Origin of the sequence: Duganella margarita (genome assembly GCF_009857535.1) — a bacterium.
Lineage (GTDB): Bacteria > Pseudomonadota > Gammaproteobacteria > Burkholderiales > Burkholderiaceae_D > Rugamonas > Rugamonas margarita.
Window position 1 is genome coordinate 1 of the sequence record NZ_WWCS01000011.1, and the last position, 219,195, is coordinate 219,195.

Consider the following 219,195-nt stretch of genomic DNA (forward strand, 5'->3'; position numbering starts at 1 on the left):
TGGCGGCCACGCGACCCGGCCGGCCGGACCGCTGCCGGCGAGGACACCTTGTGGGTGCCGGCGCCGGACATGCCGGCGCTGTGCCGCGCGCTCCTGAAGGACCTGCCGGTGCATACCCAGGTGCAGATCGACGCGCTGCACCGCGACGCCGCCGGCTGGCGCCTGGAAAGCGGCGGCGCCACCGTGGCGCGCGAGTTCGGCGCGGTGGTGCTGGCCATTCCGCCGGCCCAGGCCGCCGCGCTGCTGCAAGCGCGGCGGCCATCGTGGGCGCGGCAGGCGCTGACGCTGCCGATGCTGCCGGACTGGACCTTGATGGGACTGGCCAGCGCCGCCGGCGACCGCAGCGACTGGCAACTGGCTTGCCCATCGGACGGCGTGCTGGCCAGCATCATCCGCAATCACAGCAAGCCGGGCCGCGTGCCGGTCGCCGGCATGGCGCACTGGGTGGCGCACGCCACCGCCGACTGGAGCGCGCGCCATCTGGAGACCCCGGCCGCCGTGGTGCAGGACGCGCTGCAACAGGCGCTGGCCCGCTGGTTCGGCCAGACGCCGGACTGGCGCTACGTCACCGTGCACCGCTGGCGTTACGCGGTCGCGCCGGCCGGCGCCCGGTCCGGCGCGGGCGATTGCTGGTGGGATGCCCAGGCTGGTCTGGGGATCTGCGGCGACGCCTGGGGCGGCGGAGGGGTCGAAGGCGCGTGGGGTTCGGCACGCGCGCTGGCTGCCGCCATCAGCGGCGTCGATCCCGCATGAACCGCCGCGCCGCCGCCGGCTTCAAGGGCAACAAGCAAGCGCTGCCGAGCAAGCTGTGCCGCAGCTGCGGCCGGCCGATGACGTGGCGCAAGCGCTGGGCCAAAAACTGGGACCAGGTTTTATATTGTTCGACCGCTTGCCGCCAGGCGGCGCACCCGAGGAGTCCGGCATGAACCACTTTCCCGCCACCCGTGACGCCGCGCTGGCGCGCGTCGCCGCGCTCGACCCGGAGGCTTACGCCCGCAGCCGCAACGCGCTGGACGGCGCAGTCAGCGGCCTGTCGCCGTATCTGACGCACGGCATCGTCAGCGCAGCCGAAGTGCTGGCTGCGCTGGCCGCGCGCCACCCGCTGACTCACCAGCACCAGTTCGTCTACGAACTGGCCTGGCGCGCCTACTTCCGGCACGTATGGGGCGCGCGCGGCGACGCCATCCTGCAGTCGCTGCACGCCGGCCCGATGCCCGAAACGGCCTATCAGCGCGTGCTGCCGGAGGATATCGGCCAGGGCCGCAGCGGCGTGCCGGTGATCGACCAGGCGGTGCGCGCATTGTACGCGACCGGCCATCTGCACAACCATGCACGCATGTGGCTGGCCAGCTATCTCGTGCACGTGCGCCACGTGCACTGGCGCACCGGCGCCGACTGGATGATCGCGCACCTGCTCGATGGCGACCTCGGCAGCAATCACCTGAGCTGGCAATGGGTGGCCGGCACCGGCAGCAGCAAGCCCTATCTGTTCAACGCCGACAACGTCGCGCGCTATGCGCCGGCGCCGTGGCACAGCTTCGGCAGCGTGATCGACACCTCCTACGTGGCGCTGATGCGGCTGGCGCAAGGCGAGCGCCCGCCGGCGCCGGCACCCTCCCACGACGGCGTCGACCCACCGTCGCTGCTGTCGGCGCCGCCCGCCGGACTGGCAACCGCGCCATCGGCGCAGGCCTTGCCCGGCCTGGCGGTGCCGCCATGAGCACGCGCGTGCAACCGGCCAAACTGCTGCACAGCAAATGGACCGCCGTCACGCCGTTGAACCGGGAGAAGCACTTCATCGTCACGGCGCTGATCGAACCGGAGCCGCCGGGCGCCGGACTGGAGCGCATCACCCTGGAAGCGGTGCTGACCCGGCGCAGCTTCGACTTGCCATGGCGCGAGCTCCAGGACAGTAGCCGGTGGCGACAGGGCTGGCGCTGAGCGGCGCCGGCGCCGCCGGCGCGGATACGGATTGGTCCCGATTTGCGAGACCGGCGGCGGTGACGTGACAGGCCTACTGTAATTCATCGATCGATTAATAGCAACGCATGCCCATGCATCTTGTCCATGCCTGAAAGCTGCTGTCAAACCAGCGTCAGTGTGCGCAATTTCCCTTATTCCGTTTGGCGGTATACATCGCCTCATCCGCTACTTTGAGAAATGCACCGGCATCCGAGAAATTCTCGCTCGCCAACGCGATGCCGATGCTGACGTCAAGCGTCACGTCGGCATCGCCGATATCGACGGGACGCTGTATTTCCTTGCGCATTCGTTGAGCAATAAGGTCGGCATCCGTTGCGTCGGCACCGGGGGCCAACAGGGCGAATTCATCCCCTCCCAACCGGCACAAGACATCCGTTTCCCTTTTGGTCGCGTTCAGGCGTTGGCTGATCGCTTTCAAGACCAGATCGCCCGCTTGATGCCCATAGTGATCATTTACCGGTTTGAACTTATCCAGGTCCAACAATAGCAGCGCGAACGTTTTGTCCGTGTGCCGTTTTAACCTGGCGAAGCTGGCCTCCAGCTCTTCGTTGAACCGCCAGCGGTTCGCCAGTCCGGTTAACGCGTCGTGTGAGGCTAAAAAGAGCGTGTGCGCATCGCGCTGACGCTGTAGCGTGATGTCGCGCGCAACGGCGTAGAGAAAGCTTGATCCAGGGATCGGCGCCGGTGTGGTCCAGTTTAACCAGCGATACTCGCCATTTTTGTGCTGGTAGCGGTTATCGAAGCTGACGGTGTCAATCCCCTCAGACAGCTTGTTTACCTCTTGCTGAGTTCTCTCAAGATCGTCAGGATGCACCAGGTCGAAAAATTTGTACGTCAATAATTCTCCTGGCGCATACCCCAGGGCTTGCTCAAAGGCGTGGTTAACTTTATGAAACTGGCCGGAGGTTGTCGCAATACACAGCATATCCAGCGAGAGATTGAAGAAGGCTTCGCGCTCCTCCACTATTTGTTGGACCAGTTGCAAACCGTGTTTTAAAGAGTCCGCCACTTGATGATGATGCTCGACTTCCTGCTTGAAGGAGCTCACCAGGCGATCCAGTAACTCGAGATTTTCGGCACGACAGCGCAAATGCTCTACCAATTCACGCAGAGAAAGTGCTTCTGATTGAGAAGGCTCAAGTTTTCCCATGGGATTGTCTCTTTAGAAAATTCTGGTATCGGGACACATTCAACTGGCGACCAAATAATCCTTGGCGTCAGATTGATACGCTGAGTGCGGCGCTCGCTGACTCCTTCTGGGTAACTACGAAGACGGTATCCAATTATGACATTCATTGGCATGTGATCGATCTGATTTGCCACCGCCTTCCCCATACTTTCGCTTAGTGTTGGGCTGCCCGTGGTATTTTTGTGGAACTTGGGCCGGCCGGCTGACAATCCATTAACCTGTCTTTCATCTTAGCTAACTTTGTCAGTGCTGCCCGGGCAGTGATGATCGACTAGATTCCGTGTATGCGCCCGAGATGCTGTATTGTCGTGCTCTTTCCCTGCCGAGGCATTCACATGAAACGTTTGATCGCACTGGTTTGCTCCTCACTTTCCCTGCATGCGGCGGCGGCCAACGTCTCCGACGAGGTCACGGCGTTTTTGAAGCAGACCATGCAGGAGCAGCGCATTCCCGCCTTGCAGGTGGCGGTCATCCGGCACAACCAGATTGTAAAGCTCGATGCATTTGGCACGGCGAATGTGGAAAACGCCGTGCCGGCAACGCGCGACAGCATTTTCTCGATCAATTCCTGCACCAAGGCGTTCACCGGCGTGGCCATCATGCAACTGGTGGAAGCCGGCAAGCTCGGCATCGATGATCCGATTTCCAGGTATCTGGACGACCTGCCAGCGGCATGGCGCGCGATCACGGTCAAACAAGTGCTGACTCACGTCTCCGGCCTGCCGAATATAATCGACAGCAAGGAAAATCCAATCGGCGACGGCAGCGATGCGTCGGCATGGGCGACCGTGAAAACACTGCCGCTGGAGTTTCCTGCGGGCGAACGCTTTAAATACAATCAAACCGGCTACGTCATCATTGGCAAGATCATCGACAAGCTGAGCGGCCAACCGTTCGCCCGCTTCATCGAACAGCGCCAGTTCAACGTGGTGGGCATGCCGCATACCCGCTTCGGCGATTCGTCCGACGTCATCCCGCATTCGGCCGGCGGCTATTCCTATCTGCGCAACGAGAACGGTGAGTGGAAACCAGGTGACCGGCTGTCGGCGATTTACGTCACGTTCCCCGGCTATTTCAGGACCGCCGCCGGCATCCTGTCCAACGCCGACGATATCGCGCACTGGCTGATCGCGCTGCAGAGCGGCAAACTGTTGAAGAACAAGTCCAGCCTGGACGTCCTGTGGGCGACTGTGGTGCTCAACGACGGCAAGACCGGCGGCATGAACGCCCTGCTGAACGGCTCGGCGCTGGGCTGGCCGGTGACCACCCGGGCCGAGCATCCCGCCGCCGGCCCCATCGGCGGCATGCGCTCGACCTTCTTCGTCTATCCCAAGGACGATCTGTCGGTGATCCTGCTGACCAATCTGCAAGGCGCGAACCCGGAAAATTTCGCCGATGAAGTCGCCGCTTACTACATTCCGGAAATGCACGCATCGAACGGCTTCGGCCTGCCGCCGCATATCAAGACGCTGCGCGCGGCCTTGCTGCGCCAAGGCTTCGAGCACGCCGCCGCCGTGTACGCCGACCTGAAGACCGCCAATGCCGCCTTCCATCCAAGCGAAGAGGAAATCAATGACTGGGCCTACCTGCTGTTTGCCCAGAAGCAGTCGAAGCAGTCCATTGCCGTCCTGACGCTAAACACGGAGCTGTATCCCAACAGCTGGAACGCCTTCGACAGCCTCGGCGAAATCCTCCAGAAGGCGGGTGACAAGACGAAGGCGATCGAGAACTACCGCCGCTCGCTGAAGCTCAATCCCGACAACACCAACGCTACGGCGCATCTCAAGGAAATGGGCGCGGCTTAGCGCAACGACAGTTATGGACGCAACTACCCAGTTCTGGCGCGACGCCGCCCTGCCCTATGCGGAGAGCCGCCGCGCCTGTATCAGCCGCGCTTGCTCCAAGCCGCATAGCCATCCCACGTTAATTCTGATTGCGATGAGCATCCTGTTCGCTTTATGGATAGGCCCAAGCCAGGTCTAGCACTCGGGTTAGGCTACAATCCCGGTTTCCCCCTGGAGCCGCAGAAATGATTTTCAAGCTGCGATGGATGTGTTTTGCCGCTTACACCCTGTTTATATCGGCCTCATCTATATCAGCGCCCGTGCCGGCATCCACCGTTGCGCCGCTGGAGCTACGGGTCGCCGTGGTGTCGGACGGACGCGCCGACTACTTCGTTCGCCTGCTGGAAGAGTCGTTGAAGCTGATTCAGCAGCCCTATCATATCCAGTATGTGAAGGATATTCCCGCCCGCCGCATGTGGTGGATGCTGGGCCAAGGCGAGATCAATCTATTCTACGGCATGCAGTCGAAGGAAAAGGATAGCGACAAACAGCTGGTGCCGGTGCGGAACGCCTTGACCAATGGCTTGATCGGCCAACGCGTGCTGCTGATACGACGCTCCGACACGGAGGCCTTCCTGCCGGTGCGCTCCGTGGCCGATTTGAAGCGCACCGGGTTGATCGCCGGGTTCGGCGCAGGCTGGGGCGACGCCAGGGTGTGGAAGAGCGCCGGCTTGCCTCTGTACGAGCATGCCGCGCCCTGGAATACGATTTACGCAATGGTGGCGGCGAGAAACCGCCATGTCGACTACCTGCCGCGCGGTGTGATCGAAGTGCTGGCGGAGGCGCGCGCGCATCCCGAACTGGCGGTGGAACAGCGCCTGCTATTCGAATACCCGGCCGACTTTGGCTTCTATCTGAGTCCATCGGTCGCCCACTATCGCCCTATCATCGAGCGTGCCTTGCAAGCAGCCGAAGCCAGCGGACTCAAAGCGCGCCTGATCGACGAAGCATACGGCGCCGACATCAAGGCGCTGAACCTGAACCGCCGTTTGCGCCTGCGCCTCTCGGCTGCGCCAGACTGAACTCACGGCGCAGCGTCAGCCTGAACATGCGAACATATTTGCGACTGAACTGAGACGCGCGTTCATAGCCGACATGCAACGCCGCGCGCGTCACGTTGGCGATCTCGGCCACCATCAGCCGCTTGACCTCCAGCAGCCGCAGCTGCTTCTGGTATTGCACCGGCATCATCGATGTCAACTGCTTGAAATGATGGTGGAACGACGACACGCTCATGCCGTCAAGCGCCGCGCTGCCTGTGCTAAGCCAACAAGCGCTGCGCCGTGCCGACAATGGCAGTGCGCAAAGCACGTGTGACCTGTGTCTGAATATTCCACTGGTGCCAGTACAGGGGCACACTGAGCGCCGCAGCCGGCGTCAACGCCACCAGCGTGCCCTGCTCCAGCTCCTGGCGGACTTGGATAGCAGGCACCATGCCATAACCATAGCCAGCCTTAATGAACGACACAAAGCCTTCGGCGCTCGGAAAGAAATGTTGCGGCACGTCTGGCGGCAGTCCGGCTTGTTCCAGATAGCGCTCGTGCAAGCGATCGCTGCGGTTGTACACCAACGCCGGTGCTGCCTTGATCGCAGCCCTGGTGACGCCGGCCGGAAACCAGCGGCGCACGAACCCCGGCGCGGCGACGCACAGATAAGACATCGTCCCTAGCGCTTCTACCGTGGTGCCGGCGACGGTATCGCCCGAACTCGTGATGCAGCCCACCACCCTTCCTTCCCGCAGATGGCGCAGTGTCTCATCCTGATCATCGATCCGCACATCGATCAGGCAAGCAGGCGCGTCCAGCAGTAGCGACAGCGCATCCAGCAACCAGGTCGCAGCGCTGTCCGCATTGACGGCAATTGCCAGTTGCGGCAGCGATGTATGCACCTGCGATTCCTCCTCGATACCGGATTCCAGCAGCTGCACCTGGCGAAAATGCGCGATCAGCCGCTGGCCGCGCGGTGTCGCTTGCGGCGGCTGGCTGCGGATCACCAGCAGTTCGCCGGCCCACTCCTCCAGCGCGCGTAACCGGTGTGACACCGCCGGCTGACTGATGGCCAGGGCCGCAGCAGCGCGGTCAAAGCTGCCTTCCTCAACAATAGCCGCCAGGGCCGCCAAGCCACGATAATCCCACATGATTAGTTTTATGAATGAAATATGAACACTATTCATTATACTAATGTGCTTGAGTTCGTTACGCTTTCGCTTTTCTATATCGGGGCGCAATGATGATCAGTGCGGTTTTCTTCAAAGGCATGGCCATGGGCGGCGGTTTGATCGTCGCCATCGGCGCCCAGAATGCCTTCCTGTTACGGCAAGCGCTACAGCGCCAATACGTTGTGATGTGCGTTCTGACGTGTATCGTCTGCGACATTCTGCTGATCGCGCTGGGCGCCGGCAGCGTCGGCCGCCTCATCGCCGCCACGCCGGTCCTGCTGGAAGGGGTACGGGTTGGCGGCGCCTTGTTCCTTATCGAATACGGCCGCCGCGCAGCGTTGTCTGCATGGCGCGGTCAAGCGCAACTGGCAGACAGCGCCGAACGCGTCCTGCCGCGGCGCGGGCCGGTGTTACGCGCCGCTATCGCCCTTAGTTTGCTGAATCCGCACGCCTGGCTGGACACGGTGGTGTTGCTGGGCGCGATAGGGGCGCAACAGCCGGATCACGGACAGATGCATTTTTCCTTCGGCGCGATGGCGGCTTCCACCTTGTGGTTCAGTAGCCTGGGGCTGGGCGCGCGCTGGCTGGCGCCGCTGTTCGCCCAGCCCCGCGCATGGCGTATGCTGGATGCGCTGATCGCCCTGGTGATGTGGGCCATCGCCGCCTCGCTTTTCATTTAACAACTCACTTCAGAGGACGTATGCACACAGAAATTCATCAGATCACACTGGAGCAGGCGCCAGGCGAGTACGCGGTCTGTCGGCTGGCGCCGCATGCCGCCATTCCCAGCTGGGCCGATGGCGCAGGCTTCGTGACCATCAGCCGCTCGGCGCACGAACTGTCGATTGTCTGCCTGGCGGACCGGGTCCCGGCCGACACGCACCGCGAAGACGGCTGGTGTTGCCTGCGCTTCGTCGGCCCTTTCGCCTTTGGCGCTACCGGCATTGTGCTGTCAGTGGTGCGGCCGCTGTCGGAAGGCGGACTAGGCGTATTCGTCGTGTCCACTTTCGACGGCGATCACTTGCTAATCAAGAGCAACGACATGTCCACAGCAGCGACATTGTTGGAGCGTGCCGGCCATGTGCTGACGGGGACTGGCGGTGCTGATCCGGCGTTATGCTGATCGCGGCCATACCCAGATAAATACCGTACCCCATGCTAACAGGGGCTGTTGATAATCCGACCCAGATCATTAACAGCCCCCCATTTCTCTTTTAAAATCAGCTAGTTATAGCAGACTCATCATTCCCACTCGATAGTCGCAGGTGGCTTACCAGAAATGTCATAAACGACGCGGTTGATACCGCGCACTTCGTTAATGATGCGGTTGCTTACCTTGCCCAGCAGCGCATGCGGCAGGTGTGCCCAGTGCGCGGTCATGAAGTCCTGCGTCTGCACGGCGCGCAGCGCCACCACGTATTCGTAGGTGCGGCCGTCGCCCATCACGCCCACTGATTTGACCGGCAGGAACACGGCGAACGCTTGCGAGGTGGCGTCGTACCAGTTCTTCGGCACAGCGTCCTGATCGAAGCCCGGCACGATGGTCGCTTCGTATGGCGTGTTGCGCAGTTCCTCGATGAAGATGGCGTCCGCCTGGCGCAGCAGGTCGGCGTATTCTTTCTTCACTTCACCCAGGATGCGCACGCCCAGGCCCGGGCCCGGGAATGGATGACGGTAGACCATGTCATGCGGCAGGCCCAGCGCCACGCCCAGCTTGCGCACTTCGTCCTTGAACAGTTCGCGCAGCGGTTCTAGCAGCGACAGTTTCATGTGCTCCGGCAGCCCACCGACGTTATGGTGCGACTTGATGGTCTGCCCCTTCTTGCCCTTGCCGGCCGACTCGATCACGTCCGGATAGATGGTGCCCTGCGCCAGCCATTTGGCGTTGACCAGCTTGCCCGATTCCTTGTCGAACACTTCGACGAATTCGCGGCCGATGATCTTGCGCTTCTGCTCCGGATCGCTGACGCCGGCCAGGTGGCCCATGAACTGGTCTTCGGCATCGACGCGGATGACTTTGACGCCCAGGTTGTTGGCGAACATGTCCATGACCATCTTGCCTTCGTTCAGGCGCAGCAGGCCGTGGTCGACGAACACGCAGGTCAGCTGGTCGCCGATGGCGCGGTGGATCAGCGCCGCCGCCACCGACGAATCGACGCCGCCCGACAGGCCGAGGATCACTTCGTCAGTACCGACCTGGGCGCGGATTTTCTCGACCGCTTCCGAGATGTAGTCCGGCATGTTCCAGTCCGACTTGCAGCCGCAGATTTCGTGCACGAAGCGGCTCAGCATGACCTTGCCCTGCTCGGTGTGCGTCACTTCCGGGTGCCACTGCACGCCGTAAAAGCTTTTCTCTTCGTTGGCCATGGCGGCGATCGGGCACGACGGCGTATCGCCCATCAGCACGAAACCTGGCGGCATGTCCAGCACCTTGTCGCCGTGGCTCATCCAGACCTTCTGCATGCCGTGGCCTTCGTCGGTGACGAAGTCGACGATGCCGTCCAGCAGGCGGGTGTGGTTGCGCGCGCGCACTTCGGCGTAACCGAATTCGCGCACTTTGCCGTTCTCTACCTTGCCGCCCAGCTGGGCCGCCATGGTTTGCATGCCGTAGCAGATGCCCAGTACCGGCACGCCCAGGTCGAACACGGCGTCCGGCGCGCGTGGCGCGTCGCCTTCCAGCGTCGAGCTGTGGCTGCCCGACAGGATCACGCCGGCGGCGCCGTAGTTGCGCACGAATTCGTCGCTGACGTCATACGGATACACTTCCGAGAACACGCCGGCGTCGCGCACGCGGCGGGCGATCAGCTGGGTCACTTGGGAACCGAAATCGAGAATGAGGATTTTAGAGTGCATGGAGTTTGAACCAGGTTGAATATAGAAAAACGCCGGCGTCGGCCGGCGTTTGCAAGGTGTTAGTCGCCCGAACGGTAGTTCGGCGCTTCCTTGGTGATCTGCACATCGTGCACATGCGACTCGCGCATGCCGGCCGACGTGATTTCGACGAACTCGGCTTTGTTGCGCAGTTCATCGATGGTGGCGCAGCCGCAGTAACCCATCGACTGACGCACGCCGCCCACCAGCTGGAAGATGATCGCCAGCACCGAGCCTTTGTAGGCGACGCGGCCTTCGATACCTTCCGGCACGAACTTGTCGGCCTTCATGGTGGCGTCCTGGAAGTAGCGGTCGGCCGAACCATCCGACATCGCGCCCAGCGAACCCATGCCGCGGTACGATTTGTACGAACGGCCTTGATACAGGATCACTTCGCCTGGCGCCTCTTCGGTACCGGCAAACATCGAGCCCATCATCACGGTCGAGGCGCCGGCTGCCAGCGCTTTCGAGATATCGCCCGAGAAGCGGATGCCGCCGTCGGCGATGCATGGCACGCCGGTGCCTTCCAGCGCTTCAGCAACGTTGGAGATGGCGGTGATTTGCGGCACGCCCACGCCGGCGACGATACGGGTGGTGCAGATCGAGCCAGGGCCAATGCCGACCTTGACTGCATCGGCGCCGTACTCCACCAGTGCTTTGGCAGCGGCGGCGGTGGCGATGTTGCCGCCGATGACGTCCACGTGCGGGTACTTGGTCTTGATCCACTTCACGCGGTCGAGGATGCCTTGCGAGTGGCCGTGGGCGGTATCGACCACCAGCACATCGACGCCGGCGGCGACCAGCAGGTCGATGCGCTCTTCATCCTTGGCGCCCACGCCGACTGCGGCGCCGACCAGCAGCTTGCCCTGCGAGTCTTTCGACGCCAGCGGGTGCTCGTGCGATTTCTGGATATCCTTGACGGTGATCAGGCCGCGCAGCTCGAACGCGTCATTGACCACCAGCACGCGCTCCAGGCGGTGCTTGTTCATCAGGCGCTTGGCTTCGGTGGTGTCGGCGTCTTCCTTGACGTACACCAGCTTGTCGCGCGGCGTCATCTTCGAGCGCGCTTCGGCGTCCAGTTCCTGCTCAAAACGCAGGTCGCGGTTGGTGATGATGCCGACCACTTCCTTGCCTTCGACGACAGGGAAGCCGGAAATGCCATATTGCTCGGTCAGCTTGATGACGTCGCGGATCTTCATGGTCGGCGGGATGGTGATCGGATCACGCAGCACGCCGGCCTCGAAGCGCTTGACGCGCGCCACTTCACGGGCCTGGTCTTTTGGATTCAGGTTCTTGTGAATGATACCGATACCGCCCTCTTGCGCCATGGCGATCGCCAGACGCGCTTCGGTGACCGTGTCCATCGCTGCCGACAGCAGTGGGATGTTCAGGCTGATGTTGCGGGTCAGACGGGTTTTGAGGGACGTATCCGCAGGCAGAACGTTGGAGTACGCTGGGACGAGCAGCACGTCATCGAATGTGAGTGCTTTTTGAAGTAGACGCATAGCATTTCCTATAGGCGCAAAGCGGCATTATACAGGAACCGAGATTAATTGTCTGCAACTTACACCGACAACGCCGGACATAGGAGGAATCGCTTGATTACATCTAGTAAGATGTCTGAAAAAGCCAGTGGCGGTCTGCATTTTCGTCCTGATTTCGGCAACGTTTTCGGCCTCGGGCAAGCTCTCGCGCTGTCGATCCCTTACGATTATGCCATGAGCCCTATACACCGGCCGCAGCACCCGCCCCGATAGGGACTCTTGGAGAGCGAGGACGTCAAGTTTACCAGCATCGTGCGCGTGCCGGACGAGAACGGCAGGCGCCGGCGGTTCGCACTCCAGATCCAGAGATGTTGGGTGCCGTGATGGCGTGATCATCAATCTCAGCGACACCGGCTTCTGGAAAACAGAGACGTGTAAGGACTACGGAGCACCGATCGTTCGCCGCAGCGTCGACGGCCGTCGCGAGGGCCTGCTAGCCAGCTACGGAATGGTGCCGCGCAAACGCATACCACCAGGCGTACGGCCGTTCGACACGATGAATGCCCTTGCCGAGACTGTAGGCCAACTGCGCTCGTGCTGTGGCGAGGCCGGGCCGGAGCACTCGTTTACGCAACTGACGATCAACGCAGACGAGCACCCGCTGATTAAGCGTTTTCACAAACCGGACGAGGAGAAGCGCGCGCTGGTAATACTGCCACAGGCAGAGTGGGACGACTGGCTAGACTGCACCGATCCAGAATACGCGCGCAGCTTTTTGCGCCCCCTACCCTGCCGAGCAGATGCGTGGCTGGGAATTTCCGGTACCGCCGCGCGCCAAAAAACACGAGCCAGTCACGCCGGCGCCCAGATGTGCAGATGAGCTTGCTATGAACGAGGAACTTAACAGATCGCCCGCGCGAGGGCGATCTGGTGTGCATGGTCAGCCAGCGCTATATGCATCACGACGATGTGGAGAAGACGCGCGTCGCGTGGGCTGCGCGGAGCGAGCGGTTGGCGCGCTCGCTAGGATGAAGGCCGTGTGTTGAGCGCCTTGGCTGGGGGCGTGTTAAAAATTTATGCACCAAAAACCGCCCATGGGCGGCTTTGGCAGTGCCGCGCCTTATGCGTTCGACTTGCGTCGCGCCACGAAGCCCATCAGACCCAAGCCAGCCAGCAGCATGGCGTAGGTTTCTGGTTCGGGGACGGCTGTCACCGCCGCAGACAGGTGCAGGTTGTTTACGGTGGCCCAAACACCCGGCTGGTTGCCGGCGCTAACGCTGAACGACACAAGGTTACCCGTCGAGACGAAGCCGACGAATGAGTCGAAGTTGGGAGTGTTCAGCCTGTAGGTGATCGTCGCACCCGTGCTGTCGGTTGCAGACAGCGTCAGGTAGCTCGCCGGGGTGGAGAATCCAAAGAGGTCGGAGCCGAAAAAGAATCCGCCAACGCCCGCCAGCGCCGCACTCGGAGCGAAGGTGACGACATCGAGGCGATTACCCCCGGTGAGCCAGATGTCGGAGCCGTCGTCTGAGGCGCCCCAGATTTGCGGCGAATTGGGTGCCGCGCTGACCGTGTATCCATAATCACCGGCGTTGCGCTTCAGCGGCCCGTTGTACCCGTCGATATCAAGGTCATCGAAGCTATCGACGCCAGTATTGCCCACGGCAGCCAAATACGACGATTGGCTAGTGTAGGTGGTGATATTGGCGCGGGCGCCGGTGGCGACCAACAGCAGAACGGCGGATGCGAGAATGGATTTGGCGGAGAAAGAGGTACCCAAGATAATGCTCCTAATCAAATGTTTAGTTGCGCGGATTTTTAGTAACTTTGTGACAATGCAGCATAAGCTTGTAATTTTAATATTGCAACTGATAAATCGAATTTAATCCCAATTTTTCCGCCAGCCCCCCCCCTGGGTATCTACCCGCGGGCTGAACGTTCCTACACGCACCCCGCAACCACCGCCTCCAGTTCGCCGTTATACTTCCGGCCGCGCCGCCAGCCAAACGCCAGCGCCATGAGCTTATCGCCTTCGCAGATAGGAGCCCAATGAAGCCGCCGTTGAGGTGTATTTTCGTTACCGGCAAGTTTTTACTATGCCAATATTATTGTCCTTTTTGAAACTTTAAAGGTGAAATGTTGAATCGATTCACGGGTTATTCCTGATCGCCTCCTTGTTCAGCTTTGACGATAGATGGACATCGCTATGAATTAAATGAGATGCACATCGGTCATTATTTTGGCGCCACTTTCATCAGTGCAAAAATTTCCAATCCGGCGGGCGTTCAAGCAGGCGCCGATTATTTTGGTTAGTGGCGAACGAAGGCGAGTTTCCTCTTAGATATGTAACTAGCTCGACTGAAACCATTGGGGCAATGAAAAAAATGGAAATGTCTATTGGAAAAGTAATCGCTGCCTCCCAGCCTGAAACGTATGCAATGCTGCCCGCAGGCCTTCGTATGCTGGCATTCGAGTTCTCCGACGAAAGGTATAGACATGCGCGCGCCTTAAGCCTCATTAGTTAAGCGAGGCCCGCCCCCGCAAGGTCTCGGACATTTTCGTCTCGGTGCCACTTCGCGAGCCATCCACGATCAATACGATGCGCCCGACGAAAAACCATAGGCAGCCGCCGCAGGCTGGACGCCGGGACTTACGGTGGCTTGGCACTTGATGGCGCGGCGGTTAGCCAGCTTATCCGATTTTTTCAACGCGCCGAAGCCCGCCGCCGTCAACACCGTGCCACGCCGGCATAACAGACCGCTTCAAATCTGCGACCACCATTGCGGGAATGATTGCTGGCTGGCCGACGCGCAAAGTACCGTGCGGCCGCCGTCAATGACCGGGCGCGGTTTGCCTCATGGCGGCCTCGCGCTGCGCGCCGAATTGAAAATGTCAGCGCGTAGTTTCCACTCACCTTGTCCGTCAAATTCTGAATCAAAAGAAGAGCCACGACATGGGTGGCTTCGCCGTGCTTCAGGGCCAACTGCCCGACGTCCTCTCGCGATCTCACAGCACCGTGCTAACGTCAGCCGATGGTGAACGGCTCGCTCTCGTCTTCGGTATAACGCACGGGGCCAAGGTTGTTTTTCGAAATCAGCTCACTCAACGTCGACGAGGCGTCGTGCGCGATATTTTCTTGCTCGAAGATGCGCTCCACGATTTGCTCTTCGCGCACGCGGGAGGCGCTGGAAAATTCGAGGGGTTCCGTCTTGTTCTGATACCAAACGTTGTAAATGGGCATGCCAATCTCCTGCGGTAGGTTGTCGGGTGATTCTATTCAGATGATGCATCGCCAGTCTACTGCCCAAAAGTAAAGGCCGTGCCCGCGCGCACATTGGCGCAAAAAAAAGCCGCCCTACGGCGGCTCCTGCGACGCAATCTTAGTTAGGAACGGCGCTGGCGGCGACGTGCCACATAGCCCATCATGCCGATGCCCATCAGCATCATCACGTAGGTCTGCTCTTCCGGCACGGACGACACCAGAGCCAGCGCATACGAACCTTTAGTGTTGGTCCCCACTACCGAGCCCTTAACTTCGATATGATAAGGGCCCGCTGCGGTCAAAGGCAGATCGTAGGACGTGCCGTCACCCGCGTAAGAAACGATAGCCGCGCCGGACGATCCTGATGCGCCACCATACACCGTATAGACCAGGCTGGAAATATTGGTCACCAGCGTGCCATGCAGGGTCAGGTACAACGGATTGGCCGACGAGCCCAGGTACGGGTAAGGTACGGTGAAATCGATGGTGTCAGTGAACGCGCCCGAGGTGTGAGTGAAAATATCGGACCAAGGATTCAGTGGATCAGTCGGTAATACCCCCGCACTCACCTGAATGTCGTTGGCCGAGGCAACGCCTGCGGACAGCGCAAACAGAATGGATGCGAATATCATTTTTGCTTTCATGAATGCTTCCCCTTTAGATTAAGGACCAGCACTTCCGCTGGCAGGACCATCCCTTTGCAGAGATGGTTCATATTAGCCATCCTCTTCAATAAGGTGTTGCTCACATTATTGAATTTATAATTTATTTGAAAATAAACAACAGAATTTAACAATTTCTTTGGCGCGCAACAATCTTGCTTTTAGTTGACAGTTGCTGGGCATCATGGCGAAATTAGATATCTACGGGGAACACTTGAAATGAAACATCGTGACTTTTTTTTAGCAAGCCTATTGAGCCTATTGTCGGCCGTCGCGCCGTCCGCTTGGGCCCAATATCTGTGGGTGGACGACAAGGGCGTCAAGCAACTTTCGGACCGCCCGCCACCGCCCAACATCCCCGAAAAACGCATCCTGAAGGCGCCGGGCAAGCCGCTGTTCAATCCCTATGCGCCAGCCGAACCTGAGCCCGCCGCCAAGCCGCCGGCCGCGTCCGCGCCCACTCTGGCCGAGCGCAATGACGACTTCAACAAACGCAAGCTGGAAAATGCCGAAGCCGCGCAGCGCGCCGCCGCCGAGGCCCGCAACAAGGCCCAGCAGGCCACCAATTGCGACGCCGCCCGCAAGAACCAGCAGGCGATCGACCAGGGCGTGCGCCTCAGCACGTTCGATCAAAATGGCGAACGCAGCTACATGGACGACGCCCAGCGCGAGGATTTGCGTAAAAACACGCAAAAGGTGTTGGCCGAATGCAAATAAAACCGCTTGCTTTCGTCTCGGCTGCCGTATGATATCGCTATCAACATTCCTCAAGTTTCATCAATGACGAAGACTCAAGCGGGCAAGAGCCGCGCCAGTGGCCGCATCACGCTGGCGATGGTGGCCAACAAGGCCGGGGTGGCGACCATGACCGCCTCGCGCGCCATTACCCAGCCGGAGATGGTGTCGCAGGCGCTGCGCGACCGCGTGGAGCGGGCCGTCGCCGAACTCGGCTACGTGCCCAACCGCGCCGCCCGCGCGCTGGCGTCGTCGCAATCGAAGGTGATCGCGGTGCTGGTGCCGTCGCTGTCCAACGCCGTGTTCACCGAAGTGCTGGCCGGCATCCAGGACGCGCTGGACGCCGACGATTACCAGATCCTGATCGGCAACACCCGCTATTCCGACAAGGAAGAAGAAAAGCTGATCAACACCTACCTGCAATCGAACCCCGACGGCATGCTGCTGTCCGGCCTGAGCCACAGTCCGCGCGTGCAGCAGATGCTGTCCACGCTGCGCATGCCGGTGGTGTCGATGATGGACATGTCCAGCGATCCCGAGCAGCTGACGGTGGGCTTCTCGCAATTCCAGGCCGGCCACGCGATGACGCGCTATCTGTTAGACAAAGGCCACAAGCGGATCGGCTTCATCGGCGCCCAGCTGGACGAACGCACGCTGCGCCGCGCCGAAGGCTACCGCAAGGCGATGCAGGAAGCTGGTCTGGCCGACGTCAAGCTGGAGGTAATGGTCGCCGAACCGTCCACCATCGCTCTCGGCGCCGAACTGCTGGGCCGCATGCTGGCGCAAGCGCCGGATTGCGACGCCATCTTCTGCTGCAACGACGACCTGGCGCACGGCGCTATTTACCAGTGCCAGCGGCGCGGCATCGCGGTGCCGTCGCAACTGGCGATCTGCGGCTTCAACGACCTGCCCGCCTCGGCGTGGATGAATCCGTCGCTGACCACGATCGGCACGCCGCGCTACCGCATCGGCTTCGAGGCCGCCACCCTGCTGCGCTCGGTCATCAAGGGCGACAATCCGGTCAACAAGCAGGTTGACCTCGGCTTTACGCTGATGGCGCGCGAGAGCGCATAACTTCTTCAGCACCGCTGCTGCGGCGCAGCATCGATATTGCTTTACAATTTTTTCAATTTGTCTAAACTCGCTGGAAACTGTTAGCGCTATCATGCATTTGCAAATCAATGACTAATCAAACACAAACTCGCTGGGTGGTAATGGGCGTCAGCGGCTGCGGCAAGAGCTCGGTCGGGCTGCAGCTGGCCGGCGCGCTGGATGTGCCCTTCCTGGAAGGCGACACCTACCATTCGTATGCCAACGTCGCCAAGATGACGGCCGGCGTGCCGCTCACCGACAGCGACCGCGCCGACTGGTTGCAAGCGCTGCACCAGCAGATCCGCGACGCGCGCCTGAAAAACAGCGGCCTGGTACTGTCCTGCTCATCCCTGAAGCGCCGCTACCGCGACCTGCTGCGCAGCGCCGATCCCGAATTGCGCTTCGCCCATCTGGCCGGACCGCGCGAGCTGATCGCCAGCCGCATGGCCGCGCGCAAGGATCACTACATGCCGGCCACCCTGCTGGACAGCCAGTTGGCGGCGCTGGAACCGCTGCAGGACGACGAAGCCGGCCTCGTGCTCGACATCGGCAAGGCGCCGGCCGAGCTGGTTCAACAGATTTTGCAGACATGATAGTTACCGCTATCAAAAACAGGCTCTCTCCGGAACGGCAACCCGTTCCGTTCAGGCAGTGATACCCTTGCTGCCTGCTTTTACACGCGCTTGAAGATGACAGTGACCAAACAACTGACCTGGCGGGAAAAAATCAGCTACGGCGTGGCCGACATGGGGTTCAATTTCTATTGGACCAATATCGCCACCTTCCTGCTGATTTACTACACCGACGTCTTCGGCATTTCTGCCGCCGCCGCCGCGTCGATGATGTTCACCATCAAAATCATCAACGCCTTCACCGATCCGATGATCGGTGCCGCCGCCGACCGCACCCGCACACGCTGGGGCAAGTTCCGCCCCTACCTGATCTGGGTGCCGCTGCCGCTGGCCTGCGCCGCCGTGCTCACCTACAGCACGCCCGATCTGTCGGCCGACGGCAAGATCATCTGGGCCTACGGCAGCTACCTGGCCATGATGGTCTGCTACACCTGCATCAACATTCCATACAACGCGCTGTCCGGCGTGCTGTCGGCCGATCCGCAGGAGCGCTCCACCGTCAACGGTTTGCGCTTCATCTTCGCCTTCGCCGGCGGCACGGTGGTGACGGCGGCCACGCCGGCGCTGGTGCATTGGCTGGGCGGCGGCAACGACAAGTTGGGCTGGCAGCTCACCATGCTGACGTGGAGCGTGTTCGCCTCGCTGCTGTTCGTGCTGACTTTCCTCAACACGCGCGAGCGCATCGTGCCCGTCGCCGCGCAACAAAGCAACGTCTGGCAGGACATCCGCGACCTGTCGCAGAACCGTCCCTGGATGGCGCTGTTTTTCCTGGCGCTGATTATCATGATCACCATCACGCTGCGCACCAGCAGCGCGGCCTATTACTTCAAGTACGTGGTGCAGCGGCCGGAGTTGATGGCGACCTTTGTGCCGGCCTATATGCTGTCGGCCGCCGCCGGCGCCTCGCTCACGCCGCTGATGACGCGCTTCGTCGACAAGAAGAAGCTGATGATGATACTGATGACGATTACCGCCGTGCTGTCGTCGGCCTTCTTCTTTGTGCCGAAGGACCAGGTGTGGCTGATGTTCGCGCTGCAGATCGGCATGGGCCTGGCGCTCGGCCCCAAGTCGCCGCTGGCCTTCTCCATGTACGCCGACACCGCCGACTACAACGAATGGCGCACCGGCCGCCGCGCCACCGCCATGACCTTCGCCGCCGCCACCTTCTCGCAGAAGCTGGGCACCGCGATTGCAGTGGCAGTGATCGGCTCGATCTTCACCCAGCTGGGCTACGTCGCCAATGCCGTGCAAAGCGCCGGCTCGCAGGCGGGCATTGTCTGGCTGATGTCCTTTATTCCGGCCGCCTTCGCGCTGCTTGCAGTGGCCGTGATGTTCTTCTATAACCTCGATAACAACAAGCTGCTGCAGATCCAGGCGGATCTGGAAGCGCGCAAGATCTGACGGAGAGTGATGATGCTACGCCCAACCCACAACGGCGACCGCTACGAATTGAGCAGTCCTACCGCGATGCCGCAGGCGGCCGGCTTCCTGTGGAATCAGAAGATGATGATACAGGTCACCTGCCGCGGCTACGCCACCGCGCAGTTCATGCAGCCGGAACCGGCCAAGTACGCGCACGCCCCTAACCTGGAGGCCAAGACCTTCATGCAGCCGGAGCAGAATTACTACGCCCATCATCCGGGCCGCTTCTTCTACATCAAGGATGAGGAAACCGGTGCGCTGTTCTCGGCGCCATATGAGCCGGTGCGCGCGCCGGTGGACAGCTACGCCTTCTCGGTCGGCAAGGCCAACCTGGCCTGGACCGTCGAGCACCTGGGCATACGGCTGGAACTGACTCTTGGTTTGCCGGTGGCGGATGTGGTGGAACTGTGGTCGCTGCGCGTGACCAATCTGTCGGGCCGCGCGCGCAAGCTGAGTGTTTACCCTTACTTCCCTGTCGGGTATATGTCGTGGATGAACCAGTCGGGCGAATACCGCGCGGACCTGGGCGGCGTGGTGGCCAACAGCGTCACGCCGTATCAAAAGGTGGCGGACTACTTCAAGCAAAAAGACTTCAAGGACAAGACCTACTTCCTGTGCGAGCAGCCGCCGGACGCCTGGGAAGTGCGGCAGTCGGCGTTTGAAGGCGAAGGCGGTTTGCATGCGCCGTCCGCCATCACCGCAGAACAGATGGGTAACAGCGACGCGCGCTACGAGACGCCCACCGCCGCCGTGCAGTACCGCGTCACGCTGGCCGATGGCGAGGCGCGCGACTACCGCTTCCTGTTCGGCCCCGCGTTTGACGACGCCGAAATCCAGGCGGTGCGCGCCAAATACCTGAGCGCCGACGCCTTCCAGGCCACCGCCGCCGACTACGCCGCCTATGTCGCCAGCGGTCACGGATGCCTGCGCATCGAAACGCCGGACGCGGACCTCGACAACTTCGTCAACCACTGGCTGCCGCGCCAGGTGTTCTACCACGGCGACGTCAATCGTCTCAGCACCGATCCGCAAACCCGCAACTACCTGCAGGACAATATGGGCATGAGCTTCATCAAGCCCAGTGTGATGCGCAAGGCCTTCCTGCACGCGCTGTCGCAGCAGGAAGCCACCGGCGCCATGCCGGACGGGATCCTGCTGACCGAGGGGGCGGAACTCAAATACATCAACCAGGTGCCGCACACCGACCATTGCGTGTGGCTGCCGGTGGCACTCAAGGTCTACCTCGACGAAACCGCCGACTACGATATTCTTAACGAAGACGTGGTGGGCAAGGAGACCGGCGTCGCCCTCACCGTGTCCGAACGCGTAAGCAGCGCCATGGACTGGCTGCTGCAGGCGCGCGACAAGCGTGGCCTGAGCTACATCGCGCAGGGCGACTGGTGCGATCCGATGAACATGGTCGGCTACAAGGGCCGCGGTGTGTCCGGGTGGCTGACCGTGGCCACCGCCTACGCGCTCAATCTGTGGGCCGAGATTTGCGAGACCAGCGGCGCCAGTTCCTCGCTGGCGGAAAGCGCCAAGCATTTCCGCGCCGGCGCCCGCAGCGTCAACCGCGCCGCCAACGAACATCTGTGGGACGGCGACTGGTTCGCGCGCGGCATCACCGACGATAACGTCACCTTCGGCATCCGCAAGGACCAGCAAGGCCGCATCTGGCTCAACCCGCAGGCCTGGGCCATCCTTGGCGGCGCCGCCAATGCCGGACAGCGCGCCTCGATGGTGGCGCAGGTGGAGCAGCAGCTGGTCACGCCGTACGGCGTGCAGATGTTCGCGCCGCCGTTCAGCGCCATGCGCGACGACGTCGGCCGCGTGACGCAAAAGCATCCGGGATCGGCGGAGAACGGCGCGGTGTACAACCACGCGGCGATCTTCTACATCTACAGCCTGTACACGATCAACGAGAGCGACCGCGCCTACGAACTGCTGCGCCGCATGCTGCCCGGCCCGAGCGAAGCCGATTACCGGCAACGGGGCCAGCTGCCGGTGTTTATCCCGAATTATTATCGCGGCGCGTACCACGAGTATCCGCGCACCGCGGGCCGTTCCAGCCAGTTGTTTAATACCGGCACGGTGTCGTGGGTCTACCTGTGCTTCGTCGAAGGCCTGTGCGGCTTGAAGGGCTGCAGCGATGGGCTGAGCATCAAGCCGCAGTTGCCGTCGCATTGGGACGGCATCAAGGTGGTGCGCCAGTTCCGTCACGCCACTTTCAACGTGTCTATACAACGCGCGGACGTCGCCGAAATACAGGTGTGGCAGGACGGGAAGCGTTTGACTGAAAACGTTATCAAAGGTATCGTTGCGGGCGGAGCATACGCGTTGGAGGTTCTGATCCCACGCTAAATTAACTTAAAATTATAAGGACACTGTATCGTATGAAGAAGCGTCTCTGGCTGTCTCTGGCACTGGCTTATCCACTTATGTTGACCGGCGCCCACGCCGCAGACGCACCGCAACCCTGGCTCGACGCCAAGCAGTCGCCCGACGCGCGGGCCGACCAGCTGGTCAAGGCGATGACGCTGGATGAAAAAATCCAGACCGTGTTCGCCTACTTCTCGACCGAATTCTCGCCGAAAAAATACGAGCAGCCGAAAGAAGGCCGTCCCGATTCGGCCGGCTATGTGCCGGGCATCGCGCGCCTTGGCCTGCCGCCGCAATGGCAATCGGATGCCGGCGTTGGCGTCGCCACGCAGGCCGTGTCCAAAAAACCGTATGAACGCACTTCCCTGCCCTCCGGCCTAGCCACCACCGCCACCTGGAATCCGCAGCTGGCCTTCGCCGGCGGCGCGATGATCGGCAGCGAGGCGCGCAGCACCGGCTTTAACGTGCTGTTGGCCGGCGGCGTCAATCTGATGCGCGAACCGCGCAATGGCCGCAACTTCGAATACGGCGGCGAAGATCCGCTGCTGGCCGGCGTGATGGTCGGCGAACAGATTCGCGGCATCCAGTCGAACCACATCATTTCGACCGTCAAGCACTACGCTTTCAACGATCAGGAAACCAACCGCAATCACATCAACGTCAAGATCGCCGACAAGGCCGGCCGCATGTCGGACCTGCTGGCGCTGCAATTTGCCATCGAGCGCGGCGATCCGGGTTCGGTGATGTGCGCATACAACCGCGTCAACGGCGACTACGCCTGCGAGAACGACTACCTGCTCAACGAAGTGCTGAAGAAGGACTGGAAGTACACCGGGTACGTGATGTCCGACTGGGGCGCGACCCACTCCACCATCCCGGCCGCCAACCGTGGCCTGGACCAGCAGTCCGGCTTCCCGTTCGATAAATCGGGCTACTTCAATGAAGCGTTGAAGGAAGCGGTGGTCAATCGTCACGTGCAGGAAGCACGCCTGAACGACATGGTCAAGCGCATCACCCGCACCATGTTCGCGCACGGCGTGGTCGAGCATCCGGTGTCGACGCCAACGTCGGCCGATGCCGGCATCGACTTCGCCGCACACGGCAAGGTCACCCAGGCCGATGCCGAAGAAGCCATCGTGCTGCTGAAAAACCAGAACGACCTGCTGCCGCTGGCGGCCAGCGCGCGCAACATCGTCATCATTGGCGGTCACGCGGACGTGGGCGTGCTGTCGGGCGGCGGTTCGGCGCAGGTCTATCCAAAAGGCGGTTCGGCGGTGCCGAATGAAGGCCCGGCCTACTTCCCAGGCCCGATCGTCTATCACCGCTCGTCGCCGATGGGCGAACTGGCGGCGCTGACCAAGGCCAAGCTGACCTACAGCGACGGCAAGGACGTCGCCGCCGCCGCCAAGCTGGCCGCCGGCGCCGATGTGGTCATCGTATTTGGCAACCAGTGGATGGCGGAGAGCTTCGACAGCGACGATCTGAATCTGCCGAACAAGCAGGATGACCTGATTGCCGCCGTGGCCAAGGCCAATCCGAAAACCGTGGTGGTGCTGCAAACCGGCGGCCCGGTGGTGATGCCATGGCTGAACGACGTCGGCGCGGTGCTGGAAGCCTGGTATCCGGGCAGCAACGGCGGCGCCGCGATTGCGCGCGTGCTGAGCGGCGAAGTCAATCCATCCGGCCGTCTGCCTGCCACCTTCCCTGCTTCGCTGGCGCAGCTGCCGCGTCCTAAACTCGATGGCGACGCCAAGACCAAGGATGAGAACATCATCGAGAAGGTCACCACCGACTACAACATCGAAGGCGCGGCAGTCGGCTACAAGTGGTTTGACCTGAAGGGCCACAAGCCGCTGTTCCCGTTCGGTTACGGCCTGTCGTACAGCAGCTTTGCGCTGGAGGGTTTGAGCGCCAAGCCAGCCGGTAACGGTATCGAGGTCAGCTTCAGCATCAAGAACACCGGCAAGCGCGATGGCAAGTCGGTGGGCCAGGTGTACGTGTCGCCGGTCAGCGGCGGCTGGGAAGCGCCTAAACGCCTCGGCGGCTGGGACAAGCTGGCTCTGAAGGCGGGCGCCAGCGGCAAGGTCACGGTAAAGATCGATCCACGCCTACTGGGCGTGTACGACAGCGCCAGCAAGACCTGGAAGATCGCGGCCGGCGAATACCTGGTAACCCTGGCCGAATCGGCCGGCGCCAAGCCGGCGGCCAGCGTCAAGGTCAAGCTGGCTGCGAAGACGGTGGACGTCAACGGCCGCTAAGCGCGGCGTACGCTGCACGGCTTGCGGGCCGTGCAGCGTCTATCACCGTGCGGCGACTCTTCTTTGCAACAGTACAAGCTGCTGGTCAAGGACGGCGTTAAACTGGGCGCATGCCACTCACTCCCAACAAGCAAGCCGAATTGCAGCGCGCTTTACAGGACGCGATGGCCGATCACGCCCTGCTGGCGGCCATGCCCGACTTGCAGCCGATGGCCGGCACGCCGCCACTGCCGGCTGGCCTGATCGCGGATGGCGAACTGCACATCGTGCGCCACAAGGTCAGCGGCTGCGTGCAATTCGTGTTTCCGGGTGACGCCGGCCCGGCGACGGGACAGACGCTGGCGCGGCAATCGGGCTGGGACTGGATCGTGCAAGCCACCATCAACACTGCGGCGCAGATGACACAGGCGATGATCGACAAGATCGAAGCGCACCATCAGCCGGAACGTCTGCTGGCGCTGCGCCACGGCTACGACCAGACGGCGACGACGGCCGAACTCGGCGCTGCACGCGGACACAAGGTATTGCTGCTGGTACACGGCGTGTTCAGCTCGACCCGAGGCGCGTTTGGCGACCTAGATCTACAACCGCTGCTGGAGCGCTACGAAGGCCGCGTGTTCGGCTACGACCATTGGACCATCGGCCGCACGCCGCAGCAGAACGCCATGAACCTGCTGCACCGGCTGCCGGCAAATGCCAACTGGGAGGTGGATATTCTGTGCCACAGCCGTGGCGGACTGGTGGTGCGCTCGTTACTGACCGAGGGCATGGCCGACATCGCGCGGGCACGCGCCGGACGCATCGCCAAGGTTGGCAAGGTGATGTTTGTGGCGGCGGCCAACCGGGGTTCGCCGCTGGCTGATCCGGACGAAATCAAACACTTTCTCAACGTCGCGGCGTTGCTGGCGTCGTTCAGCGGCGGCATGGGGCTGGATCTGGTGATCGGACTGGCGCGGATGGTGGTGTCGTTGGGCTTTGGCCAGCCGAGTGTGCAGGCCCTGGCCAGCGGCTCGGCGCTGATCGAGCTACTCAACCGCAGCGGCACACTGCTGACCAGCGCCAGCAACTACTACGCCCGCGCCAACTTCGACTATGGCGACTCGGTGCTGGAACGCGCTGGCTCCCTGATCAGCAACGCCCTGATCGACAGCGCCAACGACATGGTCGTGCCGTACGACAGCGTGCTGCTGCCAGAAGCCGCACCCGACGCCGACCACATGCTCAGCTTCGGCAGCGCCGAACAAAAACAAGCCACCGTCTGGCACACCGATTTCTTCCGCCAACCCGCGACCCGCGATTTTGTGCTGCGCAACCTGGCTTAGCGGCGCTGCTTACTCGGCGACTGGCGCCGGGGTTTTGCGGCGGCGGCGGGCGTGTTTGGGGTCGGCGATCAGGGGGCGGTAGAGTTCGACGCGGTCGTGGGCGCGCAGAATGGTGTCCAGCGGCTTCTTCTTGGCGTAGATGCCGGTTTGTAGCTGGCCCAGGTCCAGGCCCGGCACTTCCTGCAACACGCCGCTCAGGGCGACCGCCTGTTCCAGCGTGGTGCCGGCCGGAACCTGCAGGTCGCGCAGGAATTGCGCGCCGTCGCTGGCATAGCACACCTGGATCGCGAAAGTCTCAGCCGCCATACACCGTTTCCGCCCGTTTGCAGAAGGAATCCACCATGCTGTTGGCAATCATGCCAAACACCGGCCCCACCAGCTTGTCCAGCAGCCCGCTGGAGAACTCATAGCGCAAATCCAGCTCGATCTTGCAGGCGTCCTCGCGCAGCGCCTTAAACGTCCACACGCCGTCCAGGCACTTGAAAGGACCGTCCACCAGCTTCATCTTGATCTGATCCGGCGGCGTGTTTTCGTTGGACGTGGTAAAACTCTGTTTGACGCCGTGATAGTTGATGCCAACGCTGGCCACCACTGTGTTGCCATTGCGTTCACGGATCTCGACACCACCGCACCAGGGCAGGAATTTGGGATAGTCCTCGATCCTGGCCACCAGATCAAACATTTGCTGAGCGCTATAACCGAGGAAAACTGATTTGTGTACTACTGCCATTGTCTAACCATTTGCTATGATGTTGAATTATTCGCGTCTCACGGCGCGCAGCAGTAGTTTAACCGATACCCACTCATGACCATAGCCGACAACAAAAAAGCCTTTTTTGACTACTTCATCGAAGACCGCTTCGAAGCCGGGATCGTGCTCGAAGGCTGGGAAGTCAAGGCCATCCGCGACGCCCGCGTCCAGATCAAGGAAGCCTACGTCACCATCAAGGGCGACGAGTTGTACCTGTTCGGCGCCCACATCAGCGCCCTGCCGACCGCCTCCACCCACATCAGCCCGGAAGCCGTGCGGACCCGCAAGCTGCTGTTGCACCGCCAGGAGATCGACAAGCTGATCAGCCGCGTGACGCGCTCCGGCTACACCCTGGTGCCGCTCAACCTGCACTACAAGGGCGGCCGCGTCAAATGTGAAATCGGCCTGGCCAAGGGCAAGAAAATGCACGATAAACGTGCTACAGAGAAAGATCGCGACGGCAAGCGCGAGGTCGAATCGGCGATGAAGACCAATCGCCGCTAAAACTGTTGCGTGCCCCGTACACAACCCGGTCCCGTACCGGGTTTTTTATCGTCCGGAGAATTTCTAATCAGAAACATCCATGCTAAACTGGGCGCTGGATGATTTTACATTCGCGGCTGCCGGCTGGCCGCGAGCAGACTGGACTTTTGAGGACGAGGCTATCATGGCGCTGAAAACTGCAATGGCTCTGGCAGCCGGGCTAACGCTGCTGGCGGGATGCGCGTCGCGCTACACGCCCACGCCGCTGGCCGCCAACTTCCCCACCACCAAGCAAGCCAAGCTGCAAGCCGCCTACCACTGGGGCGTGGTGACCGACAGCATCGAGAAGCGCGTGGTGATGGAGCTTCGCAAAAGTCCGCCACGCCCGGTCTTCATCAATGAACCGAAAGACCCGTCAGCGTTCCAGCGCGCGCTGGCGACCCAGCTGACCACTTCGCTGGTGAATGACGGCTACGTGGTGTCGCGCACGCCGGCCGGCTCGCTGAAGATCGATCTGGACGTGCAGGCGGTCACCTTCAGCGCCAACCGTCCGCAATACCGCTATCACGGCGAACGCGCCGTCCTCGGCAGCGGCGTCTGGCTGCTGAGCGAGATCGAAGCGCCGGTCGTGGCCAATGTCGCGGTGGCGGTCGGCGCGCTGGATGCGCACGACTGGTTCAACGCCCAGTTTGCGCCGGGCGACACGCCCAAGACCGAGATCATCGTCACCGTCTCCGTGTCCGACCAATACCGCTACCTCGCGCGCAACACCTCCGCCTATTACGTGGCCGACAGCGACCGTATCCTGTACGGCATCGTCGATCCCAAGCCCGAAGAACCTAAACTGACCCGTACCTTCCAGGTGCGTGGAGATATTTGATGCTGACGAAATCCTTGGCGCGCGCGGGCGTGCTGGCCCTGCCGCTGCTCCTGGCGGCCTGTTCCTCGACGCCGAAAAGCGAAGAAGGCAACTACTCCACCATTTCGTCCAACCAGTTCATCAACGCCAACTACAAGGCGGCCGACGCGCTGTTGCAGCAACTGAGCGGCAAGCTGGTGGCCGACAAGCCGCTGATCGTCGCCACCATGGTCAACATCGATGCGCTGGACCAGACCACCACGCTGGGCCGGCTGGTGTCGGAACAGGTGTCGACCCGCATGGCGCAAGGCGGCCTGAGCATGCTGGAGATGAAGCTGCGCAACAGCGTCTACCTGAAGCGCAACCAGGGCGAATTGATGCTGACGCGCGAAATCGGCGAAGTGGCCACCAGCCACAACGCTCAGGCCATCGTGGTCGGCTCGTATGCGGAAACCAGCGACATGGTGTTCATTAACATCAAAGTGATCCAGCCGAACACCAACTTCGTGCTGGCCGGGACCGATTACGTGCTGGCCAAGGAAGCCATCGTCCGCTCGATGCTGCAGCGGAACTAAACGAAGGTTAAAGCAACCTCGGCAGGATCTCCACTGCCGACGCCTCCACTTTCAAGCCGATCAGGTCATCCGCCCGGGTTTTGCCCAGGTTGATGGCCGCGATCGGCTTGTTGCTTTGCGCCGCCAGCTTGGCGAAGCGGTAGCCGGAAAACACCATCAGCGACGAACCGACCACCAGCACGGCATCGGCCTCGTCGGCCCATTGCAGGGCGTCGGCGGTGCGCTGTGGCGGAATGTTATCGCCGAAGAAGATCACATCCGGCTGCAAGACTCCGCCGCAGGCCGCGCAGGTCGGCAGCCGGAAATCCTGGAATTCGTCCAGTTCGACTTCCGCATCGCCATCCGGACGGGCTTCCGGCACCACCTCGCCGGCCGGCCCGGTCGGCACCAGCGACGGGTTGGCCTGCGCCAGCCAATCCTGGATCTCGGCGCGCGGATGGACCGCGCGGCAATCCAGGCACAGCACGCCATGGATGTTGCCATGCAGCTCGATCAGCTTGCGGCTGCCGGCAGCCGTGTGCAGCCCGTCGACGTTTTGCGTGATGATGCCATGGATGCGGCCCGCCCGCTCCAGCGCCGCCAGCGCATGGTGGCCGGCATTCGGCGCGGCGCCGGCCAGGGTCGGGTAGCCGGCCATGCTGCGGGCCCAGTAACGGCGCCGCACGGCCTCGGATTTGCGGAAATCCGGCCCCTGGATCGGACTGCGGCCGCGCCGCACGCCGTCCTTGTCGCGGTAGTCGGGAATGCCGGACGCCGTGCTCAGGCCGGCGCCGGTCAGCACCAGCACGCGCTCGTGGCGCTGCAGGAAAGTGCTCAAATGGTCGATTTGCTGGTTCAGGTTCATATGCGCATGGTAGCCTAAAAATTATTTCCCGATTTGTAGAACCATTTGCGTCCGGCAAGGTATTAACCGTGCAAATGGAGAAAGTGGATGGCCTTGGATTCAGATGACGCACTACTGCTGGGCAGGATCGCCGCTGGGGACAGGCACGCCTTCGAGACGCTGTATCGTGCGTATTTTCCGCGCCTGTCGCGTTTTGCCGGCCGCATGGCGCGCAATCCGGCGCTGATCGAGGAAGTGGTCAATGACACCATGTTGGTCGTTTGGCAAAAAGCCGCCAGCTTTGACGGCAGCTGCAAGCCCTCCACCTGGATTTTCGCGATTGCCTACCGCAAGACGCTGAAGGGTTTGAAGCTGACCGATGACCCGGTCGAGTCGGACGCCTCCTTGTACGAAGATGAGGGCGATCACCAGCCGGAACAAGTGCTGAGCCGTCAGCAATTGCAGCAGAGCGTGGCCGACGCGCTCGACGCGCTGCCAGCGGCGCAACGGGCGGTGATGGTGCTGACTTATTATCACGATATGGCGTATGCCGACATCGCCGAGATTGTCGAATGCCCGTTGAACACGGTCAAGACCCGCATGTTTCATGCGCGGCACCGATTGAAGGATTTGTTGTGGAACGAAAGAGAGAACAGCCAATGAGCGGGCGCGTGTTCAGACTGGATATCCCGGTGCACCAGGCGGTGCAGGAGCTGCTGCCGTGGTATGCGTCGGCGCAGCTGTCGCCGGACGAAACGCGGCGCGTGCACGAGCACCTTCAAGGCTGCGCGCAGTGCCGCCATGAGCTGGAATGGGAACACGGCATGCGTGCAGAGGCCGCCGCCGAGGCAGGCAGTCTGCCGGCCGGCGTCGACATCGAGCGCGCGTTCGCCGCGTTGATGCCGGCGCTGGGTCCGCAAGAGCGCCCCGCCACGCCGACCTCCGCCCACGATGCAACTGACGCCGATGCCGCGCCGGCTAATCCGCGCCGCGCGGCAGCTAAACCAGCAGATTGGGATGCCGCTGCTGCTGGCAGCGCGGTGGAAACACACGTCACCGCGCCGCGCCGTATCTCATGGTGGGGCGTCAAGGCCGCCAACCAGTCTTCCTGGCTGCGCTGGGCGGTGGCAGCGCAGTGGCTGGTGATCGTCGCCCTGGGCGCCCTGCTGCTGCGCCCCGACGAAACACCCGCCTACCGCGTGCTGGGCGCCGGTGCCGCCGCCGGCGGCAACATGGTGGTCGTGTTCCAGCCTGCCACCAGCGAACGCGAACTGCGCCACATTCTGCAAGCGCAAAACGCCCGCATCGTCGACGGCCCGACCGTCACCGACGCCTGGCTGCTGAACGTGCCCACCGACCGTCACGCGCAAATTTTGCAGGCGCTGCGCGCCAACGCCGCCGTCAAGCTGGCCGAGCCGCTGGATGGAGACACCGCACCGTGAAGCTGCTGCGCATCCTGACCGTCTGCGCCGCGCTCACTTTCAGCGCCATGCCGGCCATCGCGCGGCCGGACAGCGACCTGCCCACCACCGAAGCGGTCGTCAGCACCGGCGCAGACGACTACGGCGACGACCATCAACTGCTGGTGATGCTGCGCCTGCCCGCCACGCACTACCGGCCCGACGCCACCTACGGCGGCCGCTACATCGACGACAACAGCCGCAGCGCCCGCCAGCGCCGCGCCGAAGCCCTGGCCCGCCAGCACGGCCTGACGCTGGTGGAAGGCTGGCCGATGGCGATCCTGGGCATCGACTGCTATGTCATGCGCTACCCGGACAGCACCGACGCCGACCACCTGATCGCCCAACTGTCCCGCGATCCCCAAGTGGAATGGGCGCAACCGGTGGCCCGCTTTGATGGGATGGCGCAATCGTCCGGCGCCGGCCGCACCACCGACGCCAAGAACGGTGACGCCATGACCGCCAGGGCCGGCGTCACCGCTACGGCCAAGCCCGGCGGAGCTGCCGAAGCCGACGCCAGCGGCGACCCGCTCTACAGCGTCCAGCCGGCCGCGCGCTACTGGCACCTGGCCGAACTGCACCGCTACACGCGCGGACGCGGGATTACCGTCGCCGTGGTCGACAGCGGCATCGACGCCAGTCATCCGGACCTGCATGGCCAGTTGGACGTGAACAACAACTTCGTCGACGCCGGCCCCACGCCGGCCGAAAACCACGGCACGGCGGTGGCTGGCATCATCGCCGCGCGCGTCGGCGGCGGCGGCATCATCGGCGTCGCGCCGCAGGCCAGGCTGATGGGGTTGCGTGCCTGCTGGCAGCAGCGCGACCTGGCCACCCGATGTAATAGCTTCACGCTCAGCAAGGCCATCAACTTTGCGATCCTGAACGGCGCGCAAGTCATCAACCTCAGCCTGTCCGGCCCGCCCGACAGGCTGTTGGACCGTCTGCTGGACGTGGCGCTGGAGCGCGGCATCAGCGTGGTCGGCGCCATTGACCCGCACGCCACCAGCCCCACCTTCCCGGCCAGCCACCACGGCGTACTGGCGGTAGCGTCACAAGCGCGCAGCCCGTTGGGGGCGGCATCGGTGACGCCGGAGGCACAGGCCACCAGCGCCGCGTCTTCCGGCACGGCCGGCCTGCGCAGCCTGGCCGCCACGATCGCCCTGGCGCAGCCTGGCAGCGCCACGCGTGCCGGCAGCGACGCCAGTCCCGCCCTGAGCGCCGAGCCCCACCTGCTCGCCCCCGGCAATGATATTCCCACCAGCGCACCGGGCGCGCGCTGGGCCTTCGTTAGCGGCAGTTCTTATGCCGCCGCCCATGTCAGCGGCATGCTGGCGCTACTGGACGAATTGCGCCCTGACAGCTCGCCTGCGCAAATGCGCACCCTACTGCAATCGGGCGCGGCCCTGCACGCTGCTACCATAGACGCATGCACCACCATCGCCCGCCTGGTGCGCGACCTCCGTTGCGCCCGCCAAATCAGCCAACACGGCGCCGCCCCGTGACGCAACGCGCCACCGTTCTGCTGCTGTCCGCGCTGACCGCCGCGCCGGCCATCGCCCAGATCGACGTCAGCGGCAGCGTCGGGCTGCAATCCGGCTACACCTTCCGCGGCCAGACGCCGGGCGACAGCAGCCCTTCGCCGCAACTGACGCTGAATCTGGACAGCGCCAGTGGCTGGTACGCGGGGGGCTTTGCCGCCGGCATGCACATAGGCGACAACTACGGCTACAAGCTGCAAGGCTACGCGGGTTATGCGCTCCGGCTCACCAGCGCACTAAGCGGGGATGCGGGCTGCAGCCAGATTGCCTACACGCAGTCGCACGCCAACGATTTCCACGAATGTTATGCCGGCCTCAGCGGCGAACGCACCAGCGCCAGGCTGTCCTACGCGCCGCGCTACTTTGGTTTCCGGGCCAAGGTGTTGTACGCCGAAATCAGCACGTTCTACCCGGTCCATCCGCGCTTCAACCTGATCGCCCACGCCGGCCTGCTGTACAACCTGAGCGACGGCGTCTGGCCCGGCGTGCCAGCCCGCTCGCGCTACGACCTCAAGCTGGGCGTGGCCGTTCCGTTCGGCAACTGGACAGTGCAACTGGCGCGCGAACACAGTCCGGACGACGGCCTGCGCTACTATGGCTATCCGATCCATCCAGCCAAGGCCTGGAGCATGGGCGCCAGTTATGCGTTTTAAGTGCGGGTTCTAGAGGCGCGCGCGCAGGTCTGCGACCGAGGCGAGCCACTCGGCGTAATGCTCGCTTTCTTTCCACAGCGCGCGCAGTTCGGACTCGTCCGACAGGATGCGGTCGAGCGCGCGCACCGCTTTCTCGGCCAGGTCGGCGCGCGGCTTGGCTTTGGGCTTGCGAGCCTCGACCCACTCGTCTACCGAGGCGCTGTCGTCGCTGCGTGGTCCGCCCTTGCCTTGCAGTCGTGCCAGCACTTCGATCGCCACCAGCGCTTCGGCGGCGAACGGCGCATCCAGTTCCCCCTGCGTGTCCAGCGCCGTGTCGAGGGTGTCCGCCACCGCATCCAGATTGCTCGTTTCGTGCAAGTCCTGCGCCCAGTCCTGCGCGTAATCATTGCCGAATGCGTCTACCGCCCATGTACCCATACCTGCTCCTTATGCTTTGGCGGGCTTGACGAGCGGCGCGTCTTTTTGCGTCTTCACCACCTGCATGGCAGTGGCGATCAGGCCGCTCATATCGCCCAGATTGGCCGGTATGATAATCGAATTATTGGTCTTGGCAAGCTGGCCGAAGGCGCCGACGTATTGTTCCGCCACCTTGAGGTTGACCGCATCCTCGCCGCCCGGCTCGCGGATCGCGGCGCCGACCTGGCGCAGCGCGTTGGCATTGGCTTCCGCCAGCGCGATGATCGCCGCCGCCTGACCTTGCGCGCGGTTGATGGCGGCCTGCTTGTCGCCTTCCGAACGGGCGATCTGCGCTTCGCGCTCACCGCTGGCGATGTTGATCTGCTCCTGCTTGCGGCCTTCCGACGCCGCGATCAGTGCGCGCTTCTCGCGCTCGGCGGTAATCTGCGCCTGCATCGCATGCAGGATTTCCTTCGGCGGCGTCAGGTCCTTGATCTCGTAGCGCAGCACTTTCACGCCCCAGTTGGCGGCCGATTCATCAATCGCATTCACAATCGCGGTGTTGATGTGGTCACGCTCTTCAAACGTCTTGTCCAGCTCCATGCGGCCGATGACGGAGCGCAGCGTGGTTTGCGCCAGCTGGGTAATCGCGGCGATGTAGTTGGACGAGCCGTACGAGGCGCGCATCGCATCAGTAATCTGGAAATACAGGATGCCGTCCACCTGCAACTGCGTGTTGTCCCTGGTGATGCAGACCTGCGGCGGCACGTCGAGCGGGATCTCCTTCAGCACATGCTTGTAGGCGATGCGGTCGACAAACGGAATCACGATGTTGAGGCCTGGCCCCAGCGTGGCGTGGTATTTGCCGAGACGCTCCACCACCCACGCGTGCTGCTGCGGCACCACGTTGATGGTTTTAAAAACAAACACCAAAGCCAGAATAAACAGAATGAAGGTGACATTGCCAATACTGATGTCCATGAATTTCTCCGTGAGTTAATCTTAAGCCGCCACTATCAGGCGGCTGCCGCGTACTTCGCGTATCGTGTACTGCCCAGGTGCGGCAGTGCTGCCGGGCGCTACGCTGGTATCCAGCTCGACATCCCACAAGGCGCCGCGGTACATGACGCGCGCTGCGCCATCCTGCCACGCTGGCACATTGACGGTTTGACCGATGTCGAGATTGACGTTGGGGTCGCGCTCGGCCTGCACGCGTTGCTGCTGCTTGCCGTAGCGGCTGCGGCGCAGCACGAAGGTGGCCGCCACGCCAACCACCGCCGCAATCAGCAGCGACAGCGCCTCGCCCAGGCCGAGGAACGCAGCGACGGCGCCGGCCATCAGGCCGATGGCAATCATCAATAAATAAAAGGTGCCGCTGAAAAGTTCCAGTATCACCGTCACGCCGGCAGCCGCCAGCCAGTAGCTCCAGTCAGTCATCATGATCTCCTTTCAAAATGCAAAAACCCCCGCTTCCCGAGAGGGGCCGCGAGGGTTTTTGCTGCTGGACAGATGGTATTGATAGAGTTTTTTGCTACTTAATTCGATAACTCCAGTCTATACCATTTTCCGTTAACGTCAACTACTTCTGCAGCGACGCCAGTTTCTGCCAGGTGTCGATCACAGAGTCCGGATTCAGCGACATCGATTCGATGCCCTGCTCCATCAGCCAGGCGGCAAAGTCCGGATGATCCGATGGCCCCTGGCCGCAGATGCCAATGTACTTGCCCTGCTTGCGGCAAGCCTGGATCGCCTGCGACAGCAGCGCCTTGACGGCGTCGTCGCGCTCGTCGAAGTCGGCCGCCAGCAGCGCCATGCCGGAATCGCGGTCCAGGCCCAGCGTCAGCTGGGTCAGGTCGTTGGACCCGATCGAGAAGCCGTCGAAGTGCTCCAGGAAGCGCTCCGCCAGGATCGCGTTGGATGGCACTTCGCACATCATGATCAGGCGCAGGCCGTTCTCGCCGCGTACCAGGCCGTTCTTGCCCAGCAGGTCTACAACTTTTTCAGCCTGGCCCAGCGTACGCACGAACGGCACCATGATCTCGACATTGGTCAGGCCCATGTCGTTACGCACGCGCTTCATCGCCGCGCATTCCATTTCGAAGGCGCCGGCGAAATCGGCCGCCAGGTAGCGCGCCGCGCCGCGGAAGCCCAGCATCGGATTTTCTTCATCCGGCTCGTAGCGCGAACCGCCGATCAGTTTCTTGTACTCGTTGGACTTGAAGTCCGACAGGCGCACGATGACTGGTTTCGGCCAGAACGCGGCGGCGATGGTGGCGATGCCTTCGGCCAGCTTGTCGACGTAGAAGGCTTTCGGCGAAGCGTGGCCGCGCGCGACCGACTCCACGGCCTTCTTCAGGTCCGCATCGATGTTCGGATATTCCAGGATCGCTTTAGGGTGGACACCAATATTGTTATTGATGATGAACTCCAGGCGCGCCAGGCCGACACCGGCATTCGGCACCGACTGGAAGTCGAAGGCCAGCTGCGGGTTGCCGACGTTGAGCATGATCTTGGTCGGCAGCTTGGGCAGTTCGCCGCGCGCCACTTCCGAGATTTCGGTTTCCAGCAGGCCGTCGTAGATCTTGCCTTCGTCGCCTTCAGCGCAGGACACGGTGACGAAAGTGCCGTCCTTCAGCACTTCGGTCGCGTCGCCGCAGCCTACCACCGCAGGCACGCCCAGCTCACGCGCGATGATCGCCGCGTGGCAGGTACGGCCGCCACGGTTGGTGACGATGGCGGAAGCGCGTTTCATCACCGGTTCCCAGTTAGGGTCGGTCATGTCGGCTACCAGCACGTCGCCTGGCTGCACGCGTTCCATGTCGGCCGGGTCGTGAATCACGCGCACCGGACCGGCGCCGATCTTCTGGCCAATCGCGCGGCCGGAGGCCAGCACCGTGCCGCTCGATTTCAGTTTGAAGCGCTGCTGCACGTCGGTCGCCTTCTGCTGCGACTTCACGGTTTCAGGTCGCGCCTGCAGGATGTACAGCTTACCGTCGCGGCCATCCTTGCCCCACTCGATGTCCATCGGACGGCCGTAGTGGTTCTCGATGATGACGGCGTACTTGGCCAGCTCCACCACTTCTTCGTCGTTCAGCGAATAGCGGTTGCGCAGTTCCACCGGCACGTCAACGGTCTTCACCGAGCGGCCAGCCTTGGCTTCCGCAGTGAATTCCATCTTCAGCAGCTTGGAGCCGATGTTGCGGCGGATGACCGGCGATTTGCCTTTTTCCAGCATCGGTTTGTGGACGTAGAATTCGTCCGGGTTGACCGCGCCCTGCACCACCGTCTCGCCCAGGCCATAGCTGGAGGTGACGAACACCACGTCCTTGAAGCCGGACTCGGTGTCGATGGTGAACATGACGCCAGCGGCGCCCAGGTCCGAGCGCACCATGCGCTGCACGCCGGCCGACAGCGCCACTTCGGCGTGGGTGAAGCCTTTGTGCACGCGGTACGAGATCGCGCGGTCGTTATACAGCGACGCGAAGACGTGTTTCATCGCGTCCAGCACATTTTCAATGCCGACCACGTTGAGGAAGGTCTCCTGCTGACCGGCGAACGAAGCGTCCGGCAAGTCTTCGGCAGTCGCCGACGAGCGCACCGCGAACGACATTTCGGTCGACGAATCGGCCACCAGTTGTGCGTAGTAGGCATGAATTTCTTGTTCCAGGCGCGGCTGGAACGGCGTCTCGATGATCCACTGACGGATCTCGGCGCCGGCCTGCGCGAGCGAACGGACGTCGTCGATGTTCAGATCGGCCAGGCGATCGGCGATGCGGTCGGCCAGCGATTTGCCGCCATCCACGCTGTGCGACAGAAAGTCGCGGAAGGCTTGCGCGGTGGTCGCAAAGCCGCCTGGCACGCGCACGCCGGCGCCTGCCAATTGGCTGATCATCTCGCCGAGCGAGGCGTTTTTGCCGCCGACGGATTCCACATCCGTCATGCGCAAATGTTCAAACGAGGCAACGTATACCGCTTCGTTGTTTTGCTCCTTCAATGCTACGTTGGACATAATTACACCTTTTTGAGATAGAAATCTTTCCGGCGGGCGACAGACCCATGTTCTTGTTATTCTGGTGGCCGTGTCGCACAATGCATCCTGTTGGCGCTCATTCTACAGCCTGCGAAGCGAATTGACGATTCACAATACCGATAGCCTCCTCTACATGACACAAGAACAACGACAACCCCTGCCGTCCGCCGCCCGCACCGTCTTTTTTGTTTCCGACGGGACCGGAATTACCGCAGAAACCTTCGGTCACTCGGTGCTGACCCAGTTCGAATTGCGGTTCCGCCAGGTGCGGCTGCCGTTCATCGATACGCTGGACAAGGCCTACGATGCGCTGCGCAAGATTAACGAAGCGTTTGAAAACGATGGTCATCGGCCCATCGTGTTCTCGACACTGGTGCACACGGAACTATCGGATGTGATCCGCAAGTGCAAGGGCATGTATATGGACATGTTCCAGACATTTGTCGCCCCGCTAGAACAAGAGTTAGGCGTCAAGTCCACGCACACGATTGGCCGCTCGCACAATATCGTGGACAGTGAGGAGTACAAAAACCGCATCGAAGCGATTAACTTCTCGCTGGCGCACGATGACGGGCAGTCGCACAAGAATCTGGCCGAAGCGGACGTGATCCTGGTCGGCGTGTCGCGCTCGGGCAAGACGCCAACCAGCTTGTATCTGGCGATGCAGTACGGGATCAAGGCGGCCAATTATCCGCTGATTCCGGATGATTTCGAGCGCGGCCGGCTGCCGTCGTCGCTGTATGAGTTCAAGACCAAGATTTTTGGGCTGACGATTACGCCGGAGCGGTTGTCCGAGATTCGCAATGAGCGGCGCGCGGGCAGCAAATACGCGTCGCTGGAGAACTGCCGCTATGAGGTCAACGAGGCGGAGGCGATGATGAAGCGCGAAGGGATACGCTGGCTGTCGTCCACCACCAAGTCGATTGAAGAGATCTCGACGACGATCCTGCAAGAGATCAAGCCGGATCGCCGCGAGTATTAAACTAGACGCGCGCGGGATCGGTTTCGCGCGCGTAGATGCGCTGCTGCGCCAGCACTGACACAAAGCTGTTCAGCCCTTCCGCTGCCTCGCTGGACTCCACCAAGATCACGCCGGGGTCCGGCACCCCATGCGGCAGCTTGCGCGGAATCCTGGCCGCCTTCAGCAGCTCGGCGCCGCTGCCCAACGCCAGTAGCGGCTTGCCGTGCCGGTACTGCAGCTTCACAAACTCCAGCACATTGGCGTCGCGGCTCAAGGCGTCGCGCGCATCGGCGCAGTCCGGAATGATCACGCCATCCCACAGCACCGACGGCCCGGTCTCGACACTGATTTCCACGTCCAGCGGCGCATCGGTGTACGACGCCAGCGCGCCAATCTTCTGGCCCACCAGACGCGGCACAGCGCCCTGGTCCAGCAGCGCCGCATACAGCTTGCGTGTCTGCGCCCCATCCACGCCAGGCCCCACCAGCAGCGCCACACGCCGCGTGCGGATACCGGTATTGCCCGGCCGCGCAAACAGCGACAGCGATGGCGACGCCGGATAATCATACTGCGGCCGGTCGGTGGCCAGCGGCAGCGGCGGCGGCACCTCCATGCCCAAGCCGTCCGCCACGCCCGCCACCAGCGCCGCGTCGATATTGGCCAGCAGTGCCAGCACGCGCCTGCGCACGGCCGGCGTATGCACCCGCGTCAACTCGAAGCGGAACGCGTTGATGATGTGCCGCTGCTCGGTCACGCTCTGGCTGATCCAGAACAGACGCGCCTGCGAATAGTGATCGGCAAACAGCTCCGGCTTGCCGCGTACTTCCCTGCCCTGCGATACTTCAGGCACGCTGACAAAGCCGCGCGCGCCGGCCTGGAACGGACAGCCGCCGGCCAGCGAATTCGGCTCGTAACTGACCCGCCCACGGTTGATCTGCTGGCGGTGGATGCCATCGCGCTGGTTGTTATGAATCTGCGCCACCGGCGTGTTGATCGGGATCTCGTGGAAGTTGGCGCCGCCCAGACGGCTGATCTGGGTATCGATGTAGGAATGAATCCGCCCTTGCAGCAGCGGATCGTTGGTGAAGTCGATGCCGGGCACCACATGCGCCGCGCAGAACGCCACCTGTTCGGTCTCGGCGAAGAAGTTGTCCGGATTGCGGTCCAGTACCAGCTTGCCGACCGGGCGCACCGCCACCATCTCCTCCGGCACGATCTTGGTCGGGTCAAGAATATCGAAGGGGAACTGCGCCGCCTGTTCTTCGGTGAAGATCTGTAGTCCCAACTCATACTCCGGGAACTGGCCGCTGTCGATCGCCTCCCACAGATCGCGGCGATGGTAGTCCGGGTCGGCGCCCGCCAGCCGCGCCGCCTCGTCCCACACCAGCGAATGCGTGCCAGCCAGCGGCGTCCAGTGGAATTTGCAGAACACCGACTCCCCCTTGTCGTTCACCAGCCGGAAGGTGTGTACGCCGAAGCCCTGCATCATGCGGTAACTGCGCGGGATGGCGCGATCCGACGTATGCCACAGCAGCATGTGCGCGATCTCGGGGCTGAGCGAGGCGAAGTCCCAGAACGTGTCGTGCGCGCTGGCCGCCTGCGGCATGCCGTTGTGCGGCTCCGGCTTGACGGAATGGATCAGGTCCGGGAACTTCATCGCATCCTGGATGAAGAACACCGGGATATTGTTCCCCACCAGATCCCAGTTGCCGTCGTCGGTATAGAACTTGACGGCGAAACCGCGCACATCGCGCACCGTATCGGCGGAACCGCGTTCGCCGGCGACGGTGGAAAACCGCACAAACACCGGCGTGCGCTTGCCGGCGGCGGCAAACGGCGCGGCGCGCGTGAGGCCGCGCAGATCCTCGTAGCTTTCAAAATAGCCGTGCGCCGCCGAACCGCGCGCATGCACCACCCGCTCGGGAATGCGCTCATGGTCGAAGTGGGTGATCTTCTCGCGCAGGATGAAGTCCTCCATCAGCGTCGGCCCGCGCAGGCCGGCCTTCAGCGAGTTCTGGTTGTCGGCCACGGGCACGCCCTGGTTGGTGGTCAACTCGCGGCCGGTGTCATCGACCCGCACCCGGTCCAGCGGGCGGTTGATGGCGTTGTCGCCGATGTCCGGCTGGCCGTCGCCGACCTTCTCCGAGCCGACGATTTCGGTACTGGTGCTGGCGGTGGCGATGGGCGTCGGCGGCGCGTGGGTGGCGCCGGCGTGCGGCGTGTAGGCCGCGTCGCCATACTCCAGCGGCTTGGTGGGATTGAAAGGCATCTCGGCGGCCAGCTTCTCGTCGCCGGTGACCTTTTCCAGCAGCTGGTCGGCGATCGGATTGGGTGGTCCCAGGCGCGATGGATGGGGCGGCGCGGCCGGTCCGGCGACTGTGCTCAGGATGGAACCGGCGCCGTCCAGCGCGCCGCCGTTGGATTTACGTTTAGCCATGTCGACCTCCATTGGTGGGCAGAGGTCGAGTGTGCGCGGATGCCGCTAGCTGTATTTGATGGCGGTCAGAAGAAATGCTGCCAGTCGGCCAGCCAGGCCGGGAAGTCTTCCACCGGCATCGGCTTGGCGATGTAGTAGCCCTGAGCGTAGGTGCAGCCCAGACCTTGCAGGAAGTCCCAATCCTGCTTGGTCTCCACGCCTACCGCCACCGAGCGGCGATCCAGGCTGCGCGCCAGGTTCAGGCAGGAGCGCAGCACGGTGCCGATGGCGGCGCGCTTGGATGCGCCGTCAACGAAGCTGCGATCGATCTTCAGTTCCGAGAACGGGATGCGCGCCAGCAGTTGCAGGTTGCTGCGGCCAGTCCCGTAGTCGTCGATCGCCAGTCCGAAGCCTTTCATGCGCAGGCGCAGCAGGCGTTCGAGGAAGTGGGCGTCGGTGCTCAGCACCGCCGACTCGGTCATCTCGAAGGTGATGTAGTCGGACATGATCTGGTGGCGCTCAAGGCAGGACGTGATCTGGTCCATGAACTGCGGGTGCGCCAGCGTGCTGTGGTCCACATTGATGGACACCGAAATCGGTATGCCCAGGTCGTGCAGCTTGCGGCATGCAAGCACTGACTTCTCGATCATGGTCCAGTCGAGGAAATCGACGCGCCGCGCTTCTTCCAGCGCCGGCATGAAGGACGCCGGTCCCAGCACGCCGTACAGCGGATGACGCCAGCGCGCGAACATCTCCAGGCCTTTCACCTGCCCGGTTTCCAGCTCGATCTTGGGTTGAAAGTAGGGATCGAATTCGCGGTTCTGCAAGCCCTGACCCACTTGCGCGAACGACAGCGTCGGCGGCGCCTCGTGCAAGGCATGCGCTTCGGACGGTTGCAGATAGTTCTGGATCAGCGCCGTCAGCTGGCTGCCGATCACCGGCTTGCAGATCGCGCCCAGCACGTAGACGCCATACGCGTCGGCCATGGTCTCCACCGAGAACAGCACCGCGTTGGTCTGCGCGCCGACCACGATCACGCCGGCCTTGCAGTGCGCTTCGCCGAGGCGGCGTATCAATTCCAGCGCGTCCATGCCCGGCAAGGCCAGGTCGATGATGGCGATGTCCACCGGCGGCGTGATGCCGGCGCTGAAGTGGCGCAGCGCCGTGTGGCCGTCCGGTGCCTGCGTGATGCGGCCGACACCGAGGTGCACCAGGATATCAGCCAGCGCATGGCGTTGAACCTGATCCCCTTCGGCTACCAGAAAGTGCAGCTGCGCGATATCCATGACGGCTCCAGAATGTGCTTACGTCAGATTCTGCCTGACTTGCTCGAAAAAGCATACTGCCGCGCAGGCGGCCACGTTGAGCGATTCCACCTGTCCAAGATGCGGGATCACTACCTGGTGGGTGGCCATCGACAGCAAATCGTCCGCCACGCCCTGGCCTTCGTGGCCGAACAGCCAGGCGGTCGGCGTGCGCAGGTCGACGTCGTACAGGCGCTGGGTCGCATAGCCGCTGGTGGCCAGCGTCTGCACCTTGGCGTTGCGGACCAGGTCCGCCAGGTCGACGTTTTCAAAAATATCCAGCACGAAGTGCGCACCCATTGCGGCGCGCAGCACTTTCGGCGACCAGCAGAATGCGGTACCGGCGCTGCAATACACTTGCGTCACGCCCGCCGCCGCCGCGCTGCGCAGGATGGAGCCGACGTTGCCGGGGTCCTGCACGCCGTCCAGCAGCACCGCCGATACGCTCACCGGCGCCGTCACCTCGCGTTCCGGCGTGGCGATCGAGAACATCACGCCGACGCCATGCTCGACCTGGCTGATGCCGTTGTACAGCGCATCCGGCAGCGCCAGCACGTGCGCGCGTTGCGCTTCCAGCTGACCGACGATGTCCATCACTTCCGGATTGTGCAGCGCGCTTTCGCTGACCACGCACTGCTCCGGCATGCCGCGCAGTTGCAGGAACGATTGGCACAGGTGCACGCCGTCCAGCAGCGTGCGGCCGGCCTTGCGGCGCGCCGACTGGCTGCCGGCCAGCTTGACCAGTTCCTTGTATTGGACGTTGTCGCGCGAGGTAATCGTCTTCACAGGCTTACCTCCAGCAGCGCGCGCACCGGCGCAAACGAGCGGCGATGCACTGGCGACGGGCCGTGCGCGCGCAGGCGCTCCAGGTGCAGCGCGGTGCCGTAGCCCTTGTGCTGGTCGAAGCAGTATTCCGGATAGCGCTGATGCAGCAGCACCAGCGCGGCGTCGCGCGCGGTCTTGGCCAGGATCGAGGCGGCCGAGATGGCGTCTACCTTGTCGTCGCCGCCGATGATGGCGATGCTCTGGATTTTCATGACCGGGCAGCGGTTGCCGTCGATCAGGGCCAGGGTCGGCACGGTGCTCAGCGCTTCCACTGCGCGGCGCATGGCCAGCATCGACGCCTGCAGGATATTCAGTTTGTCGATTTCTTCTTCCGACGCTTCGGCAATCGCCCACGCCAGCGCGTGCTGCTTGATCAGCGGCGCCAGCATGTCGCGTTTGGCTTCAGTCAGCTTTTTCGAATCGCGCAGGCCTTCGATGGGACGCGACACGTCGAGGATGACGGCGGCCGCAAACACCGGGCCGGCCAGCGGCCCGCGGCCCGCTTCGTCCACGCCGCAGATGATTTCATCGGCCGATGCCGGCAGGTCGTCAAACAGGCCGAGGTTTTGATTTATCACGTTAGTTGCTCTTCATTCCGTCATTCCCGCGCAGGCGGGAATCCATACTACGATGACCGGGGACGCTAGGCATGGGCTCCCGCATACGCGGGAGCGACACTCAAGCGCCGATTACTTTCAATACCGCCGCCGCGCTCTCCTCCGCGCTGTTGCGCAACAGGCTGTGATGCATGTCGGTGAAGCGCTGCGCCAGCCGCAGGCGGTGCGGGGCATCGCTCAACTGCTTCCACATCGCTTCCGCCAGCGCTTCCGGGCTGGCGGCGTGTTGCAGCAGTTCGGGCACCAGGAATTCGCGCGCCAGGATGTTCGGCATGCCGATCCACGGCTGGTAGCCGAAGTGGCGCAGGATCTGCCACTCCAGTTCCGCCATCTTGTAGGCGATCACCATCGGCTTCTTGAACAGCGCCACTTCCAGCGACGCCGTGCCGGAGGCCACCATCACCGCATCGGCCGCCGCAATCGCGGTGTGCGACTGGCCGTCCAGCAGTTGCAGCGCGACGTCCTGCAAGCCCGCCTGCGCGATCAGCTCCAGGAAGTACGCGCGCTGGCGTTCGCCGGCCATCGGCACGACAAACTTCAACGAGCGTTCGCGGATTTTCAGCAGCCGCGCCGCCTGCACGAAGGCCACCGTGTTGTACTTGATCTCCGACATGCGGCTGCCCGGCATGATGGCGACCACATTGGCGTCTTCCGGCAAACCGAGCGCGCGCCGCGCCGCGCCTTCGTCCGGCGCCAGCGGAATCAGTTCGGCCAGCGGATGGCCGACATAGCTGACTGGTACGCCGGCCTTTTTATAAATCTCTTCCTCGAACGGGAACACCACCAGCATATGTGATACCGCCTTAATGATCTTCTTGATGCGGCCACCGCGCCAGGCCCAGATCTGCGGCCCGATGTAATGCACGGTCGGAATGCCGGCGTCCTTCAGCTGCATCTCCAGCCCGAGGTTAAAGCCAGGATAGTCGGCGCCGATGAAGGCGGCCGGGCGGTCGGCCAGCAGCTGGTCGCGCAGTGCACTCTGGATGCCTTTCAGTTCGCGGTAGCGCAGCAGCACCGGCAGCAGGCCGCGCACGGTCAGCTGGTCCATCGGCCAGTGCGATTCGAAGCCCTGCGCCATCATCTGCGGTCCGCCGATGCCGTGGAAGCGCGCGTCCGGCAGGTGCGGACGCAGGCCCGAAAGCAAACGAGCCGCCAGCATGTCGCCGGACGGCTCGCCGGCCACCAGGGCCAGGGACAGCGGGGTGTCAGCGGACGATGCCACGGCTCGCGGTATCCAGGAACTCGCGCATGGCGCGCATGTGCAGCGCCACGTCGGCCGGCACGGTGGCTTCCTCGGCAATCAGCGCCGCCTTGGCTTCTTCCAGCGTATGGCCGGAGCGGTAGATAATCTTGTAGGCTGCGCGGATGCCGTTGATCTGCTCGCGCGTAAAGCCGCGCCGTTTCAGGCCTTCGATATTGACGCCGTGCGCCGATGCCGGATTACCGTTCAACAGCACGAACGGCGGCACGTCCTGCGTCAGCGAGGTGCTCATGCCGACAAACGCGTGCGCGCCGATCTTGCAGAACTGGTGCACGTTGGCGAAGCCGCTCATGATCACCCAGTCGCCGATTTCCACGTGGCCGGCGATCTGCGCGTTGTTCGAGAAGATCGTGTTGCTGCCCACCACGCAGTCATGCGCGAGGTGGACGTAGGCCGAAATCCAGTTGTCGTTGCCGAGCGAGGTTACGCCCTTGTCCTGCACCGTGCCGGTGTTGAAGGTGCAGAATTCGCGGATGGTGTTGCGGTCGCCGATGGTCAGGCGGGTCGGCTCGCCGCTCCACTTCTTGTCCTGCGGCGCGGCGCCGATCGACGAGAACTGGAAGAACTTGTTGTCGCTGCCGATGGTCGTATGACCTTCGATCACCACGTGCGGGCCGACCACCGTACCGGAACCGATGACGACGTGCGGGCCGACCACGGAGTACGGGCCGATCTCCACGCTGTCGTGCAGTTCGGCCTTGCTGTCGACGACAGCGGTGGCGTGTATCTTGGCCATGATTACTGTCCTGCGGCTGGCTGCGAGGCGTCGGTGCTGCTGCGGATGGTGCACATCAGTTCCGCCTCCACCGCCACCTGGCCGTCGACCGAGCCGACCGCCTTGTATTTCCAGATGCCGCGCGCGACGCGCAGGATCTCGATGTCCATTTTCAGCTGGTCGCCAGGACCGACCGGACGCTTGAAGCGCGCGCCGTCGATGCCGACGAAATACACCACCGAGTTCTCATCCGGCTTGATGCCCATGGTCTTGAACGACAGCAGCGCCGCGGTCTGCGCCATCGCTTCGATCATCAGCACGCCCGGCATGACCGGCTTGTGCGGGAAGTGGCCGTTGAAAAATTCTTCGTTGACGGTCACGTTCTTGATGGCGGTGATGGACTTGTTCTCTTCATAGGCGAGCACGCGGTCGACCAGCAGCATCGGATAGCGGTGCGGCAGATAGGCCTTGATCTCGCAGATGTCCATGGTCTTGGCGGCGGCGGTGTCGGGAGTAGTGGTCATGATTCGTTTTCAGTTCGTGTTTTAATAGTTTTTTCCAGCGCGCGGATTTTATCGCGCATGGCGGACAAATTGCGGACAATCGCCGCCGATTTTTCCCAGTCGGCGTTTTTCGCCAGCGGGTAGAAGCCGGTGTACTGGCCAGGTTCCAGGATCGAGCGCGACACCATCGAGCCCGAGCCCACGTGCACCTTGTCGACGATGGTCAGGTGCCCGAGCACCATGGCGGCGCCGCCGAAGGTGCAGTACTTGCCGATCTTGGCGCTGCCGGCCACGCCGACGCAGCCGGCCATCGCCGTGTGCGCGCCGATATGGCAGTTGTGGCCGATCTGGATCTGGTTATCCAGCTTGACGCCATCTTCGATAATCGTATCGGCCAGCGCGCCGCGGTCGATGGTGGTGTTGGCGCCGATGTCGACATCGTCGCCGATCATCACGCGGCCGGTCTGCGGAATCTTGATGTAGACGCCGCCCTCGTTGGCAAAGCCAAAGCCGTCGGTGCCGATCACCGCGCCCGAGTGAATGATGCCGCGCTTGCCGATCTGGCAGCGCGCGTGGAAGGTGACGTTGGCGAAGAACTGCGTGCCCTCGCCCACCACCGCCTCGCGGCCCACATAGCAGCCGGCGCCGATCACCGCGTGCTCGCCGATCACGGCGCCGTCTTCGATCACCGCGCGCGCGCCGATGTGGGCGGAAGCCGCCACCTGCGCGCTATCGGCCACCACCGCCGACGCATGCACGCCGGCCGGCGGCACGATCGCTGTCAGGGATTCGAAATACTGGGCCGCGCGGGCGAAGTACACATACGGATTCGGGACGACGATGCGCGCACCGTGGTAGCCGGCGGCGATAAAAGCGTCATCGGCGGCCGACACGATGAGCGCCGCCGCCTTGCTCTGCAACGCCTCGGCGCGCAGTTTGCTATTACTGAGAAAGCTGATGTGCGAAACGCCTGCATCGGCCAGTGGCGCGATCCCGGACACTTCCAGGTTCGCATCGCCTACCAGCTGTCCGCCCAAGCGTTCGACCAATGCTCCTAGTCGAGTGCCCATCGGGTGATCCAATCTTGAGTTTTACTTGTCTTTATCCAGCGCAGCGAGCACCTTCTCGGTGATGTCGATGCGGCTGCTGGCCCAGACGGCATCCTGCAGCACAATGTCAAAGCCTTCGACATTGGCCAGCTGCTTGATGATCTTGGTGGCCTTTTCCGAAATCGCCTGGCGCTCCTCGTTGGTGCGCTGGCTGACGTCTTCGCGGAATTCGCGCTGGCGGCGCTGGTATTCCTTGTCCAGCTCAAACACGTCGCGCTGGCGCTTGATGCGGTCGGCCTCGGTCAGGGTCGGCGCATCCGCCTCCAGCTTGTCCGACGCCGTCTTCAGCCGCGCCGCCATCTCGCTCATGGCCTTCTCGCGGCCCTTGAACTCTTCCTTGAGCTTTTCTTCGGCCAGCTTTGCCAGCTTGGATTCGTTGTAGATGCGCTCCGGGCTAATCCAGGCAATGCGCGAGGCCGAGGTCTGGGCCTGCACCGGCGCCAATGCACACCAGCCCAGTGCCAGCATGGCGAAATATTTGGTCATGGTTGCGGATGCGGTCTTCAACTTATTTCTCCGAAATAAAAAATATTACTTTTATGCATTGGCGGCCGTGTTAGAAGCCGTATTAGAACCCAGTCCCCATCTGGAACTGGAAGCGCTCCAGGCGGTCGCCGGTCTTGGCGTTCAACGGCTTAGCATAACTCAGTTTCAGCGGACCCACGGGCGAAATCCAGCTGATGCCCAGACCGGTCGAGTAGCGCAGCTCGGAAGCGCGCATCTTCTGACCTTCCTGGTAGACCTGGCCGGTATCGAGGAAGCCGAACCAGCGCAGGCTGCGGTCCTGGCCGGAGCCTGGGAACGGCAGCTGCAGCTCGGCATTGCCGATGATACGCGACGCGCCGCCCAGCGCATCGCCATAGGTGTAGTCGACCGCGCCCAGCGACGAGCTCAGGTAGCCGCGCACCGAACCGATACCGCCGGCGTAGAAGTTCTTGAACACCGGGTAGCTGCTGTTGCCGATGCCATGGCCGTAGTCGAACTCGCCCTTCAACGCCAGCGTCACTTTCGAGAACAGCGGCTTGTACCACTGCTGCTCGTAGACGGCGCGGTAGTATTTCTGCTGGCCGACCAGATCCAGCTCCAGGTTGGCGCGCTGGTAGCGGCCGATGGTTGGCGTCACCGCCGAATCGCGGCTGTCGCGCGCCCACGCCATGGTCAGCGGCACGGCGTTGGTGGCGGCGGTGCCGATACCGTTGGCGATGCCGGTAATGGTGGTCACGTATTCGCGGAAGCGGGTCGGCGAAGTGGCGTCGGTGGTGATCTTCGAGCGTTCCAGGCCGATGCCGAAGAACACGGTGTCGACTTCCGAGAACGGCACGCCGTAGCTGATGCGGCCACCCTGCTGTTTAATCGTGTAGGAACCGATGTTCAGCGCCGGCGGCTGTTGCGTGCGCAGATACAGCTCGTAGCCGCGCGAGACGCCGTCATCGGTGTAGTACGGGTCGGTCTGCGAGAACGAAATCGTGCGGCTGTATTTCGAGGTATTCAGCTCCAGGCCCACGGTGGTGCCGGAACCGGCGAAGTTGGCCTGCTGGACCGCCGCCTGGAACGAGAACTTCTCCGACTGCGAGAACGCGCCGCCGATCTGGAAGTTACCGGTCGGACGTTCGGTCACGGTCAGGTTGACGTCCACCTGGTCCGAAGTGCCTTGCGCTTCCGGCGTATCGACTGTCACGTCCTTGAAATAGCCCAGGCGGTCGACGCGGTCGCGCGACAGCTTGATCTTGTTGGCGTCGTACCAGCTCGATTCGAACTGGCGGAACTCGCGGCGGATCACTTCGTCGCGGGTCGAGGTGTTGCCGGCGATGTTCATGTGGCGCACGTAGGCGCGCTTGCCCGGATCGATGAAGAAGGTGAACGACACTTCGCGCTTCTCGACATCGATGTCGGGCGACGCATTAACGTTGGCAAACGCGTAGCCGAAGGTGCCCAGGCGGTCCGAAATCAGTTTGTTGGTGGCGGTCAGCAGCTCGCCCGAATAGGTCTGGCCGCTGCGCAGCAGCACCAGCGACCGCAGTTCTTCTTCGCGGCCGAAGGTCTCGCCTTCGAACTTGATGTTCTTGACCTTGTACTGCTCACCCTCGGTGATGTTGATGGTGATGTAGATGTCCTTCTTGTCGGGCGTGATCGAGACCTGGGTGGAATCGATGTTCATGCTGATGTAGCCGCGGTTCAGATAGAAGGACTTGAGCGACTCGATGTCGCCGGTCAGCTTGGTCTTGGAGTACTGGTTGGCCTTGGTGTACCAGCTGAACCAGCCGCCGGTATTGAGCGCCAGGTTTTCCTTCAGCTCCTTGTCGGAGAACACCTTGTTGCCGACGATGTTGATCTCTTTGATCTTGGCGATCTCGCCCTCGTCGACCACGAAGTTGATGTTGACGCGGTTGCGTTCCAGCGGCGTGACGGTGGTTTCCACCTTGACGCCATACAGGCCGTGCGACAGATACTGGCGCTTCAATTCCTGCTCGGCGCGATCGACCGAGGCTTTTTCGAAGGTCTTGGCTTCGCCGACGCCGATGTCCTTCAGCGCCTTGATCAGCACATCTTTTTCAAATTCCTTGGTGCCGGTGAAGTCCACCTTGGCGATGGCCGGGCGTTCCTCGACCAGCACCACCAGCACCTGGCCGTCCTGTTCCAGCTTGACGTCCTTGAAGAAACCGGTGGCATACAGCGCCTTGATGGCAGTGATCGATTTGTCGTCGTTGAAGGTTTCGCCGACACGCACCGGCAGATAGCTGAAGACCGTACCGGCTTCCGTACGCTGAATGCCTTCGATTCGGATATCTTTGATGACGAAGGGCTCGACAGCGAGCGCGCTGCCGCTGCACAGTGCCAGGACAGCGGCGCCGATCAGGCTGCGGCGCAAGGAAGTAGAGGTAATACGATCAGAATATCTTTTCATCGGTTTCAATGGCTAATCAACGAGAACTACACAGTACAGCTACAGCAGCCGGGCAACGTCGTTAAACACCGCCAGCAGCATCAGGCTCAATAACAAGCCCATGCCGAGACGCTGCGCGATGTCACCAACGCGCTCCGGCACAGAACGCCCAGTTAAAACTTCCAGCGAATAATACAGCAAATGCCCCCCGTCTAGAACGGGAATCGGCAGCAAATTCATCACACCCAGACTGATGCTGATGAAGGCGACAAAGCTCAGGTAATACTCCAGGCCCATCTGCGCGGTCTGGCCGGCATAATCGGCGATGGTGATCGGCCCCGTCACATTCTTCAGCGAGACCTCGCCGGTGACCATTTTGCCGATCATTTTCAGCGTCATCGTACAAGTCTCCCAGACCCGCGCGACCGCCTTGGCGACTGCAGCGGGAGGGGATGATGGCACCTTGATCATATCCGGGCGGTTTGCAATCTCGGCGTTGATCTTACCGACTGTTACAGTTCCTTGAGCGGTTTTTGCTTCCACCGCCGCCGGCACCACGCTGACCGTCAGCGGCTGGCCGTGACGCTGCATCGCCAGCAGCACCGGCTTGCCGGGCGCCGCGCTGATTTTTTCAATGAAGGCCGGGCTGTTATCGACCGCCACGCCGTCGACGGCGGTCAGCAGATCGCCAGCCTGCAGGCCGGCGCGTTCGGCCGGACCGCCCGGCAGCACGCGCAGCACCACCGGCAACGGCCGCGCCACGTCCAGGCCCAATTGGCCCGGCACATCGCCTTCCAGGTTCAGGCCTTGCAGCGCGCTGGCGGCCAGCGTCAGGTTGACGTGGCCCTGCCCTGCGCGTTCCAGCGCCACCCGCACCGACTGTTTGTCGATGGCGGCCTGCACCAGTTGCCAGCGCAGCTCGGACCACACGTGCACCGGTTGTTCGTTGATCGACACCACGTTGTCGCCGCTGCGCAGGCCGGCCTGCCAGGCCTGGCTCTCGGCCTTGACGCTGATCTTGCTGGTGGGTTCTTCCACGCCGTGCATGAACAGGCCGGCGTACAGCGCGATGGCGACCAGGAAGTTGGCGATCGGGCCGGCGGCCACGATGGCGATGCGCTTCCACACGTTCTGGCGCGTGAATTCGCGGCGCAGGTCCGACTCCGGCAAGCCGGCCAGTTCGCCTTCTCGGGCGTCCAGCATCTTGACGTAGCCGCCCAGCGGCAGCGCGGAAATCGCCCATTCGGTCTGGTCCTTGCCGAAGCGGCGCGACCACACCACCGGTCCCATGCCGACCGAAAAGCGCAGCACCTTGACGCCGCACCAGCGCGCCACCAGGTAATGTCCCAGCTCGTGCAGCACCACCAGGGACCCCAGGCAGAAGACAAACGCCAGCACTTTTTGCAGGAAGATCATGCGGCCAGTCCGGCGATGCAGGCTTCGGCGGCGGCGCGCGCGGCGGCGTCCTGCGCCAGCACGGCGTCGATGCTGTGGGCATCGCCGTGCGGCAGCGTGTCCACCACTTGCGCAATCACGCGGTCGATCTGGCGGAAGCCGATCTTGCGGTCGAGGAAGGCTTGTACCGCCACTTCGTTGGCCGCGTTCAGCAGCGCCGGGGCGGTGCCGCCGGCGCGCAGGGCGTCGAACGCCAGCGCCAGGCACGGGAAGCGGGTGAAGTCCGGCTGTTCAAATTGCAGCGTGGCGATCTGGGTCAGGTCCAGCTGGGCCACGCCGGAAGCGATGCGCTCCGGGTAGGCCAGCGCGTGGGCGATCGGCGTGCGCATGTCCGGGTTGCCCAGCTGCGCCAGCACCGAGCCGTCGACGTAGGACACCATCGAGTGGATCACCGACTGCGGATGGATCACCACTTCGATCTGGTCGGCCGGCGCGCCGAACAGCCAGTGCGCCTCGATCACTTCCAGGCCCTTGTTCATCATGGTCGCCGAATCGACCGAAATCTTGCGGCCCATCGACCAGTTGGGGTGCTTGCAGGCCTGCTCCGGCGTCACCGCGTCCAGCGTGGCGACGTCGCGCGTCAGGAACGGCCCGCCGGACGCGGTCAGCAAAATCTTGGCGACGCCGGCCGCCTGCTCGCGCACCGCCGGCACGCGGCCGCCGAATTGCGGCATCGACTGGAAGATGGCGTTATGTTCGCTGTCGATCGGCAGCAGCACCGCGCCCGATTCGCGCACGGCGTCCATGAACAGCTGGCCGGACATGACCAGCGCTTCCTTGTTGGCCAGCAGGATCTTCTTGCCGGCGCGCGCTGCGGCCAAGGTCGGCGCCAGGCCGGCCGCGCCAACGATGGCGGCCATCACGCTGTCGACTTCCGGCGCGCTGGCGATACTGCACAGGGCTTGCTCGCCCCACTCCACTTCGGTCTTGACGCCGGCGGCGCGCAGCAGCGCCGCCAGGCGGTCGGCGGCGGCGGCGGTGCCGACCACCGCGCGCGCTGGACGGAACTGCACGCACTGCGCGGCCAGTTCTTCGACCCGGCTGTGGGCCGACAGCGCGTAGACGGCATAGCGGCCGGGATGGCGCGCCACCACGTCCAGCGTGGATACGCCGATCGAACCGGTGGCGCCTAAAACGGTAATACGTTGCATGGGAATTCTTTCAGAGCCAGGACGTGACCAGCGCGGCCATCGGCAGCACCGGGATCAGCGCGTCTACGCGATCCAGCACGCCGCCGTGGCCAGGCAGCAGGTTGCTGCTGTCCTTGATGCCGGCGCGACGCTTGAGTTGGGATTCGAACAGGTCGCCGATGACGGAGAAGATCACGATCACCAGCAGCACCAGCAGCGCCGGCGCCCAGCCGAAGCGGGCCTGCAGCTTCCAGGCGAAGGTGTCCTGCAGCCACGGCGCGGCGCCGTTGGCCAGCATGATCGACAGCGAAGCCAGCACCAGCACCGCAATCGCGCCGCCGATCGCCCCTTCCCACGACTTGCCCGGGGAAATGCTCGGCGCCAGCTTGCGCTTGCCGAAGGCCTTGCCGGAGAAGTAGGCGCCGATGTCGGCGATCCACACCAGCACCATCACCGACAGCAAATACAGCGGCGACTTCAGGTACAGGCCGACCAGCGCGAAGAAGGCGGCAAACACGGCAAAGGTAAAGGTGATCGCCAGCGACCAGTTGGCGGCGCCGGCCAGCGGCGGCAGGCCGAGGCCCAGCGTCGGCGCGTAGCGGATCAGCCACAGCAAGGCGGCCACGCCATACAGCGCGTTGACCGCACCCGGCTTGGCCGAGTACATCAGCGCCACGAACAGCGCGCCGCCGATAAAGCCGGCCACGCGCGCGCGGCTTTCGCCCAAGCCGAACAAACGGGCGCCTTCCCACACGGCGGCGCCGACAAACAGCGTCACCACCAGGGCAAACGCGGGGAAATAGTTGAAGAACAGGACCGGCAGCAGCACCGCCAGTAACACCACAGCGGTAATAATCCTCGTTTTCAGCATCAGTTTGTCTTTTCAGCCAGTTGCGCGCCGGTGCGGCCGAATCGCCGCTCGCGGTGCTGGTAGGAGGCGATCGCCTCGTCGAGACACGCGGCGGAGAAATCCGGCCAGTACGTGTCGGTGAAGAACAGCTCGGTATACGCCAGCTGCCACAGCAGGAAATTGGAAATGCGCTGTTCGCCGCCGGTGCGGATGAACAGGTCGGGCTCGGGCGCGTAGGCCATGACCAGGTGCGGCGCCAGTTGTTCTTCGGTGAAGTCGCTCGCGCCGGGATGGGCTTTGACCATCTGCGCGACGGCTTGCATGATGTCCCAGCGGCCGCCGTAGTTGAAGCAGACGGTCAAGGTCATGCCGGTGTTGGCGGCGGTCTTGCGCTCGGCGGCGGCGATCATGCCTTGCAGCTTCTGGTCGGCGCGGCTGAGGTCGCCCACGACGCGCAGGCGGATATTATTGGTGTGCAGTTTGGAGACTTCGCGTTCCAGCGCCGTCACGAACAGGCGCATCAGCAGGGACACTTCTTCTTCCGGGCGACGCCAGTTTTCGGAGCTGAAGGCGAACAAGGTCAGATAGTCGACGCCGCGGCGGGCGCAGGACTCGACTGCGGTGCGCACGGCGTCCACGCCCTTGGCGTGTCCGGCCACCCGCGGCAGGAAGCGCTTGGTGGCCCAGCGTCCGTTGCCGTCCATGATGATGGCCACATGGCGCGGTACGGCAGGTGCGTCTGGAACCTCGGTAGTCGAACTCGTATATTTCATGAAAACGTCGATGCCAAAGTATAAAGTATTGCAGGTGTGAGGCAAAAAGACAAGTTGCGCCCACAGAAACGTCATTCCCGCGAAGGCGGGAATCCATGCTGAGCGTGTCGCCACGCGGCCCATGGATTCCCGCGTACGCGGGAATGACGTGGCGCAGCCAGTGGCTTACACCGTCAGGATTTCTTTTTCTTTTTCGCTGACCATCTTGTCGATGTCGGCAATGAACTTGTCGGTAAGTTTCTGGATTTCGTCGGTGCCACGACGCTCGTCGTCTTCCGAAATCGCCTTGTCCTTGACCAGCTTTTTCAAGCCTTCGTTGGCGTCGCGGCGGATGTTGCGCACGGCGACTTTGGCGTCTTCCGCTTCGCCCTTGGCCAGCTTGACCATTTCCTTGCGGCGTTCTTCGGTCAGCGGCGGGGTCGGCACGCGGATCATGTCGCCCTGCGCGGCCGGGTTCAGGCCCAGGTCGGCGTCGCGGATGGCTTTTTCAATTGCGCCGGCCATTTTCTTTTCAAACGGCTGCACGCCGATGGTGCGGGCGTCGACCAAGGTCAGGTTGGCCACCTGGCTGATGGCGGTCGGGCTACCGTAGTAGTCCACCGTCACGTGGTCGAGGATGCCGGTGTGGGCACGGCCGGTACGGACTTTGGCCAGGTCACCGCGCAGGGTTTCCAGCGATTTGGTCATGCGGTCTTGGGCGTTCTTTTTAACGTCAGCTGCGGACATTGCTGCTCTCCTGTATATCTGAAATATCTAAATTTAAACGTGAACCAGTGTACCTTCATCCTCGCCCATGATGACGCGCATCAGCGCGCCCGGCTTGGTGATGGAGAACACCTTGATCGGCAGTTTCTGGTCGCGGCACAGCGCGAAGGCGGTCGCGTCCATGACCTGCAAGTGCTTGGAAATCGCTTCATCGAAGCTGATCGAGTGGTACAGCGTGGCGTTCGGGTCTTTCTTTGGATCGGCAGTGTACACGCCATCCACCTTGGTGGCTTTCAGCACGATCTCCGCGCTCACTTCCGAACCGCGCAGCGCCGCGGCGGTGTCGGTGGTGAAGAACGGGTTGCCGGTGCCGGCCGCGAACACCACGACCTTGCCTTCTTCCAGGTACTGCAGCGCTTTCGGGCGCACATACGGCTCGACCACCTGTTCGATGCCGATCGCCGACATCACGCGCGCGGTGACGCCGACATGGCGCATGGCGTCGGCTAGGGCCAGCGCGTTCATCACCGTGGCCAGCATGCCCATGTAGTCGGCGGTGGCGCGGTCCATGCCTTGGGCGCCGGGCGCCACACCACGGAAGATGTTGCCGCCGCCAATGACGATCGCCAGTTCCACGCCCAGTTTCGCGACCTCGGCCACATCGGCCACCGTCCGTTCGATCGTGGCGCGATTGATGCCGTAAGGATCATCGCCCATCAGGGCTTCGCCGGACAATTTGAGGAGGACGCGCTTGTAGGCTGGTTTGGACATGAGACGGGGCTCCTTTAAGGGGTTATTCGGGGGTTAAGTCTGCGGCGCTATGATACCTTGCCCGGCGCCGCGTTCTACTGCGGGCTTAAAAAAACGGGCCTCTCGGCCCGTTTTCTGTATTACGCTCCTTTGGAAGCGGCTACTTGCGCAGCCACTTCAGCGGCGAAGTCGTCCACCTTCTTCTCGATGCCCTCGCCCACCACGTACATCACGAACGCTTTCACGGTGGTCGATTTTTCTTTCAGCATCTGCTCGATCGATTGCTTGTCGTTTTTCACGAAAGCCTGGTTCAGCAGCGAGACTTCTTTCAGGTACTTCTGGACCGAGCCTTCCAGACGCTTGGCGACGATGTCGGCAGGCTGAACTGGTTTGCCAGCGGCAACAGCGGCAGCGGCGTCTTCGTCAGCCTTCAGCTTGGCCACCGAACGCTCTTTTTCGATCAGTTCGGCAGGAACCTGGTCCGCCGACAGCGACACTGGCTTCATGGCCGCGATGTGCATGGCCACGTCTTTACCGACTTGTTCGTCGGCGCCGTCGAATTCCACCATCACGCCGATGCGGGTGCCGTGCAGGTACGACGCCAGTTTGGCGGTGGTTTCGAAACGCTGGAAGCGGCGGATCGACATGTTTTCGCCGATTTTACCGATCAGGGCAGCGCGCACTTCGTCCAGCGTTTTGCCGTCGTCGCCAGCTGGCAGGGCCAGCAGGGCAGCCACGTCGGCCGGGTTCTTTTCAGCCACCAGACGGGCGGCGGTGTTGGCCAGGTTCAGGAAGTCGTCGTTTTTCGCAACGAAGTCGGTCTCCGAGTTCACTTCCACCAGGGCGCCGACGCCGTTGGCGATGTAGGTCGCGACCACGCCTTCGGCGGTGATGCGGCTGGCGGCTTTACCAGCCTTGCCACCCAGCTTGACGCGCAGGATCTCTTCCGCACGACCCATGTCGCCTTCGGCTTCGGTCAGTGCTTTTTTGCATTCCATCATTGGCGCGTCGGTTTTCGCGCGCAGTTCGCCTACCATTGCTGCGGTAATAGCTGCCATGTGTTTCTCCTGTATTTCGATCTGATAATCGGTATTCGGGGTGGTGAGCAAGATGCTCTAACCATTTACGTTAAAAAAAAGGGGGAGCTGTTGGCCACCCCTTTTTCCTTACAGCCAATCAGGAACGATTAAGCTTGTTCGCTGACTTCGACGAATTCGTCGCCGGCTGCGGCTTTCACCATTTCAACGACTTCGTTACCGGCAGCGGCACGGCCTTCCAGGATCGCATCTGCAACGCCGCGGGCGTACAGCGTGATGGCTTTCGACGAGTCATCATTGCCTGGAATTACGTACTGCACGCCTTCTGGCGAGTGGTTGGTATCGACCACGCCGATCACTGGGATGCCCAGTTTTGCGGCTTCGGTGATGGCGCCTTTATGGTAGCCAACGTCAACGACGAAGATTGCGTCAGGAACGCCGCCCATGTCTTTGATGCCGCCGATCGATTTTTGCAGCTTGACGATTTCGCGTTGGAACATCAGCGCTTCTTTTTTCGACAGCTTTTCAACCGAACCATCGGCAACCGTAGCTTCCATGTCTTTCAGGCGCTTGATCGAGGTCTTGATGGTTTTGAAGTTGGTCAGCATGCCGCCCAGCCAGCGCTGGTCAACGAAAGGAACGCCTGCGCGTGCCGCTTCGGCAGCGATGATATCGCGTGCTTGACGCTTGGTGCCGACCATCAGGATGGTGCCACGGTTGGCAGCAACCTGTTTCACGTGTTTCATCGCATCTTGATACATAGCCATCGTCTTTTCCAAGTTGATGATATGGATCTTGTTACGGTGACCGAAGATGAACGGTGCCATCTTTGGGTTCCAGAAACGGGTTTGGTGACCGAAGTGGACACCGGCTTCCAGCATTTCGCGCATAGTTACGGACATAATTTACTCCAGGGTTAGTTCCGGAATCCGATCTGTGACCTGGCTATGCCTGGCACCCTTGTTGACCGGATTCGAGTTTATAAATGAAATTAACAACATTGCTTAGACCAAATTCAAGCAACCCGATATTCTACCCTAAAAACAGCCACTTGCGCAAGATTTCTCACTCTGACAGCCCGCGCCCCATATGTGTGCGACCGCACCAAGATGTTGCGGAACATCAAAAAATCTCACCTTTCTTACTCAAAAGATGCAGAAACTGTAATATTATCGCACTTAATTAATTCCGATGATTTAATATTCGTTGCGCCCAGCCCATGCGATAGCGTCGTTTCCGAAAGATCGCCATCATGTCGTTACTATTAGCCACCGCGCTCGCGGCTGCCATACAGCCTAGTTGCTCCTGGGATCATCCTGGCCGCAATCCGTACACCGGCAGCATGTCTGCCGCCATCGACCGCTACACCGACATTCCGGAAAGCGTGCGCAGCACGCTCAAGCGCCGCCTGGCAGACCACCAGCCGGACGACACCGTCAGCATCACCCGCGACCATATCGCCGGCAAGAGCCAGTACGACACCACCATCCGCGACATGCATTTCGGCGCCGCGTCGGTCTGCGGCACCGTGACCCGCACCAAGTGGTCCGAACAGCGCGTCGAGCCGGCCGCCGTGTATTGCCAAGGTGAACACTGCATCCTGGTGCCCAAAATCTGCGGCAACGTCAGCCGCATCACGCGCCTGGCGCCGGCCGTGGCGCAAGCCAAGCCACCCAAAAAGCCGCAGGAGTTTTCCGACATCAGTCTAGTCGACGCCGACGCGCCAGAGCTCGGTGACGTGACGAGCCGCCTGGCCCGCACCATGTCCGACCTGGGCCTGGACGATTTCGTGCCCGACGGCGCCACTCTGGCTGACGCCGAGCAGCGAGCCCGCGACATGGCGCACCGCTTCGGCCCCGGAGGCGCGGGCGCGGATGGCGTCGACGGCGTAGCCGCACCAGTGCCGGAAGCCGACACCTGGGCCATGCTGGTCAGCGGCCTCGGCCTGGTGGGCTGGCTGGCGCGCCGCCGCGCCAGGGCGGCCGCCCAAGCCGCCGCCAACCCGGCCGCCTGACGCCCGGCTCGGCCGGGGCCACACCGCCAGCCCCGGCGTCGTTTATAATTTCCATATATTGCACGCCACGCGCCCCGCTTCTGTCTGCGGCCGGCGCGGTTGGCGCGTTCACCGTTTACCTAGCTGATTGCGATCCACTATGTCTATTACCATCAAAACCGCCGAAGATATCGAAGGCATGCGCATTGCCGGCCGCCTCGGCTCCGAAGTGCTGGACTACATCACGCCGTTCGTCAAGCCGGGCGTCACCACCGGCGAACTGGACCGCCTGTGCCATGAATACATGGTCAACGTCCAGGGCACCATTCCGGCGCCGCTGAACTACAGCCCGCCGGGCTACACGCCCTATCCGAAAGCCATCTGCACCTCGGTCAACGACGTCATCTGCCACGGCATTCCGGGCGATAAAGTTTTAAAGAATGGCGACGTGGTCAACCTCGACATCACCGTCATCAAGGACGGCTACCATGGCGACAACAGCCGCATGTTCTTCATTGGCGAACCGTCGATCCTGGCCAAGCGCCTGTCCGACATCACCTATGAATGCATGTGGCTGGGCATCGAGCAGGTCAAGCCGGGCGCCACGCTGGGCGACATCGGCCACGCCATCCAGCAGCACGCCGAAAAAGCCGGCTACAGCGTGGTGCGCGAGTTCTGCGGCCACGGCATCGGCAAGGTGTTTCACGAAGAGCCGCAGGTGCTGCACTACGGCAAGCCAGGCACCGGCGTCAAGCTGGAAGCCGGCATGGTCTTTACCATCGAGCCGATGATCAACGCCGGCCGCCGCGAAATCCGCGAAATGGGCGACGGCTGGACCATCAAAACCAAGGACCGCAGCCTGTCGGCGCAGTGGGAACACATGCTGCTGGTGACCGACACCGGCTACGAGGTGCTGACGCTGTCGGCCGGCAGCCCGCCGCCGCCGGCGTTCGTCACCGGCATGGCCGCCAAGGCAGCGTAATCCCGTGAACGCGGCCGTGATGAGGAACCAATTGCGCGAGCAGCTCAAGCGCCAGCTGAAGGCCGACCGCCAGGTCGTCATTGCCGCCTTCAAGGAAGACGGCAAGCCGGAAAAGCTGCTGCGCAGCCTGCGCCAGAGCGTCGATGCGGTGTTGACCACCGCCTGGCATGCGGCCGGCCTGCCGGCGCAGACCGCGCTGGTCGGCGTCGGCGGCTACGGCCGCGGCGAGCTGTTCCCGTATTCCGACGTCGACCTGCTGATCCTGCTGCAGCAGGCGCCGGACGCGGCCACCACGGCCAGGCTGGAAGAGCTGGTGCAGCTGCTGTGGGACCTGGGCCTGGAAATAGGCCATAGCATCCGCACGGTGGACGAGTGCCTGACCGAATCGGCGGCCGACATCACGGTGCAGACCAGCCTGCTGGAGGCGCGCATCATCTGCGGCGACGAGCAGCTGTTCGCCGAGCTGCAGCAGCGCTACGACGCCGCGATGGACCCGCGCGCCTTCTACCACGCCAAGGTGCTGGAGATGAAGCAGCGCCACGCCAAGTATGAGGACACCGCCTTCAGCCTGGAGCCGAACTGCAAGGAAAGCCCGGGCGGCCTGCGCGACCTGCAGGTGATCCTGTGGCTCGTAAAGGCGGCCGGCCTGGCCAGTTCGTGGCGCACGCTCGCCACCAGCGGCCTGATCACGCAGACCGAGGCGCGCCAGCTGATGGAAAAGGAACGCGCCTTCAAGGACATCCGCGTGCGCCTGCACCTGCACGCCGGCCGCCGCGAAGACCGGCTGGTGTTCGACGTCCAGACCGCGATCGCCGAATCGCTCGGCCTGACCGCCACCGGCAGCGGCGTCAACATGCGCCGCGCCAGCGAATACCTGATGCAGCGCTACTACTGGGCCGCCAAGACCGTCACCCAGCTCAACACCATCCTGCTGCAGAACATCGAGGAGCGGCTGTTCCCGCAGGACGGCGTGGCGGCGCCGATCAACGCCCGCTTCAACGACGTCAACGGCCTGATCGACATCGCCGAAGACGACACCTTCGAGAAAACGCCGTCGGCCATGCTGGAAATTTTCCTGCTGATGACCGAGCGGCCGGCCATCAAGGGCATGACGGCGCGCACCACCCGCGCGCTGTGGCACGAGCGCTTCCAGATCGACGCCGCCTTCCGCGCCGATCCGCTCAACCGCTCGCTGTTCCTGCAGATCATGCAGGCGCCGCGCGGCATCATCCACGCGCTGCGCCGCATGAACGACCTGTCGATCCTGGGCCGCTACCTGCCCAATTTCCGCAAGATCGTCGGCCAGATGCAGCACGACCTGTTCCACGTCTACACGGTGGACCAGCACATCCTGATGGTGGTGCGCAATATGCGCCGCTTCACGATGGCCGAGCATGCGCACGAATACCCGTTCTGCAGCCAGCTGATGGCCAACTTCCCCAAGCCGTGGGTGCTGTTCCTGGCGGCGCTGTTCCATGATATCGCCAAGGGCCGCGGCGGCGACCACTCCAAGCTGGGCATGGCCGACGCCGAACAGTTCTGCCTGGAGCACGGCATGAGCGCCGAGGACACCGAACTGGTGGTGTTCCTGGTCGAGAACCACCTGACCATGTCGCAAGTGGCGCAGAAGCAGGACCTGTCCGATCCGGACGTGATCCAGGCGTTTGCCAAGGTGGTCGGCGACGAGCGCCACCTGACCGGCCTGTACCTGCTGACGGTGGCCGACATCCGCGGCACCAGCCCGAAAGTGTGGAACGCCTGGAAGGCCAAGCTGCTGGAAGACCTGTACAAGATCACGCTGCGGGTGCTGGGCGGCGAACCACACAGCGCCGCCAACGAACTGCGCAACCGCCAGGACGAGGCGCTGGCCACCTTGCGCCTGTACGGCCTGGATGCCCACGCGCACGAGCCGTTCTGGAAGCAGCTCGACGTCGCCTATTTCCTGCGCCACGACGCGTCCGACATCGCCTGGCAGACGCGCGCGCTGTACGAGCGCTTCAACAGCGAGTCGCCGGTGGTCAAGTGCCGCCTGGCGCCGATCGGCGAAGGCTTGCAGATCGCGGTCTACATCAAGGATCAGCCGGACCTGTTCGCGCGCATCTGCAGCTATTTCGACCGCAAGAATTTCTCCATCCTCGACGCCAAGATCCACACCACGCGCCACGGCTATGCGCTGGACACTTTCCTGGTCACCGAGCAGAATTTCGCCAAGAACTACCGCGACATCATCAGCCTGATCGAGCACGAGCTGTGCGGCCTGCTGACCCATCCCGAGCCGCTGCCGGCGCCGGGCAAGGGCCGGCTGTCGCGCCTGTCGCGCACCTTCCCGATCCAGCCGACGGTCGACCTGCGTCCCGACGAGCGGGGCCAGTACTACCTGCTGTCGGTGGCGGCCAACGACCGCACCGGCCTGCTGTATGCGATCGCCAATGTGCTGACCAGATACAAGATCAACCTGCACACGGCCAAGGTCATGACGCTGGGCGAGCGGGTGGAAGACGTGTTCCTGATCGACGGCCCGGCGCTGAATAACGCCCGCAACCAGATCCAGCTGGAAACCGACCTGCTGGACGCCATCAAAGTTTAACCCCTGTTTTCAAAGAGTCTCCCCATGTCTGAAGAATTACTCCGCCTGTCCAAACGCATGTCCGAACTGGGCCTGTGCTCGCGCCGCGAGGCCGACGAATGGATCGCGCGCGGCTGGGTCCGGGTTGACGGCAAAGTCATCTCGGAGCTGGGCACCAAGATTTACCCGAGCCAGCACGTCACGGTCGAACGGCAGGCGGCCGCCGAGCAGTCCAAGCGCGTGACGGTGCTGATCAACAAGCCGATGGGCTATGTCAGCGGCCAGGCCGAGGACGGCTACCAGCCGGCGGTGGTGCTGATCAAGCCGGAAAACCGCTGGGCGGACGATCCGTCGCCGGAGCTGTTCCACCCGACGCAGTTGCGCTCGCTGGTGCCGGCCGGCCGCCTGGACATCGACTCGGTCGGCCTGCTGGTGCTGACCCAGGACGGCCGCGTGGCCAAGGAACTGATCGGCGAACATACCGACGTCGACAAGGAATACCTGGTGCGGGTCGAGTACACCAAGCCGGGCAAGCTGCCGGACAGCGACCTGAAGAAACTCAACCACGGCCTGTGGATGGACGGCAAGCCGCTGCTGCCGGCCAAGGTGCGCTGGCAGAATGACGACCAGCTCAGCTTCACGCTGCGCGAAGGCAAGAAGCGCCAGATCCGCCGCATGTGCGACATGGTCGGCTTGAAAGTTGTCGGTTTGAAACGGGTGCGGATTGGCAAGGTGAAACTGGGTGATCTGCCGGTCGGCCAATGGCGGTATTTGCGCCCGGATGAACGCTTCTGACCACAGGCAGACAAAATTTCTTGCTATTTTGCAAGCCAAAAACCGCAATCCGCTGTAAACTGCGCAGATCGACCTCGCATTATAGAAGTCATTGCCAAAGAGATATGCCGTCGTGAACGATCCTATACCCAATGAATTCCGTCGCGGGCCCCCCACCCTAAAAGATGCTGTGGAGCCAATCGCAACGGGTTCGAAGCCGCATGACATGACCGATGAACATGACATCGGCGATGCCCTCACTTTGCTGGCCGAAAGCGGCGAGCCGGTGTCGATCTATCCGCAAAGCGCCACCAACGTGGTGATGGCGCGCATCAAATGGGTCGATCCGGAGCATCCGCAGTTCGTGGTGGAGCTCAATGAAGGCGAATTCCTGCCGCCGGGCGACGCCGTCTTTGTCGCCTGGATGCGTTCAGCCAAGCTGCAGTTCACGCTCAGTTCGACCGACTGGGCCGCCAAGCCCAACGAACCGACCCTGATTCCGCTGGAATTCCCGCTCAAGTGCCTGGTGCTGAACCGGCGCGCCTCGGCGCGGCTGGAAACGCCGCTGGGCGTCTACTACATGGCCTCGTTCGTGCTGAACGGCAAGCCGTATGAATTGCAGCTGTACGATTTTTCCGCCGGCGGCGTCGGCATGCGCGCCTCGCCGCGCGACGCGGTTGGCCTGCACGTCGGCCGCAAACTGCAACGCGTGCGGCTGGAACTGGGTCCGGACTCGGTGATGATCGCCGACCTGGAGATCCGCCTGGCGCGCACCTTCCGCTCCTTCCTGCTGGGCGAACAGGTGCAGATCGGCTGCCGGTTCGCCAACCTGTCGCCCACCATGGAAGAAGAACTGAAGCGCCTGCTCGACAAACTGAACAGCAAGCACCATCGTTGAGCATTATCGACGGCACGTTTCTTGCTTAAAAAGCAGCTAGTCCACTAGCTGCTTTTTTTATGACCACCACCCAGCGCATCGTCAAAATCCGCCGCGATTACAACACCTGGGTGGCCAACGAGACCATCGAGGATTACGCGCTGCGCTTCACGCCGCGCGCCTTCCGCAAGTGGTCGGTGTTCCGCGTCTCGAATACCGCCTTCGGCGCCATCTCCTTCCTGGTATTGGAAGCGATCGGCGGCACCATCAGCGTCAACTACGGCTTCATCAACGCGCTGTGGGCCATCATGGCGGTCGGCCTGATCATCTTCCTGACCGGCCTGCCGATCAGCTACTACGCCGCCCGCTACGGCGTCGACATGGACCTGCTGACGCGCGGCGCCGGCTTCGGCTACATCGGCTCGACCATTTCGTCGTTCGTCTACGCTTCGTTCACCTTCATCCTGTTTGCGCTGGAAGCGGCCATCATGGCCTATGCGCTGGAGCTGTATTTCCACCTGCCGCTGTGGCTCGGCTACCTGGTCAGCGCGCTGGCGGTGATCCCGCTGGTGACGCACGGTGTGACGCTGATCAGCCGCATCCAGATGCTGACGCAGCCGGTGTGGCTGGTGCTGATGGCCCTGCCCTTCATCGCCATCTGGCTCAAGCGCCCGGAGCTGCCGGCCGAACTGCTGCACTACGCCGGCCGCGACGGCGCCAACGGCCAGTTCAATGTGCTGATGTTCGGCGCGGCGACGGCAGTCGGCGTGGCGCTGATCACGCAGATCGGCGAGCAGGTCGACTTCCTGCGCTTTATGCCGCAGCAGACGCGTGAGAACCGGCTGCGCTGGCATCTCGGTGTGCTGGTGGCCGGTCCCGGCTGGATCGTGCTGGGCATCGCCAAGATGCTGGGCGGCGCGCTGCTGGCGTATCTGGCCATCAGCCTGGCGGTGCCGCTGGAGCAGGCGGTCAATCCGACCCATATGTACCTGGCCGGCTTCGGCCTGGTGTTCTCGCAGCCGCAGGCGGCGCTGGCGGCCACCGCGCTGCTGGTGGTGGTCTCGCAGGTGAAGATCAACATGACCAACGCCTATGCCGGTTCGCTGGCGTGGTCCAACTTCTTCGCGCGGCTGACGCACAGCCATCCGGGCCGCGTGGTGTGGGCCGTGTTCAACGCGCTGATCGCGGTGCTGCTGATGGAGCTGGACGTGTTCCAGGCGCTGGACCAGGTGCTGGGACTGTACTCCAACATCGCCATCTCGTGGATAACGGCGGTGGTGGCGGACCTGGTGATCAACAAGCCGCTGGGCCTGAGCCCGAAAGGCATCGAGTTCCGCCGCGCCTACCTGTACGACATCAACCCGGTCGGCGTCGGCGCCATGCTGCTGGCATCGGCCCTGTCGATCGCTGCCTTCATGGGATTGTTCGGCCAGCAGGCGCACGCCTTCTCCGCCTTCATCGCGCTGCTGACGGCGTTCGTGGCCTCGCCGCTGATCGCGCTCGCCACCCGCGGCAAATACTACATGGCGCGCCAGCCGGAGCACATCCACAGCAAGACCTGCGTGATCTGCGAGAAGGAGTACGAGGCCGAGGACATGGCGCACTGCCCGGCCTACCAGGGTTCGATCTGCTCGCTGTGCTGCTGCCTGGACGCGCGCTGCAACGACACCTGCAAGCCGCACGCGCGCGTCGCCGTGCAGTGGCAGGAAGCGATGCGCGCACTGCTGCCGCAATCGCTGTGGCGCTACCTGAGCAGCGGGCTGGGACACTACCTGCTGCTGATGATCGTCACCGTGCTGTCGCTCGGCGCGCTGCTTGGGCTGATCTACTACCACGAGCAGTCGGTGCTGCCGCCCGGCTCCGAGGCGCTGCTGCCGCAACTGCGGCTGGTGTTCTTCAAGATTTTTGCGGCGCTGCTGCTGGTCAGCGGCATCGTCGCCTGGTGGCTGGTGCTGACCAGCGAAAGCCGCCGCGTGGCGCAGGAAGAATCCAACCGCCAGACCGGTTTGCTGACGCGCGAGATCGAGCTGCACCAGCAGACCGACGCCCAGCTGCAACAGGCCAAACAGGCCGCCGACCTGGCCAACCAGGCCAAGAGCCGCTACATCGCCGGCATCAGCCACGAGATCCGCACGCCGCTCAATTCCATCCTCGGCTACGCCCAACTGCTGGACAACGATCCCGCCATTCCAGCGCACCGGCAGCAGGCGGTGCGCGTGATCCGCAACAGCGGCGAGCACCTGCTGTCGCTGATCGAAGGCACGCTGGATATCGCCCGCATCGAGGGCGGCAAATTCAACTTCGACATGAAGGAGCTGGACTTCCCCGATTTCATCGGCCAGGTGGTGCGCATGTTTGAACTGCAGGCGGCCAACAAGGGCCTGAGCTTCCGCTACGAGCTGACCGGCGTGCTGCCGGCCTGCGTGCGCGCCGACCGCAAGCGGCTGGGCCAGATCCTGATCAACATCCTCGGCAACGCGGTCAAGTTCACCAGCCACGGAGGCATCGTCATGCGCCTGCAATATGCGCGCGAAATGGCGTCGGTGGAAATCGAGGACAGCGGTCCGGGCATCCTGCAGGAAGAGATAGACCATATCTTCGAGCCGTTCTCGCGCGGCAGCGCCAGCGCGCAGGCCAACGCCAGCGGCACCGGCCTTGGCCTGCCGATCGCGCGCATGCTGACGCAGTTGATGGGCGGCGAACTGAAAGTGCGCACCACGCCACAAGGCAGCACCTTCCAGGTGCGGCTATTCCTGCCTAGCGTGCACGTGCCGTCCGGCCGCGCCACGCGCGACGCGTTGCTGGCTGGCGAGGCGCGGCAACGCAGCGGCTATCGCGGCCCGCGCCGCCGCATCCTGGTGGTCGATAACGAAAACGTCGACCGCGAACTGCTGCACAATATCCTGCAACCGCTGGGCTTTGACGTGGCGCAGGCGGCGTCGGGACTGGAGTGCCTGGACCTGTACGCCAGCTTCCAGCCGGACCTGATCCTGATGGACCTCGCCATGCCGGGCATGGATGGCTGGGAAGCCAGCTACATCCTGCGCCGCAAGCAGATGTCGGGGGTGCCGATCGCCATCGTCTCGGCCAACGCCTTCGACAAGGGCATGGACAATCCGGCCGGCATCCGCGCCGAAGACTTCTTCATCAAGCCGGTCAACGTGGGCGAGCTGCTGGACTGGATCGGCGCGCGGCTGTCGCTGGAGTGGATCACGCAGGCGCAGGCGGCACCCATTGCCCCGGCTGCGCCGCCGCTGCTGGTGTTCCCGCCGGCCGCCGTCATGACCTCGCTGCGCGAGCTGATACGCATCGGCTACGTGCGCGGCATCCAGAACAAGCTGGACGAAATCGGCGCGCTCGATCCGCGCTACCAGCACTTCACGCAAACCATGCGCAACTTTGCCGCCCGCTTCCAGCTGGACGCAATGGCGGATTTTGTCAGAGAGAACAACAACGATGAACTTCAACACTGACGCCGGCCTTGTGCTGGTGGTGGACGACGTCCCGGAGAATCTGGCGGTGCTGCACGACGCGCTGGACGAATCGGGCTTCACGGTGCTGGTGGCGAACAACGGCGAAGCGGCGCTGCTGCGTGCCGCCGAGGCGCAGCCGCACATCATCCTGCTAGACGCCATTATGCCCGGCATGGACGGCTTTGAAACCTGCCGCCAGCTGAAAGCCAATCTGGCCACGCGCCACATCCCGGTGATTTTCATGACCGGACTGACCGAGGCAGAACACGTGGTCACCGCGTTTGCCGCCGGCGGCAACGACTACGTCACCAAGCCGCTGCGCACCAGCGAGGTGCTGGCCCGCATCGCCGCCCACCTGCAGACGGCGAAACTGGTCGATCAGGCCCGCAGCGCGCTGGACGCCTTCGGCAACGCCGTCATCGCCATGACGCCGCGCGACGGCAAGGTGGTGTGGCAAACGCCATTGGCGCGCACGCTGATGCAGGGCTATCAGGTCGACGCCGAACTGCCGGCGTGGCTGCAGGCGACGCAGCTGGCGCACAGCCAGGGTTTGTCGCATCCGCCGCTGATGCTGGCGCGCGGCGCGCGCCGCCTGATCTTTTCGGCGGAGGAGTTCAGCGAAAACGAACAGTGGATGATCGTGCTGCGCGAAGAATCCGACACCACGCAAATCGAAAAACTGATGGCCTCCTTCAAGCTGACGCAGCGCGAATCGGAAGTGCTCAACTGGGTCATCAAGGGCAAGACCAACCGCGACATCGGCGACATCCTCGGCACCAGCCCGCGCACCATCAACAAACACCTGGAACACGTCTTCGTCAAACTCGGCGTAGAAACCCGCACCTCCGCCGCCTCCGTGGCCCTCGCGAGAATAGAACGCTCCTGAAGAAGACGAGACGCCGGTACGCCAGCCGGTTGGCTCGCTGCACGCTGGGGGACCTGCGAAGGAGGTGTCATTTTTGGTCGCTTTACTAAAATTGCCTAAACCGTACTAGCTGATAGTAGCCACTACTATTTCGTGCTAACGGACCGTTTGGCGAACTAAAAGCCGTGCTGCCACTCTAACTTTAGTAAGCGTTAGAGCGCTCTCGCACCGCATAGCAGGAGCTAGCAGCTTTTAGTAAAACCCATTTTTAGGAGACGCCCATGTCTACCCTTCAATTCCCCACGCGCCTGCCCGCTGACCTGCTGGTGGAACTGAGCGAACTCACCGGCATTCGCTGGAACAGCTGGGAACTGGAACCCATCATCTGCGACGCCATCCGCCGCTACATGCATCCTCCGGCCGCCCCCGCGCAGGAGCAGACCAGTACCACCAGCGGCGCCGGCTATCAATGGAAACAGGTTTATCTACCGGAGGGCACCCGGCTACGTGCCAGCTTTGGCGGCCAACCCTACTTCGCCACCGTCACCGGCACCGAGATCAAATCCGGCGATCTGACACTCACGCCCTCGGGCTTTGCCAACCTGCACGGCAGCGGCAACCGCAATGCATGGAAAGCCGTCTGGCTACGCTTCCCCGGTAATGAGCGGTGGGTGCTGGCCGACGTCTGCCGGGCGAAGCAAAAAGCCGCTATCGCGCGCGTGTTCGCCGGCACCGATTATGTCGCCGCAGAGCCGCCGGCCGCCGCCAGCCGGTCCGCCCGGCCGAGCGCGCAGCGCGTCGCCGTCGCCGTCGCGGCCACAAAAGGCCGCAAACACGGCCGCAAACACGGCAAAGCAAAAAAACATGGCAGGCGTGGCGCCCGCCCGGCCGGGTCAACCGCGTAAAACATCCACGCTAGCGCCGCTACGGGGCATCTTTGGCATACACTGCCCTGATGATCGACTCGGGGGGTGGCGGGACATGACCAAGGAAGAAGAACTGAAACGCTCCAAGCGGCTGGCGCTGTCGCTGCTGGCCGCGGCAGCCGCGGTGTTTGTCGTCACTTCGCTAATGCCGCGCGGCGTGTGGACCGACGGCCTGCGCGCCGTCTCCGAGGCCGCCATGGTCGGCGCGCTGGCCGACTGGTTCGCCGTGGTGGCGCTGTTTCGCAAAGTGCCTATCCCCTTCATTTCACGCCACACCGCCATCATCCCGAATAACAAGGAGCGCATCGCCGACAACCTGGCCGGCTTCGTCGAGGACAAATTCCTCAAGCCGGAATCGCTGGCGGCGGTGATCCTCCGCACTGATCCCGCCACCAGCGTGGCCGAATGGCTGAAGGAGCCGGCCAACCGCAACTACCTCGCCAGCCACCTGCTGCAACTGCTGCCAGAAATCCTGGCCACCGTGGACGACGCCCGCATCCAGCAGCTGCTGCGCGACGCGCTCAATTCCGCCATCGGCAAGCTGGATATGTCGCGCTCATTAGGCTCGCTGCTGGCAACGCTGACCAGGGACGGCCGCCACCAGGAACTGCTGGACGACGGCATGGTGGCGCTGATGGGCGTGATCAACCGCCCTGCCACGCGCGACGTTATCGCCGGCCAGATCGTCGCCTGGCTGAAGCGCGAGCACGCCGCCATGGAGCTGGTGCTGCCGACAGAATGGATCAGCGAAAACGGCGCGGCGATGATCGCCAAGGCGCTCAACAACCTGATGCTCGATGTCGCCGCCGACCGCGATCACAAGCTGCGCATCAAGTTCGACGACATGGTGCAGCGCTTCCTGGTGCGGCTGGAATCCGACCCCGCCTTCATCGCCCGCGGCGAGGAATTCAAGCGCTACCTGCGGGACGGCGACACCTTCAACAACTACGTCGCGGACCTGTGGGGCAGCGTGCGTGACTGGATCAAGGCCGATATCGCCAGCGGCCAGTCGAAGCTGAACGACGGCGTGATCCAGGCCAGCCAGTGGCTCAGCGAAGAACTGCTGCGCCATCCCGGCATGCGCGCCTCGCTCAACCAGCACATGGCCGGCATGGCCCGCACGCTGGCGCCGGCCCTTTCCGGCTTCCTCACGCGCCACATCAGCGACACCGTCAAAGCCTGGGACAACCAGGACCTGTCGCGCCAGATCGAACTCAATATCGGCAAGGACTTGCAATTCATCCGCGTCAACGGCACGCTGGTGGGCGGCATGATCGGCCTGTTGTTATACACCAGTGCCCAGATCATGGAATGGGCGGGAAGTTATCTCCATTCCTGACGATCATGTTAGCATCGCTGGCATGAACTTCTGGCTGACTTCATTGATTTCTGTGCTATGCGCAAGCGCGCAGGCGGCCGACATTCCGGTCACGATTTACGCCGACGCCGGCTATCCGCCCTACGCCTACGAAAAAGACGGCAAGCCCGCCGGCCTGTATTACGACATCGTGCGCGCCGCCGTCGGCCACATGCAGGGTTACAAAGTCGAGATCCAGCCCGTGCCCTGGAAGCGCGGCATGGCGCTGCTGCGCACCGGCACCGGCTTCGCCCTCTACCCGCCCTATATGAACACCAAGGACGAGCCGTGGACCTGGCCGTATTCGCTGCCGCTTTATGAGGAACACGTGGTGGCGGTCTGCCGCAAGGACGTGCTGGCCGCCAAGCCGCGCACGCGCTGGCCGCAGGATTTCTATGGCCTCACCATCGGCAACAACGCCGGCTTCATCGTCGGCGGCGAAGCGTTCGACCAGGCCGTCCGCGCCCGCCAGCTGCGTGTGGAGGAAGCCAAGGACAGCGAAACCAATATCGTCAAGCTGGGACTGCGGCGCATCGACTGCTACATCAACGACCGCCTGTCGATCCAATGGACGCTCAACCAGCTCAAGGTCCAGGGCAAATACGATGAAGGCGGTATGCACGCCGGCGTCGCCGAAGCGGCAGTGATCGCGGTGAAGCAAGGCTTCCTCGGCTTCACCGACCGTGATAACGGCAAGTACGCCTACAAGCAAGACTTCGTCAAGCAGTTCAACAACGCCATCTCGCAGATGAAGCACACCGGCGAAATGGACGCCATCACCCGCAACTTCTTCAAGACGCATTAGACGGCGAGATGGCGCTTGACTTCCGGGTCATTCATCACCGCCTGCGCGCCAGACGCCACCACCTCGCCGCGCGACAGCACCATGAACTGGTCCGCCAGCTCGTGCGCGAAGTCGAAGTACTGCTCGCACAACAGGATCGCCATGTCGCCACGCTGGCGCAGCAGGCGGATCACGTTGCCGATGTCCTTGATGATCGACGGCTGGATACCCTCGGTCGGCTCGTCGAGGATGATCAGCTTCGGCTCCGCCAGCAGCGCGCGGGCGATCGCCAGTTGCTGCTGCTGGCCGCCGGACAGGTCGCCGCCACGCCGGTGCAGCATCTCCTTCAGCACCGGAAACAGTTCGTAAACCTCTCCCTTGATGGTGTGCGCCTTCTTGCCGCTATGTGTTGCGAGGCCCATCAGCAGGTTTTCCTCCACCGTCAGCCGGGCGAAGATCTCGCGGCCCTGCGGCACGTAGGCGATACCGGCCCGCGCGCGCTGGTGCGGCGCCAGCTTGGTGATATCGCGCCCCTCCAGTTTCACACTGCCGCCCGATACCGGCAGCACGCCCATTAAACACTTGAGCAGCGTGGTCTTGCCAACGCCATTGCGACCCAGCAGCGCCATGCACTTGCCCTTTTCCAGCTCCAGCGACACGCCGCGCAAGGTATGCGAGGAACCGTAGTACTGGTTGATTTTTTCCACTTGCAGCATAGCGTCAGCGTCCCAGATAGACTTCAATCACACGTTCATCGGCCTGCACTTCTTCCATGCGGCCCTGCGCCAGCACCGCGCCTTCATGCAGCACCGTCACCACGCCCTGTTGCGCGATCTCGGTGACGAAGGCCATGTCATGTTCGACCACCACGATCGAATGCTTGCCGCGCAATTCGTTCAGCAGCTCCGCCGTGCGCGCCGTTTCAGCGTCGGACATGCCGGCCACCGGTTCGTCCAGCAAAATCAGCTGCGGTTCCTGCATCAGCAGCATGCCGATCTCCAGCCACTGCTTCTGGCCGTGCGACAGCAGCCCGGCCAGCCGCCGCTCGCTGCCGTTCAGGCGTATCAGCTTGAGGATCTCGTCGATCTTGCCGCGCTGTTCGGACGACAGCCGCGCGAACAGCGTCGGCCGCACGCGCTTGTCCAGCTTCATGGCCAGCTCCAGGTTCTCGAACACCGTGTGCTGCTCGAACACCGTCGGCCGCTGGAACTTGCGGCCGATGCCGGCGTGCGCGATCTGGTGCTCGCTCATGCGGCTCAGGTCCATGGTCTGGCCGAAGTACGCGGTGCCGGACGTCGGCCGCGTCTTGCCGGTGATGACGTCCATCATGGTGGTCTTGCCGGCGCCGTTCGGGCCGATAATGCAGCGCAGCTCACCAACCGAAATATCCAGGCTCAGTTTATTCAGTGCGCGGAAGCCGTCGAACACCACGCTGATCTCTTCCAGGTACAGGATCGCGCCGTGCGTCGTATCCAGCCCTTCTTGCGCAATGCGCGCATCGTTCAAAGTCATGCCTGCTCCTTGCGTACCAGCCCGGCCAGCCCGCGCGGCAGATAGCGCGTTACCAGGATAAAGATCAAGCCCAATGCAAACAGCCACAGGTCCGGGAAGGCGCCGGTGAACCAGCTTTTCAGGCCATTCACCGAGAAGGCGCCGATGATGGGACCGAGCACCGTGCCACGCCCGCCGACCGCTGCCCAGATCACCATCTCGATCGAATTCGCCGGCGACATTTCGGACGGGTTGATGATGCCCACCTGCGGCACATACAGCGCGCCGGCGATCCCGCACAGCACCGCAGACAGCGTCCACACAAAGAGCTTGAACCACAGCGGGTTATAGCCGATGAACATCAGCCGCGACTCCGAATCGCGCACCGCCTGCAGCACGCGTCCCAGCTTGGAGGTGACGATCCAGCGGCACAGCAGCAGCGCGCCAAGCAGCACCGCCAGCGTCACCAGGTACAGCGTGGCCTTGGTGCCGGGCGCGCTGATCGAATGGCCGAGAATGCGCTTGAAGTCGGTGAAGCCGTTGTTGCCGCCAAACCCGGTGTTATTACGGAAGAACAGCAGCATGAAGGCATACGTCATGGCCTGCGTGATGATCGAGAAGTACACGCCCTTGATGCGCGAACGGAAGGCGAAGAACCCGAACACGAAGGCCAGCACGCCCGGCACCAGCACCACCAGCGCCAGCGACACCCAGAAGCTGTCGGTGCCGCTCCAGAACCACGGGTAGGTTTTCCAGTCCAAAAACACCATGAAGTCCGGCAGGTCGCTCTGATACACGCCTTCGCGGCCAATGGCGCGCATCAGGTACATGCCGTGCGCATAGGCGCCCAGCGCGAAGAACACGCCATGGCCCAGCGACAGGATGCCGGCATAGCCCCACACCATGTCCAGCGCCAGCGCCGCCAGCGCGTAGCACATGAATTTGCCGATCAGGCTAACCAGGTAGCTCGGCACATGCAGCGCATGGCCGTCGGCGAAGAAGAGATTCAGCAGCGGCAGCGCCGCCAGCACCACGGTGCAGGCGACGATACCCGTCCACGCCCGGCGCGAAAATAACGAGGGATGATTCATTCAGCGCTCCTGCCTTTCATGGCGAACAGCCCTTGCGGGCGCTTCTGGATAAAGATGATGATGAACACCAGAATGGCGATCTTGGCCAGCACCGCGCCAGCCACCGGCTCCAGGAATTTGTTCGCTTCGCCCAGCCCCAGCGCGGCGATCACCGTGCCGGCCAGCTGGCCGACGCCGCCCAGCACCACCACCATGAAGGAGTCGACGATGTAGCCCTGGCCCAGGTCCGGCCCCACATTCCCCAGCTGCGACAGCGCCACGCCACCCAGGCCGGCAATGCCGGAACCGAGGCCGAAAGTCATCATGTCGATTTTGGCGGTGGAGACGCCGACGCAGCCAGCCATGCGGCGGTTCTGCATCACGGCGCGCACAAACAGACCGAGGCGCGTCTTGTTCAGGATCAGCCACACGCCCGCCACCACCAGCGCGGCAAATACGATGATGGCGATGCGGTTGTAGGCCAGCACCAGCGATCCGAGCACCGTCACGCCGCCGGACATCCACGCCGGATTGGCCACTTCCACGTTCTGCGCGCCGAAGATGGTGCGCACCGCCTGCATCAGTATCAGACTGATGCCCCAGGTGGCCAGCAGCGTTTCCAGCGGACGGCCGTACAGCCAGCGGATCACGGTGCGCTCCAGCGCAATGCCGACCAGCGCGGTGACGATGAAGGCAGCCGGCAGCGCGGCGGCCAGGTACCAGTCCAGCGCATCCGGCGCCCAGCGGCGGAAGCCCATCTGACACAGGTAGGTGGTGTAGGCGCCGATCATCAGCAGCTCGCCGTGCGCCATGTTGATGATGCCCATCAGGCCGAAGGTAATGGCCAGGCCCAGCGCCGCCAGCAGCAGCACGCTGCCCAGCGAAACGCCGTAAAACAGGTTGCCGACAAATTCGGTGCGCGCCAGGCGGCTATCCAGCGCCTGCAGCGTATGGGCGGCGGCGATGCGCACGCCTTGGTCCGGGTCGCTGGCCAGCATGGTTTGCAGCGCAGGACGCAGGTTGGCGTTGCTGCTGTCGGCCAGCGCTTCGACGGCGGCCTTGCGCTTGGCGGCTTGCGGCGATTGCAGGTTGGCGGTGGCGGCGACCAGGCGCAGGAGTCCGCGGATCTCGGCGTCCTGCTCTTTCGCCAGCGCTTTCTCGATCAACGGCGCTTGCGCCAGCGTGGTGCTCTTTTGCAGTCCGGTGACGGCGGCCAGGCGCTGTGCGCGGTCGGGCGAGAACATCTTCAGCGCCGACAGCGCCTCTTCGACGGCGCCGCGCAAACGGTTGTTGATCATGATGCCGTCCAGGCCTTCGGGCAGCGCAGTCGTGGCGCCGGTGGCCGGGTTGTAGGCCTTGTCGTCGGCGACGATATACAGCTTGCCGTCCGGCGTGGTGTAGACGTCGCCGCTTTGCAGCGCCGTCAGCAGACACGTGGCGTCGTCGGTGGCGAGCGCGCCGATGCTGGCGATGGCGGCGACGCGCGCGTCGGCATCGTCGCCAGCCAGCGGCGCCAGCACGGCGGGATCGATCGCCGCGCGCGCAAGGCCCGTGCACAGCAGACAGGCAAGGAGCAGAATTTTTTTCAAGATGCGTATTCCTCAGTTGATACAGGGTCCGGCAGCGTCCATGGATCCCCGCCTGCGCGGGGACGACAAGGCCCCGCCGTCATCAGCGCGGGGACGACAAGGCGCCACCGTCATTCCCGCGCAGGCGGGAATCCATGCTGACGCAGTTCCGGTTACAGCTTCTGCTTGCCCTCGTTGCCCGGGATGTAAGGGCTCCACGGATTGGCGCGCACCGGACCTGGCGTTTTCCACACCACGTTGAACTGCCCATCCGGACGAATCTCGCCAATGAACACTGGCTTGTGCAGGTGGTGGTTGGTCGCATCCATGGTCAGCGTAAAGCCGTCAGGCGCCTTGTAGGTCTGGCCGGCCATCGCCGCGATCACTTTGTCCGTATCGGTCGACTTGGCCTTCTCCACCGCCTGCGCCCACATATGAATGCCGACATAAGTCGCTTCCATCGGATCGTTGGTCACCACCGTGGCGGCATTCGGCAGCTTCTTGGCGACGGCATACGCCTTCCATTTCTTGATGAAGTCCGCATTCACCGGATTCTTGATCGACTCGAAGTAATTCCACGCCGCCAGGTGGCCCACCAGCGGTTTGGTGTCGACGCCGCGCAGCTCTTCCTCGCCAACCGAGAACGCCACCACCGGCACGTCGGTCGCCTTCAGGCCGGCGTTGCCCAGCTCTTTGTAGAACGGCACGTTGGAGTCGCCATTGATGGTCGAAATCACCGCCGTCTTGCCGCCCGCCGAAAACTTCTTGATGTTGGCGACGATGGTCTGGTAATCCGAATGCCCGAACGGCGTGTACACCTCGTCGATATCGCTATCCTTCACGCCTTTGCTCTTCAGGAAAGCGCGCAGGATCTTGTTGGTGGTGCGTGGATACACGTAGTCGGTCCCCAGCAGCACGAAGCGCTTGGCGCCGCCGCCGTCCTTGCTCATCAGGTACTCGACCGCAGGAATCGCCTGCTGGTTCGGCGCCGCGCCGGTGTAAAACACATTCTTCTCCAGCTCTTCGCCCTCGTACTGCACCGGGTAGAACAGCAGGCTATTGAGCTCCTTGAACACCGGCAGCACCGACTTGCGCGACACCGAGGTCCAGCAGCCGAAGACCACCGACACCTTGTCCTGCGCGATCAGGCCGCGCGCCTTTTCCGCAAACAGCGGCCAGTTGGAGGCCGGATCGACCACCACCGCCTCCAGCTTCTTGCCCATCACGCCGCCCTTGGCGTTGATTTCATCGATGGTCATCAGCGCCACGTCCTTCAGCGACGTCTCCGAAATGGCCATGGTGCCGGACAGCGAATGCAGGATGCCGACCTTGATGGTGTCCGCGGCGTAGGCCTGCGTGCCGGCCGCCAGCAAGGCGGTGGCGGCGGCGATACGGCTCAAGGTGCCGATAAAATGACGACGATTTTGCATAGCTAAACTCCGTGGTGGTTAATCAGTATTGAAGTTGCAGCGTGATCTGGAACTTGTCCTGGTCGGCCACGCTGCTGATCTTGGTCTTCGAGTACACCGCGCTGACCTGCGCGTTGTAGCCGTCGATGATGTAGTTGACGCCGGCGTCATACTGCCTGGTGTCGATGTTGGTGTCGGCGGCGAACTTCTGCCAGCGTACGAAGGGCTGGAACTTGCCCCAGCCGACCTTCTGCTCGAAGATGTAGGACGCGCCGGCGGAATATGCCTTGCCCTGTTCGGCCTTGATGATGTCGTCGGTGTCGTAGTTGTACCAGGCCGCCTCGATGGCGAAAGCGCCGGCGCCCTTGATGCGCTTCTCCAGCAGGAAGTCGACGTTGTAGGAGCTGTACTTGCCAACCGCGCCGGCAGTCAGGATGCCGTCCTTCTGATAGCGGCCGGCCACGCCGATGGCGAGGATGTCGGCGCCGCCGAGGTAATTGCCGGTGCCGTAATAGCCCGGCTCCGCGTCCCAGAAGTCGTACTGCATGCGGCCCGCGTACATCAGCGCGTCGTCGGCTTTGATGCCGGCCGCCTTGGCCTGCGACTGCGTCAGCGAGCCGATGCCGAAGGTGTGGCCCTCGAAGGCGCCGAACGAGTAGCCCAGGCGGCCGCCGTCGCCGGCATTGCCCCACACGACCACGCCGTCGTCGCGGCCCCGGAAGATGCCGCCGTTGTAGCCGTAGCGCGACGCCACGCCGGCCCAGTAGCCGCCGCCCAGCGAGTAGTACGGACCGGCCATGTTGGCGCGGTCGGACGGCGACAGCAGGCGGCCGGCCCAGATATTGAGTTCCGGCGAAATGGCGAACTGCCCGGCCGCATCCAGCACACGGATCTTGTCGCCGTCCCACTCGGTGTTGAACATGCCCTTGATGTTTTTGTTCAGCGACGCGCCGAAGAACAGGCGGCCGCTGTCCAGGTTGAAGTCGCTGGAACGGCCGCCATCCGGCGCGCCGTTGTCCGCGCTGGTGTAGCTCTCGCGCAGGCCGAAACCGACCGTGACCGACTTGTCGTCGCCCATATTGATCGTCGCCCCGGCCCAGGCATTGCCCACCGCCGCCGCAGCCAGCGCCGCCAGCAGCCTCTTGTTCACCCCCATCTTGCTCTCCCCGTTCGGTTTTGGATGAGACAAGATTAACTAGCCGACAATCTTCAAGGAATACGTTGAATGACGTAGTGGCGCGGCCGCGACGCGGCCCAGGCCTGTCACAGTCGTGGCACAATAGCGGCTTGATTTTTTGGGAAGACCATCATGACCATTTTCGCCGCCTCCGTATTCGACGCTACCGTAATCTACGAAGGCAATGAGCTGTTCAAGGGCCAGGGCGCCGCCAAGGGCTGGGCCGAAAAGTTGGCCAGGGAGCTGGAATGCGATATCGGCGTCGAGAAGCTTGGCACCGGCTGGGTATTGACCGGCACCGTCGACGGCGTGGCCTGCAAGTGGAGCATCGTCGGCCAGCGCCTCAAGCGGATGGATTAATCGTGCGCCAGCGCACATCGTAGCGCCGGACAGCCGGGTACGATGCATCGTATTCAGCCCACCAAGGATAGCGATGAAGCGCGATGACATTCCAGCCGCCGACCTGGCGCCAGCGGACGCCGCCCGCGCCGCCGGCCTGCGCTACGTGCATGACGGCCAGCCCGGCATTTTGCGCAAGGCGCGCGGCAAGCAGTTCCGCTATCTCGACAAGGATGGCAACGCCGTCACCGACGAGGATACGCTGGCCCGCATCAAATCGCTGGTGATTCCGCCGGCGTGGACCGACGTCTGGATCTGCAAGCAGCCGCTCGGCCACCTGCAGGCCACCGGCCGCGATGCGCGCGGCCGCAAGCAGTACCGCTACCACCCGCGCTGGCGCAGCCACCGCGACGACGCCAAATATGAACGCATGCTCAGCTTCGGCAAGGCCCTGCCGGCGGTGCGCAAGGCGGTCGACGAAGCGCTGCGCAAACCGGGCCTGCCGCGCGAGAAGGTGCTGGCCACCATCGTCTACCTGCTGGAAGCGACGCTGATGCGGATCGGGAACGAGGAATACGCGCGCGAGAACAAATCCTTTGGCCTGACCACGCTGCGCGACCGCCATGTGCGGCTGGACGGCAGCAAGGTGCAGTTCCGCTTCCGCGGCAAGAGCGGCGTGCATCACGCGCTCGAGGTACAGGACCGGCGCCTGGCCAACATCATCCGCAAGATCCGCGACCTGCCGGGCCAGGAACTGTTCCAGTACGAGGATGACGACGGCAATCCGCACGCCATCGGTTCGGCCGACGTCAACGACTACCTGCACGCCATCACCGGCGCCGACTACACCGCCAAGGACTTCCGCACCTGGGCCGGCACCGTGCTGGCGGCGGTGGCGTTGAAGGAGTATGAAAAATACGACTCCGAAGCGCAGGCCAAGAAAAACGTGGTGCAGGCGATTGAATCCGTGTCCAAAAAGCTCGGCAATACGCCGACCATCTGCCGCAAGTGCTACGTTCACCCGGCGGTAATCGAGTCCTACCTCGACGGCAGCATGCTGGACGCGCTGCGCCGCCGCGCGCAGCAGGAACTCAAGGAAGATTTGCACGCGCTGCGGCCGGAAGAAGCGGCCGTCCTCGCGCTGCTGCAACAGCGCCTGAAAGCGGGCTGACAAGGCCGGGCGGGCGGAGTAGAATCAGGCTCCCCCTGTTCGCGAGCCGCGCCATGCCCCGTGCCCTGCCCTTCCTCATCCGCAAAGAGTGCCCGCCCGGCGCCTGCGTGTGCGGGCGCGATGCATTGCTCGACGCCTGGGAGCGGGAATCGGACGACGCCGATATCCGCATACTTCAGCTCACGCGTGAGGAAGAAAAGAAGCTGATCGCCGCCATCGAAAACCTCGCCACCTACGAAGATCTGGGCCGCATCAAGCGCCGCCTGGAAGAACTGCTGGGCATCATGCTGACCATCACGCCATCGGCGCGCGGCGTCAGCACGGTGATGGGCCTGTCGATCAAACTGGCGGAGAAGCCCGGCCTGTGCCGCAAAACGCACGAGGCCTTGCCGGCCGCGCTACGCCGCTGCTTCCGCAGCAAGCCGGACATCGTCTACGCGTTACTGAATGCCGGCGACCTGCTGGCCGCCGACGACTAGTCGGTATGGAATTCGCTGGCGTTGACAAATAAATCCCACGCCGCGATAAACAGCGCCGCCACCACCGGACCGATGACAAAGCCGTTCAGGCCAAACAGCGCCATGCCGCCGACGGTGGACAGCAGCACCACATAATCCGGCATCTTGGTGTCCTGTCCCACCAGTACCGGCCGCAGGAAATTGTCCACCAGACCGATCACGAACACGCCGAACACGGCCAGCGTGACGCCCTGCCACACGGAACCCGTGGCCAGGAAGTAGATCGCCACCGGCGCCCAGACGATGGCCGCACCCACCGCCGGCAACAGCGACAGGAACGCCATCAATACACCCCACAGCACCGGCGCGCTCACGTCCAGGAACCAGAAAATCAGGCCACCCAAGGCGCCTTGCGCGATGGCGACCAGGATATTGCCCTTGACCGTGGCGCGGATCACCGTGGTGAAGTTCTGGAACAGCCGCTGCTTGTACTTGCGGCCCAGCGGCACCGCCTCGCGGATGCGCTTGGCCAGCTTGTCGCCGTCGCGCAGCAGGAAGAACAACAGGTACAGCATGATGCACAGGCCGGTCAGGAAATCGAAGGTGTACAGGCCAGCATTGATGGCGCGCGTGGCCACTTCCTTGCTCACTTGCGACGCCGCTTCGGTGAGCTTGGCCTGCAAATATTCGAGGCTGGTCAGATGGAAGCGGTCCAGCAGCGACACCAGCCAGTTCGGCAGCGCCGCCATCAGCTTATTGAAGAACATGGCGACGGTGATTTCACCCGACTGCACCATCTGCACCACGGCAGCAGCCTGATTCACGATCGAGATCGACACCAGTGTCAGCGGCAGGATGACGATCACCACAATCAGCAGCAGCGTCAGTATGGCGGCCAGGCCGGCGCGGTTGCGGGTGCGCTGCAACAGCCAGCGGTAAATCGGCGCGAACAGGATGGCCAATACCACACCCCAGAAAATGGCGCCGCCATACGGCGCGAGTATCCAGATGAAGCCGATGGTGACTAACGCCAGCAGGGCAAGGAATACTTTTTGTTGGAATGAGAACTGGGGCATCGGCGGCGCGCTCAATCGTCGTCGTTAGGATCGAGGTCGGGGAACATCACCTCGGTGAAGCCGAACTTGGAGAAGTCCTTGATGCGCATCGGGTACAGCTTGCCCAGCAGGTGATCCACTTCGTGCTGCACCACGCGTGCGTGGAAGCCGTCGACGTCACGCTTGATCGGCTGCTGGTGTTCATCCACGCCTTCATAACGCAGCTTGACGTAGCGCGGCACGCTGCCGCGCAGGCCAGGCACCGACAGACAGCCTTCAAAGCCCTCTTCCATCTCGTCCGACAGCGGCGTGAGGATCGGATTGATTAATACCGTTTCCGGCACCTGCGGCGCATCCGGATAGCGCGCGTTCTGCTTGAAGCCGAAAATCACCAGTTGCAGGTTGACGCCGATCTGCGGCGCCGCCAGCCCGGCGCCATTGGCCGCGTGCATGGTGTCGAACATATCGGCGATCAGCTCTTTCATCGCCGGCGTATCGAACTCGGCCACCGGTTCGGCCACGCGCAGCAGGCGCGGATCGCCCATCTTCAGGATTTCTCTTACGGTCATCGCGTTTCTCCCTTGATATCGCACTGTATCTGGCGCAGGAACTCGCAGTATTCGTCGCCCGTTTCCAAATGCTTGAGGCCCATCGCGGTGGTGGCCTTCAGGTAGCCCAGCTTGGAGCCGCAATCGTAGCGCGTGCCGTCGTAGCGGTAGGCTAGCACACGCTCGTCCTTCATCAGCGCGGCGATGCCGTCGGTCAGCTGGATCTCGCCGCCGGCGCCCTTGCCGATATTTTCCAGGTAGCTGAAGATGCGGCCCGTGAGCACATAGCGTCCCACCACCGCCAGCGTGGACGGCGCCACTTCCGGCATCGGTTTCTCGACGATGCCATGCACCTGTTCCAGCTTCGGCTGGTAAGCGCTGGCGCTGACGATGCCGTATTGGCGCGTCGCCGCGCGCGGCACGTCCTGCACCGCCAGGATGCTGGACTGCTCGCGTTCATACACATCGGCCATCTGCGCCAGCACCGGCTTGACGCCGTCGACGGTGTCCATGAAGTCATCGGCCAGCAGCACCGCAAACGGTTCGTCGCCCACCACCGGCCGCGCGCACAGCACCGCGTGGCCGAGGCCCAGCGGCGCCGACTGACGGATGTAGATGCAGTTGATATGTTTGGGAATGACGTTCTGCACCAGGTCCAGCAGCACGCGCTTGTTGGCCGCCTCCAGTTCCGCTTCGAGTTCATAGGCGGTGTCGAAATGGTCCTCGATGGCGCGCTTGTTACGGCCGGTGATGAACACCATCTCGGTGATGCCGGCCGCCACCGCCTCTTCCACCGCGTACTGAATCAGCGGCTTATCGACGATGGGCAGCATCTCTTTAGGCTGCGCCTTGGTGGCAGGGAGAAAACGGCTGCCGAGACCAGCAACCGGGAAAACTGCTTTTCTTATTTTGGTCATGTTATTTTTGTGCGAGGAGTTCGAGCAGGCCGGCTTCGTCGAGAATGGTGACTTCCAGCTCTTGCGCTTTGGCCAGCTTGCTGCCGGCGTCTGCGCCGGCAACCAAATAGTGTGTTTTTTTCGAGACCGAACCGGAGATCTTGCCGCCTTCCGCTTCAATCAGCGCGGCGGCCTGGTCGCGGCCCATATTCGGCAGGGTGCCGGTCAATACAAAGGTTTTGCCGGTCAGGTGGCCTTCCGCCGCCACGGTTTCCGGCAGTTGCGCCAGCAGGTCGTTGCGCAGCAGGTGCAGCGCCTTGACTTGCGCGCGGTTGGCCGGTTCCGACATCCACGCCTGCAGCGCATCAGACACCGCAGCCGGCAGGCCGAAGACGTTGAACACCTGCAGGTAGGCCAGCGCTTCCAGCGTCACGCCTTCCTCCACCAGCTGCTTGCTGCGTGGTTCCGTCAATTTGGGAATCGCCAGCGCCGCCATCAGCTTGACCGGGTCCAGCTTCTCGCGCAGCTTGGCGCTTGGCGGATGCTCGTCTTTCGGCGCCACGCCGGCGGCCAGCAAAGCGTCGATAGCCTCCTGGTTTTTCTCTTCGGCAAAGAAGTCGGCGATCGACTCGGCCACGGTGCCGCCGATATCCGGCAGCACGCGCAGCAGCGCGGCCGGCACGCGGCGGATCAGGTCAAAGCGGCCCAGCCACTCGGCCAGCGTCTTGGCGGTGGACTCGCCGACATGGCGGATGCCCAGTGCGAACAGCAGGCGCTCCAGTGGCGGGTTCTTGCTGGCAGCGATGGCTTCTAGCAGATTGTCGGCCCACTTGGTGGCGATCTTGCCCTTGGCGACCGTCTCCGGCGTCGTGCCATCGCGTTCGTCGGCAAGGCGCTTCATTTCCAGCAGGTCTTCCAGCTTCAGCGAATACAGGTCGGCCACGCGCTGCACCTTGCCCCATTCAACCAGGCTGTCGATGTAGCGATCGCCCAGGCCTTCGATGTCCATCATGCGGCGGCCGGCGAAGTGGCGAATGGCTTCCTTGCGCTGCGCGGAGCAGAACAGGCCACCGGAGCAGCGCGCAATCGCCTCGCCCTCTTCGCGCACCACGTGCGAGCCGCACACCGGGCAGGTTTTCGGCAGCACGTACTGTGCCGGCTCCGGCGTTGGACGACGCTCCAGCACCACCGCCAGCACTTCCGGAATCACGTCGCCGGCGCGCCGCACAATGACGGTGTCGCCAACGCGCACGTCCTTGCGGCGCACTTCGTCTTCATTGTGCAGCGTGGCGTTGGTGACATTGACGCCACCGACGAACACGGATGCCAGCCGCGCCACCGGCGTAATCGCGCCGGTGCGGCCGACCTGCACTTCGATCGCCTGCACGATGGTCAGCGCTTCTTCTGCCGGGAATTTATGCGCCAGTGCGAAACGCGGCGCGCGCGAGACGAAGCCCAGCGTGCGCTGGTCGGCCAGCAGATTGGCCTTGTAGACCACGCCATCAATCTCGTACGGCATGGTCGGGCGGGCGTCGCCGATCTGTTTGTAGTACGCCATCAGGCCATCGTAGCCGCGCACCAGCGAGGCTTCCTTTGCCACCGGCAGGCCAAGCTGGCGATACCAGTCCAGCAGCGCGGAGTGCGACAGCGGCATCTCGGCGCCTTCCAGCGCGCCGACGCCATAGGCGAAGAAACTCAGCTTGCGCGAGGCGGTGATACGCGAATCCAGTTGGCGCAAGCTGCCCGCCGCCGCGTTACGCGGATTGGCGAATTCCTTCTGGCCCGCTTCGCGCTGGCGCGCATTCAACGCTTCAAAGTCGCGCTTGAACATCAGCACCTCGCCGCGCACATCGAGGATAGCGGGCGGGTTGGCGGTCTTCAGGCGCAAGGGGATGCTGCGAATGGTGCGGATATTGGCGGTAACGTCCTCGCCGGTGTAGCCGTCGCCGCGCGTGGCCGCCTGCACCAGCAGGCCGTCGATGTAGCGCAGGTTGATGGCCAGGCCGTCATACTTTACTTCGGCCGCATATTCGACCAGTGCCGCCGTGTCGAGACCTTCGCGCACGCGACGGTCGAAATTCTCGATATCCTCGTCGCTGAAGCCGTTGTTCAGCGACAGCATCGGAACCGTGTGTGTGACCTGCTCAAACTGCGGCAGCGGCGCCGCGCCTACCCGCTTGGTCGGCGAGTCGGGCAGCGCCAGCTCCGGGTGTTCTTCTTCCAGCTTTTGCAGCGCGATAAACAGCTTGTCGTACTCCGCGTCCGGGATGGTGGGCGCGTCTTCCACATGATAAGCGTGCAAATGCCGGTTCAGCTCCGCGCTGAGTTGCTCGATGCGCGTTTTAAAATCTACTTCCGTCATTACCTGACCTTCTTAGCTGAACAAACGCATCGCGCGGGTGGAACCGGCGGGAATATCCGCATCGTTCATCTCGGCGTAGAAATCCTGCACCTGGCCGGCGATCTCGGTCAGAGCCGCATCCGACAGCGGCTGGTTGTAATCGTCGACGATGGTGCCGTCCAGACGTGCCATCAGACCCTTGGCGCAAGCGACCATGGCGCCGAAGCCGTCGCGCGCCGGCGCCACGCATGGCACGTCGAGCAGCAGCGTCAGACGCGCGGTGGTTTCCTCGGCCGGCGTCACATTGGTCGACAGCGAGAACAGGAAGCCGCCCTCACCGTCCGGCATCACGAAGCGGCCATCCGGACGCAGGTCGAAGCCTTGCTTCTCCAGCGCGCCGATCAGCGTGTTGATGGCCCACGGCGCGCCGTTCGATTGCAGGTTGACGCCCAGCTGCGCATCGTGACCGGCGACAAAGCGGTGCAGGTTGCGGGCCTCGGCCATCACTTCGATCATGTCGGGAATTTGCGGCTCGGCGCCGATTTCGTCGGCCATGGCGCGCAGGCGCGTTACCAGTTCCGAGTATTCCAGTTCGTTCAGCGCGGTGCTGCGGCTGGCCAGCTGCACGCCGCCCTGCAGTTCGGTATAGACGCCGCCGTGGGCAACCGGCTCCCAGTCGCCGCTGACTGCCTTGCCAATGTAGTGCACCGGCTTGCTGCCGACCATGCGCAGCGTCTGCAGCACCGGCAGCAGCTTGTCGCCGCGCGCCGGGGCTTCCAGCGCCAGCGGCAGCAGGCAGTCGATCAGCGGATCGACCAAGGCCGTGGCCTGTTCCGCCGCCGCAGCCGATGCCGCATTGGCGCGCGCCGCCAGTTCCTCTTCGCTCACGCTCAGCAGTGCGCCATCGTCACTGGTGAAGTCCGCCGCCAGCGCGCCGAGCGCCGCAGCGGCAGCCGATGCTTCGCCGCCGGCGACGCCGGGGACGGCGCTGTCCAGCGAGAAGCTTGGCTCCTGGCGCGCATGCGGTGCGGCAGGGTTGGTTGCTGTCGGCGCCAGCTGCGGTTCTTCGCCGCCGGTGCGCATCAGTACATCATCATGGTCGGTCGAGAAAGCGCGTTCCACGCTTTTCTTGGCCTTGTATTCCTGGATTTTGTTGTATGTGAAGACGCCGGCGATAAACACGCCGGCGGCTGCGAGTAAGCTGATTTGAAGGTCTGTCATGCTGCTTGTGCCTCGGAAGCGAAGTTTGCGGCGGATTCCATATCCACCGCCACGATGCGCGATACACCCTGCTCTTGCATCGTCACACCGATCAGTTGATTGGCCATCTCCATCGCAATCTTGTTGTGCGAGATGAAGAGGAATTGAGTATGTTCGGACATGCGCTTGACCATGCGGCAGAATCGCTCGGTATTGGCGTCGTCCAGCGGCGCGTCCACCTCGTCGAGCAGGCAGAATGGCGCGGGATTCAGGCGGAACATGGAGAACACCAGCGCGGTGGCGGTCAGCGCTTTCTCGCCACCGGACAGCAGGTGGATGGTGGCGTTCTTCTTGCCCGGCGGCTGGGCCATGACCTGCACGCCGGAGTCCAGGATTTCGTCGCCCGTCATAATCAGCTTGGCCTGGCCGCCGCCGAACAGGATCGGGAACAGTTCGGAGAAATGGCCGTTGACGCGGTCGAAGGTGTCCTGCAGCAGGTCGCGGGTTTCCTTGTCGATCCGCGCAATCGCGTCTTCCAGCGTGTTGATCGCCTCCGTCAGATCCGCGTTCTGCGAATCGAGGAAGTTCTTGCGCTCGGACGCCGTCGCCAGCTCGTCCAGCGCCGCCAGGTTGACGGCGCCCAGCAGCGAAATGGCGTTGGTCAGGCGCGTCACCTCGCCTTGCAGGTAGGACGCCTTCATCTCTGGATGCAGCTTCTCCGACAGCGCCGCCTCGTCGGCCTGCACCTCGGCCAGCTGCGCGGCAAACTGCTCCTGGTTCAGGCGCGCGGCCTGCTCCTTGAGCTGCATTTCCATGATCTTGTCGCGCTGCGGTTGCAACGCGCGCTCGGTCGACATGCGGCCTTCCTCGAACAGGCGCAGTTGCTGCGCGATCTGATCGAGTTCGTGGCGCGCGTCGGACAGCGCCTTCTCTTGCGCCGTGCGGCGGTCCAGCAGCTCCTGCAGACCATCGCTGGTTTCGCCGGACTCCAGTTCTTCCAGCTCCATGCGGCCCGATTCCAGGCTCTCCGTCACCTGCGCCACCTGCGCGTTGGCGGTGGCGATATTGCGGCGGAATTCCTCGATCTTGCTGCGCTGGGTCTTCTCGGCGAACTGCACTTCCTGCGCGGCGCGTTCCAGATCGCGCAAGGCCTGGCGGGCATCGGCCAGGCGCTGCTCCTTCTGCATAAAGTCGGTCTGGCCGTCTTCGTGCGTGCCTTGCAGGTTGCCGAGCTCCATATCCAGCTGCTCGAACTTTTCTTCCGACTCCAGCTTGACCTGGGTTTGCTCTTCTTCCTGCGCGGTGATCTCGGCCAGATCGGCTTCGATCTGCGTGCTGCGCTGGTTGAAGCGCGCTTCCACCTCGGACAGTTTCATCACCTCCAGCTGCATCGTGTGTACCGACTGCTGCAGGCTTTGCAGCTTGGCGCGGTACTCGGTCAGGCGGCGCGTCAGGTCCGATAAGGCGGCGTCCGCGCGCACCGAGCGCGAACGCGCCTCGTCAGCCAGCATCTGCTGCGCGCGCAGCTGTTTGGTGATGTTGTCGATTTCCTGCTGGCGTCCCAGCATGCCATCCTGCTCGGAGTCAGCGGCGTAGAAACGCACGCTGCCCTGGGTGATGACGTGGCCTTGCCGCGTGATGATGCTGCCGCCGGCCGGCAGCTTGCCGCGATCGGCAAACGCTTCGGCCGCGTCTTCGGCGAAATAGACGTTGTGCAGCCAGTCCTGCAGCAAACCGCGCAGCCCTGGGTCGTTCAGCTTCAGCAGATTCAGGAAAGGCTTGAGGCCCGGCGCTTCCACCGGCGCCGGGGGCACGGCGGTGGACGGCGCAAACAGCGCCAGCTTGGCCGGCGGCGCATCGCTGAAGAAGGCCTTGGCCCAGTCGATATTCGACATCTGCAGCGCGGAGGTGCGCTCGCGCAGCACCGATTCCAGCGCCTGCTCCCAGCCTGCTTCGATGTTCAGTTTTTGCCATAAGCGCGGCAGCGATTCCAGCTCGTGCTTTTGCAGCCACGGCGTGACCTTGCCCTGGGTTTGCACGCGTTCCTGCAACTGGCGCAGCGCATTCAGACGCGCTTCCAGCTGCGCGTTGGCGGCGGTTTCGGCGTTGACCTGCTGCTGCGCGTCCTGGCGTTCCTGTTCCAGCCTGGGCTGCTGCTCCAGCGCTTCTTCCAGCACGAAGTTCTGCTCTTCCAGCGCCTGCTGCTTCTCTTCCAGCTGCATGCGCAGGTTGGACAGGTGCGAGCTGTCCGGCAGACTCAAACCGTTTTTCTCCTGCTGCAAACGCTCGCGCCGCACGGCCAGGCCGTTGAGGATGTTGTTGGCGTTGCGCTGGTGCGCGGACTCCAGCTCCAGCTGTTGCTGCGCTTGCATAATGCGGGCGCGCGACTCGGTGCTCAGCGTCTGCGCTTCCTTCCACGCCTGCTCCAGCATCGGCAGCGACTCGGCCTTTTGCTCGGCCATCATCTGCGCCTCTTCCACCTTGGCGCCCAGTTCTTCCAGCGAGAATTCGGCTTCCGCAATCTGCTCGCCGTATTCGCTGGACTGGCGCTGCCACTGGTCGCGCTGCGCGGTCAGCGCCGCCAGTTGCGATTGCAGGCGCGTGCGCGATTCGAGCGCGAACTTGATCTTGGCTTCCAGGCTGCCGATTTCGGCGTTGGTCTGATACAGCGCGCCTTGTGCGGTGTGCAGACGGTCGCCGGCGGCAAAGTGCGACTGGCGCATCTGCTCCAGCGACAGTTCGACGTTGCGCAACTTGGCGGTCTGCTCTTCCAGATCGTTCTGTGCCTGCTCGACTTCGCGGAAGTATTTTTTCTGCTCGTTCTCGGCTTCCACCTTGCGCAGCAGCCAAAGCAGCTTTTGCTTCTCTTCCTGGTCGGCTTGCAGCTGGTGGAACTTGGTCGCCACGGCGGCCTGGCCTTCCAGCTTCTCCAGATTGGAATTCAGTTCGCGCAGAATGTCTTCGACGCGCAGCAGGTTCTCGCGCGTGTCGTGCAGGCGGTTTTCGGTTTCCCTGCGACGTTCCTTGTACTTCGAGACGCCGGCGGCTTCCTCCAGAAACACGCGCAGCTCTTCCGGACGCGATTCGATAATCCGCGAGATCATGCCCTGGCCGATAATCGCATAGGCGCGCGGACCGAGTCCGGTGCCGAGGAAGATATCCTGGATGTCGCGCCGGCGCACCGGCTGGCCGTTGATGTAGTAAGTGGAGGTGCCGTCGCGCGTCAGCGTGCGCTTGACGGCGATTTCGGCATACTGGCCCCACTGGCCGGCGGCCTTGCCGGCGTTATTGTCAAACACCAGCTCCACCGACGAGCGGCCGGCCGGCTTGCGGTGGGTCGAGCCGTTGAAGATCACATCCTGCATCGACTCGCCGCGCAATTCCGACGCCTTCGACTCGCCCAGCACCCAGCGCACGGCATCGATGATGTTCGACTTGCCGCAACCGTTGGGACCAACCACGCCAACCAACTGACCCGGCACCTGGAAATTGGTGGGATCAACGAAAGACTTAAATCCCGACAATTTGATGGAAGATAGACGCACGTTGTTATCTGGTGTGTGGGCTGTAAAATTTCACAATAATACCATTTTGCGTATCATATCAGGCCGGAAACGCATAGGGCTACACCGTTGTCCAGGCCTAGCGCAGCTGCGGCCGTGGCGCGTGCCAGCTGGCCCGGGTAAAGGGCTGGTCGCGGCCGGACAGGTAGAGCGCGGCCTTGGTAATCCACAGTTCGGCCGGAATCGGCTCCGCGTGCGGCGCCAGCAGCAGGATGGGCAGGCACAGCACGACCAGCACGCGGCTCATAGCCAGATGCCCTTCGCCGCTGGCGTACCAGATAAACGCAGCCGCCACTACCAGCCCCAACAGGCAGCCGGTGATCGCTTCCGAACGGGAATGCGCCAACACGTAGACGCGCGAAATCGAAATGAGCACGGCCAGCACCACCCCAGCCAGGGTGCCAAGCCGGCGTGCCCACAATGGGGACGAGCGCGTGATCAGGAAGCCGGCCACCGGATAGACGGCGGCGGCGCGCATCGCGTGGCCACTGAAGCCGGCAAAATCGACCGACTGCACGCCAATGCCCCAGCCGACGAACGCCATCTTGGTGATGACCACCAGCGCCATGCCGACGCCGAACAGGGCCAGCCAGATGGCCGTTAGTCGCCAGGACTTCCCGGCCAGCAACCACAAGACTATCGCCACCCCAATCGGCCCGGTCACCGCCAGGCTGCCAATCACACTTAACCAATGCCACCAAATCATCGTGCTTTTCCCATTTCATCGTATGACAACATTCTAGCCTTCATTGCAGCGCAACAAAAGTGAAGTTCAGGTTAAAGTAAAAGACGGACAAACAGAATATTTTAAATAATCAAGGCAGGCCGAAATGCGCGACCACGAAATCGACAAAACTGTTTAGCTTGGGAGTGGCTTGCCGACCGCGCGGATAGATCAGGTGCAAGGGCCGCATCGGCGGCATAAAGTCGCGCAAGACCGGCACCAGGCGTCCCGCTGCAATCTCTTCGGCAACGACGATTTCCGCCAGCATCGCCAGCCCGAAGCCGTTGAGCGCCATTTGCTTGAGTGCCTGACCATTATTGGAACGAAACCGGCTAGGCTTGGGCGCTGCGCTCGTATTGAGCCGCCAGCGCACCACGCGCCGCCAATGCAGGAAATCCAGGCACTGGTGATGGGCCAGATCGGCCGGCGTGCGCGGCGTGCCGTGTTGCGACAGGTAAGCTGGCGACGCACAGATCACCATGCCGTAAGGCTGGAGCGGCCGCGCAATCATGGTTGAATCCTCCAGGCGGCCAATCCGGATGGCCGCGTCCAAGCCCTCTTCCACCACGTCGGAGATGCGTTCGCTCAGCTCCAGGTCGACGCTGACTTCGGGATGGGCCGCCATGTAGTCCGGCAGGCTGGGCGCCAGCAACGCGCTGCCGAACGCGACAGGGGCACTGATCCGCAACGTGCCGCGCGCGCTACTGCGCATGGCCAGCGCGCCCGAATCCGCACTTTGGACGTGAGCGAGGATCTGCCGGCACTGCTCGCAGTACTGCTCACCGATTTCGGTCAGGCTTTGGCGGCGCGTGGTGCGGTTCAATAGCCGCGTGCCGAGCCGCTGCTCCAGTTCGGCGATGTGTTTGCCGACCATGACCACCGACATCTCGAACACCTTGGCAGCCGCCGTAAAACTGCCGGCATCCACCACGCCGACGAACACCTCCATGCTACGTAGTCTGTCCATGATTGCGAATCACCAGTTAAAGATATTGTAAATATTAGAGCATTTATATTTTCTCGGTTTAAAACGATACTAAGTTTTTTCTTTCCGGAGTGAATGAAATGGATTTTTCGACCTGGTTGCTATTCCTGTCGGTATCGCTGGCTGCGGCGTTCAGCCCTGGGCCTGGCGTGTTGATGGCGATTTCCACCGCGTCCAGCCAGGGCGCCCATCGCGCGCTTTACAGTTCCGCAGGCAACGCGCTGGGCGTGTTTATCGTCGCAGCGACAGCGGCAACCGGATTAGGCCTGGTGTTGCAAGCGTCGGCGCTGGCGTTCGGACTGCTGAAAGTAGCGGGTGCGGCCTATCTTGTGTATCTCGGCATCAAAGCCTGGCGCAACGCCGGCGCGCCGGCTGCCACACAGGCGACACAGCCAATGGAGCAAAGCCGATTCAAAACGTTTCGTTCAGGATTGCTGATCGCGGTCAGCAATCCGAAGGCGATCCTGTTCTTCACTGCCGTGTTCCCGCAGTTTATGCCGCATGACCATATCGACCTGCATCGCTTCCTGTTGCTGACGTCGACGTTCACGATCTGCACGCTGGTATCGCATTTCTTTTACGTCAGCTGCGCGGCATGGCTGACGCGAAATGTCGCAGCCAGCGCAAGCCGCCGCCGTCTGGCCGGCCGCAGCACGGCGGTGGTGTTCATCGGAATGGGCGGCGCGCTGCTGGCCGTACGTTAGCCAGCCGCCGCCGGGGTGGCGATGGCGGCGTCGTTGTCGGCGCTGCGGGACAGTGCCTGCGAGAGCGCCACGGCGACCACGCCTTCGGCATGGGCCACCTGGGCGCTGCCGTCGCGGAAGCGGCGGGTCAGCTCGTCGCCGGACATCGAGAAGGCTTCCTGCCGCGCGGCGGTGGAGAAGATATACAACGTGCGGCGCGGGCTGATCCACGCCAGTTTGACTTTGCGGCTGCTGCCGTCTTCCTGCTCAAACGCCAGCCACATGCCGCGCGCGAGGCTGTCCACTTCGATCAGGGCGTCGTCCTGTTCGGCTGGTGGCGCAGTTTGCGGCTCGGCCGCGGCTTCCGCTTCGGCCTTGGCCTGCAGCGCCAGACGGCGTTCGGCGGCCTGCTGGGCGACCTGCATGGCGATTTCCACTTGCCGTTCGGGCGACATTTCCAGCGGCGCGCGGACGATCGAGGCGTGGCATTCCGCCAGCTCGGCAAAGAATTGCAGGCGGTCGGCATCCTGCCATTTGATGACGTCCAGCCATTTATTCAGCGCGGACAGCAGCCCCGGCAGCTTGGCGATCAGTTGCTTACGGTCGTCGGGCGTCAGTTTGGGACGTACGCTCCAGATCAGGTCGTCCATGGTTTTGGTGGCGTTGTTGACCGCGCCGGGCTTGTCGTCTTCGATGCTGTAGGCGATGGTCAGCACCGAGGTCCAGCGCTGTTCGAGGAAGGCTTCCACCACGGCGATGACTTCGCCGGTGCCGATCCGCAAGGCGACGGCATTCTTGGCCAGCTTGTTCGACTCGGCCATCTTTTCCTGCTTGAGCGCGGCAGCGATGGGCGCGGCGATGGCGGCGGCGGCAGCCTTCTCTTCCGCTTGGATCGATGCTTCCAGCTCGTTGACGGCTTCGGTGAAGACCGACAGTTCCTGCTCGTAGTCGCGGCCCACGCGGTCGACGCTGCGCTGCATGGCCTGGAATAGCGGGTCGTCCGGGCCTTTGCGCTGCTCCCAGCCCATGCGCGACAGCAGTTCCAGCAGGCGCCGCGCCGGGTGGGCCTCCTGGAAGAAGAAGTTTTTGTCGACCAGGGCGGCCTTCAGCACCGGGATTTGCAGGAAGCGGATCAGTTCGCGGATTTCCGGCGAGATGCTTTGGTCGCGGAAGACGGTGTCAAAGACGGCGGACAGCAGGTCGATGGTGGATTCGTCGGCACGCGTCAGGCTGCCTTGCGGCATGGTTTGCTTGAGGGTCGGCAGGTAGAAGATGTTGTCGGCCGGCGTGCCCTGTGCAGATGCCAGCGCTGGCGCCATGCCGCCCGTGACGGCCGCCAGGTTGCCGATGGATTCGTAAGGCACGGCCTTTTGCAACTCGGCGAGATAGGCCAGCAGCGGTTGCTTGGCGTCGACTTGCGCCAGCCGCTGGGCAGCTTCGTTCGGCAAAGCGCCGGCATGGAAGCCCTGCGCCGGACCTTGCGCCCAGCCACCAACCTGCCCGCCTAAGGCGCCGCCCAGCTGACCAGCAGCAGTGCCGTGCGCCGCAGAACCGGCGATGTGAGCAGGCAAGCCGCGCTCTCCACCACCGGTCTGCACGATGCCTAAGCTGCCGAAGTCACCGATGGTATGCGCGCCGGGCGGGATGCCTGTGCCGAATTCCTGCGAGTCGGGCTGGGCGGCGCCCATGCCGTTCAGGCCGGCGATCGCGGCCGTGCCGACCACGTGGCCGCGCGTGCCTTGTGGCGCGGCGTTGGGCGCCCATGTGCTGCCGGCCGCCAGTGCGGCTGCGGGCAGATCCGGTATCGTGAGGTCGACGCCGCCGGCATGCAGCATGCCGCTGGCGATGCCGTCCACAATCTGCCCTGCGGCCGATCCCGCCACCTCGCTGGACGCAAAAAACTGCCTTAACTGCTGCGCCAGCGCCGCCTGATTTGTTTTCGCCTTAGCCGCAGCCCCACCATCCAGCTTGCGACGCTTGTAGCCATCCGTTCCGCCTGGCAGCACGCCACTGCTCTGCAAAGCCAGACTCAACGCCGCCAGCATCGGCCCCAGTTCTATGAACATCTCCGGCTTGATCCACGGCTGCAACAGCCCTGCCGAAGCCTCCTCGGGATCGAATTCCGTCCACGCCTGCTGCAAGGCCTCCAGCAACACCGCCGGCCTGAACGGATTCTGGCTCAGCCGCAAAATATCGCGATCCAGCAAAAACGCCAGCCGCACATTCAGCGTCTGCAAGGCATCCGCGTGCAACACCTCAAACGGCTTGCTGACACCGCCCAGCGCCACCTGATTGTCCATTTCCTCAAACGGCACCAGCGACAGCGGCTGGTCCGCGCTGCGCACTGCCGGCTTTACGGCCGGCGCCAGTTGCGCGATCTCGCGCCGCAATGCCTTCTCGAGCGAACTGGTCGCCAGATGCAGAAACGCGAAATTCCGGTTACGCAGCTGGTTGCCGGCGCGAATGCGCTGCTGGATCAGCCGCGTGTCGCCATCCGTGGCATCGATCAGCGCCCCGGCCAGCTTGTTGGCCAGCTCCAGATACTGATCCCCGGCGTGCTTGACCGCAATACCGATCAACTCCTCCAGCAAGGCGTGACGCGGCGATACCGTCTTTTTCGGCGCTGCGGACGTTGTCGGAGATGAAACCATGGCGTGCCTGATAAATGAAGTCAACCTGCCACTACATTGTCACACGATATTTCTATCAAGCAATACCAAGAAACCAAGAATTGGCAATTTTTTGCGTATTTTGAGACGGCTCAACAGGCAAGCTTGCAGTTTCCCTAAGATAAAAAACTCCCTCCACCGCCCACCAAGGATGCCCATGAAATTCCTGCACAACCTGGAAACGTCCCGCAAGCTGCTGGCTGCCTTTGCTGTCGTGCTCAGCCTGACTGCACTGCTGGGACTGAGCGCGCTGTCGCGCATCAGCGCGATCAACCACGCGTCGGCGGACCTGGCCGGCAAATGGCTGCCGCAAACCATGGCGGCGCTGTCCAAGCGCAACGAAGCGCTGCTGAGCGAAGGCGCGACACCATCGCCGGAAGCCCAATTGCAGCAAGCCCGCGCGCTGAATACCCAGCTCAGCCAACTGCTGGTCGCGGCCATTCAATCCAGCCAGGAAGCCACGCGGCAGACCGATGAATTGTACGCCAGCGCTCGCGTCACGACCTACAGCCTGCTGTTCCTCGCGGTAGCCGGCGGCGCCCTGCTGGCGCTTTGGACGGCGCGCTCGATTTCCGCGCCGCTGCAGCAGGCGATGCTGGTGGCGCAACGCATCGCCACTGGCGACCTCGGCACGCAAATCGCGCCGCAGCCGGACAACCAGACCGGCAAGCTGCTGCGCGCCATGCAGCATATGAACGACAGCTTGCAGGCCATCGTCCGCCAGGTGCAGCACGGTGCGCGAGCGATCGGCGACGCGGCAACGGACATTGCGGATGGCAACCAGGATTTGTCGGCGCGCACCGAGCAGCAGGCGTCGGCGCTCGAGGAGACGGCTTCTTCGATGGAACAGTTGACCGCCACCGTGCGCCAGAATGCCGGCCATGCGGTGGAGGCCAACAAGCTGGCGCTGTCGGCGTCAGCGGTGGCGGTGCGTGGCGGCAATGATGTGGCGCAGGTGGTGGGCACCATGGCGTCGATCAACGATAGCTCGCGCAAGATTGCGGAAATTATCGGCGTGATTGACGGCATTGCTTTCCAGACCAATATACTGGCCTTGAATGCGGCCGTGGAAGCGGCCCGCGCGGGCGAACAGGGGCGTGGTTTTGCGGTGGTGGCGTCTGAGGTACGCAATCTGGCGCAGCGGTCAGCCGCGGCAGCCAAGGAAATCAAGGAACTGATCGACGATTCGGTCGACAAAGTCGCTCGCGGCACGCAATTGGCCGATCAGGCGCGCAAGACCATGGACGAGGTGGTTGGCAGCGTCAAGCAGGTCACCGGGCTGATAGGCGAGATCGCCGCCGCCAGCGCCGAGCAGACCGCCGGACTGGAACAGGTCAACCAGGCGATTCTGGCGATGGACCAGGCCACGCAGCAAAATGCCGCGCTGGTCGGCCAGGCCGCCGTGGCAGCCGCGTCGATGCGCACCGAAACCGGCAAGCTGGGCGATGCGATCAGCCTGTTTGCCGCGCCCGACGCGCCAGCTGCGGCACCGGCACCTGCACTGGCGCAGCCTGCTGCGACCTTGCCATCCGTGCAGCCATCGCCGCGAGCGGCGCTACCAAAACGCCCCTCGCCGGACGCCATCTCCCGCACCGCTCGCTCGGCGCAACAGCGTCAACGTCCGGAACAACCAGTCGAGTGGGAAGAGTTTTGATAGGCCAGCAAGGCATGCTCCTACAACCCACCAAGGAGTATTCCGATACCGACCCAACCTTGCTCGCCGCATCATGACGTCACCGGAAACGCCTCGGCCTCCGCGCCGCGGCGATTTCGGCGAGTACGTTCTTTTCACTTTATCAAAGGAATCAAAATGAACTCGAACCAAAAAGGCAGCACCAGTAGTAACCAGAGCTCGAAACAAGGCTCGGACCAGAGCAACAAGCAATCGGGCGGCGCAGGTTCGTCCAGCGGTGCGCGCAGCGGTACCCAAGGCGGCACCCAGGGTGGCACGCATGAGCAGCACGTTGAAGCAGGCCGTCAAAGCCACAAAAATGACGGCAACAAGCAATCCGGCAACCGCTAAGTAGACAATCAGCGGTACATGCGGCGCCGCGCGCGCCGCATCGCCGGCCACCTTTAAATGTTGGCCACCCGTTGCCCGGCAGGCGGCACAAAATCGGCCACCCCGTTCACCAATCCCACTTTCAATGCTTCGGCCGCCGTCAGATGCAGGTCGGAATACTCGTGCGTGCGCCAGTTGTCGTCGGTCAACTGCACGTGGTTGCGCAGGATTTGCTCAGTGCGTGCGTCGTCCGCCTGCAACCCCTCGACGATGATGCGCAGCGCATCGGGCCGGGCGCCGTGCGGCGCGCTGGCATGCGATTTGTGCACCATGAAGCGCGCGGTATCGCTGGCATAGCGCTCGGCGCCGGCCAGGTACAGGATCACCGCGATCGACGCCACCGCGCCGGCGTTGTAGGTGATGATCTTGATCGGCAGCTTGCTCAAGTAGTTATACAGGCAAATACCGTCGCTGACGTAGCCGCCGTTGGACTGGATCAGGATGTGGGCCGTGGTAATACGGTCCTCGGTCATATCGGCAACGGCGTCAAACACGCGGCGGACCATGTCGCTATTAACGTCGCCGGACAGCGTGAACCACGCGTGCCCTTCATAACTGGTGTGATCTTGGCTCATGGTTGGGCTCTCGAAATAATGTGATTAATTCTAGCAAATTGTTTCTTTTCCAGCTTTTCTGTTGCGCATTCGTGCGCACAGGGGCCAAGATTGACATTCCAGCCTGTCTGACATATATTCCCGAGTCTTGATCGGGAGAGGGCAAACCAGCTTTGCCGCCGAAGGGGCACTACCCACAAACTCTCAGGCAAAAGGACCGGTCAAGGGGCCAGAAAACGGCTCAAACTCTGGAGAGAGATTGCATGGGCAATCCACCGAAGGGGCGTGCGGAAGCAGCTTTCCGCTATCTCTCAGGTACCAAGGACAGAGGGGTTTGGAATATGCGTATTCCCTGTTAACCTCTTTTCGTTTGGACCGGACATGACGCTCAAAGCCACCCCCCTCAATAACGCACACCGCGCAGCCGGCGCCCGCATGGTCGATTTCGGCGGCTGGGACATGCCGGTCAACTACGGTTCCCAAATCGAAGAACACAACGCCGTGCGCACCGACGTCGGCATGTTCGACGTCGCCCACATGTGCGTGGTCGACATCAAGGGCGACAATGCGCGCGCCTTCCTGCGCGGCCTGCTGGCCAACAACGTCGATAAGCTGCAGGTATCGGGCAAGGCGCTCTACTCCTGCATGCTGAATCCGGAAGGCACCGTGATCGACGACTTGATCGTCTACTTCATCAACGAGAGCTGGTTCCGCCTGGTGGTCAACGCCGGCACCGCCGAGAAGGACGTGGCGTGGATGCAGGCGCAAAATGACGCCACCAGCAGCGGCCTGACCATCACCCAGCGCCGCGACGGCGGCAGCGACGCCATGGCGCTGATCGCCGTGCAAGGCCCGAACGCCCGCGCCAAGGTGTGGGAAGTAATCCCGGAATCGAAGCAAGCCACCGCCGAAATGAAGCCGTTCAACGTCGCCTTCGCCCAAAGCGCCGCCTTTGGCGAGGCGATGATCGCCCGCACCGGCTACACCGGCGAAGATGGTTTTGAAATCGGCGTCGCCGCCGACAAGGCCGAGCAGCTGTGGAACGCGCTGGCCGCCGCTGGCGTCAAACCGGCCGGCCTGGGTGCGCGCGACACGCTGCGCCTGGAAGCCGGCATGAACCTGTACGGCCAGGACATGGACGACACCGTGAACCCGCTGGACGCCGGCCTGGCATGGACCATCGATCTGGTCTCCGAGCGTGACTTCATCGGTAAGGCCGCGCTGCAAGCCAAGGGCCAGAACAGCCAGTTCGTCGGCCTGATCCTGCGCGAAAAAGGCGGCGTGCTGCGCGCGCACCAGAAAGTCATCGTGGCCGACAGCGAGGCCACCGGCGAAATCACCAGCGGCACCTTCAGCCCGTCGATGCAGCAGGCGATCGCCTTGGCGCGCGTGCCGATGGGCGTAAACGTCGGCGACACCGTCCACGTAGAAATTCGCGACAAAAAACTGGCTGCTTCCGTGGTGAAGCTGCCGTTCGTCCGTAACGGTAAAATCCTGGCAGTCTAATTTATCTCACCACCTCTGGAGCCCACAAATGAACATTCCTGCAGACCTGAAGTACACCGAATCCCACGAGTGGGTACGCGCTGAAGAAGACGGCACCGTCACCGTTGGCATTACCGAGTACGCGCAGGACGCCCTGGGCGACATCGTCTTCGTCGAACTGCCGAAAGTCGGCGACAGCTACGAAGCCGGCAACGACGCCGCCGTGGTGGAATCGGTGAAAGCCGCCAGCGACATCTACGCCCCAGTGGCCGGCGAAGTCGTGGCCGTGAACGAAGACGTGGTCAACGCGCCGGAATCGATCAACGCCGACGCCTACGCCAACTGGCTGTTCAAGATCAAGCCGAGCGACGCCAACGCGATCAATGGCCTGCTGGACGCCGCAGCCTACGGCAAAAACACCGGCGCCTGATTGCCGTCGCCCTCGCGCAGGCGGGGGCCCATAGAACGCCAGCTCCGCATGGGTCCCCGCTTTCGCGGGGACGACAGCCCTTTTTCCTCTCTGCCCTCGCCCATATCATGACCCGCACCAGCCTCTCCCAACTCGAAGCACGCGACGCCTTCATCGCCCGCCACATCGGCCCAGACGCCGCAGAACAGCAGGACATGCTGTCGGTCCTCGGCTACGCCACGCGCGCCGCCCTGATCGACGCCATCGTGCCCGCCAACATCCGCAACAAGGCCGCGCTGCCGCTGGGCGCCTACACCCAGCCGATGCCTGAGCAGGAAGCGCTGAACCAGCTGAAAAAGATCGCCTCGAAAAACAAGGTGCTCAAGTCGCTGATCGGCCAGGGCTACTACAACACGCTGACGCCAAACGTCGTCCTGCGTAACATCTTTGAAAACCCGGCCTGGTACACCGCCTACACGCCATATCAGCCGGAGATTTCGCAAGGCCGCCTGGAAGCCATCCTGAACTTCCAGCAGACCATCACCGACCTGACCGGCATGGGCATCGCCAATGCGTCGATGCTGGACGAAGGCACCGCCGCCGCCGAAGCCATGACGCTGATCCAGCGCGTGAGCAAATCGAAATCGAACGTGTTCTACGTCGCCGACGACGTGCTGCCGCAAACGCTGGAAGTGATCCAGACCCGCGCCAAGCCGCTCGACATCGACATCAAGACCTTCCACCCGGCCGAACTGGCCGCCATCGGCGACTGCTTCGGCGTGCTGCTGCAATACCCGGGCGTAAACGGCAACGTGCGCGATTACAAAGCCGACGTCGCAGCCATCAAGGCCAAAGGCGCGATGGTGGTTGCCGCCGCCGACCTGCTGGCGCTGACCATGCTGACGCCGCCGGGCGAATGGGGCGCCGACGTCGTCGTCGGTAACTCGCAGCGCTTCGGCGTACCGCTCGGCTTCGGCGGCCCGCACGCCGGCTATATGGCCACCCGCGACGAATTCAAACGCTCGATGCCGGGCCGCCTGGTGGGCGTCACCATCGACGCGCAGGGCAACAAGGCGTACCGCCTAGCGCTGCAAACCCGCGAGCAGCACATCCGCCGCGAAAAAGCCACCTCCAACATCTGCACCGCGCAAGTGCTGCTGGCGGTGATGGCGTCGATGTACGCCGTCTACCACGGCCCGCAAGGCCTGCAGCAGATCGCCAAGCGCGTGCACCGCCTGACCGGCGTGCTGGCCTCGAACCTGAAAACGCTGGGCTACACCATCACCAACGACAGCTGGTTCGACACCCTGACCATCAACGTCAAGAACGCCGAGCAGCTGCATGCATCGGCCCATTCGCACGGCGTCAACCTGCGCGTGATCGACGCTTCGCACGTCGGCATCTCGCTGGACGAAACCACCACCCGCGAAGACATCGCGCTGCTGTGGACCGTGTTCTCGCATCCTGTCGGCGGCCCGGCCCACGGCCCGGACTTCGATACCGTGGAAGCCGCCGTCGAGCGTTCGTTCCCTGAAACGCTGGCACGCGAAAGCGCCTACCTGACGCACCCGGTCTTCAACCGCTATCACTCGGAAACCGAGATGCTGCGCTACCTGCGTTCGCTGGCCGACAAGGACCTCGCGCTGGACCGCACCATGATCCCGCTGGGTTCCTGCACCATGAAGCTGAACGCCACCAGCGAAATGATCCCGGTGACCTGGCCCGAGTTCTCGACCATCCACCCGTTCGCGCCGGAAGCGCAAACCATCGGCTACCGCGAGATGATCGCTTCGCTGGAAGAGATGCTGTGCGCGGTGACCGGCTACGCCGCCATCTCGCTGCAACCTAACGCCGGCTCGCAAGGCGAATACGCCGGCCTGCTGGTGATCCAGGCTTACCACCAGTCGCGTGGCGAAGGCCATCGCAACATCTGCCTGATTCCATCGTCGGCGCACGGCACCAACCCGGCATCGGCCTCGATGGTCGGCATGCAGGTGGTGGTCACCGCCTGCGACGAAAACGGCAACGTCGACCTGGCCGACCTGAAAGCCAAGGCCGAGCTGCACTCGAAAAACCTGGCGGCCGTCATGGTCACCTACCCTTCGACCCACGGCGTGTTTGAAGAAGGCATCCGCGAGCTGTGCGACATCGTCCACAGCCACGGCGGCCAGGTGTACGTCGACGGCGCCAACATGAATGCACTGGTCGGCGTGGCCGCACCGGGCGCGTTCGGCGGCGACGTCTCGCACCTGAACCTGCACAAAACCTTCTGCATTCCACACGGCGGTGGCGGCCCGGGCGTCGGCCCGATCGGCGTTGGCGCGCACCTGGCCAAGTTCCTGCCGAACCAGCGCTCGAACGGCTACATCCGCGACAACGCCGGCATCGGCTCCGTCTCGGCTGCGCCATACGGCTCGGCATCGATCCTGCCGATTTCGTGGATGTACATCGCCATGATGGGCGCAGAAGGGCTGACCGCCGCGACCGAAACCGCGATCCTCAACGCCAACTACATCGCCCGCCGCCTGTCGCCGCACTTCCCGGTACTGTACGCAGGCCACGACGGCCTGGTGGCGCACGAGTGCATCATCGACCTGCGTCCGCTGCAGGATGCCACCGGCATCTCGAATGAAGACGTGGCCAAGCGCCTGATGGACTTCGGCTTCCACGCACCGACCATGTCGTTCCCGGTGCCGGGCACGCTGATGATCGAGCCGACCGAGTCGGAATCGAAAATGGAGATGGACCGCTTCATTGACGCCATGATCGCCATCCGCGGCGAAATCGCCAAAGTGGAAAGCGGCGAATTCGACAAGCTGGACAACCCGCTGAAATTCGCGCCGCACACCGCCCAGGTGCTGACGGCCGACGTCTGGGACCGCAAGTACTCGCGTGAAGTGGCGGCCTACCCGCTGCCATCGCTGCGCAAGCAGAAGTACTGGCCACCAGTCGGCCGCGCCGACAACGTCTACGGCGACCGCAACCTGTTCTGCGGCTGCGCCCCGATCAGCGACTACGAGTAATCCTCGTGCGCTCCAAAAAGCCCGGCTGCGCGCCGGGCTTTTTTTTTCGCTTGCATTTCTTTCACCTGTCAGATATTCTTGACACATGAAATCCAAATCTCTCACAGGCGATCAGTTGTTGGCCACTCTGGCGGCACTGTCCAACCCGCACCGTTTGCGGGTGGTGGCGGCGCTGGCGGCTGGTGGACGGAACTACGTCAGCCAGCTGGCGCGTGAGTTGAATATCAGCCGCCCGCTGCTGCACCTGCATCTGCAAAAGCTGGAGGAAGCCGGCCTGGTGACGAGTCAGATGGAGCTGTCGAACGACGGCAAGGCGCTCAATTATTTCGACGCCGCGCCGTTCGCCATCGACCTGACCCCGGCCGCGATCGCCGAAGCAGTACGTACCCTGACGACCAATCCTGAAAAGTAGAGGCTTACCATGTCCGAAAATATTTACCTGCTTACCCTGCTGATGCCGCTGGGGACCATCTTCCTGATCTTCCTGCTGCGCTCCCGCACCGCTGTCAAGAAGGCCGAGCTGGAAGCACAGGGTAACGAGGCCTATCGCCAACTGGCGGAACGCGCCGTCGCCGCGCAGGAGCAGACGGCAGCCGCGCTGGCCGACCTGAAGATCCGCATCATCGCGATTGAAAACGTCCTGAAACAAGTCGAGTAATCCCATCCACATCGAGGAGCCGCACCATGCCGCAAGTATCGCTGTTTCGCCTGTATTCGCTGAGAGCTGTATATTTGATCATTGCGCTGGGACTGGCGCTGGTGGTGTGGCCGAGCGTGATCCATCATGCCGAACCCTGGGGCCTGTCGCAGGGCGTGGTCAAGTGCATGCTGGTCGCTTTCAGCCTGCTGTGCGTGATCGGCATCCGCTATCCGCTGCAAATGCTGCCGGTGCTGTTCTGGGAGCTGGCGTGGAAGGCGATCTGGCTGTTGATCGTCGCCCTGCCCGCGTGGCAAAGCGGCGCCATGGACGAGAACATCATGGGCACCGCGATCGAATGCCTGGTCGCCATCATCATCCCGCTGGCCATGCCGTGGAAATACGTGATCGCCCGCTACATCCAGCAGCCGGGCGACCGCTGGCGCGCAGCTTAATCCACCGCTAACTCCGGACAGACGCCAGCCGCAGACGCACCACGCGCGGGCTGCCGGCCGGACGCGTAGCGTCGGGCGGCTCGATGCCCTCATCCAGCTTGAAGATGGCCACCGCTTCCGACAGATACCGGGCTTGCCGCTGCAGGCTGCTGGCGGCGGCCGCAGCTTGCTGCACCAGCGCCAGGTTTTGCTGCGTCACCTGATCCATGCTGACGATGGCCTGCTGCACGCCCTGTACGCCGTGCGCCTGCTGCGCGCTGGTGTCGCCGATCTGGCCGATGATGTCGCCCACCTGCCGCACCGAGGCCACAATCTCCGCCACGCTATCGCCGGCTTCCACCACCGAGCGCGCGCCGCTGTCGATATCCCCCACCGATTCGGCCACCAGCAGCTTGATTTCCTGCGCCGCCGATGTCGAACGCTGCGCCAGGATGCGCACTTCGCCGGCCACTGCGGCAAAGCCCTGGCCATGCTCGCCGGCGCGTGCCGCTTCCACCGCCGCACTCAGCGCCAGCATATGGGTCTGCACCGCCAGGCCATCGATCACGCCGACGATTTCCACCACCCGCCGCGTGCTGCCGCGAATCGACGCCATGGTCACCACCAGTCGCTGCACCACCGAGCCGCCGCGCGCGGCGAAGCTGTTGGCGCAGTGCGCCAGTTGGCCGGCCAGTTCGGCATGGGTGGCGGTGTCGGATACCTGCCCACCCAGCTGCTGCATGGCGTCGCCGGCCTCCTCCAGCGTGCCGGCTTGCGCGCGCGTGCGACGCGTCAGCACCGCGTTACCCTGGGCGATTTCACGCGAGGCGCTGTCGATCGACTGCGCGGTCGACAGGATGGTCTTGAGCGTAGTATTCAGGTTGCGGATGCTGGTGTCGAGCGCGCGCGAGGTTTCGGCGATTTCATCGCGGCCGTAGACGCGCTGGCGCACCGTCAGGTTGCCTTCGGCCAGATCGACCGCCGCGGCGCCGATCTCGCGCACCTCCTTCAGCATGGCGTTGCGCACCGCCATGGTCACCAACAGCGACAGGGCGATCGACAAGGCCACCACGATCGGCATCCAGGTCGACAGCACGCGGAAATCCGTTTCGGCGTCGGCGTAGGCGCGTTCGCTCAGGCTTTGTTCTAGCCGCGACAGCTCTTCCAGCCGCTGCGCCACCACGTCGAAGGCCCGCTCGGCCTTGGACATGGCGTTGGCCGCCATCGACTGGTCGGCCATCGCCAGCTCGATCACGTCCTGCATGGCCTTGACGTACACCGTATGCGCGGCCTGCGACTGCACCACGAAACGGCGCTCGGCCGGATCGGATTGCGTGGCCATTTCCAGCTGCGCGAACTGGCGGTCCAGCGCCGCGTGGCGCAGGTGGATGTCGCGTACCAGCGCGTCCACACGCGGCGCCGAGAAGCTGGCGTTGATCCAGGTGAGCAGCTGGTAGATTTCGGTATGCGCCTTGTGCGCGCCGGCCACCAGGTCGGCCGCCGCCTTCAGGCGCACGGCGCGCTGCTGCACCATGTTGTCGAGCGACTGGTTCTGCCGCAGCAGTCCGAGATACGCGCCGGCCGACAGCACGATCAGCAGGATCAGCACCACCCCGGGGGCCAGCAGCAGTTTGGGCCCGATCTTCAGTTGGCTGAGCATGGTCCGCACGCTCAGTGTTTGTAGATGCCGGCTTCGAGCGCGACGTCGCCCACCCGCAGCACATAGGTACGCTTGGCCTCGACCTTGCCGGTTTCCGGATTGCGGAACTTGTAGTCGACCCAGCCGTGTCCAACGCCCTTGGCCAGCGCCACCATCTCCTGGCGGAACAGCTTGCCGTCGGCGTCCGGTACGTCCAGCAGGTTCTTGCCGATCAGCGCGGTGGTCGGATGGGCCACGGTGATGCCTTGCAGGTCGCGCATCGCCAGGTACAGCGCACCCTGGTTAAACTCCGCATCCTTGCTGTTGATGCGCGCGATCATCTCGGCCTTGCCGTGTGCGCGCACGAACTGCGCGCCCTTCTCGGCCAACGCCACCGCGTCCTTTTCGCCGGGCGCAGCGTGCGCCGCACAACTCGTCAACAAAGCGATAATGATCCAAGCACGCATGATTCCCCCTGGCAGCCAAGATGTTGTAATCTACGCTGGCTGCCGCGCTGCAATCTTGCGTTCGGTCAATCGGCACAAAGTAACAACAGGAGCATCATGAAAGCATCATCCAGGGCGGTACTCATCTCCGCTTTGCTGTTTCCCGGACTGGGTCACCTGGCATTGCGGCCGCGCCGCACACTGCGCGGCATGCTGTTCATGCTGCCGACCGCCGCCGCCGTGCTGTATCTACTGAGCACCATGCTGCACTTGCTGTCGCAATTACAAGATGAACTGGACGCCGGCAAGCTGGCGCTCGATCCCTTTGCCATCCTGGATCGCGTGCATGCGTCCGGCATCGACAATCCGGCCACCAACCTGGCCTCGGCCGTGCTGCTGGCGGGCTGGGTCGGCGCCGTGATCGACGTGATCTGGCTGGGCAAGCGCACGCCGGCTTAGACCGCCAACCTTCCGGCCGGCAGCACCGGCGGCAGCGCCCTCAGCGCGCGCAGGCGCAGGCTCATATAGATGACTGCGCCGATGCCGGCAACGCTGCCCACTGCGTACCACGGGAAGTTGGGCGCCGCCTGTAGCAGCCCGACTGCGCCCAGGCACACCAGCACCACAAACACAATGACTACCGTCCACGTCACACCCAGACGCCGGGCCGGCGCTACAGCGTAATTGCGCAGCAGCGGTGTCACCGTCCAAAGTACAACCATGGACATGGCAAAGCTCACGCCGTGCAGGCTGGGGTGACCGGCCAGCGCCGAGTCCAGGCAGAGCACGCAAGCCAGCGATACCAGCCACACCGCCAGCGCGCGGCGCAGCACCGTCGTTACCAGCAGACGATTGATGCGGTCGGCGGCCGGTCCGGCCGGTGTCAGGAAGTACAGTTGCTGCTCGGCGCCGTGCAGCACCACATCGTCGGCCACGCTGATGGCGTACATCAGCACCGCGCCCAGCTGCATCAGTCCGGTGGCGATCGTCATGCCGGCGCGGGTGTCGTCGCTGAGAAAGCGGCCGATTACCAGCGCCAGCAACGTGGAGACCAGCGAAAAAGCAATCATGCGGGCCGGATGGGCGCCAGGGCCGATCGCATGCATCAAGGCGCGGTCCGGCGCCACCCCGCGCTGGCTGTCGCGGCGCAGTGCAGCGAGGTAGAAACTTTGCATCACTTGCTTGAGGCGCGACGGCGCTTGCCTGGCCGACGTGTTGGCCGGCGCGCACGTCAGCGCGGCATAACGCTGGCTGAACCGGGCCTGCCAGTTCCAGTGGCCATCGCCGCCGCGCGGCAACAGCAGATGCAGCCCCCAGCCGCCCAGCAACATGATCGGCACTAGGGCAGTGGCGGTCACAACTGCTTCGTTGGCGCCAGCCAGCAAGCGTGGCAAATCGTTGATCACATATGACGTACCGAATGGAATGGCCAAAGCCATGATCCACGCCAGCGCCATGTAACGGTTCATGAAAATGCTGAACACGGCGAACGCGCCGCCAAACACCAGGCCGTAGCCGGGGTGACCGAACACCAAGCCGCACATCACCGCCAGCAGCGCGATCTCGACGGCATACATTGCGGCTGTCAACCGTATCAGCCGGCTACGCAAATGCGGCACCAGACCGGCGTATTCCGGCCGATTCTGCCGGATCGCGTTTTTCAAGAAGGCGCCGCACCACAGCTGCAACGCCACCCACGGCATACAGACCAGCACCAGATTACCGGACGGGCCGTGGCGGTCGCCGTGTAGCGCCAGCAGTACGATTTCGGCGGCGGCCAGCAACAGGCTGGCGCGTATCATTTGACGACGGCTGGCGCTATCCTGGATCATTTGCGCCAGCATGGGCCCGTAGGCCTGGCGGATTGTCATTTGGTTACCTCGACAAACAGGTCTTCCAGGCTCAAGTTTTTGCCCTCGAGCAGTTCGTCCAGCGCGCCTTGCAGCACGATCTTGCCGCCTTGCAAGAAGGCGACGTCCAGCGCGACCCGCTCGAGGTCGGACAGGATGTGGGTGGAAAAGATCACCGTGGTGTCGCGTTCGATGACGCCGCTGATAAGCTCCTGCAAGAAATCACGGCGGCCGACCGGGTCGAGGCTGGCGACCGGCTCGTCCAGCACCAGCAGTTGCGGGTCATGCGCCAGCGCGCGGATGATCGACAGGCGCTGACGTTGTCCGCCCGACAACTGGCCGATTTGCTTGTCGCGGGCCTCGCCGTGGAAGCCCCAGCGCTCCATCAGGTTATCGACCTTGCCTTGATTCCAGCGCGGATACAGCGCCTTGAAATAGTTTAAAAGTTGCACAGGCGTCAACCACTCGAACAGGTCGGATTTCTGTGGAACGTAGCCGATGTTGGCGCGGGTTTGCTCATCCAGCGCCGTGACCGGGTGACCGAACAGACGGCTGCTGCCGGCATCAGATTCGCGCAGGCCGAGCAGACATTCCAGCAACGTCGACTTACCGGCGCCATTGCGGCCCAATAAACCAATCACTTTGCCGGGAGCGATATTCCAATTCACTCCCTGCAATACCTGTTGGCTGCCGAAGGCTTTATGCAGGTTTTCCACCACGACTGGATTCATTTAGTTTCTCCAAGAATTTTCGCAAACAATTGCAGCACTGTGTCCGGATCGAGTTCCAATTGCCGGGCTTCGGCAGCGGCGCGTTCCAATGCCGGTCTTAAAAGATTTTCGCGTCCCTGCGGCTTACTTCCTTCCGCTACCAGCATGCCGACACCCCGCGCGCGGCTTAATAAGCCTTCGGTTTCCAGCATGTTATAAGCCTTGGACACCGTCATGGGATTGACCGCCAAGGCCAGGGCCACGTCGCGTACCGACGGTAAAACATCGCCCTGTTTTAAAACGCCCGCCGCAATTAATCGCCGGACCTGTTCGATTAATTGCCGGTAGATAGGATCGGACGAACCGGTCGCTATCGAAAACAAGGCAGCTGTGTGCATGGCCATAGGGGTTGTATTTGTGTATTAGTTGAGTAATACAGTAATCTCAATCGGGCAAGCTGTCAACAACAAAAATCCGGAGGTACCAGAAGCTGGCTGGATCGCGCCAATAGCTGGCACGGATAGATGAATGTTTCGTACGTTGACGCACGTCGGCAGGGGCAAATGAAGGTTAAACTTGCTCCATGCGTATAGCCACCTTCAACGTCAACGGTATCGGCAGCCGGCTGCCCGCCCTCCTGCAATGGCTCGATGAGACCAAGCCGGATGTCGTCTGCCTGCAGGAATTAAAAGCGCCGCAGGAGAAATTTCCCGAGCAAGCCATTAATGACGCCGGTTATGGCGCTATCTGGCACGGGCAGAAAAGCTGGAATGGCGTGGCCATACTGGCGCGTGGAACTACGCCACTGGAAACTGGCCGAGGCTTGCCCGGCGATCCGGAAGATGTGCAAAGCCGTTATATTGAAGCGGTGGTCAATGGCGTGATTATCGGCGGCTTATACCTGCCGAATGGGAATCCGGCGCCGGGACCGAAATTCGACTATAAGCTGAAGTGGTTTGAACGATTAATCACGCATGCCGCCCAGTTAGTCGACAGCGGCGCGCCGGCCATATTGGCGGGCGATTTCAATGTTATGCCAACCGAACTGGATGTCTATAAACCCGAGCGCTGGGTGGACGATGCCCTCTTCCGGCCAGAGACCCGCGAGGCATTTCACCGGCTAATAAAACAAGGCTGGTGCGATGCGTTGCGCACCAAACATCCGGACGAGGTGATTTATACCTTCTGGGATTATTTCCGCAACGCTTATGGCCGCGACGCCGGCCTGCGCATCGACCATTTGCTGCTCAGCCCATCGCTGACGCCGGCGCTGAAAGCCGCAGAAGTCGACCGCGACGTACGCGGCCGCGAGAAGCCCAGCGACCATACGCCGGTGTGGGTCGAGCTAGATCTGAAAAGGATAGGCTGATGGAACAAAAGTGGCCTCAGCAACTCTGGCTGGTACGGCACGGGCAAAGCGCGGGCAACGTCGCCCGCGATGCGGCCGAGGCCGAAAAACAGTTCCATATTGATATCGCCGACCGCGACGTCGATGTACCGCTCTCCGCACTGGGAGAACGCCAGGCACAGGCCATGAGCGACTGGTTCCAGGCGCTGGGACCGGAGGGCCGCCCTACCGTGGTGCTGTATTCGCCCTATGTCCGCGCCCGCGCCACTGCCACGGCCGTGCTGGACCGGCTGGACCGCGACCAGCTGACCGCCGTGGCCGCCGATGAGCGCCTGCGCGAAAAGGAATTTGGCATTCTCGACCGGCTGACGCCGCTGGGCATCCACGACAAATACCCGGAACTGGCCGAGCAGCGTGCCCATGTGGGCAAATTCTACTTCCGGCCGCCGGGCGGCGAAAGCTGGTGCGACGTCATCCTGCGGCTGCGCAGCGTGATCGACACCATTACCCGCGAATACCGCGGCGAACGGGTGCTGATCGTCGGCCACCAGGTCATCGTCAACTGCTTCCGCTACCTGCTGGAGCGGCTGGATGAAGACGGCATCCTGGCAATCGACCGCGCCGGCGACGTGCCCAACTGCGGCATCACCGAATACCGCTTCGACCCGCATGCGGGCAAAAACGGCAAGCTGAAGCTGGTGCAAGCCAACTTCGTCGCCCCGCTGGAACAGGCCGGCACGCCGGTGACGCACGAGGCCGACCAGCCGGCCGCGCCGAAATCATGAATCTCGACATCACGCCGCAACTGCTGCGTGACTGGCCGCTGCCGATGCCAGGCGCGGATGCCGACAAGGAAGTGCGCGGCCATGTACTGATCGTCGCTGGTTCGCGGGAAATGCCGGGGGCGGTGCTGCTGGCCGCCAGCGCCGCCTTGCGCGCCGGCGCCGGCAAGCTGACCATCGCCACTGCGGCCAGCGTGGCCGCCCACATCGGCACTGCCGTACCGGAAGCGCGGGTGATCAGCCTGCAGGAAACCCAGGACGGCGGGCTGCTGGCCGATCAGGCGTCCAGCCTGCACCAGGCCTGCCAGCAAGCCAGCGCGGTCTTGATCGGCCCCGGCATGCAGGACGAGGCCGCCTGCTGCCAACTGGTGCGCAGCCTGCTGCCGCACTGTAGCGACAGCCACCTGATCCTCGATGCGGCCGGCATGAGCGTGGTGGGCCGCGATGCCGAGTGCGACACGGAGACCGCGCCGTACGGCTTCCGCTTCGACCGCCCCGTCCTGCTGACCCCGCATGCCGGCGAACTGGCGCGCCTGACCGGTGCCGACAAGCAGGACATCCAGGCCCAGCCCGAAGCCGCCGCCCGGCTGGCGGCGCAACGCTGGCAGGCCACCGTCGCGCTGAAGGGAGCGATCACGATCCTGGCGGCGGCCGACGGCCAGCAATGGCGTCATGAAGGCGGCAATGCCGGCCTGGCGATATCGGGATCGGGAGACGTATTGGCCGGCATCATCACCGGCCTGGCGGCGCGCGGCGCGACGCTGGAACAGGCGGCAGCCTGGGGCATCGCGCTACACGCGCTGGCGGGCGAACAACTCGCCTTGAAACACGGCCCGCTGGGCTACCTGGCCCGCGAGCTCAGCAGCGAAGTCCCCGCCCTCCTCCGCGCATTTTAATTCGGGTTTTTTTAATTCGGGTTTTTTTAGAGCTTGGCGGAGTGTTCGCGGGTGGCGTGGAACTGCAGTTTCGGCCAGCGCTCCTGCGTCAGGCGCAGATTGACGCCCGAGGTCGCCAAGTAGGCCAGGTTGCCGGCAGCGTCGTAGGCGACGTTGTGGCCGAGCTGGTCCTCGAAGTCGGACAGGGCTTTCTTGTCGTCGCTCGATACCCAGCGCGCGCTGCTGATGCTGGTGCTTTCAAACACGGCGTCGACGCCGTATTCGTTCAGCAAGCGGCTGGCGACCACTTCAAACTGCAGCACGCCGACCGCGCCCAGCACCAGCTCGCCACCTTGCACCGGCTTGAAGACCTGCACCGCGCCCTCTTCGCCCAGCTGCTGCAAGCCCTTGTGCAACTGCTTGATTTTCAGCGGGTTGCGGATGCGGACCTGGCGGAAGAAGTCCGGCGCAAAGAACGGGATGCCGGTGAAGGTCAGCATTTCGCCTTCGGAGAACGAGTCGCCGATCTGCATGTTGCCATGGTTAGGCAGGCCGATGATGTCGCCGGCGTACGCTTCTTCCACCTGCTCGCGGGTCGATGCCATGAAGGTCACCACCGACGATACCTTGACTTCACGCCCCAGGCGCAGGTGCTTGACCTTCATGCCGCGCTCGAAGCGGCCCGAGCAGACGCGCAGGAAGGCGATGCGGTCGCGGTGCGCCGGGTCCATATTGGCCTGGATCTTGAACACGAAGCCGGTGAACGGTTCTTCTTTCGGATCGACCGCGCGCACGGTGGCGTCACGCTCGCGCGGCGCCGGCGCCCAGTCGACCAGTGCCGACAGAATCTCGCGCACGCCGAAGTTGTTGATCGCCGAACCGAAGAAGACCGGCGTCTGCACGCCCGCCAGGAATTGCTCCAGGTCGAATGGATGCGAAGCGCCGTTGACCAGCTCCACTTCCATGCGCAACTGGTCCATCTCCAGCGGGAACATTTCCTGCAGGCGTGGATTGTCGATGCCTTCGATCAGCTCGAACGCGCCGTCGGCCTTCTCTTCACCCGCCTTGAACAGCATGATGGTGTCGTTCAGCAGGTGGTACACGCCGCGGAAGTTCTTGCCCATGCCGATCGGCCAGGTCACCGGCGCGCACTGGATCTTCAGCACCGATTCCAGCTCGTCCAGCAGTTCCAGCGGATCGCGGGTTTCGCGGTCCATTTTGTTCATGAACGTCACAATTGGCGTATTGCGCATGCGGCACACGTCCAGCAGCTTGATGGTCTGCGCTTCCACACCCTTGGCGGCGTCGATCACCATCAGCGCCGAGTCGACCGCTGTCAGCACGCGGTAGGTATCTTCCGAGAAGTCCTGGTGACCCGGCGTGTCCAGCAGGTTGACCACGTGGTCGCGGAATTCAAACTGCATCACCGACGAGGCCACCGAAATGCCGCGCTGCTTCTCGATTTCCATCCAGTCCGAGGTGGCGTGACGGCCCGATTTGCGGGCCTTGACGGTACCGGCCATCTGGATCGCGCCCGAGAACAGCAGCAGCTTTTCGGTCAGCGTGGTTTTACCCGCATCCGGGTGGGAGATGATGCCGAACGTGCGGCGGCGCTGTACTTCGCGCGCGATCAGCGCCGGCGTCTTGGCGCTGGCGGACAAGGCGCTGTCGTCGTGGCTGTCGGGAGTTACGTTTTCGTTATCGTTGGACATGTGTGAGCGATCTGAGGCGGTTCTGCAAACCCTCGATTATACCGGCTCTTAGCCCCGGCGACAGCAACTTATTCCCCCTGCACCCGGCGCCAGCCAACCCGGTGCGCCTCGGCCGATTTGCCTTCCTGTAGCTGGCCGGTCTTGGTGATGCCGGTCGCCAGCGTGCTAGTCATCTTCAGCTGGCCGTTTTGCAGGCGGTAGATGATGAAGCCGACCGCCGCCGAGTCCGATGACAGGATGGTGCCGGCCGGCGTATTGGGCAGCGCGGTGCCGGTGCAGACGTCGACCTGGTAGGCATTGCTGGTGCCGCCCACCGAGCAGGCCGACGACGACGACGGCAGGTTGGTCACCACGTTGGCGACGCCGCTGACGATCTGCGGGTCCAGGTTCATACGCTCGCCGGCGGTCACACTCCAGTCGAAGAACCAGCCGTCTTTCTGGCTCAGGTCGACCGGGTTGCTGGTCAGCGCGAAGCTGATATTGCTGCTGGTGCCGACCTGGCTCAGGGTCTGCTGCACCATGGTGCTGCCGCGCACGTTGTTGATGGGGGCGCCGCTGTCCTTGAGCAGGAACAGGCTTTGGACGTCGGTGTTGGTGGTGTCCGGCACGTCCAGCAGCCGGCCGGTGCCGAACAGCACTACGCGCTGTGCGGTGGTGGCGCTGCTGGTGACGCCGTTGTCGGTGCTGCTGGTGGTCATCGCGCACAGCGTCACGTCCGGCCGGGTGGTGATCGGCCTGGTGGCGCCGGCGTCGCCCATCTTGATCACCGGCACGGTGGCGCCGGTGGCGTCGGTCAGGTCGAAGCGCCACATGCGGCCGTTGTTGTCGCCGCCGTAGATGTAGGTGGTAGCCGGGTCCAGGTTGGGGTCGCTGCTGATCGAGGTGATCTTGGCCAGGCCGGACGGCGTGGTGGTGTCGCCGGTCTGGGTCGAGACTTTCTTCAGCACCGCGCCGGTGGCGACATCGACGATGTACAGGATACCCTGGCCGCTGCCGGTGTTGACGCCGTCGGTGCCCGGCACGTTGTTGTAGCCGGAGGTCAGGAACACCACCCACTGGTTGTTCCACAGGCCGAATTGCGGATTGCCGAAGGTCAGCCCGAGGTCGGGGTCATTGCGGCTGCACACGGTGGAATCGGCGCAGAATTCCCACAGCGCCACCGGATTGATGGGATCGGTCACGTCCAGCGCGTAGTAGCCGCGGCCGCCGCCATTCAGGCCGGCCACCATCACGGTCTTCCACACGCCGCCGATCTGCACGTCGGCCAGCTCGGGCGAGCCGTCAGTAGAAAACTGGTGGTTGGTACCGTAGGTGGTGCTGGCCTGCAGATACAGCTTTTTCATGGTGATGCGCGGCATATACGCCCAGCGCTCGTTGCCGTTGGTGGCGTCGAAGGCGTGCAGCATGCCGTCGTTGGCGGCGGTCAGCACCGTCGCCGGACGGGTTTGCGTGCCGGCCTTGAAGGCGGCGTAGCCGGCCCGCGTGTAATTCTTGCGCGAGTCGCGCAGATAAGCCGGCTTGGACGAGGCGATGTCGCCCAGCAGGATCGGGATCGGGCCGTTCAGGCCGGCCGGCGTGTGATCCGTCAGCGTGTAGGCGCGGAACAGGTGGTCGTCGGCGTAGGTCTGGGCGCCGCGCAGCCAGTTGACCAGGTTGGCGCCGTCGTTGACGGTGGCGCGCTCGGCCGTGGTGAGCAGGGTGCACTGCGCCAGCGCCGTGCACTTGTTGCTGAACCAGCCTTTTTCCAGCGTGCTCATGTTGTCGTAGGTGACGTCCTTCAGCGTGCCGTTGGTGGTGTCCAGCATCTTGATGATGCGTCCCGTCGGGCCGGTGGGGCCGGGGTTGCGGCCGACTGTGTCCGAGCTGGTCCAGGTGACGGCGCTGCCGACTTCACCGGTCGAGGTGTTAATTTTCTTGGCCGCCAGTTCGCCGTACCACTTCACGGTGGTGAAGGTGTCGGAGAAGATGTCATTGTCCTGCAGCGAGATATTCGGCGTCGAGGTAGCCGCCGCCGCTGCCGCACCGAGGCGGATCTGCATATTCGACAGCGCTTCGCTGAGGCCGGCCACCACCTCTTTCGGCTGCGAGGCGCTGAAATACTTGCCATGGCCGTTGACGGCCGCGTGCCACAGGTCGTCGACCCGCTCCTGCACCGTGTTGCCGCCGTTGGTCACGTCCGGATTCGGCCAGACATACGGCCCGTTATTGTTCCATGGGCAGCCGGTGGCCACGCGGGTGATCAGGTTGTAGAAGTCGCCGCCGACCTTGCGCGCGGTGGTGTCGTAGTTGGGGTCGTAATTCATCACGCCGTCCACGCCCAGGCCCAGCGTGTAGGTGTTCATGTGCAGGTGAGTGTTTTCGCCGGAACGCGCCGGCACAGAGCCGGCCTTGGCCATATTCGGTTCCAGCGTCGGCCGCAGCGAGATGGTGCCGTCGCTGGAGCCGCCGTTGTACCAGTGCAGCGCCACGTCGGCCAGCGACGGCACGCTCTGGGCCCGCGTATCGACGCAGCCGGAGGCGTAGCTGCAGAAGCGCGCGGTGCTCTCGGCATTGTCGTTGTTGACCACCGGCGAATAATCGTCGTTGTAGTTCTTGGTCGAACCGCCGTTCCAGTAGCCGTCGGTGGTCAGGATCACGAAGTTCTGCTGGCAGGGAAACTGCACCACTTCCTGGCCGGCCGCGTACTGGTACGGCGTCTGGTTGGCAAACATGCGGCCGATATTGTCGAGCGCCGGACGGGTCGGCGTCGAGCCGGACGTGGTGGTGGCGTAAAGCTTGCTATACCAGCTGCTGCGCGAGGCGCCAGTGAAATCGGCCGGGATGATGTCCATCGCGCCGCCGGTGGCCACCACCGACAGCTTGGCGAAGCCGACCTTGTAGTTGGCATTGAGCGCGGCAAATGCCAATCCCACCGAGGTTTTCATCATTTGCAGCCGGGTCTTGTAATAGACGTACCAGTTGGCGAAGTTGGTCATTTCTTCCTGGTAGGTGCAGACGCCGGCCTGGGCCACGCAATCGGTGCGGTCGCTGCCCTTCGGGTAGGTGCTGCCGCTGACGATGTTGACGCGGACGAAGCTGCTCGGCCCGGTCGAGCCGCCCGACATCGGCGCCGTCGTGATCGGGATGGTATCGGCAAAGCCGGCGCTCTTGGTGGCAGTAAACTTCAGACCGGAGACTGCAGTGGCGGATGGCGCCTGGCCATTGCCAGTGGCCGCAACATTCACCAGACAGACGGTGCTGGTGCTGGCGGCGCCGCAGATGTCGGTTATGCCATTGCCGCCGACGTAACCGCGGACGTTGCCATTGACGCCGATGGCCCTGGCTATCGCGCTGGCGGCAGTGGTGGCACTGGCATTGGCCGGGATCGCGATATTGCTGGCCAGCGTGGTGCTGTCCAGCTTGATGGTCGTCGATAAAAACAGCGTATTGGTGGCCGGACCGGCGATAGTCAGCAGCGCGGTAGACGGCACCACCGCCGGCGGCGACGTGATCACCGTCAGCGCATAGCCCGAGCGCGAGGCGTCGAAGATGCGCGGGCAGCTCACGGCGGTTTTGGTCGTGCTGCTGCAATCGACCGCCACCACGCCGACAATGTTGTCGGCGCTCAGTGTGATGCCAAGCCCGGCGCAGGTCGGCACGTTGCTGCCGGACGGCGGCGTGCGCACGCAGGCCAGGTAGCGCAGCGTCGCGGGAATTTTGGTGTCACCATAGCTGTTGATGTTGGACGCCAGCGCATTGGCCATCGTCTGGCGGGTGATGGCGGTGGTGGTGCCGCCGGCAGCCGTGACCGGTCCCGACGTCAGCGTGGTGCTAGTGCCGCCCTCATTGATGCTCACGCTGCTGATGTCCAGCGCGCCGGTAGCGAGCGAGGTGCCGATGGCGATGGTGGCGTAGGCTGCGACCGAACCAGCCGAGGTCGAATAACGCGGATACTTGAACGCGCCCACTTGCTTGGCCTGGCAAACGGTCAGCGCCTTGTCGCTGCACCAGCGCACCTTGACCGCCACCGGATAATTGGTGGGGGCGCCCGCCCCCGCCGAGGTGGTGCGGCACACCGTCATGGTGTCGTCGGTGCAGTATTCGGTGACGCCGATGTTGTAGTAGTACGGCCCGCCGGAAATCTGCGTGGCCGAGGTATGGGTGGCGTCCGGATAGGTGTAGGTGGTGGTATTGGTGCCGCAGTCGTTGCTGTTATTGGGATTGCACCAGCGCAGGTCGGGGAACTCGGTCAGCAGGTTGACCGTCGAGGCGTTGCTGCTGGGGGTGCCGCCCAGCACGCTGTAGCGCACGCTGAAGCCGTCGTTGCTGACCTTGGTGAAGGTGGTCTGCGACGGATAGAAGGTGCCGTCGGCCTTGACCGGCACCGCATACAGAATCGCCGGGTTGTAGTACTGCTTGTTGAAGTCGGCCGTCATGTACGGCGGATGGCCCGGCGCGCAACTGACTGCGCTGGCGGCCAGGGTGGCGGCGCCACGGCAGATGGCGTCGTCCACGTAGTCCGGCGTATAGGCCTGGTCCATCGAGCCGGAGTTGTCGAACAACAGCATCAGATTCGGCTTGACGGTGCCGGTGCCGGTGATGTTCAGCAGCGGCACCTGGGCGATCTGGGTCTGGGCCGCAAACGCGGCGGCGGCCGAGGCCAGCAGCATCAGGCTCAGCAAAACGCGGCGGGCCGGAGAAGGCAGCGAGAATCTCATGATCGTTCCATTCCAAAAACCGGCCTCATGGCCCCATCATCACGACCGACTGCACCACCACGTTGCCGCCGCGCGGGCCGAAGATGCGCGCGGTGATCACGTAATGCAGCTGCGGCTGGTTGTCATATATAACCGAGCTCTGCGACAGGCTGGAACCCAGCGCCACCGGCGCGGCCACGCCCTGCTTGGCTGCGCTCAGCATGCAGCTGTTGGCGGCCGGCGAGGTGGCGTTGTAGGTGCCGGCGAAGGTGCACATGCGGTGGATCACATATTCGACGCGGCTGCCGCCGCCGACCGGGTCCTTGGTCACCGAACCGGTCCAGAACGCCGGCGTGCTGACAGTCCACATCGGATTCATGGTGGCCACATAGCCGTTGGCGGCGCTGTCAGCCACCAGCAAGGCTTTGGTGGACGGCTGCGACAGCCACTCGAAGGCGGCGTGCACGCCGAGGTCGGCCTCTTTGCTGAGCGCAGCGTCATAGGCCAGGTTGTTCACCGTCAGCGTGGTGGAGGTACTGGCCCGCAGCAGGTAGATGCTGCTGACCAGCATCACTGTCAGCATGATCAGTATCACCGGCAAGGCAATGCCGCGCTGGCTGCAGCGGGACCGCCGCGTCATCACGGCCTCCATTGCGCGTTGCGCACCGGGACCACGGCTTCAAACACCCGGTAGCGGTAGCACTGCCAGGCGATCGGATCGCCGGTGACGGCGACGTTGACGGTGACCGGCACCGCCGCCGCGCTGCCCACGGCGGTACTGAACAGGGTCGGCTTGGTCTCGGTGGCATGGCACTGGCCGTCGCTGCCCGGCCGTTGCGCCGTTTTGCTGCGCGCCACCACCGCCAGCCGCAGCGCCACCACACGCTGGAAGTCGCCCGGCCCGGCCACCACCAGGTCGCTGTCGGCGTCGATCATGGCGTTGCTCCATTGCGTCAGCTGCACGCCGCTGCCGTCCGGCGCCGGCAGCGGGTTGTAGACCGTCATGACGCGCGTGTCCAGCCCGTACTGGGCCTTGATCGCGACGATGTTGTCGGTCACCGACACGCCCTTCTCGCTGGCGCCGGCCTGGTCGGTGGCGCGCAACAGCAGCGTGCCGCCGGCCACCGACCAGGTGTGGAAAGCCAGCCGCCCCGGCGCGCCGAGATTGAAGATGCGGCCGCCGCCCTTGGCGTAGGCGTTTTGAATGCCGGCAGTCGGGCCGAATCGGAAATTACTGCCGCTGCCGAGGGCGATCTTGTCGTTGTCGGGCGCCGCCTGCATGCCGCTCATCTGCACAATCGAGCAGGCCGGGTTGGCGGCGGTGGCCGGTTCCGGCACCACCAGCAGCACGTCACCGGCGGCGAAGCCAAACGGCGCCTGGGTGGTGGTCGGCAGCACGCTGGCGCCGACGGCAATCTCGCCATTGATGCGCAGCGACGCCACGGCGGCGGCCGACTTGCCGGCGTACAGCGAGATCACGTCCGACCCGGCGCCGCCGGGCTGGATCACGGCCGCCGCCAGCGGCGTGCGCGTGATGCCGTTGACGCTGATCTGCGCCAGCGCATATTTGCCGCTGTCGCTGAAGCTGGTTTCGCAGCCGGCCGCCAGCGTATCGTTGAGGCCCCAGCCCGATTGCGCCGCGTCGTTGCTGATCGAATACAACGCCAGCATGCCGTTCTGCATCGAGTCGGAACCGCCGACCGCGCTGTCCTTGGTCTGCTCGCCGCTGATGACCAGCCGGGTGGCGAACAAAATCGCCAGCATGCCGATCACCACACTGACCATCAGCTCGATCAGCGAAAAGCCGGCGCGGCGGCGGGGAGCAGGCACGCGGCGCATGTCAGGAACCTATGTAGGCGGTGAGTTGCTGGCGCAGCTGCGCCGCACCCGCCTTGCGGGTCCAGCGGATGCTGATGTCGACCTGGCTGCGGCGCGTCTGCGGCGTCACCACCACCGAGATCACCGCGCCGGGAATCGCGGCGCCGGTCTCGCGCGCCCACGGGCCGATGGTGCTGTTGGGCGTGGCGCCCTCGGCCAGCGCGTAATTGGCCACATTGGCGGCGTCGGTGCTGATGGTGCCAACCAGTTTTTCGCACGCCAGCGTGGCCTCGGCGCGCAAGCCGGCGTCCGACAGCACCGAATAGGCGCGCGCCTGCATGCCGATCGCGCCCAGCAGGCCGATGCCAAGGATGACCAGTGCGATCATCACCTCCAGCAGCGCAATGCCGCGCTGCGCGCGATGGTGCCGGCACCGCATCATGGCGGGCACGCGCGCGAATCGCCGGCCGCCTTGGTCGGGTCGCATTTGGTGGGCATGCCGGCCAGCGAGACTGCCACCGCGCTGACCGGCACATCGCGCTGGTAAGCTGCGGCCGGGTCCAGCCGCAGCTGGGTCAGACGGTTGACGACCGCCGGATCGACCCAGCCGAGCGGCGTGTAATAAATGGCGGTCGCGCCGTCCGGCAGGATGCTCGGGGTCAGCACGTCGGTGCCGGGCAAGGCGCTGGCGGCACGGAACACCGAGCGGTAGCCGGCGGTGCCTTGCGGGTCGTTGCCGGCGGCGGCATCGGCGGTGGACCAGGAACCGCTGTCGTCGTCGCACGGCGTGCCGGGACGCGGGAAGCAGATGTCGACCTGCCAGTCCATCTGGCCGGTGCCGGGATTGACCGTCAGCGTGATGCGGCTCTCGCTGTTGTGGCTGACGGCCTGGCGGCGCGCCAGCGCAAACCCTTCCATGTAGAACTCGCTGGCCGAGCGGGCCCGCGTGGCCAGCAGCCAGGCGCTCATATTGGGGATGGCGATCGCCAGCAAGACGCCCATGATGACGATGGCGATCATCATCTCGATCAGCGTAAAGCCCCCGGCGCGGCGATTTAGTTGGACGAACATTTCCCGCCCTTGCGGTCGACCCAGCAATCGGTGCTGGTGCCCCAGCCGCTCGGGCTGCCAGTGGTGGCGCGCTTGCCGTTCTGGTCGAGGGTATAGACGAAGCCGTTCATCTTGCCGATGCCGGTTGCGGTCAGGGTATAGCTGGAGGCGCCGGCATTGCTCAGCGCATAAGTGAAGTTGGCGCTGGCCGCCGGGAAACCGGTTGCGCCGTCGAAGCCGGCATAGGTGCGGCTATTCGGCCAGAACTGTTCGGCGGCTGGCTGCGCTGCGCCGAGCGCGGTGAAGGCTTCGGTCAGGCGGCTGCGGGTGACGTAGTCGCCATACATCGGGATCGCTACCGCTGACAGAATACCGATGATGACCACGGTCACCAGCAGTTCGATCAGGGTAAAGCCTGCATGCACGCGTTTCATGATGTCCCCACAGACGAAAATTGTTCTATGGAGAAAGTATAACGTGGCCAGCTTGCATTTCCCTGAGGAAATCCTGACAAACCGCTGACAAGCGCACAAAGTCAGGCAAATTTGACCGTAAATAGCGCGCCACGGCCCTCGGGCGGGTCGGAAATGGTCAGCCGGGCGCCATGCACGACGGTGATATCGCGCACGATTGCCAGGCCCAGGCCGCTGCCATGAGTCTTGTCGTCCAGCCGCACGTAGCGATTAAAAACCTGCTCGCGCCGCGCTGGCGGAATGCCGGGGCCGTTGTCTTCCACCGTCAGCAGCTTGGGCCGCACACTGACCGTCACCGCGCCGTTGGGCGGCGTGTAGCGGATCGCGTTGTCGATCAGGTTGTCGATCAGGTCGCGCAGCAGGAAGCGGTCGCCGATCACGGTGGCTGGAGTTAGGTCGAAGCCGATGTCGATGTTTTTCAGCCGGGCCTGGTCGACGAAGGATTGCACCGCATCGGCCACCAGCGCGTCCAGCGCCAGCGGCTCCAGCCGGGTTTTCTCGAAGTGGTGCGGCTCGGCGCGCGCCAAGGCCAGCAGTTGGTTGGTCTGCCGTATCATGCGCTCGGTGGCCGACAGCATCAGGCCAACCGACTTGGCGGTATCCGGCTCCGCGTGGCGCGCGCCCAGCCATTCCAGCTGGGTCTTGAGGCCGGCCAGCGGCGTGCGCAGCTGATGCGCGACGTTGGCCAGGAAGTCCTGCCTCGCCTGCGCGCCCTCGCCCACCTTGGCCAGCAGGCCGTTGAAAGCCGACACCACCGGCTCCAGTTCGTAGGGCACCTGGGCCGCCGCGATCGGCGCCAGATCGTCGCCTTCGCGCGCGTTGAGCTCGGTGCGCAGGCGGCTCAGCGGCCGCAACCCGTTGCTGACCGAGAACCACACCAGCCCGACGCATCCGAGCGCAAACACGATTTCCAGCAGCACCAGCGTGCGCAGCACCACGTCGCGCAGCGGCGGCGGCGCCAGCAGGTAGGCCAGCGCGCCGGCCAGCAGGTTCATCAGCAGCACCGGCGGGATCACCCAGCGCAGCAGGCGCAGGCGAATGCTGCCGCTGCCGTTCATGCGGCCAGCTCCAGCACGTAGCCGAAGCCGCGGATGGTGCGGATCGCCACGCCGGCGTCGGCCAGCTTCAGCCGCAGGCGCGAGATATACACTTCCACCGCGTTCAGCGTCAGGTCGTCGCCCCACGGCAGGATGGCGTCGATGATCTGCTGCTTGGAGACCACGCGCGCCGCATGTTGCAGCAGGTATTCCAGCACCGCCCATTCGCGCACCGACAGTTCGATGACCTTGTCGCCGACGCGCGCGCGCCTGGCTGCCAGGTCCAGCGACAGGTCGCCCAACGCCAGTCCGGCCGGCCTGGGCGTATTGCGGCGCGCCAGCGCCTTTATGCGCGCCACCAGTTCGGCGGTGGCGAACGGCTTGACCAGATAATCATCGGCGCCCTGCTCCAGCCCGCGCACGCGGTCCTCGATGGCGTCGCGCGCCGTCAGCAGCAGCACCGGCACCGCGCTGCCGCGCGCACGCAGTCGCCGCACCACCTCAAAGCCGTCCATACCGGGCAAGCCGATGTCCAGCACCACCACCTCGGCGCTGACGGCGCGTTGTAGGAGCAGATCCGCCTGGGCGCCGTTGCCGACCACTTCCACGGCCATGCCATGGCCGCCCAGCACGCGGCTGAGGCCATCGGCCAGCACGGCATCGTCTTCCACCACCAGTACATGCATATTCGTGCGCCGCCTATTTGGGATGTGTGACATTATGCCCCTGCCTCCCTGATAAAGACAGGTCCTCCCGGTCCATGTAGGATCAGGACTACAACTGTGCATGGCACATGCCTACATTTGTGCGTCCCCTGCTCTTATGTTCGATAATTAACATTCCCCATAAAGTTACACCAACACGTAACTAGCTTTGTGAGGATTCCATGAACACCACCCAAGTCAACGCAACCACCAAGACCGCCCGCGCTTTACCGGCCGGCGCCAAAGCAATCAAGGTTGCGTCACGGCCTGCGGTCACTTACGCCGGCGCGCAGCAGAACGAGCTGCTGGCCGCCCTGCCGCGCGAGGTGCTGGAATCCTTGTTTGAACACCTGGAAATGGTGCAACTGCCGTTTGGCAAAGAACTGTTCGAGTTCGGCAATGCTATGGAATATGTGCACTTCCCGACCTCGGCGATCGTCTCGCTGCTGTACGTGATGGAAGATGGCGCCACCACCGAGATCGCCGTGATCGGTCACGAAGGGGTGGTTGGCGTGTCGCTGTTTGAAGGTGAGCGCGCCATGTGCAGCGCCGTGGTGCAGGCCGCCGGTTATGGCTACCGCATGAAAGCCGAACACCTGCGTGCCGCCTTCGCCCGTGGCGGTGCACTGCCGGCGCTGCTGATGCGCTACAACACCGCGCTGTTCGCGCAGATGGCGCAAAACGCCGTCGGCGGCCGCCACAGCTCGATCGAGCAGAAGCTGTGCCGCTGGCTGCTGGATCGCCTGGACCGCTCGCCATCGAACTCGCTGAAAGTCACGCAGGAAATGATCTCGATCATGCTGGGCGTGCGCCGCGAAAGCATCACCGCCGCCGCCGGCAAGCTGCAGGACGAAGGCCTGATCACCTACCGCCGCGGCAACATCACTGTGCTTGATCGCTCAGGCTTGGAGGCGTATGCGGGTGAGTGCTATAAGGTGGCGAAGACGGAGTTTGACCGTCTGCGCCTGGATGTAGCGCGCTGCTGATCACATCGCTGATTGCCGGCGGCAGGATGGTCGGCGTCATGTTGGCGCGGCGCTCCTGCGCGGTCGGCTCAGGCGGCTGCGCCATGCCATCGCGCTGACGCAGCGGAATCGCCACTTCAATACAGGTCCCGGTATCGTTGCGGCCACGGCGGATATTCATCACGCCGCCCAGTTGCAAGGCGCGTTCGCGCATCCCCAGCAAACCATGCGACATCGGCTTGATGATGGTATCCGGCGCGATGCCGACGCCATCGTCGATAATCCGCAGCATCAAGCCTTCCGTCGTCCGATTCAGGGTGACCGTCACGCGGGTGGCCTTGGCATACTTGCGGATGTTCGTCAGCGATTCCTGCACGATGCGGAACAAGGCGATCGACAGGTCGCCGGAATGGCGGCTCAATCCCTCGATCTCAGCCGCCACGCTGCAGTCGCAACGCACTTGCGACGCCCGCGTGAATTCCTGACAATAGCTTTCGATGGCCGCGCACAGGCCCAGGTTATCCAGCAGGCTAGGCCGCAGATTTTCGACAATACGGCGCTTCATCTCCACCGTCTCCACCAGCGTGCCGCGAGCGCGCTTGAGCTGTTCGGCCAGTTCCGGATGGCTATGGCGCAGCTGCTGCGTGACCGAGGCGATATCCATGCTGATCGACGTCAGGTTGGCGCCCAATTCGTCGTGCAGTTCGCGCGACAGGTGCATCTTCTCTTCTTCGCTGATGCTGATCAGGCGGCGTGACAGCACCGACAATTGCTCGGTACGCTGCTGTACCGTCGACTCCAGGTTTTCGTTGGCGCTTTGCAGTGCGTGCTCGACCGCCGCGCGGTGTGCAAAGCTGCGCCGCACCAGCTGGTAGAACATCACCAGCACCAGGATCGCCAGCGCATTGATGCTGACGCCGAGCCACACCGCCTTCTGGTATTCCTTGTAGAACACGGCACTGCGGGCGTTCAGCGTCTCGTTCTGTTCCTGCTCCATGATCACCACCAGCAGGCGGATCTCGTCCATGCTGGAGCGGTCGTCGCTGAGCTTGGCGATATTGACGATCTCCTGCAAGCCGCCGTCGCGGTACACGTCGATGGCCTGGCTCATGATGCTCAGGCGGCGGCGCACCAGCGTGTGCAGCTGGGTCAGGTTCTTCAATTGCGAGGGATTGTCGGACAGCAGCTTTTCCAGTTCCTTGAACTCGGCTTCGCTGTCGGTCAGCGCGGTGCGCGTCGGCCCGAGATAGGCGTCACGATCGGACAGGAAATAGCTGCGCATGCTGCTTTCGGCATCGAGTACCAGCACGTTCAGGTATTGCAGACGGTCGGCGACGCGCGCAGTCTGGCTCAGCAGGACTTGCGCGCCGCGCAGTGCTTGCAAATTGTGAAACAGGCTGAAACCGTTGACGATGAGCAGCAATGCGCAAGTCACGCACAAGAGAGTCTTGTACAGCGGCAGGCGGTGATGCGGCGCTGTTTCGACGGTGAAATACATCCGTTTCCTTCACAATTGGGGCCAGGCGTAACTACGCCAAGCATACCAATTATAGACTGGAAGAAAAATTGATGCGTCTGTGCGCACCCCAACAGTGCGCAGATGTTGCTAATCGAGAAGATTATTCTTCATCGCGTAGTAGGTCAGGTCAGAATTCGACTGCATCCCCATCTTTTCCATGATGCGGGTGCGGTAGGTGCTGACGGTTTTAATGCTCAGCGACAGCGCCACGCCGATGTCCGACACGGTCGAGCCGCGCGCCAGGCGCAGGAACACCTGGAACTCGCGGTCCGACAATTCGGTATGCGGCGCCTTGTTCGGGTCGCGGTCAAAACTTTGCGCCAGCAACTCGCCCACTTGCGAGCTGACATAGCGGCGGCCCTGGAATACCGTGCGCACCGCCGTGATCAGTTCGTCCGCTTCGCATTCCTTGTTCAGGTAACCGTTGGCGCCCATCTTGAACAGGTTCAGTGCGTACTGCTGTGCCGGGTACCCGGACAGGATCAGCACCGGCAGATCGGGCTGCCCCTGACGGATGGTGCGCAAGGTGTCGATACCGCTCTGGTCCGGCATGGCGATATCGAGCAACAGCACATCGCAAATTTCGCGACGGGCGATATCCAGCGCTTCACGCCCGGTACCGGCTTCCGCCACCACCTCGAAATCGTCCGAGGATGAAAAAATCTGTTTAAAGCCTGCTCTTACAATTTGATGGTCGTCACAAATGGCAACGCGTATCATTGTTTCCTCTCGTCGTACCCGCTCGAAGTCGGGCTATCCGCCACCGTGCATCTGCGTCGCTGATAATAAAATAATATTGAAAGAAGTATAGCAGCAATCACTGTTCGCCCGCCGCGCTGTGCGCCAGCGGTGCGCGGGCTTCTTAGTCCTGCTTGAGCAGGTCCAGGATCGCCAGCAATTCGCCGCGTATCAAGTCGCGGTCCAGCGGCGGTACAACGGCCGACGGATGCACGCCGTTGACCGTTCCCGCATCATACTCCGCGCTGGCGCCATCGTAAGCACGGCTGTCGAGTTTATTGCGCGCGCCGCTGATGGTGAAGCCTTGCTCGTACAACAGCTCCCGGATGCGACGGATCAGCAGCACTTCGTGGTGCTGATAATAACGGCGGTTGCCGCGCCGCTTGACCGGCTTGAGCTGGGTAAATTCCTGCTCCCAGTAACGCAGCACATGCGGCTTTACGCCGCACAGCTCGCTGACTTCGCCGATGGTGAAGTAGCGCTTGGCCGGGATCGGCGGCAGCACGACCAGGTCGGACTTGGCGAGACGATCGTTCATGACGACTCAGCTCCCGTTCAGGCGGCGCGCGCCATCGGATTGCTCTCTTCGACCATGCCCTTGAGCTTCTGGCTGGCGTGAAAGGTCACGACGCGGCGCGCCGTGATCGGGATTTCTTCGCCGGTCTTCGGATTGCGGCCCGGACGCTGCGGCTTGTCGCGCAGCTGGAAATTGCCGAAACCGGACAATTTGACGGCTTCGCCGCGCTCCAGCGCATTGCGGATCTCGTCGAAGAAGGTCTCTACCATGTCCTTGGCCTCACGCTTGTTCAGGCCGACCTGCTCGAACAACAGTTCGGCCAGTTCCGCCTTGGTCAGCGTGGGCAAATCTTTTTCCGCATCCTGGCGCACTTTGGCAACCTGCATGGCCCGGTGCAGATCGGCAGCCAATGCGGATTGGAGTACGGCGGAATCAACGTCGTTGTTATTAATTTTCCAGCCCTGCCTTATAGTAAAAATGAACAAGTCCGGCGCAGGCCGGACTCCCTATTAGTCAAAAATGCAATACTTGCTAGCGCAGGCGCGCAGCGTGTTTCTGCTTGGCGGCATCGCTGGCGGCCGCCATGACGGCTTCCACCACATCGTCTTGCAGCGTGTTTTGAGTATCTTGCAAGCTAAAGCGGAAAGCAAGCGATTTCTCGTCCGCCTCCAAACCTTTACCACGATATTCATCAAACAAAACAATGGCTTGCACAATTTTACCCTGAGGAATTGTTTGCAAAGCATCATTGAATGCGTCCAGCAAATCTTGTGCCGGAACTGCTTGTTTGACCACTAACGCCAAGTCGCGGGTGGCGCCCGGGAACTTGGAGATCTCATCATACTTTGGCACTGGTCGTTGCTGCAAGGCAAGCGCATCAAGTTCGAACACGATCGGCGCGTTCGGCAGCTCGTATTTCTGCAACCAGCGTGGATGCAGTTCGCCGATGAAACCAATAAAGTTACCATCCAGCAACACATGAGCCGAGCGGCCTGGGTGCAGCGCCGGGTGTTCCGCCTTGACGAAACGCAGTGCCAGCGGCGCGAACAGGTGCTCCAGATCGGCCTTGACGTCGAAGAAGTCGATGGCGCGGGTGTCCTGCCCCCACTGCTCGTCCGAAGCTGGACCGTAGGCGATACCGGCCACGCGTTTTGGCTGGTGATAGCCGGCCACGGTCAGCGGGCCATCCGGCACGTTGTCGTCACGTTGGTAGACGGCGCCGATTTCAAATGCGCGCACGCGGCTGGCCTTGCGGTTCAAGTTGTAGCGCACATTGGCCACCAGGCTGCCGACCAGCGTCGAACGCATCACGCTCAGCTGGCTGGCGATCGGGTTCTGCAGCTTGATCGGATTGCTGTTGCCGCCAAAGTCCTGCTCCCACTGGGCTTCCACGAAGCTCATATTGACCACTTCCTGGTAACCCAGGTCGGCCAGCTGGTGACGCACCGCGAACAGCGAACGGGTGTTTTCCGGCGCAATGATCATGGTGTTGGCCGCCACTGGGGCCACGGTCGGGATATTCTCGAAGCCGTAGACACGCGCCACTTCCTCGATCAGGTCTTCTTCGATTTCGATGTCGAAGCGGTACGACGGCGACGTCACGCTGAATACGCCATCGGCCAGCGTGAACGGCAGCGCCAGGCGGGTGAAAATATCGGCGATGACCTTGTCGTCCAACGCCACGCCGATGACCTTCTGCGCGCGCGCGGTGCGCAGCTGCACCGGTTCGCGTTTCGGCAGGTTGACGATCTGGTCGTCCACCGGACCCACTTGCGTGTGGCTGGTGCCGCAGATTTCAACCAGCAGCGCGGTGATGCGCTCGATGTGCTCGACGGTGGTCGCATAGTCGACCCCGCGCTCGAAGCGGTGCGCCGCATCGGTCGAGAAGTTGTACTTGCGGGCGCGGCCCTGGATGGCGTTCGGCCACCAGAATGCCGCTTCCAGGTAGATGTTTTCGGTCTCCAGCGAGACGGCGGTGGCGTCGCCGCCCATGATGCCGGCCAGCGATTCGAGTTCCTGGTCGTCGGCGATCACGCCGACCCATTCGTCGACCGCGATGGTGTTACCGTTCAGCAGCTTGAGCGATTCGCCCTTGCGGCCCCAGCGCACGTCCAGGCCGCCGTGGATCTTGTCGAGGTCGAACACATGGCTCGGACGGCCCAGTTCCAGCATCACGTAGTTGGAGATGTCCACCAGCGCCGACACCGGACGCTGGCCGCTGCGCTCCAGGCGCTGTTTCATCCAGTCCGGCGTCACTGCCTTGGCGTTCAGGCCGCGGATCACGCGGCCCGAGAAACGGCCGCACAGGTCCGGCGCCGAAATTTTCACCGGCAGTTTTTCGTCGAGGTTGACGGCGGCCGCACGGAAGGTCGGCACCATCAGTTCCACACCGGTCAGCGCCGACACTTCACGCGCCACGCCCAGCACCGACAGGCAGTCCGCCTTGTTCGGGGTCAGCTTGATGGTGAACTTGAGGTCGTTGAGCGCGTAGTAGTCGCGGAAATTCTGGCCGACTGGTGCGTCGTCCGGCAGTTCCAGCAGGCCGCTGCCCTCTTCCGACAGTTTCAGCTCCTTGGCCGAGCACAGCATGCCTTGCGATTCCACACCGCGCAGCTGGCCGACCTTGATTTCAAACGGCTTGCCGTCGGCGCCTGGCGGCAGCACGGCGCCAGCCATCGCGCACACCACTTTCAGGCCCGGACGCACGTTCGGCGCGCCGCAGACGATGGTCAGCAAGGTGCCGGTGCCGACGTCCACTTCGCAGACGTTGAGGCGGTCGGCGTTCGGGTGCTTGGCCATTTCCCGCACGTGGCCCACGACCACATTCGAGAACGGTGGCGCCACCGGTTCGACTTCTTCCACTTCCAGGCCGGACATCGTCAGCAGATGGGCCAGTTCGTCCGAAGTCATCTTCGGATCGACCATGGTACGCAGCCAATTTTCAGAGAATTGCATATTCGTTCTTTCTAGTTATCGCGTCGCTCCTGCGAAAGCAGGAGCCCATAGAACGCGAGCTCAGTATGGCTTCCCGCGTGCGCGGGAAAGACGGTATTCTTTAGTTGAACTGCTTCAGGAAACGCAGGTCGCCTTCGTAGAACAGGCGCAGGTCGTTGATCCCGTAGCGCAGCATGGTCAGGCGCTCCAGGCCGGAGCCGAACGCAAAACCAATGTACTTCTCAGGGTCCAGGCCGAAATTGCGCACCACGGTCGGGTGCACTTGGCCCGAGCCGGACACTTCCAGCCAGCGGCCCTTGAGCGGACCGCTGCCAAACGCAATGTCGATCTCGGCCGACGGTTCGGTGAACGGGAAGTACGACGGACGGAAACGCACCTGCAAATCGTCGGTCTCGAAGAAGGCCTTGACGAAGTTCAGGTACACGCCCTTGAGGTCGGCAAAGCTGATGTTCTCGGCGATCCACAGGCCTTCCACCTGGTGGAACATCGGCGAGTGGGTGGCGTCGCTGTCGACGCGGTAGGTACGGCCGGGCGCGATCACCTTGATCGGCGGCGTGTGGCTACGGGCGTAGCGCACCTGCATCGGCGAGGTGTGGGTGCGCAGCAGCAGCGGCTTGCCTTCGCTGTCGTTGCCTTCGATGTAGAAGGTGTCTTGCATGGAACGCGCAGGATGGTTTTCCGGGCTGTTGAGCGCCGTGAAGTTGGTCCAGTCGTTCTCGATTTCCGGGCCGTCGGCCACGTCGAAACCGATCGAGCGGAAGATCTCTTCCACCCGTTCCCAGGTACGCATCACCGGGTGGATGCCGCCGCCGGCGCGGCCGCGGCCTGGCAGCGAGACGTCGATCGCTTCGGCGTTCAGGCGGGCCTGCAATTGGGCTTCGGCCAGCGCATCACGGCGCGCATTGAGCGCGGCTTCGATCTGCTGCTTGGCGGCGTTGATCAGCGCGCCCTGCGCCTTTTTGGCGTCCGGGTCGAGCTTGCCCAGGCCCTTCATCAATTCGGTAATCTGGCCGGTCTTGCCCAGGTATTTGGCTTTGGCGTTTTCCAGTGCGGCGGCGTCATCTTTGGCGACGTCGAAATCCTGCACTGCTGAGGCGACGAGTTGTTCCAGGGAGTCCATGCGTTTTTCTTATCCTTGAATCAAAAAACGGGGCACAGGTATGACCCTTGCCCCGTTCTCTTGCGTAAATCCGCGCTTAAAAATTAAGCAGCGATTTTAGCTTTAACGACGTTGACAATCGCAGCGAACGCTGGCTTGTCCATCACTGCCATATCGGCCAGGACTTTACGGTCCAGTTCGATTGCAGCTTTCTTCAGACCGTTCATGAATACGCTGTAGGTAACGCCATGCTCACGGGAAGCGGCGTTGATACGAGCGATCCACAGGCGGCGGAAGACGCGCTTCTTGTTACGACGGTCACGGTATGCGTACTGACCAGCGCGCATCACTGCTTGCTTGGCAATACGGTATACCTTGCTACGACGACCGCGGTAGCCTTTGGCAAGATTCAGTACTTTTTTATGACGGGCACGCGCAGTAACCCCACGTTTTACTCGAGGCATATTAGCTCCTTAAATGAGTGGTGAGATTAAGCGGATGGCATCATCGCGTAGACGCGCTGGACGTCGGACGCATTGATGTTACGGGTGCCGCGCAGTTGACGCTTGTTCTTCGTCGTCTTCTTGGTCAGGATGTGGCGTTTGAAAGCCATACCCGATTTAACGGTACCACCTGGACGCACGCGAAAACGTTTTTTCGCCGAGCTCTTGGTTTTCATTTTTGGCATAGATACTCTGCCCTCTCGGACAGCTCCTATTAACAGGATTACAGGTGGCAACACTACGTCGCTCTTAGATGCCTGCTCTCACTTGTTTGTGCAGCGGATGCGAGTCCACTACATTTACTACAGCCGAGCATTATAGACCACTTGGCGCAGTTGTGCAGCAAATTTCGCCGAAGCCCAAAACGTCATTCCCGCGCAGGCGGGAATCCATGCCGGGCGCGCAATGACGCACTCTATGGATTCCCGCCTGCGCGGGAATGACGGGGTCGGGCAACGAACGATTACTTCTTTTTCTTTGGCGACAGGATCATGATCATCTGACGGCCTTCCATTTTCGGGAACTGCTCCACCTGGCCATACGGCTCCAGGTCGGCTTTCAGGCGTTCCAGCATACGGAAACCAATATCCTGGTGCGCCATCTCGCGGCCACGGAAGCGCAGGGTGATTTTGGTCTTGTCACCCTCTTCCAGGAACTTGGTCAGGTTACGCAGCTTGATATTGTAGTCGCCATCATCGGTACCCGGACGGAATTTGACTTCCTTCACGGCGATGATTTTCTGCTTCAATTTCGCTTCGTGAGCCTTCTTCTGCTCCGAATACTTGAATTTGCCGTAGTCCATCAAACGGCATACCGGCGGGACCGCGGTAGGAGCGATCTCGACCAGGTCGACATTTGCCTCTTCCGCCAGGCGGAAGGCTTCGGCCAAACTCACGATACCGAGCGGCTCGTTATCGACCCCGGATAAACGCATTTCAGGGGCAGTGATTTCGCCATTGATGCGATGCGACTTGTCAGTAGCTATGGTGATTCCTTTTAAAATCTAATGAATTGCCAGTGCGATCAGGCCTTGGTGGCGACGTCTTGTTGCAGTCGCTCTATCAGGGCATCGACGGACATGACGCCCAGATCGACATTGCCCCGTGCCCGCACGGCGACGGTGTTGGCATCCCGCTCTTTGTCGCCCACCACAAGGATGTACGGCAGTTTTTGGACGGAATGTTCACGTATTTTATAGTTTATTTTCTCATTGCGCAAATCCGTCTGCACGCGGAACCCGCTGCGGCGCAGCTTTTCAGCCACTTGCTGCACATATTCCGCCTGCGCGTCCGAGATATTCAGCACCGAAACCTGCACCGGCGCCAGCCATGCCGGCAGTGCGCCCGCATAGTTTTCGATCAGGATGCCGATGAAACGCTCCATCGAACCGACGATCGCGCGGTGCAGCATGACCGGCACTTGGCGGGTGTTGTCAGCCGCCACATATTCGGCGCCCAGACGCTCCGGCATGAAGAAGTCGACCTGCATGGTGCCAACCTGCCATGGGCGGCCCAGCGAATCCTTCAGGTGGTACTCGATCTTGGGACCGTAGAACGCGCCCTCGCCCGGCAGCTCGGTCCAGGTCACGCCACAGGCGCGCAGACCCGAACGCAGCGCTTCTTCGGCCTCATCCCAGACTTCGTCGGTACCGATGCGGTTGTCCGGACGCAGCGCCAGCTTGACGTCGATATTGTGGAAGTGGAAATCCGAATACACTTCCATCGCTTGCGTATGGAAAGCCACCACTTCCGGCTCGATCTGCTCGTTGGTGCAGAAAATGTGGCCGTCATCCTGGGTAAAGCCGCGCACGCGCATGATGCCGTGCAGCGCGCCGGACGGCTCGTTGCGGTGGCACTGGCCGAACTCGCCGTAACGCAGCGGCAGGTCGCGGTACGAACGCATATTGCTGTTGAAGATCTGCACGTGGCCCGGGCAGTTCATCGGCTTCAGCGCGTACGAGCGGTTTTCCGACTCGGTGACGAACATGTTTTCGCGGTAGTTATCCCAGTGACCGGTCTTGGCCCACAGGCTGGCGTCCAGAATCTGCGGCGCCTTCACTTCCTGATAGCCATTCACTTGGTACTTGTTGCGCATGTACTGCTCCACCTGCTGCCAGATGGTCCAGCCCTTCGGATGCCAGAACACCAGGCCCGGCGCCTCATCCTGGAAGTGGAAGAAGTCCAGCTGCTTGCCCAGCTTGCGGTGATCGCGCTTCTCCGCCTCTTCCAGCTGGAACAGGTACTGCTCCTGATCTTCTTTTTTCGCCCAGGCGGTGCCGTAGACACGCTGCAGCATCTCGTTCTTGCTGTCGCCGCGCCAGTAGGCGCCGGCCAGCTTCATCAGCTTGAAGACTTTCAGCTTGCCGGTCGACGGCACGTGCGGGCCGCGGCACAGGTCGGTGAAGTTGCCTTCGCTATACAGCGAGACGTCCTGGTCGGCAGGAATCGACTCGATGATCTCGGCCTTGTAGGCTTCGCCGATCGACTTGAAGTACGCCACGGCTTCATCGCGCGGCAGCACTTTGCGGGTGACCGGCTCGTCTTTTTTGGCCAGCTCGGCCATTTTCTTTTCGATGGCGATCAGATCGTCCGGGGTGAACGGGCGCTTGTACGAGAAGTCGTAGTAGAAGCCGTTGTCGATCACCGGGCCGATGGTGACTTGCGCGTCCGGGAACAGCTCTTTGACGGCATACGCCAGCAAGTGCGCGGTCGAGTGACGGATCACATCCAGACCTTCAGGGTCTTTATCGGTCACGATGGCCAGATCGACGTTTTTCTCGATCAGGTACGAGGTGTCGACCACTTTGCCGTCGACCTTGCCGGCCAGCGCGGCTTTGCCGAGGCTGGTGGCGATGCTGGATGCCACTTGTGCAACGGTGACCGGGCCATCGAATTCGCGGGCGGAACCATCAGGAAGGCGGACTGAAATCATTGTGATCTCCGGTAATTTAAAAGGTATTAAAAGATGCAGACGAAAAAAAACGCGGGCTAGCCGCGTTTTCTCTTTTTTTCAAGCAAAAGAATCCCGTTGACTAGCGTCACTCCCAAAGCTTGGTAGTAGTTCGCGGTGTCATAACCGTGATGCCTTTCTCGCTCTTACATATGTTCTGGTGGGCGGTGAGGAATTCGAATCCCCGACCCCTTGGATGTCGACCAAGTATTCTAACCAGCTGAACTAACCGCCCGTTTTTACTGCTTTAAATTGTACCGCTTTACTGCGAATTCTGGTGGGCGGTGAGGAATTCGAATCCCCGACCCCTTGGATGTCGACCAAGTATTCTAACCAGCTGAACTAACCGCCCGAAGACCAGCATTATAGAGAGCGATCGGAAGAAAAACAAGGGTAATGATATGAAACATTTCTAATTCTCCTATGACAGCAAAAAAAGCACGCGCTGCCGTCATACATTAAACTGTGTCCATTAATATCTAACAACACCCCCATGCAAGCAGACACCGCCACGCCCTCGCCCTCCGCCCACCTGCACGAACACCGCGATGGCGACGCCCACTATCAACACTACACCGTGCAACGCAGCCAGTCGGTGCTGGCGTGGTCGCTGGTATTGACGCTCGGCTTTGCCGTGGTGGAAGTGGTGACCGGCTTCATGTCCAACTCGCTGGCGCTGATCTCCGACGCCGGCCACATGGTGACCGACGCCGCCGCGCTCGGCCTGGCGCTGCTGGCGCAGATCATCGCCAAGCGGCCGCCGTCGGCGCGCCACTCGTTCGGCTTCGGCCGCGCCGAGGCGCTGGCGGCGTTTGTGAACAGCCTGGTGCTGCTGATCCTGGTGGGCTGGATTGGCTACGAAGCCATCAGCCGCTTTGCGCATCCTGAGGAAGTGCACGGCGCCACGGTGTTTGTCGTGGCGGGCATTGGCCTGGTGATCAACCTGATCCTGGCGTGGATGCTGTCGCGCGGCGACAGTAATATGAATACGCGGGCCGCGCTGGTGAATGTGCTGGGCGACTTGCTGGGCTCGGTAGCTGCGCTGGTATCCGGCGCCGTCATCTATTACTTCGGCTGGATGCAGATCGACCCATTGCTGTCGCTGTTCGTGGCGCTGCTGATCCTGCGCTCCACCGTCGGCGTGCTGCGCGAGTCGTACCACTTCCTGATGGGCGGCGTGCCGGAGCAAATCGACTACCTCAAAGTCGGCGCCGACCTGGAGCAGGTGGACGGCGTGTGCTCGGTGCACGACCTGCACGTGTGGGATATGTCGCCGGGTGAACCGGCGCTGATCGGCCATGTCGAAATCACCGACCTGGAACGCTGGCCCGACATCCTGCACGCCATCAAGGCCATGCTGCTGGAGAAGCACAGCATCGACCACATCACGTTGCAAGCAGAAGTGGCCCCGCAGGCAAAACCATGACACGCCTGCTTGCCGCAGTGGCCGCCCTGCTGCTGTTCAATTCAGCATGGGCGTGCTCCTGCATGGCACGCAAAGACGCTGGATTCATCCATGCCAATCTCAAGCACTTGCCAGCCAACGCGCGCGGCGCGCTGTTCCTGACGCTGGACACGCAGCTGAAGGCGTCTGCCTTCGTGATTGCCTCCGACGCTGGCGCGCTGCCGGCCAGCCTGTCCTGGCCCGAACTGGACGGGAAGGAACAGCACTACCTCGCACGAGTAGCGCCGGCCGAAGGCTTCAAACCGGGCAAGCACTACAAGATTACCTACCGTGGCGACAGCGTCGGCTGGGGCTATCCGGCGCAGACAGATTTTGCGATCGACATCGCGCCGCTCAAGCTGACCGATGCCCCACCTCAGCTGATTCTCGATGGCGCGCCTGGCCGCCAACTGCTGCAACTTGAAACTAGCGCCGGCAGTTGCTCCAGCCAGCAACCGGCCACCGTGCAGAGTTTCCACTACGACCTGCCCGCCGCCTACCTGCCTTACCGCTCGGCGCTGTATTACGCCACCAGTTCGGAAGGCGACCACCCTGAAACCTACTTCGCATCGCTATGCGGAGAACCGTTATTTGGCGCCACCGCGTTCGGCGAACAGCATGATATGGTGCACAGCAGCTGCGACAAACCGAAGGGCCGCTTCGCGCTCCGGGGCTGGGTCGGACTGCTGGAAGTGGAAGACCGCCCACGCCCGACCAATATCGTGCAAGTCGATCTGACCGCGCCGCGCGGCCTATCGTGCACGCCATTCGGCATTCTCAAGGAAGTGCTGTCATCACGCGACAGCCGCCGTATCAGCAACGCCACCTGCAACATCAGCCGCGCGGAGTGGTGGAGCAACACGTCCGGCATTCCGCAGGATTTGCCATCCGAATCCGACATCCTGACGCTCGTGCATGCCAACAACGGCGCGCCACGGCAATGCGTGCTGCAGGCGTTGACGACCGTACTGACGCACACGCCAGCACCAGCCCGCACGCTCGGCAACGCTCTCGGCAGCATGTTCGTGGACGACTTAATGTCTGCGAATAAGGCAACCGTCGATACAGCAATCACGCAGCTTGACGAAGCTACCCGTCATATAGTCCTCAATGGTTTTCAGCGGCAGGAATATGTCCAGCCGCATCTGGACGCGGTGCTGACGCCGCTGCGTCCGGTGCTACGCAAGTTACAAGCCGGCGGCAAGCAGCTGCCACCCGATCTCCTCAACTATCTTAAGGAGTAAGCATCATGCCGATCATCAGATATATAGCGTGCACACTCTTGATGGCGGCTGGTAGCGCGCTGGCCCAGCCACTGGATGAAGTGCTGGCCCGCTGGGACCGCGACGAACACCCCGACCTGCGCAGCGTGCTGGTAATGCGCGACGGCGCCATCGTGGCCGAGCGCTACTACAACGGCGAAACCGCCGACACGCTGCACGACATCCGCTCCGCCGGCAAAAGCATCACCGCCCTGCTGGCCGGCGCAGCAGTCGATCGCGGCAAGCTGAGTGCCGACGGCCGCATCGACCATTACTGGCCGGCCGCCAAAGGCACGGCGCTGGAAGGCGTCACGCTGGACCAGGTCCTGACCATGCGCTCCGGCCTGGCGGCTTTCGACGAAGACCCCGCCTCGCCCGGCAACGAAGACAAGATGGACGATGCCGCCGATCCGGTCGCTTTCACGCTGGCCACGCCGGCGGAAACCACGCCCGGCGCACGCTACCGCTACAACTCCATGACCGCCTACATCGCCGGCATCACGGTCGAACAAGCCACCGGCGCCGATCTGGAAACCTTCGCGCGCAGCACGCTGTTCGAGCCGCTCGGTATCCAGCACTGGCAATGGCTGCGCGATACGGCCAATCATCCCAAGGGCCAGGGGAACCTGCTCCTGCGCACGCGCGATCTGGCGAAGATCGGCCAGATGGTGCTGGATAACGGCATGTATCAAGGGCACCGCGTCCTCAGCGCCGAGTGGATACAGGCCGCACTGGCGCCTCGTGTCACCATCGGCGATCACGATCGCTATGCCGACCACTACGGCTATTTCTGGTATCGTAAAACCGAACGCATTGGCAGCCGCGAGATCGTCGTCCATTTCGCCTCCGGCAACGGCGGCAACAAGATCTACGTCATCCCCGCGCTAAAATCGGTGGTGGTCGTCACTTCCAGCGCCTATGGAAAAGGCTACGGACAACGACGTTCTGCAAGCATATTGCAGGCCATTCTGGAAAATCAGCCATGACATACTGGACTCGACGCAACTTCCTCGGCGGCAGTGCCGCCGCGCTCCTCGGCGCCAGCGCCTTCGCGAACAATCCAGTGGCGGAAGCCTTCGCCGCCAAGCAACCTTTTTACGGCCTCGTCATGCTGGCCAAGCGCGGCGTGCCGGTCTATGTGCAAACTTTCGGCCAGGCCAATATCGAAGAGGCCAGGCCGGTGCGCAATGACACAGCATTTGCGGTCGGCTCAATCTCCAAATGGCTGACCTCCACTACCGTGCTGAAACTGGTGGAAAGCGGCAAACTGAGTCTGGACGCCACCATCGGCAAGCTGCTGCCGTGGTATCGCGCAGAAGGCGCCGACAAAGTCACGTTGCGCCATCTGCTGTCCAACAGCAGCGGCATCCCGAACCAATTCAGCACCGCGCTCAAGGCCGATCCAACGCTACGCAATCTGCCGCTGAGCACGCGGCAGGCCGTCGAGCGCTTCTGCTCGGGCGACTTGATCTTCACGCCCGGCAGCCGCTTCGATTACGTCTCCACCAACTGGTACATCGTCATCGGCATCATCGAAGAAGCAACCGGCTTGCCCTACCAACAAACCATGCGCAACCTCACGCTCGATCCGCTGAAACTGTCGGCCACCGGCACCGACCGCACCGGCGCTGCCGAAGCCTACGCCAGCATCACTCCGCCGGCGCGCAAGGTCGATCTCCACCAACCGTATATGATCGCCTCAGGCGGCTACTACAGCACCGCCAACGATCTACTGCGCGCTGCCCGAGCCATTTTTAATGAAGGTTTCCTCAGCCCGCAATCCGTGCAAGCGCTGACACACATCGAAGTCCCGAGCGAAAACTACACGCTAGGCGGACGCGTTAAAACGCTGAACATCGACGGCCAGCGACACCGCTTCGCCTGGGAGACCGGCCGCACCGGCGGCTACCGCTCCGTCCTCGGCCACCGCCTGGACGGCGAAGACACCGTCATCATCCTCAACAACACCGATCTGCCTCAAAAAGCGCTGGACGAATTTGCTTACGACTTGATGCACGCGACGGTGGTCACCTGAGCCGGCGGACTATAATGCTGTCGCCTCTCAAGTGAATTAAAAGATCTTATGCAGAATTTTGAAAAACGCCGCGACCGATACAATGCTTTCGCGTCGTTCGAAAACCCATTGGTCAACCTGAGCTTTGAGCTGGAAGTGCCGGATTTCCGGCCTTACTGCAAACAGCACGGGCTGCCGAGCTTCCACTTCTTCCTGTACCACGTGCTGCATGCGGTGAAAGGAATCGATAATTATTTGTACCGCATCTACAAAGGCGAAGTGATCAAGATCGAGGATTTCTGGGCCTCGTACACCGTGCTGAATCAGGATGAAAACCTGAATTTTGCGCGCTTCGTCATGACGGACGATCTGAACGAATTCATCGCCCGCAGCGTCGCGTCAGCCAAGGAAGCGGAAGCCAGCACCAAGCTGATCAACACCGCCGAAGGCCTCAGCGAATACGAACAGCGCCGCAACATTTACATCACCTGCATGCCGTGGCTGAAGCTGTCCGCAATCGAGCATCCTATCTACGAGCACAAAAGCTACGATATTCCGTCACTGGCCTGGGGGCGTTACAGCGCACCGCGCGCCGACGGCAGGCTGAGCATGACCATGGCGGTGCAGGCGCACCATGGCTTTATCGACGGCTACCACGTGCACCTGCTGGCCGAAGCCATCAGCGAGCGCATCGCGCAGACGCTGGCGTCATAACTCGCGCAGGAATGCTTGCACCGCCGCCGAATCGCGTCCCGCCTTCGAGCACACAAGGCCGAATTCACGATAGGTGGTCGGCTGCAATTGCATCACGCGCAGGCCGCGCTGGTCGGACGGCAACGCCGATTCCGGGATCACCGACACACCCAGTCCTTCACGCACGAGCACTGCCGCGCTGGCCAGGTCCCGCACGGTGACGCGGATGTCGTTCAACGTCACGCCGGTCTGCGTCGCCAGGCTGTGGGCGTGGACATTGCAGCCGCCGGTGGCCAGCACGAATGGCTGATCGGCCAGATCGCTCCAACTTACGCCCTGCTCGCTGGAGCGCCGGCCCAGCGGATGCTGCGCCGGCAACAGCGCTATCCAGGCATCGCGGCCGATGATCACCGCCTGCCGCTGCGGCGCCGGATTCAGCACCACGCCGAGTTCGATCGTATCTTCAGCCAGCCAGGCTTCTACTTCCTCATCCGATCCCTCCAGCGCCACCACATCAATGCCGGGATGACGGCGCCGGAACGCCGATACCAATCCCGGCAACACCGTAGCGAGCACCGACGGAAACGTCGCCAGCCGGATGCGGCCGGCATGCAAGCCCAGCGCCGCATCGCCCAGCGCGCGGATCGCGTCCAGCTCCGCCAGCATGCCGCGCGCGTGCTGCAACACCTGCTCGCCAAGCGCGGTGAGCAGCACCTCGCGCCGCTCGCGAACGAATAGCGGCGCCCCAAGCGACGCTTCAATCTGCGCAATCGCCTGGCTGGCGCCGGACTGCGACAGCCCGACCTGCTGCGCCGCCCGCGAAATATTACGCAAGTCGGCGACGGCAGCCAGCAATCGCCAGTGGGACAAATTCATCATTAGAAAAACTGATAATGCGTTTCTGAAGCATTCATTTTACAGCGTCCAGACATGACGCATACAGTGACGTCTCACCGTTTAAAGGAGTTTGCAATGAAGCTGTCAATGAAGCTGTATTACGCACCGCATACCTGCTCGCTGTCGCCGCTGATCGTTTTGAACGAATTGGGCCTCCCGCATGAACTGATCAAGGTCGACAACCAGAGCAAGCGCACCGCCGACGGTCGCGACTTCCGCACCATCAACCCGAAGGGCTACGTGGCGGCACTGGAGTTAGAGAATGGGGAAGTCCTGACCGAGGGACCGGCCATTATTCAATATCTGGCCGACCTCAAGCCGGAGGCAGCACTGGCGCCGCCAGCCGGAAGCTGGGAACGCGTGCGGTTACAGGAAATGCTGAATTTCATCACCAGCGAAATCCACGCCGGCGTTGCGCCGCTGTTCAACAGCGAGCTGCCGGAAGCTGCGAGAACCATCTTCCGCGACCGCCTGTCTCGCCGCATGAGCGTGCTGGAAACCACGCTCCAGCAACGCGCGTATCTGATGGGAGCAATCTTCAGCGTTGCCGACGCCTATCTGTACACCGTGCTCGGCTGGTTCCAGTTTTTCGCCATCGACCTTAACGAATGGCCGGCGGTAGCAAGCTACCATGCCGGCCTCGCCAGTCGTCCATCCATTCAAGCAGCCCAGCAGGCCCACAATTAAACGCCCGTAGTTTAGGCGCGGCGGGCTTCCTGGACGCCGGTGACTTCGGCGATGGAGTTCAAGGCTTTGTGCAGCTGCGCGGTGGCGCCGATTTCGGCCGTGAAGGTCATGCGCGCAAAGCCTTTGGCGCTTTGCGTGTTGACGCCGATGACGTTGATCTTCTCGCGCGAGAAGACCTCGGAAATGTCGCGCAGCAGCCCCTGGCGGTCATTCGCCAGGATGAAGATGTCGACCGGGTAGACCGTGTCCGACACCGCACGTCCCCATTCGGTGACAATGACCCGCTCCGGCGCCTTGGCGCGCATTTCGGCGAAGTTCTTGCACGTTGCGCGGTGGATCGACACCCCCTTGCCGCGCGTGACGAAACCGACGATGCCGTCCGGCGGCGCCGGCTTGCAGCATTTGGCCAGCTGCGTCATCAGGCCATCCGTCCCCACCACCAGCACGCCTGACTTGGCGCCCTGCTCCACACTGGACGCCTTGCTCTTGCCGAGGAAGACTTCGTCCACCGGCTCCGCCGGCTCGCCGCTGTCGTGCAAGGCTTGCTCGATGTGGCGCAAGCTGAATTCATCCTTGCCGACCGACAGGAACAGGTCGTCCACCTTGGCGAAGCCCAGCTTGTTGGCCAGCGCTTCCAGGTTGACCGCCGTCTTGCCCTCGCGCTGCAAGGTTTTTTCCACCATGGCGCGGCCGTGCGACAGCGTTTCCTGCATGTCGATGGCGTGGAACCAGGCGCGGATCTTGGAGCGGGTGCGGGTCGCCACCGTGTATTCGTCGCTGAGCCAGTCGCGCGACGGGCCGGCGGTGCCGGGTGCGCCTTTGGCGGTGATGATTTCGCAGGTCTGGCCGTTTTTCAGCGGCGTGTTGAGCGGCACCATGATGCCATCCACCCGCGCGCCACGGCAGCGGTGGCCGACGTCGCTGTGCAGGTGGTAGGCAAAGTCGACCGGCGTGGCGCCGACCGGCAGTTCGATCACGCGCGCTTGCGGCGTCAGCACGAAGATGCGGTCGTCCAGCGCAGCGGCCTTGAGCTTCTCGACCCACTCGCGCTGCTGCTCTTCCTGCCCAACCACGGCATCGGCGACGTCGGTTTTCCACGCCAGCAGCTGGCGCAGCCAGGCGATTTTTTCGTCGTACTTCTGGCCCTGGAAGTTGGAGCCGCCCTCTTCCTTGTAGCGCCAGTGCGCGGCCACGCCGTATTCGGCGAAGCTGTGCATTTCCTGGGTGCGGATCTGCACTTCCAGCGGCCGGCCGTCTTCCGCCATCACCACCGTGTGCAGCGACTGGTAGCCGTTCGGCTTCGGCCGCGAGATGTAGTCGTCGAATTCTTTCGGAATCGGCGTCCAGATGTTGTGTACCACACCCAGCACGGTGTAGCAGGTCTTGACGTCGGCCACGATCACGCGGAAGGCGCGCACATCGTACAGGTCGGTAAAGTCCAGCTCCTTGCCCTTCATCTTGCTCCAGATGGAGTAGATGTGCTTGGGCCGCCCGAACACCTCGGCCTGGATGCCGGCCGACGCCATTTCCGACTGCAGGCGCGCAATCGCGTTGGTGACGAAGCCTTCGCGCATCATGCGCTTTTCTTCCAGCATCTTGGCGATGCGCTTGTAGGTTTCCGGCTCGATGAAGCGGAACGACAGGTCTTCCAGCTCCCACTTCAATTGCCAGATCCCCAGGCGGTTGGCCAGCGGCGCATACAGGTCCAGCGTTTCGCGGCCGTAGGCGGCGGTGATGTCGTTGAACAGCTTGATGTCGGCAAAGTAGCGCAGCGTGGTCACGCACGACGCCAGCCGCACCAGCACCACCCGCATGTCGGAGGCCATGGCCAGCAGCATCTTGCGCAGCGTTTCGACTTGCGCCACCGCCATCTGCGCGGCGTTGCGACCGCGGCCCAAGGCGGCGCCGGGATTTTGATTCTGGGTCAGCTCGCGCAGCCGGATCAGCTGGCGCACGCCGGACACCAGTTCATTGACTTCCGGCCCGAAGCGCGGCTCGATCACGGCCGCCTGCTCGGTGTCGAGCAGGGTCAGCTCGAACATCAGGCCGGCGAGCCGGGTTTCGAGGTCGGTGCTCAGGGACGACAGCGTGCAGGCGACGCCGACCGCGAAGTCGAGCGCGGCCTGGCCGCTGCTGCATTGTTTGTCGGCATACGCGGTGCTGGCGAAGTCCAGCGCCGCCAGCATGCGGGCGCTTTCGTCGGGCGTCAGGCCCTGGACCAGTTGCTCCGACGTGACGCTGCTGACCGCAGTGGTGGAAACCATGAGACTCCTAGCGCTGCGCAGCGACGACGACGATTTCGACCAGCCAGTTAGGATCGGCCAGCTTGGCTTCGACCGTGGCGCGCGGCGGCGTGTGGCCTTGCGGCACCCAGGCGTCCCACTCCTCGTTCATGCCGGCAAAGTCAGCCAGGTCTTTGATGTAGATCTGGCAGCTCAGGATGCAGGTCTTGTCGCTGCCGGCCTCGGCCAGCAGGCGGTCGATATGGGCCAGCACTTCGCGCGTCTGGCCGTGGATGTCGGCCGTGGTGTCTTCGGCGATCTGGCCAGCCAGATAGACGGTGCTGTTGTGTATTGCTACTTCCGACAGGCGTTTGCCTGGGTACAGTCGTTTGATTTCCATAATACTTTTAACCTAACAGGAATTGCTTTGCTATATGAATCTGATCGTCGTGGATAAAGGTCGGCGCGTGGCCGACGTGCGGAATTTCCACCAGTTGCGCCTTCGGTCCGCGTTCCGTCATCAACTTGGCCGTCTCCGGCGACAGCAGGTCGGAGTCGGCGCCGCGCACCAGCAGCGTCGGGCAGGTGATGGCGTCGTACGCCGCCCACAGCATGGCCTGGTCGGCTTCGGCCGATTCCGGCGTGGCCGAGCGGAACGGCAAGGCCAGCCCCATATCGTAATGGCGCACCCACTTGCCGTCCTTGTCTTGGCGCAAAACATCGGTCGCCAGTTTGTGCCACTCGGCGTCGGTATGCTCGCCGAACGAGACCGAGACGTCGCGCACGAACTTGGCGCCGGCCTCAAAGCTGTCGAAGCGCAGGTCCTGGCCGATGTAGTCGCCGATGCGCTGCATGGCCTGCGGCGCCAGCACCGGGCCGATGTCGTTGAGTACCAGCTTGCGGATCGGGTTGCCCGGCAGCGAGGCCAGGCCCATGCCGATCAGGCCGCCCATCGAGGTGCCGAACCAGTCGACCTGCTGATGTTCATCAGGCAGCACGCGCGCCAGCAAGGTCACGATATCGCTGACATATTGGGGCAGCACGTACAACTGCGGGTTGCGCAGCCAGTCCGAGCGGCCGCGACCGACGATGTCGGGACAAATCACGCGGTAATCGCCGGCCAGCGCCCGGGCCATATTATCAAAGTCGTCGCCAACGCGGGTCACGCCATGCACGCACAGCAGCACGTTGGGATTGCTCTCGTCGCCCCATTCCTTGTAGGACATGCGATGCAGGCCGGCCAGCGACAGGCATTGAACAGACTTTATTTTTGGTTCGAGCATGCGGCTTCCCTTAATGGTTCTTTGATCTTATGTGTAAAAATACCATTTTACCGTGTTGCGGTTAATCCCCTAGCGAAGTGTAGCGCAGGGCAGCGTCATTCACCTAGCGTAGGCGGGTGGTGGCTACGTAGAAACCCGTATTCCGGAGAGATATCACCAGCGCGAATTTGCGGCTTTCCACAATAGTGATATCTCTCGCGCTGAGAGATGATGCACTCCTCACAGAAACACACGAGGAGACCCCGTGAAAAAACCATTCTATAAAGTCTTATACGTCCAGGTGCTGTTCGCCATCGCCTGCGGCATCCTGCTGGGCTTGTTCTACCCGGACAGCGGCGTTGCCATGAAACCCCTGGGCGACGGCTTCATCAAGCTGATCAAAATGATCATCGCCCCGGTGATCTTCTGTACCGTGGTCTCCGGCATCGCCGGTATGCAGGACGTGAAGAAAATCGGCCGCGTGGGCGGTAAGGCCCTGCTGTACTTCGAGGTGATCTCCACCTTCGCACTGGTGATCGGCCTGTTCGTCGCCAACCTGGTCAAGCCAGGCGCCGGCTTCAACGCCACCGCCGCCACGCTGGACACCAAGGCCATCGAGCAATACACCACCAAGGCGCACCCGCTGACCACCACAGAGTTCCTGATGAATATCATCCCGAACACGGTTGTGGACGCCTTCGCCAAGGGCGACATCCTGCAAGTGCTGCTGATCGCCATCCTGTTCGGTTTCGCCATCTCCCTGCTGGGTGAGCGCGGCAAGCCGCTGGTCAAGCTGATCGATGACGCGGCGCACGCCGTGTTCGGCGTGGTCAACATCGTCATGAAAGTTGCACCGATCGGCGCGTTTGGCGCCATGGCCTTCACCATCGGCAAATACGGCATCAAATCGCTGCTGCCGCTGGCCACGCTGATGGGCTGCTTCTACGCCACCTGCGCCATCTTCGTGATCGTGGTACTGGGCACCGTGGCACGCCTGACCGGCTTCTCGATCGGCCGCTTCATCCTGTACATCAAGGAAGAACTGCTGATCGTGCTGGGCACCAGCTCGTCGGAATCGGCACTGCCATCGCTGATGCGCAAACTGGAACGCCTGGGCTGCTCCAAATCGGTGGTCGGCCTGGTGGTCCCGACCGGCTACTCGTTCAACCTGGACGGCACCAACATCTACATGACCATGGCCGCCCTGTTCGTTGCGCAAGCCACCAACACCGAGCTGACCCTGCTGCAAGAACTGACCATCCTCGGCGTCGCGATGCTGACCTCGAAAGGCGCATCGGGCATTACCGGCGCCGGCTTCATCACGCTGGCCGCCACCCTGCACGTGGTACCGGACATTCCGGTGGCCGGCATGGCGCTGATCCTGGGCATCGACCGCTTCATGTCGGAATGCCGCGCGCTGACCAACTTCATCGGTAACGGCGTTGCCGCCGTGGTGGTCTCGCACTGGGAAAAAGAGCTGAACCACGACACCATGAAAGCCGAACTGGCCAATCCAGGCTCGACCGTACCGGTGTCCGACCTGGAACCGCTGGAGCCGGTACGCGCCTAAGCGTTCCCGTTCCCGCCTGACGCCCCGCCCGGCCCACGCCGCGCGGGGCGTTTTTCTTTGGCGCGTGTTTTCAATTGAATCACACTTGCCCGCCCCGGCCGAATCAGGTGTAATGCGCGACGAAAAGGAACCAGTCATGAAACAGTCGTCGATATTGGTGTTGTGCGGGGTGGCGTTGGCCACCAGCCTGCCCGCTTTCGCAGCACAACCATGCACGCCGCCCGATCCGGCCATTCTGCAAGCTACCTGGCAAGAGTTCCGTACCGCCATGCTGCAAGGCCAGCCCGAGCAGGTGGCGCGCTACTACAAATTTCCCGTCACACTGCTGCCGCCGATGGATGGCACCGCGCCGCTGAAAATCAGTAGAGCGGCCTTCCTCAAGAATTACGGTGAACTGTTCCAGCAAAATCCGGCCGGTGAAGAAGTCAGCGTGCTGACCGATATGAAAAAAAGCACCGGCAAAGAATACATTCGGCAAATGCGGTTCGACGACAGCAAATGCGCCTACGTTTCCTCGACGCGGATCGAAGACTACAACTTCGTCTACGATAAAAAGATTGGCTGGAAAATCGAATCGCTGTTCTACGGCAGCAATGACCTCGAACTCGCCAAGTCGTCCGGACTGGATCGCTGATGAAGGCCGCGATCCTCTGCCTGGTGACGCTGACCGCCGCACAGCCAAGCTGCGCCGCGCAGGACGTGGCCAACTACCTTGCCATGCGCGGCTGGACTGCCTACGACAGCAAAGCCAAACTCACCATGCCGGCGCAGGACATCGCCCCGGTCATGTACTACAGCAAAGGCAGCAAGGTCCCCAGCTGCGGTCTGCTGAGCGGCCCAGCCAGCGCACCGAAATTCATCGACATCCTGGCGTCAGAGCCGGGCGAACAATATCCGCACTGCCCAAGCATTAACGACGCCGCCGCCTTCAAACTCGCCGGCAAGGACTATCTGGTGTTTGAATATACCGACCAGGACAGCCGCAACGAAACATACGAGCAATTCTTCTACGTCTATAAAAACAGCGCCGGCGACTACGTGGCGGACGAACGGCTCAATGAACAAGTAGGCGCGGCGGCCAGTCCCGGCAAAACCCGCAAAGCGTCCGAAGGGATCGGCTTGGCGCGCAAGCATGCCTTGGAACGCTAACCAAGATTTATTGGGGCTGCTCAGTAAGTTTAATCGGATGTGCGGGGTTGTAGGGAACGACTGAGGTGACGACTACGCGTACTTCGTCGTTTGGAAAAAAATGGATGTAAATGCTACCCGTCGTGTCATACCTTTCAACGTCCACGACTTTTTCTTTGACAACATGCGTGTGTCCCTCTGGCATGTCCCAGCGGACTCTGACTTTCATCCCGGCGTACCAAATACGAGGAATCTTTGCGCAGCAAATGTTGGCCACGCCTGCGCCCCACCGATCCATTCCCCCTCCCCCGGCTCCGTCGACTGAAGCAGAGTAAATAAAATTTCCTGTGTGATTGACAATACCAATTTGCGCCGGCGCGCTATCTGTCGCTTGTGTCTGTGTGCTAGTTGACGTGCATCCAACGATAACTACGGTTAAAATTGTGGGGATTAGAAGCGAAAATGGTTTGTAAAACATTGCACTCATGGCGTATTTTCCTGCATCAAGCGTATCCGTTTTTTTGTGTCCTCGATTGCCTTTTTCAGCTCCTCCACTTCCTCGGGGTCCGCTTTAGCGGCTTCATTTTTAAGTGCTTTTTCCATGGCTGCCAGCATACCCATTTGGGTATTCAATCGATCAGCGCGGACCTTCGCGATGTAACTTCCAGATGGCACTGGAGAACCTTTAACTCGCCCAGGCCATTCTGGGCGGCTCGGACCGAAGTTGGATACGACAGCTTCTGCGCGGCCGTCTTCATGCATCGTTAGCCAGATGTCACCTGCAATACCCTCCGGATATGGGGGAACATCAACTAATTGCTTATGCCACGTCTGATCGGGATAAAAGTTGTATTCCACAATCACTTGGTAACCGGGATGCCATTCTGGGGGAATGCCAAAGCAACAAATGGTGCCGCCCATGCTGTAGGGATTGAGCGAATCGCCACCGCCGTGATTGGACCGGTTCAGCGGATCGACCACACTCAGCGCCACTTCCTTCCCAGAATAATTGATCGACCTCACTGACGCCCCCAAGGACTTCGGCTTGGCCGTCTGAACTGATGCGCAGGACGCGAGCAGAATCGTTATACACACTGCCAGCAAATTGTAGCGAAAAATGGCAGCAATTACACGGGAAGCCATGCCGATATTCGATTGCCTGTTGGAGGACGGTTTGAGAAAAATATCTACAAGATGTGGTGCGTCTGTTTGGGTGGCTGCAATCATGATGAACTCCGTTTGCCGCCCCTAGTTTCCTGGCTTTTCAGGAAAGGGCATCGCCTCTTCCATTTGACGAATTTGCTCTTTTGTATGTTCAATAGATGATTTCAGTCTGGCGACTTGCTCCGGGGAGCGCTCAGTCCCATCTAACAAACCGTCTTCCATCTTCTTTAGAATGCCTTTTTGGTTAGCCAACCATTTATTTTTTATTATTTCTGTGTATTCAGCTGACTGCACTGGTAGGGCCTTTACACGCCCTGGCCATTCTGGGCGGGTGGGACCGAAGTTGGATACAACAGCTTCTGCCCGGCCGTCTTCATGCATAGTTAGCCAGATATCACCCGCAATACCTTCCGGATATGGAGGAACATCAAGTAATTGCTTATGCCACGTCTGATCTGGATAAAAGTTGTATTCCACAATCACTTGGTAACCAGGATGCCATTCTGGAGGAATGCCAAAGCAACAAATGGTGCCGCCCATGCTGTAGGGATTGAGCGAATCACCACCTCCATGATTGGACCGGTTCAGCGGATCCACTACACTCAGCGCCACTTCCTTCCCAGAATAATTGATCGACCTCACTGACGCCCCCAAGGACTTCGGCTTGGCCATCTGAACTGATGCGCAGGACGCGAGCAGAGCCACCATACTCACTGCCAGAAAAATGGCAGCACTTGCGCAGGGAGTCCTGACGATATTCGATTGTTTGCTGGGTGAAGGCTTGAGAAAAACACCTACAGGATATGGTGGGTCTGTTGGGATGGCTGCAGTCATGAATTCGATTCGGCCTTAATTATCTGGATGCTCAGAATAAGAAATTGGATGTGCGGAATTTCCCGGGCCGACCCGACTAACGACTACCCGTACCTCATCATTAGGGAAGAAATGCATACATATGCTTCCTGGCTCGCTATATTTTTCGACTTCCACTAGCTTATCTTTTACGATGTGCTGGTGCCCTTGTGGCATATCCCACCTCACCAGTACCTTCATCCCGGGATGCCAAACATAAGGTATAGAAGTGCAACAAATGTTTGCCATACCCGCTCCCCAGCGCGACATCGAACCACCGCTAGCGCCATCAAATCATAATTTTTTATTTCGAAGAAATGCTGTCCTTAGGCTTACCAGCGTGGCGAATCGGAAAGTCTGGGTTACGGGGACCATTTACACTAACTACCACTCTAACCTCATCATTAGGGAAAAAGTTTAAATAGACATCACCGGGGCGATCATATTCTTCAATTTCAACAACTTTTTCTTTGACAATATGCTCAATTTCTACCGGCATATCCCATCGCACCAGCACCTTAATTCCCGGATGCCAAGCACGCGGAATGTAGGCGCAACAAACATCGGGACCGCCCGCTCCCCACCGAGCCATGCCCGCCCCCCCAGCACCGTCTATCGAAGCAGAATATATATAATTTCCGGTATGGTTCAAAATTCCTATTCGTGCCATGGCCTGATCGTCAGTCTGGGCCTGAATGTTAGGTGATTGGCAGCCAACCATCAACGAGAGAAATATGGTAAAAAAGGGGTGAAAATTGGGTTTCATTTTTATGATCCTATATCGAAGACGAGTTTATCGCTCAGCCTCCTGCCAAAATTCATCCGGCAAAGCAGAAATTTCACTACCGTAATCAGTCCCTTGCTGAATTCGTCTCAACAAACCCGACATCGTTGGTAGCTCAGTGAAATCATCCGCTAACGTCAATGCCAACACACTGAAATGCTCCCGGTCTGGAGCTGCGTGTATGTTATTAACGTTGGCTATGCGAAGATGTCGCGCTACACGTGCATGACTCGTAGGCTTGATGCCGACATGCCCGCAGCTTCTGCGGCGCTGATAGAGCCGCACTGGACCTCATCTCCACCTAAGTAACAAAAGACGCCGTATCCATCCTCGTATTTACGGATCTTCATGACGTCGACTTCGGCACCAGTCTCTGGGTTCACCACCGAATAAATGCCGGAAAACACATCTGTGTCGTCAGCAAAGCCGGGGGCAGCCACAATCAGTAGGGCCGCTAGGCTACTGAGCAAGTATATTTTTTTCATTATGTTCACCTAAGCGTTTGGCATCAAACTACGTTGGTCGTCCATCTGCGCGACAGTGTAGGAGGAATCGGCTGGCTTAACTTGTACGTACACCTCGCCCTCGGGCTTAAAGCCATCATCCCCATGTATATTTTTCGGTAACGCAAAAGCCCAGCATGCAGAAAACCGCCTTCGCGGCCTTCTGACACAAAGCCAGCAGCATAACAAGCGTCAGCGGTATTACGACAGGCACGGTAGCGGGTGTCAAACGCCCCTAACTTCAAATCTGCTCAGGTTCCTCGCCGTTGGCCACATCAGGAAACACCTGAGCCGCCTCAGGGCTGAAATCAAAATGCTTGCAGAACTCCTCTTCGCTCTTCCAGAGCTCTTTGCCAGAAGGTGTGCCATAAACCACGTCTGCTGAAAGTGCGCTCGTCTTCTTTAGCGGATTGCGGGTCGCACGGTCCCAGCTCACCGCAACCAGCCTCGGCTTACCTTGCGAATCGAAGTCATATACTCGATGGTAAATCTGATGGGTCTTGATGCTCAGACCATCATCGGTAAGCAACTTATCGTTGATATCAGGTTTCGGTCCAGGGCGCGGCTGCCGCCAATCGTCGAGGGTTACCACGCGTGTGACGCGCCCGTTTGAGTCGAATTGCTCATGGCGCATGACATAGGTACCCACCAGGTAATAGCGATGACGCGAACGATGTTCATTGGGCTTGAACAGCTCCAGCAGCCTCACGCGCGGCCCGTCGATATACGTTTGGCGTCGTCGCTCGTATTGATATAGCAGGTCCGGTTTATCCAGTACGTCGAGCGGTATTGGCGGTTTGATGAACCAATACGCCGCTGCGCCCACCTTGCCAAAGGAATCAAGAACTGTGTTTGCTGCGTTGTTATCAAGCTTGCCGGCATTGGTGCCATAAATTACCGTTACACCCTTGCCTATTCGGGCCTTGGCGGCACCGAAAACCGCATCTGGCCCAGTGCCAGTTCGGAACAGTTCAAAATCCTTACCCCATTTACCGGACGCGCTGCCACGATTCCATTCTTCAAGCAGTTGCACCAGTTTGCCGTCATGCTTCCCGTAGCGGTAACGAATCCACTCGTCGCGGACATCCGGAGGATTAGCTTGGCAGCGCTGCGAATTTTTCGGATTCAGAAGCAGCGTCAGATTGTCCTCTTTGTCGTATTCACGGCAAATTTTGATGGAGGCTTTCTCCTTGTTTTTTTGGAATTCGCCTTGTTCCAAGCGAATGATTCGTCCTTTGCTGTCATAGAAATACAGCGTCGCAAATAAGGCGACACTTTCTGGTCCAAGTTTTTTCAATACGGGATTGCTTGCGACATAACGCGCAGTGACTGGCTTAAGCTCGTCACGCAAGGACTTTTGCCCAACGCCCGCAGACCACCACTGCTCTACCCGACATACACGCCAGTTTCCTTTGCCATCTGGTTCGTAATAAGACACATCTGAAGTCTCGTCCTTCGACAGCTTGCCGGCTCCTTCTGTGTCGAGCATTTCTCTAGGTAAGGGGTCAGGATAAGGATAGTCAACAGGTGACGTTCCCACATTCAATGCACCGAACCCCGGCTTTTGCTCCTGCTTATAACCAATAAACACTTTAGTGTCAGTCCCTGGCGTCTCTAACCAATTTTTAGGACTATTGCAAGCGGCTTGTCCAAAAGCCGATGTACCAGCCAAGGCACCAGTAACAATCGCGAGTTTCCAATACTTGCGTACAAGATAATTCATTAAACTTGATCCCTTTGTTTGTTACTAGACGGGTCATAATTGCTAGCAATGTCGACGGTAGTGTGCTTTGTTGGATCGCCATCGATCACTGTTTCCATACCCCAGTCCATGGGCATCGCGACGAAAAACCCGACAACGTTATCCCTTAGATAACTGATTGCCTTGGTCACATCATGTACTTTTCCTCCTGCATATAACTGTTGAAGTCGACCGTAAGTTTTTTCACTTAGAGCTTCTTTTTGATGAGGCAAGAGCTGCGTCGTCATGAATTGCGCTTGCAACGCCGGCGGAACAACCCCGTGAAATTTCACGTTTTTCCCGGCATCGTCTTCCCGTTCTTGATAATAGGCATCTCGCCGTTTTATAAAGTCGGCTTTTTCTTGCGCCGTCATTTTCTGCATAGCAGGCGGGTGAGCGGCGATCACGTTGTCAGGCATGTCGGGAGACTTCTCGTACATCGGGGCATACGGTAAAGTATAAAACCGGGTAGAGGCGTCGAAAGTTTTCAGGCTATTGCGAGGAGTGTGCTGGAAGACTTGCTCATAAATCTTAGCATTGTGTGCGGCGATCGTCTGTATGGCCAAGACAACCTCAGGGGAACACGGCTTATCTAAGACGTCCTTCCACGACATTTTACCGACACTGAGCATACGCTGGTCAGTTGTTCTCAGCCGCGGCGGATATTCAAGACTCGCCGGAACTTTTGCGCCTGCCCTAGTAGCACGGCGGGTAGAACGGAAGTATGCACTCTTATCTTCGCCGGTACTTTCGATCATAAAGCCGAAGTGCTTTTGCCACAGCTGGCGCCGCAACTCCCGGGCGAACTTGCGCGTTTGGACCATCATAGTCGGCGATCCCAGGTCGCGCAATTCCACGTCCTCGGTGTCCACCACAACAGCTGCGATTTCTGTATCGCCATTCCCCGTCAGACTACGGTCGTTAATGTTAGCGCTGCCTACGATGGCAACCGCATCGTCGACAATTAACAATTTAGAGTGGATATAAATCTGTTCGGTGACCACGAAGCGTCCAATTTCATGCGAAAAATCCTCGTCCAAACTCTGAGGGTCACGGGCGTACTGTACCGTTGCGCCATGGCTTCGCATGTTCATCACTGTCAGATATTGCACCCACTCGTCAGGATTACGTTTCTTTTCCTCCAGTGCACGTCTGATGCGGTTAATCAAGCTGTTCTTGCCATGTTTGATGGTAACCAACGCCAGCCAGTGCTGCTTCCATGTGGCTCCCATATTAAGGTCACCTTCAGGATGGACAGGTACAACCAGGTACACATGAAACGGAGTCTTGGCGTTAATGTGTTCGATGATGCGTTCAGACAGCGCGTCGACAATCGTATTCTTGATACCGTTATTTTCATTGCCGACCTGCGCCGAGTCCACCCGCGCCCCGATTCTAGTCCCTGCCTTGGAAGCCATGACTTTGGAGCCCCAAGTACCGAAAGATGAAATAAAGAACTGCGTCTCAATATAGACGTAATTATCGGCCCCCCGGATACAGTTGACCATGGCGTTCAGAATATTGTCTTGATGATGTTCACGCCAGGCGGGCAGACATTGCTCCCATGTCTCGCGCAGTCGAGCATCGGAGTACAACAACAGATCATCGGGCTTGACGCCTTCCCAAAACAAATGGCCCTTCGACACTGATCGAACGATTTGCACCTGTGCTGCGCCGCCCGTTTTTACCTGCTGTGCCTTCAGAACACTCCACGCACGGACCTTATCCAGCCACTGCTTGTCAAGAAGCTCGAGGGCCGGGTCGGCTAACGACATGCCGAATTTTAAACCCCTGGTTTTCATTGCGTTCCAGCGCCGCACAAAGTTGCGGTGGATATCGAGAACGGACGGTCCTTCGATCTTGATGTGGACATCTTGCCAAGGCATGCGCGGCTGGCATCCTTCCTCGATCAGAGCATCACCATACGGCTGCGCGCAATCGTGCTCTAGGATGACTTTCTTGTCGCTTTCGGACTTCGGACGCAAACGCGTCATACACGGGTTGTACATGTCGTTGATCAAGAATCGTGCCGGATCGGTAACGACATCGAATTCCGGCGTCTCCCATCTACCGTAACTCAAGTCAATACCACCAATAAAGCCGGTGCTCCCGTCCACCACGACAAATTTCTGGTGATGTGAGTAGTCGATGGAGTCGATTTGCGACGTTGTCGGGCTTTCTAATTCCACTCGCACCGAGCCCGGGTAGCCCTTCTTATTCAAACTATTCAGCTTTCTCGCCACTAAGCCGTCATATGTTCCAGGAATGGTGTCGTGAACTGAGCCGAACAGCAATATGCGCACTTGAACCGGTTTAGACTTGATAATGTGTTCAATTACCTTGTGAAGTTGCTTCTTACTGCCGGGTCCGTCGCGATCCTTTAATTCGACGTCAAAGGCCATCTGCCAGTCGGCAATCCAGATAAAATGGTTAGCCCCCATTAGCGCATCATGAATATTTTCCAAAACCACTTTTCCGCACGACAACAACGACACTTTGTTACCGGTATGCGGCATGGAAAACGGTCGAATATTGCAAAAATACTGGCCAGTGTCTCGCGACACTGTCTCATTGTATATTGATAATTTTTGCTCTAAAGGCAATGGGCTATTCATATCTTCAGGCCTTGGTTTCGTTCTTCGCTTTTGCGTTCAATCTGTCCAAATAGTCATGCTCTACCCAATTGCGCAGGAAATTCTTGTGTTCATCGTCTACATGCTCTTGCGAAACGCCATAGTTGTGGGAATCAAGGGTCTTGCGCTCGATCTTGTTAACGTCGCTTGCTGCAAGCTTGTTGAACGACAGCGGTGTCGCGTTTGGCCCGCTGACCAACCAGACTGCTCCCGGCCGCTGCATGACCTCGTGCCAAAGCATGTTTTTTTGATCTTCGGTCAACACGCATTCGCCTTGGGAGTCACTGGTGCCGCTGAGCAGCACTTTCTGCCAATTGGCGTCGTCGGTGGCAGCGGCCTTTTCACCATTGAAACGAACGATATTCCACGGACGATTCGGAAATGGACGGCCATTCGCACCTGGTATGTCTGCTAGTAGCAGACGGAAGTTCACTGGCGTCTCTGGAAGAGCGCTACTAGGCATTACCGGTAACGGATAAGCGGTTTGCGCAGGACCCGTAAAAGCCTTCTTACCAGCATGGATCGTCAGCTTGCCCGGACATTGCACCGTAATATTACCGCCCTCAATCGTGATGTTCGCGCCGCCCGCCGTGGACAGGCTGATGCGCTTGGCGGCAGCCCAGTCCACCTCGGCATTGGCGCTGGCGATGTTGATGTCGTCGCGCGCCTGCACCCTCAATTCGTCGGCCTGCGCCTGGATGTCGATGGCGCCTTTGGCGGCGATCAGCTGCATGCCCAGGCCGTCCTCGCCGGGCTTGACCGCGCCGCCCAGCACGCCGATGGCCTGGCCGCTATGCGCGCGCAGTTGGCCGCCGGTGATGAACTGGCTGTCCTGCCCGCTCATCAGCGAGACGGTCTCGCCGTTGGCCAGCTGCATCGCTGCGCCGGCGGTGACGCCAATGCCGCTCTTACCGCTGATGGCGATGATCGGCGAGCTGACATGCGGCACTTGTTTGTCGCCAGGTTCGGTTTTCTTTTCGCCCGCATCGGCGCGCGCGGCGTCCAGGCTGCCGTTGCCGACCATGCCGGAGACCGCCGTCAGCATGGCCTGCAACGGCGCTGCTTTGTCGTCCAGCACGCTGGCGTTGGCTTTGGCCGCGCCGAGGTGGCCAGCCAGCGTCACGGTCTCATGCGTTTTGGCCGCGTCGTTAAACGTTTCGCCCAGTTTGACGGCCTGCTTGAGCAGGGCGATACCGGCCGCGTTGTCGCCGACCGGGTCGCGCGCCATCGCGCTGTGATTCAGTTTGTAGCTGGTGATCAGCAAACCCGCGCCGCCGCGCACGGCGCCGTAAGCGTCGGTGCGCAGTTCGGCGCCGTGACCGCGCAGGCTGCCGCGATAGTTGTCGGCGCTGTGGATCAGGTGGCCCAGGCTCAGTTCGCTGGCGGCGTGGGTGGAACGCAGCTGCACGCGGCCTTGGGCATCGGTGTCGTCGAACAGCAGCTGATTGTAGCCGCTGCCGCCAAATTCTTTGCTGCGTACGCCCCACTGCGCTGCGGCGTTGCGGTGGCCGACGCTGTCGCTGGAGGCGCCATGCCACACCGGGCTGTTGCCGCCGGCGACGTTGCCTTGGGCCGAGACCGCGTGGTCGGCGGCCGGCTGGAAACGCGAGGCTGTGTCGTCGGCGCTGCCGCCACCACCCGGCGTCGGCGTCACGCCGCCCTCCCCCTGGCCGTTGTACAGCGCGCCGATGATGATCGGCCGGTCGATGTCGTTCTCGATGAACTGCACCAGCACTTCCTGGCCGATGCGCGGCAGGAACTGGCTGCCCATGCCGCCGCCGGCCGAACGCTGAGCGACACGCACCCAGCAGGTGGCGTCGCCGTTGTCCTGCCAGTGGTAGCGGATGCGCACGCGGCCCAGCTTGTCGCAATACAGTTCGTCCGCGCCGGATGCTTGCGCCAGGCCATCGGCGCCAATGACGATGGCGCTCTGGGCGCCGCGTGCGGTGGGTTTCGGATGGCTGCGGCCATCGCTGCCTGGCAGTTGCGGACGCCAGATGACATCGGCCGCCACTGCTTCAAAGCTGTTAGCGTAGCCGCTATTGTTCACAAAACTATTCACGCCGAATTATGATATTTCTCAGTTTGAAGGAGCAGCATCCCGAGGTGACCAAATGTCGAATTGGATAAGTTGAGGCTGCAATTACTAAAGTAGCTAGATGTCCAGTCCCGTCTGTTCATAAACACGTTTTACAAATAGGTCGGGTTTCTTTGCTTGCCATTCCTTTAGGGCTTGAATCGGCGTTATGGAGCCGATAGCGCGTTGCGGTATATGGTGGTTGTATAGCTTGAGATAGTTGAGCAGCGTTGTCTCCAGCTCGAACTGGCTGTCGAAGCAAGTTTGTTGTAAAAGTTCGTTGATGTGGCCATTGAAGCGCTCGACCATGCCGTTCGTTTGCGGGTGACGCGGCGGCGCCAAGCGGTGCTCGATACCCATCCCCGCGCAGACCTTGTCAAACACATGTCGACCTGTGGGCTTCTTGTCCTTCGCTGTAAAACGATCCGTGAACTGGGAGCCGTTGTCAGTCAAGACTTTGCTGATTTTAATTGGCGACGCGTCCTTCAGTCGGCGCAGGAAATCGATGCTGCTAGTGTCGCTCATGTCGTGATAAATGTGCAAGAAGACCCAGCGTGTGGCGCGGTCGATGGCTACGAAAAGATAGCGCCGTGAGGTTTCATCGGGCATTTGCGGAAAGCCCGGCTCGTAGTCGTTAAAGGTCTTCTTGGCCTGGATCGTTTCTCCGTCCGCCTTTGGAATGACGTCTTCCAAACGAGACATGCCTTCGCGTTTTAACAGGCGTGCCAGGCCGGAACGGGAGACCTCGGCGTTGATGTACTGTTTGGTGATGTAGAGCAGATCGTCGAGCGGCAAATACAGCGATTGGCGCAACGCCAGCACGATTGCTTCCTGGCCGGTGCTCAACGTCGTATGCAGTGTATAGGCACGATGAGAGCGGTCTTGTACATCGTCGCGCTTGAGCTACTTGGCGGCTGTAGAGCGCGTGATGTTAAAGACCTTGGCGGCTTGACGGTCCGACAGGCCGGAGTCCTTGATTTCCTGCCGAATCTTTGGTGTCGTGCGGGCCTGCGGGTGGATGGTTGTGCTCATGACGATGATCGCTCTGGTTGCCGGTTGACGGGGCTGGCTGACCGCGATAAATCAGCGATCAACTCGTCCAGCATAGCCTTCGCCCGAAATAAAGGCCAGCTACGACGAGGAATATGATCGCACGGAACTAAACAGCTAGTTAGGATTACCTAGATGTTGGATTGGATATTCGGCACTACCGGGGTAAAACCTGCTAACTACGACCCGCACTTCGTCATTGGGGAAAAAGTGCATGTAAATGCTACCGGAAACATCATATTTTTCCACCAGCACGACTTTTTCTTTGACCATGTCTTTAGTGCCAATTGGCATATTCCATCGAACTAAAACCTTCATGCCGGGGTGCCAGGCGCGCGGGATAGATGTACAGCAAATATTGGCGAACCCAATACCCCAGCGGGCCATGTTTCCACCGCCAGCGCCATTCACTGACGCGGAATATATGTAACTGCCGGTGTGATTGACAATCCCAATTTGAGCAGTTGCCTTTTCGCTTAGCCCCGCCTGCGTTCTATGGACTGCGCAGCCAACAATCACTATTACTAAAGCGAAAGAAATTAGAATTAATGGCGACGCCCGTTTCATTTCGGAACCGATGTTCATCTTTTTACGACTGGAGACCGGGGAAGCGGCCTGTCTTGATCAGAACGGCCAAACAACACTTCTGCACGGCCGTCGGGATTAACTGCCACTTCGAAATTCTCTGGCGTATCGTATTTAGGTAGCGCGACCGGCACAGTTCTTAGCTTGCCGTCAGACGACCAAATCTCGACGTTCAGCCTCAAGGAGGCATTCCAAGTTTCCGGTAAATAGAAACAGCAATTGAAGGCGCTTGCCATGTAACCGTGTATTGGATCGGTATCGGCCGCGTTCTGGCCATTGGTCGCGGAACTGACACCAAGTTGAATTGGTTTGCCTCCATGATTCAAGGCGCGTATCGATACCGGTCTCTCATCTTTCGGTGGCACGTAGGCATGAATACCGTTGATACCGCGCTCGCGTTTGGCCGCCAGCGGCCTGCGCTTCAGCGGAAAATTAGCCAGCCCCATAATGTCAGAGATATAGCCAGTATCGGAGCGCCCTGCTGGCGACTCCGCGCCTTTCGGAACGTAGTACAGCTTGCCCTGGCCGTTCAAAGCCAGCACTCGTAGGCTTGATGCCGACGTGCCTTCAGCTTCCGCCGCGCTAATGGAGCCGCGCTGGACCTCATCTCCACCTAAGTAAGAAAAAACGCCGTATCCATCCTCATATTTACGGATCTTCATGACGTCGACTTCGGCACCGGTCTCTGGGTTCACCACCGAATAGATGCCGGAAAACACATCCGTGTCGGCAGCAAAGCCGGGGGCAGCCACAATCAGAAGGGCCGCTAAGCTACTTTGCAAGTATATTTTTTTAACCATGTTCATTTAGGCATTTTGCATCAAACTAATGCGATGACCAATTATCATCGTCTGCAAAAGCAGCTAAGCCGCTTGCTTTGCAACTTCACCTTGTTTGTGATTGCTAGAAATGAGGATATTATCAGCGCCACCATACACTTTTCTAAAGCGAAGATAACCACCACGAAGCGTGAAAGTCAAAAATGTTTCCGCCTCCCGGCCAGTGGTCATCATTCTAGGGATCTCTCCCGTAGCTGCGTATTCCTCAGCCGCCTTTCGTTGCTCTGGTGATAACTTATCTAGCTGTTCAGGTGTATCTTGCGATTGGTTTCCATGACCACCACCTGAGCGTATTCTTGTACTTCGTATTATCGCACTCGTACGCCGCGCTTCCCACTCGATGAGTTTTTTCCTGAAATCGCTCTCGTTATCGGGAAATTCGTCCTTCAATTTAAACCAGGCATGGGAGTCATGAACATAGTTATCGAAAAAATCGAGTACGGCAGGCGGTAATGGTTCACTCGTATCCCACCAAGTAGCAATTTCCTCCCATTCATTTTCATAGCGATTTCCGAAACCAGGTTTCTGCGAATGTGGCACGAAACCTTTAGGCTTTTTACCTAACCACTCTTCAAAATCACCGATTTCTTTTTCGAATTCGATATTTGCGCTGGCTAGATCATTTTTATCGAAATTTGTAGCGCGCAGAAAACTAGCAGTTTTCTCTAGCGGCGTTGGCCCTGTGCTGCGTCTCGCCTTATGCCATAAGATTTGCTTCTTCCCCTGTTCACGCATAATAGCCGTCAACTGGCCTTCTTTGAATTCACAGGTCTCCAAATACGCATTAAGAGAGTTAATGGTAGCTGAGGTAACCTTAAATTTCTTCTTAACCCGATCACTAGCTAGGTCCAATTTGAATGGTACTCCAGCAAGACGAGCCTCACGATACATGTATAAGAGAGGAATACGCGCAAGCATATCGGAACCCAATTCATCTTCACCACGTCCCTGTTCTCGCGGACAATAGCCAGAACCCAAGTCCGAATGCACCCCAGGAAAAACAACTTCTTGTGAATTCGCTGGTGTTACGTGAGCTACAGAAATCGAATCAAGAGGAAAACTTCGGCGCACCTCATGAGCTGACACCAAGTGCAAGCATCGAATTCCATAATGTACTCGCAGGCTATCCTCAGCATCTGCCCACGCACCGTGACCATCAAAATTTCTTAGTAGGGCACTGTCCCCTAAGGTATTTGCAATGCCCACGGAGGCAACGGTATCGAACAATCCTAGAAAATCAAACTCGACTGGGAAACCACCTAAGCTATAAGGAGAACCACACTTGGAAAGAGATGAATCTAAAGAGCAGAGTGACATAAACCAATTTACGAAGGCACGTGCCTGCGCCGCACCCCGCGAAAAACCAAAAGCCGATACATATATCTTCTGCACTTGGCCGGGATTAGTCTTTACTGGTTTAGTCGCGCCAGGAACTGGCCAGTGAATTTTCACGTTTTGATGCAATTTCAGCAAGAGATCCTCAAATACTTTTCTCGTATTTTTATTTCTGTCGTCATTTTCCGGATCCGAGACAATACGGCGTTCATCCATTTTCCATCGCTGCCAACTCGATAACTCTATGCTGTCCATAGTTGACTTAATTTTCGACGTTTCAATTAAAAAAGTATCACCATAAAAAAAGCGCTGAACATTGTTTAATGCTTGAATTAAAGCCCATTTGATACGATCTTCACCTAGCGCGCCAAATGCAGCGCCTCTATCTTTATCTTTTCCTTCCCCACTATCTCCAATCTGTGTAAAAGGAGACGCTACACCCGGAACATAGACTCGGAAGAAATTTTTATAATTCTGCTTGTTCACTTCCCAATCCATCGCAGGCGGCAACACTCCTGGGACACTTTGCCCTGGATAACAATCATAAAGCCGTGCCACGTTGGATTGATTTTTAGCAGCCAAACCTTGCATATAGTTATTCTTGGTTCCATCAAAGAAAAACCCAAAGAAAAGATTAGTAGCACAGTCTTTCAACTTCTCACGTCGCTCATACTGATCAATTGCATCCATCTCACCAGGTGAGAAGAAAACAGTACCTTTTTCAGCATCAACGAAGTTTTCAGGTATTGCGGGGCAAAGAGTGGCACTCACGGTTTTTGCTCCTGGAGTTTCGCGATATCTTCTTCATTTCTACGTTTCATTGCTCGAAATTTTTGCTTTACTCGTTCTATAAAATTGTTATCCGCAGGGCTAGAATATAACTTTAAATCGTCTGGATGATATTTTGAATCTAAGTTCCATGATTCTTGAGCCAATGCTGCGGGGGAAGTTTCAAGTTGGTCTAAAGCATTTTGAGCCATATGTATTCTGGCTTGAGCCTCCTTAATGTATAGCGACCAGCGATATCGTCGATATTCTATCGATGCAACCGGCCAACCTTTCACTTGCCCTGGCCATTTTGGATGATTCGGTTGATAGTCACTCGATATAATATCTATGGAGCCATCAGCTGCACGCACTACCCATAACTCGCCAGGTTTGCCATCGATATATGGAGGGACTTCAATGACTCTAGTGGACGAGCCTGCAGACTTCTTATCCATGCGAGATTCAAATTCCTGATTTACTTTGATCCTGATGCCACTTCGCCACACGACAGGTAGTTCATAACAGCACATGATCCCGCCTGCCTCAAATGGACCAACCGTTTCTCCCCCTCCGGTGTTTTTACTATTTTCAGGGTCTTCTACTATGTATGTAAAATCTTCGGCGCTGTAATTTACTCCGTGGATGCTTACCGCTACTGTATCCTTGGCGCAGAATCCAGCAACCGGTAAAAAACCTAGGCTGAGAATTATTCCGAGCCTAACAACAATATAAATGCCTTTAGGAATAGACATACTTTCCTTTCAAATCAGTGCTTTATTTTCTTGCCAAGATAAGAACTCTTGGGCAAGAGCTTCGTCAGACAATGAGGACAGATTGTCGATACATGATACGCACCAGCGCAACAATGGACCTGATTCCAAGCCTTTGTTGGTCGAAATTCGCAGTGCTTGCGAAATTGCGTCATACAACCGAGATGGCAGTTCGTTCGGCAAATGTTGGCGACGTGATATGCGTTCAAGCATTTCATCAGTTTCACTCGCGCCAACAAGCATCGCAAACTGCGAATCACTCAACTCAGGCCACGTCGATATGGCTGCGTTATCCGAAGCTTCAATCGGCAAATTGAGCCATTGCCCCTGTCGATCTATGTAGCTCCACTTTAACGCCGGACCAGTAATCTGGCTCTTTTGATCGCCATTAAGCGCAGAAAATATATCAGGTAGGCGCCGCGTGTCGGCAAATCGAAAGTTAAAGCGCTGTTGGTCTGAGTAGACAATACACCAAGGCGCCATACGACTAGTCAACTCGTCTAGTGTTTCCGTCGTCTCTATAACGCTGACCATTGGATGGCCACTACACTGCTGCAATATTTCGAAAGATGAATGTTGGGTGGCGTCATATTGAAGCAGAAATGGAGATACATCCTTCACTGCTTCGGAGCATGAAGGCAAGGTCTCGAAAAGCAGAGCGTAATTTTCTACTTTGGTTTCCTTAATCACTTGCCTATAGAAACCTGGCTTAAATGCACCATCAATTAGAAAATAAAGCTTGGCATCGCCAGTTCCCGCACTTGCCAGCTGACGCAGCTCATCCAGCCACTCACTATCGTATGGATCATTTAACATTTTATTCAACTGCAGTAAAAGAGGAACCAGAAGCGAGCGCCTTCTTAAGGCATTCGACACAGATAGTATGCGGTAACGCAGGAATTGGATACGGCACTTTTTCGGGACCAGAAAATACCTTTTTACCCGCATGGACAGTCAGTTTGCCCGGACATTGCACCGTAATATTACCGCCCTCAATCGTGATGTTCGCGCCGCCCGCAGTGGACAGGCTGATGCGCTTGGCGGCGGCCCAGTCCACCTCGGCATTCGCGCTGACGATGTTGATGTCGTCGCGCGCCTGCACCTTCAATTCGTCGGCCTGCGCCTGAATGTCGATGGCGTCTTTGGCGGTGATCAACTGCATGCCCAAGCCGCCCTCGCCGGGCTTGACCGCGCCGCCCAGCACGCCAATGGCCTGGCCGCTATGCGCGCGCAGTTGGCCGCCGGTGATGAACTGGCTGTCCTGGCCGCTCATCAGCGAGATGGTCTCGCCGTTGGCCAGCTGCATCGCTGCGCCGGCGGTGACGCCAATCCCGCTCTTGCCGCTGACGGCGATGATCGGCGAGCTGACATGCGGTATTTGCTTGTCGCCCGGTTCGGTTTTCTTCTCGCCGGCGTCGGCGCGCGCGGCGTCGAGGCTGCCATTGCCGACCATGCCGGAGACCGCCGTCAGCATCGCCTGCAACGGCGCGACCTTGTCGTCCAGCACGCTGGCGTTGGCTTTGGCCGCGCCGAGATGGCCGGCCAGCGTCACGGTCTCATGCGTTTTGGCCGCGTCGTTAAACGTTTCGCCCAGCTTGACGGCCTGTTTGAGCAGTGCGATGCCGGACGCGTTGTCGCCGACCGGGTCGCGCGCCATGGCGCTGTGATTCAGTTTGTAGCTGGTGATCAGCAGACCCGCGGCGCCGCGCACTGCGCCGTAAGCGTCGGTACGCAGTTCGACGCCCTGCCCGCGCAGGCTGCCGCGATAGTTGTCGGCGCTGTGGATCAGGTGGCCCAGGCTCAGTTCGCTGGCGGCGTGGGTGGAACGCAACTGCACGCGGCCTTGCGCGTCGGTGTCGTCGAACAGCAACTGGTTGTAGCCGCTGCCGCCAAATTCCTTGCTGCGCACGCCCCACTGCGCGGCGGCGTTGCGGTGGCCGGCGCTGTCGCTGGACGCGCCGTGCCACAGCGGGCTGTTGCCGCCGGCGACGTTGCCCTGTGCCGAGACCGCGTGGTCTGCGGCCGGCTGGAAGCGCGAGGCCATGTCGTCGGCGCTGCCGCCACCGCCCGGCGTCGGCGTTACGCCGCCCTCGCCCTGGCCGTTGTACAGCGCGCCGATGATGATCGGCCGGTCGATGTCGTTCTCGATGAACTGCACCAGCACTTCCTGGCCGATGCGCGGCAGGAACTGGCTGCCCATGCCGCCGCCGGCCGAACGCTGCGCGACACGCATCCAGCAGGTGGCGTCGCCGTTGTCCTGCCAGTGGTAGCGGATGCGCACGCGGCCCAGCTTGTCGCAATACAGTTCGTCCGCGCCGGATGCTTGCGCCAGGCCATCGGCGCCGATGACGATAGCGCTCTGGGCGCCGCGCGCGGTGGGTTTAGGATGGCTGCGGCCATCGCTGCCTGGCAGTTGCGGACGCCAGATGACGTCCGCTGCCACCGCCTCAAAGCTGTTGGCGTAGCCGCTCTGGCGCGCTTGCGCAATGGTCAGGGCGAAGTCGTCCGAGGCATCAGCGGCCACTTCTTGCAGCAACTCGGGAATCGGACCAAACAGCTCGGCCAGCGCCTGCTGGGCTGGCGACGGGAGGTTGTTGACGCCGACGCTGCGCACGCGCAGCAGCACGTAGGTCGGCGCGCTGTCCGCGCTCAGCGGGCCTTGCGTCAGCGTGAAACGGGTGCCGGCCGCCATAGTGCGTACGGTCGAGCGGCCACGCCATTGCTGAGCGATAGCTTCCCGCCCCTGCATCTGGATATCAGCATAGCGCTGCGCCTGCGCGGCGTTGGCATAGGCGTACTGTCCCGGTACATCGTAACTTTCCAGTGGCGGCAGCTTGCCGACCGACAGCCGCGATGGCGTGCTGGCGTTGACGGCCTGCTTGGCCTTGTAGTCATAGCTGAGCAAGGTGGTCAGCGACGCCGTCACGCTGCGGCGCGCCTGCATTGCCTGAATGGTGTCGGACGCCTCGCCGACGCGCACGCCGTGGAAGCGGATGCCGCCGCCAGCTTTGCTGCTAGCGTCTTCCGGCGTGGCGCTGAGCTGGCTGCTGTCGGCAAACAGCACCACGCCGAGGCCGTCTTCCAGTTGTTCGTAGCGCCAGGCCAGGCCCTCTTCGGTCAGCAGGCGCTGCACGAAATCCAGGTCCGATTCGCGGTATTGGCAGCAGTAGCTGCGCGCGACGGCATCGGCCATGAACGGTTCGGTCTCTTCGCTCCAGCGCCATTGCGACAGCGGCGCATATGCCTCGAACACCTCGTCGATGATCTCGATGACGGTGCGGTCCTGCCATACACGGCTGTTGCGCACCTGACTCAGGCGCCACAGCCACGGCGTGAGGCGCAGACGATAGCGCGCCAGGCCACCTTCGCTGCCCAGCATCGCCGCTTGGGTAATCTCGCCGCGGAACTCGGTACGGCTGCCATCGGCCAGGCTAACGGCCAGGGCCGCCTTCTTGCCCAGCAACGGCGCCAGCTGAACCGACGCGCTGGTGGACAGCACGACGACGTCACGTGGTCCGACGCCCTGCACGCTGTCGTCCGAAGCAAACGCTTCAACCAGCAGCCCGCTGGCGCCCATGTCGGCGCCGTCGTCCTCATTCAGCGTGAGTTCATACAGCCGGGTCGCGCTTGAAAACTGGGCCAGGGCGGCAACCACCGTTTCGATCAGAGCGATACTCATGATTCAGCGGCAGTTTTCACTGCAACCGGCTGCTTGCACTCTGGCTCCTTGCTGGCGGTGGTCGCGCACAGGTGCGCGCGGCATTGGCTGGCGCCGGCTTCGTTCAGGCGGCCGCATTGCTTGAGCTGATAGGCCGGCGTCGACGGTTCCTTGGACGGCCCTTTGGCGGTCTGAACATGCGTCATCAGCGCCGCCAACAGTGTGACGTCGCTATCCTGCGGCTTGGCCTTGGGCTTGGGAGGCTCGGCTTTCCTGGCCACCTGCACTTGCTTGCCGGCCGGTTTCTCGGCCTTTTTATGCTCGGGTTTGGCCGCGTTGGCGTGTGGTTTTTCAAGCGCGGCGGTCAGTTCCGCACGCGGCGCTTTCGGCGGAATATCGTTCAGCACCTCTTTCAGCGACCGGCTATCAGCCGGCGGGCTGACGGCTGCCGTCTCTTCGACGATGGTGGCAGCCGGAACCTCCGGTGCCGGTGCCGCAGCGGCGGCCGTAGGAGCAACAGGCGCAGGCGACGGCTTGACGGCCGGCGCGGCGGCCAGCATCAATTGCGGTTCCGGCTCGGCAGCCATCCAAACGGCCACGCCGGCGGCCAGCACCAGCACGCCCGCCCCTATGCCCGCCAGCAGCAAAGGCTTGCGCGCACGCCGCGCAGCCGGCGCAGCGGTAGCCGGCCGGCGATCCAACCCGTCGAAAACACTGGCGCGACCCGGTTCTGCCTGGGGCGCCTGGGACAATAGGCTGGGACGGCCACTCGACGGAGGGCGGTCATCTTCACGTTGCAAAATCTGCTCCCTTGTTAATTTCGCACGACTTTACGACATTCAAGAAAAATGTGCCGCACGAATCGACAATTCAATCGTGCGCGTGCTTGTCAGATGCCTAATATATACTCAGAGCAATGCTTTTTAGACATTGGTAACGAGCTTCGAGGGCAACGTGTTTCTACTGGCGGTAACTCTTTATTTCTTATTGGCGTGCTTCATCAGCTGGATGGTGCTGTTCCCGTCCGGGCGCGAATTCGTCGTGTCGGCGCTGGCCGGGGCCAACGCGCGCCTGCAGCAAAAGCTGGGCCGCGCAGCCGACCGCCGCCGCGCAGAGCTCGGTGCGCTCGGCCGTTCGGGCCGCCAGTCGATGGGCGGCGTGCGCGATTTTCTGGCCGAGCATTACGTGCTGTGCCTGGGCGGCCTGGCGCTGCTGACCATTCCACCGATGCTGGCGCTGCTGCTGGCGCGGCCGACGCTGAACGGTTTCGACAGCTCAACCCGCGAGGTCAACACCCAAGTGGCCGGCCTGCTGGAAGGCGAACAGCTGGTGCCGCCGCCGGCCTTGCCGCCGCTGGTGTTCACCACCGCCGAAGTGCAGCTGGAGCGGCCGATGCTGGTCTCGGCCAGCCGCGACTGGGCACAGCTGGACGCCGTCTACGCGCAGCGGCTGCTGATGGTGTTCCGCACCATGAAGGAGAAGTACGGCTATGACATGGCGCTGCTGGAAGGTTACCGCAGTCCCGAGCGCCAGAACAAACTGGCCGCGCTGGGTTCCGGCGTGACCAACGCCGCCGCGTTCCAGAGCTGGCACCAATACGGTCTGGCTGCCGATTGCGCCTTCCTGCGCGACGGCAAGCTGGTGATTTCCGAGCGCGATCCGTGGGCCATGCGCGGCTACCAGTTATACGGCGAAGTGGCCGAGTCCATGGGCCTGACCTGGGGCGGGCGCTGGAAGATGATGGATTTCGGGCACACAGAACTGCGCCGGCCCGGCGTGATGAAACGATAGGAGAACACGATCAATGGTCTGGTTACGTAACGTTGCCCTGGCCGCCGCCACATTCGGCGCCAGCTGGGGTGGCGCCATCTGGTTCTGGCGCGAGACCAATCGCATGCCGGCCAGCGGTGAGCTGGTGCTGTACCTGCTGGTGCTGCCGGTAGCCCTGCTGTCCGCATTGTGGCTGGGCCGCAAAGTGTGGACGCGCGCTACCCTGCCCGCCGCACCAGCCGCCGCTGGCGCCGCGAATGCCGCAACAGAGATTCCAGCCGCGCCGCCGCTGCCGGCCGCCTTGACGATCGCCGCCACCGCCGTGCGCGCACCGCATGGCGAATCGGTGGCGGAGTTGCGCGCCGCGTTGTCCGAACATCGCGCCCGCCCGCAGCTCGACAGCGAACTGTATGACGACGACGGCTACCCGATTCTGTCCGCCCGCCTGACCGAAGCCGGCGACGCCGCGCTGCGCGAAGAGCTGGAACAGTGGCGCCACCGCCAGCAGTTGGACGATCCCCGCTTTGACCAGGCCCAGTGGCGCGCGCTGGCCGCCGCCAGCGCGGTGGTGGCCGACCTGGCAGCAGAAGCCACGCTGCATGAAGACCTGGAGCCATGGCTGGAGCAACAGCAAGCGCGCCAGCAAAACCGCCTGCCGCCCGACGCGCCGGCCGCGCGCACGCCGCCAACGCTGCAACTGCTGGCCCTCTGGCCGCAAGCATGGCAGCCGGCCCAGCGCGACCTGGCCTGGCAATGGCTGCGCCATCTCGCCACGCAAACCGGCTGGCCGCAAACCCTGATCGCACCGGCCGCGCCGCTGCAACAGCAGCAGGAGCGACAGGACGACGACGCCGGCGCGCTGCTGGCGCAACTGCTGCAACGCGCCGGCAATCCGCAGCAGCCTTCCCTGGCGCTGGTGATCGCCGCCGACTCGCACCTGAGCGACGCCGCCGTCAACCGCCTGCTGAATCAACAAACGCTGTACACCGCAGCGCATCCGCAAGGCCACATTCCCGGCGAAGGCGCGGCCGGCCTGCTGCTGGCCGACGCCAACGTGGCGCAGCAGATCGGCGCCACCGGCAGCGTGCTGCAAGCGGTGCACATCGGCCGCCGCAGCGCCTCCGCCGACACCGTCAAGCGCGACACCGACACCTGCCTGTCCAGCGCCATCGCCGATGTATTGAAAGCGGCCCAGCTGGACGGCGCCGCGATCGAACTGGTGACCGCCGACACCGGCCACCGCACCAGCCGCGTGACGGAGCTGATGCACGTGGTCACCGCCGCCGCGCCGCAGCTCGATCCCGGCGCCGACGTGATCAGCGTCGGCGCCAGCAGCGGCAGTTGCGGCGCGGTCAGCTGGCTGACCGCGCTGGCAATAGCCGACGCCGAAGCGCAGCAGCGCGGCGGTCCGGCACTCAGTATCAGCAACGAAGATCCTTACCGCCGCTGCGCCGCGCTGATTCGCCCGGCACAAGCGGCACCAACAGCATGACATTCCCAAGTAACCGAGCCCTATTATGATGCAAAAATTCTGGCTGTTCCTGACCCAACGCCGTACGCTGATCGTTATCGGCTGGTTGGCCTTTGCGGCGCTGCTGTTCCTTGCTGGCGCGCTACTGCAATGGCCGTCGTCGGTGCCGTGGATCGTGCTGGCGATCGCGCTGGCCTTCGGCGCCATCGTCTGGTACTGGCGCTATCGAAAGACGCAGCGCGCCGCCGGCAAGTTGGGCGACATGCTGGAACAGCAGGCGTCCAAGCCGGTCAAGGTCGATCCGGCCCAGCGCCAGGAAACCGAAGCGCTGCGCACCCGCATGCTTGACGCCATCGGCACCATCAAGAACTCCAAGCTGGGCCAGACCTCCGGCAACGCCGCGCTGTACGAACTGCCGTGGTATATGATCATCGGTAATCCGGCCGCCGGCAAAAGCACGGCGGTCGCCAGCTCCGGCCTGCAGTTCCCGTTCGCCGACAGCAAAATCGTGCAAGGCGTGGGCGGCACCCGTAACTGCGACTGGTTCTTCACCACCGACGGCATCCTGCTCGATACGGCCGGCCGCTATTCGGTCGTGGACGAAGACCGTGGCGAGTGGTTCGGCTTCCTCGACCTGCTGAAAAAATACCGCAAGAAGGCGCCGATCAACGGCATCATCATCGCCGTCAGTGTCGCCGAGTTGACCCGCAACCGTCCGGAATTCGCCATCAACCTGGCCAAGAACCTGCGCCAGCGCGTGCAGGAACTGACCGAGCGGCTGGAAGTGCACGCGCCGGTCTACGTGCTGTTCACCAAGGCTGACCTGATCACCGGCTTCAACGAATTCTTCCAGGACGCCGAACGCGGTGAGCGCGACAAGGTGTGGGGCGCGACCCTGCCCTACAGCCGCAGCACCGGCAGCGAGGAAGTACTGAACCAGTTCGACGCCCGCTTCGACGAATTGTACGAAGGCTTGAAAGACCAGAGCGCAGCCAACATGGCGCTGCAATGGCGCGAACGCATGCCGCCGGGCGTGTTCACCTTCCCGCTGGAATTCAGCTCGATCAAGCCGGCGCTGCGCACGTTTATCGCCACGCTGTTTGAGGAAAATCCGTTCCAGTTCAAACCTGTATTCCGTGGTTTCTACTTCACCAGCGCGCTGCAGGAAGGCGAAACCGTCTCCGCTTCTTCGCAACGCGTGGCGCAGCGCTTCGACCTGCAACTGAAGCCCGCCGAACATGAAGCAGCCCACCAGCAGCAGGGCTACTTCCTGCTTAATCTGTTCCGCAAGGTGATCTTCGCCGACAAGGATCTGGTATCGCAATACGCCAGCCCCGCCAAGACCCGCATGCGCTACGTCGCCTTCTTCGCCGCCACCGCGCTGGCTGGCCTGGCGCTGGCCGGCTGGAGCTGGTCCTACATGAACAACCGCCAGCTGGTGGCCAATGTGCAGGCGGACCTGGACCAGGCCATCAAGGTGCAGGAAAAATCGATGGACCTGCAATCGCGCTTTGCCGCGCTGGAGATCCTGCAAGACCGCATCGAACAGCTGGACAAGTATGAAGAGAGCCGTCCAATGTCGCTCAGCTTCGGCCTTTACCAGGGCACGCTGCTGGACCGCAAGCTGCGCGAAGAATACTTCAACGGCGTGCGCGAAGTGATGCTCAAACCAGTCGGCCAGACCCTGGAAGCCTTCCTCGCCGAAGTCAATAGCGGCGCGGCGAATTTGCAGCCGATGGCGCGTCCACTGACCGCCAGCGGCTCCGGCGGCAACACGGCGCCGGCGAACGCCACGCAGGCAGAAGCCGCAGCCGCCATCAACAACAGCGCGCAGCAGTTCAAGGATGCCTCGCCAACCGACGCCGAAGACGCGTACAACGCGCTCAAGACCTACCTGATGCTGGGCGATAAATCGCGCGCCGAAGCCGGCCATCTGAACGACCAGCTGACCCGCTTCTGGCGCGTGTGGCTGGACACCAACCGCGGCACCATGTCGCGCGAGCAGATGATCCGCAGCGCAGAGCGCATGATCTCCTTCTACCTGGCGCAGATCAACGACACCTCGTGGCCGCAGATCGATACCCGCCTGGCGCTGGTCGACCAGACCCGCGACAACCTGCGCCGCGTGGTGCGCGGCATGCCGGCGCGTGAACGGGTGTACGCCGACGTCAAAGCCCGCGCCGCCACGCGCTTCCCTGCGGTGACGGTGGCCGCCATCGTCGGCGATCAGGACAAGGAACTGGTACTGGGCAGCTACGCCGTGCCGGGCAGCTTTACCCGCGCCGCATGGCAAGGCTTCGTGCAGGACGCCTTCCGCGAAGCCGCCAACCGCGAACTGCAAAGCGCCGACTGGGTGCTGAAAACCTCGTCCAAGGATGACCTGACGCTGGAAGGCAGCCCGGAACAAATCCAGAAATCGCTGGTGGACCTGTACAAGAACGACTATGCGCGCGAGTGGCAGAAGTTTGTGCAAGGCGTGACAGTGCGTGACCTGGCCAACTTCGACCAGGCCGCCAGTGCGATGAACCGGCTGGGCGACCCGCAAAATTCGCCGCTGAATAAGCTGATGAACAGCGTCTACGAACAAACGTCGTGGGACAATCCGTCGCTGATCGACGCCGGCCTGCAACGCGCGCAGCGTGGCGTCAGCGGCTGGTTCAAGGAAACCATCCTGCGCCAGAAACCGTCGCAGCTCAACATCAACGTCGGTAGCGGCGGCGTGCAAAATGCCGCCCTGCCGCTCGGCCCTGTGGGCCGCGAGTTCTCCGGCGTGGCGCGCCTGGTGGTCGCCAAGGACCAGGGCGCGTCGCTGATGCGCGGCTACATGGAGCAGTTGTCCAAGCTGCGCGGCCGCTTTAACCAGATCAAGAATCAAGGCGATCCTGGTCCTGGCGCCAAGCAGCTGATGCAGCAAACGCTGGACGGCAATGGCTCGGAACTGGCGGAAGCGCTGAAGTACGTGGACGAGCAAATGCTGACCGGGATGACCGATGCGCAGAAGACCGCCATCCGTCCGTTGCTGGTACGCCCGCTGATCCAGACCTTTGCGGTAATCGTGCAGCCGACCGAAACGGAAATTAACAAGGTATGGGCGGCGCAGGTGCTGCAGCCGTTCCGCCAGTCGCTGGCCACCAAGTACCCGTTCGCCACCGAATCGAAGGCGGAAGCCAGCAATGCCGAAATCGGCGCGGTGTTTGGTCCGGAAGGCGCGATCGCCAAGTTCTTCGACTCCACGCTTGGTCCGCTGGTGGTGCGCCGTGGCGATACGGTCAGCGCCCGCACCTGGGCCAATATGGGCATCAATCTGGCGCCGCCAGTGGTGGCCAGCTTCCCTGGGTGGGTAGCGCCGCTGGCCGCCAACGGCGTAGCCAACGCGGCCGCATCCAGCGGTGGCGAAGGCCAGACCAACTTCGACCTGCAGGCGCTGGGCGCCGTCAGCGCCACCGAGTTCACCATCGAGATCGATGGCCAGGCCTTGCGCTGGCGCGGCCAGCCGCAGCCCTGGGTGCACATGACGTGGCCGAATCCGGCCGGTGTGCCCGGTGCGAAGATTACCGCCATCACACCGGAGGGTCGCAGCATTGTGGTGTTCAACGAGCCGGGTCACTTCGGCCTGAAGAAAATGATCGATGCAGCCAAGCGCAAACGCAAGGACAACGGCGCGTTTGAACTGACCTGGGATAATTCCGGCGTGTCGGTAACCGCCAACCTGAAGATCGGCGCAAGCACGCCGGCACCAGTGCAGGCGCAAGCTGCCGCGCCTTCCACGGCGGGCTTCAAGCGCCTGCGCCTGCCGGATACCGTGACCGCGCCAGCGCCGGCGCCAACGTCGGCCACCGCTGATGCACCCGCCGCAGCTGCCGCCAAGCCAGGCGCTCCAGCCGGTGCCGTGACGCCAGCGGCGCCGGGCGCGCCTGTCACGCCAGGCGCCCCTGGTACGCCGGCTGCGCCAGCACCGGGCCGCGCACCTGCACCGGTGCCAGCCACCATGCCGGCGCCGCAGCCCGGCACCGTCATCCGCACTGCAGGAGCCCAGCCATGAGTCGCGGCGCCACCATTGCCCACATCGGCTACTTCGGCAAGGTGCCGGGACGCGGCGACTTCGTCAAAGGCGGCGACAGCCCGGCCCTGATCAAGGTGCTCGACGACTGGCTCGCCCAGGCCATGGATTTGATGAGCACCGACGCGCGGTGGAAGCTGAACTACGACGCCGTCGCGCCGCTGCACTTCGCCTTCGTCGGCCCGCGCCGCCGTCACGCGATTGCCGGCCATATCGTCGCCAGCAGCGACCAGTCGTCGCGCCGTTTCCCGTTCCTGATGACCAGCAGCGTGGAAGTCGCCGACCCGGCCACCTTTGTGCAAACCGCGCCGCTGGTGTTCAACCGCCTGTGGACCCGGCTGGCGACGCTGAGCAGCGGCGTGGTCGCCGCCAGCGATCCCACCACGCCACTGCAGATGGCGGCCGCCGAAGCGATCGAACTCGATCTGCGCAGTGCCGCCTACCAGGCCACGTTCGAGGACTTTCTGGAACTGCAAACCATCGGCGGCCTCGATACGCTGCTATCGCAGGCCGGCTTCCGTGGCTCATCGCGCCAGGTGCTGCTGGCGCTCGGCATGCTGCTGCAACCGGTGATGGCCAGCAGTTCCAGCCGGCTGGATAAAACCCTGCTGCTGCCGCTGCCGCAAGATCCGATGTACCGCAACCTCGTCGCCGCCTTCTGGCTGCACCTGATTACGCCGTTCCTGGCGCGCGCGGACTTTGAACTGGCGCTGTTCCTCACGCGCCAGCGCGAACAGCCGGTGCTGCTGGTCGGCTTTAGCGGCGCCTCGCCGGCTACACTGCACGGCATCATGGACCCGCAGGCCGCGCAGGAACAGCAGATCGCGTTTGAACAACTGGACTGGGTGGAAGAACAGGCTGACAGCGACTACGCCGTCAAGAAACTGTCCACCTATCTGTCGCAGCCCTCCCTGTCACTCAAGTCCGCGCTGGAGTCGGTCAGCACGGCGTTTATCGGAACCTAGAATCATGCGTACTCTTTTATTTACAAGCCTGATGCTGGCCGCCGGCGCCACTTTCGCGCAGGCCAACGTGGTGCAACCGGGCCAGGTGCTGGCCGCCGGCACCCTGCCAGATGAAGCCAGCAAGGCCGCCGTGCTGGCCAAGCTGCGCGAAGTCTATGGCGCCGACAAGGTGGTCGACCAGATCTCGATCGACAAGGTGGCCACGCCGGCGAACTGGAACCAGTATGTGCAAAAGTTGCTGACGCCGGACCTGAAGCAGATCAGCCGCGGCCAGTTGAAGATCGACGGCAGCACCGTCAGCCTGCGCGGGGAAGTCGGCAACGAGGCGGTGCGCCAGCGCATCGCCAGCAATATCGCCACCAACCTGAATCCGACCTACACCGTCAATAACGGCTTGCGCGTATCGGCCGCCGACCAGGGCGTGCTGGATAGCGCGCTGGCCAACCGTATCATCGAATTCGAAAGCGGCAAGGCCGAGCTGACGCCGGCCGGCAAGGCGATTCTGGACGAGATGGTAGTAGCCCTGCGCAAGCTCGATAAGCGCAAGGTCGATATCATCGGCCACACCGACAGCGCCGGGCTGCGCGCTACCAACCAGGGACTGAGCCAGGCGCGCGCAGAGGCGGTCAAGGCCTACCTGGCCAGCCATGGCATCAATGGCGAACTGCTGACGGCCAGCGGCCAGGGGCCGGACCGTCCGATCGCCAGCAACGACACGGCCGAAGGCCGCCAGCGCAACCGCCGTATCGAATTCCGTATGGCGCAGTAAAGAGGACACCATGTATTCCGCACAAGAGCTTTTAGAACCAATCTCCGATAGCCAGCCTGCCGGCGGCGATCTGTCGTTTTCACCTGAACTGGACGCGATTGCGCAGGCGCGCAAGTTTGACGACCCATCGCTCGATCAGGGCGAATGGGTGACTGAATTGAAGGAGGCCGACTGGCCTTTCGTGGTGGAGCGCTGCGCGCATCTGCTAAAGACCGCCAGCAAGGATCTGCGACTGGCCGTATGGCTGACCGAAGCCGGCGCGCGCGTGCACCATCTGCGCGGTTTGGGCGAAGGCTATCTGCTGCTGGCCGGCTTGTGCGACCAGTATTGGGACAAGGGTCTGTATCCGTCGGCGGAAGACGGCGATAACGATCAGCGTACTGGCAATTTGAGCTGGATTTTGTCCCGCACTCCGGCACTGGTGCGCGAGATCGGCTTGACCGAGAACGGCGATTATTCGACCGTTGATTTTGAATCGGCACGCAAGCGTGCGGGCAGTGGCAATGAGGAACAGCAGAACCGCGCGCCAAAGCTGGCGGACATGGAAACGGCCAAGCGCAATAATTCGGCACGATTTGCCACGGCGTTCCGCGCGGATGCACAGTTTTGCATCGAGGCGCTGGAGCAGCTGGAACGCGTTGCCGATGCGCGTCTTGGCAACGACAGCCCCGGATTCTCGTCAGCGCGCGATGCAGTGAAAGCGATGCTGCATGCGATGCCGGCACCGGCCGGCGCCTCGGAAGAAGCGCCGGAGCTGGCGTCGCCGGCGCAAGAGGAGGAAGTGATGGAAGAAGCCACTGGGGCGGTGGCAGCGGACGTGGCGCCTACCCGGCCGGGCGTGATCGGCAACCGCGCGCAGGCCGTGGCGCAACTGCGCGCTGTGGCGGAATTCTTCCGCCGCACCGAACCCCACAGCCCGGCCTCCTACTTTGCCGAAAAAGCTGCACAAGCGGCCCTGCAAGACCTGCACACCTGGCTGCGCACCGTCGTCAAAGACGAAGCCTCGCTGGCCCATATCGAAGAACTGCTCGGCGTGCCGCGCGCAGAATAACGTCGTTCCCGCGCACGCGGGAACCCAAGCTGAGTATGGATTCCCGCTTTCGCGGGAATGACGCGCTTACTTCACCGTATATTTAAACTGCCCCTGCTTGTTGGCGCTGACCTTGATCTTGGCGATCGCCGCGCCTTCCGCCATGCGGGCCAGTACCGATTCCGCAATCTCCGGCAGCAGCGTGCCATTCAGGATATTGTCCACGTTACGCGCGCCGGAATCGACTTCCGTGCAACGCGCCAGCACTGCTTCCACCAGCGCCTCATCGTAGCTGAACTCCGCCTTGTGATTGGCGGCGATGCGGCGTTCGATCTTGCCCAGTTTGAGCTTGATGATATCGACCAGCACGTCGTCCGGAATCGGATAGAACGGAATCACCTTCAAACGGCCCAGGAACGCAGGCTTGAACTGCTTCATCAGCGCAGGGCGAATCAGCTGTTCCAATTCCTCTACCGACGGCAGCTCTTCCGGCGACTTGTTCAGGCAAGCCTGCATCATCGCGCCCGACGCCACGTTGGAAGTCAGGATGATGATGGTGTTGCGGAAGTCGATCTCGCGGCCTTCCGCGTCGTCCATCACACCCTTGTCGAACACCTGGAAGAACAGCTCCATCACGTCCGGATGCGCCTTCTCCACTTCATCCAGCAGCACCACGCTGTAGGGATTGCGGCGCACGGCTTCGGTCAGCACGCCGCCTTCTCCATAGCCGACATAGCCCGGCGGCGAACCTTTCAGCCCGGAGACGCTATGCGCTTCCTGGTACTCGCTCATGTTGATGGTGATGAGTTTGCGCTCGCCGCCATACAGCGCATCGGCCAGCGCCAGCGCGGTCTCGGTCTTGCCGATGCCCGATGGGCCGACGAACAGGAACACGCCTTTCGGTTTGTTCGGGTCATCCAGATTAGCGCGCGAAGTGCGCACGCGCTGCGCCACCGCTTCGATGGCATGCGGCTGGCCCAGCACGCGCTGCTCCAGATTTTCCTTCAGGCGCAGCACGGTCTTGATCTCGTCCTTGACCATTTTGCCAAGCGGGATGCCAGTCCAGCCGGCGACGATTTCCGCCACCACGTGGCCGTCCACCTGCACCGGCACCATTGGCGTTTCGCCTTGCAGCGCGCGCAGCTCGGCCACCATGGCCTGGATGTCGCGCGCCTGGCCGCCCTCGCCCGTCGCAGCCTGATCGCCGGTCGCCGCAGGCGCCGCAGATGCGGCGCGCGCCTCGATGATCTTGGCCGTCAGCGCCTTTTCTTTTTCCCAGCGCTCGGACAAGGACTTGTGCTGCTCGTCCGCCGCCGCGCGCGATTCGCGCAATTCCTTCAGGCGCGCAGCCGCATCGGCGCCGCCTTCACCCTGCTCGCGTTCCAGCGCGGTCGCCTCGGCATCGATACGCTCAATCTTGCGCGCCAGGTTTTCAATCAGCGCCGGCGTGGCATTCTGTCCCAGTGCCACCTTGGCGCAGGCGGTATCCAGCACACTGATTGCCTTGTCCGGCAGCTGGCGGCCCATGATATAGCGATGCGACAAGCGTACCGCCTCGGTGATCGCCTCGTCGTACACGCGCACGCCGAAGTGCTTCTCCATCAACGGCGCCATCCCGCGCAACATGGCGCAAGCCAGTTCCTCGCTCGGTTCTTCCACCTTGACCACCTGGAAGCGCCGCGCCAGTGCCGCATCCTTTTCAAAATACTTCTTGTACTCGCCCCAGGTGGTGGCGGCGATGGTGCGCAACTCGCCGCGTGCCAGGGCTGGCTTCAGCAGGTTGGCGGCATCGTTCTGGCCGGCCGTGCCGCCGGCGCCGATCATGGTGTGCGCCTCGTCGATAAACAGGATGATGGCGTGCGGGCTTTTCTTCACCTCGTCGATGACATTCTTCAGGCGATTTTCAAACTCGCCCTTGACGCTGGCGCCAGCTTGCAGCAGGCCCATATCCAGCGTGTGAATCTCCACGCCTTTCAGCACATCTGGCACGTCGTTCTGCGCGATGCGCAGCGCCAGCCCTTCCACCACGGCGGTCTTGCCGACGCCGGCCTCGCCGGTCAGGATAGGATTATTCTGGCGGCGGCGCATCAGGATATCGATGGCCTGGCGGATTTCCAGATCGCGGCCGATCACCGGATCGACCTTGCCATCGCGCGCGCGCTGCGTAAGGTTGGTGGTGAACTGGTCCAGCGCCGGCGTCTTGCTGGCCGCGCGGGCTTGCAGGTCGCCGACCGGGTCGCCCCCTTCATCCGTTGCGGCAGCCGGACGCGCCACCGGCGTCTCTTCCGAGCCGGCAGTGATCTTGTCCAGATTGTGCTTGATCTGTTCCAGGTCGAAGCGGGCGAACAGCTTCGAGCTGCGCGCCGCCAGTTGCGACAGTTCGGTGTCGGTCAACAGCGCCTGCAGCAGATGACCGCTGCGGATCTGCGCGTGCGCATCGTCCTGCAAATCCAGCGACGCGATCAGCCACGCGTTCTCAAACAGTTTAGGCAGGCGCGCGGAAAACACCGGCGTGCGCGTATTGCCGTTCTTGAAGCGGCCCACTTCCGCGCGCAGGTCCGCCTCCAGCTGGGTGATGCTGATGTCGCTCTGGCGCGCAATCAGCGCCAGGTCGCTCTTGGGCTGCTCCAGCAAGGCCAGGAACAGGTGTTCGACGTCCACTTCATACTGGCCGAGCGACACGCACAGGCTGGCCGCGCGCGTGGCGGCGGCGCGGCTGGTGTCATTCAATTTGCTGATCAGCGTTTTCAGGTTGATGCTCATTTTGTTGTCCTTTTTATGATGTGTGTATCTCGTAGCGGACATCGCTGCGGTCGTGCTGCTGCGCCTCTGTGACCAGGAAACTGTCCCAGCCCAGGCGCCCGCCGCTGCGTTCATCGTCCAGTCGCGCGCCTTGAACATCTTCGGCGCGCAGCACCAGCTGCACTTCATATTCCAGCGCCAGGCCGGTGAACATGGTGACCATGCTCTCCAGCGCGCGCGCCGCTTTACCGCCGGGCAGAAAGGATTCGTAGCCTTCCAGGTCCAGCGGCCCCACCACCAGCCGCATGCGCAGGTCGCGCTGCCACACGCGCGCCCCCGCCATCGCGCCGCCCCCCAGAACGGCGTTGGTCATGCCCAGCATGGTCTGCTGGCCGGCCGGCACGTCGTACCATGCGCCGATAAACTGCTCGATGCGTATCGACTGGCAAAAATACTCCGACAGCACACGTGCGATCTGCACCGCAGATGCAGGACGCTGGCGGATGGCGGTGGAAAAATACGCCATCGATTCATCCAGCACGCCATCGCCGCCATCCGACAGGCGACGCCGCAATGACGGACTATGCATGCCGGCCAGCGACAGCAGCAGCGGCAGGAATTCATCCTTGCCATGAATCTGGTACTTCAGCTCCAGCCGGTACTTGCGCCACGCTTCATAGAACAGCGCCAGCGCGCGGTTGGAAAACGTATCCAGAAACGCGCGCGGCCCCTCATCCTTCTGGTACAGCGCATGGGCGGCGATGCGCTCGGTGTAATGCGCCGGCAGCGTGCCGCTATTGCCCAGAAAGCCCATGAACGCGGGCGTGATGCGGATGTAGCGTAGCTGCGCACTTTTCAGCGCTTCGCCCAGGCTGCGGGCGTCGGTCGCCATGTCGCGCGGCTCCGGCTGCAGCGATTCCAGCTGGCTGGCAGGGAAAGCGAGCGAGGTCGAATTCTGGAAGCGCAGGAAATTGGCCACTGCGCCATCCTGCGGCGCGCCATGCTTCTTGAGCCACAGCTCCAGCATGCGCACCGCCTGGAAGTATTCGAAACGGTATGGCTGCGCGAACAGCCGCTCGATTACAGCAGGCTCAAATCGCCGCTTCGTGGCAAGCATCGCAGCAGTTCCTCTCCATTTTTGTTCGACTTGATCACCAGCTGCGTGAAGCTATTGGCGTGTACGTACAGGCCGAGGAAGCGTTCGACGATCTGCGCAAACGCGTGCACACCGCTACCGACGAAGGCTTCTTCATCCACCGTCAAAGTGACTTCGATGCCGCGCACCAGGCAGGCAAACGGGTTCCCCGGCAGCCAGGTATTGGCCGCCTTGTGCGACACGGCGACGATGCCGCCGATCTGCCGCTGCGACGACGGCGAACGTGGCAAGTCGTACAGCGTGAGCATCTCGCGGAAGGCATCGAGACCGCCGCCGGCCAGCGACAGGTGGTTCAGCGACAGGTGCGAAATCAAACGCCAGTGCGCGCCACGGCCACGGGCGAAGCGGTACGACGGCGTTGGCTTGCGCAGGAAGCTGATGGCGCGCACGCTCGATCCGCCTTCCAGGAACAAGTCGCCGCCGCGCATGCCGTAGCTAAGTAGTGACGGCAGGTCGCGGTTGGTGCAGCTCAGTTCCAGGCTCAGGGTGTCGGTTTCCACCTCGGCCGGATCGAAGTCGATGTCGACGATGGAAATCTGCGTTTCGTAGCCGGGGCTTTTCTCGGCCAGGTCTTCATTGCGGCGCGCCACCCAGTAGTGGCCATTCTTTTCCGGCGTCTGGCCGTGGCGCAGCGAATAGAACGGACGGAATTCCTGCACCGATTCGCCCTGCGGCGTTTGCCGCACCAGCTTGACCGATTCAATCGCCTGCACCTCGTAGGCGAAGGCGCGGCGGGCGTCGGCCAGCACCGGATAACTGGCGGTGGCGTGCGTCAGGCGTATCGGCTCACCGCGCTGGCGGAACAGGTTGACCACCGGCGTGCAGCCCAGCAGCACGTTGTTGGTCGACAGCGTGGCCAGCATGCGCGCCAGGTTGGAGTCGGTGCGCATGCCGGACAGCGCCAGATGCAGCGTCACCGTCTTGCAGCCGGCCGGCACCACGCCGCTGATCGCATGCAGGTCGATGTCGAAGAAATTGAATTTTTCAGGGAAGCAGAAATACTCGGTCAGCAGCCGGTAGGCGGTGTGCGAGCGCGCCGAAAAATCGATCAGCGCTTCTTCTTCCGCAAAGCCGGCCGGCGACACCGGCACCTTGTGCAGCGGTGTCCAGCGGCCGTTGTCGTCCGCTTCCACATAGGCGGCGACGGCGCGGGTGAACAGCGCATCGCGCAGCGCGGCGCAGAACGACGGTTCGCCGTCGATGAACACGCGCAGCTGGCCCAGGCCCAGTTGCGCCAGCGTCACCTGCTCCGCCGTGCACGACAGGGTCAGGCTGATGCTCGATGTGGCCTGCGCCGGCGGCCGCACGGCTTCCGGCGCGGCGATGATTGGAGCGAAGCTGGCCGCGCTCAGCGCCAGCGGCGCCACCGTCACCGGATAGGCGGTGCGGAAGGTGCAGGTGGCGCCGCGCACCGGACGCGTGGTCAGCTGGGTGCCGCGCGGGATGTCGCTGGCGGTGGTCAGCTGGGCGGCGGCGCCGCTGAAGTCCATGCGCGCGATCGAGCACGATGGGAAAGGCCGCAGGTAGTGCGGATACAGCACTTCAAACAGCGCTTCGGTAAATTCGGGGTAGTCGTCGTCGAGACGCTTGGCGATGCGCGAATTGAGCAGCGCGAAGGATTCGATCATGCGCTCGATGTGCGGGTCTTCGCACACCTCGCCGCCGATCAACAGGCGACCGGCGATTTTCGGGTAGCGTTCGGAGAATTCGCGCGAATAGCGGCGCAGGAATCCCAGCTCCCTTTCGTAATACGGCAGTAATTGTTCCAAGATCTCAGGCTCCCAGCGGCGTCGGGCTCACGCGGCGCGCCTTGCTGATGGTGTAATGCAGGCTTGAGGGCTGCAGGACTGCGTCAAAATTGACAGGTTCATGTGCGCTGTTGACCACCAACAGCGCGGTAATCGCAAAGTTCAAACGGTTGACCGAATCGGCCCGCAACTCCAGCGACGCCTGCACGTTGCGCAGGCGCGGCTCGTGACGGGCGATGGCCCGTTCCAGACTGCGGCAGATGAAAGCACGATCATCTGTGCTCGACAGCGACAGGCCGGCGAAATCATTCAGGCCATAAGTCGCAATCGACCGGCCGCATTCCGGAAACCGTTTCAGGAGTTCCTCCGGGATGACGGTGCGCGTGTTGAGCAGCGCTTCCAGATCGCGCGCGACCGAGTCCTTCAAGTCCTCGATCGACAAGCGCGACACCGTGCCGCTGGACGAGCCGTGTACCGGCACGTCCATCAGACGGTCGAACAAACCCGGAGTAAATCCCTTCATGACAACTTAAGCCGTCTTGTTGGCCGACAGGTCCCAACCGCCCGAGGTGTTACCACCCGAACCGCCACCCACTTTTTGCTGGGTGTATTTCCACTTCACTTTCGAATATTTCAGCGAGACGTCTTCGGTCAGGATGTTGCCTGGTTCGACAGCTGGCGCCACGCTGGAGATCAGCACGTTTTCCAGTTCGATTTCGAAGTACTTCACGCGGTCGCCATTGCCGTCAGCGCGCAGGAATTCCAGCTTTGCTTTTGGCAGGGTTTTGCCCGACGAGCAGTTTTGCAGCAGCAGCGGCGTGGCCAGGTCGGCCAGCTTGCTCACCACAATGTCTTTGTGCTCGGTACGTTCGGCGGTGTGACCACCACCAGTCGATGCGGTGGCCGATTTCGGTTGCAGCACTTCCCAGTTGACCGATTTGACTTCAATCCAGTCTTTGTGGGTGGTGTCTGCCGATTCGCCTTTGATACCGTCGATTTGCAGGTAGACGTCGATTGCCATGGTATTCCTTTCAGGTTTAAAAAAAGTTAGTGCGACTACTTAGGATTTGGTCGAAGCGGGGAGCTCCGCGACCAGACGGAGTGAAACCGACAGCTCATCGAGCTGGAAGTGCGGACGCAGGAACGACACCGCGCGATAGACGCCCGGACGGCCCGGCACTTCCGACACCTGCACCGACGCTTCACGCAGCGGGAACTGCGCTTTCTGTTCCTGGCTGGCGTTGTCGTCCAACAGCACGTACTGCGTCAGCCAGCGGTTCAGGAAGTCCTCGACATTGGAAGCGGCGGCGAAGCTGCCGATCTTGTCGCGCATCATGGCCTTCATGTAGTGGGCAATGCGCGAGACGGCGAAGATGTACTGCAGCTGCGCCGACAGCACCGCATTGGCGTTGGCGGCGTCGGTGTTGTACTTCTTGGCTTTCTGGGTCGACTGCGCGCCGAAGAAGGCGGCGTAGTCGGTGTTCTTGCAGTGGACCAGCGAGATGAAACCGAGGTCGCTCAGCTCTTTCTCGCGGCGGTCGGTGATGGCGATTTCGGTCGGGCACTTGAGCGCCACTTCGCCTTCGTCGGTCTTGAAGGTATGGGTAGGCAGGTCTTCCACCAGGCCGCCGCCTTCCACGCCGCGGATCGCCGCGCACCAGCCGTAGTCCTCGAAGGCTGCGGTCAGCTTGGTGCCGAACGCATAGGCGGCGTTACACCACAGGTATTTGTGGTGGTCGGTGCCGTCCACGTCTTCGACGAAGTTGAAGCCTTCCACGGTGGCGCCATCGGCCGGGTTGAACGGCAGGCGGCCGAGGAAGCGCGGCAGCGTCAGGCCGACGTAGCGCGAGTCTTCCGATTCACGGAACGACTTCCACTTCGCGTATTCGACGGTGTCGAACACTTTCGACAGGTCGCGCGGTTTGCCCAGCTCACTGTAGGTCTCAAGGCCAAACAGCTCCGGCGACGCGGCCGAGATGAACGGCGCGTGCGCGGCCGCAGCCACGTGCGACATCTGCTCGATGAAGTACATGTCTTCCGGCTGGCGGGTGATTTCGTAATCGCCGATCAGCGCGCCGAACGGGGCGCCGCCGAAGGTGCCGAATTCTTCTTCGTAGACCTTGCGGAACATGGTGCTCTGATCAAATTCCAGCGCCGACTGGAAGTCCTTCACCAGTTCTTTCTTGGTGGCGTTGAGCATCTTGATCTTCAGATTCTGGCCGGTGCTGCTGTTCTTCACCAGGTAGTGCAGGCCGGTCCAGCTGCTTTCCAGCTTCTGGAATTCCGGCGCATGCATCACGGCCGACAGCTGCGCCGAAATCAGGCGATCCAGCTCCGCCACGCGGGCGTCGATGGTGGCGGCCAGGTTATCGGAGACGACCACCGTGCCTTCCATCACCTGGCTGACCAGTTCCGCGATCAGGTCCTTGGCGCGTGCATGTTCCACGCTGGATTTGGCGACCTTGCTTTGCTCGACGATCTGGTCCAGCAGCGCTACTTCGGTAGCAGCCGGCGCGCCGCCGGGAGTCAGTTGTGCGGACATGATCAGCCCTCCTTCTTGTCGGCGTTTTGCTGGCTGATTTCGGCCAGTTTTTCAGTGCTGTGCAGGACGTCGTTGAGGATGTCTTCCAGCTTGTCGTTGCCGGCCAGCTTGTTGCGCAGGTCGGCCAGCTTGGTGCGGGCTTCCAGCAGCTTGCGCAGCGGATCGACCTGCTGCACCACCGACTCCGGACGGAAGTCCTCCATCGACTTGAATTTGAGGTCGACCGCGAACTCGCCGCCGTCTTCACCCAGTTCGTTCTTGACGCGGAAGTTGGCGCGCGGCTCAACGCCCTTCAGCACTTCGTCAAAATTGTCGCGGTCGACGTTGACGAATTTGCGTTCTTTCAAACGCTTCTGCTCGACTTCCGAATTGCCGCCGAAATCGCCCACGACACCCATCACGAACGGCAGTTCCTTGTTCTCGATGGCGTCGCCAATTTCAACGTCATAGGTCATTTGCACCCGTGGAGGGCGGATTTTTTGCAGTTTTTTCTGCACGCTGGTGCTCTTGGACATGGCTTGTTCCCTTCTTCGGTTATTTCAAGGCGTCAAATGGATTGGCGCTGCTGTCTTCCTGCTTGGCCTTGCCGCCTTTCTTGGCGGTGACCTTGCCGCGCGCCGGCGGCGGTGGCGGCTGCACCGTGGCGGCCGGCGGCACCAGCACGGTTTCGCCCAGACTTTCGCGCAGCAGTTTGGCCAGATCCTGCGACTCGGTGCGGATCGAGCCCGACAGGTTGTTCTGACGGCTCAGGTCGGCCAGCGAACGGGTCGACAACCGCAGGCCGCTGATGGCGATGATGCTGTTGGCCAGCGTGTCGTTGGGGTCACGCACCAGCACTTCCTGGGCGTTGATGATGGCGTCACCGTACTGTCCGGCTTCATAGCGGGTCTGGGCGATGCTCAACCATGGCGACTTGTCGGCGGGATACACTTCCGCCGCCTGCTTCCACAGCTTGACGGCCTGTTCCTTCTGGCCGGTGCTGGACGCGGTGCCGGCCTGCGCCAGCATGGATTGGAGACTGGGCTTGGCCGCCACTGGCGGCGCCACAGGGGCGGTGTTACAAGCGCTCAGCGCCACGACGGAAACGAGGGCGGCGGCCAGTTGCGAGGCGCGGCCAAAGGAGAGTACGGTTGTCATGCTTACCTCAGATTCAATATAAATAAACCAATATTTAAAAAACAATTCTGCAACTCGGCGCCACGTTATCAGAAATCTATTGTTGACGACGTTCAATTGAACTCAACCGTGCGCGCACGGTTGAAACCCAGCCGTGCGACCCTTTTTCAAAAGAAATGTTACTGTTCTGATACTTTCAAAACGGATAACGGTATGAGCAGCAAAATACTCTGGGGCGAAGGCCTGTTCTTACGGCCGCAACACTTTCAACAGCAGGACCGCTACCACGAGCAGCGGCTGCATCAAAGCGTGCAGGCGCTGCACCCGTACGCCTGGGGCGTCAATCAGATTCAGATCGACCGCGACGCGCTGGCCAACAACGGCCTGCGCCTGCTGGAGCTGTCGCTGCGCTTCCAGGACGGCGAGTTTTATGACGCCCCCGGAGCCGATGACCTGCCCGACCCGGTCGATCTGAGCCAGTTGCCGCAGTCGCAGCAGACCATCACCTACTACGCCGCCCTGCCCGCCTTCAAAGCGTTCGGCGGCAATTTCAGCGATGGCAATAGCGGCAGCAACAACGCCGTGCGCTACCTGCAAAACAATCAGGACACGCCTGACCTGTACACTCACGCCGCCTCGGCCCAGTTGAGCTACCTGAAGAAAACGCTGCGGCTGGTGCCGGAATTCGAACCGCGCGATTCCTACACCCACTTCCCTCTGCTGCGCCTGCGCCGTGCCGCCACCGGCGGCTTCGAGCTGGATGCGTCGTTCGTCGCGCCGAGCCTGTCCGTGCGCAGCGCGCCGCTGCTGTTCCTGCAACTGCGCCGCCTGCTGGACGCGCTGCAAGCCAAGGTCAGCGCGCTGTACGGCCACCACCGCGAACCGAGCAAGCACGTGATCGAATTCCGTTCGGGCGATATGTCGTCGTTCTGGCTGCTGCATACGGCCAGTTCCGCCTTTGCCTCGCTGACGCACTACTTCCAGCATCCGGCGCTACATCCGGAACGGTTGTACGAACAACTGCTGAGCCTGGCCGGCGCGCTGATGACCTTCTCCAAGAGCTGGACGCTGGCCGACCTGCCGCCGTACGTGCACAACGATCCGGGCCCTGGCTTTGCCACGCTGCACCAGATCATCCGCGAGCTGCTGGACACGGTGATTTCGTCGCGCTACTTCGCCATTGCGCTGCGCGAAGTCAAGCCGTCCTACCACCACGGCATGCTGGACTCCGGCAAGATCGACGACAAGACCACCTTCTACATCGCGGTCTCGGCCGCCATGCCTGCTGCCGAACTGGTGGAGGTGGTACCGCTGCGCTTCAAGGTCGGCGCGCCGGACGACGTCGACAAATTCGTGCTGTCGGCGATGCCGGGCGTGCGCCTGCAACACGCGCCGCAGGTGCCGGCCGCGGTGCCGGTGCGGCCGGACGCCATGTACTTCTCCATCGAGCCGAAAGGCCAGATGTATGAGCGCATGCTGCAGGCCCAATCGATCTCCATCTATGTCCCTGGCGGCATGCACGACCTGAAGCTGGAACTGGTCGCCGTCACTTCCTGAACCGAGGAACCATGAATACCGTAACCGCACCTTCCCTGATGGGCGCCGCCCCGGCGCCAGCCGCCAGCAACGCGCCGCAAACCCTGCTCGACCTGATGTATGACGGCTTCTACGCGCTGTTCATGCTGAAGAACGGCAGCGGCCCGCAGGAAAACGCCGAATTCGCCAACAAGATGACGCAGTTCCTGGACGACTTCGGCCGTGCCGCCCGCAAGCACAACGCCTCGCCGGACGATATCGACGCCGCCAAGTACGCCTTCTGCGCGGCGGTCGATGAAATCATCCTGCGCTCGCCGTTCGCCATCCGCGACGCCTGGGAGCGCCGCCCGCTGCAACTGGTGCTGTTCGGCGAACAGCTGGCCGGCGAAAACTTCTTCCACCGGCTGGAATCGCTGCGCGCCCGCGGCAGCGCGCACTTGCAGGCGCTGGAAGTGTTCCATATGTGCCTGCTGCTGGGCTTCCAGGGCCGCTACATCCTCGAAGGCTCGGAAAAACTGAACTACCTGACCGCGCGCCTGGGCGATGAAATCGCCCACATGAAGGGCAAGCGCGGCGGCTTTGCGCCGCATGCGGAGCGCCCGGACCAGATCGTGCACAAGCTGCGCAGCGACCTGCCGCTGTGGGTGCTGTGCTCGGTATTCGGCCTGATCTGTGTGCTGGGCTACATCGGCCTGCGCACCTCGCTCAACCGCGGCACCGAGCAGCAGGTGGCGGCCTATAACGACATCGTCAAACTGGCGCCGCGCCAGGCCAACCTGACCATCACGCTGCCGTAAATGGATATCGCATCGCTGATTCCCTCGGCACTTGGCCTGTTCGGCACCGGCCTGAGCCAGTTCGCGCGCCTGATTACACTGGCCAGCGCGCAGGACTCGGCGCTGCCGGAATCGCTGATGGCCGAGCGCTTTGCCGGACGCGAAGGCGTCAACGAACTGTACGCGTTTGAAGTGGACGCGCTCAGCACCTCGACCGACCTCGACCTGAACCTGTTCATCGGCGAGGAACTGACCGTCACCCTGCTGCAAGCCGACGGCACGCGCCGCGCCTGGCACGGCATCTGCACCGAAGCCGCGTGGCTGGGCGCCGACGGCGGCACGGCGCGCTACCGCCTGCTGCTGGAACCGGCGCTGGCGCTGCTGCGGCTGCGGCGCGACAGCTACATCTTCCAGGACAAGAACGCGCAGGACATCGTCACCGAATTGCTGGCCGACTATCCGCAGCTTCGCTTTGAATTCGATGTCACGCAAAACCTGGCGGCGCGCCCGATCTGCACCCAATACCGCGAGAGCGACCTGGAATTCTTCCAGCGCCTGCTGGCCTCGGAAGGCCTGAGCTGGCGCTTCGAACACGAGCAGCCGTCGGATGAATCCACCGATGGCCAGGCCAGGCACAAGCTGGTGATCTTCGACAGCAAGGCCGGCGCGCCTGACATGCCGGGCAATGCTGAAATCCGCTTCCATGGCGTGCGCGCCACCGACAGCGACGATGCCATCGACCAGTTTGCCGGGCGCCGCCAGGTGCAGCCGAACGCGGTCAGCATCAGCAGCTGGGACCCGGCGCAATTGCTGGCGCCCGGCGCGGAACAGCAATCGTCACTGGACGCCGGCACGCTGCCTGCACTGGCTGTGTATGACGGCGCCGGCGAACGCATCGCCAGCAGCGAAGCCGACTTGCACAGCCAGCTGATGCTGCAAGCGCTGGAGCTGGACAACAAAACCTTCGAAGGCGCGGGTTCAGTTCGCCAGCTGGCGCCTGGCCACGCCTTTGCGCTGACGCAGCACGAGCGCTATGCCAGCGACAACCGCTTCGCCGTGCTGTGGGTACGCCACGAGGCGCGCAACAACTTCCCTTCCCAGGTAAAACAGATCGCTTCGCTGCTGGAAGCGGGCACCTACCGCAATACCTTTGGTTGCGTGCGCGAAGCGGTGGCCATCGTGCCGCGCGCCATCGCCGCACCGCAGGCCGCTACCGCGCTGGGACCGCAGACCGCCATCGTGGTCGGCGTGGCCGATGCGGTGGCGAGCACCACGCGCGACCACCAGGTGCGCATCCAGTTCGCCTGGCAGCGCGGCCAGGGCGCCAATCCGGGCGGTATCGCCCACGACACCGATGAACGCGGCAGCGCGCCGGGCGACGACAGCAGCGGCACCTGGGTGCGCGTAGCCGAAGCGCTCGCCGGTCCCAACTGGGGATCGCAATTTACCCCGCGCATCGGCACCGAAGTGCTGGTCGACTTCATCGACAACGATATGGACCGGCCGCTGGTGGTGGCGCAGCTGTACACCGGCTCGGACACGCCGCCGTACGCGGCCGGCGTCGATTCCGGCGCCAACCATGCGGGCACGCTGTCCGGCATTCACAGCCATAACTTCGACGGCGGCGGCTACAACCAGTGGCAGCTGGACGACACACCCGGCCAGGTACGCACACGCCTGGCCACCAGCAGCGCCGCCACGCAGCTCAACCTCGGCTACCTGATCGCGCAAGCGCCCTCCTCGGCACAGCGCGGATCATATCGTGGCGCCGGCTTCGAGCTGCGCACCGACGCCTGGGCGGTGGTGCGCGGCGGCGAAGGCGTGCTGCTGACCACCAGCGCGCGCGCCGCCCAGGGCGCCGGGGTCAGCTCGACCCAGATGGATGCAGCCGAAGCCGTGCGATCTTTGCAGGCCGCGCAGGAACTGGGCAAAGTGCTGGGCGACGCCGCCGTCAAACAGGCCGCATTGGTCAGTTCGGATGGCGCCAAGGCGCAGCAGGAACTGTTGTCGCGCATCGATCCCAAGGACAAAGGCAAGCACGACGGCGCAGTCAACGGCCAGGAAGCCAGCAAGGCGCAAAGCGGCGCGCGCACCCTGGACGCGGACAAGCCGGTGGAAAAATTCGCCGATCCGCTGGTGCTGATGGACGCGCCGGCCAGCATCAACTGGGCCACGCCTGCCTCGACTGTGCTGTTCGCCGGCCAACAGCTGCACTGGACAACGATCGGCGATATGCACATGACAGCGGCGTACACGCTGTCGTCAGTGGCGGCCAATGCGGCCGGCTACTTCAGCCAGAACGGCGGCATCCAGGCGATTGCCGCCAACGGTCCGGTGTCGCTACAGGCGCATACCGACCAGCTGGAGATTTTGGCGGACAAGGCGGTCAAGGTTATCTCGGTCAACGACAGTATCGAGATCAAGGCCAATCAGAAGATTGTGCTGCAATCGGGCCAGTCGTCGATCACGCTGGACGGCGGCGACATTACCTTTGCCTGCCCCGGCAATTTCACCGTCAAGGGTGGGCAGCATACGTTTGAGGGCGGCGCCAGCGGCAACGCCGGATTGACTGAGCTGCCTCATCAGTTGGTCACGCCGAAACTGGAACCGTACAGCATCCGCTGGGCGGCCGTGTCCGCCTTTACCGGCGCCATGGCGGCCGACGTGGACGTCATCTCGGTGGTCAAGAAAACCGGCAAGCTGGCCTTCAGCGGCGTCACAGCCGGAGACGGCCGCAGCCCGCGTCAGCGGGACGAGAAAATGCCACAGGAATATTCCGTGCTGGTCGGCAGCGGCGACTGGGCCACCGACCTGACCACCGGTGAAGAGCCACAAATGCTGGACGACGACGCATGGATGGATTGGGAAGCAGAAGAATGAACGAAGAATACACCGTCAGGAAAGGCGATACGCTGACGCGCATTGCGGCAGCATTCGGCGTCAGCAAACACGACCTGGCGAAACTGAACAAGATTCAAAACCAGAACATGATCCGGGAAGGCCAAGTCCTGCAGATTCCGCCGAAAGTGGTGGAACTGGCGCCGCTTGAGCCACTGCAGATCGACTTGTCGAGCCTGCTGTCGCTGCAGTTTCTGGACGCCGCCAACAGGCCGATCGAAGGCATGGAAGTATCGGTCTGCGTGGCAGGCGAAGTGGAAAAGCACAAGACCGACACCTCCGGCAAGGTGCCGGTCATCACGGCCAAGCGGGACGACGTGGTCAAAGTCGAGGTGAAAAAACCCACCGGCGACTGGAAGAAGGTATCTGAAGTCAAGCTGGCGGAACCGGCAACCCATGCCCGCATCACCAGCCCGAAAGTCGCCCTGCCGGCCGAGATGAAAGTGCATGAGGGGCCGAAGCAGACCGCGAAAACCGACAAGCCCGCCCCACAGCCGGTCGGCACCGTGACCGAGGTGCGCAGCGAGAACGGCAACCCGGTGCAAAAAGTGGCGCTGGAATGTCCCAACACGGAAAATCTCCGGCTCGGCCCGAATGCGAAATACCGCGACGTGATTATTGCGGCGGGCAAGCGCAGCGGCTTTACGCCGCAATCCATCGCGGCCATCATGAACGCGGAAGCCGCAACCATCACCAACGTGACCTACATTCCGGTGATCGACAGGAAAACTAAAAAGCCTGTGTTAGGTAAGGACGGTAAGCCGAAAACCAAAAAACTGACGGAAAACACCGGCGAATGGGATCCGCGATCTGCCTCGTCCAAGTCGTCGGCGCGGGGGATGACGCAGTTCCTGGACGCCAGCTGGGTCGATATGGCGCTCAATGACGGCACCTTCTTGAATGAACGGGCCAAGAAGGAAGGCTGGATAACGACGCAGAAGTCGACCGTCATCAAGAAAAAGCAACCAGTCGAGGTCGAGACCCCGGCATTCAAACGCGCGGATGGCAAACTGGTTACCAAGACCAAAGATACCGCCCTGGTGCGGATTTTGTCGTCCAAGCCGTATATTACCGGCCGCGCAACGGCGAGTGACGCCAATCTGCAGAAATTGCTCGACCTGCGCTACGTCGCCGAATACGCCATCAACACCGCGGTCGACTACGGTTTGCAGAACCTGAAGGGATTGAAAGATGACGACTTCAAGCTGGATGGGCTGTCCGATGGGGACAAGGCCAAGCTGATTTACCTGACCCACCATCTGGGCCTGTCGGACGCCAAAAAATTTATCCGCAATACCATTACCTCCGATACGGCAAAGGTGCTGCTGACGGCGCAGGTTGGCGCAGACCGCGCCGCCGAGTATGCTGCGGATAATGGCAACGATTACGTCAAAGGCCATCGGAGCTGGCTGTTAAATTTCGTCGACAAGAAAATCAATATTACCGAAAAAATGTGTGACTCCAGCAAGGCTGCCGCTGTGCGCTCCTTGCTGGATGTGACGGTAGCGATCAAATAATTCACTCACTGCTATGAAACTGCTTAACTATCTCCTGATTACCGCTCCCCTCGCCTGCTCGCTGTGCTTCGCGGCGCCCACCACCGCGCAAGGCAACGCCGATGATATCAACCGCGTGCTGAATGTGCGCGATGCCGCTGAATACACCTATCCCACCAAATTCGGCGATTTGAAATTCGTGCGCGCTGATGGCACTCCCGGCGAGCCGGCTGAAAACCTCACTTTGAATGCAGGTGTATTGCTGTCGACGAAAGGTCAGGCGGACAAACAGGGTGGGCCGCTCTTTCTGATGTCCGAATCGCAAACAACCACGTCGCGCGAAAAGCTGCCGCGCCGCGCCGGTCAGGCTGGCAAAACGGAAACCACCCGCATGATCGTTCTCATCGGTCAAGGTACGTGCACGAAGAAGCTGGCCGTGTTGGATTTCACCGGGGCCAAACCTTTCATCTCCGAGCAATTCGGCAACGATCAGCAAGAGCGTGCTTGTTTAACCTTCAAGAAGGCGAAATGGGGCAAAAAAGAGTCGGAGATCACGCTGAGCAGCGGTGCTACCTATATTTATGACGCCAAGGGCAAGATAAGCGGGCCGTTCGCATTTGAATGAACAAGCTCACGAAAGCTCAAATAATTCTATGAAAATCTCATTGCTGATGATGTTGGCGGTATGGGCCGGAGCCGCCAGCGCGGCGCCACAAACTTTGTGCCGTCCGCAGGAGCAGGTGTTTTTTTCGTGCAGCCTCGGTAAAAAAATCGTTTCAGTGTGCATGACGCCGGACAAGGCTGCAGTCCCCTACATGGAATACCGCTTCGGTACCGCCAAAAACATCGAGCTGAAATATCGAAGCGATGCCCGGCAGCCCAAATTCAGCCGCGTCGCGGTCAATTATGCGAGTAACGCGGAAACCGTTCTCTGGTTTACGAATATGGATACGGACTACCTGCTGCATTTCCCAATCAAAGGCGGACCTGGTCTGGAGGTCAAGCAACAGGGCAAGACAATTTCGGAAATGGCGTGCCAAGGTGGCTGGGCAGCGACGGTGGGCGAACACGATCAGCCGTTGCCATTCATTGTTGAAAAACCTGATATAGATTCTTCGGAAGCACAGAAATACTGGCAGCGCTAAGATGATCAGGCTCATTGCGACACCTACGATGCAGGCTGCACTGCAACCGGCAAGGCTGCGCTACAGGCCGAGCTGATCGGCCCAGCTGCTGCCGAAGGCTGGAAGCTGCTCGACACACTGCTGTGCGCGCCCAAAACCGCCGCCATCACCGCCAGCGGCGACGAAACCAGCTTAGCTACTACCCCGACGAAGCCTGCGTGAACACCCGTACCCTGGAATTCGCCCAAGGCAAATAGCGTGTCACCGCCGTCGGCGCGGCCTGTGATTGAGAAATTGTCCGGAAACGAACAGCGCCGCCGTTCATTTCCGCACATCCGCCCGCGCCTACGCCATAATAAGCCGTGGCACAAGACTTGCAATTCTTCTCGATTAACCACCAAGGAGACACCATGCATGACCTGACCCTGGGCGCCCGCGGCAAGGAAGCCAGTATCGCTGTCGACATCAACGCGCGCGGCCAGATGGCCGGCATCATCGAAGACGAGTACGGCCACCAGCGCGCCATCCTGTACGACCAGCGTCCCGTCGAACTGGGCACGCTGGGCGGCAGCGAGGGCTTCACCCGGGGCATCAACGCCAACGGCGACGTGGTCGGCACGGCGCAGAACGCCAGCGGCTACTGGCGCGCCTTCATGGTCCGCCACGGCGAACGGATGCAGGATGTCGGCACGCTGGGCGGCAACAGCAGCTACGGCGCCGCCATCAATAATGACGGTGTAGTGGCCGGTTTCTCCGATACCAGCGACGGCTATTACCGCGCCTTCGTCAGCACGCCCGGCGGCGAACCGCGTGACCTCGGCACGCTGGGCGGCAGGATCAGCTACGCGGCCGGCATCAACAGCGATGGCGCCGTGGTCGGCACCGCCGCGCTGGCCAATGGTTACCGCCACGCCTTCCTGAGCGCGCCGGGCGGCAGCATGCAGGATCTGGGCACGCTGGGCGGACGGGTCAGCAGCGCCAGCGCCATCAGCGACAACGGCGTGGTGGTGGGCGCGTCGGAGACGCCGGAGCGCCGCTGGCACGCCTTCATGTGGAACAAGGGCAAGATGGTCGATCTGGGCGCGCTGATCGGCTACGGCGACAGCTACGCGACCGCCGTCAACAATGCCGGCCATGTGGTGGGGAGTATCCGCATCGGCGACGAGCGCCGTTCCTTCGTCTACCGCGACGGCAAGATGACGGTGCATCGCGGCGGCTACGGCCTGTACCTGGTCAACGCCATCAACGACCAGGAACTGGTCATCGGCGCCTACAGTGTCGGCAACAAGTTTAACGCCGCCACCATGATTTCCAGCCAGCCGGCGGTGGCCACGCACGGCGGCCAGGATCTGTTGGGCCTGATCGCCCTGGTGCTGGCGGTGGCCGCTGGCGTGGTCGTCTATCGCCGCCGTTACCGTGGCATCGCCCTGCCTTTGGCGATCTAGGCCGTCAGCGACACCAGCTTGGCCAGCACCGCGCCGATGGCGCACCAGCCCAGTAGCGGCAACATCTCGCGCTGGAAGAAGTGCAGCGCTTTCGGCAGGCGATGGTCGCGCGCGCCATACAATCGCAGCGCCAGCGGATAGGCGACGTGCGTGGCCGGCACCGTCGGCACCGTGCGCAGCAGATAGCGGCCCAGCAACGCCAGCAGCACCATGGTCAGCTCCGGCATGACCTTCACCAGGCCGGGCGCCATCCAGCATCCCACGCCCAGCCCGCCGCCCACCACGGCCGCCAGCAGCAGCCGCCGGTTGACTTCGGCGTGCGCCGCCGGCGCTTGTTGCATCCGTTGGGCCAGCATGGCCAATGCCACCAGGAGGAGCACCGCCACCACCGGCGCCAGCCATCCGCCCCGCACCGGCTGCGCGGTTTCCGGTTGCTCGCTGGCGGCGCCGGCATCCGGGCTGCTGTACAGGTTGTAACCGACGGCGTCGCGCGCCTGTTTCAGATGGGCCGCATAGTTGCCCATGTCGCCCGGCTCGATGGCGTCGCGCAGCGCCTTGTAATGGGCAGTGATCAGCACGCTCTTGCTGTCGGCGCCCCGGGTGATCTTGTAGGAAAATTCAAACGCCGGGTCGCGCACGGTGGTGTCGCTGGTCTTGATGTTCCATGCGTACGGCAGGCGCACTTCGGTCACCTCGATAATTTCACGCGGATATTCCTGCCGCAGCGGCGCGTTGCGGCTGATGGCCTCCGGCGCCTTCAGCGGCTCCTCGATTTCCGACGATTCCACCTGTGCCTGGCTGCGGCGATGCTTGTCGTCGCGCACCCAGAAGCGCGGAATGCGGTAGGACTCCAGCGTGGTCAGTTCATTCAGCGCCTCGTCGTCCTTGATCTCCAAGCCGCCGCTGGCGTGGATGCCTTCGTAGCGGCGCGCGTAGAAATTCTGGTATTGCGTCGCCATCTCGCTGCGGTTGTAGCGCAACTGGCGGCGCAGGTTGTCGGCACGCTCACCCTGCACCGTGGTGTGGATGGTGTAGTTCACCGGCTGGTCGACACCGGCGCTGGAATCGAACACCGCGCGGATCGTCTTGAGGCTGCCGGTGGCCGGCGTCATGCGGCTCAACGCCGTGCTGCCCGGCTCCACTACCAGCGCGTAGCCGTAGTCCGGCTGGTACAGATGCGCCAGCTCGCCCAGCTGCATGCTGCGGGTCGGGTCCAGCCAGTAGACCTGGCCGGCTATGCGCGCCCGCACCAGCACATGGTTGAAGGCCAGCGGTGTCGGCGCCCAATTCGCCACATCCCTGGTGATTTCGGTGTTGACCAGCGCCGGCGCGGCGTCAATGTCCAGCGCGCGCAGCATGGTGACGGTCAGCAGCGTCTTGTCCTTGCAGTCGCCGAAGCGGCGCTGGTAGACCTTGTCCGGCGCGGTCGGCGCGTGCGAGCCGGGACCGACTTCGATGCCGAGGTAGCGCACGTCGCGCTGCACCAGCTGCAATACGGCGGCCGCGCGCCCGGCAGCGCTCCTGTATTCGCGTCCGATGCGGGCGATTTCGTCGCGCAACGCCGGCCCGGGCACACGCGGCGTCTGGTACAGCGGCAGCGACCATTGCACCACCGACGCCCAGTCGTCAAACTCGGTCCACTGTACCGCCGCATACGGGTTGAACCATTCCGGCGCGCCCTTGTCGACCTTGGTGGCGGCAATATTCTGCGCATCCCAGCGGTAATCGCGATAGCCGCCCGCTTCGCTCACCACCGGTTGCAGCTTGCTGTTGTGCGTGACCAGCCGCAGCGTCCGGCTGGCCGGGATCAGCAGCCGCGCGAACGAGCGGTCCACGGGCACCGACCAGGACATGTCGACGCGGCTGGTGACCTTGCCCTGGAAGACGGGATTGCTGCCGTCCAGACTGAAGGCATATTCGACAATGTCGCCAATGCGCACATCGTCGAGCAGCACGCTGGCGGTCTTGCTGCCGTCGTAGACCAGGTAATCCAGCTCGGTCTCGCGCTGCAGCAGCTGGACCTTGGCGCCAGGCAGTTTGGAAATCACCTTGCCGGCGCGGATCAGGTTGATCGCATGCAGCGTCAGACTCTGATAGGTCGGATCGAAATTGATGCTGAGATTGGCGACCTTCTCCACGCCGCCGCCATCCAGCGCCTTGCTGGCCACGTGCACATAGGTGACCTTGCCGCGCTGGTCGACCCGCGTCTGCATGTCGCGCAGCAGATAGGCGACGCTGCCGCGCTGCGGCTGCCAGGTGGACGGCGTGGCCGGCTCGGCCGCCAGCGGCACCACCCAGGCCGGCGCCGCGCCGGTTTTATATCCTTGCGCGCCGGCGGCGCACATCCACAACAAGCCCAGCAGCAGCCACACTACACGCATGAATAATCCGTTGAGAAATTAAGTAGCAAATATCCCAACAGTTTAGCAAAGAAAAACGGCACGCCACGGCATGCCGTTGCATTGAATCAAAATCTTTTACAGCGCGGCAAAGTCCAGCTGGACGCCGCTGGCGGCCTGGATCTGGTCCTTGGTCACGCCCGGCGCCAGTTCAGTCACCTTGAGGCCGCTGTCGCTGACTTCCAGCACGCCGAGGTCGGTGATGACCAGGTCCACCACGCCGACGCCGGTCAGCGGCAGGTCGCATTTCGGCAGCAGCTTGTGCGAGGTCGAGCCGTCCTTGGCTGTGGCCACGTGCTCCATCAGCACCACCACTTTCTTGACCCCGGCCACCAGGTCCATCGCGCCGCCCATGCCCTTGACCATTTTGCCGGGGATCATCCAGTTGGCCAGGTCGCCACGCTCCGATACCTGCATCGCGCCCAGGATCGCCAGGTTGATCTTGCCGCCCCGGATCATGCCGAACGAATCGGCCGAGCTGAAGTACGCCGAGCCCGGCAGCGCGGTCACGGTCTGCTTGCCGGCGTTGATCAGGTCGGCGTCGATCTCCTCTTCGGTCGGGAACGGGCCGATGCCCAGCAAGCCGTTTTCCGATTGCAGGAAGACTTCGATGCCGGTCGGTACGTAGTTGGCCACCAGCGTAGGCAAGCCGATGCCGAGGTTGACGTAGTAACCGTCCTGCAGTTCCTTGGCTGCGCGCGCAGCCATTTCATCACGAGTCCATGCCATAGTAAATCTCCGATATGCTTAGTTGGCGGCGCGAATGGTGCGCTGCTCGATGCGTTTTTCCGGCGTGGCGTTGACCACGATGCGATGCACGTAGATGCTTGGCAGGTGCACGTGGTCGGGGTCGATCTCGCCGGTTTCCACCAGCTGTTCGACTTCAGCGATGCAGATCTTGCCGGCCATGGCGGCGTTCGGGTTGAAGTTGCGCGCAGTCTTGCGGAACACCAGGTTGCCGGCCTTGTCGGCCTTCCAGGCCTTGACCAGCGCCACGTCGGCGATCAGGCTGCGCTCCATCACGTATTGTTCGCCGTCAAACTCGCGGATTTCCTTGCCATCTGCGACGATGGTGCCGACGCCGGTCTTGGTGAAGAAGGCCGGAATGCCGGCGCCGCCGGCGCGCAGCTTCTCGGCCAGCGTGCCCTGCGGCGTGAATTCCAGTTCCAGTTCGCCGGCCAGGTACTGGCGCGCGAACTCCTTGTTTTCACCCACGTAGGAGGCGATCATCTTTTTAATCTGGCGGGTTTCCAGCAACTGGCCGAGGCCGAAGCCGTCGACGCCGGCGTTGTTGGAGATGGCGGTCAGGCCGGTGACGCCGGAATCGCGCAGGGCGCCGATCAGCGCCTCGGGGATGCCGCACAGGCCGAAGCCGCCTACGGCAATGGTCTGGCCGTTCTGGACGACGCCGTTCAAGGCGGAAGCTGCGTCCGGATAAATCTTGTTCATGGATGTCCCTTTATGATTTATGTTGCGTGTGCCTTGCCAACGATGTTAAATACGTTAGCGATGCGGCGATCCAGCATAGAATACGCCCATCGAAAGTTCAATACCGTAGAACTACCTGCACTCTACCTATTCATGCGCGCTCAGCCGATTATTGATTACGAATCGATTTTCCTTCATGCGCCAGTCGGCATGTGCATTTCGGAAAATCGCACCATCCAGACCTGCAACGGCGCGCTGGCGGCCATGTTCGGCTACACCCGCGACCAGCTCGAAGGCCTGTCCTTTCTGGTGCTGTACCCGACCATGGACGAATTCCTGCGCACCGGCGACCGCATCATTCCCATCATGAACGCCAAGGGCCGCTATTCCGACGAGCGCATTATGCGCCGCGCCGATGGCGAACTGTTCTGGTGTCACGTCACCGGCCATGCGATGCTGTCCGACGCCCCGCTCGGCGCCGGCATCTGGACCTTCGAGGACGTCAGCGAAAAACGCCCGGTGACGGCCGAACTGACGCCGCGCGAACGCGAAATCGCCGCCCTGCTGGTGGAAGGCAAAACCAGCAAGACCATTGCGCGCCAGGTCGATCTCAGCCCGCGCACGGTGGAAATGCACCGCGCCAAGCTGATGCGCAAGTTCTCGGCCTCCACCTCTTCCGAGCTGGTGCACAAGCTGGTGGGCGTACAGCTATAGCGTCGTCCTGGCGCACGCGGGGACCCATAGAACATCCGCTCAGCATGGATCCCCGCCTGCGCGGGGACGACCTCAAGTCGCGGTCATGCCGTCGTCGGCCGAGATAATCGCGCCGTTGATGAAGTTGGAGTCCTCGCCGGCCAGCAGCAACAGCAAACCGTCCAGATCTTCGGGCTTGCCGGGACGCTTGCGCGGCAGCATCTGCACCAGCTTCTGGCCCTGCTCGCTGGCGAAATAGTCCTCGTTGATCTCGGTCGAAATATAGCCGGGGCAAATGGCGTTGGTGTTGATGCCGTACTTGCCCCACTCCACCGCCATCGCCTTGGTCATCTGCACCACGCCGGCCTTGCTCATGCAGTACACGCCGATTTGCGGCAGCACGCGCAGCCCGGCCACCGAGGCGATATTGATGATGCGGTGCTGCTTGCCCGGATCGCCCTTGGCGCGCGCGATCATGCGCTTGGCGGTTTCCTGCGCCACGAAAAAGGCGCCGCGCAGGTTGGTGTCCATCACGAAGGCATAGTCATCCGGCGTCACGTCCACCAGCCGCTGGGTGGTCGACACGCCCGAGTTGTTGACCAGGATATCGATCGGCCCGGCTTCGGTCTCGGCGTGGGCGATGGCCGACTTGATGCTGGCGTAATCGGTCACATCCAGGCTGACGACGTGGGCGGCGCCGCCGTCGGCCTCGATCTCGGCGCGCAGCTCCTTGAGCCGCTCGGTGCGGCGCGAGGCCAGCACGACTTGCGCGCCCGCCTGGGCCAGCACTTTGGCAAACCGGGCTCCCAGACCGCTGGAGGCGCCGGTGATCAGCGCAATTTTTCCCTCAAAGTTAACTTCTATGCCCACGTGATGCTCCTGTGTGTTGGTTGCTGTCTAAGCGTAATCATTACACAAATCGCCAGTATTAGATTGCGGTGTCTAATAATGTCGCGGAAAATGGCAGCAATCCAGCAGAAAAAGAAGCACACTCGTGCTAAAATTTTTACATTCATCAAAACCACTATAACAATAGACCATGACACAGCCTCAATCCCTAGTAGAACAGTACGGCCCACGCGATGCGATGGAGTATGACGTCGTCATCGTCGGCGGCGGCCCGGCAGGCTTGTCGGCAGCGATCAAGATCAAGCAGCTGGCGGCGGCCAAAGGCCAGGAAGTGTCGGTCGTCGTGCTGGAAAAAGGCGGCGAACTGGGCGCGCATATCCTGTCCGGCGCCGTGATGGACCCGCAGGCGCTGACCGAACTGATCCCTGACTGGAAAGAAAAAGGCGCGCCGCTCAACACCGCCGTCACCGAAGACCGCGTGCTGTTCCTCACCGAAACCGGCTCCTTCAAGACCCCGAACTTCCTGCTGCCGAAGTGTTTTGAAAACCACGGCAACTACGTCATCTCGCTGGGCAATGTGGTGCGCTGGCTGGGCCAGCAGGCCGAAGCGCTGGGCGTGGAAATCTTCCCCGGCTTCGCCGCCGCCGAAATCCTGTACCACGACAACGGCGCGGTCAAGGGCATCGCCACCGGCAATATGGGCGTCAAGCGCGACGGCGAAGCCGGCCCGGACTTCCAGCTGGGCATGGAACTGCACGGCAAATACACGCTGTTCGCCGAAGGTTCGCGCGGCCACCTGGGCAAGCAGCTGATGGCCAAGTACGATCTGAACAAGGGCAAGGACCCGCAGTCGTACGGCATCGGCATCAAGGAACTGTGGGAAATCGATCCGTCCAAACACCAGCCCGGCCTGGTGATCCACACCACCGGCTGGCCGCTGGACAGCAAGACCTACGGCGGCTCCTTCCTGTACCACCTGGAAAACAACCAGGTGATGATCGGCTATGTGGTCGGCCTGAACTATGCCAACCCTTACCTGTCGCCATACGAAGAATTCCAGCGCTACAAGACCCACCCGGAAATCCGTACCTTCCTCGAAGGCGGCAAGCGCATTTCGTATGGCGCCCGCGCGATCACCGCCGGCGGCCTGCAATCGCTGCCGAAGCTGGTGTTCCCGGGCGGCGCGCTGATCGGCTGCGACGCCGGTTTCCTGAACATGAGCCGCATCAAGGGCAGCCACGCGGCGATCAAGTCCGGCATGCTGGCCGCCGACGCCGTGTTCGAGGCGCTGGGCGCCGGCCGCCAGGCCGACGAGCTGGCCGCCTACCCGGTGGCGTTTGAACAGTCCTGGCTGCACGAAGAGCTGCACGTGGCGCGCAACGTCAAGCCGTGGCTGAACAAGGGACTGTACCTGGGGTCGCTGATGACCGGCATCGACCAGATCGTCTTCCGCGGCAAGGCGCCGTGGACCTTGCACCACTCGCACGCCGATCACGAGTGCCTGCAGCCGGCTTCGCAGTTCACGCCGATCAATTATCCTAAACCGGATGGCAAGCTGACCTTCGACCGTCTGTCGTCGGTGTTCATCTCCAACACCAACCACGCGGAAGACCAGCCGATCCACCTGACGCTGAAAAACGCCAGCGTGCCGGTGGACGTCAACCTGGCCCAGTACGCCGGTCCGGAACAGCGCTACTGTCCGGCCGGGGTATATGAATTCGTCAAGACCGACGACGGCGGCGATCGCCTGCAGATCAATGCGCAGAACTGCGTCCATTGCAAGACCTGCGATATCAAGGACCCGACCCAGAACATCGTCTGGGTGACGCCGGAAGGCGGCGGCGGTCCGAACTATCCAAATATGTAAAAAAGCAACACTCCCGGAACAGCGCGGCCTTCCCCCCGCGCTGTTTTTATTTGATTCCGGGCAGCAATCAGCCCATAATCAGCCGGTGGGAACAGCCGGAAACGACGCAAAACAGCGGCTTGCAGCGCGGTTACAAATTATTTTCAATAAATTTCCATGAAGCATTTAATGTCCTTCCAGATACGGTCGTCTTGTACTTGGGAGAGCGCAAAAGATTCGTTGCTCCGAACTGAATCCACCTACCAGGAGTTATTTCATGCTGAGCCTTCACACCAATTCCGCGGCCCTTTCCGCACAGAACTCGATCTCCCGCACCCAGTCGGCGCTGTCGACCTCGCAGACCCGCCTGAGCACCGGCTTCCGTGTCAATTCGGCCATGGATGACGCAGCAGGCCTGCAGATCGCCACCCGTCTGAAAGCCCAGACCAGCGGTATGGCCATGGCCATGCGCAACACCCAGAACTCGATCTCGCTGCTGCAAACCGGCGAAGGCGCGCTGGATGAGACCACCACCATCCTGACCCGCATGAAGGATCTGGCCACCCAGTCGGCTGACGGCGCTTCGACCACCACCGACCGCACCGCAATGCAAGCTGAGTACAACGCGCTGACCAAAGAGCTCAGCAACATCATGCAAAACACCTCGTTCGGTGGCACCGTGCTGTTCTCGACCAAGCTGGACACTGCAGCGACCCCAGCCCCGAGCGGCAAGTTCCAGAACGCCAGCCTGACCTTCCAGATCGGCGCGTCGAGCAGCGAAAAAATGGACGGCAGCGTGTCGACCCAGGTTACCACCATGTTGACCGCGATCGGTTCGGCAGCGGTGGCATTTGACGGCGGTGACGGCACCAACGCCGGCGTCGGCGGGACCGCCGCTCCGGCCAACGACTCCACTGGCACCCCTATCGTTGCCGGTTCCGAAATCAGCGACGCCTCCGGCGCTTCCGACGGCTCGTTCAACGCCAATGCCACCATCGACATGCTGTCGAAAGCCATTGACGCCGTAGGCAGCCTGCGTTCGTCGCTGGGTGCAGTGGCCAACCGTCTGGACCACGTGTACAACAACTTGTCGAACATCTCGACCAACACCGCTGCTGCAACCGGCCGCATCATGGACACCGACTTCGCGGCCGAATCGTCGAACATGACATCGTCGCAGATGCTGCTGCAAGCTGGCACCGCGATGCTGAAACAGTCGAACAGCACCTCGTCGCTGGTTATGTCCCTGCTGCAGTAATCGTAGTAACATCCGGATATCTCAACATATCCGGGTTACGCAAAGGGCCAACCGGAATATTTCGGTTGGCTTTTTTCATATCCGCAACCTCTGAAAGCGAGCCTGATGGCCGTCGATCGTATCGGACCTGCAATTCGCCCCCTCGGCGTCCCGGACCGGCCGCAAGCGCAGCCCGGCCAGGTCACGCGCGCGCCGGGCAGCGACAGCACGCTCGAACTCGACTTCCCGGTGGGCCCGCTCAGAGGCGGCGGCGCGACCGGGCCGGCCGGCCCCGGCTCGGTCGGCGCCATCCTTGAGGCGCCCGATGGCCAGACGCTGCCGCCCGGCGGCGCCGAGGCCCTACCCCATGCGCTGGCCGACGTGGTGGACGCCACCGAGCAGGCCGCGATGCGTCCGAATCAAGTGTTCCTGTCACGCCAGCTGGTCTGGCAGCCGCCCGATACCTCATTGATGGCCGCGTCGTGGCAGGTCATGGTGCGCACCTATAGCGAACAGCGCGCCGCCTGGCTGGAGCAGGCCAGCGGCCAGCACCTGCCAGCCACCCTGTTCATGACCGACTACAACGCCCCATCATCGATGCGCGATGGCCGGGCCGGGGCGCCGCTGGTGACCGAAATGGAGCCATGGCGCTTCGCCGTCTACGCCTGGGGCGCCGAGCGCCTGGCGCTGAAAGTGGTGGTCAAGGATGACGAGGAATACGACCGCAACCGCCGCCGCCGTGCGCGCGTGGCCTTGCGGCTGGAACTGATGCTGCCGGGCGTGGGCCGGGTCGTGATCCAGATGGAGCCGGCCAGCGGCAATGGCGTGGTGATGGAAGTCGGCGCGGCGCAGGCCGCGGCCATGCAGCACATGCGCGAGATCCTGCCGCAGCTCGCGGCCGTGGTCAACCGCGCCGGCCTGACGATCCTGCGCTGCCGCCTGCGGCGCGAACTGCCGCCATCGATCGGCGAGCACACCCACCCGACCCGGCTGCACACCGCCGCCCTGACGCAAGCGCTGTTCCGCGCCATGGCCGAGGTTGCAGTCCTGCTGTCGCAGCCCGCCATCGGCGACGACCTGCTGTCCGCCAACGCCTAAAACGCCGGGGCAAACACCGAACACCGGGGTCAGATACGAACACCGGGGTCAGTTCTGCCAAATGCACACGAGCTGATGTACATTTGGCAGAACTGACCCCGACTTTTAGCCGACCGTGCCGATGATGCTGACTTCGCGGTTCTCGGGAATCTCATTGTACGACAGCACATGCAGGCCGGGCGCGAACAGGCGCGCATAGCGCGCCAGCAGCGGCCGGATCTGCGGCAGCACCAGCAGCAGCGGCGGCGTCGCCTGCTGCTTCATCTGCTCGCGCGCCACCGGCATATTGACCTGGAGCTGGGCCAGCAGGTGCGGGTCGATCGGGTAGTTATCCAGCACCACCTTGCCGCTCTGGCGCGCCTGATTCAACGATCCCAGCAGCATATTCTCGAGGTCGCCGCCGAGGTTGAAGGCGCGCATCTCGGTCTTCTGGCCGAACAGCGCGGTGACGATCTGGCGCCGCAGCGCACAGCGCACCTCGGCCGCCAGCAGGATCGGATCTTTAGTGGTCTCAGCACTGTCCACCAGCGTGGTGGCGATCGGCACGATGTCCTTCAGCGAGACGTTTTCCGCCAGCAGCACGCGGAACACGCGCAGCATCTGCGTATGGGTCAGCGCCTTGTCCAGCGCCGCCGCCAACTTGGGCGAGATCGCGGCCAGCCGTTCCATCAGGGCCGGCACGTCTTCGTGGCGGAACAGCTCCGGCAGGTATTCGCGGATCAGCTTGGACAAGTGGGTGGCGATCGCGCTCGGCGCCTCCACCACCTGGTAGCCCAGGCCCAAGGCGTTGGCCTTCTCGCTGGTCTCGATCCACGTCACCGGCATGCCGTAGGCCGGCTCGATGCCAGGAATGCCGTCGATCTGACCGTACACATTCGGCGACGGGATCGCCATCAGGCGGTCGGCAAACACCTCGGCCTGCGACACCACGCTGCCCGACAGCACCACCGAATACTGCGACGGTTTCAGGCCGAGGTCGTCGCGCACCTGGATCGGCGGCAACAGCAGCCCCATGGCCTCGGAAATACTCTGGCGCACGCCCTTGATGCGCTTGGTCAGCGGCTCGCCATGGGCCTTGTCGATCAGGCCGACCAGCTTGTAGCCCACCGCCAGTTGCAGCGGCTGCACCGCCGGCAGCGAAGTCCAATCGAGTTCGGGCGCGCGGTCTTCGCGCAGCGCCGCCTCGATGGCGTCCAGATTATTGGTGACCGGGGCTTTGACCCTGGTTAATAACTTCCAGCCGACATACGCCAGCGTCAGCGCAAACAGGCCGAACATCTGCCATGGCATGCCCGGCACCATGGCGAGGATCAGCATCATCAGCGCGGCGCTGAACATCACCTGCGGCGAAGTCAGGACCTGGCTGCCGACCTGCTGCTCGAAGTCGCCCGAATCCGAAATGCGGGTGACCAGGATGGCGGCGGCAGCCGACAGCAGCAGCGCCGGGATCTGGGCCACCAGGCCGTCACCGATGGTCAGCAGCGCGTACTGGCGGAAGGCGTCGCCGAACGACATGTCCTGCATCAGCGCGCCGATCGCCACGCCGCCCACCATATTGATGATCAGGATCAGGATCGACGCCACGGCGTCGCCGCGCACGAACTTGGAGGCGCCGTCCATGGCGCCGTAGAAGTCGGCCTCGGCCGCTACTTCCTGGCGCCGCACCTGGGCTTTTTCCTGGTTGATCAGGCCGGCGTTGAGGTCGGCGTCAATCGCCATCTGCTTGCCGGGCAGCGCGTCCAGCGTGAAGCGCGCCGACACCTCGGAAATCCGCTCGGCGCCCTTGGTCACCACCATGAAGTTGATGATCATCAGGATCACGAACACCACGATCCCGACCACGTAGTTGCCACCCACCACCACATTGCCGAACGCCTCGATCACATGACCGGCGGCCGCCGTGCCCTCATGGCCGTGCAGCAGCACCACCCGGGTCGACGCCACGTTCAGCGTCAGGCGCAGCATGGTGGTGGCCAGCAGCACCGTCGGGAACACCGAGAAGTCCAGTGGACGGCGCACCTGCACCGAGCCCAGGATCACGATCAGCGCCAGCACGATATTGAAGGTGAACATCACGTCCAGCAATATCGGCGGCAACGGCAACATGATCATCGCCAGGATGACCAGCAAGAATGCCGGGGTGGCAAACTTGTGGCGACGGATCTCCGTAATCATGGTCTGAAAAAAATTCACTGCTCAACCTCGCTCATGGATGTGGGCACAACAACGTCTTCCGGACGCACCGGTTCGGCGTTACGCCGCCCGGCACGGAATGCTTGCAACTGCAGCACATAGTTCAACACCTGAGAAACGGCCTGGTACAGCTGCACCGGGATCTGCTGGTTGACCTGGCTGGTGTTATAGATGGCGCGCGCCAGCGGCGGCAGCTCCATCACTTCAATCTTGAATTCGGCGGCCAGCTGCTTGATGTACAGCGCCATCTCGTCCACCCCCTTGGCCACCACGTACGGCGCCTCGGCCTTGCCGGCGTCATACTTCAGCGCCACCGCATAGTGCTCCGGGTTGACGATCACCACGTCGGCGGTCGGCACTGTCTTGCGCGCGCTGCGGCGGGCCATGGCGCGCTGCAGCTGGCGGATGCGGCCCTTGACCTCGGGCCGGCCTTCGGTCGACTTGTGCTCTTCCTTCAGGTCCTGCTTGGACATGCGCTGGTTCTTGGCGAAGAAGAAGGCCTGCGCCGGCACGTCGATCAGGGCGAAGATGATGAACACCGCCACCAGCGACATCAGGCCGTCCAGCATCAGGTTGGAGCCGTTCATCATGGCCTGCCCCATCGGCATCATCTGCAGATGGGTGTACTGCGGCACGGTGGAGCGCGCCACGTGGATCAGCACGGCGATCAGCACGCCGGCCTTGCCGATCGAAATCAGCAGCTCGAAGGCGTGCTTGCCGCTGAACAGGCGGCCGATATTCTCCATCGGGCTCATGCGCGACATCTTGGGCTCCCAGTGCTTCATCGACATCACCCAGCCGCCCGGCACCATGGCGCCCAGCATGATAAACAGCGGCACCACGAACAGCGGCAGCAGCATCTTGATCAGCAGCCACATGGCGCTGCTGAAGACGATCGACAGCGCGTTGTCGATGGCGCCGTCGCTGTCGAGCGGGGCGAAACTCTGGTGGAAAATCTCGTGGAACTCGGCCATATAGCCGGGCAGCAGGTAGACGAATAGCTTCAGGCTGACCAGGATGCCGATCGCAGTCGACAGGTCGCGCGAGCGCACCACCTGGCCCTCCTGGCGCGACTTCTTCAGCTTCTGCTGTGACGCCTTTTCTGTTTTGTCGCCAGTGCTGTCGTCAGCCATGGATGGCCACCTGCATCTGCTGGCGTATCATCTCCAGCACCATATTGGTCATGCGCACATAGTGCTCGGGAATGAAGCGCACCACCTGCGCCAGCATCAGCAGGCCGAAGATGGTGATCACCGAAAAGCCCAGTGCGAACAGGTTCAGCGCCGGCGCCACGCGGTTGAGGAAACCGAAACCGATCTGCACCACCATGGTGGAAAACACCACCGGCAGCGCCAGCAGCATGGCGGCCGAGAAAATCCAGGCGACGTTGTAGGCCACCGTCTGCATCAGCAGCGGGCCGAAGCCGTGGCCCAGCGGCCAGGCGCGGAAGCTCTGGCCGATCACATTGGCGATCACCAGGTGGCCGTCGATCGAGAAGAAGATGATGATGGCCAGGGTCGACAGCAGCGCCGAGGTGACGTCCGACGACTGCCCGTTCATCGGGTCGTTCATCACCGCCATCGACAAGCCCATCTGCGACGACACCATGAAGCCCAGCACGCCGATCACCGACATGGCGAAGTGGAATGCCAGCCCCAGCACAAAGCCGATCAGGCCCTGCTCCAGCGTCGCCACCACGCCGGCCAGCGAGAACGGATTGATGGCGGCCGGGCCCCAGTCGGCGCCGGCGGTCAGCGGCATCATGATGATGGCCAGCACCAGCGCGATCAGGATGCGCACCGTGGTCGGCGTCACCGCCTCCCCCAGCACCGGCGCGCCGATGAACATCGCCAGGATGCGGCAGAACGGCCACCACAGGGCGGTCAGCATCGGCAGCAGCTGGGCGAAGATGGCTTCCATGGGCGTGGTGGGGCAGCGCGCTAGCCGACCAGGGTGGCGGCGCGGGTAAAGATGGACACGCAGAAGTCCATCAGCAGGGTCGACATCCAGCGCCCGGCCAGGATCACCGCCAGCAGCGTGATCAATAGCCTCGGTAGAAAACTGAGCGTCTGTTCATTGATCTGGGTGGCGGCCTGGAACAGCGCCACCAGCAGGCCCGTGATCAGGCCCGGCACCACCAGCACCACCACCAGCAACATGACGATGTGCAGTGACTCGACCACCAGGTCGACCGCAATTTCGGGTGTCAGCATCGATCCGCCCTATTCCTATCAGTAAGCCTGGATGCTCGTCACGAGCGTGTTGACGGTCAGCGTCCAGCCGTCCACCAGCACGAACAGCAGCAGCTTGAACGGCAGCGAAATCACCAGCGGCGACAGCATCATCATGCCCATCGCCATCAGCACCGACGACACCACCAGGTCGATCACCAGGAATGGAATGAACAGCATGCAGCCGATCTGGAACGCGGTCTTCAGCTCCGACAGCACGAACGCCGCCAGCTTGACGGTAAACGCGTGCTGCGCCGGCTCGGTAATCTTGTCCTCGCCGGCCAGGTGGGCGATCTGCTGCAGTGCCGCCTTGCTGGTTTGCGCCAGCATGAAGCGCGACACCGGCTTCTCGGCGATCTGCAAGGCGACCTCCAGGCCGATCTTGTCCTGGTCGTACGGCACGAAAGCCTCGGTCCAGATCTGCTCGCCGATCGGCCGCATCACCAGCAGGGTCAGGATCAGCGCCACGCCGGTGATCACCCGGTTGGGCAAGCCCTGCTGCAGCCCCAGCGCCTGCCGCAACAGCGACAGCACAATGACGAAGCGGGTAAAGCTGGTCATCATCATGACCATCACCGGGAGCAGTCCCAGCAAGGTCATGATGATCAGGATTTGCATCTTGACCGTCAGTTCGGTCTTGGCGCCCGGCACCACGTTGGCCAGCAGGTCGACCGCCTGCGCCGGCGCGCACGCCAGCCCCAGTCCGAGTCCCAGTCCGAGCGCCAGCAGGGCCGCCAGCGGCGCCCCCGGCGTCAGGCGGCGGCGCCACGGCGCGTTGATACTCCAGGTCATGGAGTCATCATGTCCAGATTCAGGCCGTCGAGGTCGATCACTTTGAGGCCGTAGTTTTCGCCCGCCACCACCACTTCGGCGCGACCGATGGCGGTGCCGTTGACCTTGATGACCAGCGGTTCACCGGCCAGCACATCGAGTTCCACCACGCTGTCGGCGCCGATGTTCATCAGCTCTTCCAGCGAAATGCGGGCCGACCCCACCTCCAGCGTCAGCGTGACCGGGATCTTGCGCATCATTGCCGGCAGATCGCGGCGCGGCGCGGCCGCCGGGATGTCGGTCAACTCGTTGCCGGGCTGGTCGATGATCATCTCTTCCGACAGGTCGTCCAGCAGGGCGTCGCTAGGGTTGGCTACGTTCATGTTCATCATTATTCTGCGTCTTCAAAAGAGGTTAAACAGAGTTTGCCTTTGTGCTCGGTGACCGCGGCCGTAAACAGGCGGGAATCTTCGAGCAGGACGTCGGCTCTGGCCAGGCTGATCGGGATCACATCGCCAACCTGTAAATCGTACAAGCTGCCCAGCGACACTTCCTTGCTGGCCAGGCGGCCGATCAGGCCGACCTGCAGGCGCTGCGCCAGCGGCGCGGCGGTCTTGACCTTTTTGCCGGCGTCGCGGTCGCGCAGCAGGCCGCGCAGCACGCTGGCCATCAGGCTCTTGTCGAGCGCAAACCAGAACTGGCCGGTGGCGCCGCTGCTGATGTCGGCCACGGTGACGGTGATCGCCCACGCGCCTTTGGGCGGTTGCGCGCCGGGCGCCGGCTTGAAGGCGGTGTCGGCCGGCTCGTGGCTCTCCCCTTCGGCAGGGGCCGGCTTATCCACGGCGGGCAGGTTGAGTTCGATGCGGCCGGCCAGGGTGCCGGTCAACTGTTGCCCCAGTACCACAGCGAGGCGCTCCTCGGTGGCGGTCACGCGCACCGTGCTCTCGTCGACGGCGGCGGCGGTATCGGCCTTGCCGTCGCTCTTGGCATCGGCCTTGGCGCCGCTGCCATAGCGGTAGTTCAGCACGCTGAGCAACACCTTGCGTTCCAGCGAAAAAGCGATCTGGCCGGCCGGCGCCGCAAAGCTGAGCCAGCGGCTGCGGATCTCGTTGCCTTCCAGCCGGCTGAACGTGACGTCGTCGACCTGGAAACCGCCCCAATAACGGCGGTTCATGTTCAGGCGCATCGACTGCGTCAGATCGTCGCGCAACTGGGCCGCAAAAATATGCAGCAGGTGTACCGGGCGCCCCAGCAGGCAGGGGTCCAGCACTTGATGTTGCGTCTGTTTTGTCGTTGTCATGTATTGGCCATGGCGGTTAATTCTGTCCTACTGCTGCATCATCGCACTATCCCGCTAAAAACTGGTTGCTCCCGGCGCACAATTTGACCGGGTGCAATAGAAGAATAACGTAAAGTAGGACGATCTCGGTAGCAGCATACCTCAAAATTCACATTATTGCTAACGAACAATATTTGACTGAATAATTTCCCTGGAGACAAATACCGCTTTACAAGAATATTGCTAGCCGGTAAGCTTAGTTCAGCTTGTAGGGTCTTTCGCTGCTCTGCAACATACGTGAACATATGGCGCTTAGTGAATGATTTATAACGATATTTGCCCCAGAATAATTGTTTTGGATGCCGCCCGCCGGTGCTGTAAAGAAATTTCACAGTTGGTCGATAACGATCAGGCAAAATCGGCCGCGCGGCATGGCCGCCGGCCCAGCGCGTCAGCGTTAGTCTGACAGTCCTACCCTACCTTTTTTACAAGACTGTGACATGCACAACAGATGTGTAGCAGGTTTGGTATAGGACGCGAGAATATCTGAACATGAGCTTGCTGCTTGACGGCAATCTCGCTAAGGTAGGCATCTGGATCATCTGGACGAAGTCATCCAGTATTAATGCGGTAAAAACGGGGGTAGCAAGATGAGTAACGGATTCTCCAGCCTGATACAGGCCGACCTGGCGTCGTTGACCAATGCGGCGCAAAGCCTGGCGAACAGCAGCCCCACGATTGCTGCCGCCAACCAGTACGGCGCCCAGGCCGGCCAGCACGGCGCCTCGTTTGCGCAGTCGATGCAGGGCGCCATCGAACACGTCAATGCCATGGACGTGGAAGCTGGCCAGAAGATGGCCGATGTCGACTCCGGCAAGAGCGACGACCTGGTCGGCGCCATGCTGTCGAGCCAGGATGCCGGCCTGTCCTTCTCCATGCTGATGCAAGTACGCAACAAAGTCATGGGCGGCCTTGACGAGCTGATCAAATTACCGCTGTAAGCCTCCGCGAAAGCCTTCACTGTGATTAACACCCTTAAGTCCGCCTTTGGCCGCTGGCGCGCGAACCCGTCTGCGCCGTCGTTGCCCCCTGCCCTGCTGAAAACCCTGTACCCGCTGCTGATCCTGGCCATCGGCCTGACGGCATTGACCATGATGTACATGTGGAGCAACCAGTCGAGCTACAAACCGGTGTTCGGCGCGCGCGAAAAAGTCTCGGCGCCGGACATGATGACCGTGCTCGATACCGACCACATCCCGTACCGCATCCACCCGGAAAGCGGCCAGGTGCTGGTGCCGGAATCAATGCTGGGCAAGGTGCGCATGCTGCTGGCCGCCAAGGGCGTGACCGCCCAACTGCCGGCCGGCCTGGAGCTGATGGACAAGAACGATCCGCTGGGCGTGTCGCAATTCGTGCAGGACGTGCGCTTCCGCCGTGGCCTGGAAGGCGAACTGGCGCAATCGATCATGACGCTCGATGCGATTTCGCATGCGCGCGTGCACCTGTCGATCGCCAAGTCGACCTCGTTTGTGTCGGCGGACGGCGACAAATCGTCGGCTTCAGTGGTGGTCGCGCTCAAACCGGGCGCCACGCTGCCGCCTGAAGCGATCGCCGCCGTGGTCAACATGGTGGCCGGCAGCGTCGCCAGCCTGTCGCCGGCGCGCGTCAGCCTGGTGGACCAGGCCGGCAACCTGCTGTCGGCTCACATCGATCTGGCCGACGGCTTTGACGCCGGCACCAGCGGCAACGACGCCAGCAAGCGCTACCAGGACGACGTCAAGAACAACATCAAGGGCCTGCTCGGTCCGGTGATCGGCGACGACAACTACCGCATGTCGGTGGCGGCCGCGGTCGACAACGACCGGGTCGAGGAAACCGTCGAGAAATACGGCGCCGATCCGAAAGTCACCAGCGAAGCCATGCGCGAAGAGCAGGACCGCAACCGCATGGTGATGGGCGTGCCGGGCACGCTGTCGAACCGGCCGCCGCCGGCGGCCGCCAATCCGGCCGCCGCTGCCGCGCAGACCGCCGGCGGCGCCGCCGACCCGAACGCCGCGCCGGCCGACGGCACCGCCCGCAAGAACGCCACCACCCGCCAGTATGCGTACGACCGCAGCATCATCCAGACCAAACGCAGCCGGGGCCGCCTGGAGAAACTCAGCGTGGCCGTGGTGCTGGCGCAAGCCGCCGCGCCGACGCCGAAAACCGGCTGGAGCGCGGCCGACATCGCCAACATCGACAAGATCCTGCGCAACGGTCTCGGCATTAACGCCGAACGCGGCGACCAGCTGGTGGTCTCGGCCATGAACTTCCCGGCCAAGGCCGCGCCGGTGGCGTGGTGGGAAGAGCGCGACAACATCGTCGACATCAGCAAGTACGGGATCTACGCCGTGGCCGCCCTGCTCGGCTACCTGTTGCTGCTGCGTCCTCTGATGCGCCTGGTCACCATGCGCTTCACGCCGGATCCGAAAGAAACCGCACGCATCAACGCCGAACGCCGCGCCGCCGAACAGGCCGCCGTGGCGGCCGCCAAGGAAGCCAAGGAAGCCGGCGCCAAGGATCAGGCCGTGCTGGCCGGGACCGCCGGCGCAGCGGGCGCCCCGGCGCTGGCCGGCGCTGCTGCCCAGCCGGGCATGCCGGTGGTGCCGCTGCTGGAAAACTACGATCTGCCGCCACCCGGCTCGGCGGTCGACGTCATGGTCGATCACCTGAAAGTGCTGGCCGCGAAAGAACCGGAACGCGTAGCCGAAGTCGTCAAACAATGGATGCAGAAAAATGGCCGAACTCAATAACATGGATGATGACGGCGGCGAATACGCCGTCCCGACCAAGCTGACGCCGGTGGAGCAGGCAGCCATCGTGCTGCTGAGCATCGGCGAGGAGCCGGCAGCGGCCGTGCTGCGCTGCCTGTCGCGCGAGGAATTGCTGGAAGTGACGCAAGTGATGTCGCGCATGAGCGGCATCAAGGTGGAGTCGGTCAAGAACGCCATGCAGAAGTTCTTCGACGACTACCGCGAACAGTCGGGCGTGCATGGCGCCTCGCGTTCCTACCTGAAGCGCTCGCTGGACCTGGCGCTGGGCGGCGATCTCGCCAACACCGTGCTCAACAACATCTACGGCGACGAACTGCGGCCGAAGATGGCGCGCCTGCAGTGGGCGTCGCCGAAGTGGCTGGCCGAATACATCTCCAACGAACACGTGCAGATGCAGGCGGTGTTCCTGGCCTTCCTGCCGGCCGCGCTGGCCGGCCAGATCATAGACGGCCTGCCGCAGGACACCCGCGACCTGGTGCTGCTGAACCTGGCGCGCATGGAAGAAGTCGACGCCGACCTGCTGCAGGAACTCGACGAGCTGGTGGACCGCTGCCTGAGCTCCTTCGATTCGCAGGGCACCAGCGTCGAAGGCATCCGCCAGACCGCCGAGATCCTGAACCGCCTGCCGAGCAACCGCGCGCAGATGGTCGAGCTGCTGCGCGCCCACGACCCGGAGGTGGTGTCCAAGATCGAGCTGTCGATGTACGACTTCTTCATCCTCGGCAACCAGACCGAACAGGCAGTCACCCGCATTCTGGAAGACGTGCCGCTGGAACAGTGGGCGATCGCGCTCAAGGGCGCCGACATCTCGGTGCGCGACGCGATCCTCAAAACCATGCCGAAACGCCAGGCCCAGGCCTTCGAGGACATGATGCGGCGCGCTGGTCCGGTGCCGATGTCGCGTATCGAACAGACGCGCCAGGAAATCATGGCCACCGTCAAGGCGCTGGCCGACGCCGGCGAAGTCGAGATCCAGCTGTTTGCCGAACAGGTGATTGAATGAAGCAGTTCCGCCCCTACCGCTTCCCGCCGCTGGCGCAGTTCACCACCCAGCGCGCCGCTGCGGCGGCGGCGCACGGGCATGGCCACGGTCATGGCGGCGACGGCGGCGCCCAGTGGGCCGCCTCGGTCAGCGAGGGGTTTGAACAGGGTCAGCGCGACGGTTACGAAATCGGTCTGGCGCGCGGCCAGGAGGATGGCTTTGAAGCCGGCCGCCAGTCGGGCCAGGAACAGGGCCGCGAAGAAGGCCGCCACGAAACCCTGGTCGCCTACGACCAGCTGGCGCGCCCGGTCGACGCCATGCTGAAAAGCCTGAAGAAACTGCGCTCCGACTACCGCGCCGCGCAGCGCAAGGAAGTGGTCGACCTGGTGGCCAAGGTGGCGCGCCAGGTGATCCGCGCCGAACTGGCGCTGCAACCGGTGCAACTGATGGCCCTGGTTGAAGAAACCCTGGCCTCGATGCCGCCGACCCGCGATGAAATCGATGTCTTCCTGAACCCGGAAGAGCTGAAACGCATTGCCGAGCTGGACCCGAAACGGTCCAAGCGCTGGAACCTGATTCCCGATGCCCGCCTTGAGGTCGGCGAATGCCGCATCAAGGCCGGTGACAATGAAGTTGATGCCGGTTGTCATCAACGTCTTGCGGCGGTCATGGAACAGGTCGATAATCAATTGCAGATCGCCGACAGCGGCGATGAACCGGAGGGCGAAGAGTGATCGCTGATGCCTTACGCAATCTCGAACTGGGCTCGGTACCCATGGCGACCCCGACGGGCCGCCTGGTGGGCGCCTCCGGTTTGTTGCTTGAGGCAGTCGGTTGCCCTTTGCACACCGGCCAGCGTTGCCAGATTGAGACAGTCAGCGGTGAATGGCTGGATGCGCAGGTAGTCGGCTTCCGAGAGAAGCTTTCATACCTGATGCCGTTCAAAAAGGCCACCGGCCTGACCACCGGCGCGCGCGTGTTGCCGTCGCCGGAAAAAGTCAGCCTGCAAATCGGTTCCAGCTGGCTGGGCCGTATGGTCAACGGTCTGGGCGAACCGATCGACGGCCTCGGCAAGCTGACCGGCGATTTTCCGCTGGAATCGCAGCCGCCGCGCGTCCACCCGCTGCGCAAGAAACCGGTGACCGAACCGCTCGACGTCGGCGTGCGCGCCATCAATTCCATGCTGACCCTGGGCAAGGGCCAGCGGGTCGGCCTGATGGCCGGTTCCGGCGTCGGTAAATCCGTGCTGCTGGGCCTGATGACCCGCCAGACCGTGGCCGATGTGGTCGTGGTCGGCCTGATCGGCGAACGCTCGCGCGAGGTGCGCGAGTTTGTCGATATGTCGCTGGGGAAGGAAGGCTTGCAGAAAGCCGTGCTGGTGATCGCGCCGGCCGACGAAAGCCCGCTGATGCGCGTCATGGCGACCGAACTGTGCCACTCGATCGCCGCCCATTACCGCGACCAGGGCAAGAATGTGCTGCTGCTGGTCGACTCGCTGACCCGCTATGCGATGGCGCTGCGCGAAGTGGCGCTGGCGCTGGGCGAGCCGCCGGCCACCAAAGGCTATCCGCCGTCGGTGTTCTCCAACCTGCCGCAGCTGGTGGAATCGGCCGGCAATGGCGAGAACCCGGTCGGCAGCATGAGCGCCATCTACACCGTGCTGGCCGAGGGCGATGACCAGCAGGACCCGGTGGTCGACACCGCGCGCGCGATTCTCGACGGCCACATTGTCATGACCCGCGAGCTGGCCGAGCGCGGCCACTATCCGGCCATCGATATCGCCGCCTCGATCAGCCGCTGCATGATGCAGGTGATCGACCATGAACACCAGATGGCGGCGCGCGCGCTGAAAGCCAGCATGGCGCGCCACGACCGCGTGCGCGACCTGATTCCGCTCGGCGCCTACGTGCCGGGCGCCGACCCGGTCACCGACAAGGCAGTGCAACTGCACCCCCGCGTGGAAGATTTCCTGTGCCAGGGCACCAAGGAAGCGGCGCCAATCAATGACTGTATCGCGCAACTTGAAAAGCTGATGACACCATGAGCCAACAGAAAATCCGCAACCTGACCACGCTGGTGGCACTGCGCCATACCGAAGTCGAGCGCCTGCAGACGGAGATGGCGGAGAAGACCAGCGTGCGCGACCGCTACCAGAAAAACCTCGACCGCCTGACCACGCTGTACACCAACAGCGGCGCCAGCGGCAACCTGCACCCCGCCCTGGCCGGCAACTGCGGCGACTACAAGCAGGCCGTGATGGCTATGGCCGACAGTCACCGGCTCGACCTGCATATGCATGAGGCTGATATGGCGGTTTCGCAACAGGCGCTCAATGCGGCTTGGGCAAAACGGGAAGTGATGGGCAAAGTGTTAAGCAAGGAACAAAAAATCGTGTCGCAGGAAAAAAACGTCAAGGAACGCAAGCAACATGACGATCTGGCAACGCAATTGTGGCTGCGCGGCCAAAAATAGGCGCCGTTACAAAAAATTGTCCAGAATATTTTCATAGGGAAACGATTAAGGTCGCCCTGTATCAGGGTACACTTCATCATCCTTCCACGGAGCACGATCATGGCAGTTATCAGCAGTCCAACTTACGACCCGACCACCACCGCGACCAACCTGGCCAACGCCTATGTCGCGCCGACCAAGGCCATCCTGGACAAGCAGGGCACCAAGGCCACCGCGGTCGGCAGCGGCCTGACCGCGCTGAGTTCGGCGCTGAGCGCGTTCCAGACTGCGCTACAGGGCATGGCCAGCAGCACCGCCTCGGTGACCGCGACCAAGGCGACGTTCAGCAACAGCGCGATCGGCACCGCCACAGCCAAGTCCAGCGCCACCGCTGGCACCTATTCGTTCTACGTGCAGCAACTGGCCACCGCTGGTCAGGTTGCATACAATATCGATAGCGGCGCCGACGGCGCCGGCCCGGCCGGCGCCAACGCCGGCAGCTTGACCGTCAACCTGAAGACCGGCGACCCGATCGAGGTCGATCTGACCAAGGCCGACAGCAACAACGATGGCTTTTTGAGCGCCAAGGAAGTCGCGGCCGCCATCAACGCGTCCGGCGACAACAAATCGCGCGTGATCGCCTCGACCATGACGGTGAATAACCAGACGCGCCTGGTGCTGACCTCGAGCGCGACCGGCGCCGACAACCAGGTGACCTCGATCGATAGCTCCGCTACGGTCGACGCGGGCCTGCGCGACGCCTTGCTGACCACCAGCCAGAGCGTGCTGACCCAGGCCGTCAACGCCAAGGTGCTGATCGGCGACAAGAACGGCACCCTGGTCGAGCAAGCCTCGAACACCTTCAGCATCGTTGACGATGTCAAGTTCACCATCACCCAGGCGCAAGGCGCCAACGACGCCGCCGTCAACCTGACCGTGGCTCCGGACAACACCGGCACCGCCGCCAACGTGCAGAAGTTTGTCGACGCCTACAACACCCTGATGGCCTCGATCAAGACGCTGACCGCGGCCGGCGACCACACCCTGGTGTCGTCCACGGATTCCAACGCCACGCCGAGCCCGACCTCGGAGGATGCGGCCTTCTACAACGATGCCGGCGTGCTCAACCTGCGCGACCGCCTGGGCGCCATCCTGCGCGACGCCACCGGTGGCCAGTCACTGATCAGCTTTGGCATCACCGCCGCCAAGGATGGCACACTGACGCTCGATTCGACCCGCCTGAACAAGGCGATCGCCGCGAATCCGAGCGGCCTCGACAAATTGCTCGGCCGCGCGGGCACCGGCGTCGACACTGGCGTACTGGGTTCCATGAACAAGCTGACCACGTCATGGACCACCAGCGCCGGCGGCCTGCTGGTGCAGCGCAAGGCGCAAAACGCCAAGCTAACGAACGACATCACGGACCGCCAGGCCACGCTGCAAAACCAGTTCAACAGCGCCTACAAGCGTTACCTGACGCAGTTCACCGCGCTGCAACAGCTGCAGTCGTCGATGACCTCGACCTCGAACATGTTTACCGCCATGTTCTCGACCAACAGCAGCAGTTAAGCACCCCATTTTGACGCAGTACAGGAAAGACCATGATGAACCAGGAAGCCTACAGCAGTTACCACTCCACCAATCTGGACGCCCAGGTCGCACGGGCGTCGCCGATTGAGCTGGTGCTGGTACTCACCGACGGCTTGCTCGAAGAGCTGGCGCGCGCGCGCGGCCATATCGTCGGCAAGCGCTACGAGCTCAAGGCCGTCAGCCTGAACAAGTGCACCGACATCATCAACGGCCTGTCGAGTTCACTCGACTTCGACAACGGCGGTGAAGTGGTGCAAAACCTCGGCCGCCTTTACGAATACTGCGCCGGCCGCCTGTACACGGCCGGTGTCAGCCTCGATCCCACGATCATCGACGAAGTCACCACCTTGTTGACGACAATTAAGAAAGGCTGGCTGGGCGTGCAGGAAATCCAGGCCAAACATGGATAGACAGCGCACCCTGCTGCAATTGACGCAGAAAATGAGTGCCGCCATCGCCGCCGAAGACTGGCGCGCGCTGACGGCGATCAACACCATGCTGACCACCGCCCTGCCGCAGATGGCGGCGCAAGGCAGCTGGAGCAGTGCCGAATGGGCCGCCCTGGCAGCCCTGCGGCAGATGCACAATGAAGCCGTCAAACGCTGCGACCTGGCCACCGATGCGTTGGGCAGCAAATTGCAGCAAATGCAGGCAACCCAGGAGGGCTGGCTGGCTTACGCCCTCGACAGCGAATTTGCAGAAACCGGAATCCAAGCATGACCATCACACTCTCCAGCGCAGCGGCAGCCGCCCAAGCCGCACGCGCCGAACTCACCGCCCCGGTGGCCGCCAACAACGCCACGGCGTCGGCAGCCGCGAATAGCGGCAAGAGTACGGCCGCATCCGCCAAACCGGCAGCCAGCAGCACCGGCAGCAGCAACAACAGCAATAACAGCAGCACGAACAGTGCCAGCAGCAATGCCGGCAAGACCAGCACGATGCAAGCCAGCCAGCAGCCGGCGCAAAAGCCGGCCCAGGCCGCCGCCCAGCAGCCCGAACGCAGCAGCGCCGATGCCGCCGCCCAGGCCGCCCTGGCAGCCGCCAGTGCCGTGGCGCCGGTCGCCGCGCCGCTGTTTTCCCAGTTGCTGAACCTGGCCGGCGTCACCAATACCGCCCAGGCCGACGAGCAAGCCGGCAGCGATGGCGGCCAGCCGGTCGCCGCTGACGCTGCTGACGCCACCGCCGGCACCAGCGCCGCCGCCAGCACTCTGCTGCCGGCCATGCTCACTTCGATGCTGAGCATGGCGCCGGCGACAGCGTCGGCCCCGGCCGGCTCGGCGGTCGCCGACAGCGACGCCATCAGCGCCGTCAACGCCACCTCAACACTGAACGCCAGCGCGACCCGCCTCAACCTGGCCGCCGCCAGCGTCGCCGTGACCCCGGCCGCCCCGCCGGCCGAGGACGCGTCGGCCCCTGGCGCCGCCAATCTGGCCAGCCCGCCGGTCAGCACGCCGCCGGCCGCAGTGGCCAGCAATATCGCCATCACCAGCAACACCGCCGTAACCAGCAATGCCGCCGTCGCCAACAGCGTGGCGGTCGCCATGGCCATGCCGCGCCAGGCCGACAGCGAAGCTCCGGCGACGACACCAGTACCGGCCGACCACGCCGCGCCAGTGGCCGATGCCGAGCGCGCCGCGCCGCTGCCGGCAGCCGTGATCGCCCGTCCGCAGCCGTCGTGGGC

At 62.2% G+C, this 219,195-nt stretch carries 196 protein-coding genes, 2 tRNA genes, 4 pseudogenes and 2 riboswitches; of the genes and pseudogenes, 87 read left to right on the top strand and 115 right to left on the bottom strand.

Annotated elements, in window-relative coordinates; all coding sequences use genetic code 11:
• The 4 genes from GTP55_RS17235 to GTP55_RS17250 form a co-directional block, all read left to right on the top strand.
• On the top strand, positions 1-753 hold a 753-nt coding region (locus tag GTP55_RS17235; protein ID WP_161046107.1), incomplete at its 5' end, for an NAD(P)/FAD-dependent oxidoreductase.
• On the top strand, positions 750-926 hold the full coding sequence (locus GTP55_RS17240; protein WP_161046108.1) for a DUF2256 domain-containing protein: 177 nt from the start codon (positions 750-752) through the stop codon (positions 924-926). The genes GTP55_RS17235 and GTP55_RS17240, both read left to right, overlap by 4 nt.
• Complete coding sequence (locus GTP55_RS17245) at positions 923-1,720, top strand: FAD-binding domain-containing protein (protein ID WP_161046109.1); 798 nt, start codon at positions 923-925, stop codon at positions 1,718-1,720. The genes GTP55_RS17240 and GTP55_RS17245 overlap by 4 nt, the downstream gene beginning before the upstream one ends.
• Positions 1,717-1,941: a TIGR02450 family Trp-rich protein gene (locus GTP55_RS17250; protein WP_161046110.1), complete on the top strand. Its 225-nt coding sequence runs from the start codon at positions 1,717-1,719 to the stop codon at positions 1,939-1,941. The genes GTP55_RS17245 and GTP55_RS17250 overlap by 4 nt, the downstream gene beginning before the upstream one ends.
• A gap of 154 nt (positions 1,942-2,095) precedes the next feature.
• On the opposite strand, the gene GTP55_RS17255 is transcribed toward GTP55_RS17250, so the two are convergent.
• Positions 2,096-3,133 (bottom strand): GGDEF domain-containing protein, encoded by a 1,038-nt coding sequence (locus GTP55_RS17255; protein WP_161046111.1) that lies wholly within the window; start codon positions 3,131-3,133, stop codon positions 2,096-2,098.
• 374 nt (positions 3,134-3,507) lie between these two features.
• On the opposite strand from GTP55_RS17255, the gene GTP55_RS17260 reads away from it, so the two are divergent.
• Both GTP55_RS17260 and GTP55_RS17265 read left to right on the top strand, forming a co-directional pair.
• Positions 3,508-4,977, top strand: coding sequence for a serine hydrolase domain-containing protein (locus GTP55_RS17260; protein ID WP_161046112.1), 1,470 nt, complete (start codon positions 3,508-3,510; stop codon positions 4,975-4,977).
• A gap of 299 nt (positions 4,978-5,276) precedes the next feature.
• Positions 5,277-6,038, top strand: a complete 762-nt coding sequence (locus GTP55_RS17265) for a hypothetical protein (protein WP_371868373.1) — start codon at positions 5,277-5,279, stop codon at positions 6,036-6,038.
• On the opposite strand, the gene GTP55_RS17270 is transcribed toward GTP55_RS17265, so the two are convergent.
• Both GTP55_RS17270 and GTP55_RS17275 read right to left on the bottom strand, forming a co-directional pair.
• Entirely contained in the window at positions 5,980-6,252 is a 273-nt protein-coding gene (locus GTP55_RS17270) for a helix-turn-helix domain-containing protein (RefSeq protein WP_161046114.1), read from the bottom strand. The genes GTP55_RS17265 and GTP55_RS17270 overlap by 59 nt on opposite strands.
• 25 nt (positions 6,253-6,277) lie before the next feature.
• Positions 6,278-7,189 (bottom strand): LysR family transcriptional regulator ArgP, encoded by a 912-nt coding sequence (locus tag GTP55_RS17275; protein ID WP_161046115.1) that lies wholly within the window; start codon positions 7,187-7,189, stop codon positions 6,278-6,280.
• Between the two features lie 56 nt (positions 7,190-7,245).
• On the opposite strand from GTP55_RS17275, the gene GTP55_RS17280 reads away from it, so the two are divergent.
• Both GTP55_RS17280 and GTP55_RS17285 read left to right on the top strand, forming a co-directional pair.
• Positions 7,246-7,854: a LysE/ArgO family amino acid transporter gene (locus tag GTP55_RS17280; protein WP_202423760.1), complete on the top strand. Its 609-nt coding sequence runs from the start codon at positions 7,246-7,248 to the stop codon at positions 7,852-7,854.
• 20 nt (positions 7,855-7,874) lie between these two features.
• Complete coding sequence (locus tag GTP55_RS17285; RefSeq protein ID WP_161046116.1) at positions 7,875-8,297, top strand: ACT domain-containing protein; 423 nt, start codon at positions 7,875-7,877, stop codon at positions 8,295-8,297.
• A 119-nt stretch (positions 8,298-8,416) separates the two neighbouring features.
• Here GTP55_RS17285 and guaA read toward each other — a convergent pair whose 3' ends face one another.
• The gene (gene guaA / locus GTP55_RS17290; protein ID WP_161046117.1) at positions 8,417-10,027 is read right to left on the bottom strand and encodes a glutamine-hydrolyzing GMP synthase; all 1,611 of its coding nucleotides are present in this window, start codon (positions 10,025-10,027) and stop codon (positions 8,417-8,419) included.
• 59 nt (positions 10,028-10,086) lie between these two features.
• On the bottom strand, positions 10,087-11,550 hold the full coding sequence (gene guaB, locus GTP55_RS17295; protein WP_161046118.1) for an IMP dehydrogenase: 1,464 nt from the start codon (positions 11,548-11,550) through the stop codon (positions 10,087-10,089).
• A gap of 367 nt (positions 11,551-11,917) precedes the next feature.
• Between guaB and GTP55_RS17300 the strand changes: the two genes are divergently transcribed.
• Positions 11,918-12,409, top strand: a complete 492-nt coding sequence (locus GTP55_RS17300) for an SOS response-associated peptidase family protein (protein ID WP_202423752.1) — start codon at positions 11,918-11,920, stop codon at positions 12,407-12,409.
• 240 nt (positions 12,410-12,649) lie between these two features.
• Here the strand turns inward: GTP55_RS17300 and GTP55_RS17305 are convergent, their stop codons facing one another.
• The 3 genes from GTP55_RS17305 to GTP55_RS17315 form a co-directional block, all read right to left on the bottom strand.
• A complete protein-coding gene (locus GTP55_RS17305; protein WP_371868379.1) occupies positions 12,650-13,315 on the bottom strand; it encodes a PEP-CTERM sorting domain-containing protein in 666 nt (221 codons plus the stop codon).
• A 1,239-nt stretch (positions 13,316-14,554) separates the two neighbouring features.
• Positions 14,555-14,770, bottom strand: a complete 216-nt coding sequence (locus GTP55_RS17310; protein WP_161046119.1) for a hypothetical protein — start codon at positions 14,768-14,770, stop codon at positions 14,555-14,557.
• A gap of 143 nt (positions 14,771-14,913) precedes the next feature.
• A complete protein-coding gene (locus tag GTP55_RS17315; RefSeq protein ID WP_161046120.1) occupies positions 14,914-15,435 on the bottom strand; it encodes an FxDxF family PEP-CTERM protein in 522 nt (173 codons plus the stop codon).
• 270 nt (positions 15,436-15,705) lie between these two features.
• Here GTP55_RS17315 and GTP55_RS17320 point away from each other — a divergent pair, with 270 nt between their 5' ends.
• From GTP55_RS17320 to GTP55_RS17350, 7 genes are all read left to right on the top strand, one after another.
• A complete protein-coding gene (locus GTP55_RS17320; RefSeq protein WP_229258010.1) occupies positions 15,706-16,170 on the top strand; it encodes a DUF4124 domain-containing protein in 465 nt (154 codons plus the stop codon).
• 63 nt (positions 16,171-16,233) lie between these two features.
• On the top strand, positions 16,234-17,262 hold the full coding sequence (gene gntR, locus GTP55_RS17325; RefSeq protein ID WP_161046122.1) for an HTH-type transcriptional regulator GntR: 1,029 nt from the start codon (positions 16,234-16,236) through the stop codon (positions 17,260-17,262).
• Between the two features lie 107 nt (positions 17,263-17,369).
• Positions 17,370-17,873 carry a gluconokinase gene (locus tag GTP55_RS17330; protein WP_229258012.1) on the top strand — a complete coding sequence of 168 codons (504 nt, stop codon included), beginning with the start codon at positions 17,370-17,372 and terminating at the stop codon, positions 17,871-17,873.
• 96 nt (positions 17,874-17,969) lie between these two features.
• Positions 17,970-19,313, top strand: a complete 1,344-nt coding sequence (locus GTP55_RS17335; protein WP_161046123.1) for an MFS transporter — start codon at positions 17,970-17,972, stop codon at positions 19,311-19,313.
• Positions 19,314-19,322: 9 nt separating this feature from the next.
• Positions 19,323-21,695, top strand: coding sequence for a GH36-type glycosyl hydrolase domain-containing protein (locus GTP55_RS17340; RefSeq protein WP_229258014.1), 2,373 nt, complete (start codon positions 19,323-19,325; stop codon positions 21,693-21,695).
• Positions 21,696-21,727: 32 nt separating this feature from the next.
• On the top strand, positions 21,728-23,971 hold the full coding sequence (locus GTP55_RS17345; RefSeq protein WP_161046124.1) for a beta-glucosidase family protein: 2,244 nt from the start codon (positions 21,728-21,730) through the stop codon (positions 23,969-23,971).
• Positions 23,972-24,081: 110 nt separating this feature from the next.
• Positions 24,082-25,293 (top strand): esterase/lipase family protein, encoded by a 1,212-nt coding sequence (locus tag GTP55_RS17350; RefSeq protein WP_161046125.1) that lies wholly within the window; start codon positions 24,082-24,084, stop codon positions 25,291-25,293.
• A 9-nt stretch (positions 25,294-25,302) separates the two neighbouring features.
• On the opposite strand, the gene GTP55_RS17355 is transcribed toward GTP55_RS17350, so the two are convergent.
• Together GTP55_RS17355 and GTP55_RS17360 are read right to left on the bottom strand one after the other, a co-directional pair.
• Entirely contained in the window at positions 25,303-25,599 is a 297-nt protein-coding gene (locus GTP55_RS17355; protein WP_161046126.1) for an RnfH family protein, read from the bottom strand.
• Positions 25,589-26,023, bottom strand: coding sequence for a type II toxin-antitoxin system RatA family toxin (locus GTP55_RS17360; protein WP_161046127.1), 435 nt, complete (start codon positions 26,021-26,023; stop codon positions 25,589-25,591). The genes GTP55_RS17355 and GTP55_RS17360 overlap by 11 nt, the downstream gene beginning before the upstream one ends.
• 75 nt (positions 26,024-26,098) lie before the next feature.
• On the opposite strand from GTP55_RS17360, the gene smpB reads away from it, so the two are divergent.
• From smpB to GTP55_RS17375, 3 genes are all read left to right on the top strand, one after another.
• Positions 26,099-26,548, top strand: coding sequence for an SsrA-binding protein SmpB (gene smpB / locus GTP55_RS17365; RefSeq protein ID WP_161046128.1), 450 nt, complete (start codon positions 26,099-26,101; stop codon positions 26,546-26,548).
• A 163-nt stretch (positions 26,549-26,711) separates the two neighbouring features.
• Positions 26,712-27,407 carry a hypothetical protein gene (locus GTP55_RS17370; RefSeq protein ID WP_161046129.1) on the top strand — a complete coding sequence of 232 codons (696 nt, stop codon included), beginning with the start codon at positions 26,712-26,714 and terminating at the stop codon, positions 27,405-27,407.
• Entirely contained in the window at positions 27,407-27,961 is a 555-nt protein-coding gene (locus GTP55_RS17375; RefSeq protein ID WP_161046130.1) for a FlgO family outer membrane protein, read from the top strand. The genes GTP55_RS17370 and GTP55_RS17375 overlap by 1 nt, the downstream gene beginning before the upstream one ends.
• A 7-nt stretch (positions 27,962-27,968) precedes the next feature.
• Here GTP55_RS17375 and GTP55_RS17380 read toward each other — a convergent pair whose 3' ends face one another.
• Positions 27,969-28,805 (bottom strand): NAD-dependent protein deacetylase, encoded by an 837-nt coding sequence (locus tag GTP55_RS17380; RefSeq protein WP_161046131.1) that lies wholly within the window; start codon positions 28,803-28,805, stop codon positions 27,969-27,971.
• A gap of 87 nt (positions 28,806-28,892) precedes the next feature.
• Here GTP55_RS17380 and GTP55_RS17385 point away from each other — a divergent pair, with 87 nt between their 5' ends.
• The 4 genes from GTP55_RS17385 to GTP55_RS17400 are packed head-to-tail and all read left to right on the top strand — an operon-like array spanning position 28,893 to position 32,438.
• Positions 28,893-29,447 (top strand): RNA polymerase sigma factor, encoded by a 555-nt coding sequence (locus GTP55_RS17385; protein WP_161046132.1) that lies wholly within the window; start codon positions 28,893-28,895, stop codon positions 29,445-29,447.
• A gap of 8 nt (positions 29,448-29,455) precedes the next feature.
• Positions 29,456-30,226, top strand: a complete 771-nt coding sequence (locus GTP55_RS17390) for a zf-HC2 domain-containing protein (RefSeq protein WP_371868374.1) — start codon at positions 29,456-29,458, stop codon at positions 30,224-30,226.
• Positions 30,223-31,749 carry a S8 family peptidase gene (locus GTP55_RS17395; RefSeq protein WP_371868375.1) on the top strand — a complete coding sequence of 509 codons (1,527 nt, stop codon included), beginning with the start codon at positions 30,223-30,225 and terminating at the stop codon, positions 31,747-31,749. The genes GTP55_RS17390 and GTP55_RS17395 overlap by 4 nt, the downstream gene beginning before the upstream one ends.
• Positions 31,746-32,438, top strand: a complete 693-nt coding sequence (locus GTP55_RS17400) for a TorF family putative porin (RefSeq protein WP_371868376.1) — start codon at positions 31,746-31,748, stop codon at positions 32,436-32,438. The genes GTP55_RS17395 and GTP55_RS17400 overlap by 4 nt, the downstream gene beginning before the upstream one ends.
• A gap of 9 nt (positions 32,439-32,447) precedes the next feature.
• On the opposite strand, the gene GTP55_RS17405 is transcribed toward GTP55_RS17400, so the two are convergent.
• From GTP55_RS17405 to ppsA, 4 genes are all read right to left on the bottom strand, one after another.
• Positions 32,448-32,855, bottom strand: coding sequence for a DUF4259 domain-containing protein (locus tag GTP55_RS17405; RefSeq protein WP_161046135.1), 408 nt, complete (start codon positions 32,853-32,855; stop codon positions 32,448-32,450).
• 9 nt (positions 32,856-32,864) lie between these two features.
• Positions 32,865-33,815 (bottom strand): SPFH domain-containing protein, encoded by a 951-nt coding sequence (locus GTP55_RS17410; protein ID WP_161046136.1) that lies wholly within the window; start codon positions 33,813-33,815, stop codon positions 32,865-32,867.
• Positions 33,816-33,836: 21 nt separating this feature from the next.
• A complete protein-coding gene (locus GTP55_RS17415; RefSeq protein ID WP_161046271.1) occupies positions 33,837-34,271 on the bottom strand; it encodes an NfeD family protein in 435 nt (144 codons plus the stop codon).
• A 142-nt stretch (positions 34,272-34,413) separates the two neighbouring features.
• Positions 34,414-36,843: a phosphoenolpyruvate synthase gene (gene ppsA / locus GTP55_RS17420; protein WP_161046137.1), complete on the bottom strand. Its 2,430-nt coding sequence runs from the start codon at positions 36,841-36,843 to the stop codon at positions 34,414-34,416.
• A 154-nt stretch (positions 36,844-36,997) separates the two neighbouring features.
• On the opposite strand from ppsA, the gene ppsR reads away from it, so the two are divergent.
• Positions 36,998-37,846: a posphoenolpyruvate synthetase regulatory kinase/phosphorylase PpsR gene (ppsR, locus tag GTP55_RS17425; protein WP_161046272.1), complete on the top strand. Its 849-nt coding sequence runs from the start codon at positions 36,998-37,000 to the stop codon at positions 37,844-37,846.
• A 1-nt stretch (position 37,847) separates the two neighbouring features.
• On the opposite strand, the gene GTP55_RS17430 is transcribed toward ppsR, so the two are convergent.
• The 18 genes from GTP55_RS17430 to rpsB form a co-directional block, all read right to left on the bottom strand.
• Positions 37,848-40,262 carry a catalase gene (locus tag GTP55_RS17430; protein ID WP_161046138.1) on the bottom strand — a complete coding sequence of 805 codons (2,415 nt, stop codon included), beginning with the start codon at positions 40,260-40,262 and terminating at the stop codon, positions 37,848-37,850.
• Positions 40,263-40,327: 65 nt separating this feature from the next.
• Entirely contained in the window at positions 40,328-41,527 is a 1,200-nt protein-coding gene (locus GTP55_RS17435) for an EAL domain-containing response regulator (protein ID WP_161046139.1), read from the bottom strand.
• A gap of 18 nt (positions 41,528-41,545) precedes the next feature.
• Entirely contained in the window at positions 41,546-42,331 is a 786-nt protein-coding gene (locus tag GTP55_RS17440) for a TrmH family RNA methyltransferase (RefSeq protein WP_161046140.1), read from the bottom strand.
• A complete protein-coding gene (rnhB, locus tag GTP55_RS17445; RefSeq protein WP_161046141.1) occupies positions 42,328-42,948 on the bottom strand; it encodes a ribonuclease HII in 621 nt (206 codons plus the stop codon). The genes GTP55_RS17440 and rnhB overlap by 4 nt, the downstream gene beginning before the upstream one ends.
• Before the next feature lie 100 nt (positions 42,949-43,048).
• Entirely contained in the window at positions 43,049-44,209 is a 1,161-nt protein-coding gene (gene lpxB / locus GTP55_RS17450; RefSeq protein ID WP_161046142.1) for a lipid-A-disaccharide synthase, read from the bottom strand.
• Complete coding sequence (gene lpxA, locus GTP55_RS17455; RefSeq protein ID WP_161046143.1) at positions 44,193-44,984, bottom strand: acyl-ACP--UDP-N-acetylglucosamine O-acyltransferase; 792 nt, start codon at positions 44,982-44,984, stop codon at positions 44,193-44,195. The genes lpxB and lpxA overlap by 17 nt, the downstream gene beginning before the upstream one ends.
• A 2-nt stretch (positions 44,985-44,986) precedes the next feature.
• Positions 44,987-45,487, bottom strand: a complete 501-nt coding sequence (gene fabZ / locus GTP55_RS17460; RefSeq protein WP_161046144.1) for a 3-hydroxyacyl-ACP dehydratase FabZ — start codon at positions 45,485-45,487, stop codon at positions 44,987-44,989.
• Positions 45,484-46,536, bottom strand: a complete 1,053-nt coding sequence (lpxD, locus tag GTP55_RS17465) for a UDP-3-O-(3-hydroxymyristoyl)glucosamine N-acyltransferase (RefSeq protein ID WP_110849730.1) — start codon at positions 46,534-46,536, stop codon at positions 45,484-45,486. Before lpxD ends, fabZ begins: the two co-directional genes overlap by 4 nt.
• A gap of 21 nt (positions 46,537-46,557) precedes the next feature.
• Positions 46,558-47,082 (bottom strand): OmpH/Skp family outer membrane protein, encoded by a 525-nt coding sequence (locus GTP55_RS17470; protein ID WP_229258019.1) that lies wholly within the window; start codon positions 47,080-47,082, stop codon positions 46,558-46,560.
• Positions 47,083-47,143: 61 nt separating this feature from the next.
• On the bottom strand, positions 47,144-49,480 hold the full coding sequence (bamA, locus tag GTP55_RS17475) for an outer membrane protein assembly factor BamA (RefSeq protein ID WP_161046145.1): 2,337 nt from the start codon (positions 49,478-49,480) through the stop codon (positions 47,144-47,146).
• Between the two features lie 39 nt (positions 49,481-49,519).
• Complete coding sequence (gene rseP / locus GTP55_RS17480) at positions 49,520-50,875, bottom strand: RIP metalloprotease RseP (protein ID WP_161046146.1); 1,356 nt, start codon at positions 50,873-50,875, stop codon at positions 49,520-49,522.
• Entirely contained in the window at positions 50,872-52,065 is a 1,194-nt protein-coding gene (ispC, locus tag GTP55_RS17485; protein ID WP_161046147.1) for a 1-deoxy-D-xylulose-5-phosphate reductoisomerase, read from the bottom strand. The genes rseP and ispC overlap by 4 nt, the downstream gene beginning before the upstream one ends.
• Positions 52,066-52,075: 10 nt before the next feature.
• Entirely contained in the window at positions 52,076-52,915 is an 840-nt protein-coding gene (locus GTP55_RS17490) for a phosphatidate cytidylyltransferase (protein ID WP_161046148.1), read from the bottom strand.
• The gene (uppS, locus tag GTP55_RS17495; protein ID WP_161046149.1) at positions 52,915-53,667 is read right to left on the bottom strand and encodes a polyprenyl diphosphate synthase; all 753 of its coding nucleotides are present in this window, start codon (positions 53,665-53,667) and stop codon (positions 52,915-52,917) included. Before uppS ends, GTP55_RS17490 begins: the two co-directional genes overlap by 1 nt.
• A 165-nt stretch (positions 53,668-53,832) precedes the next feature.
• Complete coding sequence (gene frr, locus GTP55_RS17500; protein ID WP_161046150.1) at positions 53,833-54,393, bottom strand: ribosome recycling factor; 561 nt, start codon at positions 54,391-54,393, stop codon at positions 53,833-53,835.
• Positions 54,394-54,426: 33 nt separating this feature from the next.
• Positions 54,427-55,143 (bottom strand): UMP kinase, encoded by a 717-nt coding sequence (pyrH, locus tag GTP55_RS17505; RefSeq protein WP_161046151.1) that lies wholly within the window; start codon positions 55,141-55,143, stop codon positions 54,427-54,429.
• A 119-nt stretch (positions 55,144-55,262) separates the two neighbouring features.
• On the bottom strand, positions 55,263-56,180 hold the full coding sequence (gene tsf / locus GTP55_RS17510) for a translation elongation factor Ts (protein ID WP_110849721.1): 918 nt from the start codon (positions 56,178-56,180) through the stop codon (positions 55,263-55,265).
• A gap of 128 nt (positions 56,181-56,308) precedes the next feature.
• Entirely contained in the window at positions 56,309-57,061 is a 753-nt protein-coding gene (gene rpsB / locus GTP55_RS17515; RefSeq protein ID WP_161046152.1) for a 30S ribosomal protein S2, read from the bottom strand.
• 350 nt (positions 57,062-57,411) lie between these two features.
• On the opposite strand from rpsB, the gene GTP55_RS17520 reads away from it, so the two are divergent.
• From GTP55_RS17520 to GTP55_RS17565, 10 genes are all read left to right on the top strand, one after another.
• Positions 57,412-58,173 carry an MHFG family PEP-CTERM protein gene (locus GTP55_RS17520; RefSeq protein ID WP_161046153.1) on the top strand — a complete coding sequence of 254 codons (762 nt, stop codon included), beginning with the start codon at positions 57,412-57,414 and terminating at the stop codon, positions 58,171-58,173.
• Positions 58,174-58,312: 139 nt separating this feature from the next.
• On the top strand, positions 58,313-59,134 hold the full coding sequence (gene map / locus GTP55_RS17525) for a type I methionyl aminopeptidase (RefSeq protein WP_161046154.1): 822 nt from the start codon (positions 58,313-58,315) through the stop codon (positions 59,132-59,134).
• Positions 59,135-59,153: 19 nt separating this feature from the next.
• Positions 59,154-61,721 (top strand): [protein-PII] uridylyltransferase, encoded by a 2,568-nt coding sequence (locus tag GTP55_RS17530; protein WP_161046155.1) that lies wholly within the window; start codon positions 59,154-59,156, stop codon positions 61,719-61,721.
• Between the two features lie 24 nt (positions 61,722-61,745).
• Complete coding sequence (locus GTP55_RS17535; RefSeq protein ID WP_202423753.1) at positions 61,746-62,495, top strand: pseudouridine synthase; 750 nt, start codon at positions 61,746-61,748, stop codon at positions 62,493-62,495.
• Between the two features lie 205 nt (positions 62,496-62,700).
• Positions 62,701-63,372, top strand: a complete 672-nt coding sequence (locus GTP55_RS17540; RefSeq protein WP_161046156.1) for a flagellar brake protein — start codon at positions 62,701-62,703, stop codon at positions 63,370-63,372.
• A 59-nt stretch (positions 63,373-63,431) separates the two neighbouring features.
• Positions 63,432-66,824, top strand: coding sequence for a hybrid sensor histidine kinase/response regulator (locus tag GTP55_RS17545; RefSeq protein ID WP_161046157.1), 3,393 nt, complete (start codon positions 63,432-63,434; stop codon positions 66,822-66,824).
• Positions 66,808-67,710, top strand: coding sequence for a response regulator transcription factor (locus GTP55_RS17550; protein WP_161046158.1), 903 nt, complete (start codon positions 66,808-66,810; stop codon positions 67,708-67,710). The genes GTP55_RS17545 and GTP55_RS17550 overlap by 17 nt, the downstream gene beginning before the upstream one ends.
• A gap of 260 nt (positions 67,711-67,970) precedes the next feature.
• On the top strand, positions 67,971-68,594 hold the full coding sequence (locus GTP55_RS17555) for a hypothetical protein (protein WP_161046159.1): 624 nt from the start codon (positions 67,971-67,973) through the stop codon (positions 68,592-68,594).
• A 76-nt stretch (positions 68,595-68,670) separates the two neighbouring features.
• Positions 68,671-69,954, top strand: a complete 1,284-nt coding sequence (locus GTP55_RS17560) for a DUF445 domain-containing protein (protein WP_161046160.1) — start codon at positions 68,671-68,673, stop codon at positions 69,952-69,954.
• A gap of 22 nt (positions 69,955-69,976) precedes the next feature.
• Positions 69,977-70,777: a substrate-binding periplasmic protein gene (locus GTP55_RS17565; protein WP_161046161.1), complete on the top strand. Its 801-nt coding sequence runs from the start codon at positions 69,977-69,979 to the stop codon at positions 70,775-70,777.
• Here the strand turns inward: GTP55_RS17565 and urtE are convergent.
• The 6 genes from urtE to GTP55_RS17595 form a co-directional block, all read right to left on the bottom strand.
• Entirely contained in the window at positions 70,774-71,472 is a 699-nt protein-coding gene (urtE, locus tag GTP55_RS17570; protein ID WP_161046275.1) for an urea ABC transporter ATP-binding subunit UrtE, read from the bottom strand. The two genes, GTP55_RS17565 and urtE, sit on opposite strands and share 4 nt — an antisense overlap.
• 4 nt (positions 71,473-71,476) lie before the next feature.
• Positions 71,477-72,268: an urea ABC transporter ATP-binding protein UrtD gene (gene urtD / locus GTP55_RS17575; RefSeq protein WP_161046162.1), complete on the bottom strand. Its 792-nt coding sequence runs from the start codon at positions 72,266-72,268 to the stop codon at positions 71,477-71,479.
• The gene (gene urtC, locus GTP55_RS17580) at positions 72,265-73,338 is read right to left on the bottom strand and encodes an urea ABC transporter permease subunit UrtC (RefSeq protein ID WP_161046163.1); all 1,074 of its coding nucleotides are present in this window, start codon (positions 73,336-73,338) and stop codon (positions 72,265-72,267) included. Before urtC ends, urtD begins: the two co-directional genes overlap by 4 nt.
• Complete coding sequence (urtB, locus tag GTP55_RS17585; protein ID WP_161046276.1) at positions 73,335-74,915, bottom strand: urea ABC transporter permease subunit UrtB; 1,581 nt, start codon at positions 74,913-74,915, stop codon at positions 73,335-73,337. The genes urtC and urtB overlap by 4 nt, the downstream gene beginning before the upstream one ends.
• A gap of 143 nt (positions 74,916-75,058) precedes the next feature.
• Entirely contained in the window at positions 75,059-76,315 is a 1,257-nt protein-coding gene (gene urtA, locus GTP55_RS17590) for an urea ABC transporter substrate-binding protein (RefSeq protein WP_161046164.1), read from the bottom strand.
• Positions 76,316-76,337: 22 nt separating this feature from the next.
• Entirely contained in the window at positions 76,338-77,450 is a 1,113-nt protein-coding gene (locus tag GTP55_RS17595) for a porin (protein WP_229258020.1), read from the bottom strand.
• 153 nt (positions 77,451-77,603) lie between these two features.
• On the opposite strand from GTP55_RS17595, the gene GTP55_RS17600 reads away from it, so the two are divergent.
• The 3 genes from GTP55_RS17600 (at position 77,604) to GTP55_RS17610 (ending at position 79,460) form a co-directional block, all read left to right on the top strand.
• Positions 77,604-77,831 carry a hypothetical protein gene (locus GTP55_RS17600; protein WP_161046165.1) on the top strand — a complete coding sequence of 76 codons (228 nt, stop codon included), beginning with the start codon at positions 77,604-77,606 and terminating at the stop codon, positions 77,829-77,831.
• 73 nt (positions 77,832-77,904) lie between these two features.
• Complete coding sequence (locus GTP55_RS17605; protein ID WP_161046166.1) at positions 77,905-78,981, top strand: DNA topoisomerase IB; 1,077 nt, start codon at positions 77,905-77,907, stop codon at positions 78,979-78,981.
• 53 nt (positions 78,982-79,034) lie between these two features.
• Entirely contained in the window at positions 79,035-79,460 is a 426-nt protein-coding gene (locus GTP55_RS17610; protein ID WP_161046167.1) for a hypothetical protein, read from the top strand.
• On the opposite strand, the gene GTP55_RS17615 is transcribed toward GTP55_RS17610, so the two are convergent.
• From GTP55_RS17615 to GTP55_RS17650, 8 genes are all read right to left on the bottom strand, one after another.
• On the bottom strand, positions 79,457-80,515 hold the full coding sequence (locus GTP55_RS17615; protein WP_161046168.1) for an AI-2E family transporter: 1,059 nt from the start codon (positions 80,513-80,515) through the stop codon (positions 79,457-79,459). The genes GTP55_RS17610 and GTP55_RS17615 overlap by 4 nt on opposite strands.
• Before the next feature lie 11 nt (positions 80,516-80,526).
• Complete coding sequence (gene def / locus GTP55_RS17620; protein ID WP_161046169.1) at positions 80,527-81,063, bottom strand: peptide deformylase; 537 nt, start codon at positions 81,061-81,063, stop codon at positions 80,527-80,529.
• Positions 81,060-81,959, bottom strand: coding sequence for a UTP--glucose-1-phosphate uridylyltransferase GalU (galU, locus tag GTP55_RS17625; protein ID WP_161046170.1), 900 nt, complete (start codon positions 81,957-81,959; stop codon positions 81,060-81,062). Before galU ends, def begins: the two co-directional genes overlap by 4 nt.
• 1 nt (position 81,960) lies before the next feature.
• Positions 81,961-84,300, bottom strand: coding sequence for an NAD-dependent DNA ligase LigA (gene ligA / locus GTP55_RS17630; RefSeq protein ID WP_161046171.1), 2,340 nt, complete (start codon positions 84,298-84,300; stop codon positions 81,961-81,963).
• A gap of 12 nt (positions 84,301-84,312) precedes the next feature.
• Complete coding sequence (locus tag GTP55_RS17635) at positions 84,313-85,500, bottom strand: cell division protein ZipA C-terminal FtsZ-binding domain-containing protein (protein WP_161046172.1); 1,188 nt, start codon at positions 85,498-85,500, stop codon at positions 84,313-84,315.
• A complete protein-coding gene (gene smc, locus GTP55_RS17640; protein ID WP_161046173.1) occupies positions 85,497-89,024 on the bottom strand; it encodes a chromosome segregation protein SMC in 3,528 nt (1,175 codons plus the stop codon). The genes GTP55_RS17635 and smc overlap by 4 nt, the downstream gene beginning before the upstream one ends.
• A 97-nt stretch (positions 89,025-89,121) precedes the next feature.
• Positions 89,122-89,748, bottom strand: a complete 627-nt coding sequence (locus tag GTP55_RS17645; RefSeq protein ID WP_161046174.1) for a phosphatase PAP2 family protein — start codon at positions 89,746-89,748, stop codon at positions 89,122-89,124.
• Positions 89,749-89,857: 109 nt separating this feature from the next.
• Complete coding sequence (locus GTP55_RS17650; RefSeq protein ID WP_161046175.1) at positions 89,858-90,733, bottom strand: LysR family transcriptional regulator; 876 nt, start codon at positions 90,731-90,733, stop codon at positions 89,858-89,860.
• Between the two features lie 98 nt (positions 90,734-90,831).
• On the opposite strand from GTP55_RS17650, the gene GTP55_RS17655 reads away from it, so the two are divergent.
• Complete coding sequence (locus GTP55_RS17655) at positions 90,832-91,455, top strand: LysE family translocator (RefSeq protein WP_161046176.1); 624 nt, start codon at positions 90,832-90,834, stop codon at positions 91,453-91,455.
• On the opposite strand, the gene GTP55_RS17660 is transcribed toward GTP55_RS17655, so the two are convergent.
• Entirely contained in the window at positions 91,452-94,085 is a 2,634-nt protein-coding gene (locus GTP55_RS17660) for a DUF1631 family protein (protein ID WP_161046177.1), read from the bottom strand. The genes GTP55_RS17655 and GTP55_RS17660 overlap by 4 nt on opposite strands.
• Positions 94,086-94,260: 175 nt before the next feature.
• On the opposite strand from GTP55_RS17660, the gene GTP55_RS17665 reads away from it, so the two are divergent.
• On the top strand, positions 94,261-95,757 hold the full coding sequence (locus GTP55_RS17665; protein WP_161046178.1) for a methyl-accepting chemotaxis protein: 1,497 nt from the start codon (positions 94,261-94,263) through the stop codon (positions 95,755-95,757).
• Between the two features lie 156 nt (positions 95,758-95,913).
• Entirely contained in the window at positions 95,914-96,126 is a 213-nt protein-coding gene (locus GTP55_RS17670; protein ID WP_161046179.1) for a hypothetical protein, read from the top strand.
• Between the two features lie 53 nt (positions 96,127-96,179).
• Here GTP55_RS17670 and GTP55_RS17675 read toward each other — a convergent pair whose 3' ends face one another.
• Positions 96,180-96,740 carry an ATP-dependent Clp protease proteolytic subunit gene (locus GTP55_RS17675; RefSeq protein WP_161046180.1) on the bottom strand — a complete coding sequence of 187 codons (561 nt, stop codon included), beginning with the start codon at positions 96,738-96,740 and terminating at the stop codon, positions 96,180-96,182.
• A gap of 122 nt (positions 96,741-96,862) precedes the next feature.
• A riboswitch (glycine riboswitch) is annotated at positions 96,863-96,949 on the top strand.
• 8 nt (positions 96,950-96,957) lie between these two features.
• Positions 96,958-97,057: riboswitch (glycine riboswitch) on the top strand.
• Between the two features lie 43 nt (positions 97,058-97,100).
• Here GTP55_RS17675 and gcvT point away from each other — a divergent pair.
• From gcvT to GTP55_RS17705, 6 genes are all read left to right on the top strand, one after another.
• Positions 97,101-98,225, top strand: a complete 1,125-nt coding sequence (gene gcvT / locus GTP55_RS17680) for a glycine cleavage system aminomethyltransferase GcvT (protein ID WP_161046181.1) — start codon at positions 97,101-97,103, stop codon at positions 98,223-98,225.
• A gap of 28 nt (positions 98,226-98,253) precedes the next feature.
• A complete protein-coding gene (gcvH, locus tag GTP55_RS17685; protein ID WP_161046182.1) occupies positions 98,254-98,634 on the top strand; it encodes a glycine cleavage system protein GcvH in 381 nt (126 codons plus the stop codon).
• 107 nt (positions 98,635-98,741) lie between these two features.
• Positions 98,742-101,636 carry an aminomethyl-transferring glycine dehydrogenase gene (gene gcvP, locus GTP55_RS17690; RefSeq protein WP_161046183.1) on the top strand — a complete coding sequence of 965 codons (2,895 nt, stop codon included), beginning with the start codon at positions 98,742-98,744 and terminating at the stop codon, positions 101,634-101,636.
• A gap of 115 nt (positions 101,637-101,751) precedes the next feature.
• The gene (locus tag GTP55_RS17695; protein WP_229258021.1) at positions 101,752-102,048 is read left to right on the top strand and encodes an ArsR/SmtB family transcription factor; all 297 of its coding nucleotides are present in this window, start codon (positions 101,752-101,754) and stop codon (positions 102,046-102,048) included.
• Between the two features lie 9 nt (positions 102,049-102,057).
• Complete coding sequence (locus GTP55_RS17700) at positions 102,058-102,294, top strand: hypothetical protein (protein ID WP_110849684.1); 237 nt, start codon at positions 102,058-102,060, stop codon at positions 102,292-102,294.
• 26 nt (positions 102,295-102,320) lie between these two features.
• Positions 102,321-102,728, top strand: coding sequence for a hypothetical protein (locus GTP55_RS17705; RefSeq protein WP_161046185.1), 408 nt, complete (start codon positions 102,321-102,323; stop codon positions 102,726-102,728).
• Positions 102,729-102,735: 7 nt separating this feature from the next.
• Here the strand turns inward: GTP55_RS17705 and GTP55_RS17710 are convergent, their stop codons facing one another.
• Entirely contained in the window at positions 102,736-104,367 is a 1,632-nt protein-coding gene (locus GTP55_RS17710) for a methyl-accepting chemotaxis protein (protein ID WP_161046186.1), read from the bottom strand.
• An 11-nt stretch (positions 104,368-104,378) separates the two neighbouring features.
• On the bottom strand, positions 104,379-104,813 hold the full coding sequence (locus GTP55_RS17715; RefSeq protein ID WP_110849683.1) for a cache domain-containing protein: 435 nt from the start codon (positions 104,811-104,813) through the stop codon (positions 104,379-104,381).
• A 96-nt stretch (positions 104,814-104,909) separates the two neighbouring features.
• Here GTP55_RS17715 and GTP55_RS17720 point away from each other — a divergent pair, with 96 nt between their 5' ends.
• Entirely contained in the window at positions 104,910-105,251 is a 342-nt protein-coding gene (locus GTP55_RS17720) for a hypothetical protein (protein WP_161046187.1), read from the top strand.
• Here the strand turns inward: GTP55_RS17720 and GTP55_RS17725 are convergent.
• From GTP55_RS17725 to GTP55_RS17735, 3 genes are read right to left on the bottom strand one after another with little or no spacing between them, the layout of a single operon-like run.
• Positions 105,248-106,663: a hypothetical protein gene (locus tag GTP55_RS17725; RefSeq protein ID WP_161046188.1), complete on the bottom strand. Its 1,416-nt coding sequence runs from the start codon at positions 106,661-106,663 to the stop codon at positions 105,248-105,250. The genes GTP55_RS17720 and GTP55_RS17725 overlap by 4 nt on opposite strands.
• Complete coding sequence (locus tag GTP55_RS17730; protein WP_161046189.1) at positions 106,660-107,373, bottom strand: ABC transporter ATP-binding protein; 714 nt, start codon at positions 107,371-107,373, stop codon at positions 106,660-106,662. Before GTP55_RS17730 ends, GTP55_RS17725 begins: the two co-directional genes overlap by 4 nt.
• Complete coding sequence (locus tag GTP55_RS17735; protein ID WP_161046190.1) at positions 107,370-107,756, bottom strand: GntR family transcriptional regulator; 387 nt, start codon at positions 107,754-107,756, stop codon at positions 107,370-107,372. Before GTP55_RS17735 ends, GTP55_RS17730 begins: the two co-directional genes overlap by 4 nt.
• A 179-nt stretch (positions 107,757-107,935) precedes the next feature.
• On the opposite strand from GTP55_RS17735, the gene xth reads away from it, so the two are divergent.
• From xth to GTP55_RS17750, 3 genes are read left to right on the top strand one after another with little or no spacing between them, the layout of a single operon-like run.
• A complete protein-coding gene (xth, locus tag GTP55_RS17740; RefSeq protein WP_161046191.1) occupies positions 107,936-108,721 on the top strand; it encodes an exodeoxyribonuclease III in 786 nt (261 codons plus the stop codon).
• Complete coding sequence (locus GTP55_RS17745; protein ID WP_161046192.1) at positions 108,721-109,485, top strand: histidine phosphatase family protein; 765 nt, start codon at positions 108,721-108,723, stop codon at positions 109,483-109,485. The genes xth and GTP55_RS17745 overlap by 1 nt, the downstream gene beginning before the upstream one ends.
• Complete coding sequence (locus GTP55_RS17750; RefSeq protein ID WP_161046193.1) at positions 109,482-110,378, top strand: NAD(P)H-hydrate dehydratase; 897 nt, start codon at positions 109,482-109,484, stop codon at positions 110,376-110,378. The genes GTP55_RS17745 and GTP55_RS17750 overlap by 4 nt, the downstream gene beginning before the upstream one ends.
• Before the next feature lie 26 nt (positions 110,379-110,404).
• Here GTP55_RS17750 and GTP55_RS17755 read toward each other — a convergent pair whose 3' ends face one another.
• From GTP55_RS17755 to GTP55_RS17795, 9 genes are all read right to left on the bottom strand, one after another.
• A complete protein-coding gene (locus GTP55_RS17755) occupies positions 110,405-112,069 on the bottom strand; it encodes a peptide chain release factor 3 (RefSeq protein WP_161046194.1) in 1,665 nt (554 codons plus the stop codon).
• Positions 112,070-112,137: 68 nt separating this feature from the next.
• Positions 112,138-116,766 carry a pilus assembly protein gene (locus GTP55_RS17760; RefSeq protein ID WP_161046195.1) on the bottom strand — a complete coding sequence of 1,543 codons (4,629 nt, stop codon included), beginning with the start codon at positions 116,764-116,766 and terminating at the stop codon, positions 112,138-112,140.
• A gap of 25 nt (positions 116,767-116,791) precedes the next feature.
• Complete coding sequence (locus GTP55_RS17765; RefSeq protein WP_229258022.1) at positions 116,792-117,385, bottom strand: pilus assembly PilX family protein; 594 nt, start codon at positions 117,383-117,385, stop codon at positions 116,792-116,794.
• Positions 117,385-118,584 (bottom strand): PilW family protein, encoded by a 1,200-nt coding sequence (locus GTP55_RS17770; protein WP_161046197.1) that lies wholly within the window; start codon positions 118,582-118,584, stop codon positions 117,385-117,387. The genes GTP55_RS17765 and GTP55_RS17770 overlap by 1 nt, the downstream gene beginning before the upstream one ends.
• Before the next feature lies 1 nt (position 118,585).
• A complete protein-coding gene (locus GTP55_RS17775) occupies positions 118,586-119,005 on the bottom strand; it encodes a type IV pilus modification PilV family protein (protein ID WP_161046198.1) in 420 nt (139 codons plus the stop codon).
• Entirely contained in the window at positions 119,002-119,634 is a 633-nt protein-coding gene (locus tag GTP55_RS17780; protein ID WP_161046199.1) for a GspH/FimT family pseudopilin, read from the bottom strand. The genes GTP55_RS17775 and GTP55_RS17780 overlap by 4 nt, the downstream gene beginning before the upstream one ends.
• Positions 119,619-120,047, bottom strand: coding sequence for a type IV pilin protein (locus tag GTP55_RS17785; protein WP_161046200.1), 429 nt, complete (start codon positions 120,045-120,047; stop codon positions 119,619-119,621). The genes GTP55_RS17780 and GTP55_RS17785 overlap by 16 nt, the downstream gene beginning before the upstream one ends.
• 101 nt (positions 120,048-120,148) lie before the next feature.
• Complete coding sequence (locus GTP55_RS17790; RefSeq protein WP_161046201.1) at positions 120,149-121,144, bottom strand: sensor histidine kinase; 996 nt, start codon at positions 121,142-121,144, stop codon at positions 120,149-120,151.
• Entirely contained in the window at positions 121,141-121,809 is a 669-nt protein-coding gene (locus GTP55_RS17795) for a response regulator transcription factor (protein WP_161046202.1), read from the bottom strand. The genes GTP55_RS17790 and GTP55_RS17795 overlap by 4 nt, the downstream gene beginning before the upstream one ends.
• A gap of 200 nt (positions 121,810-122,009) precedes the next feature.
• On the opposite strand from GTP55_RS17795, the gene GTP55_RS17800 reads away from it, so the two are divergent.
• Positions 122,010-122,813: a Crp/Fnr family transcriptional regulator gene (locus GTP55_RS17800; protein WP_161046203.1), complete on the top strand. Its 804-nt coding sequence runs from the start codon at positions 122,010-122,012 to the stop codon at positions 122,811-122,813.
• On the opposite strand, the gene GTP55_RS17805 is transcribed toward GTP55_RS17800, so the two are convergent.
• The 12 genes from GTP55_RS17805 to GTP55_RS17860 form a co-directional block, all read right to left on the bottom strand.
• Complete coding sequence (locus tag GTP55_RS17805; protein WP_161046204.1) at positions 122,710-124,290, bottom strand: CHASE3 domain-containing protein; 1,581 nt, start codon at positions 124,288-124,290, stop codon at positions 122,710-122,712. The genes GTP55_RS17800 and GTP55_RS17805 overlap by 104 nt on opposite strands.
• 108 nt (positions 124,291-124,398) lie before the next feature.
• Entirely contained in the window at positions 124,399-125,031 is a 633-nt protein-coding gene (locus GTP55_RS17810) for a response regulator (RefSeq protein ID WP_110849666.1), read from the bottom strand.
• Positions 125,032-125,173: 142 nt separating this feature from the next.
• Positions 125,174-125,587, bottom strand: a complete 414-nt coding sequence (locus GTP55_RS17815; RefSeq protein WP_161046205.1) for a MerR family transcriptional regulator — start codon at positions 125,585-125,587, stop codon at positions 125,174-125,176.
• A gap of 17 nt (positions 125,588-125,604) precedes the next feature.
• Positions 125,605-125,952: an integration host factor subunit alpha gene (locus tag GTP55_RS17820; protein WP_019919772.1), complete on the bottom strand. Its 348-nt coding sequence runs from the start codon at positions 125,950-125,952 to the stop codon at positions 125,605-125,607.
• A 145-nt stretch (positions 125,953-126,097) separates the two neighbouring features.
• The gene (pheT, locus tag GTP55_RS17825; protein ID WP_161046206.1) at positions 126,098-128,521 is read right to left on the bottom strand and encodes a phenylalanine--tRNA ligase subunit beta; all 2,424 of its coding nucleotides are present in this window, start codon (positions 128,519-128,521) and stop codon (positions 126,098-126,100) included.
• A 100-nt stretch (positions 128,522-128,621) separates the two neighbouring features.
• On the bottom strand, positions 128,622-129,641 hold the full coding sequence (pheS, locus tag GTP55_RS17830) for a phenylalanine--tRNA ligase subunit alpha (RefSeq protein ID WP_161046207.1): 1,020 nt from the start codon (positions 129,639-129,641) through the stop codon (positions 128,622-128,624).
• Positions 129,642-129,724: 83 nt separating this feature from the next.
• Positions 129,725-130,084, bottom strand: coding sequence for a 50S ribosomal protein L20 (rplT, locus tag GTP55_RS17835; protein ID WP_056156032.1), 360 nt, complete (start codon positions 130,082-130,084; stop codon positions 129,725-129,727).
• A gap of 26 nt (positions 130,085-130,110) precedes the next feature.
• Entirely contained in the window at positions 130,111-130,308 is a 198-nt protein-coding gene (gene rpmI / locus GTP55_RS17840) for a 50S ribosomal protein L35 (protein ID WP_110849662.1), read from the bottom strand.
• 278 nt (positions 130,309-130,586) lie between these two features.
• Positions 130,587-131,126 carry a translation initiation factor IF-3 gene (infC, locus tag GTP55_RS17845; RefSeq protein ID WP_371868013.1) on the bottom strand — a complete coding sequence of 180 codons (540 nt, stop codon included), beginning with the start codon at positions 131,124-131,126 and terminating at the stop codon, positions 130,587-130,589.
• Between the two features lie 20 nt (positions 131,127-131,146).
• Entirely contained in the window at positions 131,147-133,054 is a 1,908-nt protein-coding gene (gene thrS, locus GTP55_RS17850) for a threonine--tRNA ligase (protein WP_161046208.1), read from the bottom strand.
• 176 nt (positions 133,055-133,230) lie between these two features.
• A tRNA-Val gene (locus GTP55_RS17855) sits at positions 133,231-133,307 on the bottom strand.
• A gap of 40 nt (positions 133,308-133,347) precedes the next feature.
• Positions 133,348-133,424, bottom strand: a tRNA-Val gene (locus GTP55_RS17860).
• Between the two features lie 141 nt (positions 133,425-133,565).
• Between GTP55_RS17860 and GTP55_RS17865 the strand changes: the two genes are divergently transcribed.
• Genes GTP55_RS17865 through GTP55_RS17885 form a run of 5 tightly spaced genes read left to right on the top strand, consistent with a single transcriptional unit; the run spans position 133,566 to position 138,506 of the window.
• Entirely contained in the window at positions 133,566-134,498 is a 933-nt protein-coding gene (locus GTP55_RS17865; protein WP_161046209.1) for a cation diffusion facilitator family transporter, read from the top strand.
• The gene (locus tag GTP55_RS17870) at positions 134,495-135,760 is read left to right on the top strand and encodes a hypothetical protein (protein WP_161046210.1); all 1,266 of its coding nucleotides are present in this window, start codon (positions 134,495-134,497) and stop codon (positions 135,758-135,760) included. The genes GTP55_RS17865 and GTP55_RS17870 overlap by 4 nt, the downstream gene beginning before the upstream one ends.
• Positions 135,761-135,765: 5 nt before the next feature.
• Positions 135,766-136,764: a serine hydrolase domain-containing protein gene (locus GTP55_RS17875; RefSeq protein ID WP_202423756.1), complete on the top strand. Its 999-nt coding sequence runs from the start codon at positions 135,766-135,768 to the stop codon at positions 136,762-136,764.
• Positions 136,761-137,813 (top strand): serine hydrolase domain-containing protein, encoded by a 1,053-nt coding sequence (locus GTP55_RS17880; RefSeq protein ID WP_161046211.1) that lies wholly within the window; start codon positions 136,761-136,763, stop codon positions 137,811-137,813. Before GTP55_RS17875 ends, GTP55_RS17880 begins: the two co-directional genes overlap by 4 nt.
• Before the next feature lie 48 nt (positions 137,814-137,861).
• On the top strand, positions 137,862-138,506 hold the full coding sequence (locus tag GTP55_RS17885; RefSeq protein WP_161046212.1) for a CatA-like O-acetyltransferase: 645 nt from the start codon (positions 137,862-137,864) through the stop codon (positions 138,504-138,506).
• On the opposite strand, the gene GTP55_RS17890 is transcribed toward GTP55_RS17885, so the two are convergent.
• Positions 138,501-139,364: a LysR family transcriptional regulator gene (locus GTP55_RS17890; RefSeq protein ID WP_161046213.1), complete on the bottom strand. Its 864-nt coding sequence runs from the start codon at positions 139,362-139,364 to the stop codon at positions 138,501-138,503. The genes GTP55_RS17885 and GTP55_RS17890 overlap by 6 nt on opposite strands.
• 105 nt (positions 139,365-139,469) lie before the next feature.
• Here GTP55_RS17890 and gstA point away from each other — a divergent pair, with 105 nt between their 5' ends.
• Positions 139,470-140,069, top strand: a complete 600-nt coding sequence (gstA, locus tag GTP55_RS17895) for a glutathione transferase GstA (RefSeq protein WP_161046280.1) — start codon at positions 139,470-139,472, stop codon at positions 140,067-140,069.
• Between the two features lie 11 nt (positions 140,070-140,080).
• Here gstA and GTP55_RS17900 read toward each other — a convergent pair whose 3' ends face one another.
• From GTP55_RS17900 to GTP55_RS17910, 3 genes are read right to left on the bottom strand one after another with little or no spacing between them, the layout of a single operon-like run.
• The gene (locus GTP55_RS17900; RefSeq protein WP_161046214.1) at positions 140,081-142,333 is read right to left on the bottom strand and encodes a RelA/SpoT family protein; all 2,253 of its coding nucleotides are present in this window, start codon (positions 142,331-142,333) and stop codon (positions 140,081-140,083) included.
• A 7-nt stretch (positions 142,334-142,340) separates the two neighbouring features.
• On the bottom strand, positions 142,341-142,691 hold the full coding sequence (locus GTP55_RS17905; RefSeq protein WP_110849653.1) for a RidA family protein: 351 nt from the start codon (positions 142,689-142,691) through the stop codon (positions 142,341-142,343).
• 7 nt (positions 142,692-142,698) lie between these two features.
• Positions 142,699-143,574, bottom strand: a complete 876-nt coding sequence (locus GTP55_RS17910) for an alpha/beta fold hydrolase (RefSeq protein WP_161046215.1) — start codon at positions 143,572-143,574, stop codon at positions 142,699-142,701.
• A 244-nt stretch (positions 143,575-143,818) separates the two neighbouring features.
• Between GTP55_RS17910 and GTP55_RS17915 the strand changes: the two genes are divergently transcribed.
• From GTP55_RS17915 to GTP55_RS17925, 3 genes are all read left to right on the top strand, one after another.
• Positions 143,819-145,123, top strand: a complete 1,305-nt coding sequence (locus tag GTP55_RS17915) for a dicarboxylate/amino acid:cation symporter (RefSeq protein ID WP_161046216.1) — start codon at positions 143,819-143,821, stop codon at positions 145,121-145,123.
• A gap of 136 nt (positions 145,124-145,259) precedes the next feature.
• Complete coding sequence (locus tag GTP55_RS17920; protein ID WP_161046217.1) at positions 145,260-145,757, top strand: hypothetical protein; 498 nt, start codon at positions 145,260-145,262, stop codon at positions 145,755-145,757.
• Positions 145,757-146,272: a hypothetical protein gene (locus GTP55_RS17925; protein WP_161046218.1), complete on the top strand. Its 516-nt coding sequence runs from the start codon at positions 145,757-145,759 to the stop codon at positions 146,270-146,272. Before GTP55_RS17920 ends, GTP55_RS17925 begins: the two co-directional genes overlap by 1 nt.
• A 7-nt stretch (positions 146,273-146,279) precedes the next feature.
• On the opposite strand, the gene GTP55_RS30370 is transcribed toward GTP55_RS17925, so the two are convergent.
• The 17 genes and pseudogenes from GTP55_RS30370 to GTP55_RS18010 form a co-directional block, all read right to left on the bottom strand.
• A complete protein-coding gene (locus GTP55_RS30370; protein WP_161046219.1) occupies positions 146,280-146,738 on the bottom strand; it encodes a DUF3304 domain-containing protein in 459 nt (152 codons plus the stop codon).
• Entirely contained in the window at positions 146,735-147,478 is a 744-nt protein-coding gene (locus GTP55_RS17935) for a DUF3304 domain-containing protein (RefSeq protein ID WP_161046220.1), read from the bottom strand. The genes GTP55_RS30370 and GTP55_RS17935 overlap by 4 nt, the downstream gene beginning before the upstream one ends.
• Positions 147,479-147,499: 21 nt before the next feature.
• Positions 147,500-148,249, bottom strand: a complete 750-nt coding sequence (locus GTP55_RS17940) for a DUF3304 domain-containing protein (protein ID WP_161046221.1) — start codon at positions 148,247-148,249, stop codon at positions 147,500-147,502.
• Positions 148,250-148,264: 15 nt separating this feature from the next.
• Positions 148,265-148,546 (bottom strand): annotated as a pseudogene (locus GTP55_RS30375) (DUF3304 domain-containing protein); the annotation flags it as partial.
• A 25-nt stretch (positions 148,547-148,571) separates the two neighbouring features.
• Positions 148,572-149,033, bottom strand: a complete 462-nt coding sequence (locus GTP55_RS17950) for a DUF3304 domain-containing protein (protein ID WP_161046223.1) — start codon at positions 149,031-149,033, stop codon at positions 148,572-148,574.
• A 233-nt stretch (positions 149,034-149,266) separates the two neighbouring features.
• Positions 149,267-149,536, bottom strand: a complete 270-nt coding sequence (locus GTP55_RS17955; protein WP_161046224.1) for a hypothetical protein — start codon at positions 149,534-149,536, stop codon at positions 149,267-149,269.
• A 259-nt stretch (positions 149,537-149,795) separates the two neighbouring features.
• Positions 149,796-151,277, bottom strand: coding sequence for a hypothetical protein (locus GTP55_RS17960; protein ID WP_161046225.1), 1,482 nt, complete (start codon positions 151,275-151,277; stop codon positions 149,796-149,798).
• Positions 151,277-153,910, bottom strand: coding sequence for a phospholipase D-like domain-containing protein (locus GTP55_RS17965; protein WP_161046226.1), 2,634 nt, complete (start codon positions 153,908-153,910; stop codon positions 151,277-151,279). Before GTP55_RS17965 ends, GTP55_RS17960 begins: the two co-directional genes overlap by 1 nt.
• Positions 153,911-153,914: 4 nt before the next feature.
• Positions 153,915-155,972: pseudogene (locus GTP55_RS17970) on the bottom strand (DUF2345 domain-containing protein); the annotation flags it as partial.
• A gap of 111 nt (positions 155,973-156,083) precedes the next feature.
• Positions 156,084-157,037: pseudogene (locus GTP55_RS17975) on the bottom strand (DDE-type integrase/transposase/recombinase).
• A gap of 135 nt (positions 157,038-157,172) precedes the next feature.
• The gene (locus GTP55_RS17980; RefSeq protein WP_161046228.1) at positions 157,173-157,640 is read right to left on the bottom strand and encodes a DUF3304 domain-containing protein; all 468 of its coding nucleotides are present in this window, start codon (positions 157,638-157,640) and stop codon (positions 157,173-157,175) included.
• Positions 157,637-158,446 carry a hypothetical protein gene (locus GTP55_RS17985; RefSeq protein WP_161046229.1) on the bottom strand — a complete coding sequence of 270 codons (810 nt, stop codon included), beginning with the start codon at positions 158,444-158,446 and terminating at the stop codon, positions 157,637-157,639. The genes GTP55_RS17980 and GTP55_RS17985 overlap by 4 nt, the downstream gene beginning before the upstream one ends.
• A 57-nt stretch (positions 158,447-158,503) precedes the next feature.
• Entirely contained in the window at positions 158,504-160,585 is a 2,082-nt protein-coding gene (locus GTP55_RS17990) for a phospholipase effector Tle1 domain-containing protein (RefSeq protein ID WP_161046230.1), read from the bottom strand.
• Positions 160,582-161,334 (bottom strand): DUF3304 domain-containing protein, encoded by a 753-nt coding sequence (locus tag GTP55_RS17995; RefSeq protein WP_161046231.1) that lies wholly within the window; start codon positions 161,332-161,334, stop codon positions 160,582-160,584. The genes GTP55_RS17990 and GTP55_RS17995 overlap by 4 nt, the downstream gene beginning before the upstream one ends.
• A gap of 9 nt (positions 161,335-161,343) precedes the next feature.
• Entirely contained in the window at positions 161,344-162,168 is an 825-nt protein-coding gene (locus GTP55_RS18000) for a DUF4123 domain-containing protein (RefSeq protein WP_161046232.1), read from the bottom strand.
• 1 nt (position 162,169) lies between these two features.
• Positions 162,170-165,031, bottom strand: coding sequence for a type VI secretion system Vgr family protein (locus tag GTP55_RS18005; RefSeq protein WP_161046233.1), 2,862 nt, complete (start codon positions 165,029-165,031; stop codon positions 162,170-162,172).
• A complete protein-coding gene (locus tag GTP55_RS18010; RefSeq protein ID WP_229258023.1) occupies positions 165,028-165,711 on the bottom strand; it encodes a hypothetical protein in 684 nt (227 codons plus the stop codon). The genes GTP55_RS18005 and GTP55_RS18010 overlap by 4 nt, the downstream gene beginning before the upstream one ends.
• A 253-nt stretch (positions 165,712-165,964) precedes the next feature.
• Between GTP55_RS18010 and GTP55_RS18015 the strand changes: the two genes are divergently transcribed.
• The 6 genes from GTP55_RS18015 to tssA are packed head-to-tail and all read left to right on the top strand — an operon-like array spanning position 165,965 to position 175,096.
• Positions 165,965-166,801 carry a M15 family metallopeptidase gene (locus GTP55_RS18015; RefSeq protein WP_371868378.1) on the top strand — a complete coding sequence of 279 codons (837 nt, stop codon included), beginning with the start codon at positions 165,965-165,967 and terminating at the stop codon, positions 166,799-166,801.
• Between the two features lie 13 nt (positions 166,802-166,814).
• Positions 166,815-168,272: a hypothetical protein gene (locus GTP55_RS18020; protein WP_161046235.1), complete on the top strand. Its 1,458-nt coding sequence runs from the start codon at positions 166,815-166,817 to the stop codon at positions 168,270-168,272.
• Positions 168,273-168,300: 28 nt separating this feature from the next.
• Positions 168,301-172,293 (top strand): type VI secretion system membrane subunit TssM, encoded by a 3,993-nt coding sequence (gene tssM / locus GTP55_RS18025; RefSeq protein WP_161046282.1) that lies wholly within the window; start codon positions 168,301-168,303, stop codon positions 172,291-172,293.
• Positions 172,290-173,276 carry a type VI secretion system-associated protein TagF gene (tagF, locus tag GTP55_RS18030; protein WP_161046236.1) on the top strand — a complete coding sequence of 329 codons (987 nt, stop codon included), beginning with the start codon at positions 172,290-172,292 and terminating at the stop codon, positions 173,274-173,276. The genes tssM and tagF overlap by 4 nt, the downstream gene beginning before the upstream one ends.
• A gap of 4 nt (positions 173,277-173,280) precedes the next feature.
• Complete coding sequence (locus tag GTP55_RS18035) at positions 173,281-174,045, top strand: OmpA family protein (protein WP_110849598.1); 765 nt, start codon at positions 173,281-173,283, stop codon at positions 174,043-174,045.
• A 10-nt stretch (positions 174,046-174,055) separates the two neighbouring features.
• Positions 174,056-175,096, top strand: a complete 1,041-nt coding sequence (tssA, locus tag GTP55_RS18040; RefSeq protein WP_161046237.1) for a type VI secretion system protein TssA — start codon at positions 174,056-174,058, stop codon at positions 175,094-175,096.
• A 66-nt stretch (positions 175,097-175,162) separates the two neighbouring features.
• Here tssA and tssH read toward each other — a convergent pair whose 3' ends face one another.
• Genes tssH through GTP55_RS18080 form a run of 8 tightly spaced genes read right to left on the bottom strand, consistent with a single transcriptional unit; the run spans position 175,163 to position 184,400 of the window.
• The gene (tssH, locus tag GTP55_RS18045; protein ID WP_161046238.1) at positions 175,163-177,838 is read right to left on the bottom strand and encodes a type VI secretion system ATPase TssH; all 2,676 of its coding nucleotides are present in this window, start codon (positions 177,836-177,838) and stop codon (positions 175,163-175,165) included.
• Positions 177,839-177,851: 13 nt separating this feature from the next.
• Positions 177,852-178,934, bottom strand: coding sequence for a type VI secretion system baseplate subunit TssG (gene tssG, locus GTP55_RS18050; RefSeq protein ID WP_161046239.1), 1,083 nt, complete (start codon positions 178,932-178,934; stop codon positions 177,852-177,854).
• Positions 178,898-180,742, bottom strand: a complete 1,845-nt coding sequence (tssF, locus tag GTP55_RS18055) for a type VI secretion system baseplate subunit TssF (RefSeq protein WP_161046240.1) — start codon at positions 180,740-180,742, stop codon at positions 178,898-178,900. The genes tssG and tssF overlap by 37 nt, the downstream gene beginning before the upstream one ends.
• 4 nt (positions 180,743-180,746) lie before the next feature.
• The gene (gene tssE / locus GTP55_RS18060) at positions 180,747-181,244 is read right to left on the bottom strand and encodes a type VI secretion system baseplate subunit TssE (RefSeq protein ID WP_110849593.1); all 498 of its coding nucleotides are present in this window, start codon (positions 181,242-181,244) and stop codon (positions 180,747-180,749) included.
• Positions 181,245-181,250: 6 nt separating this feature from the next.
• Positions 181,251-181,742, bottom strand: a complete 492-nt coding sequence (locus GTP55_RS18065) for an Hcp family type VI secretion system effector (RefSeq protein WP_110849592.1) — start codon at positions 181,740-181,742, stop codon at positions 181,251-181,253.
• Between the two features lie 39 nt (positions 181,743-181,781).
• On the bottom strand, positions 181,782-183,263 hold the full coding sequence (gene tssC, locus GTP55_RS18070) for a type VI secretion system contractile sheath large subunit (protein ID WP_110849591.1): 1,482 nt from the start codon (positions 183,261-183,263) through the stop codon (positions 181,782-181,784).
• 2 nt (positions 183,264-183,265) lie between these two features.
• The gene (gene tssB, locus GTP55_RS18075) at positions 183,266-183,778 is read right to left on the bottom strand and encodes a type VI secretion system contractile sheath small subunit (protein WP_110849590.1); all 513 of its coding nucleotides are present in this window, start codon (positions 183,776-183,778) and stop codon (positions 183,266-183,268) included.
• A gap of 19 nt (positions 183,779-183,797) precedes the next feature.
• On the bottom strand, positions 183,798-184,400 hold the full coding sequence (locus GTP55_RS18080; protein ID WP_229258024.1) for a tetratricopeptide repeat protein: 603 nt from the start codon (positions 184,398-184,400) through the stop codon (positions 183,798-183,800).
• A gap of 192 nt (positions 184,401-184,592) precedes the next feature.
• On the opposite strand from GTP55_RS18080, the gene tssK reads away from it, so the two are divergent.
• The 7 genes from tssK to GTP55_RS18115 all read left to right on the top strand — a co-directional run bounded on the left by tssK (position 184,593) and on the right by GTP55_RS18115 (position 193,654).
• Complete coding sequence (tssK, locus tag GTP55_RS18085; protein WP_110849588.1) at positions 184,593-185,936, top strand: type VI secretion system baseplate subunit TssK; 1,344 nt, start codon at positions 184,593-184,595, stop codon at positions 185,934-185,936.
• 11 nt (positions 185,937-185,947) lie between these two features.
• Positions 185,948-186,712: a type IVB secretion system protein IcmH/DotU gene (icmH, locus tag GTP55_RS18090; protein ID WP_161046241.1), complete on the top strand. Its 765-nt coding sequence runs from the start codon at positions 185,948-185,950 to the stop codon at positions 186,710-186,712.
• Positions 186,713-189,571, top strand: a complete 2,859-nt coding sequence (locus tag GTP55_RS18095; protein ID WP_229258025.1) for a type VI secretion system Vgr family protein — start codon at positions 186,713-186,715, stop codon at positions 189,569-189,571. It begins immediately after the preceding gene.
• Entirely contained in the window at positions 189,568-191,106 is a 1,539-nt protein-coding gene (locus tag GTP55_RS18100) for a LysM peptidoglycan-binding domain-containing protein (protein ID WP_161046242.1), read from the top strand. Before GTP55_RS18095 ends, GTP55_RS18100 begins: the two co-directional genes overlap by 4 nt.
• 13 nt (positions 191,107-191,119) lie before the next feature.
• Complete coding sequence (locus GTP55_RS18105; protein WP_161046243.1) at positions 191,120-191,710, top strand: hypothetical protein; 591 nt, start codon at positions 191,120-191,122, stop codon at positions 191,708-191,710.
• 28 nt (positions 191,711-191,738) lie between these two features.
• Positions 191,739-192,230, top strand: a complete 492-nt coding sequence (locus tag GTP55_RS18110) for a hypothetical protein (RefSeq protein WP_161046244.1) — start codon at positions 191,739-191,741, stop codon at positions 192,228-192,230.
• Positions 192,231-192,619: 389 nt separating this feature from the next.
• The gene (locus GTP55_RS18115; protein WP_161046245.1) at positions 192,620-193,654 is read left to right on the top strand and encodes an HAF repeat-containing protein; all 1,035 of its coding nucleotides are present in this window, start codon (positions 192,620-192,622) and stop codon (positions 193,652-193,654) included.
• Here GTP55_RS18115 and GTP55_RS18120 read toward each other — a convergent pair.
• From GTP55_RS18120 to GTP55_RS18130, 3 genes are all read right to left on the bottom strand, one after another.
• Positions 193,651-196,035, bottom strand: a complete 2,385-nt coding sequence (locus GTP55_RS18120; RefSeq protein ID WP_161046246.1) for a DUF3857 domain-containing transglutaminase family protein — start codon at positions 196,033-196,035, stop codon at positions 193,651-193,653. The genes GTP55_RS18115 and GTP55_RS18120 overlap by 4 nt on opposite strands.
• 96 nt (positions 196,036-196,131) lie before the next feature.
• Positions 196,132-196,782 (bottom strand): CoA transferase subunit B, encoded by a 651-nt coding sequence (locus tag GTP55_RS18125; protein ID WP_161046247.1) that lies wholly within the window; start codon positions 196,780-196,782, stop codon positions 196,132-196,134.
• 18 nt (positions 196,783-196,800) lie between these two features.
• Complete coding sequence (locus GTP55_RS18130) at positions 196,801-197,502, bottom strand: CoA transferase subunit A (RefSeq protein ID WP_161046248.1); 702 nt, start codon at positions 197,500-197,502, stop codon at positions 196,801-196,803.
• A gap of 132 nt (positions 197,503-197,634) precedes the next feature.
• On the opposite strand from GTP55_RS18130, the gene GTP55_RS18135 reads away from it, so the two are divergent.
• A complete protein-coding gene (locus GTP55_RS18135; RefSeq protein ID WP_161046249.1) occupies positions 197,635-198,195 on the top strand; it encodes a PAS and helix-turn-helix domain-containing protein in 561 nt (186 codons plus the stop codon).
• Positions 198,196-198,267: 72 nt separating this feature from the next.
• Here GTP55_RS18135 and GTP55_RS18140 read toward each other — a convergent pair whose 3' ends face one another.
• A complete protein-coding gene (locus tag GTP55_RS18140) occupies positions 198,268-199,044 on the bottom strand; it encodes an SDR family oxidoreductase (protein WP_110849571.1) in 777 nt (258 codons plus the stop codon).
• 217 nt (positions 199,045-199,261) lie between these two features.
• Here GTP55_RS18140 and GTP55_RS18145 point away from each other — a divergent pair, with 217 nt between their 5' ends.
• The 3 genes from GTP55_RS18145 to GTP55_RS18155 all read left to right on the top strand — a co-directional run bounded on the left by GTP55_RS18145 (position 199,262) and on the right by GTP55_RS18155 (position 203,204).
• On the top strand, positions 199,262-200,890 hold the full coding sequence (locus tag GTP55_RS18145) for an electron transfer flavoprotein-ubiquinone oxidoreductase (RefSeq protein WP_161046284.1): 1,629 nt from the start codon (positions 199,262-199,264) through the stop codon (positions 200,888-200,890).
• Between the two features lie 256 nt (positions 200,891-201,146).
• Positions 201,147-202,127, top strand: a complete 981-nt coding sequence (locus GTP55_RS18150) for a flagellin N-terminal helical domain-containing protein (protein WP_161046250.1) — start codon at positions 201,147-201,149, stop codon at positions 202,125-202,127.
• A 105-nt stretch (positions 202,128-202,232) separates the two neighbouring features.
• Positions 202,233-203,204 (top strand): hypothetical protein, encoded by a 972-nt coding sequence (locus GTP55_RS18155; RefSeq protein WP_161046251.1) that lies wholly within the window; start codon positions 202,233-202,235, stop codon positions 203,202-203,204.
• A gap of 105 nt (positions 203,205-203,309) precedes the next feature.
• Here GTP55_RS18155 and GTP55_RS18160 read toward each other — a convergent pair whose 3' ends face one another.
• The 7 genes from GTP55_RS18160 to GTP55_RS18190 are packed head-to-tail and all read right to left on the bottom strand — an operon-like array spanning position 203,310 to position 209,699.
• Positions 203,310-205,379 (bottom strand): flagellar biosynthesis protein FlhA, encoded by a 2,070-nt coding sequence (locus GTP55_RS18160; protein WP_202423769.1) that lies wholly within the window; start codon positions 205,377-205,379, stop codon positions 203,310-203,312.
• A gap of 14 nt (positions 205,380-205,393) precedes the next feature.
• Entirely contained in the window at positions 205,394-206,530 is a 1,137-nt protein-coding gene (locus GTP55_RS18165; protein ID WP_161046253.1) for an EscU/YscU/HrcU family type III secretion system export apparatus switch protein, read from the bottom strand.
• Positions 206,523-207,317, bottom strand: coding sequence for a flagellar biosynthetic protein FliR (locus tag GTP55_RS18170; protein ID WP_110849564.1), 795 nt, complete (start codon positions 207,315-207,317; stop codon positions 206,523-206,525). Before GTP55_RS18170 ends, GTP55_RS18165 begins: the two co-directional genes overlap by 8 nt.
• 20 nt (positions 207,318-207,337) lie before the next feature.
• Entirely contained in the window at positions 207,338-207,610 is a 273-nt protein-coding gene (fliQ, locus tag GTP55_RS18175) for a flagellar biosynthesis protein FliQ (protein WP_110849563.1), read from the bottom strand.
• A gap of 18 nt (positions 207,611-207,628) precedes the next feature.
• Positions 207,629-208,420 (bottom strand): flagellar type III secretion system pore protein FliP, encoded by a 792-nt coding sequence (gene fliP / locus GTP55_RS18180; protein ID WP_161046254.1) that lies wholly within the window; start codon positions 208,418-208,420, stop codon positions 207,629-207,631.
• Positions 208,417-208,788, bottom strand: a complete 372-nt coding sequence (locus tag GTP55_RS18185) for a FliM/FliN family flagellar motor switch protein (protein ID WP_202423758.1) — start codon at positions 208,786-208,788, stop codon at positions 208,417-208,419. The genes fliP and GTP55_RS18185 overlap by 4 nt, the downstream gene beginning before the upstream one ends.
• Before the next feature lie 2 nt (positions 208,789-208,790).
• Positions 208,791-209,699 (bottom strand): FliM/FliN family flagellar motor switch protein, encoded by a 909-nt coding sequence (locus GTP55_RS18190; RefSeq protein WP_161046256.1) that lies wholly within the window; start codon positions 209,697-209,699, stop codon positions 208,791-208,793.
• 629 nt (positions 209,700-210,328) lie between these two features.
• On the opposite strand from GTP55_RS18190, the gene fliE reads away from it, so the two are divergent.
• From fliE to GTP55_RS18240, 10 genes and pseudogenes are all read left to right on the top strand, one after another.
• Complete coding sequence (gene fliE, locus GTP55_RS18195) at positions 210,329-210,679, top strand: flagellar hook-basal body complex protein FliE (protein WP_161046257.1); 351 nt, start codon at positions 210,329-210,331, stop codon at positions 210,677-210,679.
• Between the two features lie 21 nt (positions 210,680-210,700).
• Positions 210,701-212,470, top strand: a complete 1,770-nt coding sequence (fliF, locus tag GTP55_RS18200; RefSeq protein WP_161046258.1) for a flagellar basal-body MS-ring/collar protein FliF — start codon at positions 210,701-210,703, stop codon at positions 212,468-212,470.
• Positions 212,454-213,494, top strand: coding sequence for a flagellar motor switch protein FliG (locus GTP55_RS18205; protein ID WP_161046259.1), 1,041 nt, complete (start codon positions 212,454-212,456; stop codon positions 213,492-213,494). The genes fliF and GTP55_RS18205 overlap by 17 nt, the downstream gene beginning before the upstream one ends.
• Complete coding sequence (fliH, locus tag GTP55_RS18210; protein WP_161046260.1) at positions 213,491-214,207, top strand: flagellar assembly protein FliH; 717 nt, start codon at positions 213,491-213,493, stop codon at positions 214,205-214,207. The genes GTP55_RS18205 and fliH overlap by 4 nt, the downstream gene beginning before the upstream one ends.
• A complete protein-coding gene (fliI, locus tag GTP55_RS18215; RefSeq protein WP_161046261.1) occupies positions 214,204-215,517 on the top strand; it encodes a flagellar protein export ATPase FliI in 1,314 nt (437 codons plus the stop codon). Before fliH ends, fliI begins: the two co-directional genes overlap by 4 nt.
• Positions 215,514-215,945, top strand: a complete 432-nt coding sequence (locus GTP55_RS18220; protein WP_161046262.1) for a flagellar FliJ family protein — start codon at positions 215,514-215,516, stop codon at positions 215,943-215,945. The genes fliI and GTP55_RS18220 overlap by 4 nt, the downstream gene beginning before the upstream one ends.
• A gap of 99 nt (positions 215,946-216,044) precedes the next feature.
• The gene (gene fliD / locus GTP55_RS18225) at positions 216,045-217,493 is read left to right on the top strand and encodes a flagellar filament capping protein FliD (protein ID WP_161046263.1); all 1,449 of its coding nucleotides are present in this window, start codon (positions 216,045-216,047) and stop codon (positions 217,491-217,493) included.
• Positions 217,494-217,525: 32 nt separating this feature from the next.
• Positions 217,526-217,924: a flagellar export chaperone FliS gene (fliS, locus tag GTP55_RS18230; RefSeq protein ID WP_161046264.1), complete on the top strand. Its 399-nt coding sequence runs from the start codon at positions 217,526-217,528 to the stop codon at positions 217,922-217,924.
• A complete protein-coding gene (locus GTP55_RS18235) occupies positions 217,917-218,234 on the top strand; it encodes a hypothetical protein (RefSeq protein WP_161046265.1) in 318 nt (105 codons plus the stop codon). The genes fliS and GTP55_RS18235 overlap by 8 nt, the downstream gene beginning before the upstream one ends.
• A pseudogene (locus GTP55_RS18240) lies at positions 218,231-219,195 on the top strand (hypothetical protein); the annotation flags it as partial. The gene GTP55_RS18235 and the pseudogene GTP55_RS18240, both read left to right, overlap by 4 nt.

Excerpts from the sequence above, each read along its gene's own strand:
- GTP55_RS17240 (WP_161046108.1), top strand. The coding sequence starts at position 750 with ATGAACCGCCGCGCCGCCGCCGGCTTCAAGGGCAACAAGCAAGCGCTG.
- GTP55_RS17245 (WP_161046109.1), top strand. The coding sequence starts at position 923 with ATGAACCACTTTCCCGCCACCCGTGACGCCGCGCTGGCGCGCGTCGCC.
- GTP55_RS17250 (WP_161046110.1), top strand. The coding sequence starts at position 1,717 with ATGAGCACGCGCGTGCAACCGGCCAAACTGCTGCACAGCAAATGGACC.
- GTP55_RS17255 (WP_161046111.1), bottom strand. The coding sequence starts at position 3,133 with ATGGGAAAACTTGAGCCTTCTCAATCAGAAGCACTTTCTCTGCGTGAA.
- GTP55_RS17260 (WP_161046112.1), top strand. The coding sequence starts at position 3,508 with ATGAAACGTTTGATCGCACTGGTTTGCTCCTCACTTTCCCTGCATGCG.
- GTP55_RS17270 (WP_161046114.1), bottom strand. The coding sequence starts at position 6,252 with ATGAGCGTGTCGTCGTTCCACCATCATTTCAAGCAGTTGACATCGATG.
- GTP55_RS17275 (WP_161046115.1), bottom strand. The coding sequence starts at position 7,189 with ATGAATAGTGTTCATATTTCATTCATAAAACTAATCATGTGGGATTAT.
- GTP55_RS17280 (WP_202423760.1), top strand. The coding sequence starts at position 7,246 with ATGATCAGTGCGGTTTTCTTCAAAGGCATGGCCATGGGCGGCGGTTTG.
- GTP55_RS17285 (WP_161046116.1), top strand. The coding sequence starts at position 7,875 with ATGCACACAGAAATTCATCAGATCACACTGGAGCAGGCGCCAGGCGAG.
- guaA (WP_161046117.1), bottom strand. The coding sequence starts at position 10,027 with ATGCACTCTAAAATCCTCATTCTCGATTTCGGTTCCCAAGTGACCCAG.
- guaB (WP_161046118.1), bottom strand. The coding sequence starts at position 11,550 with ATGCGTCTACTTCAAAAAGCACTCACATTCGATGACGTGCTGCTCGTC.
- GTP55_RS17310 (WP_161046119.1), bottom strand. The coding sequence starts at position 14,770 with ATGCCCATTTACAACGTTTGGTATCAGAACAAGACGGAACCCCTCGAA.
- GTP55_RS17315 (WP_161046120.1), bottom strand. The coding sequence starts at position 15,435 with ATGAAAGCAAAAATGATATTCGCATCCATTCTGTTTGCGCTGTCCGCA.
- gntR (WP_161046122.1), top strand. The coding sequence starts at position 16,234 with ATGACGAAGACTCAAGCGGGCAAGAGCCGCGCCAGTGGCCGCATCACG.
- GTP55_RS17330 (WP_229258012.1), top strand. The coding sequence starts at position 17,370 with ATGACTAATCAAACACAAACTCGCTGGGTGGTAATGGGCGTCAGCGGC.
- GTP55_RS17335 (WP_161046123.1), top strand. The coding sequence starts at position 17,970 with ATGACAGTGACCAAACAACTGACCTGGCGGGAAAAAATCAGCTACGGC.
- GTP55_RS17340 (WP_229258014.1), top strand. The coding sequence starts at position 19,323 with ATGATGCTACGCCCAACCCACAACGGCGACCGCTACGAATTGAGCAGT.
- GTP55_RS17345 (WP_161046124.1), top strand. The coding sequence starts at position 21,728 with ATGAAGAAGCGTCTCTGGCTGTCTCTGGCACTGGCTTATCCACTTATG.
- GTP55_RS17350 (WP_161046125.1), top strand. The coding sequence starts at position 24,082 with ATGCCACTCACTCCCAACAAGCAAGCCGAATTGCAGCGCGCTTTACAG.
- GTP55_RS17355 (WP_161046126.1), bottom strand. The coding sequence starts at position 25,599 with ATGGCGGCTGAGACTTTCGCGATCCAGGTGTGCTATGCCAGCGACGGC.
- GTP55_RS17360 (WP_161046127.1), bottom strand. The coding sequence starts at position 26,023 with ATGGCAGTAGTACACAAATCAGTTTTCCTCGGTTATAGCGCTCAGCAA.
- smpB (WP_161046128.1), top strand. The coding sequence starts at position 26,099 with ATGACCATAGCCGACAACAAAAAAGCCTTTTTTGACTACTTCATCGAA.
- GTP55_RS17370 (WP_161046129.1), top strand. The coding sequence starts at position 26,712 with ATGGCGCTGAAAACTGCAATGGCTCTGGCAGCCGGGCTAACGCTGCTG.
- GTP55_RS17375 (WP_161046130.1), top strand. The coding sequence starts at position 27,407 with ATGCTGACGAAATCCTTGGCGCGCGCGGGCGTGCTGGCCCTGCCGCTG.
- GTP55_RS17380 (WP_161046131.1), bottom strand. The coding sequence starts at position 28,805 with ATGAACCTGAACCAGCAAATCGACCATTTGAGCACTTTCCTGCAGCGC.
- GTP55_RS17385 (WP_161046132.1), top strand. The coding sequence starts at position 28,893 with ATGGCCTTGGATTCAGATGACGCACTACTGCTGGGCAGGATCGCCGCT.
- GTP55_RS17405 (WP_161046135.1), bottom strand. The coding sequence starts at position 32,855 with ATGGGTACATGGGCGGTAGACGCATTCGGCAATGATTACGCGCAGGAC.
- GTP55_RS17410 (WP_161046136.1), bottom strand. The coding sequence starts at position 33,815 with ATGGACATCAGTATTGGCAATGTCACCTTCATTCTGTTTATTCTGGCT.
- GTP55_RS17415 (WP_161046271.1), bottom strand. The coding sequence starts at position 34,271 with ATGACTGACTGGAGCTACTGGCTGGCGGCTGCCGGCGTGACGGTGATA.
- ppsA (WP_161046137.1), bottom strand. The coding sequence starts at position 36,843 with ATGTCCAACGTAGCATTGAAGGAGCAAAACAACGAAGCGGTATACGTT.
- ppsR (WP_161046272.1), top strand. The coding sequence starts at position 36,998 with ATGACACAAGAACAACGACAACCCCTGCCGTCCGCCGCCCGCACCGTC.
- GTP55_RS17430 (WP_161046138.1), bottom strand. The coding sequence starts at position 40,262 with ATGGCTAAACGTAAATCCAACGGCGGCGCGCTGGACGGCGCCGGTTCC.
- GTP55_RS17435 (WP_161046139.1), bottom strand. The coding sequence starts at position 41,527 with ATGGATATCGCGCAGCTGCACTTTCTGGTAGCCGAAGGGGATCAGGTT.
- lpxA (WP_161046143.1), bottom strand. The coding sequence starts at position 44,984 with ATGGCCAAGATACACGCCACCGCTGTCGTCGACAGCAAGGCCGAACTG.
- fabZ (WP_161046144.1), bottom strand. The coding sequence starts at position 45,487 with ATGACCACTACTCCCGACACCGCCGCCGCCAAGACCATGGACATCTGC.
- lpxD (WP_110849730.1), bottom strand. The coding sequence starts at position 46,536 with ATGGGCACTCGACTAGGAGCATTGGTCGAACGCTTGGGCGGACAGCTG.
- bamA (WP_161046145.1), bottom strand. The coding sequence starts at position 49,480 with ATGAAAAGATATTCTGATCGTATTACCTCTACTTCCTTGCGCCGCAGC.
- rseP (WP_161046146.1), bottom strand. The coding sequence starts at position 50,875 with ATGATCTTCCTGCAAAAAGTGCTGGCGTTTGTCTTCTGCCTGGGGTCC.
- ispC (WP_161046147.1), bottom strand. The coding sequence starts at position 52,065 with ATGCAACGTATTACCGTTTTAGGCGCCACCGGTTCGATCGGCGTATCC.
- GTP55_RS17490 (WP_161046148.1), bottom strand. The coding sequence starts at position 52,915 with ATGCTGAAAACGAGGATTATTACCGCTGTGGTGTTACTGGCGGTGCTG.
- uppS (WP_161046149.1), bottom strand. The coding sequence starts at position 53,667 with ATGAAATATACGAGTTCGACTACCGAGGTTCCAGACGCACCTGCCGTA.
- frr (WP_161046150.1), bottom strand. The coding sequence starts at position 54,393 with ATGTCCGCAGCTGACGTTAAAAAGAACGCCCAAGACCGCATGACCAAA.
- pyrH (WP_161046151.1), bottom strand. The coding sequence starts at position 55,143 with ATGTCCAAACCAGCCTACAAGCGCGTCCTCCTCAAATTGTCCGGCGAA.
- tsf (WP_110849721.1), bottom strand. The coding sequence starts at position 56,180 with ATGGCAGCTATTACCGCAGCAATGGTAGGCGAACTGCGCGCGAAAACC.
- rpsB (WP_161046152.1), bottom strand. The coding sequence starts at position 57,061 with ATGTCCGTAACTATGCGCGAAATGCTGGAAGCCGGTGTCCACTTCGGT.
- GTP55_RS17520 (WP_161046153.1), top strand. The coding sequence starts at position 57,412 with ATGTCGTTACTATTAGCCACCGCGCTCGCGGCTGCCATACAGCCTAGT.
- map (WP_161046154.1), top strand. The coding sequence starts at position 58,313 with ATGTCTATTACCATCAAAACCGCCGAAGATATCGAAGGCATGCGCATT.
- GTP55_RS17530 (WP_161046155.1), top strand. The coding sequence starts at position 59,154 with ATGAGGAACCAATTGCGCGAGCAGCTCAAGCGCCAGCTGAAGGCCGAC.
- GTP55_RS17535 (WP_202423753.1), top strand. The coding sequence starts at position 61,746 with ATGTCTGAAGAATTACTCCGCCTGTCCAAACGCATGTCCGAACTGGGC.
- GTP55_RS17540 (WP_161046156.1), top strand. The coding sequence starts at position 62,701 with ATGACCGATGAACATGACATCGGCGATGCCCTCACTTTGCTGGCCGAA.
- GTP55_RS17545 (WP_161046157.1), top strand. The coding sequence starts at position 63,432 with ATGACCACCACCCAGCGCATCGTCAAAATCCGCCGCGATTACAACACC.
- GTP55_RS17550 (WP_161046158.1), top strand. The coding sequence starts at position 66,808 with ATGAACTTCAACACTGACGCCGGCCTTGTGCTGGTGGTGGACGACGTC.
- GTP55_RS17555 (WP_161046159.1), top strand. The coding sequence starts at position 67,971 with ATGTCTACCCTTCAATTCCCCACGCGCCTGCCCGCTGACCTGCTGGTG.
- GTP55_RS17560 (WP_161046160.1), top strand. The coding sequence starts at position 68,671 with ATGACCAAGGAAGAAGAACTGAAACGCTCCAAGCGGCTGGCGCTGTCG.
- GTP55_RS17565 (WP_161046161.1), top strand. The coding sequence starts at position 69,977 with ATGAACTTCTGGCTGACTTCATTGATTTCTGTGCTATGCGCAAGCGCG.
- urtE (WP_161046275.1), bottom strand. The coding sequence starts at position 71,472 with ATGCTGCAAGTGGAAAAAATCAACCAGTACTACGGTTCCTCGCATACC.
- urtD (WP_161046162.1), bottom strand. The coding sequence starts at position 72,268 with ATGACTTTGAACGATGCGCGCATTGCGCAAGAAGGGCTGGATACGACG.
- urtC (WP_161046163.1), bottom strand. The coding sequence starts at position 73,338 with ATGAATCATCCCTCGTTATTTTCGCGCCGGGCGTGGACGGGTATCGTC.
- urtA (WP_161046164.1), bottom strand. The coding sequence starts at position 76,315 with ATGCAAAATCGTCGTCATTTTATCGGCACCTTGAGCCGTATCGCCGCC.
- GTP55_RS17595 (WP_229258020.1), bottom strand. The coding sequence starts at position 77,450 with ATGGGGGTGAACAAGAGGCTGCTGGCGGCGCTGGCTGCGGCGGCGGTG.
- GTP55_RS17600 (WP_161046165.1), top strand. The coding sequence starts at position 77,604 with ATGACCATTTTCGCCGCCTCCGTATTCGACGCTACCGTAATCTACGAA.
- GTP55_RS17605 (WP_161046166.1), top strand. The coding sequence starts at position 77,905 with ATGAAGCGCGATGACATTCCAGCCGCCGACCTGGCGCCAGCGGACGCC.
- GTP55_RS17610 (WP_161046167.1), top strand. The coding sequence starts at position 79,035 with ATGCCCCGTGCCCTGCCCTTCCTCATCCGCAAAGAGTGCCCGCCCGGC.
- GTP55_RS17615 (WP_161046168.1), bottom strand. The coding sequence starts at position 80,515 with ATGCCCCAGTTCTCATTCCAACAAAAAGTATTCCTTGCCCTGCTGGCG.
- def (WP_161046169.1), bottom strand. The coding sequence starts at position 81,063 with ATGACCGTAAGAGAAATCCTGAAGATGGGCGATCCGCGCCTGCTGCGC.
- galU (WP_161046170.1), bottom strand. The coding sequence starts at position 81,959 with ATGACCAAAATAAGAAAAGCAGTTTTCCCGGTTGCTGGTCTCGGCAGC.
- ligA (WP_161046171.1), bottom strand. The coding sequence starts at position 84,300 with ATGACGGAAGTAGATTTTAAAACGCGCATCGAGCAACTCAGCGCGGAG.
- GTP55_RS17635 (WP_161046172.1), bottom strand. The coding sequence starts at position 85,500 with ATGACAGACCTTCAAATCAGCTTACTCGCAGCCGCCGGCGTGTTTATC.
- GTP55_RS17645 (WP_161046174.1), bottom strand. The coding sequence starts at position 89,748 with ATGATTTGGTGGCATTGGTTAAGTGTGATTGGCAGCCTGGCGGTGACC.
- GTP55_RS17650 (WP_161046175.1), bottom strand. The coding sequence starts at position 90,733 with ATGGACAGACTACGTAGCATGGAGGTGTTCGTCGGCGTGGTGGATGCC.
- GTP55_RS17655 (WP_161046176.1), top strand. The coding sequence starts at position 90,832 with ATGGATTTTTCGACCTGGTTGCTATTCCTGTCGGTATCGCTGGCTGCG.
- GTP55_RS17660 (WP_161046177.1), bottom strand. The coding sequence starts at position 94,085 with ATGGTTTCATCTCCGACAACGTCCGCAGCGCCGAAAAAGACGGTATCG.
- GTP55_RS17665 (WP_161046178.1), top strand. The coding sequence starts at position 94,261 with ATGAAATTCCTGCACAACCTGGAAACGTCCCGCAAGCTGCTGGCTGCC.
- GTP55_RS17670 (WP_161046179.1), top strand. The coding sequence starts at position 95,914 with ATGAACTCGAACCAAAAAGGCAGCACCAGTAGTAACCAGAGCTCGAAA.
- GTP55_RS17675 (WP_161046180.1), bottom strand. The coding sequence starts at position 96,740 with ATGAGCCAAGATCACACCAGTTATGAAGGGCACGCGTGGTTCACGCTG.
- gcvT (WP_161046181.1), top strand. The coding sequence starts at position 97,101 with ATGACGCTCAAAGCCACCCCCCTCAATAACGCACACCGCGCAGCCGGC.
- gcvH (WP_161046182.1), top strand. The coding sequence starts at position 98,254 with ATGAACATTCCTGCAGACCTGAAGTACACCGAATCCCACGAGTGGGTA.
- gcvP (WP_161046183.1), top strand. The coding sequence starts at position 98,742 with ATGACCCGCACCAGCCTCTCCCAACTCGAAGCACGCGACGCCTTCATC.
- GTP55_RS17700 (WP_110849684.1), top strand. The coding sequence starts at position 102,058 with ATGTCCGAAAATATTTACCTGCTTACCCTGCTGATGCCGCTGGGGACC.
- GTP55_RS17705 (WP_161046185.1), top strand. The coding sequence starts at position 102,321 with ATGCCGCAAGTATCGCTGTTTCGCCTGTATTCGCTGAGAGCTGTATAT.
- GTP55_RS17710 (WP_161046186.1), bottom strand. The coding sequence starts at position 104,367 with ATGCTCAGCCAACTGAAGATCGGGCCCAAACTGCTGCTGGCCCCCGGG.
- GTP55_RS17715 (WP_110849683.1), bottom strand. The coding sequence starts at position 104,813 with ATGCGTGCTTGGATCATTATCGCTTTGTTGACGAGTTGTGCGGCGCAC.
- GTP55_RS17720 (WP_161046187.1), top strand. The coding sequence starts at position 104,910 with ATGAAAGCATCATCCAGGGCGGTACTCATCTCCGCTTTGCTGTTTCCC.
- GTP55_RS17725 (WP_161046188.1), bottom strand. The coding sequence starts at position 106,663 with ATGACAATCCGCCAGGCCTACGGGCCCATGCTGGCGCAAATGATCCAG.
- GTP55_RS17730 (WP_161046189.1), bottom strand. The coding sequence starts at position 107,373 with ATGAATCCAGTCGTGGTGGAAAACCTGCATAAAGCCTTCGGCAGCCAA.
- GTP55_RS17735 (WP_161046190.1), bottom strand. The coding sequence starts at position 107,756 with ATGGCCATGCACACAGCTGCCTTGTTTTCGATAGCGACCGGTTCGTCC.
- xth (WP_161046191.1), top strand. The coding sequence starts at position 107,936 with ATGCGTATAGCCACCTTCAACGTCAACGGTATCGGCAGCCGGCTGCCC.
- GTP55_RS17745 (WP_161046192.1), top strand. The coding sequence starts at position 108,721 with ATGGAACAAAAGTGGCCTCAGCAACTCTGGCTGGTACGGCACGGGCAA.
- GTP55_RS17750 (WP_161046193.1), top strand. The coding sequence starts at position 109,482 with ATGAATCTCGACATCACGCCGCAACTGCTGCGTGACTGGCCGCTGCCG.
- GTP55_RS17755 (WP_161046194.1), bottom strand. The coding sequence starts at position 112,069 with ATGTCCAACGATAACGAAAACGTAACTCCCGACAGCCACGACGACAGC.
- GTP55_RS17760 (WP_161046195.1), bottom strand. The coding sequence starts at position 116,766 with ATGAGATTCTCGCTGCCTTCTCCGGCCCGCCGCGTTTTGCTGAGCCTG.
- GTP55_RS17765 (WP_229258022.1), bottom strand. The coding sequence starts at position 117,385 with ATGACGCGGCGGTCCCGCTGCAGCCAGCGCGGCATTGCCTTGCCGGTG.
- GTP55_RS17770 (WP_161046197.1), bottom strand. The coding sequence starts at position 118,584 with ATGCGCCGCGTGCCTGCTCCCCGCCGCCGCGCCGGCTTTTCGCTGATC.
- GTP55_RS17775 (WP_161046198.1), bottom strand. The coding sequence starts at position 119,005 with ATGATGCGGTGCCGGCACCATCGCGCGCAGCGCGGCATTGCGCTGCTG.
- GTP55_RS17780 (WP_161046199.1), bottom strand. The coding sequence starts at position 119,634 with ATGTTCGTCCAACTAAATCGCCGCGCCGGGGGCTTTACGCTGATCGAG.
- GTP55_RS17785 (WP_161046200.1), bottom strand. The coding sequence starts at position 120,047 with ATGAAACGCGTGCATGCAGGCTTTACCCTGATCGAACTGCTGGTGACC.
- GTP55_RS17790 (WP_161046201.1), bottom strand. The coding sequence starts at position 121,144 with ATGAACGGCAGCGGCAGCATTCGCCTGCGCCTGCTGCGCTGGGTGATC.
- GTP55_RS17795 (WP_161046202.1), bottom strand. The coding sequence starts at position 121,809 with ATGCATGTACTGGTGGTGGAAGACGATGCCGTGCTGGCCGATGGCCTC.
- GTP55_RS17800 (WP_161046203.1), top strand. The coding sequence starts at position 122,010 with ATGAACACCACCCAAGTCAACGCAACCACCAAGACCGCCCGCGCTTTA.
- GTP55_RS17805 (WP_161046204.1), bottom strand. The coding sequence starts at position 124,290 with ATGTATTTCACCGTCGAAACAGCGCCGCATCACCGCCTGCCGCTGTAC.
- GTP55_RS17810 (WP_110849666.1), bottom strand. The coding sequence starts at position 125,031 with ATGATACGCGTTGCCATTTGTGACGACCATCAAATTGTAAGAGCAGGC.
- GTP55_RS17815 (WP_161046205.1), bottom strand. The coding sequence starts at position 125,587 with ATGAACGATCGTCTCGCCAAGTCCGACCTGGTCGTGCTGCCGCCGATC.
- GTP55_RS17820 (WP_019919772.1), bottom strand. The coding sequence starts at position 125,952 with ATGCAGGTTGCCAAAGTGCGCCAGGATGCGGAAAAAGATTTGCCCACG.
- pheT (WP_161046206.1), bottom strand. The coding sequence starts at position 128,521 with ATGCAATTCTCTGAAAATTGGCTGCGTACCATGGTCGATCCGAAGATG.
- pheS (WP_161046207.1), bottom strand. The coding sequence starts at position 129,641 with ATGGACTCCCTGGAACAACTCGTCGCCTCAGCAGTGCAGGATTTCGAC.
- rplT (WP_056156032.1), bottom strand. The coding sequence starts at position 130,084 with ATGCCTCGAGTAAAACGTGGGGTTACTGCGCGTGCCCGTCATAAAAAA.
- rpmI (WP_110849662.1), bottom strand. The coding sequence starts at position 130,308 with ATGCCAAAAATGAAAACCAAGAGCTCGGCGAAAAAACGTTTTCGCGTG.
- thrS (WP_161046208.1), bottom strand. The coding sequence starts at position 133,054 with ATGATTTCAGTCCGCCTTCCTGATGGTTCCGCCCGCGAATTCGATGGC.
- GTP55_RS17865 (WP_161046209.1), top strand. The coding sequence starts at position 133,566 with ATGCAAGCAGACACCGCCACGCCCTCGCCCTCCGCCCACCTGCACGAA.
- GTP55_RS17870 (WP_161046210.1), top strand. The coding sequence starts at position 134,495 with ATGACACGCCTGCTTGCCGCAGTGGCCGCCCTGCTGCTGTTCAATTCA.
- GTP55_RS17875 (WP_202423756.1), top strand. The coding sequence starts at position 135,766 with ATGCCGATCATCAGATATATAGCGTGCACACTCTTGATGGCGGCTGGT.
- GTP55_RS17880 (WP_161046211.1), top strand. The coding sequence starts at position 136,761 with ATGACATACTGGACTCGACGCAACTTCCTCGGCGGCAGTGCCGCCGCG.
- GTP55_RS17885 (WP_161046212.1), top strand. The coding sequence starts at position 137,862 with ATGCAGAATTTTGAAAAACGCCGCGACCGATACAATGCTTTCGCGTCG.
- GTP55_RS17890 (WP_161046213.1), bottom strand. The coding sequence starts at position 139,364 with ATGATGAATTTGTCCCACTGGCGATTGCTGGCTGCCGTCGCCGACTTG.
- gstA (WP_161046280.1), top strand. The coding sequence starts at position 139,470 with ATGAAGCTGTATTACGCACCGCATACCTGCTCGCTGTCGCCGCTGATC.
- GTP55_RS17900 (WP_161046214.1), bottom strand. The coding sequence starts at position 142,333 with ATGGTTTCCACCACTGCGGTCAGCAGCGTCACGTCGGAGCAACTGGTC.
- GTP55_RS17905 (WP_110849653.1), bottom strand. The coding sequence starts at position 142,691 with ATGGAAATCAAACGACTGTACCCAGGCAAACGCCTGTCGGAAGTAGCA.
- GTP55_RS17910 (WP_161046215.1), bottom strand. The coding sequence starts at position 143,574 with ATGCTCGAACCAAAAATAAAGTCTGTTCAATGCCTGTCGCTGGCCGGC.
- GTP55_RS17920 (WP_161046217.1), top strand. The coding sequence starts at position 145,260 with ATGAAACAGTCGTCGATATTGGTGTTGTGCGGGGTGGCGTTGGCCACC.
- GTP55_RS17925 (WP_161046218.1), top strand. The coding sequence starts at position 145,757 with ATGAAGGCCGCGATCCTCTGCCTGGTGACGCTGACCGCCGCACAGCCA.
- GTP55_RS30370 (WP_161046219.1), bottom strand. The coding sequence starts at position 146,738 with ATGAGTGCAATGTTTTACAAACCATTTTCGCTTCTAATCCCCACAATT.
- GTP55_RS17935 (WP_161046220.1), bottom strand. The coding sequence starts at position 147,478 with ATGATTGCAGCCACCCAAACAGACGCACCACATCTTGTAGATATTTTT.
- GTP55_RS17940 (WP_161046221.1), bottom strand. The coding sequence starts at position 148,249 with ATGACTGCAGCCATCCCAACAGACCCACCATATCCTGTAGGTGTTTTT.
- GTP55_RS17950 (WP_161046223.1), bottom strand. The coding sequence starts at position 149,033 with ATGAAACCCAATTTTCACCCCTTTTTTACCATATTTCTCTCGTTGATG.
- GTP55_RS17955 (WP_161046224.1), bottom strand. The coding sequence starts at position 149,536 with ATGAAAAAAATATACTTGCTCAGTAGCCTAGCGGCCCTACTGATTGTG.
- GTP55_RS17960 (WP_161046225.1), bottom strand. The coding sequence starts at position 151,277 with ATGAATTATCTTGTACGCAAGTATTGGAAACTCGCGATTGTTACTGGT.
- GTP55_RS17965 (WP_161046226.1), bottom strand. The coding sequence starts at position 153,910 with ATGAATAGCCCATTGCCTTTAGAGCAAAAATTATCAATATACAATGAG.
- GTP55_RS17980 (WP_161046228.1), bottom strand. The coding sequence starts at position 157,640 with ATGAACATCGGTTCCGAAATGAAACGGGCGTCGCCATTAATTCTAATT.
- GTP55_RS17985 (WP_161046229.1), bottom strand. The coding sequence starts at position 158,446 with ATGAACATGGTTAAAAAAATATACTTGCAAAGTAGCTTAGCGGCCCTT.
- GTP55_RS17995 (WP_161046231.1), bottom strand. The coding sequence starts at position 161,334 with ATGTCTATTCCTAAAGGCATTTATATTGTTGTTAGGCTCGGAATAATT.
- GTP55_RS18000 (WP_161046232.1), bottom strand. The coding sequence starts at position 162,168 with ATGTTAAATGATCCATACGATAGTGAGTGGCTGGATGAGCTGCGTCAG.
- GTP55_RS18005 (WP_161046233.1), bottom strand. The coding sequence starts at position 165,031 with ATGAGTATCGCTCTGATCGAAACGGTGGTTGCCGCCCTGGCCCAGTTT.
- GTP55_RS18020 (WP_161046235.1), top strand. The coding sequence starts at position 166,815 with ATGGTCTGGTTACGTAACGTTGCCCTGGCCGCCGCCACATTCGGCGCC.
- tssM (WP_161046282.1), top strand. The coding sequence starts at position 168,301 with ATGCAAAAATTCTGGCTGTTCCTGACCCAACGCCGTACGCTGATCGTT.
- tagF (WP_161046236.1), top strand. The coding sequence starts at position 172,290 with ATGAGTCGCGGCGCCACCATTGCCCACATCGGCTACTTCGGCAAGGTG.
- GTP55_RS18035 (WP_110849598.1), top strand. The coding sequence starts at position 173,281 with ATGCGTACTCTTTTATTTACAAGCCTGATGCTGGCCGCCGGCGCCACT.
- tssA (WP_161046237.1), top strand. The coding sequence starts at position 174,056 with ATGTATTCCGCACAAGAGCTTTTAGAACCAATCTCCGATAGCCAGCCT.
- tssH (WP_161046238.1), bottom strand. The coding sequence starts at position 177,838 with ATGAGCATCAACCTGAAAACGCTGATCAGCAAATTGAATGACACCAGC.
- tssG (WP_161046239.1), bottom strand. The coding sequence starts at position 178,934 with ATGCTTGCCACGAAGCGGCGATTTGAGCCTGCTGTAATCGAGCGGCTG.
- tssE (WP_110849593.1), bottom strand. The coding sequence starts at position 181,244 with ATGAAGGGATTTACTCCGGGTTTGTTCGACCGTCTGATGGACGTGCCG.
- GTP55_RS18065 (WP_110849592.1), bottom strand. The coding sequence starts at position 181,742 with ATGGCAATCGACGTCTACCTGCAAATCGACGGTATCAAAGGCGAATCG.
- tssC (WP_110849591.1), bottom strand. The coding sequence starts at position 183,263 with ATGTCCGCACAACTGACTCCCGGCGGCGCGCCGGCTGCTACCGAAGTA.
- tssB (WP_110849590.1), bottom strand. The coding sequence starts at position 183,778 with ATGTCCAAGAGCACCAGCGTGCAGAAAAAACTGCAAAAAATCCGCCCT.
- GTP55_RS18080 (WP_229258024.1), bottom strand. The coding sequence starts at position 184,400 with ATGACAACCGTACTCTCCTTTGGCCGCGCCTCGCAACTGGCCGCCGCC.
- tssK (WP_110849588.1), top strand. The coding sequence starts at position 184,593 with ATGAGCAGCAAAATACTCTGGGGCGAAGGCCTGTTCTTACGGCCGCAA.
- icmH (WP_161046241.1), top strand. The coding sequence starts at position 185,948 with ATGAATACCGTAACCGCACCTTCCCTGATGGGCGCCGCCCCGGCGCCA.
- GTP55_RS18095 (WP_229258025.1), top strand. The coding sequence starts at position 186,713 with ATGGATATCGCATCGCTGATTCCCTCGGCACTTGGCCTGTTCGGCACC.
- GTP55_RS18100 (WP_161046242.1), top strand. The coding sequence starts at position 189,568 with ATGAACGAAGAATACACCGTCAGGAAAGGCGATACGCTGACGCGCATT.
- GTP55_RS18105 (WP_161046243.1), top strand. The coding sequence starts at position 191,120 with ATGAAACTGCTTAACTATCTCCTGATTACCGCTCCCCTCGCCTGCTCG.
- GTP55_RS18110 (WP_161046244.1), top strand. The coding sequence starts at position 191,739 with ATGAAAATCTCATTGCTGATGATGTTGGCGGTATGGGCCGGAGCCGCC.
- GTP55_RS18115 (WP_161046245.1), top strand. The coding sequence starts at position 192,620 with ATGCATGACCTGACCCTGGGCGCCCGCGGCAAGGAAGCCAGTATCGCT.
- GTP55_RS18120 (WP_161046246.1), bottom strand. The coding sequence starts at position 196,035 with ATGCGTGTAGTGTGGCTGCTGCTGGGCTTGTTGTGGATGTGCGCCGCC.
- GTP55_RS18125 (WP_161046247.1), bottom strand. The coding sequence starts at position 196,782 with ATGGCATGGACTCGTGATGAAATGGCTGCGCGCGCAGCCAAGGAACTG.
- GTP55_RS18130 (WP_161046248.1), bottom strand. The coding sequence starts at position 197,502 with ATGAACAAGATTTATCCGGACGCAGCTTCCGCCTTGAACGGCGTCGTC.
- GTP55_RS18135 (WP_161046249.1), top strand. The coding sequence starts at position 197,635 with ATGCGCGCTCAGCCGATTATTGATTACGAATCGATTTTCCTTCATGCG.
- GTP55_RS18145 (WP_161046284.1), top strand. The coding sequence starts at position 199,262 with ATGGAGTATGACGTCGTCATCGTCGGCGGCGGCCCGGCAGGCTTGTCG.
- GTP55_RS18150 (WP_161046250.1), top strand. The coding sequence starts at position 201,147 with ATGCTGAGCCTTCACACCAATTCCGCGGCCCTTTCCGCACAGAACTCG.
- GTP55_RS18155 (WP_161046251.1), top strand. The coding sequence starts at position 202,233 with ATGGCCGTCGATCGTATCGGACCTGCAATTCGCCCCCTCGGCGTCCCG.
- GTP55_RS18160 (WP_202423769.1), bottom strand. The coding sequence starts at position 205,379 with ATGATTACGGAGATCCGTCGCCACAAGTTTGCCACCCCGGCATTCTTG.
- GTP55_RS18165 (WP_161046253.1), bottom strand. The coding sequence starts at position 206,530 with ATGGCTGACGACAGCACTGGCGACAAAACAGAAAAGGCGTCACAGCAG.
- GTP55_RS18170 (WP_110849564.1), bottom strand. The coding sequence starts at position 207,317 with ATGGAAGCCATCTTCGCCCAGCTGCTGCCGATGCTGACCGCCCTGTGG.
- fliQ (WP_110849563.1), bottom strand. The coding sequence starts at position 207,610 with ATGCTGACACCCGAAATTGCGGTCGACCTGGTGGTCGAGTCACTGCAC.
- fliP (WP_161046254.1), bottom strand. The coding sequence starts at position 208,420 with ATGACCTGGAGTATCAACGCGCCGTGGCGCCGCCGCCTGACGCCGGGG.
- GTP55_RS18185 (WP_202423758.1), bottom strand. The coding sequence starts at position 208,788 with ATGAACATGAACGTAGCCAACCCTAGCGACGCCCTGCTGGACGACCTG.
- GTP55_RS18190 (WP_161046256.1), bottom strand. The coding sequence starts at position 209,699 with ATGACAACGACAAAACAGACGCAACATCAAGTGCTGGACCCCTGCCTG.
- fliE (WP_161046257.1), top strand. The coding sequence starts at position 210,329 with ATGAGTAACGGATTCTCCAGCCTGATACAGGCCGACCTGGCGTCGTTG.
- GTP55_RS18205 (WP_161046259.1), top strand. The coding sequence starts at position 212,454 with ATGGCCGAACTCAATAACATGGATGATGACGGCGGCGAATACGCCGTC.
- fliH (WP_161046260.1), top strand. The coding sequence starts at position 213,491 with ATGAAGCAGTTCCGCCCCTACCGCTTCCCGCCGCTGGCGCAGTTCACC.
- GTP55_RS18220 (WP_161046262.1), top strand. The coding sequence starts at position 215,514 with ATGAGCCAACAGAAAATCCGCAACCTGACCACGCTGGTGGCACTGCGC.
- fliD (WP_161046263.1), top strand. The coding sequence starts at position 216,045 with ATGGCAGTTATCAGCAGTCCAACTTACGACCCGACCACCACCGCGACC.
- fliS (WP_161046264.1), top strand. The coding sequence starts at position 217,526 with ATGATGAACCAGGAAGCCTACAGCAGTTACCACTCCACCAATCTGGAC.
- GTP55_RS18235 (WP_161046265.1), top strand. The coding sequence starts at position 217,917 with ATGGATAGACAGCGCACCCTGCTGCAATTGACGCAGAAAATGAGTGCC.